Raw genomic sequence first — 230686 nt, forward strand, 5'->3', positions numbered from 1 at the left:
TCACCAATTCGGTCTTCGTCTATATCCTCTGTGATCTCAGAGTCCGTATAGGCGTAATTTGCAGTAAGTATCAGTCCTTGGGTAATTTCCCCACGAGCATCAAACTCAACACCTTGCGTTCTAGTTTGTCCAAGCTGCAAGGAATATTGGCCAACATCAGTGGGATCTGATGGATCCTGTGGATCTTGAACCAACTGATTGTTCTTAAGAATTCTATACAACGAGATACCGGTACTCCATTTTCCATCGAATAGATTCCTCTTTACGCCAAACTCAATATTATTCCCAGTAATTGGCTTCACGTCGCCTCCATTTCTCAGCTGACCCGTCTGAGGTACAAATGATTGGTCAAAAAGCCCATAAGCAGAAGTATTTTCATCAAAGGAATAGCTAAGCCCTACCCGAGGGGTAACTTGGCTTTCTTCCATTTTACTTCCCGTATTGTCCTGGGTCACAAAAGTATACCTCCCAGCCAAAGTCAATCGAAGGTCATTATCAAAAAATCCAAGCTCATCTTGAATATAGACACCAGAATATGATTGGTTATAATAGGTAGTATTTAACCTTTCTTTTAAGGGTTTACTTCGATCAAAATTTGGCAATCCATTCGGGGGATTTCCATAAGATGGATTTTCCATATCGAACAGATCATCAGGGGTGTCCAATTCATGCGATTGGCTAAAGTCTGCTAAGTACTCTTTGGACCCCATATCAAGACCCGCTAGTATTTTATGATTGATAAATCCTGTTTCAATTTCCCCATTTACATAAAACTGGCCATAAACACTTTCCATGGCTGCATCCCAAATACCTGCATAACGAAGCAATTCGGAACCTTCAATCGCATTGATCCAAAGTGAACTCCCTTCCTGATTGAAGTTGAAATAAGAAATTTGACCTGTTAGCTTCCAATTGTCGTTTATCTTGTGTTGCAAGTTTGCAGTAATGTTATGGTCATCTATTTTGGTTGGCTCCAATCTAGGATCTCCCACGGTGAAGCTTTGGTCATAAATACCATAACCTTCTGTAGAAAACACATAGGCAGACCCCACATTGGACATATTCACATGCTGATAAATATATTCAAGAGTAAGCGTGGTTTTTTCATCCAGTTGGTAGCTCAATACTGGAGCTACACTATACCTGTCCGTGTAGGTATATTCTTGAAAGGAATTTTGGCTCTGCCCCATCACATTCAGACGATAAAGGAGTTTACCATCCTTGCTCAATTTACCGTCCAGGTCAAGTGTTCCTCTGTACAAGTCATAGCTCCCCATGGTTAAGTTTACTTCCCCGTGAGACACTCCAGTCGGTTTTTTGGTCACGACATTGTAAATACCACTAGGCTCGCCATTGGACATCATAAATCCGGCTGGCCCTTTTACGAACTCGATAGTCTCTACGAAACTCATATCTTCATTCAAGGGACCCCATCTAGACGTAACATTCATGCCATTTCTGAAAGCTCCAGCACGAGATCCGCGCATATTTACACGGGCATATAGATTTCCCCAGTGCTCCAAACGGGTAGCACCACTTACATTTCTCAATACTCCATCGCTCATATCGATTACCTGCTGATCTTTTAGTGCCTGCGATGTGATCACCTGAATGTTTTGCGGTACTTCGATCAATTCCTCATTTAAGCGAAGACTTACTGAAGGCTCATCCACCTTATATTCACTCCTTTCACCTGTAACGGTAACTTCTCCCAGTTCGGATTCTGTTTCTTTTAGCGTAATGGTGCCAAGTGCGGTGGACTGTCCATTGCGCACAGTGAGGCGCTTATGCACTGTGCTGTGGCCTACAGCAGAAATGTCCAAGGTATAGCTTCCAGCAGGAGCCGAAAATTCAAAGTGTCCATCATCACCGGAAGCTGCTCCATAGGAGGTTCCTTTCAGAATTACGGATGCGTAAGGCAGGCCATTGCCTGAATCATCTTTTACATATCCATTGATAGTTCCTGTGGATTGGGCCATGACCAATTGGCCCATCCCGAATAAAATCAATACAAGTACAATTTGTTTCATTTGTCTTATTTAGATTAAGTTTAATTAAGACAAAAGTAAGCCCGAAAATGATAACATCTAAATTATTTAGAATGATTTTAAATTTATTTTGTCTATCGTTTTTTAAATAAGATTGGTAAAACTTATAATCCTTCTGGTGTTTTAAAACCTGATTTTTTTTTATGTGTACAAGTCCTGCGGATGAATCCGCAGGTTACTAAATTCATCGTGCCGCTGGCACTTTACCGCAGTATGTACATTAGGAATAGCAGCAGCCTGTCCTGAAAGCTTTCGGGGGCAAAAGTAGGAAAGTCCAATAAAGCATAGGAAATTAAATTCGATAGGAACAGCAGATATATTCAAACTGGGATACTTTTTTAAATGCGTTCGCCCGGGAGACACATCTATTTATTAAGCTTTAATTCCATTCATTATCAGTAAAAAAATTATTTCTTAAACCCGGATTATGCGTTAGGAATCGTAGTGAGAGCTGAAATTGCAAGAAAATCAGTTAGTTTGGAGGCATTAGCGTAGCACCGCTACGGTTATGCCGAAAACTAAAGTGAAACGGCTGATTTTGAAGCAGTTTCAGGTCGCAACACCTGTGCGCCGTGGCGTAGATAGGCTAATGCATATTCCGGGTTAAAGATTTATATCACCGTATTTTTTACGACATAGACCCATCTCATCATACAAAAAAGCCAGCCTACTACTGTAGACTGGCTTTTACCCAATACACTAAACAATAATCACTTTCACTATTTCTCCTACTCCTTCACCACCTTATGTACTGTCCGTAATCCGGACTGGTTGATATGTACCAAATAGATACCAGCTGCATAGCTGCTGATGTCCCAGGTAGAGGTCGGTTCCTCTAAGGTCCTGGTGACCATCAACACGCCATCTGCATTATAAATACTCACTTCCACAGGCTTTTCTGCTGAGGCAGCTACCTCCAGTTGGAGTTTTCCTTGGGTAGGGTTCGGGAATACGTTTACCGTGGTAGGTTCTGCCGATTGGTCTTCCCTAATGGAGTTTTCTTCCTTGGCAATAGTCGTCCTTTGCGCAGCAGAAGCATCATTTACACTATCTGGGGCTACCCCAAACAACAGCCTTCCATAATAGTAAACTGCCATTTGCTCTTGAAGTATCCACCCGCTTTCGGTATGATTCGAATAATCGTTTTCCTGATCAAAATCCGCCCAATCCGTCTTCGTGATCCTTACTTTTAGCTCCTCGGTTTCACTCAATGGAGCTAATTGGCCAAGTGAGGCATCAAAGGTAATATCCACATAATGGTCTGCTGTGGCGGTAGGTGTTCCGAGTGCCATAAAAGTCCCCTGCATATTTTCCTTTCCTAGCGCTGCATAATCCTTCCAAAACTTCAGGTCTCCCCACCGTCTTTGGTCAACCAATAACGAATATGAAGGCCTTCGTAATCCAATGGTACATTTCCGGTGTTGTAGAGATCGAATGCTTTCTTAATGGTATTGTCATTGGAAGCATTATTCTTGGCCATGACCACTGCGGCTTGTTCCATAGCAACAGGCTGCGGCTCTTCTCCCCAGATCAGCCTGTCGTCGGCGTAAAGGGTAATCTTATCATGCACAGTGTAGTTGGAAGCTGCTGACATGGAGTAATCATTAGCTTCATCAAAAGCAGACCAGTCTGCATCATGGATGGCTGATTGGAGCTCACCCGAATTACCATCACTTGCTATTACATTTCCTTCTGCAAAACCATATTCCACATACCCAAAAGCATTTTCCCTAGGCTCATCGAGCATGACATATGCCATGGTTACTTCATCAGAGCCCATGCTTGCATAATCAACCCTCGTTTGGATATCGTTTCCTTGTTCTGCTGTCAGCCAATATCGGGCTGTAATATTACCCAAATCCACAGTCATCGTATCCTTATTCACCAATGTTAGATAAGGCTTTATTTGATTATTGGAAGGAGCAGAAGCATCTCCATTTTTATAATGCACTTCGAGCTTCGGAAAGGCATGGTATAATGCGGCTATTTCAGTTTCGTCCAAGGCATAATTATACAGCCTCACATCATCCATCAAGTCACGATAAGGTTTGTTTTCATCCGAATTTCCCAACCGTACTGGACTGGACTTCCCTATTTTACCGGTGGAATAACCTGCTTCTGCTGTCTTCTCACCATTGAAATAAAACCTGATTTGGCTGTCATCTTTGTCCCGTATGGCCACCAAATGCACCCACTCATCGGTGAAGAGCGGATGGGAAGTGCTATTGCCCACAGAGGTACTGATGGTCGTCTTGGTGCGATCATCGTCAATACCAAAGGTCAACCGACCATCTCGAAGCTGTATACCGTACCAATTATCGGCAAAGCTTCCTTTATGGATCAGATAACAGTCTTTTCCATCACCATACCGATACGTGTCTTCGGCTATTTTTACCCACATGGAAATGGTAAATGAGGTTTCGTCAAACAGGAGGTGATCATCATGTGCAATGTCAACAGAAGCCGTGGCAGACGGTTCATCAAATACATACGCTTGCCCAAATTTGCCCGCCACACGTGCTGTCGATTGGTAGCCTTGCGACTGCCCATCTTGACCATATTGGCTATAATCTTCTACTAAGGTACCAGCGGCTTCGTCCATTTTCCAATAGGCTACCAATCCAGCTGGTGCTGCAGCATGGAAAGACCAGACGTCTCCTTGTGTGGTTCCTTTAGCACCAATGGCATCCACCCGCCAAAAATAGGTGGTTTGTGCTTGTAAATCCTCAAGTTCATACTGTGGGGTGGCTACCGGTAAAGTACCTAACAAAGCCAAACTATCTGGGTCTGTTCCCAAGTACACCTCGTACGACGAAGTATTGACCCCTCCATTCCAAGAAACCTGTACTGTATCACCAAAACCTTCCAAGACGTCTTCTTCACCGAGTGAGGGAGCAAAAGCCTTCATCGGTGTAGGGAGTGTATGATAAAGCTCCAGGATTTCCTGCTGGGTCAAGCTTTTATTGAATAGCCGTACTTCGTCGATGTTTCCTCTAAAAGGTGTCCCAAAGCCATTGGAATTACCTATAATGATCGGCTCATCTTGACCAATGGTCAACTCAGTTCCGTCATTGACTTCCTTGATTTCTTCACCATTGATATACAACCTCAACACACCCTCTTCAATGTCTCTGATCGCCACTAGGTGCGTCCACTCACCTGTAAAAATAGGTGAAGCACTCGTGGATAACTGTGTCTTGTCATGATTGTCATCAATGGCAAACCGGAGGTCACCATCCTTGATTTCTATACCGTACCACTGCCCGGTTCCACCAGTTGCTTCGTCGGCAGAGAAGGTGCCTTTGTGGATGAGGTAAGATTGGGATGAACCATCCGTGGACTTGAGCCACATAGAGATGGCAAAGGAATGGGTATCAAAATACAGCTGGTCAGCATGGGGAATGAACACATGGGAAGGATTTTCGGCATTGGTCATGTCCAGGGCATTATCGACCTTTCCGGTTACCCATGAATAATCATTGAGTTCATTCACCTCACCATCATTACCGTAATCGGTGCTATCTCCTACCAACGTTCCTTCTGAAGCATCCATTAACCAAGCGCCTACTAGACCTCTGGGGATATAAGGCCTGGTCCTAAAACGCCACACTTGCCCTTCGGTAAGCCCCAATTCATTGCCGGCATCCACTCTCCAATAATAATCGGTATCTGATTGCAATCCTTCCCATTCATAGGCAGTGGTTTCCAAAGAATCAAGGAACAGAAGGTTCTCTTGATCATCACCTGCATAGAGCACATAATAATCCGTGTTTTCACTTCCTGACCATGTCAGCTGTACAGAAGTGGTATCTGCAAAACTACCCTCATGCTCAGGATGGCCATTGGCAGGTTCTGATGGCGCAGTGGGCACAGGAATGGTCTTGAAAGTCTCAGAAACTGCTGAAATGGCCTCCAGTTCGGATTGATAAGGTTGTAGTTTAAATTGATAGTTGGTATTGGGCACAAGATCGGCCAGTTCGTATTCCGTCACATTCCCTCCTAAGCTATCCAAAAAGATAAAATCATCTTCCTCTGAAGCTATTGACAAAACAATGCCTTCATAGCCGCTATCATTATTGGTCCAGTTTATAACCATGGATGAACTCGTAATATCACTGGCGGCAATAGCTGTCACGGGCTTCAGAAAGGCTGGCGGTGCCTGATCGGGCAAGCCATTGATATAATGTTCGATATTGGCATAGCCGTCAGCAGCGATCTGCATGGCATCTGATGGGTCGCTCGGATCCAAGCCGTTGGCTGTCTCCCAGTCATCAGGAATGCCGTCCCTGTCGCCATCAGGTCGAGCAGGTGCTCCAAATAGTTGTCCAGGGCCTCCCATCGGCAGCTCCCTTTCATTGGAAATCAACTTCCCTTCCAGCCCGAGACTGGTCAATTCTGTCATCAGAAACTCATCCACTTGGTCCCTTCTCGGATAGTTTGCCCCTACTTGCTCCAATACAAAATCATAACTTTCCTGCGCAGTCATGACGTTGGCTGGAAAGGGATAATCATAGGGCTCATCGGCAAAGGTCGTGATGCCCTCATAGGCAGAAAGCTGTACCAGCTCCCCATCCAAGGAACCGTTGAGGTTGCCATCATGGTAATTTCCGGAAACATATGGGATAAAACTTTCTGTACCTCGAGAAAAAGGCCTAATGGAAGTACTTGGACCATCGATATAGTAATTGTTCACGATGTTCACCCGGGATTCGGCCGTAGATCCACCCATGATGTATCCACCACCTCTTCCCCAATTATACACGACGTTATTGACGAATTGATTGCGGTTTTTCACCTTTGGGTTTCTCGTGTTATTATCGATATATAGATTCCTGAAAAGACTGATCAAGCCAGAAGGCTCCAACAGGCCACCACAAGAGTGTGTCTCCAGCCCTTGGGAGATGATGCTGTTCTGAATGGTAATGCTGTCCGCATGCCCCGTAATGGAAAAGGTCTCATCCCTTCCCCAACTCGCCGAAACATGGTCAAAAATCAGGTTTTTGGCATCATCGGTCATGGTCATGGCGTCCGCACCACTGGTACCATAACGACCCATTCTCACCCGGAGATAGCGGACGATGGTATTACTCGCTTGGGTAAAGGTAATGCCGTCACCATAGATCACCACTCCGTCTCCTGGAGCCGTCTGACCGGCGATGGTCACATTCTTGGAAACAATAATCCGGGAATTGGTCTGAATGATACCTCCTACTTCAAAGACGACAATCCTATTGGACTGGCTTACGGCATCTCGAAAAGAACCAGGACCGGAATCATTCAGGTTGGTCACAAGGTAGACTTCGCCATACCGGCCTCCTTCTGCCATCCTTCCGGCACCCTCAGCTCCCGGAAAGGCGATGGTCTGTGCTTTACTTGGTGAAATCAGTCCTCCTGAACATAGAAGAACCATGAGACAGAGATATCCTGTCTTAATAATGAATTTGGTAAAAATTTGCTGCATGTTAGTAAGGTTATTTTGGTTAGAATCTCTTCACTAACACCAGGGGTTTGAAAAATAAATCAATGGGATAAAGCTGCTAAAAATTCACCTGAAAACTATACTGGTGTATCCTGACATTTCCTTAGAAAAAATTAAATAGATAAATTACCTCGCTTTTAAAAACCTTATAATACTTTTAAAAATACGTTTTATTAAATTTTATACGGTCAACCATCGTATTTGAATATATAATTTGAGAAACCTTTATTTATACACACCTTATAAACGGATGTTTATCTATATAATTACCTCATTAATACTCTTTGAGAACCAATCAATAGTAAAATACCCCAAACAGGGTATTTTTTTTACGCTAATTGTAGGGTAATTTTGACTTATAAATTAACAACAACCTACAAATATAGCGAGATATAATGCATTTTTACAACTACAACGACCAATTGAGGAAAATCGATCGCGCAGGAAGGGGAGCCATAATTTCACGTGGTATTGCCACTGGCACTATTGGCCTTTTTCTTTTTGCCACAGCCTTTACCTTAGATCTTCGTTTGCTGCTTGGCTCAGTTTTGTGCTTATTGATTTGCTGGATGCTTGAATCCTATTTTAAATTAAATGAGGATAAGCACCAACAGATATTTGACCAAAATGGAAACCCCTTTCATCAGCCGAATCTCAAAGGGTTAATCAAAAACTGGATTGGAGAACTCTTCTTCTCTCTCAACGGAATTTTCTACTTTCTGGCCATTCTTTTGCACGGTGTTCTTTTCGTCCTTATACAGCAACAGGTAATGCTATAGAATAAACCACACATCCCATAAAACCAATTTTTAGACTACGATTTATGGTTAACAACATAGACACATAGGGCACAATAGGAAATACTGTCACAATTGCCTGCTACTTGTAAAACTAAAAAAATCAGTGAAAATCTGCCTGATCAGCGGTATCAGCGTTCCATCATTAGCCAAAAAACCTATGTCTTCTATCTGCCTATGTGGTTAAACACGAGTCAGTTAACTATGGTTTAACGGTCTTTTTTACCGCCACTGTAAAGCTCATATCTCAATAACCTACAGTCAATAGTCCCGTTATAGAAGGCTATTTTCCGACTCGGCCTCAGCCCTACACGCTTGCCTAGCTGGGGATTACCTGTAAAAATAAAACCTGTATATCCTTGGCAATGTTGCTTCATGAAATCCCCCATACGCTGATAGGTAGTGACCAGCTCTTCTTCTTCGCCTAGCCTTTCCCCATATTCTGGGTTAAAGAAAACTACGCCTTGCTCTTGATCGGGCACTGTAGTCGCCGCAAAATCAACTTCCTCAAACGAAATATGATCTATCACATTGGCAACAGAAGCATTTTCCTTGGCTGCTTGAAGCGCCCTTTCACTAATATCAGAAGCAACAAACTTTGTGGAGATGTTGTCATTTACTTTAGATTGGAGTTGCTGCTGGAGTTGTTGGTAAATAGAAGGATTATAGCCTTTGATATGCATAAAAGAATAGTGCTCCCTGAACAGTCCAGGATAGCGGTTGGTAGCCATCAATGCTGCTTCGATGACCAAAGTCCCCGCGCCACACATGGGATTGATAAAAGGCTCTTTGGTATCCCAATTGCTGGCCATAATGGTCGCCGCTGCCAAGTTCTCTACCATTGGAGCTTTCCAAGGCAGTTTTCTATATCCTCTTTTGGAGAGTGTATCACCGGAGGTATTGATAAACAGGGAGGCTTGCTTTTCTTTCCAAAACAACTGGAAAACGGCTCCATCAAACTCAGCTCCAGAATCAGGCCGCTGGCCAGTATGATCCCTAAAGCGATCCACGATGGCATCTTTCACCTTAACATTGACGATGAGTGGGTTATTCACACTTTCGTTTTCTACATGGCTCACCACTGAAAAGTAAGTATCATTATCGATATAATCTTCCCAGGCAATATTCTTCACACGTCGGTAGATATCACGGGCGTGATGGAGGTAAAAGGTCTTTATTTCAAAAAGGACATGGCTAGCCACCCTCAAGTGCATATTTAAAAAAATGCATTCATTCATGGTCGCATGTAGCTCTATGCTGGTCCGATCTACATTTAACGGCTTGAAGCCAAGCGCAATAAGCTCTTGTTCCAGATAGGGTGCAAACCGATCCTTACAGGTCACCACGACCTTCCCTTTTTGGTCAAAATTGTTCATGGTGACAAAAGTAAGCTTTTTGAGGGAGTTTTTGGTTATCCATTATCGGGTTATTGATACCCGCCAGCGTTCAAGGTGCTGACTTAACTGTACGACCTATTATCCATGATCGAGCGACCATATCCCCAAAACACCGTCATTCCCTGAGCAAAGTCAGCTACCAGTTAGTGCCAAGTGGGCGTTTCTTCTCTGGCTTAGCATCTTGATGTTCAATTCACCTTGGCTTGACTTCTTTGATCCATTTGGCCAAAGTCTGGTATCCAACGTGATGTTCTTCGGCAAACTCCTCTGCATTGGCATTTTCATCATCCATCGTATAATCCATCCATTTGTCCAAAATTTCATCTTTGCTATAGACTTTGGGAGAAAAATCTTTTTGTAAATGGTGGCCATTCACGTCCAGTAAATCCAACAGCTTATACAAGTCACTCCTTATGTCTGCTCGGCTAAGATCAAGTCCTTCCTCTTTGAGTTTTTCTACTGCTTTAGTTTTCACTAAAATGGGTTTGACAGCAGTTCCTTTTTTTGCGGCATCTTCCAAGTGGACCGTCTTTCCCTTAGAATCAATGTAGATAAACTTCTCTGGATGCTCCTGAATGGTCTTAATGGCTTCTTTGATCAAGCGTTTCATGATGCGTCTTTTTTTGATGTAAAGTACTCTTATCAGTGCAATGTCCACACCAAACTAGGTGAACTGGTACACTTATTCTACGGAATATCCACTGTTACCGTTGAGTAATTCATCCTATCGCAAAATTTTATCGTACTGGCATGGAGTTTTTAACTCAACATTGTGCCTTATGTGGTTGTCAAATAAGTTAGCTACTTTATCTTGATCCTTTTTGATGTCTTAACCTGAGCTCGACTTATTTTTAGCATTAAAAGCGTCATAGCGAACCCTTTTTAGGAGGATGTGGGTTCGAAAAGGGTGTGGCAACTCGCCGCGGCGAGCTGCCACGGCTTCCACCCCTCAAATCTCCCTCTAAGCCTCGCAGTGCATGTTCCGACCACTGTACGGAAACGATTTTATAATCGAACTGAGGTTGCGTGTAGTCCGGTGTATCTTTTGGCCTATCTCTACGTTGCAAAAAGACTTCCTTAGCTACGGCTAGGGGCGTTTTTTGCGCCTTGATCTCGTCCAAAATCCACTACCGCCTTACCCGTCATTTAAGCGTTGACTTGCCCCTAGGCTACTGCGGTTTCCAATTTACAAATCGGGACAAAGTGCCAGCGGCACGATAAATTTTGTAACCTGCGGATTCAGGAGCTTAAGCTCTCCTCAACCTCCCGAAGGAGTGCCAGCGGCACGGATGATAGCTATGCCTACACGAAAATTGTCTCCCTTCAAAACACTAAACGCCTTTGCCCTGTGTTGGATGTATTCATTGACCAATAAAAGGACAATTTTAAGTACCTTTGTAAATGAGTATTGGAACTAAATTCCAAGCAACGGGTTTATTTTACCATCATTGGTTTTTACATGATGGTGAATTCCTATTTACAAAACCTCATGGGCCTTGACCCCATGAAAAAGTAAGCACATATGAACGTAAAAAAAAGAGTGGTCGTGGGACTTTCCGGGGGTGTGGACAGCTCTGTGGCAGCCTATCTCCTTCAAGAGCAAGGCTACGAAGTCATCGGCATGTTTATGAAAAACTGGCACGATGAATCTGTTACCATTTCCAATGAATGTCCATGGATGGAAGACAGCACGGATGCCATGCTAGTGGCAGAAAAACTGGGAATCCCCTTTCAGGCTATTGACCTGAGCGAAGAGTACAGGGAACGGATAGTGGACTATATGTTTGCCGAATACAAAGCAGGAAGGACCCCCAATCCGGACATACTTTGCAATCGCGAAATTAAGTTTGATATTTTCCTTAATGCCGCCCAAAAACTCAAAGCTGACTACGTGGCCACTGGGCATTATTGTCAAAAAGGGGAAATTGAAGTGGACGGGAAGCCAGTGTACCAACTCCTGGCTGGAGCGGATAACAATAAAGACCAAAGTTATTTTCTTTGTCAACTCAACCAAACCCAACTTGCCAAAGCCCTCTTCCCCATTGGGCACCTACAAAAGTCGGAAGTAAGAAAGATCGCCAAGGAACAGGACCTGATTACCGCAGATAAAAAAGACAGCCAAGGCCTTTGCTTTATTGGCAAGGTGAGATTGCCGGATTTTCTACAGCAACAGCTCAAGCCAAAAAAGGGTGATATCATCATCATCCCAGAGGATTTGCCCATTTACCAACAGCAACAAATCCCCGCAGGAGTTGATATAGAAGACCTCAGTTTAGAGACGCTGAACCATATCTGTATTCCCATTAACCATGATGCCCAACAGGGCAAAAAAGTAGCAGAGCACAACGGTGCGCATTACTTCACAGTCGGGCAGCGAAAAGGACTCAATGTGGGCGGTACAGGAAAACCCCTCTTTGTGATAGAAACGAATACTCAGCAAAATGTCATTTTCACAGGATTGGGAGAGGACCACCCGGGGCTTTTGCGGAGCGGGCTTTTTGTGCCAACAGAAGATGTACACTGGATTAGGGACGATCTCAGGTTGACTCCTGGTCAATCAAAGAGATACCTTGCCAGGATACGTTACAGGCAGCCATTGAGCGGAGCGACATTGATCATGAAAGAAAATGGTCTTTATGTACTGTTTGACCAGCCCCAAAAAGGAGTAGCTGCCGGTCAGTTTGTGGCTTGGTACGAAGGTGAAGAAAGCATAGGATCCGGTGTAATTGCCTGATAGATAGAATATATACTACTTAACATCGGTAGATAATGGGCGCGGGCTAGTTATCTACCGATGTATTTTTATTGCCTCCTCCGATGTGATGGAGTAAATAATATCTTTTTGTGTTAATAAATCTTGTCGGTTACCAATGTTTTTCCAGCAGTTTTTAAGTATATTCAAACATAAAAAATCCATAACTATGAAAAAACCAAATATTACTCATTACAGTTTTTTATTTGCACTTGCACTGCTGTTCAGTACGGCGGCTTTTGGCCAAGATGAAAAGCCTTTAAGTCCTCCTGCCACTGCTACTGGCGAAGTCAATGGTGCAAATATCACGATTAACTATTCAAGTCCTGGCGTCAAAGGAAGAACAATATGGGGCGACCTAGTACCCTTCGACAAAGTCTGGAGAGCTGGTGCTAATGCCGCAACCACTTTCGAAACGGATAAAGATATCAAAGTAGAAGGTAAAAACCTGCCCGCTGGTCGCTATAGCTTCTTTATCATTCCGGGTCCTGAAGAATCCGTCTTTATTTTTAATTCAGTGCCTGACCAACCGGGAAGTTCAAAATATGACGAGTCAAAAGACGTAATACGCGTAACAGTTCCTTCTCAAGAAACATCCACAATGGAAGAACGCCTTGTGTACGAAGTCGTGGACGATGGATTTGAGATCCGCTGGGAATACGGAAAAGGAAAAGCCCATATTGAGTAACCCGCTTCAGAAAAGCCCATTTATATCAAAACCGTCTTTCATCAGAAAGACGGTTTTACTTTTTTTTGGGCGTAGCAGAACCCAGAATATCCTGTAGGTCCAAGCCGACTCATGCAGTTTGCCATACCTGTGCGCCGTGCCTAGACAAGCTAATGCATATTACGGGCTCAAGTCTCTCAGACAGCTGTCAAGCGATGAGGAATCCCAATGCATAAACTGGGTTGAATTAACCATTTAGGAGCCTTACCTTTGATGTCTAAACTACGTATATCTTGGCTTTCGATCCTTATAAAACCAATTTGCCGGTCGTGGACATCATTCCACAGGTAAAAAAAGACCTTAACGTAAACAACAGCCTGATCCTTCACGCTCCTCCGGGAGCTGGAAAAAGCACATTGATTCCCTTGGTCCTGAAAGATGAAACTTGGCTGAAGGGGAAGAAAATCCTTATGCTGGAACCACGACGGCTTGCCGCCAAATCAATTGCCTCCAGAATGGCAAATTTACTAGGTGAGCCTGTGGGACAAAATGTCGGTTACCGGATACGGTTCGAAAACAAGGCTACAAAAAACACCCAGATAGAAGTCCTTACCGAAGGTATCATGACACGTATGATCCATCAGGACAACGCCTTGGAGGAAGTGGGTTTGGTGATTTTTGATGAATTTCATGAGCGCAATATCCACGCTGATGTAGCCATGGCACTCTGTAGGGAAGTACAAGAAATCCTGCGCCCTGACCTGAAAATCCTGGTCATGTCCGCCACCTTGGACATGCCCCAGCTTTCATCACTTCTTAACGCGCCGATAGCGGAAAGCAAAGGCCGACAATATCCGGTCGAAATCATCCATACCCATGATGCGGACAGCTGGACCTTACCAGAACAAGTGGCACAAACCATCAAATTAGCCTCCAAAGAAAAAACGGGGGATATTTTGGCTTTTCTACCTGGTCAGCGTGAAATTAAAAAGACCCAGGAATTACTCCAGCGAATGATTCCTGAAGTCAGTATTTTTCCACTATATGGCCAGCTAAGTCCACAAAGGCAACAGCAGGCCATTCTTCCTCACCCAAATGGGAAACGTAAAGTGGTATTGGCCACCTCTATCGCAGAAACCAGTTTGACGATAGAAGGCGTCAGTATCGTCGTGGATTCCGGATTTGGAAGGACAGCTAAATTTGACCCAAAGTCAGGGCTAAGCCGATTAGAAACCGTCAAGATATCGAAAGATGCCGCCGATCAGCGAGCAGGAAGAGCAGGAAGGCTAGGTCCCGGTACCTGTTATCGATTATGGACCAAAGCAACGGAAGACCGGTTAGCCCCCTTCAGGGTACCCGAGATCTTAGAAGCAGACTTGGCATCACTCTGTCTGGACTTGGTACAGTGGGGCATCAAGGACATTCCTAATATGACTTGGCTTACCCCACCACCTAATGGTGCACTGTCACAGGCCCAAGATCTATTAGAGCAGTTAGGGGCCATAGCGGATCAAAAACTGACCAAGCATGGTGAGGCTTTACGGAATTTGCCCTGTCATCCCAGGATTGCACACATGCTGCTCAAGGCACAATCAGATGGTAATTTGGCTTTAGCAACGGACATTGCTGCGATTTTGGAAGAAAAAGACCCTTTGCCACCTAACTCAGGAACCGATATTAATCTTAGAATTGAGGCGCTGAGAAGGCATAGGTCCACCAACAAACAAGGAAGGGGTTTTGAACGAATAGAGAAAGTCGCAGGAAATTACAGGAGGCTTTTTGATATCCCAGCAGACAATGTGCTGGTAGATAGCTATGAAAGTGGACTGATCCTTACGTACGCTTATCCTGAGCGCATCGCGCATGCCCGGCCTGGAAATAACGCACAATTCAAGCTGACCAATGGTAAGATCGCCAGTATGTATCATAAGGATGAACTGGCCCATGAGCCGTGGTTAAGCATAGCACATGTAGATGCACGTGATGGGATGGGGAAAATCTTCATGGCAGCCCCACTAAACCCAAAAGACTTGGCACCATTGATACAAACCGATGATGTGGTCACTTGGGATTATAAAAATGGAAATTTGGTGGCAGAAAAACAGTGGCGGATAGGCCATATCGTGTTACAATCAAAACCACTTCCTACCATCAGCGCTACACAAAAAACAGCGGCGATCGAGAAGGCAATCCAACAGGATGGTAGCCGTTTGCTTGATTTTAACGAATCTGTTCAGCAATGGCAAAACCGTGTATTGAGTCTGAGAAAATGGACTCAAAATAACCTTTGGCCAGATGTATCCATCCCATCATTGCTTCAAAACACCGAATGGATCGCTCCTTACTTGGATGCCGTCACATGTACGGAGGACTTCAGGAAGCTCAATTTGCTCGACATCCTCCATTACAGCTTGGGGATGGATCAGCAACAACAACTCGAACACTTGGCACCGAGCAGGATTGAGGTGCCAAGTGGCTCCAAAATAAAGCTCCATTATCATCCAAACGGAGAGCCTCCCGTGCTAGCAGTAAGGCTCCAAGAGGTATTTGGAATGATGGACACCCCTACCATCCACGAGGGCAAACAAGGCGTCTTGATGCATTTACTTTCTCCTGGTTTTAAACCTGTACAAGTGACCAGCGATTTAAGAAGCTTCTGGGAAAACACTTATTTCGAAGTGAAAAAGGAACTAAAACGCCGTTACCCAAAACATTATTGGCCGGATAATCCCTTAGATGCAGAGGCTGTAAGAGGCGTAAAAAGAAAATATCCCTGATGAAGTTAGTTATACTGCGCTTTTTTGATGACCTTTGACGAAATATAAACAAGCCGATTCCCCTCCTATTTTCAAAAAAACTATTTCCAAATTTCTATTCGGTTGAATGTTAAGCGATTAGTTCATTTATCTGTCCGATTATTTTGTTGAGGTTTTGAATATAGGTGTGGTGCTTGTATGTCAGAACTAAATATCATTTATGGCAAGATCGAACAATAGTTTTATTAAAAAGCAGAAAGCAGACCGAAAGGCGAAGAAGAAAAAAGAAAAATTGGAAAACAGGCTGGAGAAAAAAAGGCACGAAACCAGCGGGAAACTTGAGGATATGATCGCTTATGTGGATGAGTTTGGCAATATCTCCGACACTCCCCCTGAGCCACCTGAAGACAAAGACAAAAAGAAAAAGAATTCCGGTTCTGCTCCAACTGACTAACCTACCCATTTCTTACAATATTTGGCCCTCACAAGCAGTGAATGGGCCTTTTTTGATTTATATAGGTCTGTGAGACGCGTGATTTTAGGGGATAAGCCAAAAAGCTGGCGAGTTGGAGATGGTTCGGATAGAAGGCTGATGGCGCAGATGATTATGATTTGCGCTGATTTTTTTCTTAAACCCGGAATATGCATTAGCCTATCTACGCCACGGCGCACAGGTGTTGCGACCTGAAACTGCTTCAAAATCAGCCGTTTCACTTTAGTTTTCGGCATAACCGTAGCGGTGCTACGCTCACATAGCCATAGTTTTTTACCAATGGTCGACAAACAGGTTAAAGCCCCTCAACATTTTGGTGAATACTGTCTATCTTAGTGAGAAGCTAATAATAACCATAACCACCCAACCATGAAACAAAAAGTTACGCTTTTGCTCATTATGATCTTTTTAGGCTCAATGAGCTATGTTTTTTCCCAAAGCCAAGATATTTTTGAAATCAAAATTTACCATTTCAGTACGGCTGAACAAGCAAGTAAAACCAATCAGTTTTTGGAAGAATCCTATATTCCTGCGATGCACCGGAAGGGCATCCAGCATATAGGTGTCTATGAGCCCTTGGAAACGGATAGCTTGGCCGGGAAGAGGATCTATGTCTTCACTCCTTACCCTTCTGCAAATTCTTATATGGATATCTCGTCCACGCTTCACCTAGAAGATCTGCCCAAAGGAAAGCACTACCAAAAGGCTACACACGATGCCCCTCCTTACGACCGTATGGAAGCTATTTTACTAAAAGCCTTCAGTGGAATGCCCCACTATGACATTCCCAACTTGGAAGGGGATCAGGAGGAGAGAATTTATGAACTTAGGAGTTATGAAAGTCCCACTGAGCAACTGTTTCACAACAAGGTAAGCATGTTCAATAATGGCGAAATTGATATTTTTGACCGACTAGATTTCAATGCGGTGTTCTACGGTGAGGTCATCGCTGGGCCAAATATGCCGAACCTAATGTACATGACATCCTTTACAAACATGGATGCTGAAAAATCCGCTTGGAAGGCTTTTGGTGCTGACCCAGCTTGGATTGAGCTTAGAGATGATAAAGCGTACCAAAATAATGTCTCTCACATCGATATTATGCTGCTCAGACCACTCGAATACTCTGAATTGTGATCGGGGAAACAAAATGAGCTGGTTTTGCCTGCTGCGGCAGATCATCAGGCCGCAAAACCTTTGCGCCATGGCGCAGGTAGGCTAATGCCACCTCCGTATTGAACATGATCTCAGCTATTCTAATAATAGTGCTATCCAACATTAATTGGGAGCTTGTCTGGTGTTAATAGTCCTTTCTGCACCAGACATGTTCTTTTTTCTAAGATGGATTGTAGGGAGAGAGATTGTTCGGCAAGACACCTTGGCATCCCATCTATCATTCTATCCAAAAAGCCTCCGTAGCCAATGGTCGGTTCAGTCCTTAGGGGGAGTGATCATGATGTGGGCACGGTGTGTTCCCGGATCCATGATCCAAGGCATACCCGGTGCTTCCGGCTTCAATGGAAGCCCCGTACTCTCCACAGTCGCATAGGGAATGTACACCACATACCTGAAGTTACCGTCCAGCACCTTGCCCTTGCTCCAGTCCACCTCTTTTTCATCGGCAGTTAATACAAAAAGCGTAGCACCATTGTCAGGCATCGTGAGGCTGCCAGCCTGTACTTCTTCCTCCCTAATATCAAAAATCTCCCGAAAGCTTTTGCCTTCCTTTTTCAATTCCCTCCCCCTCTGCATGAAGGGTTCCAAATCCTCTTGATAGCAGGCGACACTCAACCCATTTTGCTTAGGGTCATCGCCTATGCAAATCATTTCATTTTCTCCTTCCCTAAGAACAGTGAATTCTCCTTGCGCATTATAGCCATAGACTTTTGCTCCTTTTCTATTCTCTTCAGGAGCGGCCAAAACAGCCACTTTGATCTGAATGTCTTTTGGAGGAATGGAACTCTGTCCAGGGGAATAGCTAAAGCTGGCAAACAATAATAGTATTATCAATCCTGGTCTCATAGCAATTGGTTTACCCCGCTAAATTAATTGCAGGTTTAGTACAAAATACCTATTCAATTTACCATTATTTTTGCTTCAGGCAAAAACAACTGAAGGGATCAGTTATTATTCCTCTTCAAACATGCCTTTTAGATCAGTCATGATGTCTTCTACTTCCTGCTTTTTGATCTCAAAAGCTTGGTCATTGGCACTGTTGTTCTGGAAGTGGTGCCAGTGTTTTTCTGCTTTTCTGATTACGCGTGGGGTAATATCAAATTCTGTATAATCCAAGTATTCCTTAGCCAAGGTAGAGGACTTAAAATTACCAAAAAGGTAGATTCTAAGGATATCCACAAAACTACCACTAAGGTCAAACCCTTCCAGTGCTTGGACAAAATTCCCATTGCGCATCTTATTGCTTTTATCATGGATTACTTCCAGAAGTGGATCCAGAGCGGCTTCATTTTGTTCCATTGCCGATAAGCCTCGTGCAGCCAAATAGGCACTTTCATAATCCTCTCCCTTCAATACCTCTATCAGCTTATAAAGCACTTCCTCCCCTCCTATTTCAGCCAATTTATCGGCATAGATAAAGGCTTCATCCTCTTGTTTGTCACACATTTTTTGGATCAATAAGTCGATATTGTCAGCCATGTTTCTTGATTTTTTCGGTACTTTGACAAAGATAAGGGCTAATTCGACAAGCCTGCACAGAAATGGAAAATTCATCCCCATGCACAAAAAGTTAATCCCTGCCCAAGACTGTCCTAGATTGATTGAAAAATTCAACGCATCGGCCGAAAAGGTAGAATTCAATAGTAAAAAGAACAGCTTGTACTTTTATAATAGTGAGGTGAAAATAGGCCAAATACGCCTACCCATCCATTGGAAATCACCGGATGATATGAGCCAAAACCGATTGGAAGACACCAATTACATCCTCTTAATCATCCGTTCTGGAATAGCCGCTGTTGGGTATTTTGAGAATGGTGACAATATGGACCACAAGGTGTTTAGGGCATACATGGTGCGGAAGAAGCAAGGGAAAAGCCAAATCAAGCATTTGAATACCAAAGGTAAATCCCGTGCGGGTTCTCGGGTCAGACTAGCAGAAACCCTTGAGTTCTTTGAAAACATCAATTCACGGCTCACCAAGTACATTAATGAGTTTAGAGTTGACAAGATTGGTATAAGTTACGCCACCACGCTAGTCCCTTACCTGTTTGGGTCCAAGGTAAGCACGCCATTTCAGAAAGATGATCCCAGGATCTTTAAAATACCCACACACATCTCCCACCCGACATACGATTCTCTCCTAGAGGTCAATGATTTTTTACTGAAAGCTACCGTCCAATACGTGGATAGCCTTGCGACATTGTTGGATGTGCCTAATGACAACAGCGACAAAGAGGAAGATCTTGAAGATTGGTGATCCTTTTATCAAAACGCTATTCACTTGGACTTTTTGTCGCCATTATTTATAAATCCTTACACAAACGTGCACGAGATTCTCCCTAATATGATGATTGCAAGGTAATTTTAAAAGTTAACCATAAAGACGGGTGTCACTACCTAAATTAGCAACACATGAAATTATATGTAATTGCCACGTTGGTACTGTGCTTTTTTTATCTGGATAAATCCTATGGCCAAAGCAACCATTACTGGACCAGAAACTATGGAAGCGAGTCCATGCTCCTAAACGGCTCTGTGATCGGCGGAGTGACAGATTTGGGTGCAGTATACTATAACCCAGCACGATTGGCACTGACTGAAAACCCAGCATTTATCATTAGTGCTGATGTTTATGAACTAAACTCCTATAGGATTGAGGACGCCATTGGAAACCGCAAAGACCTCAAGCAATCCTCCTTCGGAGGCGCTCCATCCCTAGCTGCTGGAACGATCGATATGAAAGAAAAATCCAGATCAACATTTGCTTACGCGATATTATTAAGATATGACAATGACTTTGGGTTTTCCTACAGGGATGAAGTAACCAGGAATGTTTTGCCCAATGTACCTGGAGACGAACTTTTCGAAGGGGAGCTAAACGTGACCAACAACCTAAAGGATCAATGGTTTGGCGGTAGTTGGGCTTATAAACTAAAAGACAATTTCAGTTTCGGGGTATCTTTATTCGGGTCCAGGACCGAAGGAAGTAAAGGCAATAAGTTTGACATGACGGCTCTTGACCAGAATAAGGACATTACCAAATATGACTACAGCCGGGGATATTCCTTTCAGAGCTATGGGATCTTGGCCAAATTTGGAGCAGCCTACTCTACCGACCATATGGACTTAGGCATGACCATTACCGCACCACGAGCACACCTTTTTGGAAAGGGAAGTTATAATTACCAATTGTATTTTGCAGCTCCAGATGACAGCGGTATTGAGGACATATATACCAATGATTATCAAAGTGATCTGGACATCCAGTTAAAGTCACCTTTATCTATAGGTATGGGAGCAAGTTACCATTTGGCCGAAAACAAAGTAATTCATTTCAGTGCGGAATATTTTGGCAAAATCTCCACCTACAATATCCTGGAAGCTGCTCCACATGAAATGCAGAGCAAACCCGATTCAACTATCTACTTTTCACTGACAGATAGCCGAAAAAGTATCGCAAATGCGGGTGTAGGAGTAGAATGGTTTCTGAGCAAAAAGGTGAGTTTTTATGGTGGTTTCAGTACTGACTTTAATGCTGCACCAGAGAATACCGTTAGTTTTGTAACCCAAGAATCCAGCGCCAGTAACATTTCTTTTGATGCCAATTTCTATCATGTGGCCGGAGGGGTTTTGCTTAAGTTCAAGGGGGCTGAATTTACCTTGGGCGCTACCCATACCAGTGGAAATACCGACTTCGATAAGCCCGTCAATTTCCCTACAGGCGATAATCCCTCCGATGTAACCATCGCCAATGATGGTAGAATGCTATGGGACCGATGGCAATTTATCGTATCCTTCTCCGTGCCTTTCTTAAAAGATTATGTGGATAAGCTAGAGGAAAAGATTTTTTAGGTATAAGTTAAACCCACAAAGATAAAACCAAAAAGCCGAAAAAGTAACCAATTCAGTAGAAAATATCACACCCTTCGGCGGCTATAATTTTGTTTTCAAGTTTTTCAAAGATTCCGTCCTTTCGGATCTGATAGATAAACAGCTAGACATGAAAGTGAAGACCTTCGGTTTTTCTTCCAGTGATATTTTCATCAACCATGAATGTCCGTCTATTTTAACGGGGGCAACTGCAGCGAGGACGTCAACGCCATCATAGAGGCCATCTCCAACATGTCTCAGGCATGCAGGTGTGCAGTGCCGACACCATTCTCAGGGGAATCAAAGAACTGGGCACCGAGACAGTTTTCATGGAAAACCCCTACAGTTGGGTAAGGCACGGGTTCAACCTGAACGCAAGGCTAAATGAGTCATTGGTGAAGGGGTTAAAACATACCGGACAGCTCAAAAGCAACCGAATGTACGACCTGGATTACGACAACCAAGTCCAGCCGACCGAAAAGTACGATGCGGAAAAGACATACAAAAATGCCTACGGTTACCAGCCCGGTATTGCCTCCATTGACAACCTGCCGGTGTACATTGAGGGCAGGAACGGCAACAGCCAAGCGAAATACCTCTAGGAAGAAACCCTGGAAAGGGCGTTTTCAAACCTGCAGGGCAACAAAATAAAAGTGGGTAGGCCTTCTGCTGACCTGAATAGTTTTTCCATTCTGCAACCGAAAAGTGAACCGAAACAACAATGGCGAATCCAAAATGATCACTATAGTGACATTTAAAACATCCTAATTATCTACCTGCGGATTTTGGATAATATCAATTTTTAAGTTCACCCCCAACTCTCCTGTCAGCTCCTCCAAATATTCCCTAAAATATTCCTCCTGTGAAAACCCAGGGTCTGCCAATTCCCAAGCAGCTACGGCGTAATATTCCAATGGCATACCTTCTTCGATTTTTACCTTGGCCAAAAAACTATCGGTAAGCTGCCCCCTCTGGGGAGCTTCTGTCCAGCCTTCGTAAATGGTATTCGGAATGATCAGTGCCAATCCCAAATACCATTCTTTGTCATAGGTTTGCTTATCATGGGTATAGAGCACCGTAAAATCCCCTTTTTTGAAGGTCTGGAGCATTTTGTCCGTATGGATATTGACCAAGCCGATCACGCCTGTTTCATCTCCTTGTAGGTTATTAAACACCACCGAATTATGATAACCATACATGCCTGGCCATATCTGAGTGGTTTCGGTGACCTGATAGGTTCTTCCTGTTTCTTCTGGTGTCCAATCCTGATAAGCATATTTCATCAAGGAAACCAACGGACCACTTTCGACCACCTCAAAAGTCGTCTCGGCCACATTATTGGCACTGTCTCGCTGGGTGACGCCCAGCCGAACGGCTTGGTCATCTATCAAAAGTGAATAGCCACCAATTCCCACTGAAGTACCTACGGACAGGATATCCCTGCCCCAAACCTCCATGACATGGTAGTTATCCTCTGTCACGCCCGCTGCATTAATACCGACATTTCGGGGTGACATGGTACTTACTTTTTTGCCGAATACATCTTTGGAATTACGGCCATCAAGGTAATGCCGAAAGCCCACCTTGTCATTTTCCCATGATGGGCCATCGGTCTGATAAGGTTGATAGCCCATTACACCTGGCAATTCCTTGGGATAAAACGTATCCTTCTTGGCAGGACGCACCGTATCTGATTCTGACGGTCTGACCCCAAACCGCACGTAGGTCCTCTCTTGCCATTCCAGAGCCTCCGTCTTCCAATTAAGGCTTATTTCCTTGGATGCTCCCCGATCCAAATCCAATAAGAAAAATAACTCATCCCACTCTCCATCCCCATCCGTATCGACCAATTGGCTCGGAATCGTATCTGATGAGCGCTTATCCATCAGTAGAGGCTGCATTCCTTTTTTAACGGAAATGCCCAACTTTCCCTTTGGAATGCGTACGGGCTTTTCTGATACATCAACCTGACTTGGATTACTGGCCGAAATCAATACATCATCTTCCATTTTGGTTTCACAAGCTACCACTAAAAGACAACCTATAAATAAAGAAAACAACCTGTGATTAAAATGTTGGTTAATCATTGAAATGTTAGTTTATGGGTAAATGGTGTAATGCCCGTAAGGTAAACATGATTGCCTTTTGTACGCAAGGAGCCAAAGTGCACACTGTATTTTTCACCATCCAAACGTCGAATCCGATCGTGTTTTTTAATGCCCGGCCCAAAGGTGATCTTATCCCCATCTTTCTCAAACACTCCTTGACCATCAGTCAAAAAGTAATTGTCCTCACCATCATTCGCTGATTCCACACCTTTCAATTGCCCTGTCTGATCAAAACACATTTCCACGGTAACACTCACGCCCTCTAATCCAGTAACCTCAAAAAGCAAATCCACTATTCCATTGTTTTCTTCCACAGTTACTTTACTTTCCAATGTCTTTACATTGCTCACAGGGCGCTTGTCAAAGGCCATCTTGCTCCAAAACCTTCCGTCCACACTCGGGCTAAGCTCGTAATCTCCATCTTTATGTTGAAGGGATTTTGGTAGTGGTTGGTAATAGGGTGCTTCCAACTTTTGGTAAAGGTGATATTCGCCATTTTCATGACGAAGTCCCTGGCTCCTGAAATGTCCCATACTGAAAAAATTAGCAGACATCCGCATGTACCAAAGAATGGCATTGCCTTTACGGTAACTGAAAAAGTTAGGACTTACAGATCGGCCTGAGGCAATGATCAAAGGCCAATCCACCCCGCCAAAAATGGTGGCAGTGGTACTCTCCCTCCTGATGCGGGCAAGGCTACTGGTGGTAAACAGTTTTTCGAAATCCACCGGAACCTGTTCACCGGCCGGAAGGTCCTTTCGAAGCATTTCATCCTCCATAAAATGGAAAAATGCTTCCTCGACTATCATCCGGTCAAAACCAGGAAAGCCCTCGATCATCTGGCAGATTTTAGCAAAGCGTCCATTTTGATCATAGTTGGCCAAGTAACGATAATGAAGGTACTGCACCACAATACTACGGTGGGAATATTGGTCTTGACGTCTGCTGTCTGTCGTTACCAGATCACCGTTTGGTTCCATGTAATAATAGGTCATCTCCAAACTCTTCCGTGGGGCTGCATATAGCTCTGGCCGCCCCAACAACCTTCCCAAAGCAATAAAAGCGTTGTTTTCCACGTCCGAATAGTTCATGCTTCGCTCTGGATAATGCCCGTCTTTGTCCAAGTAAATGCCTTCGCTTAGCCATTCATCAATGCGTTTCACATATTGCTGATCAGGGTAAAGCTGGTTGATCCTGGCCAGTGCATGGCACACCACCCAGCGGTGATTTGGGGTATGAACCCCTCCTACTACCAGTGCATCGCCTGTTTTAAGCACAAATCCCTTGATCTTTTTCTTTACCGGATCCAGTCGACCATCAGCCTTTTGGCTCAAAATATAGACTCCCGCACAAAGTGGCTCCATGATAAAAGCCGTATCGGGAGGAGATTCTAAGTTACCGGCATTGATGGTTCCGTCTGGGCGTTGATTCTCGATCAGTTTGTCCGCAGTATAGTCCAGTAAGCCTACCACCTCAGCGGCCTCATAAAACCGAGAATCGGCACAGCAATAGGCAGATGCCAACATCGCAAAATTATAGCCATAGCTTCGGCCTCCATGCTTATTGGCTTGATCTCCCTTATCAAGAAGATTTTCCACATGCTGGTCGTTGGCCTTTACCATATCTTGCCATAGCTGCGCTGTACCTTTATACCTTGGATGCTTGGCAATTGAAAAACCGAGTGTTGGCATCAGGTACATGGCTGAGCTCAAGCTAAAAGTCTGCTTCAGAAAAGTACTCCTGCTTATTTTTTTCATTTTTTCTCTTATTTAGTGGAAAGGCAGAAAACAGGAGATGCTCCCAGAAGGAGCATCTCCCTTACAATCAAACCCCCAACAATTTAATATCCGTCGTTTTGTGTGATACTGTTTCCAGTGACATCCACTTCGCTTTGCGGAATGGGTCTAAGGCTATGAAAAGGCTTAATGGCATTGTTCAGAGCGGCATGAGGGTTGTACTCGAGTACTCTTTCCTGCAGCTTGCCCGTACGTTTGAGGTCCATCCATCGGCTGATCTCTCCTGCCATTTCGATCGCACTTTCATCCAAGATCACATCAATGTTCATGTCAACAGCTTCCAACATCATCTCTAGCCCAGCACGATCGCGAAGTGCGTTGATATGTTCAGCTGCTTTGTCAGCATCGCCAGCCTGGAGGTAAGCCTCTGCTGCGATCAACCTGGTTTCCCCAGAGCGGATCAAGATCGCGTCCCGCTCACCATCTGGATTGATCCCTGGATTGGTATAAGGTACCCCCGGATCGTCAAATTTCTTGAACATCGGAAAATGAACCTGAGTCAATCCATCAGGAGTAAAATATTCATCTGGATTGAAAACTACGTAGTCCTTACTGCTGATGACAGCATCCGCCCAAGCTGACTTAGGGAAATAGATGCTGGTATCTCCTTCTTGAATGATCCCATCTGGCCCATTCACTTCCGCAATCATCAACCTTCTGATCGTAGCTTCCTCCCTTTCGTCACCTTCTTCAAACAAGCTGAAGAAATAAGGTGTGGGAGCCCTACCTAACCCTCTATGGTAAAGCGTAGAGCGTGTCTGGCCTGGATATACATCGTACACAAACTTAAACAGTAAATGGCGATAGTTTCCAAGACCTCTTGATACGGGGTTGTCTCCATATAGCAAAGAAAAGATGACTTCTTCGTTCCGTTGGTTTTCGATGGACATCAATGACCCAAAGTCATCCACCAAAGGATGCTTGTCGATCACTGTTTCGGCCAATGTCGCCGCCTCAGAAAAATCAGTTGCACTGCCAAAATCCTTATAGCCTCTTGTCAAAAGTACTTTGGCCTTTAGGTGCCTTACGGCATCCTTTGATACTTTTCCATATTGAGTCGGGGATTCGGCCACAGCTGTCAAGGCATCATCCAGATCAGCCATTATCTGACCATAAACATCCGCCTCACTTGCTCGTACAAAGTCATTTTGGGCAGTTTTAATTTCTTCCAGCACCAAGGGCACCCCTCCAAAGTTCTCTACCAGATGGAAATAAGCAAAAGCCCGTAAAAACTTGGCCTCACCCACTCCCACTGCTCGGTCTGCATCACTCAATCCCTGCACCTGGTCTGCCCTACTGATGGCTGTATTGGTCGCGGCCACAACATTGTAATAATTGGTCCAGTATGTTTGCAAAGCGCCATTTACTGGCCGGAGGTTAACATAGTCATTCAACTCACTGATCCCGGCAATGATATCCCTTCGGGTAAATATATCCGTACCCTGATGGTCAAGGTCATAGAAAGTAGTTGCCAAACGCATTTTGTCATAAGCATTGGCCACCATTTGGTCCAGTGCGGTGGGATCGCTGAGCAGGATCTCATCGGACAGGTAATTTCTGTTTTCTTCTTCCAGAAAATCCGAGCAAGAGGACAAGCCCATGATTCCGAGGATACTTACGATTAATATAATATAGTTCTTCATGATGCTTTCTGATTAAAATTTGACATTGATACCACCCATAAATATTCTGGACATATAAGCTGACCCCCAGCTGTTTCGGGCGGCATTTTCAGGATCCCATCCCTCATAATTAGTAAAGGTAAATGGGTTCTGTGCAGTGAAATACAGTCTCAAATTCTGGATCTTCAGGGCATCCAGCACATCTTGCTTAAAATTATACCCCAATGTGATATAGCCTACTTTCACGAATGACACATCATGGTAAGTAAGTGGCTCGGAGAAAGGCCCGTTATTGCTCGGTTGGTACCATTCATTGGACGGATTGTCAGGGGTCCAGTAGTTGGTCTGGAGGCTATTGAAGCGCGCAGGTGTGGAGTCAAATCCCCCAGAGTGGGAAATATGAAAATAACTGGCCGATACCGCTCCCTGATTGGTCCTTACAAAGAAGGTGAAGTCCCAATTTTTATAATTAAAGGTATTGGCTATACCGCCAGTCCATTTAGGCATATTAGAGCCGATCACCGTACGGTCATCTGCGTCAATGGCACCATCATCATTAAGATCTCTCACTTTTACCTGACCGGGCTGCTGGCCATAGGCTTGGGCTTCGTCCGCTTCATCCAGCTGCCAGATCCCGTCAAACTCATAAGTATAGATCGATCCAACAGCCTCTCCCACTTTATGTACATAGGAGCCCGCCTGGACACCAAAGAGGATTTGGTCCAAATCCCCATAAAGTTTGGTGATCTTGTTGTTGTTTTTGGCAAAATTCAAAGACGTGGTCCATTTGAAATCTCCCGTGTGGATGTTCACGGAATTTAGGCCCAGTTCTATCCCTTTGTTTTCGGCCTCTCCTACATTTTCAAATACTCCCGAAAAACCAGAAACTGTCGATATTGGCCTAAAAAAGATAATGCCCGTGTTCTTCCGATGATAAATATCCAATGAGCCATACAGACGGTTATTGAAGAAGCCAAAATCCAGCCCAAAATTAAATTCCTTTGTCTTCTCCCAGGTCAAGTCCTGGTTGGCCAGGTTGGTGACAAAAGCCGTTTGGTTAATTTGATTGCCAATATTGGTAAAGTTATTGCCGATCAATGAAAGTGATCCCAACGGTGCCAAACCGCCCCCGCCACCGTTATTGCCGGTCTCACCGTAGCTCAACCTCAATTTCAAATCAGCAATGACGTTTTGGTCTTTCATAAACTCTTCATCGATAATACGCCATGCGAAGGCTGCGGAAGGGAAAAATGCCCACTTGTTTTGCTCGGACAAGATGGATGATCCATCGTACCGACCTGTCAGGGTAAACAGGTATTTGTCCCTGAAGGCATAATTTACCCTTGCCGTATAGGATTCCAATGTCTGCTTGGAAAAACCTCCCTCTGCCGTCCTCAAGTCAGAACCTGCATCAATATTATAAAACAAGAACTCATCAGTACTATAGTTACGACGTTGCATCAGGTAATTCTCATAGCGATCCATAAACAATGAGTACACAAATGTGGTATTCAGTCGATGATCACTACCAAACTCAAGGTTATAGTTGACAATATTATCCCACGTATAGGAAATACGGTTACGGTTATTGACTTCCGCACGGGTGTTGCCTTGCTGTCCACTGGTGGATTTTGCATACCTTCCCCTGTACTCACCATATCTGGTAAATTCAATATTAGGTGAGAAATTAGAGCTGATCTTAAGGTTTTCTACCGGTGTGAAGGCAAGTGACAAGTTGCTCAGGTAATTAAGGGTTCTTGACTCCCTGGTAATGTTATCAGGTTCAAACAACGGATTGGTGATGAAGGTCTCTCCCTGCAAAGGGAAAAACTGAGGATCTCCATTTTCGTCAAAAGGAGTACCAGTAGGACGTAAACGATAGGCACTTCTTAGTCCTTCACGGCTGCCTTCATTCCTTAGTGCAAAGGAGGCATAATTATTAAAGGAAATAGAAAAAAGTTCGGACAACTTGCTGCTCAAGTTACCACGAATCGTGTACCGTTCGTAATCTTCCCCTTCAAAAGTCCCTTCATCCTGAGTATAGGCCACCCCGATGCCGTAGACCGTTTTATCATTACCGCCATTGAGGCTCAAGGTGTGGTTTTGCTGCATGCCATTGTGCTGCACAAGGTCAATCCAATTGGCATAATCACCGTCGGCTATATTTTCCAGTTCATTGGGTCGCATATAATCGGCAAGATTGACATCACCAGCGGATACACTAAAATCTCCGGAAGAATAAAAGTTACCCACCACGGCATCTCTGAAGTATTGTACAAACTCCTCGCCTTGGAGCATATCTGGTAGATTATAAGCTTCTTTTACACCAATGTAATTGTCGTATTGAACGGTCATTTTTCCTTTACTGCCTTTTTTGGTCTCGATGATCACTACACCGTTACTTCCCCTAGAACCGTAAATGGCTGTAGCTGAAGCATCTTTCAGGACATCCATCCGCTCAATATCTGCGGGATTTAGAAATGAAATGTCATTCACAAATATTCCATCCACGACAAAAAGCGGATTCTGACCGGGGCTAAATCCACCCTGTTCCACCGTTTCACTGGCATTGATGGTGTTTGATCCTCGGATCCGGACATTGAACCCTCCACCGGGCTTGTTGTCAGCCGCTTGGATATTCACCCCAGCCACTTGACCTTGTAGCGATTGAAAGGCATTGACCTTATTGGCTTCTTGGATATTTTTGGAATCCATCGACACCACTGATCCAGTCAGGTCTTTACGTTTGGTCTCACCATAACCGACCACCACGACTTCATCCAGCTGGGCAACATCGGGCTCAAGCTCGACATCGACTACCGTTTGATTGCTAACAGGGATTTCTTGGGTAATATACCCTACAAATGAAATGGACAGTACCGCATCTGAAGGTGCGGCTACGTTAATGGAGTATTTACCATCAAGATCTGTTACCGTTCCTGTACTAGAACCTTTGATCAGCACTGTGGCACCTGGAATGGGCTGTTGGTCTTCTCCTGAAATGACCGTACCGGTAATTTCTGTGGATTGGGCGAAAACCAAATTAGTATAAACTAACATCAAGAGCAGAAACGCTGCACTTGAATAACATTTTGAGCGCGATACATAAATGTTGGTTTGAAATAAATTCGAAACCGACACGATGAATCGCTTAAGGGTTTTTAGAGAAAGGTGCTTCATAGATTATCACTTTGGGTTTTAGAAAATATTAGGTTTTAAACATTGACATTGTAAATCATTTAGTTTGGTAAAAAGATATTTTTCCAGTACTAAATTTTAAACATCGTATACACCAAAGTAAAAGTGTTATGAGAACACTTCCAAAACATAATATGCAAACGTTTGCATCGAAATGCATGTGGTTTTTTTTACTCAATCATTGATAAATCCACAATTAAAAGTCGCTTTCAATATCAATAAAAACTTCCCTTAAAATACTGTTTACCAATTAAATATATATTTCATCAAGAATTTAGCTTTAACTTATACATATTTGGTCTGATGTTATTAGTAGCCCCACCCATGAGGCGCTACATCATGCAGTACAATGTCGTGATAAGCTAATGCATAAATCGGGTTTAAATATTCCCTAGTAAAATATAAATCACCACAGTGATGATGACTAGAATCGCAGAAAGTAAACGCGCGTGTTTCCATCGAGTGGTGGGAATAATGGATTCCAATGATGGAACATTCGACCTCACCACTTTTGGCCCAAAATGGGACACTAAAAACATTATCAGGACATTCAGCACAAATTCTATCCCCCAAATGTGGACAAAATGGATATCAATAGCCAAAATAAAAGTGGTCAGCACATAAAAAGCCAGCCCCGTCACCAAGGCTACCTTGGCCGCCAATGGCGTGACCCACTTGGTAAAAAATCCTGCCAGCATAATCGAGGCAATCGGAATAAAGAAGATGCCATTTAGCTGCTGAAGCAGTTGGAACAACCCTTCAGGAGCATTGGCTACCATCGGCGCAGCCAGAATGGAGGTAATGGCCAAGACAGTAGCGGAAAGTTTACCGGCTTTTACCAAATGGCTTGAGCTGGCACTGGGCTTGATCAGCCTTTTGTAAATATCAATACTGAAAATTGTCGAGGCACTGTTCAGTACGCTGTTAAACGTACTGAGCACCGCCCCCATGATCACGGCAGCAAATACACCAGTCAACCCAACAGGGAGCACTTTCTTTACCAGCTCGGGATAGACCATGTCCTGCTGATCATACATGCTATCGCCAAAATAATAATAACCGATCACCCCGGGCAACACAATGATAAAAGGGACGAGAAGCTTTAAAACACCGGTGTAGAGCAGCCCTTTTTGGGCCTCCTTAAGGTTTTTGGCACCAAGTGCACGCTGAACGATGGTCTGGTTCATGCACCAGAAATACAGCTGATTGATAATCAAACCCGTAAAGAGCGTGCTGAAGGGCAATACGGAATCCTTCGCTCCCACGACATTAAACTTTTCGGGACTGTGTTCAAAAACCTTTTCCATTCCCGTGAGCGGATTGCCATCGCCAATCATAAAAAGCGCAATCAAAGGCACCATAAGCCCCGCCAAGAGCAAACCATAACCATTGATGGTATCCGATACGGCCACGGCTTTCAAGCCTCCAAAAATAGCATAAATGGAGCCTAGCCCGCCCACTGCCAAAACGGTATACCAAAGCCCTTGCTCCTGACTTACGCCTAACACTTCTGACACATTAAATAGGCTCTCTAGGTTAATGGCTCCGGTATAAAGTACGATGGGAAGTAACGTGATCGCAAAGGACACCAACAGGAAAAAAGCCACCATTGACCTTATGCCAGCGTCAAAGCGATTTTCTAAGTATTGGGGGATGGTCGTCAAGCCCATTTTAAGGTAACGGGGAACAAAATACAATGCCGCCACGATCAGCGCCAAAGCAGAAGTCACTTCCCAAGCCACAATCACAAAACCGTTTTTATAGGACGAACCGTTCATGCCTACCAGGTGCTCGGTAGAAATATTGGTCATGATCATAGAGCCTGCAATAACGACCCCCGTAAGGCTCCTGCCTCCCAAAAAATAGCCGTCTTCCGAATCGAGGTTCTCTTTCCGGGTTTTCAGCCATGCATAAATGGCCACAAAAAGTGTAAAACCAACAAATGATAAAACAGTCAAGTTCATAGGTATTTTGGGTTATTTGGTTTTTAGGTGATTGAGCTACTAGGTTATTGGTTATTTGGTTGTAACAAGGGCTATTTCCATTGTCCGTTATGTCCGTTGTGACGAGGGCTATGCCCCGGCACCGCGAAAATTGAGTTTATTAACTCAATACATCATACCAACACTACGTCCACCAACCCCTTCATTACTTATTCATTTCCGATACGGTGAAGACAACCTAAATCTGCAGTTCGTGTTATTGAGCTGCAAGCTCAAGGCTACTTCGTACCGGGGCACAGCCCTCGGTACAACCGGCGAATGGGTACAACGAGCTTGGTCGTTACTCCTTATGCGGTTGTGACGAGGGCTATGCCCCGGCACCGCAAAAATTGAGTTTATTAACTCATTACATCAAACCAACACTACGTCCACAAAACCCTTCATTACTTATCCATATCCGCTACGGTGAAGGTAACTTAATCTGCAGTTCGTGTTATTGAGCTGCAAGCTCAAGGCTACTTCGTACCGGGGCACAGCCCTCGGTACAACCGGCGAGTGGGTACAACGAGCTTGGTCGTTACTCCTAAAGCGGTTGTGACGAGGGCTATGCCCCGGCACTGCGAAAATTGAGTTTATTAACTCAATACATCAAACCAGCACTACCTCCACCAGGCCCCTTCATTACTTATCCATATCCGCTACGGTGAAGGTAACCTAATCTGCAGTTCGTGTTATTGAGCTGCAAGCTCAAGGCTACTTCGTACCGGGGCACAGCCCTCGGTACAACCGGCGGGTGGGTACAACGAGCTTGGTCGTTACACTTTTTCAATAATCCAATTATTTACACTATTTAAAAAACTTTATCCACTATATCATTATGCAAAGGTTTGCATTGCTGAAACAATATTTTAATTGCTTTTCACTATGCTATTTAAACTAATAATTATTAATTTTATTAATCAATTGTTTAATGTCTTTACTGAACTAAAAAAAGGCTATTAAACCATCTACTATTTAAGCACGCCAACTCAACAATTAACGCACCATGCTTTCTTTAACAGCATATGGAAAAGCTGCTTTTCATTCCTATATATTTTTTTCATATTTATTGATACTCCTATTGGGGTCAAATCAAGCTTTCGGCCAGAAAAACGACGATACGAAGATCGCTTTTCTGGCCGATGTGCATTTACAGGATGTCTACGCTGATTTAGGTAAGGGAGAATTTAAGGGGATCTATCATCCCCAAACGGACAAATATGCCACCATCCGAACGATGAAAGCGCAGATCAACTCTACCAGACTTTTTAATGAAAACTATTTTGCGTTCCATGAAGCACTGAAGAAAGTGGTCGCACAAGGTATAAAAATAGTCGTATTGCCGGGGGATTTCAGCGATGATGGCCAACCGATGAACCTAAAAGCACTAAACAGCATTCTTTCCGAGTTTAGTGAAGCATACGGCCTACGTTTTTACCTTACCACGGGAAATCACGATCCCGTCACCGCTACAAGGAGCCCTGGCGGTAAATATGATTTTATGGGACCTGGAGGCAAACCACAAGCATTGGTCAGTGATACTAGCTACCTAAGACACCGCCTTCCAGCAGACTTGCCCGTGGCTTTTTCGGATCAAATTGCCTATGGTGGTTATCTGGACGTTTTGGAAGAGCTGGGAGCCTTTGGCTTTTATCCTTCAGAGGAAGACGTTTTTTGGACGCATCCATTCGAAGCACTGGACTATGAAGCCTATAGTTTCCAAAAAGCCGAAAAAAATGCAGTATTGGCCAATCGGTACTTTGATGCCTCTGCTGCTGACTCCCTTCCGGATCTCAGTTATTTGGTCGAACCTGTCGAAGGAATTTGGCTACTGGGCATCGACGCCAACGTTTATTTTCCTGCGGGAGGAACGGGGATTTTTAAAGGATCAAGTGTAGGCTTTAACTTGGCAAAAGACCATAAAAGCCACCAATTGCAGTGGATCAATGAGATCGCCACAGAGGCTGAAGAAAGAGGGAAAACTTTGATTTCGTTTAGTCATTACCCGCTTGTCGAATTCAATGATGGCAGCGATGACTTGTTAAAAAAGACTTTTGGTCCGAATAAATTCCAATTGGCACGTAGTCCGCTGCCTTCCATCTCTACCGCCTACGCCGATGCAGGCATCAAAGTACACGTGGCCGGACATATGCACATCAATGACACCGGCATCTTTACGTCTGAAAACGACAACACCTTGGTCAATGTCCAAGTGCCTTCCTTAGCGGCCTATCCACCTGCTTTTAAAGTATTGACTTTTGGTCAACCCGGTAAAATAGAAGTGGCGACCCACCGTCTCCGAGACGTCCAAAGAATGGATGAGTTCTTCCCGCTGTATAAAATGGAACACGACTATTTGACGAAACAACATGATCCTGCTATCTGGAAAGAGGACATTCTTAGCGCTCCTACTTACCTGGATTACACCAGCCATCATCTAAGTGAACTGGTCAGGCTGCGGTTTATTCCCAGTGACTGGCCCGAACAGCACACAGCGCAATTGTTAGCACTTAATGGATTGGAATTGGCATATTGGGCCAGCCTTGAAAACAGTGATCTTCGAAATGATTTTTTGACCGATAGGTCGCTCCCTTCCAAAGCCCTAAAGCAGCTCTCAAAAAACCTCAAACAACAAAGGATCCGAAAATCATGGTTGGTTAATATGAGTGGACAGGAGCTGATCACCACTTTTTATTTTGTCAAGAACGGAGACCAATTGGCACAAGATGATATGGATAGGGACAGATGGAAAGCTGCGGAACATTTGATGCAGACCATAGGGGAATTGACTCCAGGTCAAAACGAGTCCTTTGCACACTTCATGGTCAATTTTGCCAAGATCTTTACCGCCATGGCCAAGGATACCCCATCAGACCATTTTATGATCGACCTAAAGGAAGGGACGGTAGAAAGTCTTTAGGATATTTTTACCAGAATTGCTTTAACCCGATTTCAATGCCGTTTAGTTAAGGGTATTTCCCCCTTTTTATGTACCTAAGAGCCTTTTTTTTGATTGACTTCGGCTAGGAAGGTGGTCATATGTGTGGATTTTATCCTTTTCCTTTTTTCCATTGATGAAAAAAGAAAGAAAAAAAACTAGCCATACCAAGGGCCGTTATGATAAAAAGGACAATTGATTAATTCGATTTCCAAAAACTATCCCGTCTTCTGAAGGCCTAATCAGAAAGTCCCCTTTAGGGGATTTAGGGGTAGATAAGCTAATGCATATTTCGGGTTTAATTAAATGTAAAATAAGTATATCCGCAATGATACCAGTAATCACAGAGATATGAAATAGGTCCTCACAGAAACCACGGAAATCTCAGAAAAGCGTTGTTTCATTCTGGGTGTTCTGTGCGTTCCGTGAGAAATAAAACCTACTGGCAAGAAAGCGTATTATCAGAATGTAGGATAATCAGAAGTGTTGGAGCTAATTAACTTTGTTTTTTTTGATGGAACGCAGATCACACGGATTGGACTGATTTTCACTGATTTATTTTTTCTATATTTTCACAAAACTTGGAAAGGAACATGGCATAGATCAAAAAGATTTTATGATAAAACTCAGGGTAATGGCTTAGAAGAATTTCTAATGATCAATTCCGGTTTTAGCAGCTCGTACCGGTATTGGGTCACATCAAGGTCTGATGCCAAATGATTCATCAAAATCTTGGAGGAAAGCATGCCCAGTCCATAAACGGGTTGCCACACAGAGGTCAGCGATGGGTGGAAATATTTACTATAAGGTTCATCGTCAAATCCCACAATGGAAATATCCGCAGGAATAGTCAAACCCATTTCCCTGATGATGGACATCGCTCCTATGGCCACCGCATCATTGATGGCAAAGATAGCATCTGGTCGTACTGGGTTTTCCAGTAACTTCTTGGCAGCCTCTTCCCCATCTTCCGAGGTAAAGCCCTCTACCCATTGGACCAAACTTTCATCCACAGCCATTTGGTGCTTCTGAAGGGCTTTGGTATAGCCGTCCATTCGGTGTTGACAGGTAGTCAGGTTTTTGGGGCCTGCAATGTGGGCAATACGTCGGCATCCCGTTTTGATCAGGTACTCCACCGCCTGAAAGGCCCCATCAAAGTCATCCACCAGCACCCTGTCCGCATCGAATCCAGGACAATCCCTATCAAAAACCACCACGGGGACACCAGATGACCGTAAGCGCTCTAGATGGGGAAATTTCATGGTTTTGGAAGCCGGGGAAATCAGAAAACCATCTACCCTGTTCAGGGCGAGTGTTTCGATCAGCTTTTGTTCCTCTTCGAAGGACTCATTGGATTGGCAGATCACCAGCTTGTAGCCTGCTTCATTGACCATATCCTGCACACCACTGATGACCGTGGAGAAAAAATAACTGGTAATCTCTGGGACGATCACTCCAATGGTCTTGGTCCTTTTGCTCAAGAGGCTAACGGCAAGCATATTGGGTTGATAATCCATTTGCTTGGCCATTTTGATTACCGCTTGCTTGGTTTCCTTGCTGATGGACGGACTATCGTGCAAAGCCCGGGAAACGGTGGAGGCGGCGATATTCAATGCCTTGGCAATGTCGGTTATGGTGCTGGGTCTTTTTTTCATACAGCTATGAAGATATCAAATTTCCTGATGATGATTACCGAATACCCTTCTAAAACCATTTCCCATACAATAACTAACTGATAAATAATGGGTTACCACAAATATTTATTTATAACACATTATCAAATACATTTTTAAGTTATTTATATACAATAAAATTAATTTTATAGTAAAAAAGTATTATAGTAAGTAATTTTAACTAATCAATTTTTAAAGAAACTACTTAATTCCAATTTGTTATGAATAAACCCAGTTACTACTACCTGTTGTTTTTAAGTCTATTGGCTTTTGCCTGCGTGCAGGAAAGCATCGAAGAACCCAAAATGGGAACGGTCACTTTCTCCAAGGTCGCTTTTGTACATTTTGGGAATATGTCGCCAAACGGCCGAATAGCGGCTGAATCCGAATGGAAGCACATCTTCACCGAATCCGCCACGCTGCTCATCACCAACAAGGCCACTGGACAGGAATATACGTTGGAGTACGATCCCAATGACTTCACGGAAGCCTATCAGATCCAGCTGCCCTTTGGAGAATATACCGTGTTCTCGGCAGTGGAAGGCGGGGACTTTGAAACCTTCTTGCCCTTCACCATTTCCGGAGAATTTACCCTTGACGAAACCAGTCTCGACATCAGCCTTCAAGGCAGCACCGAATACGGATTGGTGACCGTAAAGAAGGAATTTGTCCAATCTGCCAATCTGGATGGAGAACATGAACTGGTGATCTGCGAGCATGGAGAGACCCTTTACCTCTATGTGAAAGAAGGCCTATCGCCCACCCTGACCATCTATGAAAGCTTCAATGGACAAGCCCTGCAAAAAGAGCTGGACATTTCAGCTTACAATCATTATCACCACTACCTCAAACTGACCGAAAGTCAAGGAATGGTAAACTTCATCGAACTGGCCATTGGGCCGTTTGAATATCATGAGGAGTACTTCGATGTGGGAGAAAAACCATTGCTAACAGTGACGGATGAGGAAGGCAGAACCTATGATGTGGTCAAAATCGGCGATCAGTATTGGATGGCAGAAAACCTTATGTCTACTACTTTTTGTAATGGAGATGAACTCGAATCGATGTCCTGGGGTGTGATTCCTCCCTATTACGCTTCTTCTGTACTTTCCGAGTCCAGAAATATCTGTCCTTGCAATTGGCACATTTCAACAGATGAAGACTGGCATACCCTCGAATCCTATTTGGGTCTACCGGATAGTGAACTCTATGCACTTAACACCGAAAGAGGAAAGGGAACAAATACAGGATACATTTTAGGAATGGACTTTTATGGCTTTGGGCTTAGTTATTATGGATATATGCAATGGGATCAAAGGTTCGAATCAGGCCTTTCAGCATATTTTTGGAGTGCTTCAAACGATGAAACAGGAGCCGTCGATACACTTTTGGCAAGAAATGTCGATTATGGAATTTGGAGAAACTCAGTTGAATCGTGGTATGCGGTACCTATACGGTGTGTAAAAAATTAAATTATTATCCCATTTACTCCTTTTATTATGAAAAGTCTAATATTTCTTTCTTCTTTTCTTCTGCTCTTAATGGGCAGTTGTGTCCAAGAGAACCACGAAAAGCCTCAAATGGGGATGTTAACCATATCCGATATTGTTTTACAGGATTTTGGAAATTATGCACTCAATAGCCGGATGTCCGAAGTATCGGAATGGAAACATATCTTCCCAGAATCGGCCACATTGCTCATTACCAACAAAGCCACTGGTCAGGAATATACCCTCGAATACAATCCAAATGATTTCACCGAGTCCTATCAGATACAATTACCCTTTGGGAAATATATCGTGTATTCAGAAGTGGAAGGCAGGGAACTAGAAGCCTTCCTGCCTTTTGTAGTCACTGGAGAATTTGCCCTGGACAATACCAGCTTAGATATCAGTCTCCAAGCCAACACTGAATATGGATTGGTAACAGTGGCAAAGTCACCTCTCATCCTTGGGGCTGAATTAGGAGGGGATTATGGTCTATTTGATCTAAAGGACAGCCCATTTCTATATAGCTATTCTAAAGAAAGACAAACAAGACTTATAATCTCTTTGGTTGATAACGAATTTTACAAGGAAATTGGAAAAGGCCTGACCATTGACGCCTATAACCATTACCACTTTTACCTTAAAGAAACAGAAAGTCAAGGAATGGTAAACTTCATTGAACTGGCCATTGGGCCGTTTGAATATCATGAGGAGTACTTCGATGTGGGAGAAAAACCATTGCTAACAGTGACGGATGAGGGAGGCAGAACCTATGATGTGGTCAAAATCGGCGATCAGTATTGGATGGCAGAAAACCTTATGTCTACTACTTTTTGTAATGGAGATGAACTCGAATCGATGTCCTGGGGTGTGATTCCTCCCTATTATGCTTCTTCTGTACTTTCTGAATCCAGAAATATCTGTCCGTGCGATTGGCATATTCCAACAGATGAAGATTGGCAAACCTTGGAATCCTATCTAGGCTTACCCGATAATGAACTTTATGCACTTAACACCGAAAGAGGCCGCGGAACCAGCACCGGATACATTTTACACAGTGATTATATTGGCCTCGCGCTTGAATATTCAGGATATATGAATTGGGACCAAAGATTCCAAACAGGTCAGGCAGGCTATTTCTGGAGTGCCTCATTCGATGAAATGGGCGCAGTCGATAGCTTATTGGTCAGAAATATTGATGGTGGATCAGGAATTTGGAGAAGTTCCGTGGAATCATCGTATGCGGTGCCTATTAGATGCGTAAAAGATTGAACAATTGTCCCACTCAAAACTATCTATCATGAAAAATTCAATTCTTGTTTATGCCTTCTTGGTACTTTTGATGAACAGTTGTGTGCAAGAAAACCACGAAGAACCCAAAATGGGTTTAGTGACTTTTTCAAATGTTGTTTTACAGGATTTTGATAATTACTCGCCCAATAGTAGGGTATCGGAAGTGTCAGAATGGAACCATATTTTTAAAGACCAAGCTACCCTGATATTTACCGATAAAGCCACAGGAAATGAATACACACTGGAATATAATCCCAATGACTTCTCGGATGCTTATCAAATCCAGCTGCCCTTTGGGGAATACACCGTGTTTTCGGAAGTGACTGGTAGAAGTTACGACGAATTCCTTCCGTTTACTATTGAGGGAGAGTTTGACTTAGATGAAACCAGTCTTGACCTTACACTTCAAGGAACCACCGATTATGGATTGGTAACAGTAGCAAAATCTCCTCTTATCAGAGCAGTCGGCATTGGAGGTGAGTACGATTTCTTTGACCTAGAAGGCAGTCCATTACTGTACATCTATGCCAAGAAAGACCGGTCTACCTCTCTTTTTATCTATTTGACTGATGATCAACCTTTCGGTGAAATTGGAAAAGGCCTGACAATTGACGCCTATAACCATTACCACTTTTACCTTAAAGAAACAGAAAGTCAAGGAATGGTAAACTTCATTGAACTGGCCATTGGGCCGTTTGAGTATCATGAGGACTATTTTGAGATCGGCGGGAACGAAGAAATCACCAGCGTGACCGATGTGGATGGCAACGAATACAAGGTGGTAAAAATCGGTGATCAATATTGGATGGCGGAAAATCTCCGTGCAACCACCTACTGTGACGGAACACCGTTGGAAACATTTATGCCCCCTGGCATTACTATGCCCTATGGCTTTAACGAACAGCCTGACTATGCTTTCATAAAAGCGGATAGATACACCTTCGAAAACAATTATTACTACAATCGAGAAGTAGCTAGGAATGAGAAGAATATTTGCCCATGCAATTGGCATGTATCGACAGATGAGGATTGGATGGAACTCGAGCGCTACCTAGGTACACCCGAGTCTGACCTCTATAACCGCCGAAGAGGCTACGACCAAGAAGCAGCCGACCAACTCATGGCACTGGACTGGCCTGACATCTATGGTGAAGTACCTCCCGAATTGAATATCACCAACTCCACGGGATTTACTGCTTACCCAAACGGCCGCTGGATTTATGACATTGACGAAACTGGCGAAGGACTTCGCTGGAATGCTTTTTCGTCCAATGCCTGGTGGTGGTCTCCCAAAGAAGATTCGCTAAGAATGAGAAGTGTACAATCTGGAGACTTCTCAGTGTCACCTGAAGAACCTTCCGCAATTTACCGAATGGGTAGCTCCGATGGATTACAAGATGGCCATGTGTTGAGTATCCGTTGTGTCAAGGATTAATTAAAATCCATATGCCCTTGGAGAGAAAAACCACTATACCAAAAACAGCAAGGTCAGCACATAAGCCATCAAGAATGCAAAAACCGGAGCCACCGCCCATACCAGAAAAAACTTTCTGACGGTAGGTTTTTGGAAAGTCGTCTTTGTGCCATCCTTACTAATGCTCAGCGCAATAAAAGCCGCGCCATTCAGCTGCACCAATGAGGTGGGAATGCCCTGCATGATGGAGGCATACAGCAGCAAACTGGCCACGATCATCGCAATCACCGTCGCATGGAAAGGTGTGGGCTCCACAATGCCCTTTCCAGTAGCTTTGGTCACTTTGTGACCCATCAGTGAACTCCCGATCGCAAAGCATGGCGCCACGATCAACACTGACAAAATGATAATGGGCAAGAAGTTTTCGATGGCCTCACCCCCAATTTCATTGGCAGTAAGTGAGGCAATCGGTGCGGCGGCATTGGCCACGTTATTGGCGCCAATGGAAAAGGCTACGTAAAGTGAGGAAAAAATCAAAAGGCCCTTTAGCACTGGATGCGTGGACAATTGTTTGTAATCGGAAGTGAGCATCTTTTTCTGGACTAATGGAAACACCCATCTGCTCAGCACCAGCATCAATCCAAAAGCGACCACCGGTAAAATCAACCAAGTAGGCAAAATCACATAGAAAAATTGTCGACTGTCAAAAACACCCAACGCTGTCGCCGCACCTGCAATGGACAAAACCGTCGACTGGCTGGTGGACTGGGGCACGCCAAGTAAATTGGCAATCAAAAGCGAAAGGCTAATGGACAGCAAAATCAAAGAAGTGGCTTCTGGTGTAAAAAAAGAAGGATCCAACAAGCCCTTTCCCAAGGTCAAAGATACTTCCTTTCCCGCTAGCAAGGCTCCCACCAGCACCATAATGCCAAATAATCCAGGAATCAGGCTCCGACGGATGACACTCGCCCCATAGGCCGCCGAAAAAGCCGGTGCCGTACCACTTCCTCCCATATTGACGGCCAAAAACATCGCCAACAAAAAAGGAATAGTAAGGGAATTAAACAGCTCTGACATAATACCGTCGTGAAAACAGGTGTGAATATTAATTTAACAAGTGGCAAAAATAGCAAATAAACACATAAACCCTATGTGTTTAATAGGGATTTTAATTTTTCACCAATTCCCGTTCAAAAAATCTACACAGCTCAGTCATGGACAATCGCCTCCTACTTTGTAGGGAAACAATTTTCGTAAAGAACAACTATCAACTGAGTTAAAAACTCAATGCCAGTAGTTCCGCAGCACAGCTGTCGGAACAACCGTTTTTTTTCACAAACACCTTCGTGCCTTAGCGACTTAGTGGCTTATTATTTTGCCACAAAGACACGAAGGCACCAAGGGAATTTTAGTGATGAATATGCTCCAACTTGCCCCATTTTTTTCACAAAAGGCTTCGTGTCTTGGCGACTTAGTGGCTTTCTTTTTTGCCACAAAGACCCGAAGGCACCAAGAAAACCCTCGTCCTGAAATCATGGTTTGATTAGGGATAATACCATCTAACATCGAAGAGCTGAAAGTGCAATAAAACCAGTAAATGGGTACTTGATTTCATTGGTTCTTTTGGATTTACCAGTGCGTAACAGCAGCAGGGATGCTCCGCTAGGAGCAATAGCTTGGTAACAGAAAGTGGATAAAGTACTAACAGTACCGTAGGTACTGAACAGGATAAAGCAAATGCATAGTTGAAAAGTCTAATCGACCCAAAGTGATGTACCTACGGCACATGATAGAGGACTGATGGTCATAGCTGTTACCAAGATTTCATACCTACGGCATGAGGTTCTTAAGCAAATGGTAGAGATTTGGTGGTACTCGGTAGCAGGTTTATCAAAAAGCCACACAATTGGTGGTGGTGGTGAGTTAAAAACTCAATGCCAGTGGTTCCGCAGCACAGCTGTCGGAACAACCGTTTTTTTTCACAAACAACTTCGCGTCTTGGCGACTTAGTGGCTTCCTTTTTTTGCCACAAAGACCCGAAGGCACCAAGGGAATTTTGGTAATGAATATGCTCCAACTTGCCCCATTTTTTTACAAAAGGCTTCGTGCCTTGGCGACTTAGTGGCTTATCATCTTGCCACAAAGACCCGAAGGCACCAGGGGAATTTTAGTGATGACTATGCTCCAACTTGCCCCATTTTTTTTACAAACAACTTCGTTCCTTGGCGACTTAGTGGCTTATTATCTTGCCACAAAGACCCGAAGGCACCAAGAAAACCCTTGTCCTGGAATCATGGTTTGATCAGGGATAATTCCAACCAACATCGAAACGCTGAAAGTGCAATAGAACCAGTAAATGGGTACTTGATTTCATAGGTTCTTTTGGATTTACCAGTGCGTAACAACAGCAGCAGGGATGCTCCGCTAGGAGCAATAGCTTGGTAACAGAAAGTGGATAAAGTACTAACAGTGCCGTAGGTACTGAACAGGTTAAGCATGCATAGCCCTATCGGATTTTGAAAAGTCTAATCGACCCAAAGTGATGTACCTACGGCACATGATAGAGGACTGATGGTCGTAGCTGTTACCAAGATTTCATACCTACGGCATGAGGTTCTTAAGCAAATAGTAGATATTTGGTGATACTACGTAGCAGGTTTATCATAAAACCACACAATTGGTGGTGGTGAGTTAAAAACTCAATGCCAGTGGTTCCGCAGCACAGCTGTCGGAACAACCGTTTTTTTTCACAAACAACTTCGTGCCTTAGCGACTTAGTGGCTTATTATCTTGCCACAAAGACCCGAAGGCACCAAGGGAATTTTGGTGATGACTATGCTCCAACTTGCCCCATTTTTTTCACAAAAGGCTTCGTGTCTTGGCGACTTAGTGGCTTATCATCTTGCCACAAAGACCCGAAGACACCAAGAAAACCCTTGTCCTGGAATCATGGTTTGATTAGGGGTTAATCCTGCTCGTCAGATAAAAGTTATGGAAGACGGACTTACTTGCCTTCACAATAGTCCTTCAGCCGTTTTAAAAACATTGCCCAGTGGTAATTGCAGAACCTGTAAAAATCTGTCAATTCCCGCCAGTCATAGTGCTTTAACACCACATCGGTAATCCCATCTTTTTCGATGAGCTCAAAACTGATCTTGGTACCGATCCACTCTTCATCCGAATCCACGCATTCCCAAAGCACCCTTTCATTCTCACTCAGCTCCAAGACCTTCATTTTGGTGATGTAGCCTTCATCAAAATCAAATTCATTAATGGCACCCACCTCTGGGCGCACGGACAGTTTTGGAGTCCATACTTTGCCTAGTCCCTCTTGGGAGATCAGCGCCTGATAGACTATTTCTTTGGGGGCTTTGATGGGGTTCAGGTGTTCTATACTGGTCATTTCAGGAATAAATTAGGTAAATTTCTCATCTAAGATAAACGCCTCGAATGAAATAAATGGCATTATTATAGGAATTTTAACGGGGCTTCCTAATAAATTGTTCTGTGAATTAGCCTATCCACGCGGCGATAGCCGTCAGTTAAAACTGCTATCAGCACACCAACTGTCACAAATACGAATTTAGCTGTCTTAGCTGTTCGGGATTTGTAATCCCGAACCGGGATAAGGGGGATTTGAAATCCCCCTAGGCTATTTGTGAATAGCGGAAACATCAATTAGAATTTAGATTTTCAGCAACTTACAGACGATAGCCTGACGGCTATGATCTACGTGGCAGCCGCTTACACCGCAAAACTAACTGATTTTCTTACACTTTCAGCTTTTTCCGACATCTGTCGGGACAGTCTATTACGATTCCTAATGAATAAGCTGGGTTCAAAATTGTTAGGAAGCCCCATTTAGTTAGTTATTAGTTCCCTACTATTTTTCTGATTACGTGATTGCCATAATCCGCAAAGATTATTTCATCCCCATTCACGAGTACATCAGTTGGGCTATTTATTTTACTGGCAGTAGATGGACCATCAATATAACCTTCGCTATTGCTTCCTATGATAGTATTAACGTATTGTCCATTGATTTCCCTTATTAGATTATTGTCCAACTCTGCCACAAAAACCTTTCCATCTAGCCCCACTGCAACTCCATAAGGATCATCAAATTTCGCCACAGCAATATCACCATTTTCCATTCCTTCTCCATTTCCACCAGCGATAGTGGACACATTATTATAGCTATCTATTTTCCTTATTGCGTGGTTTTTTCTATCTGCGACAAATACATTACCATTAGTATCTGTATCTATCCCCGAAGGATAGTAAAATTGAGCTTGAGAACCGGCTCCATCCACATGTCCTACATTTCCGGTACCCACTATGGTCGAAACCTGTCCTGAGGAATCAATCATCCTAATGCAGTGGTTTCTATTATCTGCAATCACTATATTTCCATTAGGCAATACCGCTACATCTGTAGGCTGGTCGAATTTCGCATGAGTACCACTTCCATCTTGATATCCGCTCGTAGTTCCTGCCAGGGTACTTACCGTGCCACCAGGTGTTATTTTCCTAATGGAATGGTTACCTCGATCCGCAACTATTACATTTCCCTGATTGTCCACAGCTACTTTCCAAGGACTGTTAAATTTTGCAACTCCAGCTAACCCGTCGGCAAAACCAGCTACTCCTGTCCCAGCAAATGTTGAGACATCTCCTGACGGACTTATTTTTCTTATCACATTATTGTCGCGATCGGCTACGAAGATATTTCCTTGTTGATCAATAGCTATCCCTTCAGGATTATCAAACTTGGCTGTGCTACTGGAGCCATTTTGAAATCCTGCTATTCCGGTACCTGCGATGGTTTCGGTCTCATAAGGACACATATATACTAACCAAGAATTGACCAATTCTCGGTGGGAATTATTGGGGTTCCCGGGTAAATTCCTAACCAATAGTTCATTGATTCCATAAGTTTTTGTCACAAAGGTGGAAGAACCTCCCCCGTCTAAATTAATTGCATTTTCTGCTCCCAAGGCGTAAAACACACTGGCCATTTCAGTATATTTCATTCCTGTGGACCCTGTATTATAGTTGGAATCGCGTCCATCCACCACAAACATAATCACTGTTCCGTCAGTCCTATACCCTATGCCCGTCCTAGGATGAATGGAGTGTATGGTTTGACTTTGTATCTGGCCATTCTTTACCAAAAACACCCCTCCACCAGTTGCATTGAAGAGCTGACCAGATGCCGCTGCATAATCATCTCTTCCACCTATCGTAGGCTCTTTGTTCTTATCTAATCCAAAAAAGGTAAGTCCTTGCTGTGGCTTTTCGGCGGTATGGGTATAAACATCCTTAATGACTACTCCATTTTTATGAACAATCCCATGCGGAGGCCTTGGCAAGGTTTCATATTGGTTATCAATAAAGTCACCGTTAATAGCAGCGATGACTTGGTGATGTGTCGCATTCACTTCTTCTGCTTGGTTTTTAATAGTTTGAAGCCCATATCCATGTTGATTAAATGGTGTGCCCACTTCCATGTATAGCCCAGGTATATTGAGATCGACCTCTAAGAAAAATACACGCATAGGATCTCCTGAAGGATCGACATACCTGATAATGGTTTCCGTTACACCAGTAGCTACCATCCTCTGTGACTCATCCACCACAGAATCGATTAGACTGGTGTTTTCTTTGAGTATTTGTGTTAAGTTATATTGACATGTACTTTGAGCTGACAATGAAGCAACTTCTCCCTCATCGATCAAGCCTTTAGGGTCATCAAATGTGGTGCATGATAACATGGATACAAATGAAATTCCCAAAAGGACAATGAGTTTTAGGGTATTATTTATTCTTCTCAAGATTTAGCAATATCTAGATGGATGTTAATGTAGTTATTGGGAGTAACCCGTAATATGCATTGGCCTATCTAGTAGGATTCCTAATGCATCAACCAGGTTTTAAGAATCCCAAGGATCCTCAATGAAAAAAACCGTCATTGCACATGTAATGAAAACGAAGTGAAACAGACCTGTTATACTGGAAACAAGGTTGCTCAACGACTTACATAGCAATGACGGTTTACCATTAATTCCTACCTTATTCCCGTTCAATTATCCTTATCCTGTGGTTTCCTAGGTCGGCCACATAAATGACACCATCGTGGAAAGTCACATCGGTAGGGTTGTAAAACTGAGCGGTCACTCCTACTCCATCGAGGAAGCCACTTATCGATCCGGCAATTGTGATCACTTCCTCATTATTGATCAACCTGATCTTGTGATTGGACAGATCTGCTACGATCAGTTCACCGCCATTTCCCACGCTAATCCCATAAGGGTTGTTAAACTGGGCATTTGCAGGTTGGCCATCTCGTGTACCTTGTGAGCCGTCGCCAGCCACTGTGGTGACTTGACCAGTATTCAACTCTATTTTTCTGATCAAATGATTGATCCGGTCGGCTACGAAAATGTTGCCTTGTGCATCGATGTCCAAACCAGAAGGGTACCTGAAAGTCGCTTCTTCCAATGTACCATTTTGATCTCCTTGCTCACTTCCAGCGATCGTACTGACCGTTCCATCCACATCGATTTTCCGAATGCGGTGGTTACGATTGTCTGCGACATAGAGCACCCCTTCCTCGGTCACGACTACATCCAGTGGCTGGTCAAACTGCGCTTCACCAGCGGCACCGTCATTATATCCGGCCTCACCAGTCCCTGCGACGGTACTTACCGTGCCTTGGGTATCTATTTTTCTGATGACGTGATTATCCCGGTCTGCGACATAGATATTGCCTTCCTGATCCACACAGGACTTCCAGGGATAATCCAACATCGCACCTGCCACCGGGCCATCCAAATAGCCCCTTTGACCAGTTCCCAGCACTGTGGTCACTGTCCCATCCAAGGTCACTTGGCGAATACTACTATTGCTCCTGTCCGTGACGATAAGAGAGCCATCAGGATGAACCGCCACCCCTTCGGGATTCCTGAAGGAAGCTCCATTGCCAACGCCGTCTACCAGGCCATAGTCACTGCTCCCTGCCAGCGTCGAAACCTTATAATTGGCAGGTCTGACCACATGGTTAAATTCAAGCGAAGCGCCATCGGCACTGACACCGTTTATGCTCAGCTCTATCGTTTGCAGTCCCTCACCTTCGGGGACCACCACCTGAAGCCTACTGTTTGTTGCTTCCAAAACCGTGGCCGAAACCCCGTTGAAGGAAACGGCATTTGCTTCCCTGTTACCACTGAAATTCCTTCCTTGGATAGTTACCACATCCTTCGCATTACCTTCCTCAGGGCTCATGGCGTATATAAAAGGAGCCGAGCTGCTCTGGGGTGTCACATCGTCATTGTCACAGCCAAGAACAACCAAGGCCGAAAGGATGATGGCCAACAATGGAAATCTATACACACTTTTCATTTTTATATCCATCATCTATTCGTTTTCGTTTACCAAAATTGCCCAGCCATTTGCCACAGGACGTGGTGTCCCATCAGATGGACGGTTACGTACATGAAATACATCTTCTAAACTGTGCAAGGTCACAAAAGTAGAAGAGCCGCCCCCATCGAGGTTTGTGGCATCCCGTACACCCAGTGCCTGAAATACCTCGGCCACTTCTGATAGTGACAGCCCGTTGGAGTAATCAAACAGACGGCCGTCCACTACCATAAAATAAACCTCTTCGGCATCGGTAATACCGACCGCTGTCCTTGGATGGATGTCTTCGCTCGGGATAGGCACCAAATTATAATCCTTGATCAACAAGTCTCCAGCGCCCAAGGCATCGTACAATCCGTCCTGGAATTCGGGATAATCATCGGAATGCTCGATCACCAATCTCCCGTTTTCATCCACGCCAAAGAAGGACCTCCCTACCATTGGGGTCGTCTTGATGGCCTCTCCGTGGAGATGGACTACACCACGGGGCTCTCCGGTATCCATATTGAAAAAATCGGCATTGACACCGCCCACGACTTTCTTTCCGGGCACATCCACCCATTCCATCATTTCAGGAATCGGCTGCATTCCAAAACCACTACTCGCAAATGGCGTCAGCGGAAACAGTTCAACGCCCTCCTCTTTCAGGTCTATCTTAACTACAAACATCCGCATGGTAAGTCCCTTCATGGACAAATAATGGATATCTGTCTCCTCCACCCCAGGAGCCACCGTAAAGGTCGTGTCCCAAAATACTTCGCTGACCAACTCAGTACTGTCGGCTAGTCTTTGGGTGATGGGGCTCAGTTCTTGGTCCAGCACTGCCGGCTGGGTATCGTCGTTTTTACAGCTGGCGGCCATCAAAACCATAGAGGTCGCCAACAGAAATGTATAGTAGTAATTGATGTATTTTTTCATCGTTTTTTTGCCTTTTTGGGGATCAATATCCCGGGTTTTGTTCCAGTTTTTCATTTAACAACAACTCCGTCTCCGGTATGGGCATGAGGGTTTCGCGCTGCTGTATGCCCAATTCTTCCACGGCCTTTCCCGTCCGTACCAAGTCCACCCATCTGAAGCCTTCGGCAAAAAGCTCCCTTCTCCTCTCTTCCAAAACCAGCTCAAGGTAGTCCTCCTCGTTGGAAGGTGACACCGGCGTTAGTCCGCGGGCTTCCCGAAGTTCATTGAGCCGATCGAGTCCTGCCAGTCCCTGCGCCTCTGCACTGATCAAGTACATCTCGGCCAGCCTGCTCACGTTGAGCTGGTCTGTACCGGTCTGGCCACTGGGGTATTTATTGACCACGTCCAGTCCATCATAGGTATCCACAGAAACTTCCGCCCGTAAATCCGATCCGGAGAACATTTCCATCGCCCAAGGGTTGGGCTTGAAAACATACGAACCACTCTGGGGATGGGCATAGGTGTAAAACAGCGTGGAAAGGTTGATGCTGGACTCAATGGTGAGATTTACAAAAGCAAAAATCAACTCACTGTTATCCTGTCTCCTGAACATTTTATCAAAACTATCCAAGCTGAGATAGGGCGAATTGATCAGTTCTTCGGCCAAGGTAGCCGCTTCGTCCATTTTTCCCTGCCCCAGCTTGGCACGGGCCATCAGGGCTTTGGCTGCTTGGCTGGACACATAGTTGAAATCACCGCCCAGTTCACCGTTGAAATCCGGAGCTTGTTCGATGGCCACTGACAGGTCCTCCTCGATAAATTGCCAAACCTCCTCGGCCGAATTCCTTGGCAACTTTTCTTGGGTATTTTCCCTGATGATCGGTACACCGCCAAATTTGATCAATAAATTATAATAGATATAGGCCCTGAAGTAGTGCGCCGTTCCGTTTACCTGATTGATCCTATCGGAAGGAGTCATCTCCTTGACATTGGCGATCAGGGTATTTACCTGATAGAGTGCCTCGTAGTATCCTTTCCAGGAACTGTTGACATACCCGTGCTCTGGGCGAAGGATATTGCTGATAAAGGCATTGGTACCGCCGCCATTGGTAGACCCGGCAGAATTGAGGTCTCCCCCCACCAGATCGGGCAAAATGTACGATTCTCTTCCAGGATCGTTCTGAACAGACTGATAGACACCGATCAGGAACGATTCCACATCATCTTCGGTAAGGTCAGATTCCGAAGAGACGGCCGACCGCGGATAAAGGTCCAACTGATTACCACAGGCACTGGCAAGCATAAGTACCAGCAGGCCTAGGGACATTATTTTTATATTCATGATTTTCTTCTTTTTTTGGTTCTAGAAAGCCGCATTGAGCCCCAATCGGATTGTTCTGGGCTGGGGCAGGTTCATGTTGTCATCTGCCATAAAGCGGGCATCGTAATTTTTGGATACCTCAGGATCCAGTCCTGAATAGTTGCTGAACAGGTACAGGTTTTCACCTTGGACAAAAACACGTAGCTTGCTCATCTGAAGCTTATCCAAAATGGACTGGGGCAAAGAATAACCCAAACTCAAGGTCCTCAACCGCAAGAAAGATGCGTCTTCGAGAAACCGGGAAGAGTTATACGTATTGTATCCAGTGCCGTGTATGGCCCTAGGGACTTCATTGCTGGTACCTGGTCCCGTCCATCGCTCTAGGGCAGGCTCCTCTCTAAATCCTTGTCTTCCACTACCCAATCGATCCGTCGTAATCCTCCAAGTGGCATAGATCTCCGACCCTTGGGAGAATGTCAGGAAGGCACTGAGGTCAAAATTCTTGTACTGGAACGTATTGGACCAGCCACCGTAAAAGTCGGGGTTGGAAGTACCGATGATCTGGCGGTCGTCCACATTGATGATCCCGTCGCCATTGACATCTTCATAATGCACATCTCCTGCACGGACTCCCTGGTCGTACAATTGTTCCGGCACTTCCTCGTCTGTCTGGAAGATTCCCAGCATTTTGTACATATAAAAACTGCCCACTTCTTCTCCCACCTGTAGGGTCCTATTGGCGCCGATCAGCAGGGGATCGTCACCCAGCAGCGAGGTGAGTTCATTTTGGATAAAGGAAATATTAAAGCTGGACTGCCATTGCAATTCACCAAATTGTTGATTGTAATCAAACAGAAATTCCAACCCTGTATTCCTCATAGAACCGATATTACTGGTCACACTGCTAAATCCACTGGTCGCATGGATGGGCATATTGTACAGCAGGTTTTCGGTGTTTTTAATAAAGTAGTCAGCCGAAATATTGGCCTTTCCGCTCCACAGTCCCAGATCTATCCCCACATCAAACTGATTGGCCGTCTCCCAAGTAAGGTTGGGGTTTCCAAAAGTGGAAATGGACAGGCCACTGTTTCCACCATAATTGGCACCTCCACTCATCAGGGCTTGGTAGGCATAGCTCCCGATGCCATCTTGATTACCCGTAGCGCCATAACTTGCGCGCAGCTTTAGGTCCGTTTGGGAAAATTTCCAGAAGTCCTCATCCGACACGTTCCATCCGGCAGAAATGGACGGGAAAGAACCATAGCGTTTTTCGGGCGAGAACTTGGAAGACCCATCCGCTCGGATGGATAGTGAAAGCAGGTACTTGTCCTCCCAGCTCAGGTTGGCACGGCTGTAATAGGATTCAAGGGCATTTTCTCCAAATCCCGAGGTGGCATTGGCAATCTCACTGGCCACAGACAGCACATCAAAAGAAGGCGAAGGAAATCCCCTACCATCGATGTAGTTGGTGCTGGTGGTCACTTTTTGGTAGGAATGCCCCACCAGTGCATTCACGGTAAGCTTCCCAAATGTGTGGTCAAAATACAGGGTGTTTTCGATCAGTCCATTGGTCATCATCCTTCGCTCGTCCAGTAGACGCCCCTGCCCTGCCCCATAAGGATGCTCATCAGTGTAATACAGGTAATCTTCCGTATAAATGGCATCAAGACCAAAGGTGTTTTTCAGGTGAAACGAAGGACTGAACTTGATGTCGGCATAGGCATTTCCCAGCATTCTATAATTGTCCAATTTCGTATTTTGCTCATTGATGATCTGCATGTTGTTATGGTATACCAACTCATCGGTTCCGCCTACATAATATTCCCCGTTGGGCTTATATGGCCTGTCAAACGGCCGCTGTCCCATGCTTCGCAGAAAAATAGATGATCCATAGGTACCATTTGGTACGCGGTGGTTTCTCGAAAAACTCAGGTTGGTATTCGTCCCGATTTCCAGCCAATTTACCGCTTGGTGGGTCACATTGATCTTGGCATTGTACTTCTTGTAATCATTGGTCTTGAGTACCCCTTCTTGGTTTAGGTAACCACCAGAAATGTAAAGTTTCGTTTTCTCACTCCCACTGGAAAAGGAGACGTTGACATTGGAAACCAAGGCATCCCTCAGCACCAAGTCCAGCCAATCAGTATCCGGCAGTCCGGGATAGGGGTCCTCCATATAATCCACGAAATTCCCGTCTCCAGGTGAATAGCCATTTTGCTCGTTATAGTTATAACGGGCTTCATTGAGCACCTCTAGGTACAGGTCCGAATCGGCCATTTTTAACTTATCCAAGTTCGGAAGATACTGGACGCCAAAATTGGTCTGGATATTTAGGCTTGATTGTCCCACTTTTCCGGACTTGGTGGTGATGATGACTACACCGTTGGTGGCTCGTGAACCGTAAATGGCCGCAGATGCGGCATCTTTAAGCACTTCGATGGATTCGATGTCATTCGGATTAAGCTCGGACAGCGGGTTCATGCCTTCTCCGAGGTTAAAAAGCGCTGCATTATGGTTGACCAACGGAATACCATCTACTACATAGAGGGGTTCATTTTGTCCACTTAAGGAACCTATACCGCGAATACTCACACGGATATTACTACCGGGTGTGCCCGCTCCAGCACCGACATGGACTCCCGGCATCCTTCCCTGCATCATCTGATCTGGCCCCATTACCTGTCTGAAGTTCTTTTCATCTGGCCGGAAGTTGGAGATGGCACTGGTCACTTCCTTTCTGTCCTGCTGACCATAGCCAATGACCACGATTTCTGAGAGATCGTTTTCTGAGGGCCGAAGGGTAACCGCTAGTTTACTACGGCCATTTACAGGGATTTCCTGGGGATCATACCCGATAAAGGAAATGACCAATATGGCATTTTCGGACAACCCATTGAAGGTGAATTTCCCATCCAAATCAGTGACTGTTCCTTTAGAGCCTCCCTTCACCCGAACGGTCGCACCGGGCAGCGGCTCTCCATCCGTGCTGATTACCGTACCAGTAACCGTTATAGCTGCTGGATCATCAGTGGTCTTTGGCTTGATGACAATATAGGTATCCACCAGCTGGTAGGTAAAAGGTTGGTTGCTGAAGACCTTCGTCAGTGTGGTTTCGAGGGATCCGCTCTTCACGTCCACATACACGGGGCGGGATTGGCTTACTGTTTCATCATTGAACACAAACCGGTATTCGGATTGCGATTCTATCATTTCCATCACTTCTATCAGTGGAAGCCCTTGGGCTTTTAGCGTCAAATCCTGGGAATGGACCTTGGCCGTTACCTGAAAGACGAGTGATAAGCATAAGATTAGTGTCCATTTCATAACCAAAAGGTAATTGGGTGGAGCAAAAGATACCCCGTGTCCACCTTGTCTTAAGTGGGTTAATTTCATAACTTTACAAATTAGATGTTGATCGATAAAATTTTAATGTGAGGTTAAAAGGCATTGATCAGCCTGGCCGGTGGTTTTGCGAGAACCACTGGCTTTTTTTTAGTGAGTGGTGTTTTTTACATAGACTGTTCCGTTTTTAAGTTCAAAATCAATTGCCCCAGACATTTCCAGCATGCCCAATACCTTGGACAGATTGGTATCCATCGATATGGTGCCACTAAAATGCTTTTCGGGAATATCTCCATCAAAAGAGACCTTGATGGCATACCATCGTTCCAATTGCCTCAAAATATCCTCAAGCTTGGTACGCTTGAACATAAATAGGCCATCCTTCCAAGCCACCACCTGTCGAGTGTCTATCTTACTTACCGAAAGCTGGCCATTTGAGAGCGCTTGTTCTCCAGGTGAGATGACCTTGCTCTTATCTTTATGGGAAACCTCGACGCTCCCTTCCAATAAGGTGGTCTTTGTCAAGGGCTCGTTTTCATAGGTGTTGATGTTAAAATGCGTGCCCAGTACCTTCACTTCAGTATCGTTGGCCTGGACGATAAAAGGTACTTCAGGATCGTGGGCGACTTCAAAATAACCTTCTCCCTTAAGCGTCACTGTTCGGGATGATCCGGTAAAATTGGACGGAAAAGCCAAGGACGAGGCACTGTTAAGCCAGACCTTGGTCCCGTCTGCCAACACCACTTGGTATTTGCCTCCCTTTGGCACAAAAATCTTATTTACTTTGCTTTCGGGAGTGGTATAGTCTTTCCTTACATTAAATATCACTTGATCAAGCCGTTTGTCGACAGTGATGCCATTATCCTCCTTTAACGTCCCTTCTGCAGCTCCTTCAAGAAGGATCTCTTCCCCATCTGGGAGGATCAAAATGGCTTTGTCCGTTCCCGGCTCCACATCTACGGTAGCCAGCGTTCCTTGGTCGGTAGGCGGCGCAATGGACAACCATCCACCGTATATCCCCCAGCCCATTATCACCACTGCCAACATCGCTGCCGCTGCTGCATAGCGGATCCACCATTTTTTCTCTTGATTTTCTCTCTTGCCGCTGGATGGAAGGTGCTGCTTCAGCTTGCCAAAGGCCCCTTTGGAATCTATGGAAGAGAAGAAAGCCATCTCTTCTTCCAGTAAATGCTCTTGGCTGATACGCTCATAAAAATCCCTGTTCTCTTGGCTCTGGGAAAGCCAATCCTCCAAACGGTCGCGCTCGACTTCCTCCAGTGTTCCCTTAAGGCTCTTTAGGATAAGCTGAGTATATATATGAATATAATCTTGCTCGTTCATTTCAGTGTATTTGTCCTTATTACACAGAAATGGAAGAAACGGGTGAAAGAAAATATGGGTTTTTTATAAAAAAATATTAATTAATATTGAGGTAACACCGATTAACAATTAATTAACAAAACAAGAACGTATAAGACTTCCGGATTTAGGCGTAACCGCAAGAGTTTAAGTCCCCGTTGCTTTTGGGTTTTTACGGTATTGATAGATACCCCGAGTTGGTCGGCTATTTCCTGGTTGGACTTCCCTTCCAAAAAACCTAAAGTGGAAATTCTCCTGCATCCTTCAGGAAGTGCTTCCATCGCAGCATAGAGCTCATTCAACACCTCTGAGTGGATCATCCGCTGGACGATGGACTGGTCTTGGTTCGATATCTCCGCCATTCCATCATCTATTCCCAAATTGTGTTTTTGATCACGAAGGGCATTGATACTCCTGTTCTTGACAGCTTTAAAAAGGTAGTTTTGGATATACGGTATTTCATGCTCCAGAAGCTCCTCCTTTTGCGCAAACTGGATAAATACTTCCTGCACGATGTCCTCAGCGAGATCTTTGTCTTGGACAAATTGAAAACAAAAATAGACCAGTTTCTTATGAAAATTATAAAACACCTCTTCCAGTGTAGGCTTGGGGCCTATTGGAAATATACTGGTCTGGTCATTCATTTTTTTCATCGAGGTAATTTATCAGATAAGCATTAAGCTGTGCATCGGATGAATCAAAATTAAAGAATAACTGTCCGAAGTTATTTTCTTTAGGTGTTATCAATTTATTAAAAACCCTTAACAGGTTCACTATCTAAGCAAAAAAAGCCTACGAATTAGCGGCTTTTTATCCAGGGCAAACGCGTTTAGTGTTTTGAAAGGAAACAATTTTCGTGTAGGCATAGCTATCATCCGTGCCGCTGGCACTCCTTCGGGAGCTTGAGGAGACCTTAAGCTCCTGCGGATGAATCCGCAGGTTACTAAATTTATCGTGCCGCTGGCACTTTGCCCCGATTTGTACATTGGAAACCGCAGTAGCCTAGGGTCAAGTCAACGCTTAAATGACGGGTAAGGCGGTAGTGGATTTTGGACGAGATCAAGGCGCAAAAACGCCCCTAGCCGTAGCTAAGGAAGTCTTTTTGCAACGTAGAGATAGGCCAAAAGACACACCGGACTACACGTAGGTTTAGGTTTGGCTTGACACTAGATTACCGAATGGCGGGATAGGCTGAAAGAATGATTAGTTGATTTGGATCGTACAAGCCGTCCCAGCTATCTGCTCATGTATAGTGGTTGGCTTGGTTGAGGTAAACCCTGAATAGGCGTTAGCAACTGAGCATCCTGCCTCATCCGCCTTTGGCGGAAGGTTATATAGAAGGTGCAGGTGACCACCTGCACCAAAAATGATTACACACAAAAGTGTAAGTTCCGTAGGAACGGCAGATATAAATGCAAATAGGAACATTTTTTTTAAATGCCTTTCCCCTGGCTTTTTATCTTTTATGGCATGACCGAAAACTAGGATTGCTCACTAAATGTCCCATGTTTAAGATCAACCGTAAACCGCTGTCCATCAACAGTATTAATAACTAAAAAGGCCTCACCTGCTGCATCCACCTCATAAGCATATGGACTCCCGGTTTCTGTCAACCAAAAATAATGCAACTCACCTTTCTTAAGCTTTCTCCGCGGTATGTCCAAGGATCTGCCATTAATGGGAGAATGTACTTTCTGACCATTTTTATAGATTTGGATCAGTGGGTTTTCCTTATTATACCAATCTTCGACATAAGTAAAATACTGGCCGTCATTGGACAATAGACCAGATGACTTTCCTGAATAATTGTAGTCTGCTTGCCAAAGCAGTTTTTCAACTCCATCAACCACTTCAAATACGTTGACTTTCCAATCCGACCGATAATCACCCTCCCCTTTTTTAGCGTCTACCGCCTGAATCTTTGCGATGTACTGGCCATTCTCTGATGAAACCTCAAAGGCACACCAGCACACCTCTTTGGCAGATAATTGGTGAAAAGAAAATAGCACCAATAAAGCAATTAGTAGATTTTTCATAAAAATGAATCGTTAAGTAAATAAAAGACTTTCACATCTATATATCCGCAATGACACCCGTAATCGCAGCAATAGTAAAATAGGTTATCACAGAAAGCACCAAAATCTCAGAAAAGCCTTATTTCATTCTGGGTATTCTGTGCGTTCGGTGAGCAATAAACTGTACTGCTAAAAAGTGTATAGTCATGCTTCCTTAAACCTAACTAACCGCCTATAAATAAACAATTTAACTGGATAAAGTTTATGTTATGTAGGAGGAATACCAAGAAGCGAGAAAATAAAGCAACCCGTCCAACAGCCTGTACTTCCAAGGCGCTGAACGGGTTGCTACTATTTATGATCTACTTATTAAACCCGGAATATGCATTAGCCTATCTACGCCACGGCGCACAGGTATTGCGACCTGAAACTGCTTCAAAATCAGCCGTTTCACTTTAGTTTTCGGCATAACCGTAGCGGTGCTACGCTAATGCCTCCAAACTAACTGATTTTCTTGCAATTTCAGCTCTCACTACGATTCCTAACGCATAATCCGGGTTAAAACCAGATTGGATTTATCAATACCCGGGATTCTGACGTAAGCCTGGGTTTACTTTTAAGCTACTTTCAGGAAATGGCCATTGGTACTGATGGTTGGAAAACGTCCTGTCTTCAATCTTGAGACTGGTCACCTGTCCATTTTCTTTTCGTGTATGGCCTAATGCTGACTCGTTCAGCACCTCTTCGGCTATTCTCCACCGCAGAATGTCTGCGTAGCGCAAGCCTTCTCCTGCAAACTCAACCCTTCTTTCATTCCGTACCAAGTCGATCCATTCCTCTTGGCCATAGCTGCTAAAGGTAGGAAGGGTCACATTGGCCACACTCATGTCCAGTCCAGCTCGCTCCCTGACTTGATTGATGCATTCTTTGGTCAATGCATCCACTTCCCCCATCATGATCTTGGCTTCCGCATAGGTCAACAGTACTTCCGCATACCTCAATAAACCGTATTCCATGTTGCCATTTCTGAATGCATCATTTTCAGAAACAAACTTCTTAAACCAATAGCCCGATTTACTAGCCCTTTGGTTTTCGTAAAACATCGGATTATTGGAGTTGTAGATATCGATGGTTTCCCCGTAGAATTCATCCCCATGCCCCATGATAGAAGCTTGATAGCGTGGGTCCCTGTTCAGGTCTGGGTCTAGCTCATACTCTTCCTTGGTGTGAAGTGGGCAGTTCTCGATAGTCCTTCCTTGCTTGGTCCAGTAGCTGTCCACCAGGGATTTCAACGGCACGCAATAGGACTGGCCATTGCCTGTACGGAAGTGCGGCCCCAAATCCCTGAAGGAATAAGAAGTGCTTCCGCTGTGGCTCTCTTCGTCCAAGTGCACAATAAATTCATCGTTGTTGGAGGCCGCTTCATACTGGAAAAGATCCCCGTAATTTGGGTGCAAGCTATAGTTTCCACTGTCCATAATTTCCTTGGCCATTCGGGCGGCCAGCTCATACCGTCCGTGGTACAGGGCATAACGCATGATCACGGCTTTCAGGGACAATTGGTTAAACATATATTTGTTGGAGGTGTATTCATCCATGGGGAGCTGATTGGCTATTTCCTCTGCCATAGGAAAGATGGTTTCCAAAATTTCCTCCTTGGGCATCGCTGGCTGCCTGGCATCATCGAGGTCAGCCGGCTCCAGCGTAAAGGGCACATCTCCCCAGTAGAACGTGAGTCTAAAGTAATGCCACATCCTCAGACCTTTCAGGATATTTTCATATCGGGTCCTGATGCTTTCATCTTCTACATAGGGTTCGCTGATATTATCGATATACGTGTTGAGCCGGCCCACATGCTTCATATAGGTCGCATAATAATACTCCATCCCAACGTTACTGGCATTCAGGGTTCCATTGGCGATGGCTTGGTGGTGGTCGCTAAAATCCCTGGCGTATGCATTGTCAGATCGACCATCCAGCATATACAGTAAGCTCCTTCTATTGCTGTGATGGGTAAAGACGTCATAAAAACTACTATAGGTAACCCTTCTGAGGTCGTCTTCATCATTGAAGAATTCCGTAAATGAGGTAGCCGTTGGATCGGTCTTGTCCAGAAAGGTTTCACACCCCGAAAGGATAAAAACGGAAACGATTATACAAATTACTTTTTTCATGGTCTTTTCTTGATTAGAGAATTGTGAATTTTACACCCAAACTGTAACTGGCCATTCTTGGGTAATTGCCAGTGCCCCCGTTTCTTTCTGGCTCCAGCCCTTCCCAGTTGGTAAAGGTGAAGGCATCTTGGGCATTGATATACACCCGCATGTTCTTAACTCCCTTGGTGATCCGAGGGAAAGTATATCCTAGCTGCAAGGTCTTGATCCTGAAAAAGGAAGCATCACCAAGCCAGACATCGCTGAGCTCGGAATTAGGAGTGGTTCCGGTCCACACCCGTGGAAAACGGCTGTTGGGATTGTCCGGTGTCCATCTATTGTCCATATAGTATTGTCGGGGAGCACCGAGGTCATTGTTTTCTCCATCCATAAAGATTGGAAATCCTTCTTGTCCTCCAAGCCTACCGGTCCTTCTCCCTACACCATGTCCGAGGAAGCTAAAATCCCAGCGCTTGTACCGCAGGTCCAGGGTGATCGAATAGTTCATATGGGGAAAGGGATCACCGAGATCTACACGGTCCTTATCATTGATGACACCATCACCATTTTGATCCACGTATCGAATATCGCCTGGGCGGGTGTTAGGAAGCTTAGCAGAAGTTTCTTCTACCTCTTGCTCGTTTTGGAAATACCCATCGCTTTCGAAGCCATAGTAATTGTCCAAGGCAATTCCGCGATACCAGATTTTTTCGTTATTGTCCTTAAAGATCAAGGTATCCGATTCATTGTACCCTGCCTTGAGCACTTTATTGTTGTTTTCAAACAGCATCCCGCCCACGGTATAGGACAGTTCACCGATATTGTCACTCCAAGATCCCGATAGTTCCCAGCCTTTGTTTTCTACCTCTCCAACATTGACGGCTGATTCCAAACTGTGTGATCCCGTCAAAGGTGGTACAGGAAACTCAGAATAGATCAGGTCAAAGGAATGTTTCTTATACACTTCGGCTGTAAAGCGAAAACGGTTGTCAAACATCGCCAAGTCCACGCCGATATTGCCCTGTCGTTGCTTCTCCCAGCTAAAGCTCGGATTGGGAACCCTCATCGTCCAGCCCCAGTTGTTTACCACTTCCTGCCACAGGTAGGGATCCACATTTTCATTTCCGATCAACCCATAGGAAAGTCGGATTTTCAGGTTACTGATCAGCCCATTCTGAGTGACCCCGGACAGAAACTTTTCGTTGTGGGCATTCCATGCCAAAGCCCCAGAAGGGAAAAATCCCCACTGATGGTCTGGCGCAAACTTACTGCTTCCATCACCACGGGCGGTCACCTCCAAGAGGTAGCGGTCATCAAAGGAATAATTGAGTTTTGTATAAAATGAAGCCTTGGCTATTTCCCTGTAATCGGTGTAATTATAGTTCATGATTTCGGTACCTGCCACGAGGTAGAGTTTATCCTGTTCTTTCCTCAGGTCGCGCTCATAATTGATATTAGCCCTTGCGGTGAGTTGGCTGACGCTGACGCCCTGATCCGAATCCACGGCATTTGCCCAAGTAGTCACAGGGATACCGTCTCCATCAAAAAACTTAAAAGTCTCCCGCTTGTATTTATTGGCGGATTTATTGATCATATAGGAAATGTTACCATTGATGTGCAAGTTGTCATTAATGTGGTAACGCGGCCGCAAGTTGATGGTACTTCTGTCGTATAAGTTGTTTCGCTCACCTCCATGGTTAATGGATGCTACAGGGTTCATCTCATTGTGAAGGATATAGTGGTCGGGAAGATCCGAATCATAGAACACAGGCTGCGTAGGGTTCATCCTCCAGGCTATTTTATACAGCCCATGACCATCAGAATTGGCTTGTAGCCTGTTTACCTGTAACCTTCTTGCATAAAAATCCGCAAGAAGGACAAACTTGTCATCAATATGGATATCGGTATTGAATCGGGCACTGAACTTTTCGGACCCCTCATAGGTGTTCAGTCCATTTTCTTTCAGATAGCCGAGCATCAGGTTAAAGGTCCCGACCCCTCCACCACCGGAAATATTGGTGGACATGTTATAGGAATAGGCCCTTCTTTCCATTACCTCATCGAGCCAGTCAGTGTCCGTGGAGTTGCCATTGGCGGCATTGGTAATATCTTCGTCGGTAAACTGTGGCGTCTGGCCTTGGTATTCCCTTGCTTCGTTGTTCAGGCGCATATAATCAGCTGAATTCACGAAAGTAGGCAAATCGATAGGGTCATTGATAGCTGCCCAAGAATGAAGGTCTACCTTAAACTTCCCCGTTGTACCTCTGTTGGTCGTGATGATGATGACACCATTGGCACCTCTGGATCCGTACATGGCAGCAGAGGCAGCATCCTTGAGGACACTAATGCTCTTTACTTCATTGGGATCAATATCAGTAAGAGACTGCTCCATGCCATCCACGATTACCAACGGGTCGGCGTTTTGCAGCGTGCTGATACCTCGGATGTTGATGGTTCCGGGCACACTTCCGGGGAGGTTGCTTCCTTGGAGCATCGTCACGCCTGGCAGCGTACCGCTAAAAGCCTCTTGCAGCTTAAAAATAGGACGCATCTTTGCTCTTTTCATGTCCAATTCTGCTATAGACGAAGCCACATGCTGCTTCTCTATGGTATTGTAGCCCATGACCACGACCTCATCCAAGGCGGTGCTTTCTTCCTGAAGGGTCACATTGACCTCGCTCCGTCCATCAATAGGGATTTCCAGGTTTTTATAACCAAGCATATTGAAGATCAATGTCCCCGCTTCTTCTGCACTGATGCGGTAGTAGCCATCTATATCAGTCACGGTTCCCACATTGGATCCCTTGATCAGGATGGTCGCCCCCGGCAATGGCTCCCCGTTTTCACTGGTGACTCTTCCGGTGATCTCTCTTTTGGCATACTTCTCTGCCACCTTCTTCACGGAAATATTATCTCCGTCTTTCCTGAAATTAAGCCCCCTGCGCTCTAGCATCTCCATTAGTTCGCTTAAGCTAATATTGTCCCGGTGAAGGCTGAACCGGTCCTTGCTCTCGGCAATTTGTTTGTCATAGAGAAATACTAAATCAGTCTTGGTCTCTACTTGATGAAAAACATCCGTAAATGCCGCCTCATTGGCATATAGGGAAAAGGTGATCTGCTCCGGTTCCTGGCCATTGGATGAATTGGCCAGAAGCACCTGCATCACAAATAACTGAACCATAAAGGCATAAAATAGTCGCTTCGATATCAAAATCGATTGTTTTAAGATGATGGAATACATAAATTTGTAAATGTTAACTGATGTTAATGAAATCGATATGGCCCGTACCTGCTGCAATCAGGTAGGGGCTTTTTTTGTGTGAGGTTTGACAACGTGTTACATAGGCATATTAGTTACAAGGGTTTCCTTTAAATACTACGGTGTTTTCTTCTGTTATTTGCCAGTCAATTTCCTTTATGAACTTGATTTGATTGAGCAAAACTTCCAATTCGCCCATCTTTAGTTTGCCCGAAAAGGCGCAGTTTTCCAGCGCCATCGGTTCAAAACGAACCTCATAACCATACCATCTATCGATGAGCGTAGCCAGTTCTTTCAGTGATGTACCATCCAAAAAGCACATCTGGTTTCTCCACGCACCGGCCATTTTCAGGTTGACAGGATGTTTAAGGAGTATTCCCTTTGCGTCAATAGACGCTGCTTGATTTATTACTAGCAGTTCTTCCTGCTGGCTGTCCTTGGTGACATGGACGTTAACTTTTCCTTCAAACACACTGACTTGGGAGTCATCGGCAGGATAGGCACTTATATTGAACTGCGTACCCAGCACTTCTGTAGATAGCTCGCCTGCAACTACTCTAAAAGGCCTTTCAGGGTCTGAGACCACGTCAAAAAAAGCCTCTCCGGAAAGCGCTATTTCCCTGCTGTCATCACCAAAATCTTTTGGATAACGAATCTCTGAAGCGACATTGAGCATTACATGGGAACCATCCGGGAGAGTGATGTTAAGTTGCTCACCTTTGCCTGTTGATTGGGTGATCCAATCCTCTTGCTGCGAATGGGCTGTAAACATCCAATATCCTCCAGCTAGAATAAGCAATGCGGCCGCGGTTGCCTTCCACCAATGGGAAATTTGCTGGATGGAGTAGTGCTTTGTTTTTTCCTCCTTTTCTTTCTTTGCTTTTATCCGATTCAAAATCTCCTTTTTAAGGATTAAAAGATCCTGATCGGAATCTTCAGCTTTCTCGGAAAAATGTTTTTCAAACCACTGATCCACCAAAATGCTTTCATCGGCGCTGGCCTTACCTTTTAGGTATCGCGTCAATAAATCATTGAATTGTTTTTTATCCACCATTCATTGTGTCCTTTGACCTGATAGTGGAAATTATTGGGGGGTGCACCTATAAAAAATTGAGGTTATAGGTGGATTTAACGATTATATAACACTGATAAAAATAGGGTAACACTAAAACGTATCGGCCAAGGAAGCGGCAATGATAAATGCCATCTTCACCTCAGGAGAATTTCTGAGATGGTTCAGCGCCTTATTGATCTGGTTTTCTACGGTACTTTTGGAAATTTTCAGTTGTTGGGCGATTTCCTGATTGGAGAGGTGATCGTATCGGCTGAGGTAAAAAATCCTCTTACACTTGGGGGACAGTGCTTCCAGGCACTCCTTGATTCTAGCGTCTAGCTCTTTATAATGCAATAAATCCTCAATGGGACTGTCCACAAGGATATGGTTAAATTCATCTATAAAATGCTCCTGCTGCTCTAGTTTCCGGATATGGTCCATCAATCGGTATTTGGAGGCCTGGTACAGGTAAGCATACAGGTTTTTGATTTGGAGTTTTTCCCTTCTATTCCACAAATCCAAAAAGATTTCTTGGACGAAATCTTTGCTGAGTTCTTCATCTTTGGTAAACGACCTGCTCACTAGAAAAATTTTTTCCCAGTAACGTTCATATAACTCTTCAAAGGCCTCCCAAGATCCCAACCTTAACTCGTCTAATAGCGTGGTGTCTGTTTTATGACAGCTGTCCATTTCTTATTGGTTTTCACATTTGGCATTCCACTGCCCTGGATAGTCCTATCTGCTGTCTCTACCCATCTTCTACTACCCCATTACAAAACCACGAAATTATATAAGCTATCCCCAAATTCCATCAGTATTAAAATAAGTTATTGTTAAGCTTTTACCAAAAACAGGTATAAACGTACCTAATAATGTCAATTCGATATTAAGCCCGGATTTCAAGACATCGGAAAAAAATAACGTAAAGTAGCCTATTTATTAGACCACCACATTAGGCACATAGGGCACAATAGGGGAATTTACGTATTTAATTTACCCTGCACTTTTAGGTGGAATCTTTAGCTGGTGGAATGTAACGAAGGGCCTTCTAAACGAGTTTTATTTTAATCGGAATCGCATTTGGTCATTATGGCTGAAGGCCTTTATCATAGACGGATTTCAAGACATCGAAAAGGATAACGTAAAGTAGCCTATTTATTAGACCACCACATTAGGCACATAGGGCACAATAGGGGAATTTACGTATTTAATTTACCCTGCACTTTTAGGTGGAATCTTTAGCTGGTGGAATGTAACGAAGGGCCTTCTAAACGAGTTTTATTTTAATTGGAATCGCATTTGGTCATTATGGCTGAAGGCCTTTATCATAGACGGATTTCAAGACATCGAAAAGGATAACGTAAAGTAGCCTATTTATTAGACCACCACATTAGGTACATAGGGCACAATAGGGGAATTTACGTATTTAATTTACCCTGCACTTTTAGGTGGGATCTTCAGCTGGTGGAATGTAACGAAGGGCCTTCTAAACGAGTTTTATTTTAATTGGAATCGCATTTGGTCATTATGGCTGAAGGCCTTTATCATAGACGGATTTCAAGACATCGAAAAGGATAACGTAAAGTAGCCTATTTATTAGACCACCACATTAGGTACATAGGGCACAATAGGGGAAATCCCCTTAACCAAACGGCTTTGATTCTGGCTTCAGCTGATCTTATCTATATTGTTTCCCAAATTTCTGTAGTTGATTTTTTTATTGGGGTCAGTGCCATTGAGAAATTCTTCCACATTGGTGTAGCCATCTCCATCACTGTCCAAGGATCCATCTTTGGGATCGTCTGGATCAAGCTGAAATTTAGTTTCCCAATCATCGGGCATTCCATCCCCATCACTGTCAGCTGGTACTTTATCAGCATCAAACGTTAGATTGGGATAGCCTCCCACTTCTGAAATATCCTTGAGAATGCCTGTAGGGGTCGTGGTTATACCTGTACGTACCATATTGGCTACCCGTTGGTCCACTTTATCGCGTTTTGGCAAAGTAGCTCCTGCTTTTTCAAGTACCGATAGAAAGGCCTCATCAGCGGATTGGTGGGGAGCTACTGGCCATCCCACAAAAGGGGTATTCACCCGCGCAAGGTCTTCTGGCCCCCGCATGCCCTTCCAGTTATCTTTGGTGATTTCTTGGTTACCATCCATAATATTGCCAGCCACATACCACTTTCCTGGTCGGTCTTCTTGTTTTGAATACCATTCACCGGCAGCCCAAGCACTTCCTGGAGAATACATACTTCGTGACTCGATCCGGGCAAAAACAGCCTTCATGTTCTCATTTGTAGCAGGCCCAGCTTTATAGTAATTATTGATGACATTGATTTGTGAGGTTTCGTCTCCTCCATCCATGGTTCTGTGCTGCCAATTATAAATGACATTGTTCCGAAAATCAAAGTCTCCCGACATCCCAATAGATGGATTCCTAGCCGTATTGCATGCAAATAGATTATGGTGAAATGTAGATGGATTTCCTCCCCATGTCCCGCCAAATGCATGGCCCTTGGCGTTTAGGGCTTCACTGGAAATCGTCCACTGGATCGTAATGTGCTTTGCTGGATCCTTTATCCTCTCTTTCCCATCCAGTGAAGACCGCATGTGTCTATAAAGCGATATATTTTCGTCCATCCCCCAACTAGTGGAGCAATGGTCGATAATAATATGGTGCTCGGGATTGCCACCGATATTATCATCACCTTGGCCACCCTCTGGAATTCCCCGGCGGACACGGACATGCCTAACAATTACATTGTGCGTATTGATGTTTAACGTCCCCTTAATACACACCCCATCACCAGGGGCAGACTGTCCCGCAATGGTAATGTGCGGATGGTCAATATTGATATCATCAGATACATCAATCGTTCCCGCCACTCTGAACACCACTATTCGTGGCCCTTCAGCCTCTAAAGCTGCGCGTAAACTACCTATTCCTTGGTCATTTAAGTTGGTGACGGCGATCACTTTTCCTCCACGGCCACCAGTGGTGAACATCCCACCTCCCCAAGCCCCGGGAAAAGCGGGTATTACACCTTCCGGTAAACGGGGCGGGTGCGGAGGGATTTGTCCTATTGAGGGAGAATTCCCTGCGGTGCCTTTATCCTGTGCCAAGCAATGCAAGGATGTGCCAAAAATGGAAATTATAAGCAGGCTTTTAGCTATTTTGATGATGGTTTTTGAGTTCATTTATCGTGCAGTATCTCGTTTTATTTTGTAAGATTTGATTATACGCTTTCTTGCCAGTAGCTTTTATAGCTCACAGAATGCACAGAGCCCCCAGAATGAAATAAAGCTTTTCTGAGATTTCCGTGGTTTCTGTGAGAACCTATTTACTGTTTCTATGATTACTGGTGTCAGTGCGCATAAACATATTGTGATATCAATAATTGTAAAATACTGCATTTAGTTTTTTTTTGACTGCTATTTTCCATCGCTGAACGATTATATAAATCAAGGATTGACCCGTGTTCAACCTCATAAGTCGGGAGCAATAATAGCTTCTGATCAGGAGCATTTATTGATCCCTTCTGAAGGGAAACAGTATAGAGCAAAACCGTGATTTTCTTATCAAATCTTGGGGTCAAAAGTAAGAATATCACCCCCTACCCTCCATCAACTGTCGCCTGATCCTGCTGAGGGATTACGGCGTGATTTTTAGATATGAAGCAATGTACTGCAGGGGAACCTGATGGGCCAAATCAGGATATCTACGCAGAAACTCCACATATTTGGTTTTCGAACTACCGTAATTCAAAAAATCTCCATCTGTGATTTTATTCAACAAATGTGCTTCTGATACTGCCTTGAAATAAATAAACAGATTAGGAATTTTTTCCAACAACTGCTGAAAGGCATTCTGATGGATAATATACACTTCGGTGGGTATCACAGCCTGAATACCGTCCTTCCCTACCTGCCTGGAATAATAACTTTCAAGTTCCACCGCAAACTGATTGGGCCTGACGAAATATTTAGTGACCTCTGTCCCGTTGGCTTCTGCGGCATACACGCGTATCGCTCCATGGTCCACAAATGCTATTTCATTAGCTACCTTCCCAATTCGGTGAAAATGATCGCCAGGATTGAGCATTTTCAGCTGGAAGGAGCCTGCTACGGTATCAATATCATCCTTAGAAAGGATGCCTCCAAATTCCAATGCATGCTTTAGCTTTTCCATTTTATTTCACTATTCCCTTTTCCATAACACTTTGGGCACAAGAAACAATCGCCTCTTCAACGGATTTAGGCTCCCACCCAAGTTGTCGAACAGCTTTTTGGTTATTGACTTTTCTTTTTTTTCCCAAATCCACTAATATCGGAGCTACTGAGGGATCTATTGTGGCAAACACCTTGACCAAAAAATTGGGCATTTCCCATGATGGTAGCTTCCGGTCGGGAAAGTTTTCCTTTAGCACTTTAGCCATTTCACTGAACATTCGATATCCTGCCGAAGCCAGGTAACGATTATGGGCAGCTTGTTTCTTTTCCATTGCCAATATAAGCAAATCTGCCACTGATCTTACATCGATGATATCAAAACCGATCTTTGGTAAGGCAGGAGTACTACCATCCAGTAGCTTGATCACGATATTGGCCGATGTTCCAAAATCATCTTCCAATACCGGCCCCAAAATCGCCCCTGGTAATACGGTCACCAATTCCATTTCAGGGTGCTTAGAAGCAAAGTCCCAAGCAGCCTTTTCGGCAATGGTCTTGCTTCGAAAATAAGGTGTGGTGTCTTTACGAAGAGAGAGGTCCGTCCAGTCTGTTTCATCCATGGTTTTGGTTAGCGCATCGGATGACTTCCCATAGACTATCGCAGCAATGGATGAGGTCACCACTACCCGCTTCACCCCATTGGCTTGGGCTGCACGTAAAACGTTCAGGGTTCCTTCTTTGGCAGGGTGGATAAGTTCTTCCTCGTGTTTTGGGATGTTTCTGGGAAATGGAGATGCTATGTGTTGAACGAAATCAACATCCTGAGTCAGTGTTTTCCAAATTACCGCATCATTCAGATCGGCCACTTCCAGTGTAAGGTAGGCGGTCTTATCAGTATGGGAGGCAATGACCTTTCTAATGGAACTGGCTCTGCTCTGGCTCCGCAATGTCCCTGTAACGGCATAACCCTTTTCCAACAATCGAATGGCCGTATGCGCCCCCAAAAATCCTGTAATTCCTGTTAGCAATACTTTTTTCATCTTTTTGTTCTTTTCTCCAAAAATCGGAAAGCAGCAGAAGACCTCTATTACCATTTGGTAAGTAATGAATAAAATGATGATACCACTTGTTTAAATCCCTTGATATCACTTATTTGACATTAAAACTATAGAGGTCAACATGTCCAAACAACGAAAAAAGAAAGATGTCCCGACACCTATCCCAACAACGCAACTCTCCTCTCCCGTCTGCTATCAAAACAGTCCGGAAATAAGAGCTGAATATAAAATCCCCACTACCAAAAAAGCTGGCAAGGACGATGACCAGTCCACATAAAATTCATCAAAGCATTAACTCCTATTTCAACAGGGCAAACGCATTTATATCAGCGGTTCCTATGGAACTTTACTTTTCGTGAGTTACCATTTTTGGTGCATGTGATCCTCCGCCAAAGGCGGATTGGACAGCCGCTAAAACAATGAGATTTTTTTATTGTTCATCAGGAGCCTTGGCCATGGCTAAGGACGTTATGCCCTTTCAGGACTTTTCCAGTTCAAGAAAAAAATCAGCGCAAATCATCATCATCTGCGTCATCAGCGTTCTATCAGCCCCCAGCTTTTCCGCTTGCCCCTTTACTTATCTGAATCATTCCTAACACCAACCCAAAATTCAGGCAAGTCAGTTTGAACCATATTGGCTCCCTTATGTACCCATTCCATTTGGTCGTTCACATTGGGGCTGGACTTGATGCTTTCATCCCTATCTCCCAAACTATTGATCCAAATGCGCAAACCGAATTTTTCCGCTGTTTCTATGGTTTTGGGGGTATAAAAACTTGGGTCTATGTGAATGACCTCCGGATCAAGACGTTTTACGGCTTTCTTTATGTGTCTTTTATTATGTGCCCGCGGCATTAGGTAAGCCTGTGGATATTTCCGTTTAATTTCTGCCAGGACATCCCAATCACCATCATAAAACAGCAATTGGTCTCCTACTCCTACCAAATCTACCGTTTCCAAAACAGCCTCTACTTGGTCCGTCTTCATGTCCATGTCTATCATCATCCTGTCTTTACAGACTTCCAACGCTTCTTTCAAGGTTGGGATTTTAAAAGTGGAAGCCTGGTCTCTTTTGTCCAACAGAAACATTTCCTTGATTTCAGCGTAGCTAAGTTGCTCAACATCCCCTGAGCCAGTAGTGGTTCTGTCCACTGTCCCATCGTGCATGATGACGGGCACACCATCAGCGGTCACACGAATGTCCAGTTCGACCATGTCCACGCCTAAGTCGATAGCTTCTTGTATTGCTGGAATGCTGTTTTCGGGATATTGTTGATGTGAAGCCCTGTGTGCAATCACCATCAAGGACTTACCTTCTAAAAATTCTTTTCTTATTTCATCTACTTGGGCTTGTACCAGTGGCGCCAGACACAGCCCCAACAAACTCAATAGTAAACATTTTTGTATCTTTTTTAAATTCATCACTTTTGGATCCTTTCTTTTATCGTTGGAATTTGGTTTATTAATTCATTTTGACCTTGATCGTTTTTCTTCAGCTGGAAAGCATCATATAGCTCACCAGTGGCCGTAAGCGCTTGGTATTCCAGCTGGTCTCCATCGATATTGATCCATTGGAAAAGCTGGGTCATATAGGCCCTTCTGTCCATCCAAGGATCATCCCCAATATCATACATTTTGGGCCCACTTACCGACACCACATACATGGGGCCTTCTCCCAAAACTTCCTCGCCGTTTTTAGTGGTCACACGGCCACGCGCATAGGCATGGTCATGGCCTTGGAGCACCATATCGACATCATATTCCTCGAGCACTGGCTTGATATACTCGAGCATGTCTTCATTGATGCGGTTGGGTTTGGTAGAGTAAATCGGATAATGAAACGTAATGATCGTCCACTTTTTGGGATTATTTTCCAGGATATCCCTTAGCCATTTCACTTGGGCCATCTTCTGGGCTGGAATCTCATCTATTTGCTCCGCATCCAATGAAATCACCTTTAACTCGGGATAATTCACTTCATAAGCCATTTCTTCCAAGCCTTCAGGCCCATTTTCTGGCAAGTTAAATTGGGGTTTCCAGTGTTTGGAAAGGATCACTCCTTTGGCATATTCATGGTTTCCGGGAGTCATCATGACCGGAACAGAAGCATGGACAAAACCTCCAGCTTCAAACCATCCGCCCCACTCAAAGTCGGCGTCTTCGTGATTGATCAGGTCTCCCGCATACAGCATAAAATCTACCCGTGGGAATTGGAAACTGGCTTCTCGGATGACCCGGCTCCACTTGGAAGACACGTCGTTTTGCGCATCTCCAAAATAGAACAAGCTAACGGGGCCTTCTTGCTTGGGCATCTTAAACTGAAACCATTCACTCCAAGCTTTATCTGATCCCACTCGGTACACATAAGTTTGACCTGGAGTCAAACCGGTCAAATCCACTTCGTGGTAATGGGCTTTGATCACAGGCTCATCGTCTTGTTGTGTTTCCAAAAAAGTGGTCTTAGCAGTTACATTTTCAGCCTTTTCGCTAAATGCTGGCCCCGCCGTAGCCACGGCAAACTGCAGGTAAGAAGTGGATTCGGACGTAGCTGTCCGCCAGTTGATGCCTACTTCCTCCAGTGGATTGGCAGCTAAATTCAGGATAATCCGGTCTGGCTTTGCTGTAGGCATCAAATGGGCTTTATCCGGAAAACGGACCGTATCCTGATCCCAGATGACCTTGCCAAATGACTCCTGTTGGAATCCACTTATAAGACACAACATTAAAGCGCTCAAAATCAGTGCTTTTGAGTTAATCATATTTTTAATTTTCACTTGTGGTTTATACTTTTTTACGTAATTTTAATCGTCTTCTTCTTTTTAAAGCTGTTACACTAATTAAACTTTGGATCGGCCCTTATGGGCTATTGTTAGTTGTTAATTTTATATGAAGATGCATCAATTACGTCATAGCTTACTGGTCATGTTGATGACTGGAGCCTTCGTTGTTTCTGCCTTTGCTCAGGAAAAAAACGAACCCATCACCCATTTTCTATCCTCCCCTTCGCCGGAATTTACCGTGGAGTTAGTGGATAAAATCACCTCCGCCCACCAAACACAATACGAGCTGTTGCTGACTTCCCAAAAATGGAAAGGCTATACCTGGAAACACCGTTTGGTGATGCTGGTGCCTGACCAAGTCAAGTACGACCAAGCCATGCTCTATATCGGTGGCGGACGACTGGAAGACAACCTACCAAAGCAACGGGACCGTGATGATGCCGTCGTTAAGGGTCTTGAAAATTTGGCAGTCGATAACGAAGCCATCGTAGCGGCTATCTTCCAAGTACCCAACCAACCGATTTTTGATGGAAAAGTAGAAGATGAAATCATCTCTTACACCCTTCACCAATACCAAGAAACGGGAGATGAAACGTGGCCGCTGCTATTTCCCATGGTAAAATCCGTCCAACGGGCCATGGATGCCGTCACGGTTTTTTCTAAAGATGAAATTGGCCATACCCTTAATCATTTTCTATTGACAGGTTTATCCAAAAGGGGCTGGACCACGTGGTTGACCGGAAGTCAGGATGACCGTGTCAATGCCATTGCACCGATGGTGATCGACGTGCTGAACATGCCCGTCAGCTTGCAGTATCAAATAGAGATGTGGCAGGATTATAGTCCAGAAATCCAAGACTATGTGGACTTGGGCATCCCACAGACATCCAACACTCCGGAAGGGACCGCGACTATTTCCATGGTAGACCCCTATGCTTATCGTGAACAGTTGGATATGCCAAAGTTGGTTTTTATGGGCACCAACGACCCTTACTGGCCTATCGATGCGGCAAAAAACTACTGGGCAGAAATCCCCGGAGACAATGATCTGGTGTACATTCCAAATGTGGAACATGGACTGGGAAATGGGGAAATCGCCCTCCAAAACCTCAGCGCTTTCTTTGAATACCAATGCCTCCAGCAAGCGCTGCCACAGGTAAAAATGGATGTCAAAAAATCAGGGGATAAGCACTTGACCGTCTCGTGTAACTTCGATGACCAAAAGCCCGAAAAGATAGTGCTCTGGGAAGCATCCTCGCCAGAAGACATGGATTTCAGGGATGAAAAATGGAAATCAACCACCGTAAAGCACGACCAAGCTAAGTTGAAATTGCCGAAAAATGGCCAGAAAACCTTCTACCTTGCTTATCACTTTATCAGTCCTGGCGGAAAAAACTTTTATATTTCCAGTAAAGTTATTCGCTGTGATGCCGAAGGAATAGTCTGGTAATCAAGGGATAATCTTACACTCTAACCCGAACGCTAAGACATCGAAAAATAGTAACGTTAAGTAGCTAACTTATTAGACCATTACATTAGCTACATCGGGCACAGTAGGAAAGTCTGCCACAATTTGGCTGCTTGTTTATAATTCCACAAAATCCGAAAAACTAAAAAAACTTAGCTGTTCGGGATTTGTAATTCCGAACCGGAATAATGGGGATTTTAAATCCCCCTTGGCCATTTGTGAAGAGTACCAACATCAATAAGGATATAGATTTTCAGCAACTTACAGGTGTTGGCCTGACGGCTATAGACCGCTAGACAGGTTCACCATCCACCGCAGTGGATACCTCAATCTCCAAACCACCTGATCATCAGCGCCTCGGGCTGACCTGAGCACAACCAAGAACACTGGGAAAAAGCGCCGGGTAATCAAAAAAATAAAAAGGGACCGTCATCTGGACAGTCCCTTCTTTATGTTCCGGATTTAATCCCGCATCATGTATTGAGATTTTGATAGAAAATAGTCAAATGCATATTGCAGGTTTAGGGTATTCCCTACCAAGGTTTTCCGGTTCCTTGGACGAGCCAGAATTTTGACCAAGCACTGTTCTTTCCTTCCTCTTGGGAATAAGGCGTGGATTCCAATCTTTCCAATGCTTCATTGGCATTGGCTTCATTGATGCTCAGCTCTTCCTGCATATAGTAAAAGCGTAAAGGCAAAACCGACCTTACGGCAGCAGGTCCAGCTTGGAGATCAGGTAATCCCGTCCTTCTGTAATCAAACCAAGCTTCCGTTGCGGCCGCCCAAGAAGCGATCCACTTCTGCTCCAGGATCTGCTCCAAGGTGCCATCAAAAGCAGCTTCGCCTGCGATGTATGCATCGTAGCCACCTTCTTGGCTCCAGTCCATCAAGGATTGCCTCACTCCTTCATTGTAAAAGCTGGCTACATCTCCTGAGATCCATCCCTTTTGGGCAGCTTCTGCCAAGTCAAACTGCACTTCAGCAGCACTGACCAGTCTGGCCTTCAAAAGCTCTCCACTTGGCTCGGTGTACATATCACTGAGAAATGACACATGCGGGTTATAGGATTGTTGTCCCGGAGTAGGATTTAGGTTGTATTCACTGGGAAGGTTGGAAACTGACGGCGGCAACCCAACATATTCGGGATCCGTGTCCACCGGCTTTCCTTCTGCCACATCCGGCGCAATGTACCTCACACCGTCGATTACCTCATCTGTGCCTGGAGCCAGATCAGAGTTGATTTCTATAGGGATCTCTATTTTCTTTGCCCACACGTCTAGCCGGCTATCTCCAAGCTCCTGAAGCTTATCCACCAGCGTAGCACACATTTTTATCCTTCTATAATTACTGCCATTGCTACCATCGAAAGTGGTATTGGAAGGCCACGAAGTATTTGCCGAGGTACCTGGGTAGGACATGTAGGCGTTGTCACCACCATCCAAGATGAGTGGGTACTGACTCGGATTATTGACCATTTCCTGTATGCCTGACGAGGCCATATCCGGTGCCTTTTCCGAAATCCTCAGGTAATACCTTAATCGAAGGCTATTGGCAAATTTCCTCCATTGTAGTAGGTTTCCCTCATACAGCACATCTTGGGGCACTGCCGTCTCCTCGATTTCCGAAAAAAGCTGATTGGCTTCTTCCAGAAGACTGATCACACCTTCATAAACTGCCTGCTGGGTGTCAAATTTTGGCAGCAGGTATTGTTCACCACCTAGATCACCCTGAAGCGCATCGGTAAACGGAGCATCTCCCCATAAGTCCGCAATACGCCCAAAATTGTAGGCACTGATCACCTTCCCTACACCCACATAAAAAGGTAAATTCAAGTCGCTAGCCCGCTTCTCCATCAGCCGGGCATCTTCCAAAATGTTATAGTATCCCGACCAGCTTTGGTTTGACCACTCATAATTATTATGGTCCTCAAACCAAGCATCTTTTTGGGTATGCTGCATCACTCCGGCGATATCCCCAAAACCTAGGTTCACTTCTCTGGTAGCAGTCTGGGTAATCACCGTAGTGATCAATAAATTTGGATGCACGGCATCTGGATCTATTCCATTGGGATTAACATTCAGTTCTGTCAGGTCCTTACAGGAAGTAAGGAGCACGATTCCTGTCAAGGTCGCTACTGTTAATGAACGGTAAAGTCTATTGATGGTATTTTTCATGATTTGGTTTCTTTTCTGATCACACATGTCTTAGAATTTAGCATTTAGTCTGAATCCTATAGGGATCACCCATGGGTTGACATTGTATCGTTCGATTCCTTGTTTAAAGGTTCCGTTGCTTTCAGGTTGGAAGGCATTCTCTGGATCTATGCCCACTTTGGCCTTGGTCCACAGGATCACATTACTGGTGTACATGCCCACATTGATACTTTGCATGTTTAGTTTTTTTACCAATGATAAAGGCAGGTCATAATTGATGGATGCATCTCTCAGTTTGAGATAGGAAGCATCAAACATCGCAGGCTTAAAGAAGCTCCAAGGGTAATTGTCCGCATACGGTATGATTTTGGTTCCATCACCACCGAGGTTTTCTTGGTATCCGGTGATTTCTCCCTGATCATTATAGATGGCAATCACGCCAGGATTGAACACTCCGTCGTTAAGTGTGACAGCATACTCAAAGGGAAATCCTCCACTTTCTCCAGTAGGCCCACCGACGATATTCAAGCCGTCTTTGATGAAAGTCTCCTCATTAGCGACTAGCCAGTCTCTCAATTCTTCGCCACTCCTGCCGTTGGGATTGATCATTTCATCCAAAAATCGTTGGGTTTTTAAATCCGATTCTGAGTAACGGAATGTCTGGGAAACAAAATCTCCTCCCATCCGCCAATCGAATGTCAAATTCAAGCTCCAGTTTTTATAGGAAAGACTTGTCTGCAAGCCTGCTATAAAATCCGGGTTGAAATTGCCGATTTTATTTTTGGCATTGGCTTGGTTGATGTCCTGCCAGCTTCCGTCCTCATCCAAAATGGGATAGCCGTAATAAGGGGATTCCTCATCTTCTACGGTAACTAACTTGCGGTCATAGATACTTCCTATCTCATCTCCTACATAAGACCAAGCACCTCCACGGGAGTCGCTCCACAAGTAAAACACTTCCACTTCATCGGTCAGCTCTATAATCTTGCTCCTATAGCGGGAAATATTAAAGTTCAAATCCCAAGTAAAGTCCCCCTCTATCGGTGTCGCTCCAAGGACCATTTCCCAACCTTTGCTATTGACCAAGCCGGCATTTACAAATTTACTGCTGAAGCCGGAAGAAGAAGGGAGGGTCACGGGCAGTATTTGGTTTTTATTATCGGTATTGAAGTAGGTCAGGTCAAACCGCAACCTGTTTTTGAAAGCAGCAAGCTCTACCCCAAATTCATAGGATGTCGAAATCTCAGGCTTAAGGTCTGGGGTTTTTAATGCATCCGGCACAGATAAACGGGTATTTCCGCCCCACTCTTCGGTATTGGCGAGACTTTGGACCAAATTATAAGGGCTGGTATCATTTCCCACTTGGGCCCAACCTGCTCGCAGCTTAACCATGTCTATCCTATTTCCCATAGGGATAATATCACTGATGATCGCACTTAATGAAGCCGAAGGATAGAAATAGGAACGGTTGGACGCTGGAAGGGTACTTGACCAGTCATTTCTGGCAGTGATATCCAAATACAGCAAATCCTTATATCCCAAATTGGCCAAGCCATACACACTATAAACTGCCTTTTCGGACATGGAGCTGCTGTAGTTTAAGTTATCCGATAGTGTGTTACTTAACGTATAAACCCCCGGTACGATCAAGCCTGATCCTTCTGCCTTGGTGGCATTTTGAGTGGTATGTCCTTGGTTGTAGCGAAAGTTACCGCCAGCAGAATAAGTCATGCTAAAATCGGTAAAATCCTTTTGGTAGGTGGCCAGAAACTCCAAATTACGTTCGTAGCGGTCCAAATTGACAATCCCATAGCCTCCGTTGACATCTTCGGTGTAGCTCATAGGGATTTTAGATTCACGGCGCTCGGAATACATGTCCAGCATATATTTGCCCTGCACGGAAAAATTATCGGTGATCTGGTAGTTTAACCCCACATTACCAAAAATCCTATCTCGATTAAAGCCATTATTCACCTCATAGGCCAAGAAATAAGGGTTATTATAATCGCCTATTGCTTGGGAACGCTGCTGAATTCCCTCTTGGCCCGGCATCCAGTAATCCTTTAATTCATTAATATCGATATGTGGAGACACCTTATAGGCTGCTTCTAACGGATTGGTGCCTCTGTTGCCTGCCGGACGGTTGTCTGCCCCCGTCCTGTTGATGTTGACACTAGTAGTCAGCGTCACTTTGTCATTGACTTTTAGGTTACTGTTTATCGAAAGGTTGTTCCTGTTAAAGTCCGAATTGGGCACAATTCCCCAGTTGTTCATATTGGTGTAGCCCACCCGGTAATTGATGCGTTCATTGTTGTTGGATACAGAAATGCCATTGGTCGTAGTCACTCCATTCCGCACAAAATCCGCTACATTATTGGGATGTGAGACCAACGGCAAAGGAATCAGGTTGCCATTTTCGTCCCTTGGGCTGTTCCACTGAATGGCCTCGTAGCCCTTATCCAGCTCAGGCCCTGCTCCTACCGATGAGCCTTCCTCGATGACCAAGGTACCCTCTGGATACGGGTTATTACCCGGAGTATAAGGCCTAACACCCGTGGCAAACCGACTGTGCATGGGCAAATACTTGAATGGCACGTCTACTTGGGTGTTGGAAGTGATGCTCACAGTCACCTCTTCTACGTTTTTTCCTGATTTGGTGGTAATCAGCACTACCCCGTTTCCTGCTCGTGATCCGTAAAGGGCAGCAGCACTCGGCCCCTTAAGCACGGATACACTTTCTATATCTGCAGGATTTATATCGGATAGGGCATTTCCATAATCCACCTTATTGTCGTTGCCTATTTGGCTAACATTGTTCAGGGTATTGATCACTGGTACTCCGTCTACGACAAATAGTGGCTGGTTATCCCCACTCAGGGAATTGATGCCTCGAATGATCATGCTCACCGAAGACCCCGGCCCACCGGTGGAGTTGATGCTTACCCCTGGTACTCTTCCAGAAAGGGATTTCAACATGTTATCCTGTCCTCCCCGCTCAAAAGACTTTCCCGATACCTCAGAGACAGCATAGCCCAAAGACCGCTCCTCTCTTTTGATTCCCAAGGCCGTTACCACTGCTCCTTCCAAATTTTGGTACGCGGCTTTTAACGTCACTTTAATAAGGGTCCTATTGCCCACTACGACTTCCTTGGTATGAAAACCTACATAACTAATGACCAATATGGTCTCCTCATTGGGCACTTCTATGTTAAAAGCACCGTCAAGATCTGTCACTGTTCCACTCGAGGCTCCTTTTACTTTTACGGTAGCCCCGGCCAGCGGAATCCCTTCGTCGTCATATACTTCACCCTTCACCTGTGCCACTCTGGCAGCTTGCCGCCGACGGATGAGGATATTATCTCCCATGATCTTGAATTCAAGACCAGTGGTAGCATCCAAGGTCTCCAGCATCTCATCCAAGCTTATGTCTTTTGCAAACATCACATGCTTATCCAATGAACTGACCACTTGTTCATCGTATAAAAATGTCAACTCTGTTTGCTCTTCTACCGAAGAAATAAACTGACGGATACTCACCTCTTCCTGAGGCAGTTTAATAAATCGTTTGTTTTTGGCAAAAGCTTCACTTCCGATAAAGAGTCCCATGGACAGTATCAGGATCCATTGAAGCCAAAAGCCAAAAAAATTTCCTTTTGTAATTTTAATTTTCATACTTTGCTAAAATTTTGTGGTTAACATCTACTTAATTTTGCGCACGGATTGCGCTCGCCAAAACCCATTCCGTGCGTTTTTACTCTTTTTTCCAGGATTTTATTTCATAGGCATTGGATTGATCTTGATGAGGTGTTTGTTGTTTACAGTATCTTTATTGACCAGATAGGCAATGGCTCGGATCATCTCATGAATATCTTTGTTCACAAATTGTCCGTTTAATTTGAGCGCTTTCAATTCTGGATCTACCACTTCCAAGTCAAGCCCATACCATCTCTCCAGCTTCCTGATCACCTGATCAAAAGGCGTGTTGTCAAATACCAAAACCTGTTCTTTCCACAGTACCGGCTTAGCTTCTTCTAAGTGGTATGTTCCGTTGGCTTTATCAAACAAAATAGATTGACCTTTGGTCAAATACTCATGAAAAGCTCCTTCATCCTCTCCAAACCAAACCTTGACAGTTCCTTCGCTTACCGCTACCCTAAAAAAATCCTCGTCTGGATAGGCTTCCACATTGAACGCAGTACCTACCACACGGATATTGAGAGCATTACTTTGGATCAAAAATGGTTTAATGGAGTCTTTTGCTATTTGGAAGTAGGCTTCTCCTTTAAAGCTGACTTTTCTTTCATCCTGTTTTCCAAAAGGGACATAGGAAAGTTCACTACCGGCATTGAGGGTGATGGTACTGCTATCTTCTAAGGTGTAGGAGGATTGTTCGCCATAGGAGGTTTGGAAAGTGATATACGGACTGCTTATTTGATCACGGACCATCCAAAACCCAAATCCCAAGACAAGAATGACAGAAGCAGCCACCGCCAGCCACGATGGATATAGGCTGATTTTGCGGGACTTGGAATCATCGCGATGGTAGTCTTCTAAAATCTCCCCAAAGTGATTTTCCAGTGTATCGTTGATCTCCGGGGAATCATCCGAAAATTTCTCCAAAAACGCTTCAAATTCGTCCCTACTGATCTGTCCGCTCAGAAATAGTTCGGTCAGCTTTGCTTTATCTTTTTCAGGTTGCTGCATAAGTACAAAAGTCTACCGACCCCAAAACCAAAGGCTTTAGAGTACCTTTATTTTATAAGAAGACTACAAAACCCTAAAACAGACTATCCATCGAAAGTTAATTTTATATTATTTGATTATACGCTTTCTTGCCAGTAGATTTTATTTCTCACCGAACGCACAGAACACTCCAAGGCAAACGCGTTAAGTGTTTTGAAGGGAGACAATTTTCGTGTAGGTTTAGGTTTGGCTTGATACTAGATTGCCGAATGGCGGGATAGGCTGAAAGAATGATTAGTTGATTTGGATCGTACAAGCCGTCCCAGCTATCTGCTCATGTATATGTGGTTGGCTTGGTTGAGGTTAAACCCAGAATAGGCGTTAGCAACTGAGCATCCTGCTTCATCCGCCTTTGGCGGAGGGTCATATAGAAGGTGCAGGTGACAACAAAAAATGATTACACACAAAAGGGTAAGTTCCATAGGAACGGCAGATATAAATGCAAATAGGAACATTTTTTTAAAAGCCTTTGCCCTGCCGTTGATCACTACTGAGATCCGACCTGGGGGGCACCGATCACACCAAGGTACCGCCCCATCCAATAAGGCAATAGCCAAATATCACCTGCACTATATTCGGATGTTCCAGACTTACCACCATCCAGTTCAAACCGATTGGCGTTATGACGGCGGATCCGGAGCTCATCCGGTGGCAACACATTGGCGGTAGCCTGTTCTCTAAAATTAGGATCCAGGATTTCAATATCCTTTCTGTGGCTATTGACTGTGGCCCAATCAATCAAATCCAACGGATATTCCTTTAGGTACCAAATGGTCTCCTGCTGATCATATTGTTCAGGTGACACCATAGCTGCAAAAATATTCCATAGTCCGTCTTTTTCGGGCCTTTCTGCTTCCCAGTGGTCTATAATGGCTTCAGAATAGTGGTGTTGTAAACTGTCATTAAAAGCATATCGGTACAGTCCCCAGTAGCCCAAAAAGTACATTTCATCATCTGAATGGTTCCAGGATTGGGACAGCATTTCTGCCCACTCCCCTGCATCGTCGTCTGCTTGGCCAATACGGCCCATAGGCACCATCAGATTTTTTAGATAACCGTATTGCTCCATGAGTTCGAAAGCCTTTTGCCTGTACTGCTCCTTTCCCGTAAAATGATAGGCAGTCTGTAGCATCCCGATGATATTTGAGGAATTTAACTTGCGGTCACCCACCATTGGCGGAAATCCATTGACATAGTCGGGGTTCCACTTTCCCCAAAGGGTAGGCTTGCCGTCATAGTCCACCAAATAATAATCATGGTCCACAATATGCTGCATCAAGCCATCCAATAGGCGAATTGCTTGGTCCCTTACCTGTTCATCTTCCACTACCTCCGCGATCACTCCAAAAGCAAACACATGCCCAATGGCTTCATCACTACTGGTGGTAGCCTTCCAGTCCCATTCAGGATCTGCCGCCCTCTGCCAACGCTCTGGATCAGAAAGGTGCTTTTCATATCCAGCTCTATGGAATGAGCGAGAAGGAAACCCCACTACTGGATTTATGGTATAGAGCCGCTCCATGGCGTCCAAGGATTCCCGGACATTTTGCAGTGCCACGTCAGACTTGGTCACCGCATAACGGAACGCTTGCCCACCCAAATACATGGCCGTCCATAAGCCATCGTTATCAGAGTCCTTGAGCCTTCCCGAAGCTACATTTCCTCTTTCCATATCGCCCAGACTGGCATTGAACCCAAAGCGAATATGACGATCCCTGACTTGATTTTCATAAAACATGGCTTTGTCATATAAGCTGTATTCTTTAAAAACCAACTTCGAAAGCCCCTGATCGGTTAGCAAGAGTACTTCATCAGTACTTCCCTTGCTAATATCTTTTACGCTGTCGCCCACTAACCAGCGGTCTCCATAATAGTAATTAAATGTGTCGTCGGGCCTTAACATATAAGCCCCCTTCTCAGAACCAAACCAAATATCACCACCAATATTCTCCACACAGGTAATTTGAGGACAGGGTAATTGATCCTGAATCGCAGAGGGCTTCCCTGTGCCAAGGTCCAGCGAAAGGTAGCCCTTTAAGGTGCCAATGATCGCACGCCCCTCTTGTAGTGCAAAACTGGTGAATTGGTCCCCTTCCACTAGTGTACTTACTTTGCCAGTAAAAATATCCATTTGGTAAAAAGCCTTCTTTCCCAGGACATAAAACACCTTTTGGTCTTCAGAATACCTTATCTGGCGAATTGGGGAAGCGATATTGGCTTTCCACTTTACGTCTCCATTTTGAAGCAGTTTGACCTGTTGGTCCTGCGCTACCAAAAAAGAAAAATCCTCCCCTCCTGCTACCAAGTCGGGAGCCTGCATATCATGGGGCATGTTCAGTCTGCCCGCCCAGCCATTGGAAAGGACAGAACGATCATCCAGGTAAACAAACTGGTCCCGATACAATACGGCATCTCTCAGTGACTTGTCATTCAAGGTAAAGTACATTTGTGCCTTTTGGAGCTTTCCAGGATATAAAAACGCCCCGGCATACAGCCTATAAATCCCCTTGGTGGTCAATACCTCGACCACGCCATTCCGATCACTATTGACCTTAAGCACCTCCATGTCGGATTCAAATGAAAACTTCACCGCATATTCCTGACGGAAAGGCAGGTCCTTGTAACTGCTGATATCAGCCCTTCCATCCTGTGCAAAGCAGGCACAGCTCAACATCAATGTGGACAATAAAATGGTAAAAAGGAACAGGTTTCGGAATCGCATCGTTTAGTTATTTTGTATCGTTTGTAATCCATAACTGAGGTGTCAGCAAGGGTAATCACATCCGGCAGACGGTCTAGGAAAAGGCTATTGGAAAGATCCTATCCTTAAGCCAGCATACTAGCCGGGTGAAGTCCCTTCAACCCGGAATATGCATTAGCCTATCTGTTGCGACCTGAAACTGCTTCAAAATCAGCCGTTTCACTTTAGTTTTCGGCATAACCGTAGCGGTGCTACGCTAATGCCTCCAAACTAACTGATTTTCTTGCAATTTCAGCTCTCACTACGATTCCTAACGCATAATCCGGGTTCAATGTGCAGCTATGAAAGTCCAAGGTTAATTTTTGGTTTAAAAGAATACGCTAGGAATGTTCATTTGGGCTATTCCAAAACGCAAGAAAACCATTTTAAAGCCATCAGATCGTTTGGAGATATGAGCGTCAGTCGCGGCGGATCAGGCCGCAATACCTGTGCGCCGTGAGTGGAAAGGCCAATGCCTATTCCGACTTTAAGACATCATTAACCGAACAACATCCAATTATCACTTTTCTTGCCCAGTAAAAAGTGCCAAAACTGCTAAAATGCCAATTGTCCTTATTGGTATTATTACTTACTTTAGGTGAAATTTATGACAATTAGAGACTTAGGCATATTCCGGGTTTAATATACATTTCCCAACAAACAGACCATGTACAAAGTTATTTTACTCTTGGACTTTGCAGAAGAATACAGTAAAAGCCTGCTGAAGGGGATTTCAAAATACAGTGCAGAAAATGGCCCATGGACATTTTGCAGGATGCCGCTTTACTATAGAGAAACCGTTGGTATTAAAGGCATATTGGATTGGGCAAAGGATTGGGGAGCAGATGGTATCATAGGCCAGTTTTATAATAACATGGACCTAGAAATGGTAATTGATTCAAGAATCCCCATCATCGCCCAAGATTTTAAGGAACGCTTTGAAGTACTTCCAAACATCACGGGAAATTACCATAAGATGGGTGCATTGGGTGCAGATTATTTTTTAAAGAAGGGGTTCAAGCACTTTGCTTTTTATGGTTTTAATAATATAGTTTGGTCCCGCGAAAGAGCTGAAGGATTCGAGAATCAGGTAAACAAACATGGTTATAAGGTACATTATTTTGAGCACCGTAAATCACCGAGTACGGACATTTGGCATTATAAAAGTAAATCATTAAGCAACTGGTTATTAAAATTGCCCAAACCTATTGCTCTGATGACATGTGATGACAACCAAGCCCTGCATATCACTGAGGCCTGTAGGCAAAACAACATCAGGATTCCGGAAGAGGTAGCGGTATTGGGAGTAGATAACGACGTAATGCTTTGCGAGCTCTCTGACCCTCCGCTGTCGAGCATAGCCATGGACATCGAAAAAGGAGGCTATGAAGCGGCCAAATTACTGGAGCACATGATCATACATGACCATGAGCCATCCTATGACATTATCGTAGAAGCTACCCAAATCATCACCAGACAGTCCACCGATATCTATGCCACTAATGATGAATACATCGCTTCCAGTCTTCGGTACATTCATCAGCATATAGAAAACAACCTCAATGTGGAAGACGTGGTCAAGCAGGTTCCCCTTTCCAGAAGGTCTTTGGAAAAACGCTTTTTGCAGATTACAGGCTATCCGATTTATAAATACATCTCCAACCTCCGGACAGAAAAATTCTCCCAAAAATTATTGGAAACGGACATGACCGTACTGGAAATCGCCATGGATCTTGGGCTAAATGACAGTAAGAACATCGCTAGGCAGTTTCGCCAGATAAAGGGCTGTAATCCGATCGAATACCGAAAAAAGTACCTCGCTGGGAAATAACCAACTGCCATTCCACTTCCTGAAATATACCTGCTTGCTCACAGTTTTATAAAAATCCGTCTTTGATAAAGGAGATAAGCTGGGACAAAATTAACCGCTACAAACATCGTGGCAAAAACCATACTGGCCAACTCCGGCATCATGCCAGCATCCGTCGCCACCTCCATAAAATGTGCACTCAAGCTGGCATCATCAAAAAGCCATACATAAAACAAAAGAGACAATACATCTGCCAATACATATACCGTGATCGCATTGGAGCCGAATATAATCCAAGGTTTGGTACCCCAGCGATTTCCTTTGACATCTACCCAATAATAAAATGCCCCTAAAAAACCGAAGGCCACACCCGCTGTCACCAAGACATACGAACTGGTCCACAAGTTTTTGTTTAACGGAAAAAACAAGGACCAAAACAAGCCCAAAAGCGTCAGCGCAAAACCCATAACCATCAAGTGAGCGGCCTTTTCTATCTTGTCCTTGTCAGACAGCAATAGCTTGCCTGCAAGCATCCCTAGTATTCCTGTGGCCACAGCTGGCAAAGTACTGTAGATACCCTCTGGGTCCCAATTGCCGTTCCACATTTTCCCGGGGAGAAGCCGTAGGTCGATCCATGCTGCTACATTATCACCAGGCTCCAACATGACCTCTCCGGTAACGGGATCAGGAATGAGCACCATGGTCAGCCAATAACCTATCAAAATAAAAGTCATCACGAAAACTTGGCTCCTCCATCCGCTTTGGAGAAATAAAAAAGAGCACACTACAAATACAATAGATATACGCTGAAGGACCCCGGCCACCCTAATATCGGCAAAATCAAATTGAGGGATCATTCCCAATACAACACCCAAAACGAAAATCTTAACTCCCCTGATGAGTGTTTTTTTGTAAAGGTCACGTTTAGGTAGGCCATTACTAAGGCTTTTTGAATATGCCAATGCTATCGACACCCCCACTATAAAAAGGAAAAACGGAAAAATAAAATCCGTCGGTGTGATACCGTTCCAGTGGGCATGCAAAAGAGGTGGAAAAACACTGTCCCAACTGCCCGGGAAATTCACTAAAATCATCGCTGCTATAGTAGCCCCTCTCAAGGCATCAAGAGAAATCAACCGTGTACCCTTTTCTTTCATCATTTACCTATTTACTTATTCTAAAACATAGATTAGTACTGTAAACTGTTCATATAGGCTACTATAACCACGCCCTAACGATGAAATAAACATAACATTGCCCTCAAAAATTAACACAAACTTAACCACCTATAAATCAGCAATTAAAACACCAAATAGTTTCGTAAAATGAGGGTTTTAATACGTATTTTGCGAACAAATTCTTAAACGAATAAGGGATATTTAGTCTGTGGAAGTAAAATTATTTGACCATGGACCAACCTAACAAACAGATTTTAGAACTATTTATAAAAGGAGATCCCAAAGCCACCGATGAGATTTATAGGTATTACAGGATTCCAATTATCCGTTTTGCAGTTTCGATCCTAAAGGATGAGATAGAAGCGGAGAACATTTTCCACGAGGTTTTTCTCAAAATGATCTCAAGAAGAGATAAGATAAACCCCAGCATGAACTTCAGCTCATATATAATCACTGCAGTAAAAAATGAGGTGTTTGATTATTTTAACCGAGTCAAAAAAGACCAACAGCTAAAAGAGCAATTCTGGAACAATATCCAAAAACACAGCGTGGATGATCAAGTGGAAAAAGAGGCACATTTGGAACAATTGGAAAAGCTCGTTGGCCAACTTTCACCAAAAAGAAAGCGAGTGTTGGAAATGAATATTTTCGAAAAGAAATCCTATCAGGAAATCGCCAATGAACTGGCCATCTCTATCAATACGGTTAAAAATCAATTGATCAAGGCCAAAGCATTGATCCGTCAAGAAATGGATAATTCACTGTCCAAATGAACTCGCATTCAATTCGATAATTCCCTAGGGAAATAAACCAATTACCTTCTTCTCACTCAGTTATTCAAGTATAAAAAAAGTACTACCAACATCAGCTGGTAGTACTCTGAAAAACCTTAATCCTGCGGATACCTCAAGTCAAATCGGTCAAGCTTCATCACCTTGTCCCAAGCATCCACGAAATCCCTTACGAATTTTTCTTTGGAATCATCACTGGCATAGACTTCAGCAAGTGCTCTCAGCTCCGAATTGGACCCAAATATCAGGTCTGCTCGGGTGGCCGTATAGTCTACTTGTCCCGTTTGACGGTCCTTACCTTCAAACACCTCTTTGGTGTCGTCCACTGGTGACCACTCTGTACCCATATCCAATAATTTTACGAAGAAATCATTCGTTAGCTTCTCTGGATCATCGGTAAAGATACCGTGATGGCCGCCGTCATAGTTGGCGTTTAACGAGCGCATGCCACCTACCAACACGGTCATTTCAGGTGCTGTCAAGGTCAACAGCTGCGCTTTATCCACCAACAGTTCCTCTGTAGAAAGCGTGTAGCATTTTTTCAGGTAATTCCTAAAGCCATCAGCCATTGGTTCCATTACGGCAAACGATTCGACGTCTGTTTGTTCTTGGAGTGCGTCCATACGTCCAGGTACAAAAGGAATGGTCACATCATAACCTGCATTGGCAGCAGCTTTTTCTACAGCTGCGTCTCCCGCCAAAACAATCAAATCTGCCAAGGATACTTTTTTAGCACCATGCGAATCATTGAATTTGGCTTGGATTTTTTCATAGGTGCCCAGTACCTTGGCCAATTGCTCAGGGTTGTTGACTTCCCAGTCCTTTTGAGGTGCCAGACGGATTCTTGCGCCATTTGCTCCTCCCCTTCGATCAGATCCCCGATAAGTAGATGCAGAGGCCCATGCTGTGCTCACCATTTCACGGATGCTCAAGCCAGCATTCAACAAGGTACCTTTTAGTTCATCTATCTCTTTGGAGCCAATTAACGGATGGTTCACTGCAGGAATAGGATCTTGCCAAATCAGATCTTCCTCAGGAGCTTCAGGGCCCAAATAGGTGGTTTTTGGTCCCATATCCCTATGGGTAAGTTTAAACCACGCATGGGCAAAAGCTTCATTAAAGGCTTCAGGGTTTTCATAAAATCTTCTGGAGATCTTCTCAAAGCTAGGATCAAATCTCAGGGAAAGATCCGTAGTAAACATCGTAGGAGCGTGACGTTTGCTTTTGTCAAAGGCATCAGGAACCGTCATGTCGGAGTCCTTGGCCACCCACTGGTGTGCACCCGCAGGACTTTCTGTCAACTCCCACTCGTTTTCGAAAAGACTTACGAAGAACAAATGGCTCCATTGGGTTGGAGTAGGTGTCCATGTAACCTCTAAGCCCGAAGTAATGGCATCCGCGCCCTTACCGGATTTATAATCACTCTTCCAGCCGAACCCTTGTTCTTCGATCCCAGCAGCTTCTGGATCTTTGCCTACATGGGAAGCCGGACCTGCGCCGTGGGCTTTTCCCAAGGTATGACCACCTGCTATAAGTGCGACGGTTTCTTCTTCATTCATGCCCATTCTACCAAATGTCGCACGGATATCATCGGCGGCCAATAAAGGGTCAGGATTCCCGTTAGGTCCTTCTGGGTTCACATATATCAAGCCCATCTGGACCGCAGCAAGGGGATCCTCTAGCTCCCTGTCACCGGAATACCTTTCTTCATCGCCTAGCCATTCTTTTTCGGCACCCCAGTACACATCGGTTTCAGGCTCCCAAGTATCTACCCTACCTCCGGCAAAACCGAAGGTCTTGAATCCCATGTCTTCCAAGGCCACATTTCCTGTCAAAACCATAAGGTCTGCCCAAGAGATTTTGCTTCCATATTTCTGCTTGATGGGCCATAGTAGCCGTCGGGCTTTATCCAAATTGGCATTGTCCGGCCAACTGTTCAAAGGCGCAAAACGCTGCTGTCCCGCCCTGGAACCACCCCGACCGTCGCCAGTCCGGTAAGTCCCAGCACTGTGCCAAGCCATACGGATAAACAATCCTCCATAATGCCCAAAGTCTGCTGGCCACCAGTCCTGTGAGTCAGTGAGTACTTGACGGATATCGCTCTTAAGGGAATCATACTGCAGGCTGTTAAAAGCTGCTATGTAATCATAGTTTTCTTCCATTGGATCGGACAGGGAAGAATGCTGTCTAAGAATGCTGAGATCCAACCTATTTGGCCACCAATCTCTGTTTTCCGTAGCCTTAACTTTCTTGGTAGCGCCGGAATTTCCATCGGCTTCTACCTTATTGTCTTGCGAACTTTGCTGACATGACAATGTCAGCAATCCCAGAACAATTGCGCTTAAAAATGGTAATACCTTTTTCATTGATATCATTGTTTTATTATTGAGTTTGTCCTACAATATTACGACGGAAAAAGCAGGTCATAATCATAAATACGATTGATTGTTTTTATAATACAATAGACAAAATCTATTAATATGAAACTTATTCGTAATTAAAAGGAATGGATCATACTGATTACAAAGGTATTATACTTTCCCTGATGGCGCTGAAAATCATCCCACATGCCAATGATTCCGCAGCATCGCTGTCGGTACAACGGGGTCTGGCAATCTACTATAAAGGACACTTCCCCGGCTTTCTCCCCTAACCCCTGTCCAAGTTAGTGCAAAGATTCCTCCTATGTGCCTAATGTGGATGTCCAATAAGTTAACTACTTTACGTTACATTCCCATCGTCTTGGCATCTGAGTCAAAGCCGGAATATGCAAAAGCTATAGATTTTTACGAACTACCAGTTCGTAGAAAAAATCCCGATAGGATTCTCCAATAGTAATAAAGATATCTTTTTTATTGAGTTTTACCTTATTGCGACTGATGTTCTCAATTTGGTCAATAGAAACAATATAGGACTTATGAATGCGGATAAAGCCCTTCGAGAACAAGCTCATTTCATAATGCTTGATAGAATTTAGGGTTAGGATAGGCTTTGTTTGGCTGATCAAGTGGATTTTTACATAATCTTTAAATCCTTCAAAATAGGAAATGTCTTTTAGGTTAATTTTAACAGTGCTGTGCTCCACTTTGGCAAAAATAAAACCATTATGGTCATTATGGGACAAGGACTCTTGGGGCTGCTTGCCAATGTTATCCATGCCCCGATCCGACTGGTTAAAGATTTTACTTACCGCTTGAAAAAAACGATCAAAACTTATAGGCTTGAGCAAATAATCAACTGCATTGATCTCGAATCCTTTAACAGCATATTCACTATATGCCGTTGTAAAGATCACTTTTGGTTTATGGGGCAAGCCTTCATAAAATTTGATCCCGTTGATGTCGGGCATGTTGATATCCAAAAAAATAAGGTCCACTTTATTGCGCATGATACAGTCCATGGCCTGAATGGCTGTATTGTATTTACCCTGTAAGTTTAGCATAGGGATCTTGGAAATATAATCTTCCAAAATATCGATGGCCAAGGTTTCGTCGTCAATTATGATGCAATTGATATTCATTTCCGGATGGTTAAAAAACTCTTAAAAGTACTGTTTTCATAGATTTGTTTGAAGCTATGTTTGTTTGGATAAAGCAATTCCAACCGTTTTTTTAAATTCGTAATCCCCACTCCTTCCGTATTGGTATTGATAAAAACGCCGTCTTTTTGCTTTCCAACACTGTTGATGACAGAGAGCAAAATTTCCTTTTGGTTTTCTTTGATAGAAATCATGATAAAAGAGGGAGATAAATAGGTGATTCCATGTTTAAAGGCATTTTCTATCAGGGTAATAAAGAGCAAAGGCTCGATGGGGTACTGTTCATTTTCTATCAAGAATGAACAATTTATTTTAGGGGCCACTTCTGGGTGATATTTCAGTTTTTCCAAACTCACGTAATTCTTGATAAATGTGACTTCCTGCCCCAAGAATACTTTGTCCTTTCCGGACTCATAGAGCACGTACCGCAACATATCAGAAAGCAATAGGATCGCGGGGGTGGTTTCTTCTGATTTCTTCCTTGCAAGAGAATAAATATTGTTTAAAGCATTAAATAAAAAGTGCGGATTCAGCTGGTTTTTAAGAAAGTTTAACTCCTTGGTGATTTTTTGTTTCTCAAGCTCTTCATATTTCTTTTTCTCTTTTTCGAATTGTAATATCAATTCAATGCTCGTACCCAACCCCATGATCATCAAGAAGCGGATCAGCGAAGGCATGATAAAATGAAAGTCCATAAAAGACTTCTTAAACTCCCTCATTTTATTGGGCATATGTTTGGGCATCATTTCGGAAGGAGCTTCCCTTAGATAGTGGTGAAGCCATACGAAAACGACCATGAATACCAGTAAAAAAAGGGTATACTGAAGGTATTTACTCTTTAAAATGAAATTGGGTATAAGCCAAACGATATTGATCACATAAAAAAAAAGGAGGCTTATATTGGTAATGCTGAAATAAAACAGCGAAATGGGACGGATGGTATCAGTCAAAAGAGAAAGTGCTGGGGATATAATTATCCCCAGGACCAACAGGTGAATGATCACCTTCAATACATCTTTCTGTTTTATTTTCAGCATTTTTCTACATATGGATTAATCCTCTTCATCGTAATCAACAAATGGTTCCAGCTCCCAAATATCATCAAACCTAAGGCTTGAGCTTTTTCCAAGCAGAACATAGGCCCTTTCTCCGTTGATGGAAAATGCAGAGGCACCAGTCCTAAACGTCCCCTCATAGTCGGTTTTTTCGGCCCAACTATCTGTGGAAGGACGATATTCCCAAGTGCTACCGATAATAGAGCCCCTGCTTCCGACAGTGATATACCCATATTCTCCTATGGTAAAGGCGCTGCCATTGGATCGATAAATCAAATAATCGTCGTCATAGTCCAAGTCTTCTTTTTGGGTCCACTCCAGGGTATTTCCATCCAATGCCCACAGGTCAAACTCATAGGATCCATTGTTGATACCTGTACAAACATACGCAATGTCATCGATAACGAATGCCGCAGCTCCTTGTCTTTTTGCGCCTCCCATGCTGATGATCTGCTCCCATGTATCTGTGGAAGGGTCGTATTGCCAAAAATCCTTTTGTTCACTACCATCGTAGCCTGTACCGATATACCCTTTGCCGGTTAACGAAAAACCTACAGCATCATAGCGTGCCGTGCCTCCAAAAGAAGCTACCTCTGTCCAAGAATCGCTTACTGGGTCGTACTCCCAAAAATCCTTCAATTTGTCCGTACCGTCATATCCAGTTCCGATGTAGCCCTTACCGTCAACAGAAAAAGCAACGGCGTTGCTTCTGGCAGTTCCAGGGAAATCGCCTTTTCTTTCCCAGTAATCACCTGTTGGATTATATTCCCAAAAGTCGTTCAGGTACTCATCACCCGTATAGCCGCCCATGACAAAAGCCCGGTCACCAATGGAAAAAGCGGCGGCATTGGACCTGTTGTCTCCATCAAAGTAGGACCTCCTGACCCAATTCCCTTCTGAGGTTTCTTCTTCGTCACTGACACATGAAAAGGTGACCAGTAACCCTAGTATTGGTAGGATGTAGTTGAATAATTTCATTTTACGCATTGTTTTTCAATTTAATGGAAGATATGTTATGTCTATTTTTATTTTTTGTTCGCCGGAAATATCCGAAAGGATAAGGCCACTGGTTTGGATAGTGGAAGTGGATGCCGGTATACTGATCCAAAGCGCATCGTTATTGTTGATGCCTTTGGCAAGTTTATAGTCAAGGAAGGTCTTAATGGGCACCTCATAAAAGGTCTTTTCCTGAAATTGCTCGTCCCATGATGTAAGCGACGTACTTCCAATCTGCTGGATTACAAGGTTCTTTTTGTCCACTACACTGATATTGATGGTCGTAATCGGAGTATTAAAATACCGGTCATAGGTATCTGGCTTTAAAGGAAGCCTAAGACTGGCCGTGGTGATATAGTAATCATCAGCCAACTCCAATAGCTCATGGATATTGGGAAGCTCTATTCGAATGGATGCCCCCATAATAAGGTCTGCCATCACTACCCCACCCGAATGGGCCCTTGGTATGTTTTCGTAGGCATTGGGAGAAGAAAAAAAAGATGAACTACGGTCGATATCCATATGCGTGAATCGCTGATTGCCCGCATTTACAGTAAGTTTTAAGGACTTGGCACCTTCATCGAGATCGCTTGGAATACGGTAATAAAATCCGATATATGAGTCATCAGAGAAACTTATCAGTGCACTGTTATCGTTCGTACTCAGCATAAGTCCTTTAAACAGTTCTTCGAGGTTTTCAGTGGAAGCAAAGACACCATCATTTTCCTTCCCCAGTTCAAAGAGCTCTTTACTGAAAGTAGCTGGTAAGGTAATGGTCAAGGAGTCTTTGTGCGGTACGATCCGTGATGCCACCGATACCATTGGCAGGTCCTGGTGACCAAAAGACTGGTAGCTGTAGATGTCACCATCATCATTCTCCTCCAATTCTTCCGTCAATTCGTAAACGGATACATCAAACTCAGGAAGCGTATCATAATGGTAATTCTCATAAAACAACACCAAGACTGTTGAATCCAACTGGGCATCGTCATCTATCTCTATCCCATATTCCAATCCAAACTGGAGATAGGGAGCGGCGTGGATAATACCCCGATAAGCATCTTCATGATGACCAAGCATAAATGAACTAAGCGTATTGGTCACCAGAGAATCGTTGAAATAGGTGAACAGGTTCAAATCGGTGTATTCAATCAGCTGGAGTTCCAGCTCATCCCCATCCACGACCACTTGGGACTCTGTAAGGGTTTCATTTTCAAAACACCCGGTCAGTAGCAGCGTGGTTAGAAGTAAGAGAATTGGTGTTTTTCTTAACATATGGTAAAACGGTAGGAAGCTTGGTATCCAATAATTTTTTCTTGAGAACAAAACAATGAAAAAAGAAAGGCCTGATTAAAAAAAATAGATTTACAAGCAATTTTTGCCGATGAAACGGACATGTCAACCGTTATTTCCCCAAACTGGATTTTAGTCTATTTAGAGCAGTTTTTTACTTGGATTTCATCACTTGTCGTGAACATTTGCCCGTTCGTCTATAAATCCGAAGCCTCCTATTATAGCCAATTATCTTGCAAAAAATTTAAAATTATGCATGGCATTTTGAGGATACTTTGTTGTAGTGTTTGTTTTCTGATTTTTCAGGGTGAGCTGTTGGCCCAAAGGGGCGACGGCTCACTTTATTCTTCTTATGGAGTAGGCCTGTTATCGGAAAGTAACTTTGGACAAGCTGCCCGGTTATCAGGAACCGGTGTGGCTGCGAGATCAACCTATTTCCTGAATTACCTTAACCCCGCCAATGGTACGAGTGTTACCGCCTATAATTTCATGGCCGATGTCCAGGTCGATTATAGATTGATGAATATCCAGACTTCCTCGGAAGAAGTCACCATTAACAGGACAGACCTAAGTCTAATCTCCCTATGGTTTAGGACTTCCAGAAAATCTGCACTTAACATTGGGATCATGCCCATGAGCAGTGTTGACTATAGCTTTGTGGAGCAAACCTATTTTGCAGGTTCTGAAACACCTTTTGACAAATACATCAATGGATACGGTAATATTAATAAGGTATTTGCCAATTATGCTTTTGACATCTCGCCAAGACTTTCTCTGGGTGTGAGGCCTTATTATGCTTTTGGCCATATCAACCATGAGAAATATTACGACACTGATGAGGTGACTAGTGGGTCAATTACGGGCTTTACCATGAATGACCGGGATAATTACAGTGGCTATGGCCTCGATGCAGGACTACAATATTTGGTCTATAAAAAAGCTGACAAACAAGTGAACATAGGATTTACTTACGAATCCCCGACTAGACTTAAGGCCACCACTACCTCCATGGCCTACCTCAATGGGTCTGATTCAGTCTTATACGAAACTTCAGGTGAAGAAAGCATCACCCATTTAGCGACATCTCTAAAAGGAGGTGTGGCCTACCAAAACAAGAAATGGTTGGTCGCGGCGGACTACAGCTATAAGATGTTTTCATCTACGTGGGAAAATTACTCCAATAGCCATAGGGTAAGTGTCGGGGCAGAACTAATGCCCAATTTCTATAGCTATAAGTTTTTGGACAGGATGAATTTTTCTGCAGGATTATTTTATGACACTGGATATATCACATCAGAAAATACCCCCGTAGATGTAAAAGGTGCCAGCATCGGTGTAGGCGTGCCCATTCAGGGATTTACCCGGGTCAATTTATCCTACCAATATCAACAACAGGGAACATCTTCCCTACTATCCAAAGAAACCACCCATGGCATCACCCTCAATTTTAATATAGCAGACATCTGGTTTCAAAAATCAGCTTATAAATAATTGATCATTACATATGAATTTACTTTATCTCCTACTACTGTATTTAGTTCATCCCCACGGTGTCGAATACGCCAATACTGTTATATCTATTGACAACTTGGACCTGAAACTGGCTGGAAATGTGAAAGTCCAGGTATTTGATGAACATGCCCTCCATACAGGCATAATGGATCCTGTAATGGAAAAAACTATAACTGCCCATGAAAACCAACTGCCCGTAAAGTTGGACAAATTGCCCACGGGAAAGTACATGATAGCGGTATTACATGATGCTAATGGAAACGGAAAGTTGGACTATTCGTTCTTTGGGGTGCCCAAAGAGGGCTATGGTTTTTCCGGCCAATATTCCTGCAAGGTGAAATCCGCCGGACCATCCCAGCATATCATCCAGTTATCACCAGGACTACAGCACGTCACGATCCATCTATGTTATTGACCGTCGCATAATAGCATCATCCCTGAATGCCTAGCAAAACACTTCCTTCTTGACCCTATCGATAAAAAAAACGGGTTATTTGCACCAGCCCTGCTAGTACAAATAACCCGAATCTTTAATGTAGTCTACAAACTAGGCCCAGGACATATTTTCTAAAGCTTTGGGAGTAGGTGAGTAAATAAACCCGGAATATGCATTAGCTTACCTATTAGGATTCCTAATGCATAAACCGGATTAAGTTAGCCTTAAGAAAAGGCCAATCCACCATTGATATCTACATTATTACCAGTAAGGAAAGAAGACTCATCACTGACCAAATAGGCCACCAAATCAGCTACTTCTTCCGCTTTACCTTCTCTTCTCAAAGGAGTGCCGCCAGCCACTTTTTCCCTTACCTCATTTTTGGTAAAATCATCATGGAACTTGGTAGCAATCATGCCCGGATTCAAGGCATTTACCCTGATTCCCTGTGGGCCAAATTCCTTGGCCAAACCACGGGTAAGCGTAGAAACAGCACCTTTGGATGCAGCATATAAAAAGGCTCCAGGACCACCTCCATCACGTCCTGCTTGGGATGCGAAGTTAACGATAGCACCGCCTTTACCCATCAATGGCTTGAACGCTTTGGTCACAAACACCGTTGATTTTAGGTTGACATTCATGATCAGGTCATAGAATTCCTCATCCACCTCTTCGATGGTTTTTCTTGCAAACAATCCTCCAGCAACATTGACCAAAATATCTACTTTGTCACCAAAAGCTTCTTTGGTTTTGGCTACCATGTTGTCGATATCCTCTTGCTTGGTCATATCACCATGAACCGTCACCGCTTCACCCCCTACAGCTTTGATGGCTTCTAATGTCGCCTTGCTGTCTTCTTCACTTTCATAGAAGTTTACAACTACTTTTGCTCCTTCACTTGCTAATTTTACACATACCGCGCGTCCGATGTCTCGGGCACCGCCAGTTACTACTGCTACTTTGCCTTTAAATTTCATATTCTGATTAATTATTTGATTAGTGATTTTTTATTTTTATTGGTTCTATTTTTTTGCATAAGACATATATGGCTATCACCCCTAGTGGAACGAATAAGGCAATGGCCACAAATGCCGGCGTATAGGATTCTTGGGTGATTACTGGGATCAGGAAATTCATCAGTATGACAGACAAGACTCCCACAGTACCGCCAAAACCTGCCAGGGTACCAACAGACTTGCCACTGAAAAGATCACTTGGCAAGGTCTGGACATTACTGATCGAAAACTGGAATCCAAACAGCACCAATGCGACAATTCCCACAAACTTTTCAGGCGTATTGGCCATTAGTATGGTCGCCACCAATCCCAAAAACATAAGTACTGCACCGATGCTGATCGTGGTTTTTCTGGCCTTGTCCACACTTCCTGTTTTGGTAATCAACCTACCTGAAAACCAGCCTCCTGCAAGGCTCCCCAAACCGGCACCTACATAGGGTACCCAAGCGAAGAAACCTATTTCTTTCACGTCAAAACCATACTTATCTGCTAGGTAAATAGGCATCCATCCTACAAACAACCACCATATCGGTTCCAGAAAAAACCTAGATACCAATACCGCCCAAGATTCCCTATGCGAAAGTATTTCTGAAAGGGACAGTACTTTTCCCTCTTCCTTTATATCTCTCTCTTGCCTTCCCTCAAGGATATGGTCCCTTTCTTCATCACTTAGCCAAGGATGTTTGTTGGGTGTAGCCTTATTGATGATCAGCCAAGGGATCACCCATATCAAGACCAAACTTCCCACAATAAAAAAGGTAACTCTCCATCCATAACCGACATACAGCATCGCGATCAACGGGGGAGCAATGACCGATCCCATCGAAGCACCTGCATTGAATATCCCTTGGGCGATGGCCCGTTCTTTTATGGGAAACCATTCTGCGTTGCTCTTCACCGCTCCTGGCCAATTCCCCGCTTCGGACAGTCCGAGCATGGCCCGAAAGATGGAAAAGGAAATCAACCCACGAGCTACGGAGTGAAGTGCAGTGGACGCTCCCCAGACCATAATGCTGACTACATACCCCATCCGGGTGCCGATCTTGTCAAACATCCTGCCCGATAAAGACTGCCCCAAGGCATAAGCTACCATAAAGACATTAAGCATAATGGCATAATGGTACTTGGTAAACCCGAGCTCCTCGGAAATACCCGGCCACATGACACTGATTGCCGTGCGGTCAATATAGTTGATGACGGTGGCGAGGAATATCAGTCCGATAATCCACCACCTTAATCCTTTCATTTTCATAATTACCCTTTATCTCCAAAATAGGACACTTCTCCCCTTCGAGGAAGTCTTCCCGCACGGGACTAAAAACATCTATCAGCATTCCTGCCTCTAGGCATTTGGTCCCGTGAAGCAAATTTGGCTCGATGTACACACCATCGCCACCTTTGACGATTTGCTTTTCACCATCAATGGTAAATTCAAACTTCCCCTGTGCCACATACGTGGACTGGGTATGGAAATGGGCGTGGGGCATTCCTTCTGCTCCTTCTTCAAACTTGACTTGGACCATCATGATTTGGTTATCATAGCCCAAAAATTTGCGAGAAACTCCGCCTCCTAGGTTTTCCCATTCCATTTTGTCTGTTAGAATAAACTTTTCACTAAATCGCTTCATTGTTTCTTATTTTTTAATGTAACTGTATGGACCTTTCCAGTCCCATAATTGATTTTCCACTTTTATCTCATGTGATGTCGTCTGGTCATTGCTCTGCTTGGCTATGGCCAACCGATACACCTGCCCCGTTTCATGTTTCCATTCTATAGCTATATAAGCTTCAGAGTCATGGACTATTTGGACTTCTTTCACTTCCGAAAAAGCTCCTTTAGAAAGTTCGCTTACCCGAGAGTATTCGCCGTGAGGTTCCAGTATGCTTACAAAAGTAGTCGTGGCAGCATCCCTGCTGATCATCAGAAGAGGATCTCTCCGCAGGTTAAAGTCAGGATCATTGGCACCTGTCCTGGCCAATGTCATTTGATCCCCTTTTTGACTAACGGACGTGATGGTATAGAATTGATCGTGATCCATCCATGTCATCGCGGCATTGCCCTCTTCCGTTTTTCCCTTTGCTTCGGCCCAAATGTGCTCATACCCATGCCCATCACCCATGGGCGTCAGGTTATTCTCGATATCATAGTCCCAGGAGGTAGATAACAACTGACCAAAGTAGTAATAGGGCAAATCGTAATGGTTTTGAGTAGCCGTAGATACACTCAATATATCCACCATCAAGGGCTTTTCGAATAGCCCATCACTGATCAAGGCGATCGTCCGGTGCTGTTCCACGCCGGGATAGGCATGTTGGTCTTTGGCACTCACTATTTTTATCTCTTCCTGACTGGCATCAAAGAAATAGGGATCGCTGTGGTATTTGTTCCCCGTATCCGTATTGCCTTTAAAGTGGCTCTCCTTGTTGACTATCAAGGCATTGTGTGCCACCGTTTGCTTGGCAAAAGTCTGGTTCTCTTTGAGGTAACCACCTCCGTCTTTTTGCTCGATATTAACAAAGCGGGCTACTCCATAATCTTGTAGGATTTCCCTTCCTTCTTCGTACAATGAAAGTGAGAGTTTATCAAAATGGCCATGCCCCATCCCCTGAGCAGTGTATTTTAACACAGCCGACAAGCTACTGGCTTTCCCATCCATTCTGAGGATACCTACTCCCCCGGTCTTTCCGTCAGCCCCATCGCGGAGCTCCATGGATTTGTGGACAAAGGGCTTACTTTTACCATTGGCGATATCAGCCGCCACATGCATACCGGAAGCATCGAGGAGGACGGTATTTTGCTTTTGTGCAATGGATAATAATTCTGGATTTTGCCCTCCAAAATGATAGGCAATATCAATGGCAGAGACCAATTCCCTTGAATAGTAGGACATCCCTTTTTGGGCATCATTAATGGGAAAAAACTCTCCATCAGCATCACTCAGGTTGACCAATGCATATACCGCTTTTCCTAAGATCCCCTCCCTATACTTGAATATTTCAAGTTCAGGCCGGGCATTTTGCAGACTCGCTGCAAATACCACAAACGGATATATCGCATATCGCTGGTAATAGGGCCCTTCTGCATAAAATCCATCCGGGGAAAAAAGCAAATCCAACTGGGCCAAAAATCCTGCACGTTCTTCGCTTTTGATCTTCCCCCCATCGTTATCTTTCATGTCTGCATCCAGTCCATCTTCTTCCAGTCCATACAGTGCACGGTGGACCAGTAAGGTATCACCCATCACCAAACCAAGCATCCCTACACCGGCATTTGCCCAAGTACTGTGATTGTGGATTCGGTTAAAAAACTGCGGCGTCTCCACAGACAGGAAGTCTGCCTGCGGCCTAAGCAATTCCCTCTCCAGAAGCGTTCGTTCTCCCTCGCTTAACCAATCATAGATACAGTCATAAGCCTGACTTGTATAGACCAGCCAGTTGGCATCATTAAGGCATTGCCAAAAAAACTTGCCTGGTGAATAGGACTTTCTACTTGGATGACGGTCCAGGCTGGGATATAGCTCAGCGTACGTCATCAACATGTCTTTTACAAACTGGGCATATTTCTCTTCTCCTGTCAGTACAAATACCTTCCCTGCCTGCTGCATGCTGAGGTAGTTCAACTTATGGCGCTCATGTGTATAGCCGCCTGCCAGGTCTTTTGGTATAGGTACATCGATTCCCAAGGCCATCTGTTCATCGACAAATTCCCTGGCATCCTCTAAGGATTGTCGAAACAATGGCCAGTCCATCGCCTCGTCCACTTGTGCTATCGTAGCATCATCAAACAAAATACTGTTGTGCTCCAGGGCTTCTTTCTCTTGACCTATAGCACTGATACTTAACAGCAAGGTCATGGCCGTAATGAGTAGGCTATATATAGTGATCGACTTGTTCATTTTGCTTCCTTTAGGTTGTGGATCGTAGCTGTATTATCACTGATCTGGAGCAATGACCTGTCATCGATAACTACTGATTCAATTACTGTAACCGGCTCACCTACTGTATGAAAGATATTCAGTTCTTTGGTATCTGAAAACGTCGTGTTCTCAATATTGGCTTTCTGGACGCCGTGCAGCACCATTGCCTTATTACTGTCATTCTTTGGTCCGAAACCTACTTTTTCAAAATCACAATCAGCTATCGTCAGGATGGGACCAAAGGTACTTTCATCACTTCCTCCACGATAAAGTTTCATTATCGGCTGTCCTATATTATTAAAAGTACTGTTTTCCAATACCACGTATTCTGCATTGTAGATGCCACGATCTTCATTCTCTTTGTCCAATGCGAGGATACTCCCAGAAACATCCGTAAAGTTGGAGTCTTTTATCATGATGCTGTCAGCAAACGTGTTTTTATACACATCCAAGACATGGAAAGAGTGATTTACGTCCAGGTCTTTGAATTCGCAGTCTTCAATCCATAACTGGTAGTTTTTATTCATGGAATACCGACTGGTACGAATGACTGCATTTCCTGCATAATCCGGTGCCTCAGCGCCATCGATCGTGATTCCTTTCAGCTTCAGCGATCCTCCGTTCTCAATGGCAAAAAGGTTCGATTTTTCAAACTTGATGGTAGCTCCACCTGACGAAACAATACTGATCGGGTGATCCAGCTCGATCACTTTGGTCAACAGGTAATCTCCCGGCTCTAGCACCAAAATATCACCTGCTTTTGAATGGGCAATTTCATCATATAGATCTGCTCCCTCCTTGACTACTTTTTCTTGGCCATAGTCAAACGCTTCTTTTTTTCCTGGCTTGAGATACCAAGAAGGTCCAGCCTTATCTTTACTGACTGCCTCAAAATCAGCCATAAGCCCTGCACCTTTTCCTCCGTCAAGTCGATAGATATTTCCGTCTTTTTTCAATTCTCCTTTAATAGGACTAAATCCTCTGTCAATAATGTTTTTGATAGTGGGAGAGATATAATTGTTGGTAAATTCGATTCCGGATATATCATCATAAACGGTAAAGACATCCTGCTTTTCAGTATTCCAAAACACATTGTCACGGATAACACTATTGATCGGAACTGCGCTTCTCTCTTCATCACTTCCTGCACATAACTGTACATAGTCACAGTCCACAAAAGTGTTGTTAAAAATCTCAGCCCCATCCACTTGATGGTACCGGTTTATGGGACTATTGGGCACACCGTTCATTACCACCAGCGCTCCTCTAAACCAATGCCCTGTCAATCCATATCCATAATTATTGAATACCTTTTGCCTTTTGTTGATCACACGAATACCTCCCGTATTGGGCATGCGGTTGCCATAGAAAGCGTTACTTTCTGCGATATTGTCATTGCCGTGCCGAAACGTCAGCGTTCCCACACATTCATAAAAAGTATTCCCTTTGAACAGGTTACCGCCGGATTTGTTGGAAATGATCTCATGCTCACCATTACACCGGTCAAAATAATTATTGACCACCTTTGTATTGGAGCTCGTTAGCGAATAATGACTTGTTCCGATCCTCAGGGTTTCGCCTCCATTGGACCCTAAGTTAGGTCTCGGGCCAAAATAGTTATGGTCGATAAGGTGGTGGTTGTCCTGACTTTCTTTATTGTTAAGGCGCACGGCCATCGTCACCCCTTTATTTCCTTTGCCTACTAGGGCATTATGGTCAAACCGGTTGTTTTTGCCGTACATTCCCACCCAGTAGTCGCTTTCATGTCGTTCTGGATTAGAATAATCCTCTATGGTACATTGGGTGATCCTGCAGTAATTGGCCAAGGTGTTTTTATCTTTTTTGAAACTGATCACTTCACTGGTAAGTGTATGGCCATCGCGAAAATAAAGCCCTGATACAACTAGGTATTCGCCCGCCACTCGAAGAGTGGAGTTTCCGGTCAATATGACTTTACCTGCCTCTTCGGCCATTACCACGATCATTGAATCTTTAGTACCTGTTCCTTCTACTAGTAAGTCGGCATCTTTCCATTCTCCATTGGCCATTATGATCGTGTCTCCAGGCTGAGCTGTTGAAAGCGCGCCTGTCAGTTCCTCAGGATTGGAGGCGACCTTGTGCGATGGCTTTGTAGCACAACCATAGGCCGTAAGCATGATCATTACCAGGAGACTGTATGCGATACTGTTGATTTGAGTAGTCATTTTTAAACTTTGGGTTCGGTACAATTGACAATTTCTTTACTATCTGTAATGCTAATTATTGGGCGCTTTTGTAGTGACATTTTTGGACATAGCAATCCACTACAACCCTATGAAGAATTATTTAAAACACTGTAAAACAACACATTAACACCCTTACTGATCGTCGTAAGGAAATGGATAAAAGACAAGGCCTGAAACCTACTTTTTCAGGTAATGGGAAGAATGAATAAAAACGCTATCTTTGCAATCTGTTATGGAATTTAGGTTCTTTTATTAGGACGCACGGCCAAATGTTCCTAATGATTGAACTTGATTCTTTTTTGCAAATGGATTGGCGTTTATGCTGATCCATTTTCTTCGCTAGCTCCCTTCTTCAATACATCTTTGTTTATTTTTGTCGAGATATTAAATCTTTCGATCCGAGTTTCGGCAAATTCTTGGATATTCTTAAGGTGATTGTTCATCATCAAGGCCACTGCTTCGGTATTTTGGTTTTTGATATGCTCGAAGATCACCTCATGCTCTTCCGCAGCGGCCAAGTACCTTCCTTCCCCACAGACATCATGCTGCTTAAAATAAGACAGAATATCTGGCGTAATGATCAACATCAGTGAAGTAAGCACCGAATTCTTACTGGCCTCAGCGATCTTCAGGTGAAACATCAAGTCTTCTTCCACGCCATGATGACCTTCTTTTACCTTTTTCATATGGGTTTTCATGGCCCGTTCTATCTCCTTTAGGTCTTCATCGGATCTGCGTTCTGCAGCAAGTGAAGCGCTCTGGGTCTCCAGGATCACTCGTGTCTCCACCAGCGATTTAAAATCACTCCCTTCCAGCCTCAACACGTCTGATATTAATCCCTCCAATGCCGTAATTCCCATTCCGGCGACTACAGTGCCGCTTTGTGGCAAGGTTTTAAGGATTCCATAAAACTCCAGCTTCTTAATGGCATCCCTTAAATGGGTCCGCCCTACTCCCAGCTTCTCACATAATTTCCGTTCTGGAGGAAGTCGATCACCAGGCTGCAGTTGCCCGGAAGTGATCAAATTCTTTATTTGATTGATAATTTTATCAACCGGGGTCTCTATTTCTATTTGACTAAAATTGCTGAGTAATTCCATAATTGTATTGATTTAATCAATAATTGGTCAACCAATTTAAAGTTATCCAATTACAGTTCCAAGCTTTTAATAAACATATTTAACAAATCGTAGGATAAAGGTTCAAGTACACTACCTCATCATTGGTTTTCTGATGACCACTGTATGTTTACTTTCTTCCATACTATTACTAATTAACGGACAATAATTTCCTTAATAATAGTTAATAGTTATCTATTTTCTAGTCTTTGCTGTACTGGCCGTTAGTTTTGATACTTCATGTTTACTAAGGAGATTGCCGGGATTTCCATAATTTGAAAATCCCAGCGCTCTCATTCCCAATTCCAAATTAACTATTTACACGGCTGTATTTAGACTTAGAATCGACACTATTCACAAAGCTTCCGTTACAATTATGTTATTACAGTCCTTCATACCCCGTGTTTTGGGAAAGGCCCGGCAATAGATCTACATCTACATAATACTTGGGCCATAAATAATCCACTGCTGGATCAAAGTCCCTGTCTTCCAAAGCTGGAGCTGCACCGGTAAAGACATTACCCATTTGCCTACGTGCAATATCATACCAACGAACTCCCTCGAAAGCCAATTCCAATCGACGTTCTTCCATTATTTCGGCTATAGTGATTCCGCCCGCATGGTCAGCAGGTATTGGACTTGGTGGATATTTGGCATCTCCAGCGCCAGCAGCATTTCTGGCACGTGCTCTTACCCTATTGACATATTGTACTGCCAGGTCATTATTGCCCAACTCTACTGCCGCTTCCGCAGCGATCAAAAGCACTTCTGCATATCGCAAAATAATAGGCTTAACATTAGAATCCCTCAAACTGGCCCCTTGGGCAGTGCCCGTTCTCAGTCCAGCTTCCCCCACTGCTCTGAAATACTTGGCAATAGCGGGTCTAGCTACGTTTTGGGAGATATTGTCCCATTCGGTAAACGGATAGTCCGGTATTCCCTGATAGGTGATGGCTGTATCCAGGCTGACTGCTTTTCTGTAGTCCCTTCCGTCCCATTTTTCATAAACACTCAATTCGGGAACAATGGCACTCCAGCCTGCAGCTGCTGCATTTAACGCTTCGAACCTTTCATCTCCTCTGGGACCCGTTATGGAGGTCATCTGATCCGTACCTGCATTGGAACCTCCAAGCTCCCCTGGAGTGATGTTATGGTTGTCATTAGCTATCATATTTAATTTGAACAATACCTCTGAAGAAGTATAGTCGGGAGCAAAGATATCATAGTAGTCATTGTCCAATGCCACACCGTATTGCCCTTCATTGTCGATGACATGTTTGGCATTATCAAATGCACTCTGCCAATCTCCTCCTTCTGCTGCTTCGGAAGTAGCCTTGGTCATGTAGACCGACGCCAACATACCATAAGCTGCAGCCTTACCTGGGTGGGACCGATCTGCTGGCACGTCGACCAGCCATGTCTTGGCAAATTCCAAATCGGAAATTATCCCTGCATAAATCTCAGGTACGGAAGACTGGGAAACGGCATACGGATCCTCCAAAGGCTCCCCGTTCATATAGATAATCTCTCCAAATAACCTGACATAAACATAATGGACGTAAGCGCGTAAAAAATACGCTTCTGCTACTACCGGGTTTATTTCCTCTTCAGTCCCTGACACCACATCCTTGGCATTGATTACCGTATTGGCTGCAGCCAGGATTTTATAGCCCATTGGCCAAAAAGCATTTACCAGTCCATTATCCTGCTCCATCTGCATAAGGTCACAGGCATGTCTCCTAGTGGCGGTGCCGGGGTCACCTATGCCACACATGTCTGAGCGTACCAATAGTGCCAACGACAGCTTACGGCCATAAAATTCCTCACGGGCAAGGAGGTAATAGCCCCCATTTACTCCTGATTGTAATTCCGATACGGTTTGAAACAAACCTTCAGGAGCCAAGACACCAACAGGTCTCTCTTCCAAATCCTCGCATGACATGGAAAAAACCATGATTAGAGCGAATAGTATTGAGGTTATATATGAATTTTTCATGATTTCCTTATTGTTAATTATTGACAATTTAAAGATCGAGCTTTGATTAAAATCCTAGATTTAGTCCGACAGTAAATGTCTTCACATTCGGATAACTACCATAGTCCAGTCCTAAATTACGGTTGGAGTCCGCATTATCGGTACCTTCACCTTCATTTTGGTAAGCCGCTTCAGGATCAAGCCCCGAATAATTCGTAAAAGTCAACAGGTTTTGGGCACTTACATACACCCTTAAGGAACGTATTTTTATTCTGTCCAAGATGGTATTGGGAACAGTGTAGCCCAATGCCAGGTTTTTAAGACGTACATAACTTCCATCTTCTACCCATCGGGATGATATTTTGAACGTCCTGTCTGTATCAGCTGAAGGAATACTTCCTCCTGGGTTGTTTACTGGATGATATCTATCCAGTGCAGCAGTGGATACATTGTTGGTTCCCCTGAAGGATTCCAGTTCCATCCTGGTCAAATTAAGCATTTCGTTTCCGTGGACACCTTGGATAAAAATATTCAAGTCGAAATTTTTATAGGTAAAGTCGTTATTGAACGACCAAGTAAAGTCCGGATGTGGGTTGCCTATGATCTTACGGTCAGCGTCGGTAAGCCTACCGTCTCCATCCAAGTCTGCGAATTGCTCTCCCCCTACTTTCTCATCTGAGCCCTCTAGCAAAACGTCTTCCGGCTGGGTAACCCCTTCGTAAACATATCCATAATAGACACCCATTGGCTGGCCTTCTTGAAGCAACATGAAACCGGTGGAAATATTAAAGTGTCCAGGCGCATTTTCATATTGGATGGTAGAATCCGGTAATGAAAGCACTTCGTTTTTGTTCATGGCAAATACCAAGTCGGAATCCCAAGTGAATTCGCCTACTAAGTTTCTCGTGCTTAGCATCGCTTCTATACCAGAGTTTCTAATTTCACCTGCATTCTGAAGCTGGGTAGCTGGATCTTCGTCCACTCCCAAAAATGATGGAATGGGGCGATTAAACAATAAATCAGAGGTTCTTTTGTCGTAATAATCGAAGCTCAGATTGATCCTATTTTCTAATAATCCAAGGTCCACACCTACGTTCAACTGGGAAGTGGTTTCCCAAGTCAAGTTAGGATTGGCCAAACTACCCAATATCAAAGAACCCTCACCAGGTCTATTGGAGTATTGGGCCACCAAGGTAGCCAAGGATTCGTATGCTCCGATGCCCTGATTGCCGGTTAGACCATAACTGGTACGTATTTTCATTTCGGAAATCGGCTCTACAGACTGCAAAAAGGCTTCGTCACCAATATTCCATGCTATCGCACCTGAAGGGAAATAAGCCCATTTGTTATTCTCTGCAAAATTGGAAGCTCCATCATATCGGATGGTACCAGTAAATACGTACTTATCCATCAGCGTATAGTTTGCCCTGGAATAGTAGGATTTCAGGATCCGTGTAGAAGTCCCTGAAGTAGGTGGAGTATAATCTGCACCACTTCCTAAGTTCCAGTAACTTACCGCCTCGGAAGGGAACAAGCTGGATCCAGCTGTCATATTCTCTCCTACCATCTTCTGATAAGAGTAACCATTGACCCAATTGATCCTGTGTATTCCAAATTCCTTATTGATGGTGAAGTAATTTTCAGTAAGCAAGTTGGTGGATTTATCAAATTCCAACAGCGCAATACCTCCATCGCCACCTCGTATCAATTGGGAAGACCTGAATTCACCTTCTCTAAAAGAGGTCACGCCAGCGCCTAGGGTAGACTTAAAGGTTAACCAATCCAAAATTTTGAATTCTGCAAAAGCATTGGTCTGAAACCTGTCCGAAATCCGTTCTCTATCAATTCCATTGGCGATACCTACTGGGTTATCGATATTATCACCTAGCCTAGACTGGGTAAAATCTCCGTTCTCATCTCGCACTGGAGTATCAGGCTCCAATCGTGCAGCTGCACCTATTACACCTGTTTCACTAGATCCACCTGACTGCTCTTGGGTCAACACCCCTTCGTCAGTACTTCTTCTTCCGTAAAGGTTCACGCCTAATTTCACTCGATCCGATACGTCAAAGGTCAAGTTACTGGTAATGGAATACCGCTGATATTTGGAATTGTCTACCACACCCTCCTGCTCAAAATGTGTTCCTGACACATAGTATTTTACGGCTTCACTTCCTCCACTGACGGATACCTGATTGTTCCAGATATGTCCAGACCTAAAGATTTCATCCTGCCAATCGGTGTTGACATTTGGATTATAATCGTAAGCAGGTAAAACCTCCAATATATAATCCCTAAAATCATCGCCTGAAAGAAGATCAAGACGGTCACTGGTGTTTTGGAAGGAATAGGAGCTGTTTACATCTACTTTTGTCTTGCCCACTCCGCCAGATTTGGTCGTAATCAATATTACTCCATTGGCAGCACGTGAACCATAAATGGCTGTAGCGGAGGCATCCTTTAAGATCTCCATGGACGCTATATCCTGAGGAGGTGGCATCTCTCCTCCTACAAACCCATCCACTACAACAAGTGGCTGACTACTGGCATTAATCGAACTCCCTCCTCGGATCTTCATGCTCATCTCAGCTCCTGGCTGACCACCATTGGTAGATTGGATCTGTACCCCCGGTGCGCGACCTTGAAGGCCTTGAACAGCATTCAATGTAGGGTAGGCATTTAACTCCTCAGACTTGACAGAGGATAAAGCTCCCGTATTGTCACTTTTCTTTACAGAACCATACCCTACCACTACTACTTCTTCGAGGTCTTGGAGATTGCCTTCCAAGGAGACGTTGATGACAGACTTACCTGACACCTGCACCTCTTGGCTTTCAAATCCCACAAAACTGATTTTCAAAATAGCTGAAGACGGATCTGAAAGTGTGATGGAATACTGACCATCTATATCCGTAGTGGTACCGTTAGAGGTTCCTTTTTCAATAATAGTGGCTCCTGGAATACTCTCGCCACTCTCCGCAGACTCAACTACGCCCGTCACTATACTTTGTGCAGACGCTACATACGACATCAAGCACATGGCAATTATTGCCACATACCTACTTCTTAACAGTAATTGTCTTTTCATGATTAAAATAACTGGTTATTAGGTTGTATTCTTGATTGACCGTCCAATTAATTGGTTGACCAATTAATGGATGATCAATATAAAGGATAAAAATCAGGAATAGCAAGAATATAGGAAGGAAAATTTTATGCAATGGTCTATCATAAAGAGACAAAGCTGGTTATAATAACCAATGACCAAATTAAAAATGATGGTGTATCGCCATCTGATTGAAATATGGCTAATTTTGATAAAATCTGATCAAGTGAAAAGTTAGGGGCAATTTTTTTACATCCAATTATGATAAGGTTAATCCAGTTTATGCAGTAGGAATCGTTATCGCCTGTCCCGACAGCGAAAAGAGTTGAAAGTGCAAAAAAATGAGGTTGTTTGGAGATTGAGGCGACGGATGGTGAACCTGTCTAGCGGCCCATAGCCGTCAGGCTAACGCATGTAAGTTGCTAAAAATCTATATCCTTATTGATGTATGTACTCTTCACAAATGGCCTATGGGGATTTCAAATCCCCATTATTCCGGTTCCGGGATTACAAAACCCGAACCGCTAATTGTCGGACTCATCGATCCCGGTGAGCGCCCATGGTAAACATTCGGTAATTGAAGATGGATAAAGAATCTCAAATGTGATGTACCTATGGCACATTACAGAGGATTGATGCCCGTGGCTGTTACCAAGCTTTCATACCTACGGCATGATGCTTCCCTTTCTTGCGAAACAGTGTACCGTCCATATGGGCAAACACATAGCGCTGTCCATGGCTATGGATGTTACGCCCTTTCAGGGCTTTTTTTTGCTACTTGACTTTTCCAATTTAAGAAAAAAAATCAGGGCAAATCATAATCATTTGTGTCACCTGTCTCGCCGAGGTAAATCAGCGTTACATCATCCCCCCAACTTTTCCGCTTGATCCAGAATACTCTCTTCATCAACAGGTTCGTTGGTTTTGCTTAACTCTAGGTAACAAGGTATTCCGTCTACACATTCGAGCTGAACGCTTGTCGTATTTTCACTTCCTGAAATTTCTGATCGCATAACCCCATCACCTATTACCTTCCATTTGCCCTCTAGGCTTATGGTTAAAGTCACCGGCTTACTATAGTTATCAAATCCATTTTTCTTCTTGGGGTTGTCCGGAAAATTAAGATCAGGATTTACTGCACTTATTTTCAATGTTCCTCCTTGGGCCTTCTTGACCATTACCAAGCTAGGTGCAGAAATGGCACTAATCAAACTGTCCCCTGTAAATTTCGTGGCATCGAAGATCACATACGCTCGAGTAGATGATGTATGGTCTTCCACTATGTGTGCATATTCATCAGCTTTCAATATATCAAAGTCATTTGGGGCTTTTCTTCCAAAACCCTGTACCTTCTTGTGCTCCATAAATGGATAGATGACATACTGATAACTTTCTGCCTTGGGAACTTTGCCATGATCTATCCAAGCTGTAGCAAAATTCCCTTGAGTTGTTTTATTTCCATCTCCAAGTGGGTGCATGTTACCTGTATTCACCGAATATTTGTTATGATAGGAATCTTGTTTTGCCATGGAAAAGATGACATTGCTGCTATCCAATAGATAATAGCCGTTACCATAATTATCGATAATCCACTTTGTGGTTACTCCCGAATTGGGAAATCCCTTCACAGTGCCTTGGGCAGCAGTAGTGATGGTTTGATGCTGAGGCCGTAATTCAGATTGGAATAGATTTGTTTGTACTGGGTGCATTAAATCATCACTGCTAATTCCCGTACCTATACAGATGAGTTTATTTCCAAAAGAGAAAACGGACTTTTTAGCTTTTAGGTTACCCGGCAACTCCACTGTTCTGTCTTCTGCCAATCCATCGGCATTTTTTCCAACACCGGCATTTAGCACCATTCCAAAAACGCCGTTTCCTTCCAGCTGCGTGGCCCCTGCAAACGTCTCTTCTGACAGGAACATCAACAAGGCCATTTCAGTCTCCAGCTCTTCAAAAGGCATAGGAAGTACAGTAGTGCCCGGAAAGCGATTCCAATCCCAGCCTGCCTCCACGACTCCACTGGCTTCTTGACCTCCTGACGATAATAATTGTACGCTTCCATTGGCAGGGTACCTTCCGTAGCGATTACTGGCGGGGTATATTTCGGATGACCATACATATTTACTGTAGCCTTTTATGATGGCTGCCCAGTCTCCATTTCTATGAATGGCCGTAGCCCCATAAGGCAAGGATTTGTAAGAGGGCAAGTTAGATTTTTGGATACCCAATGCACGGAATTCCTGTGCTTTTCCCGGGTCTTCTTTCCCCCATAGGTACAGGAAATCGCCCGCTACTGCTGGGTCCACATTCTGATCACCACTAGGACTTCCAGAAAGTGCCATCAAATAAAAGGCGTCTTTTAAACCACTTATACTGTTCTGGCCAAATGGATGGCGCCCTGCGTTGCCAAATCCCCAATCGTAGGTGTGGCTATATCTAGTGGTGGTCAGTAGCGCCCGTCGGAAATTATAGTGCCCAGTTTCTTTAATATTGAAGGTGGTGCCTGACAAACAATAAAAAAGTTTTGGAACCTCATAGAACGCTCCCATTCCATAAGCAGGATAATGCCCGCTGTGATGCCAAGTAGTACCATCTGCTTTGAAGCCCCACTCTTTATCTTCCTGTGCTAAAATCACACTTAAATAATTGGAAAATGCAGTCAATAAAGTTCCCTTCTTATTCTCCCCTTCGGTCAAAAACACACTGGCCAAATGATTAAATGACTGGGTGTTGAGGTAATCGATATTGACATTAAACGCCTCCTCATCATCCAATATCATCCCAAAATTACCTAGCCATTTGATGCTATTACCCACTTCTGTCAATAAGCCAGCTTCAGCAAGTGGCTCGCTCATAAGGTAAAAAGCTTCCGTCAACTCCCTCGTCTGATAGCCTATATGGTGTCTAGTACCTCCCGAACTTCCTTTTTGCCATCCTTGGTCCAAGTAATACCTGGCTGCCAAAATAAATTTCTCCTTGATAGATTGCTGGTCTTTATCATCAGGAACTGCAAAATACGTAGCTGCCATGTTCTTGATGATCACACCGAAATCCCGTATTTTGTTATGAACCATCGGTCCTTGTTGGAGACTATCATAGTACACTTCTTGGAGGTTAAACGTCAATGGAGGCCCCTTCACTGTTCCCTTATCTTCCGTAATGCCCAATGAACCAAACGCTTCCACGACCTCGGCCATTCCTCGCTGCTCCATTCCAGAAAGCAACATACTGTCTAGCCTCATTTTAACCAGTCTCATATCTTCCTTTTGAGCCTTGGTGACAGGATTTATTTCCATATTCTGCAAAAGCTCCCAGTTGTAGATTAGGGGCATCCAATGGTCTATACTATGGTCTTGGTCCTTTTTCAGAAAAGGGACGATTTGGTCTGGATACTGATGCCTGTCATCTTGATATTGGGAAAAAACTATATCATCAACAAACAAACAACCCTCCGAAGCAGTCCCGGTCAATCTTAACCTATCGAAATCTACCGCTTCGGTCTTGGACGGCACATCCCCTTGCATTTCATAAAATGGCACCCTGATCGTGCGCCAACCATAAAAGTTTACCGGGATGGTGAACCAATAGACTTCTTTACGATCACGATAAAAAGCTACTTTTATAGTTCCAGATTGTGGGGACTCACTATAGATCGACAGATTAAACGTAGGACTTGCCGGAAATAGCTTGGTAAATTCCTTTTTCGTAGGATCAGGACCTAGTAGTGACAAATGACTGGTTTCTATAAAACTGTTTGTACTATCCCATTCCCATCGGAGAGATGTATTCCCAAATCGTTGATGATCACTACTTAATCTTATGTAGGAATCTCCAGAAACTTCATACCTACCTAGTATCCCACTACTTTCAAACGACGTTACATAGGGTTTCTTTTCTTGGGCCATCGTATGAGCAATGCCTCCTAATAGAGTAAATAGGACCAATAAAACTAAGCTGTTTTTCATCTAAATTAATTTGTAGAAATTCTATAATAATTGGGAAAATAAACCTCCTTCACCTTATTTAACCCGGAATATGCATTAGCCTATCTACGCCACGGCGCACAGGTGTTGCGACCTGAAACTGCTTCAAAATCAGTCGTTTCACTTTAGTTTTCGGCATAACCGTAGCGGTGCTACGCTAATGCCTCCAAACTAACTGATAATGCATAAACCGGGTTAATTCTTGTTCAGGTTACCTCGGGATATTTCCCAATAGGTAAAATATGCACTTTTCTTGTTTGCCCTTTCTTCGCTGGACTTAAAGTCACTTACCAAACCAACCATACCTTTCAAGGTCTTGGAAGAAATCTTTTTCTTGGAAATATGGGCAAGGACATTCCCTGTCCCCGCTTGTAATACTTTTAAATTTATGGCATTATGGGAGCTCTTGGATGATATTTCCATCTCTAGCTCCAGCTCTCCATCCAACGCCTTTCCCAGTGGGTTATCGATATGGCCTATGTTCGGGTCACCGATAAATAACGAACCATTGGTTCCTATACCCGCCTTTAGACCAATGGGATTAGCCGGGCTATCACCTATACGATTACAGCCAATACAAAACCCCACCCAATTGACTCCTCTTGTCTCTACGTGGTCGTTATAAAACCCTAATCTGGTTCTGATCGAAAGAGTCCCTTTGTCGCGGGCTATACTATCGTTTTTTAGCATCAAATATTGGTTTTTATTGCTGACCATACATGCTAATTTGCCTTCTTCCACTTTCCAACTAGCAGGATCATTTGCGAGCAGCAAATCACCTGAATCATTCACACTGTAATGATCAAAATCAATTCTGATGACGGCCTCATCCCTTCCCATCGAGGAGCAACTTAACAAGAGCAATTGAACTACTATCCAAAAACTAGCGTGTAAAGTAGACCTGTTATTCTTCTTAGTACTGATCACAATAGTCATTGGTAGCATATATGATCACAAACTTAATTGATGTTTTCTTAACCATGGATCCTTTTTTTCTTCCAAAGCCTTCAGCAGTTTCTCATGGAGCAATTTGGCCAAATCCGGGTCATCTGCTGCAATGTTATGCATTTGGAAAGGATCATTGACATTGTCGTACAAGAAGTGGTGCTTTTTGCCACTCTTGTCATAGGTGATTACATAAGTGGCTTTACTGGTCTTGATACCACGGTGTCCAGAGGCTGGTTGCCCTGCTTCGATATAATAGTACAAAGCATAATCCGGCAACTGAGGTGAATTTTCAAGAATTTGGGTGGAGAGATCACTCCCATCCAGATCCCTTGGGATTCCGTCGGTGGCTCCCATCAAGTTCAATAAAGTGGGCATTACATCAGGAACACTTATAAAGGCGTCACTTTCTTGGTTTGCCTTGATCTTTGCTGGCCAACGAATAATAAAGGGAATATTGATTGCTTCATCAAACCACACATTTTTCGACATTAAACCATGGCTACCCATCATTTCTCCATGGTCAGAAGTAACCACTACGATTGTATTTTCAGACAATCCTTCTTCTTCCAGTGCGGCCAACACACGGCCTATTTGTGCATCCACTCCTGTCACCATGGCAAAATAATCCTTGGCATGTTCCTTGGCCAAATCTGTTCTTCCCCGGGTACCTCCTGGATGACGTGCCAACTCCTCTGTAGTGTTTCCAAACCGAACATTCTCCCTTACCAATAACTCCTCATTACTTTTGTTTTCATAGGGTTTCAGGTATTTGGCAGGTACTAGTGGATAGGGAGGATGGGGAGGATTAACCGACCAAAAAAGGGCAAATGGCTTATCCTTGTTTCTATTTTCATCGTTTTTGATGTAGTCAATGATCACTTCTGCTTCATGTTTTGCTGACCACTCCTGCACTTCTTTAAGTTCATCTTTCGGGGCATTATTGACCCAATAGTGAGGCGAATGGTGTTGGTCAAAAGTGCCATAGGAATACCAGAAGTTAAACCCATGCCGATCCTCTGGGGGTGTATATGCATCCCAAATAACAGAATCTATTCCCGGGATTGGGGCTGGAGAAGTCAGGTGCAACTTCCCCACATAGCCTGCATCATACCCATTCCTTCTCAATATATCGGAAAAACTTACATCTTCCTTTTGCCAAGAATTATTGTACCGGTACCGAGCTGAGTTGCAATTACTCAATACTGAATTATGGTAGGGTAATTTGCCGGTCATCAACATGGCCCTATAAGGACTGCAAAGAGGAATATTGCTGATGGCATTATTAATAACCATTCCTTCTTTGGCCAACTGGTCCATATAAGGGGTGTGTACAGGGTCTTCGTTGTTAACCCCTATGGCGGCATTCCTAAGCTGGTCAGGAAAAATAAAAAGTAGATTGGGGCGCTTTCCGGCCTCATCCTCCTGTGCATGGCAGGAGAAACATACGATCAGCACAATCCCAGCTAGCAGCTGAAAGACAGGTTTACTCCTCGGCTTCATCTTATCGGCTGGTTGTTAGTTTTGATAACCTATCCAATGCTTCGATGTAATAATAATCTGCATAGATCAACGCTACATCTATCTCATGTCCCAAAGGTTTGGCCCCAGTTGAGTGCAATAAAAAGGAATCGGATTTTCCATTTCCCGAGTATTTCTCCGAACTCAGGGATTGTAGCATGGCAACTGCTGCCTCCATGTATTTTTGTTGTACATTCTGGTCATCTACCAATGTGCTCAGCTCTATTAGCCCAGAAGCTACAATAGCTGCTGCAGAGGCATCTCGCTCCTGCTGTGGCAAGTTGGGCGCATCAAAATCCCAATAAGGTACCATGTCATCAGGTAGCAGGGACAAGTACTTATCTGTGATCTTTATCGCAAAATCCAAAAATTGTTTATCTCCTGTCTCTCTATACACCATGCTGTAACCATAAATCCCCCATGCCAAGCCTCTGGCCCACCTGCTATCATCTCCATAGCCTTGCTTGGTATGTCTGTGGAGCACTTCACCAGTCAGGGAGTCATATTCCAAAACATGCCAAGATGTATAGTCTTCCCTAAAGTGGTTTTTCATGGTGGTCTCTGCATGATTGACCGCTATTTCATAAAACCTAGCATCCCCACCATGTTTTGCTGCCCAAAACAACAGCTCCAAATTAAGCATATTATCTATTATGGTAATATGTTGTTTCCACCGCGGATGCATTTCATTTGACCATGATTTAATCGTCCCCACTTCGGGATTATACCTACTGGCCAATGAAGCTGCCGAAGTCAGTAAGATGTCCTTGTATTCCTTCTTGCCTCCTAGTTCATACCCATTTCCATACGCAGGAAACATCATAAACCCAATATCATGGTGCGCTGTGATCGTTTTGAATGATTCGAATACCTCCGTCCTCTTTATCGCTTCATTTTTCCACTTTTCTTTTCCACTCAGATCATACATGTACCAAAGAATACCTGGATAAAACCCTGATGTCCATACCAATCTACCATTGGGCACTTGCTTCCACTCCTGCTGGTCTGTTTCTATTAACCTAGGATGTTTGGATAGATCTGTTACTTTTTGGATGGTTTTCTCCAATTGCATTTCACACACCTTCACGGCTTCAGCTATATCAAACGCTTCATTTGGACTGTTATCACTTATATTGTGACTATTCTTTTCCTCCTTTGATGGAGAGCTGCAGCTGATCGATGCCACCGTACATGCCACTAAAAGTAGCTGAAGAATGTCTCTATTTTTGATGGGTTGATTCATTATTTTCTTTAATAGGTTCACTTTTATTATTATATCCTATTGCCGGCATTCCAAGCCGTCCTACCTCCTTCACTTTTACTTCTGAAATAGGGGAAGAAATTGGAAGAGGAAACCATTTCCCCTTCCTTCAACCCGAAATATGCATTAGCCTATCTACGCCACGGCGCACAGGTGTTGCGACCTGAAACTGCTTCAAAATCAGCCGTTTCACTTTAGTTTTCGGCATAACCGTAGCGGTGCTACGCTAATGCCTCCAAACTAACTGATTTTCTTGCAATTTCAGCTCTCACTACGATTCCTAACGCATAGTCCGGGTTCAACCCGAAATATGCATTAGGCTGTCTACGCCACGGCACACAGGCATTGCGACCTGATCCGCTGTGGCGGACAAAAATCGGGTTCAACTTCCCTCAGGTTAGAAGTGCACAGATTACCATTACCTAACGGGTGACAACATAAACTTTTAGTCAATTAAATTGACTTTAATTCAATATGTAGACAATTGTCATTTATTACCCCAGGAATGGCTCCGTGCTTACTCATCGAGTTGAGGTGCCACAGTGATTTCTGCTTCAGGGATTTTGGCGAAGTAGTTTGCTGGACTAGTATCACCGGTAACAGGACCTACCAGCTCTTCAGAGGAGCGGTTTGCAAGTGCATCAGCCACTCTTTCCATTCTGGTCAAATCATCCCATCGTTTAAACTCCCCGGCCAATTCCCATTTTCTTTCGGTATAGGCCATTTCGGCGAGGTCACCGGTAGTAATATCCACTGTAGCATTGGCTTCGTCCACAGGAAGCTCATTAGCTCTTCTTCTTACCATGTTCAATGCTTCCCAAGCGGCAGGGCTACTGCCTCCTGAGCGGCCTTCTGCCTCTGCATATAAGAGTAGGAGGTCCGCATAGCGCATACAGTAGGTGGTCATCATAGTTACGGAGTTATTCGTGGCTATCTCATCCTGATAGCCTGTGACCTTGAGGAACATAGGATGTCTTTCGTCTGTAAAATCTTCCCAATAAATGGTTTCTCCATTAAACTCAACTTCTGTCCTATAGGTATTTTCCTTTCTAGGTCCTTCCGGAAAATCATTGAAAAAGGCTATCTCTGCAAAGATCTCCGCCCAGCCTTGGACATCACCCGGATACCCCGGCCGGCCGGTATGCCGATTGGAATAAGGGCCCTGATTGATGTTGGCGGCATGGCCTAGTCCAAACACAATTTCCGTATTGAACCTGTTTTCGTCTTGGATCGACCATAATGTCCCCATATCTGGCACCAGGGCAAACCCATGTCCTTCGGCATTATCGATGACCTGCTTGGCGCTGCTGGCGGCCATGGCGTATTTTGAAGAATCCTTCAATGGCCATCCCGCCCAGTGCATGTACAGCTTGGCCAAGAATGCCCTAGCGGACCCACTGTTAGGTCGAATGGCTGCCGGCACGCCTGGGTAGATAGCTGGCAACATACTTTCTGCCATTAGGAAATCACTTTCGATCTGTTCATAGATAGTCTGAAGATCAGTCCTTTCCATGTCCACACTTCCAGTAATGTCAGTAGTGATGACCAATGGCACTTCTCCAAATGTCCGTACCAAATGGAAATAGGAAAACGCCCGCAGAAAATAGGCCTCTCCTATCAAGGCGTCTATGCTTGCTTGATCTCCTGAACTGATGTTTTCAGCATTGGCAATAATGTTATTGGCCTCTTTGATGGTGGCATAGGGCAAATTATAACCAAGCTCCACACCACTGGTCAAGGAGCTCATTTCCATTTTGTCGGCATCTCTAAAACCCTGCTTGTTCTTTCCACTGTGTGTGGTGACATCATCCCCTCCGTAAGACCTCATCCAAGTATGGGCCCACTGCATACTAGCCGTGAATTTCCTGTACATTCCCACCACGGCCGCTTCCAATGCTTCCTCAGAGTTTAATGAGGATGGATCCAGTCTTGCTTCCGATGGATCTTCTTCCAAAGTACATGCTGGAATCATCACGATACTTGCGAAAAGTACCAAGAGTGCGGAAAATTTGATCTTTATATTTATCATGATTCAATGCGTTTATTTAAAATCCAATATTTACACCAAAAGTATAGGTCCTCGAGTTGGGATTAGCGCCATAATCAATGGATGACGCAGCGCCATTTCCGGCTCCAAGGGAACTCGCTTCGGGGTCAAATCCTGTGTAAGAAGTCAACGTGAAGAGGTTCTGGGCACTGGCATAGACCCTAAAACTACTGAAGGGGCCTTTATCACCAAGGTTATACCCCAATGCCAAGTTACTTAACCGAACAAAGTCACCTTTTTCTACAAACCTTGTTGAGTTGATAAACAAGTCTCCAGATGCAGGTATTTCTGTTTGATTTTCGGGTGTCCAGTGATTCCGATATTCCCCGTAAGTGGGCAATGATTGCACTCCTCCAGCCATGGATATTTTTGCCCTGGTAAAGTTCATCACATCAAATCCATGCACTCCTCTGATCAAGAAATTTAAGTCGAAATTACCCCACGTCATCGTATTATTGATAGCCCACGTATGCTCAGGTGTGCCGTTGCCAATGACATCCAAGGCCACATCACCGTCACTATCAGTGAGGTATTTTGCACTACCTGGAGTACCTCCCGTTTCACCTGTTTTATAGGTTCCCATAAATGTTGCTCCATAAAATTGTCCCATTGGCATGCCTTCTTTTAGCAGGACATAAGCACCAGTGGAGTTGGCCACCCCTCCTACAGGGCTGATCAAGATCTCATTTTGACCTTCAGTCAAACTTTTGACTTCATTTTGGTTATAAGAATAATTCGCATTGACATCCCATTGAAAACTGTTGTTATTGATCAGGTGCGTCTGGAGGCTCATTTCCCATCCACTATTGGAGACTTCCCCGACATTACGGGTGACTGCACCACCTCCCACAAAATAAGGTAATGGTACATTGAGCAATAGATCGACCGTATTCTTCCAATACTTGTTGATACTAAGATTGAACTTTCCGTACAAGAATGTCAGGTCAGCACCGATATTGGTTTGCTTGGTTGTTTCCCAAGTGAGATCAGGATTGGCAATATCTCCCAAAATCAATCCCCTAGCTTCGGTAGTGCCATTGATTGGATAGTCTTGTCCTGTCTGTAACGTATTATAGGTAGAATAGGGAGTAATGGCCTGGTTGCCTGTTTCTCCATATCCGGCCCTTAGTTTCAGGGTTTCGATCACGTCCCCCATGACATTTTCAAATTGATAAGCTGCGGATGCAGATGGAAATACCCCTACTTGGTTTTCTGGTCTAAAACGTGATGAAATATCCGTTCTTAGTGTAGCGGTCAAGAACAATTTCCTATCAAAATTATACTCCCCTCTCCCCATATAAGAAACTATTTTACTTTTGCTCAGGGAGGCATTTACTGAGGGAGTTGTTCCCAAGTTCAGCGAGTAAAAATTGGCTGGGATGGTATACTGTCCAGAGCCAGCCGAAAAACCTTTATTGACAAACTGCTGAATTTCAAATAAACCGGTTACTTTAAGGTGATGAAGGTCGTTAAAACTTCTATCCCAAGTAAGGATATTGCTGTTTTGGAGTGTCGTGGACTGGCTGGTGGCCCCTGATCCTACTGGATCGCTCAATACGGTACCTGCAGGAATTCCCCTGTAGGATTCATTTAACACATTCCGATGAATCAATCCACCAATAACGGTCAATTTTAAGTGGTCTGTAAAATCATAGCTCACATTAAAATTGGAGTTTATGATGCCCGTGGTAGCATTGAGTTCTGACTCTAACCTTTCCGCTACCGGATTGATCAACCCGGAGCCATTGGAAGAAAGGAGGTTATAATTTCCGTTTTCATCCATGATGGGCAATGTAGGATCCCATCCCAAAACGGCAATAATCCCTGCTCTGGTATCTGATGAGGATGAACTACCACCGGAAACCAAGTTTAGGGTCTTTTCGCTGCTACCATACATATTAAGCTGAACAGATAGCTTATCTGTTATATCTGAATCGATATTGGCCCTTAAAGAGTAGCGTTTATAATCTGAGTTTAGCGCTATTCCGGACTGGTCCAAGACATTTCCTGAAATGAAGTAACCTACATTGTCACTTTTTCCACTGACAGACAACTGTACATTATTGGCATAGCCATTTTGAAAATACTCATCTTGATAATCAGTCCCCCCATCTATCACCGGCAAATCGAACATGTTACCAAATTCTTGTGGTGACAATACATCGATGCGATTGGTAACGGATGATATAGAAGTAAAGGCACTAAGACTGACGTTGGCTTTGCCGCTTCCTCTTTTGGTCGTCACCAAAATCACTCCATTGGCTCCTCTTGAGCCATATATCGCTGTAGCTGAAGCATCTTTGAGAACTTCCATGGATTCCACGTCATTGGTATTGATCGATCTTAGGTCGGCTCCGATGACACCGTCGATGACCACCAGTGGTTGGTTGTTGCCATTGATTGAGTTGGCACCGCGAATTCTGATCTGAACATCCGCCCCGGGCACACCGGAACTTTTGAGTACCTGTACACCAGCTGCCCTACCCTGCAAGGCATCTTCTACTCTGGTGACCGGTTGCTTCTCAAAGTCCTTGGCGGACACACTGGACACCGCTCCAGTAAGGTCGCTTTTTTTGGTAGTGCCATATCCTATTACCACCTGCTCTTCAATCGAGAAAATATCTTCTTCCAAAACGACCTCGATCTTTGCAGCATTGGAGATATCTACCTCTTGGGTTTTCATACCAATAAAAGAAACGATCAATGTACTCGCATCATCCGGAACGTTGCTGATCGCAAAATTTCCGTCCATATCAGTAACCACTCCGATACTGGTTCCTTTTACTAAAACGGCCACACCTACTAGCGGCGCACCTTGTTCATCCCTTACATTACCTGTCACTTCCTTGGCGACCATGTAAGTACCTTTTTCTGATAACGTCGAACCAGCCAAAGCTTGTGGGTGAAAAGCAATGCATAAGTTCAACATCGCACTTAGCCCTATATAATACCAGGGCTTGGCGTTGTTTAATATTTTTAGAATTCTTGCCATAAGACGTTGTTTAGATTGGTTAACTATGACAAATCTTGGTAATTGGCCTTAATAACCAAGGGGGATAATTGCTCATTTTGGAGGGACAAATCGGTCAAAACAGGCCTGTATCGTCAAATTGGCCTTTATCCCTATTTTACTTATTGATTAATTGTTCATTAAGTCTATAAAAAGAAACCATTAAGCCCAGGATAAAAGATAAGAGAGAACTGATGGGGCACATACAAAAAGCCGGTACCTATGGCACCGGCTTTGTAAGTATAAATTCCCCAGCCTTTGTCCTATTCCTTCAGCATTAGTTGGGTCGAAGAGTCTCCGAATTGGTCAGTGACCATAAGTACGTATACTCCTTTTTTTAGGTGTGAGAAAGAAAGTTACTATCCTCATTGTTTCAAACCACCTGCTTTTTCATTTTGATGATCAAGGCCGTTACGGTAGACAGAGGGGAGGCAATTAAACAGTGCTTTAAAGGAATCCCTAAAGTATTTTTTATCATTAAATCCCAACTCAAATGATATCTCCGATATGGTCATATCTGACTGTTTTAGCAATTGGGCGGCGCGTTTTAGTTTTATAGTACGGATAAATTCGGAGATAGACTGATCCGTAAGGTCCTTTAATTTCCTGTATACTACCGATCTGCTCATAGCCATTTCGGAAACCAAAAAAGCCGCATTGAATGCTTCGTTTTTCAGGTGCTTTTCCACGATGGTAATGGCCTTGTCCAAAAACTCTTCGTCCGCTGAACTCACAGTGACCTCTTTGGGCTGAAGAATAATGTCCTTCTTGAATTTTTCTATCAGCAACCTCCTGGAAGTAATCAAATGATCAATCCTTATACATAAAATTTCTGCATCAAAGGGCTTGGTAATATAAGCATCTGCTCCTTTTTTGTACCCTGATTTTTGAAAGTCTTCTGAGGTTTTGGCTGTCAGCAACACGATGGGGATATGGGAAGTCCTGATATTTGATTTTAGAAGGTCACATAACTCCATTCCATCCATCCTGGGCATCATTACATCACTCAAGATCAAATCGACAGGGCGGGACAAGGCAATCTTCAATCCGGTTTGACCATTGCTTGCTTCATATACATTGTATTTTTCATGAAGAATGCTGCAAAGGTGCGCTCTCAGTTCTCCATTATCTTCCGTTACCAAGATAGATGGTTTATGGGGGTCGCTGTTTGGTGACTCCGTTAGACCTTCTTCCTCCTCCAGCAATTCATTCTTTCGGATCACTGTACTATCCATACCCAACATCACTTCTTGTTCCTCTTCTTTGACCAGTTGATCAGCCCGAATATGTGCATTGCCTAGCGGGAGCTTTACTGTAAATGTGGTTCCTTTACCTTCTTCACTCTCTACTTCCACAGTACCTTGATGAAGCGCTATGATGCTTTTGCTAAGTGCCAAACCTATACCAGACCCCGTTCTTTCACCCTGCTGATAAAACCTATCGAAAACGTAGGGCAGGCTTTCTTTGGAGATCCCTTTTCCATTGTCAGCTATGGTTATCACCGCATACCCTTCTTCTTTTTCCTTTTTCCTGGCCTTGGCAATGGACAGGGAAATATGGCCATGATTTGGTGTATACTTGAAGGCATTTGACAGCAAGTTAAAGAGGACTTTCTGAAGCTTCATTCTGTCATACCAAAGCTCCATAAATTCAATTTCCGAATCAAAATCCATTTGGATATTTTTAATATTGGCTATTTCTTCAAAAGCCAATTTGACCTCTTTTACCAGGGCGACGAGGTCATGTTTATTCGCCTGTAATTGTAGTTTCCCTGCTTCATTTTTCCTAAAATCCAGTAGCTCATTGATCAGCTGCATCAGGACACTTGCATTTCTGAACATTACTTTATGTTGCTGCTGAATAAATGCATCTCCTTTGTTTCCTTGCATCATCCGTTGCAACGGCCCCACAATCAGGGTCAGGGGAGTCCTAAAATCATGTGAGATATTGGTAAATAGCTGCAATTTCAACCTATTTACCTCTTCGATGCGTTCTTTGGCCAACCTCTCTTCCCTCAGTTCATTCTTTTCTCTACTTCTGATCAACCAATAACGCCTTCCCTGATGGGTAATCAATAGTACTATCAAAACATACAAACTATAGGCCCACCATGTTGCCCATGGTGCTGGCTGAATGGAAATAGGCAATACAGCTCCTTTTTCGTTCCACAACCCATCATTGTTGGAGGCCTTGACCTTAAACACATAGTCTCCGGCATCCAAGTTAGTGTAAGTAGCAGAGTGCTTATTTCCTATATAGTTCCATTCCTTATCAAAACCTTCCAGCATATAGGCGTATTGGTTTTTGTCAGGCTGAGAATAACTTAAAGCCACAAAGTCGATATTGATCACATCTTGGTCATAGTTCAGATCGATTCCTGATACGTCTTCAGTAATATTCAGAAAGGGTTTATTGTGCACGTCAATGCCTGTAATGGCTATTGGGGGGATAAAGGTATTTTCCTGAATAGCTGCAGGGTCAAAAAGATTTAACCCATTGGCTCCTCCAAAAAGCAGCTCACCCTTCGCATTCTTTAGAACGGCTCCATAGTTAAACTCATTGCTTTGTAGTCCATCCGAATCCTCGAAATTCTTGATCGTTTCCGTATAGGTGTTCATCCTTGAAAGCCCCCTATTGGTACTAAACCATAAGTTATTCCTATCGTCAGGTAAAATCCCGTATATAATGGCACTTGGCAACCCTTCATTGACACCATACTGAACGCTGGATTTTTTATCTTGATCATAACAAAAAACTCCCTCTCCCTCCGTTCCGACCCATAATTTATTCTCCTCATCCAAAAATAGCGATAGCACCCATTTCCTTTCAACTTCATGACGTTGGCTGGAATATTCAACTTGCTCCACCTCTTTTGTTTTGGTGTTGATTTTAGCAATGCCTTTATCTCCTCCTACTATGATATAATCCCCATTGTCGGATGATATAATGGTGAATATTATTTTACTGATTTGCCCATTAGGGTCGGGAAAACGCCGGACCACCCCATCCTTAGCATCCAAAACATTGAGTCCTCCGCCTGAAGTACCGATCCAAATTTTAGCTTTGCTATCTTCATGAAGTGCTATCACCCTATTATCCGCTAACCCACTATCGCGTCCAGGAATATGTTGATAATGCTCAAATTTGAAAGGTTTATTTTTCGGATTAAGGTAATTTAGCCCTCCTTCATGGGTGCCAATCCAGAACCCTCCTCTATAATCCTGAATGATCGCCTTCACATTGTTGTTGCTCAGGCTATGCGGGTCACTTTTATCATGGGTAAAATAGGTGAATTTACCCGTTTGTTGATCATAGAAGTTGATGCCACCACCTTCTGTTCCCACCCACAAGTTGCCTTGTTTATCCTCTACGATAGAGCTGACTACTTTATAATTGAGCTTTGTATTATTGGTCCCTGCGGTAAAATGCTTAAACAAATCAAAACTCCGGTCATAATGATTAACCCCTCCGGCATAGGTCCCTATCCATATATCCCCTTTGCTGTCCTCACAAATATCGTAGACTGAATTTTGGCTTAAGCTATTGGGATTGTTTTCATCATGCACCAAGTGCGTCATTTTAGTAAGTGATCTATCCAATTGATAAAGTCCCTTGTAGGTGCCTATCCACAAATTACCCATATGATCTTCTTTGATGGCCCTTACCTCACTTGATATGGATTGGTTGCCCACCTTGAACGCTTTGAATCCGCCTTCCTCCTCATCTAACTTGGCAAGTCCACTTCGAATCCCCAACCAAATCCGCCCATTACTATCCTCATAAATAGTACTCAGCTGATTTTCATTTTGCTCCCTAGCCAAACCCGTTGGGTAATCATACTCTTGTAAAGCCTCATTTACTGGGTCATATAAAAAAATATGGTGAACAGTTTTGATCCATAGCTGACCGTCCTGTGACTTAAAGATAGACCTGATGATAGCGCTTCCCAGCTGTTCTTTTATTTTCCTGTTGGAGGAAATATCTACGTAACTTCCTGATGCTATATCAAATTTTGCAAGCCCATAATTTGTCCCCACCCATAAGCGTTCCTGGTCAACAGGGAGGATATTGGACACATTATAATCACTGGTGTTTTTCCTTGGAATATGAGGAACGATCCTTTCAAAGGCCTTCTCTTCAGGAATAAACTTGTTCAATCCATTCTGGGTACCTACCCATAAGGTACCTAAGCTGTCCTGAAAGAGAGATTTTATAATTCCACTGCTGAGACTATGCTCGTCCTCATGGTCATATCGATAGGTCAAAAACTGATCACCATCGTATTTATTTAACCCATCTCTGGTGCCAAACCACAAAAAGCCCTTATCGTCCTGTAAAACACATAACACAGAACTTTGGGACAGCCCTTCTTTGAGCGAAATATTCTTGAATTTGACCGTATTGGAATTCTTAGGAATTGATTGGGTGAATCCTTCATTTGATACCTGCACCAACAACAAAAACAATATGAAAGATCTGAAAACCATTTAGAAACCTGCTAACCTTTAAATTATTATTATTTGAAAGTTAAAAAACTCACAAATTAATAACAAGATATCTATTGAAAGTAGCAAAAGATAGTTGAGGTCTTTTGATAATACGCTTTGTTGCCAGTAGGTTTTATTTCTCACGGAATGCACAGAAAACCCAGAATGAAACAACGCTTTTCTGAGATTTTCGTGGTTTCTGTGAGGACCTATTTCATATCTCTGTGATTACTGGTATCATTGCGGATATACATATAAGGTCTTTGCAGGGATTCTAATTGTTTCAATGGATTTTTGGAAGTGTAAGAGGTCAATTTATTATCGTTAAGATGATATAAACCTAAACTTCAAATATTTTATTTTCTCTCCTTTGGCGCTGAACATGGCTTCGTAGCGGGTTTTGATGCCATGGTGATCGTCCCGGAATTCCGATGCGTAAAAATCATGCGTAAAGACCAAGTCACAGATATCATCCCGGCTTTGGAGCAATTCGACAGTATATTCAAACAAAGCGGTATTATCCGTCTTAAAATGAATCCAGCCATCCTTCTGGAGCATTGGTTTGTACATTTCCAAAAATCTAGGAGATGTCAACCGCTTTTTCTCATCACCGTCGCGAGGGCGGGGATCAGGAAAAGTGATCCACAGTTCACTGATTTCTTTTTCTGCAAAAAAACGGTCCAGCAGTTCAATTTGCGTGCGCAAAAAAGCCACATTCTCTAGCCCCTCTTGGATGGCTATCGTGCTGCCTTTCCAGATTCTGGCACCTTTTATGTCCACCCCGATGAAGTTCTGCTCAGGATACTCCCTCGCCAGTCCTACGGTAAACTCCCCTCTGCCACAGGCCAATTCAACCACTATCGGCTGTTCATTCTTAAATTGATCTGTTCTCCAATTTCCCTTTATGTGTTCAAAAATTTCCTTACCTTCCTGAACAACATTGCGGTTTTCTTCGTTGGCCTTAAATCTCGCCAGCTTATTTCTGCCCATTTTATAAGTTTTCGATTTCAGCGACCACAAAGGTACTGCCTCCGATAAAAATAAGGTCGTTTTTTGATGCTTTTTTTCGGGTCTCGGTCAAGGCTTCATTGACATTCCGGATGACTTCACCTTCGATGCCCTGTGCAGCGGCTTTTTCCTTAAGCTGATCAGCAGGTAGTGCCCTTGGAATATTCGCCTCACAAAAAATGTATTTTGCCTCCTTTGGCAAAAGGCTGAGCACCTTGCTCAGGTCCTTATCGTTGACCATCCCAAGGATAATATAGAGTTGATCATAGGCCATGGCTTGGAGCTGCTCCATCAGCAGACCAATACCGTCTTCGTTATGGCCAGTATCACAATAGACCAATGGCCTCTCATCTAATTTTTGGAACCTCCCCTTCAACCCGGAAATCTCCGCTGCATGTGCCAATCCAGACTGTATGGTTTCCGGTCTGATCACCAGCCCTTTTTCCTTTAATACTTCCAACACCATAAGGACTCCAGGGAGATTCTTTTCTTGATACTTCCCGAAAAGGTCTAATGAGTATATTGATTCGATATTGTTTTTAAAAACCTGATAATCACAGTTTTTATATTCCTTATTTAAACCAATTTGATGCACTTTGAAAAATTGATCTGCAAAGAAAACAGGTGATGACTTTTCCATTGCCTTGGCCTTAAAAACCTCAAGAGTCTCTGGCTGGTTTTGGCTGATCACTACTGGAACTTTTTCCTTTATAATGCCCGCTTTTTCTCCTGCTATTTCACCCAAGGTATTTCCCAAAAACTGGGTATGGTCCAGTCCAATATTGGTGATCAGACATACTTCAGGAATTATCACATTGGTACTGTCCAATCTTCCTCCCATCCCCACTTCTACCACAGCAAAATCTACCTCCCCCGCTGCAAAATGCGCAAAAGCAAGTCCTACCGTCATTTCAAAGAAACTGGGCTTTAGGCTATCGAGAAAATCCCGGTGTTGGGCTACAAAATCAACCACTTTCTCTTGTGGTATCTCTTGGCCATTTATCTTTATTCTTTCGGTAAAGGACTTTAAGTGCGGGGAAGTGTACAGCCCTACCTTATAGCCAGCTTCTTGGAGCACGGCAGCGATCATATGGGAAGAACTGCCCTTGCCATTAGTCCCCGCAACATGGATCGATTTGAATTTTCTTTGAGGTTGCCCGAGGTGCTCGCAGAGCTGAAGGGTATTGCTAAGGTCTTTCTTAAATGCCGCTGCGCCAATGCGCTGGAACATCGGCAATGCATTGAACAAGTAGTCCAACGTCTCTTGGTACGTCATCTTATGATTAGTCTACTTTGATGATGAAGGTGATTTTTCCTTCGGAATAGTCGGCCGCAGGATTTCCGCCTTTTCGCTTAAAAGTAAGCCCATTGACTACTCCACGGTAATAGGAAAGCACTTCATTGGTCACATTATAAGTTTGTGGAATGGCCCTGACCACCTTACCATTATCATCCACGGTGATCTTAAAAACGATTTTGCCATTTCTATTGGAAATCCTGTCCTGGATATTGGGTTTGCTAGCAAAATCCCATCCGGCGAGATCCAAGTTATACCCTGCGCCATTTCCGGCATTGCCTTGTCCAGACTGCATCAATGACCTCCCATCAATGGTACCTTCAGGATTACCTTGGTCGCCTTTCTGCGTAGATGTTCCCTCATTACTGCCCGCTGAAGATTGACTACTCGTCCCCGTATTGCCCCCAGCACCAAAAATAGCCCGTTGGTCAATTTTGGGCTTTTCTTCCACCTTCTCTTCTACTTTCTTTTCCTCCTTTTCAGCAGGTTTGGTCACCGGATTGGCTTCCTCTTTGGGCTGCTCAGGCTCTTTTACGGCTTCCTTACTTTTCTCACTGCCTTCCAGTGGACTGGCCACATTCGATTGTGTCTCAAAACTGCTTTTGGATTCTGTGGGTTGTGGTTGCGCCTCAGGTTGGGCTACAGGTTGTACTTCCTGCTGGACAGGATCCGGAGACTCCACGGGGGTACCAGGAGCAGGTGATTCGTTATTGATCTGTTCACTTTCGGAGGGAGGGGTTTCTGTTTGTTCACTACCGCTTCCCACATCTGTAAAACCGAGGTTTAGCTCTAGGCCAAACTGTGCCATCGGCGGCACAGGAGGTCTCCATACCACAATAAAATAGATCCCCACCAATACCAACACATTTACAATGATGGTAATGATGGTTGCTTTCTTTCTACTATCCAGCTCCGTACTATGTGCGGTTCCTTCCACTCTTAACTCCTGCTTTATGTTTTTTCCTTGTTATTACTTCCTTCTACCATTTCACTACCTGATAATCAACCTGGTCTTTTCACCTTTCGTATTGATTTTTGGCTTTATAATTACTACTTAAATGGCTTTGTGGCGATGGACACATTGGCTTCGAGCTTGGCGGCAATACCGCCAATTTCTACCAAGTATTCCACCGGTACTTCCTTGTCGATATGGAGCACCACCTGTCCATCCTTACCTTTTAGTAACGTTGTCAGCTCTTTTTTGATTCCCTCCCGCTCCACGATCTTATCATTCACGGAATATTTCAGGTCTTTGGTCACTGTTACTGTCACTTCTTGCATCACGATGTCAGCGGTTTCGCTGCTGGGCAAGTTTACCGGTAATCCAGAAGGCGTGATGAAGGAAGAGGTCAGCATAAAAAAAATCAACAACAGGAATATAATATCTGTCATCGATGACATGCTGAATGCCGCTTCTACTTTATGTTTTGATTGTAGTGCCATATGCTTGTTTCTTGTAAAAAAGACCCACTGCTCACTGTTAAATGACCGCTGTAGTCCTTATTTTTTGTCCTGTAGCAGATCCATAAACTCCACAGTGGTATACTCCATATTGTGGATCAGCTTGGATACGCGGGCCACGAGGTAATTATATCCCAAGTAAGCGATAATCCCCACCACAAGTCCAGAAGCCGTAGTAATCATTGCTTCATAAATCCCTGTGGACAGCAATTTTGGTGAAACCATTCCTTCTTCTTGGGCCACACCAATAAACGCCCGGATCATCCCTGCCACAGTACCCAAAAACCCAATCATGGGCGCTGCACCAGAAACGGTCGCCAATAGGCTCAGGTTTTTTTCCAGTTTGTAGATTTCTATTTTACCTACATTTTCGATCGCCACTTCAATGTTTTTTAATGGGCTACCGATTCTTTCCAGCCCTTTTGAGATCATATTTGCCACAGGGGTATCCTCCTCTTGACATATCATTTTGGCACCGCCAATATCCCCTGTCTGCACCATCATTTTCACTTGGTCCATCATGCCCTTTGGCGTTTGGGCTGCTTTTTTCAAGGTAATGATGCGTTCCACGAAAATATAAATCGCCAAAATGAACAGCGCATAAAGCGGGATCATCATGTATCCACCCTTGATCAATAGATCAAAAAGCCCAATGCTTTGGGTGGTATTTTCAATGGCAGTAAGCGAATCGGCAACCGCTTGGTTATCAGTTGATAAAGTCTGTAGTAAGATCATATTAAAATTTAAAAACCCATAAAGTTTCTTCGAAATTCTCCTGTTCTTGATCGATCATCACCAATGCATCATCTACATTATCAAAATCTGCAATGGCCAATTTATAGAACGACGATCCATGACCAGGTAGTACAATGTAGGTGCTATATCCTTTTTTTATTAAACGATCAGAAAAGTCCTTGGCCAAGTCACCATCAATAAAGGCACCTACTGTCACCAAATATCTTGGCGCACTACCTTTCTCACTAATTTCAGTAAGCGATGGTGCGGCAGGTTCTTCAGCCACTGGCGGCGCAGGAGCTTCTTCTACCACTGGAGCTGGTTCCTCTTCTGCTGGCTCCACGGTGACTTTTTCAGGAATTTCGGGACTAACAGGAGTGCGTAACACAAAGTGATAAACGCCAAATCCAATTAACCCCAATAACAATAGCACAAGAATAATCCATCCGGCTTTGTTGTTCTTTTCCTCCTTTTCATCATCATCAGGAGGAACAGGAGCAGCCGGTGCCGCCTCAGGAATCGGAGCTGTAGCCACTTTCGTAGAGGCCTCTTTTTCTTCCTTTTCCTGTTTTCTAGAAGTGGCTTTAGGGGTTTTCTTTTCTCCACCGGTAGGCACAGGCACTACGGCAGGCGTTGGATCAGACTTGTCTTCCTCACTGGAAATGGGTGTGATTTCGATTTCTGGTAAGCCAAAATCCTTATCCTCGTCTTTTCTTTTCGATTTTTTTCCCTGATCCTTGTCTGTCATTCTTCTGCTTTCTTGGTGGTTTAAATTGCTAAACTAAGATAAAACCCTCAATTACTCAATATGGCACTAATGAATAATTACGCAAAATCATTACATCTCACCAAAACTAAAATTTAAAGGTCACCCCACCAATCCCCTGAATTCCACGGGATTGATAATTCCAAAAACGCTCATTTTTTTGGTTCAACAAATTATTTCCCTGCGCAAACACTGAAAACCTTTCAGTAATCTTATAATCAATTTTTGCATTAAGATCTATAATCGGGCTCAGCGTATCTTCAGCGCCGGTTTCTAGGTTCTTTGCATATATTCCTCCCATCATGTCCAAGCCCGCCTGTATCAACCATTTTTCATCAGGAGTGAACGTATTGTGAACGTTTATTTCCCACTCCGGACGTTGCCAAGGGCTTTCGGCTGCAGCAGGATCTTGGCTATCATCCAAGGTGTAGTGGTAGTAATTGGCTGCTGCTGTAAGTTGGTATTTATCACTTACACTATACCCCAGTGAACCAGTGTAGCTGAGAACAGTGGCGTCATTGTACAATAACTCAAACCGAGTACTATCGGATGCGCCATTTGCGTAGAAATACATGTTGTCATAATCTCCATACGCCACGCCTAGCTTATAAGTAAAGGCATCATTAACACTACCCTTGATGCCTCCTTCTGCCCTAAACTTCTGGACAGTGTTTAAAAGCTGGTCACTAGGACCAAGATAAGGATTTTCCATCGCAAAACCGTAATAAGTATTTCGCTGAACGTCACCGACATACTCTCCATACACTGCAAAAGCTTCATGCACGTAATAGGACGCATCAATTTTTGGGAAAATATGAAAATCACTGCTTTTGTCCGTATACATATCATTTTCACTGACGAAATTCAACCCTGCATTCACCTCAAACATCGTGGTCTTATACCTCACATACGGTGATAGTTTGGCATAATTCCTATTCATATCCGTATAGGTAATATCTGACGGAGAAGTCAAAAATGCGGAAATATCTAATCCAGCACTTAATCCTTCATTAAAATTATAGTAGCCCATACCCGCAAAACTGGCTTCGTGCTCCCGAGCGGAATAATCATCATTAAAGAGGCGCAGTCCTATTTTGGCTTCATAATTAAAGGGATCGTCCTTTTCAATATTCCGAATACCTCCCTGCCCATATATCGTACTGAACAATTGCTGGATGCTGTCCGCCAGCACTTCAGTTCCCGGCGTATAGCCATAAAAATGGTATCGGTCACGGTCATATCCTACCTCACCAAAAATCTCCACAAACTCAGTAAAGTAGCTGGCATTCAGCCGAATATTCGTATGGTCTTCAGCGGAATTCTTCTGATCCACAGGGCCTTCATAAAATCCCTGATGCCGAAGCATCACGCCATAGTTCAGATAGTCACTTTCCAGGTTATTGATATGTAGCTCCGCCAGAGGGGATTGATAGTTCCCATATCCCAGCCTTACCAAACTATGGTACAGCTCAGTGCTGCCAGAAGAAAACTGCTTCTCAAAAGGCTTGACATCCGATTGACTTGGTGGCAGGGTAAAAAAGAAATCCCTCGCATCATACGTAAAGCTGCTGTTGGTCTGCGGCTGTGGCAAAGCTGGCACGCTCTCAAAGTTTCTTGACCTAGTAGGCAAGCTCAGCACCCTGTCTTTTCGGATGACAAACTCTGCATCTGTTACTTGGCCACGCTCATTTCCCTTTTGGTCCTGTGCATGTACATTCATGACCGGAACAAGCAGGGATAAACATATGACTTTTACTATTTTATTCATCATTTCTTTATTCAGTACATCAACAAAGTTTATTGAATATTTTCCAGCTCTGCTTGGGCTTCTGTCAGGACTTGCTCATTTTCTGAGTTCTCTATGACAGATTCTAATGTTGCTTTGGCCTGAAAATTTTCATTGAGCGATTTATAGTTTTTGGCCAACAGCACGAAGCTCCTTCCATACCAATAATCATACACCGCATATTTTTCCGAAAAGCTAAAGATGGTTTCATTGGACTGTGTGAAATTCCCCGCCTGCCTGAACGAGTCGGCAAGGACAAACAGCGCTTCTGCACCTTGGATACTGCCGCTTTCATTGACCAAAGCCATCAGTTCATCCTGTGCATCGGCCGTTTTCCCGGTTTGGAGCAAAGACTTTGCCTTGATGAGCTGGGCATTGGCCTTGGCATCGGCGGTTACATCCCCGAGTTCGATTACCTTATCGGCATAAAAATCTGCCGAATCGTAATTGGCCGTTTCATAATAGGCCATCATCAAGCCCTTATTGGCTTCATATTGCTCTACCCTATCCCTAGCGACTTGAGTACTGGTGATGAAGTACGGAATGGCTTTCTCATAGTTTTTATTCTCAAATTCAATTTCCGCAATCCGCTGTATGGCCTTGGCCCGCTGACTGGAGGCTCCCATCTCTTCCAAGCGATAAAATGTCTGGAGCGCTTGCTCTTTTTGCTGCATCCTCAAATAAGCATCCCCAATGAAATAAGTCGCCTCATGCTTCTGCGCCGCATTGGGATAATTGCTCAGGTAGGATTGGAAGGCCTCGATGGACTGCTGGTATGACTGCCCAAAAAACAGGTTTTTGGCAGCTTCATATTCTACGCTTTGCACACTCTGGTTGCCAGGGTTGGATTGCTTATAATCTGATAGATAATTCGAAAACTCTCCCGATCGCCCTTGCAGTGTTAGCGCCTCTTGGAGGCCTACCAACGCAGCATTGGCATTTTCTGCATTTGGATAGCGGTCCAATATGGTTTTATAGTCATTGATCGTCTGGTCATATTTTTTGAGTGAATAACTCGCTATGGCCCTTCCTTCCAGCGCAAATGGCACAAATGGACTGTTAGGACTTTGGTCGATCAGCTCACTATACCCCTTGCTGGCAGCTGCGTAGCTGGATTCTTCCATATTGATCTGCGCTTTTTGGAAGATGATATCGTCTCTAAAACGACTATTTGGATAGCGGCTGATGGCCCTGTCCAGTTCAGCCACCGCTTCCCTATTTCTGTTTTGGAAGTTCAGTACCACACCTGCCATATAATGAGCATAATCAGCAGAAGGATTACGGTCATTGATAGCAGAACGGAATGTTGCTAATGCCTGATCAAATTTCTTTTGGATATAATAGCAGTCCCCCAAACGGATCAAGGCATCATCGTAATAGCTTTGGACATTGGATACCTTCTTTATTTTGTTGGTATAGGACTTGAATTGGCCTTCTGCTTTGGCGTAATCCTTGGTATTAAAATACGCATAGCCCAAGCCATAATGGCTCTTGATCAATGCAGGATCCAGTGAGGTAAGACGCATGTTCATGATCTGTTCATAGGCAGAAATTGCGCCTTTTAAGTCCTCTTTAGCCGCGTATGACTCCCCTTTTCGGTAAAACGCCTCATGTACGATCTCCTTATCCACTGGATAGGTAATGGATTTATCAAAGTAAGTAATCGCTTGGTTATACTGTTTGTTACGGTAGTAGGTCAATCCCTGATAATAGGTTACTTTTTGGTAAGCGGCCCTGATGGCAGGTGATTTATTGCTCATGCCTTCGATATGCTGGATGGCACGAAGGTAATTATTGGTATTGATCAGTGCGTCGCTTAGCAATGTCTCCACTTCTCCCACATTCTGTCCATTGGGATGGTTGGCCAGGTAACTGTCCATCGCATTGATAGCTTCTTGAAATCCTCCCCGTTCAAGGCTCAGTTTGGCGTAATTGAACAAGGCCTCCTCTTGGATAGCTGGGTCAAAATCACTCTTATAAGCTGCACTGAAGCTGGTCACTGCGTACTGGGGATTGTTTAGCTGTAAGTAAGCATGGCCAAGATAGTAACTGGACACCTGACCCAGCTTATCTTTTTCCAAGGCTACTTGCTTGAAGTAATCGGTAGCCTTTTCATATTGGCGCACCTTAAACTGGGCCACACCAGCCTTGTACATTTGTTCGCGCGTCATATCGGCCTTTCCGGCTTTGGTGGCCGCATCATAGTAAGTGGCGGCATTGGTAAAATCACGCTTCTCAAAATATGCCTCAGCCAGTAGAAGGTATATGCCTTCTTTTTGGTCTAGATTACCTCTGGACTGGGTAATTGGCGTGGCATAGGCGATCAAGTCATCATACTGCTCTTGGCGATAGTAAAGTTCCGAAAGCATGTAGGGAATCTTGGATTGGTATTCAGGATAACGGTCTGCTTGTTTGAAATCAGCAATGGCCTGATCGTTCTTGTTTTGTTGCAATGCCACATAACCACTGTAATAAAACCCGTCACCAGTATATGTGGTCTCCATCTTCTTTACTGGGTCAAAATAACGTCCGGCATTAACATAGTCCTTTAGTTGAAAATAAGCATACCCTGTCTTAAAGTACACTTTTGACCGCTGTTCAAGCGAAACTACATCGACATTCACCAAATTATATGCTTCTATCGATTTCTTATAGTGGCGCTTATCAAAATAATAATCTCCCATCAAAAATGCAGCTTCATTGGATTTGGGATCGTTTGGATAATCCTTGATAATCTTGTTGACCAAGCTTGGTCCATCTGGATTGTCCAATCGTAGCGCTGATACAGCATGGTAAAAGTCCACATCTATTCGCTGTGAAGGGCTCAGTTCGGCTGCTTGTAGTTTTTCGAATTCTAGTTTGGAAGCACTGTATTGATGCTTGTCAAAAAGCTCATAGGCATCATTGATCTGCTTTTCCAGCCCAGTCTGGTAAATGCTCGACTGGCCTTTTGCCTCACAAAAAATACTTGCGGCTATAAACAGTATAAGTAGTTTTCTCATGGTAAAGTTTTGCACCTTAGTGCATCAATTTAAATACGAGTTCTTTAAGGATTTCTGATTCGTTCATTCCGTTGGCATCGATACCCTTCGAACGAAGATCTGCTTCCTTCAAGTATCCGATGTTATCAATAACCTTGCCTAAAGGATAGTTTTTGGAAGCAATCATATATTCTTTCATAAAATAGGGATTGACCTTTAACTTTCCTGCCAGCTCCCGTTCCCCTTGGCTCTTATTGGCATGCACCAATACCAATCTCGAAAAATGCAGATAAAGCAAGGCAATGATCGGTATAAGCGGATTGGATTTTGGGTTTTGGCTAAAATAGTGAATGATCTTATTGGCTTTCAAGACATCTCTAAAACTCAGTGCCTTCGTCAATTCAAAATTGTTATAGTCTTTATTGATCCCAATAAACTGCTGAATGTGGTTGCTGTCGATCTGCACCGGCTCGCTAAAGTTGATAAGCATCTTGTCGATCTCATTGGTCAGCACCTCCAGGTTGTTTCCGATGGACTCTGCCACGATCTGACAGGCTTTTGGCTCGATGGTAAAGCTTTTGCTCTTCAGATAGGTATCTATCCAAGGGCTGAGCTTGTATTCCGGGACTTTTGCGGATTTTACCAATACGGCTTTCTTGTCCAGCTCCTTGGCCAATGCTTTTCGACCGTCCAGCAACTTGTACTTATGCGCAAACACCAAAATGGTACTCGGCAAGGGATTGGAAAGGTAATTGATCAGTAAATTATCACCAGCTTCTTTGCCCAGGTCGGGAAGGTTTTGGGCTTCCTTCACGATGACCACTTGTCGCTCTGCCATCATTGGAAACCGCCGCGCATTGGTCAGCACGGTGTTCATCGTGGCATCCTTACCATACATCATGATCTGGTTAAACCCCTTTTCATGCTCCGGAATGGCGTTTTTCTCAATATAATCAGTAATCTGATCAATGAAATAAGGCTCTTCTCCCTGCAAAAAATAAACAGGAGCATATTTCCCGCTTTTCAACTCCTTGATTACTGCTTCAGGTTGGTTTGGCATATCTCTGTATTTCTACTCAAATATAGAAATTATTGACATCTTAGGAATAATGAAAAGTGATATTCCTTCGATAAAAAGATATGCCATCCCAAAAGTGTAAGACTTATTTAAGGACCATTATAAATAGGCGGTATCCCAACCCGAATTGCCCACCCTCAAATCAGTCAATCCAATCGTACAACCATCTGTATTGATTTTTCGTAAACAAGTTTATCTTTTTTTGAAAATTCTTAAGTCCTTTTTTATGAAAGCAATCATGTCATCCTTTCAAATCACAAAGCGGTTTTTTTCTGTACTAATTTTATTAAGTATCACTGGCTGCTCTTGGTATGTTAACACCCAAATGATCGTCGAACATGATGAAGTAAAGTCAAGTACTCGGGTAAAGAGGGATTTTATATATAAAGATGCCTTGGAAAAAGCATCTCCTCTTTACTATGCCAGGCAAACGATCCTCAAGGAAACCAAAGCACATGAACCTTCCAATTATACCGTTTTTGAAGTTTTAAACCTCCATTCAAATGCCTATTCGGTAGATAAACAAGCCTATCTATTGATCGACTCAGCTGTCTACCCAATCATGATCGAGGCAATGGAATCGGAAAACACTTCCAGTATTGAAGAGGACACAGACGATATTCTGGCAGCAGATTCCACTGAAGTCAGCATTGTAACGGGATATACCCAGCTCAATAGCAGGAAATTCAAACTCACTTATTCCCTTGCCCCATCGATTATCGAACACCTCAAAGAAGCAAGAGACGTTAAATTCAGGTATTATTCCGGCCCTGATATGATCACACTGAAAATGAGCAATGGAGATGTTCGGAAACTAAAAAAGCTCATCACTACTTAAACCCGGAATCAATGCCGTTTAGTTAAGGGTATATCCTCCTTTTCATATACCTAAAAGTCCTTTTATTGATTGACTTTGGCTGGGAAACCTGAACATCTTGGTGGATTTTATCCTTTTCCTTTTTTCCCCCGAAAGCCTTCGGGGCAGGCTATTGATGAAAAAAGAAAGAAAAAAATCTAGGCCGGTGGTATTCCTTTTAAAATGGAACATGGATTTACCCTGCGACCGAGGTCCGTAATAAGGAAGCGATACCTTTTTTGGCTCAGGGGGGCTTATAGTTCTCGCTCAACTTGGTTACTTAAGAAAATATACCACTACATGGAATAATGATGATAATTTATCCATAAGAAACTTATTAATCGGATCTGCCTTGCAGGTATTGGGCGTTAAGAAATTAAAAAGCGGGTGGGCAAAAAGGCAGGCTTGTCTATCTCGCTGCTAGACAGGCCTGCCTGGCTTTAGACAGGAGGAGTTTGCCTGCATAGGGAAGGTTTTAATTTTAGGCCAATAGATGCACAGCGGCGGGGTTTTGGGGTTACTTTTTTGACCTGAAGCAAAAAAGTAACAAAGGTAAAGGGATGAAAACTATCTTGGAATTTAGCAAGAAAAATAATTAAACCAATATTTCCAGATACACACTAACTAAACGACATTGATATTCCGGGTTAAATCACCCCACTTTTCAACAAGCTCACCTAACCTTCCAACTTTTCTACATTAACACCTCCCCTGCTAAACTTATTCAAACAATGGGCTGTTATAAATATTGTTGCTAATTTTGGCCAAAATCAAAAGCATAAAAAGCGTGAGTGATATCAATCAAGGCATTTCGCTGTACAAAGAAGGTAAATTTGAAGAAGCACTGGAGATTTTTAACCAGTTACTGACCAATAGTCCACAGCAACCATTGCTTTTGCTGCATCGGGGACGGATCCTCTCCCGAATGGGCAAATTGGATGCGGCATTGGAAGATTTTGACCTGCTGGTACAAGCTGACAATTATAATGCTGATTTTATCAGTGACCGCGCCGTAGTACTGCACCTGCTAAAACGCAACGAGGAAGCACTTGCTGAACTGGACCGTGCCTTGAACCTAGACCCCAACAATCCCTACCGTTATTCCAGTAGGGCATTTTTGAAAGACCGTATCGGTGACTTGAAAGGAGCCATTGCTGATTACGATAAAGCCATCGAAATGGATCCAGAAGATGCCGTTTCCTATAACAATAGAGGGATCGTAGAAGAAAAACTTGGCTACAAGGAGCGATCAAAAAAGAGCTTCGATAAGGCGGATAACTTGGTGGGCTATCAGCCCAAAGAACAGAAAAGCACCAATCCCCCTAAAGATCCTCCGACACCCAAGCCGGCCGCAGAAACACCCGAACAACTCAAGAACCAACCTGCAAAAGCTTCTAGTGAGCTATCTTTTACCAATTATTGGAAAACGGTGGGTAGAGTGCTCAGTGACAAAAATACACGGGCAGAGTTCTTCACCTTTATCCAATCCAAACTGGGTAAGAAAAAATAAAAGGACATTGACGTCTGAGTAAAGATTTTGCTTCCGAAAGACATTCGCCAACATCCACTCCTAAATCCCCTAAAGGGGACTTTCTGGTCAGCCCTGCAGAATACGGACATAGCCTTCAGGCGAATGCATGTGAGTTGCAGCAAACCTATATCCTTTTGATGTTTATGCTTTTCTCAAATGGCCTAGGGGATTTTAAATCCCCATTATCCCGGTTCGGGATTGCAAATCCCGAACAGCTATGGTAAAGATTTTGCTTCCGAACGGATTATGGATTTAACCCGATTGCCCTGACTTCGTACCTCGTACCTATTACTTCGTACTTCCCCCCTACACCTTCTTGATTACCCAAAGTGGTTTATTGATGAAATAGGACATTTTCTTGGAGAGGTTTTTGGTAAAGAGCTGATCAAACCAGCTTTTTTTCTTGCTCAGGGTCACAAGGATATCTCCCTTGGCAGTCAACAAATAATTTTCCAAGCCTAGCCCCACTTCATCCCGGAATGTTTTCAGCACAAAGCTGGTCTTTTCGTAATGGATAAAAGGCTTTATTTCTTCCACCATCGTTTGGTGAAGGGCTTTGTCTATGGCTTTTGTACGGGTGCTGACGTGAACAATATCAATCTCCGTATCATAAAAGTGGGCCATCTTTACCACTTTCTGAATGGCCAATTTATCCTCTTCCAAATAATCAGAGGCATACACAAATTTACGTGGGGGCTTGAAAAACACTTTCCTCGGCACGATCAATACGTCCCTATCAGCCTCTTCGATCACTTTACTCGACTTGGTGCCTATAAAGTTGGTTTTAATGTCATTGACACCTTCCGTGCCCATAACGATGAGATCCACTTGCTTCTCTTTGGCATACTCCACAATGGTCTTCACTGTTTCCCCTTCTTCCAAAACCGGAATACATGTCCGCAACCCCTTATCTTTGCTTTCCAAAAGCACCTCTGCTACCAAGTTTTCCAATTTACTTCGGACGAATTCCAAAGCATCTCTTTGAGGCTTATTGAACAATTTACCATAATCCTCCATGTCTGGAACATGAAACAAGATCAACTCCGCCCTATATTTTTCACCCAGCTTGGCGGCATATTCCAGTGCATTCAGAGAACATTCCGAAAAATCAGTGGGGCATAAAATCTTAAAAGTACTCATGACAATTCTAATTTTAATTAATAACCTTTTTTCCTGTCGATCCTGTTCACAAGCGGTTGCCCCGTCTCCAAACTGTGATAGTTTTCGATGATTTGCGGAGCAGCCGCTTTTGGATTGGTAATACTTGCTATATGAGGGGTCAGGGTAATATTTTCCTGGTCCCAAAACGGATGGTCTTTAGGCAAGGGCTCTTGTCGAAAGACATCCAACAAGGCTCCACTCAAAAGACCTTCATCAAGTGCCGTAACCAAATCCTCCTCTACTAAATGTTTTCCTCTGGCCACATTGATCAAGTAGCTTCCTTTGGAACATTTTCTGAACAACTCCAGGTTCAGAAAACCTTCTGTATGTGGTGTCAACGGCAATAGACATATCAAAACGTTACATGTTGACAAAAACTCCTCCAATTGGTCTCCGTAATAATAGGGATGTTTAAAATCCGGTTTGGGGCTATTCCCATATCCACAGACCTCTATGCCCATATAGGAGAGCTTATCCAGTACATCTCCCCCGAGCTCTCCTACCCCCAGAACACCTACACTGATTGGAATCTCGGGATTACTCATATCCCATTTATGTGTTTTTTGATTGATCTGGTAGCGCGTTATTTGACGGTGAAAGTTCAGCACCCCCATGATCACATAATTGGTCATCGAGAAGGTAAGTTTGGGATCTACGATCCTGGTAATCGGAATATCCTCTGGGATGGTATCATCACCGAGGATATGGTCCACTCCAGCTCCCATTGAACAAATGAGCTTTAAGTTGGGAAATTGCTTTAGTGAACCTTTGGGGTGCTGCCAAAGCATGGCTGCGGTTACCTTCTCGGGATGTTTGATATCCGGATAGATCTCCAAGGGAATGTCTCCCGCTTTGCTCTTCAAAATCTCCAACCAAGGAGTAATGTCTCTATCAGGTGATATTATGGCTAAACTCATTTATTTTTTGCTTATGTATGCGTTGTTTTTAATATAGAACCTCCAAGGGAGCTTGGCATCCTCCCCAGCATAGTCTACTCCAATCCTAGTGCTTACATTAATTTCAAAATTAACGTTATTCATTTCACATCCAATGCTGATTATACCATTTTTTTGATATAAGATCACATCATTGTGCAAGGTACTGATACCCAATGCCTGTGCAGCCTTTCCTGGACCATTGGTCAGTTGGAGATCAGTGTTTACTTTTCTGCGCTTTTTCATGATGTCCTTTCCTTCCAAGGGCTCTACAGCCCTGATAAGGACAGCTTTGGGAATTCCCTCTACTTGAGTTACGATGTTAAACAGATGATGGATGCCGTAACATAGATAAACGTAACTTCTTCCCCCTTCGCTGAACATTACTTCCGTTCTTCTCGTTATCTTGTTCGGAAACGCATGACATGCCTTGTCTATAGTGCCATCATAGGCTTCTGTTTCGACTATCCGAGCGGTTGTGTATTCGTCATTTATTTGTGTTACGATAATTTTTCCTAAAAGATGCTGCGCTATTTCCGTTACATCATCTTTTAAAAAGAATTCTTTGGGAAGAATATTAACGCCTTTTATAGTCATTTATAGCATATTTTAAATTTAACAACAATAAAACCTCGTATTATTATCATTAAAATTAACGTATTATATCCATGAAGCTTATCGCAACTCCGTTTCTTTTACTTTTGACACTCTTTTCATTTGGAGTGGTCAAAGCGCAACAAATTCAAATGCCCCAGGCAAGCCCTGCTGCTACTATCAGCCAAAAAATCGGCCTCACTGACGTCAAACTGGAATACAGCAGACCTAGCGTCAAAGACCGTAAAATCTTCGGCACCTTGGTTCCTTATGGAGAAGTGTGGCGGACCGGCGCCAATGCCAGCACCAAAATCACCTTCAGCACACCAGTAAGTGTAGAAGGCCATGATGTACCCGCAGGAACTTATGCACTATATGCTATTCCCAATAAAAAGGAATGGACTTTTGTCCTCTCTGAAAACCTAGAACTATGGGGAGCGATAGGGTATACACCTGATAACGACGTACTTAGATTCACTGTTCCCTCCCAAAAAAGCAAAGAATATTACGAAACCATGGAGCTGAGTTTCAATGACATGACCGATACCGGCGCTACCCTAAACCTCCATTGGGAAAAAACAGGTGTTGGCTTTCGAATAGAAACGGAAGTAGATCAAGTAGTCATGAGTCAGATCCAAGAAATGGTCATTGATACCCAATCAGACAATCCAGGACTATTGTATCAAGCGGCCTCTTATTATTACAACAATGACAAAGACATGGAACAGGCTCATGAATGGATAAAAACATCAGTGGAAGCAGATCCAAAATATTGGACGGTGCACCTCAAAGCCAAAATCGAAGATAAGCTGGGCCTCACTCAAGAAGCCATCCAAAGTGCCGAAATGTCCAAACAGCTGGCCGATGAGGCAAAAAACATGGATTATGTCAACCTCAATGACCGCTTGATAAAGGCACTGCAATAGACCATAAGAAAGACCTAAAAGACCAATGGGGATATTTGCTTATGACCAAATATCCCCACATTTAGTAACCAATTAGCGTATTTTTAGTTACGCCCGCTCTGTAACGTATTTTTTTCAATCCACCTCTCAGCACTTCCAATCAGGTAAGCGGCCTTAAATCTTTGATACTATTTAACCAAACCATATAACAATTCAAATAATATTTAGTTTTTAACCATTTTTCACATGGCTTGGAACATGGTTTGCACGAATTCAACTAAACCAACTTTCTAGAAACCATGAGTAAAAACCACGGCCCACATATCAAAAATGATGAACAATACGAAGCCTTACGTGATAAGGGAATGAGCAAAACCAAAGCAGCTAGAATTGCAAATACGGCTGACTCTGGAGAAAAAGGAGGCCAATCCCCTCCTTATGAAGAATGGACCAAAGACGAGCTCTATGATCAAGCCCAAAAGGTAGGCATAGAAGGCCGAAGTAAAATGGACAAAAAAGCCCTCATAAAGGCATTACGCTCCGATTAAAAGCGATTAAATAGCTATACAAGGCTTGAAAATAGTATAACTAAAAGCAATTATTTTAACCTAAAACCAATTACAAAAATGGCTAACGACTTGAAATTAAAAGGAAATTGGAATGAACTTAAAGGTAAGTTGAAATCCAAATATGGTGAATTGACCGATGATGACCTCACTTATGCTGAGGGACAAGAGGATCAGCTTCTTGGCCGTCTCCAGCAAAAGACCGGTCAATCCATCGATGAGCTAAAACAATTTCTCTTTAGTGAGGATGAAAATGCTAAATAGCAAATAGTCTCGCCGAATAAGCATCGCTTTAGGCAAGACTACCCGCTATAATAAAAAGGCTGTCTTCTATTTGTCATCATGACGGTAGAGACAGCCTTTTTGATTTTATCTACAGTTCTCCATTGAACCCGGAATATGCATTAGCCTATCTACGCCACGGCGCACAGGTGTTGCGACCTTAAACTGCTTCAAAATCAGCCGTTTCACTTTAGTTTTCGGCATAACCGTAGCGGTGCTACGCTAATGCCTCCAAACTAACTGATTTTCTTGCAATTTCAGCTCTCACTACGATTCCTAACGCATAATCCGGGTTGAATTTAGGCGAATGTTACGGATGAGAAGTACCTTTTCGCTTCTTCTAGACTTTGTTGAATGCTGATACGTTCAGAAGCAGTGAAATCCTGAATTTCAGAAAACCACTGCTGATAATAGCTAATTCCCTCTTCCAAATTCCTTTTTGATTTCTTTAACGCACTGGCTTTCTTTTGCTCAAGGTGGGACTGGAATTTTTTCCATTCATTTTTAAAATGGTCCATAGTGAGCTGCAGTTCTTTTATGAAGACTTGTGGTCTATCTGGGGTTAGCTGAATGGACGATCTTCCATAAATATGGTCCACCATTTCCTTGAGCGAATAAATCCCCTTAAAATACGCCAAGTTAGGGCCTGGACAGATGGTCACAGCACTTAAGTTTCGATTTGGCACCTCTCCATTGGCCAAGATAGCAGGGGCACTGAGGCCTTCACAGAGGCAATCCTTTGCTAACAATTCCGCTTTTTCTTCTTCATATCCAGGCGTATTTTTTTGTTCTTCCAAAGCTTTAAGTTTCAATACCTGATATTGCCGCGAGGAAGTACAAATCGGCTTGTCGGTAAACTCAGTGTTAAAGGACAGTACTTTTTTATAGCAGGGACTACCCGGTCGGCCTTTTTTGATCCTTTCTTTTCGTTGATCTTCTCCAGTGCTGGTCCGTAGGTTGTTAAACGGCACCCCCAGTGGTGATGCGTAGCTAAGAAAAAAATCAGCGGCTTTTGCTTTAATAATATTTTCCATGGTGTTTGTGTCCACAGAAGTAGCTTCTGGAACTAGGAGGAAAGGACTTCCCCAGCCCACTGCATCTACTGCGTATTTGTCCAAAAGCAGTTGATGCTCATCAGCTGTACCTACCCCTCCTTGGGCGGTAATGCGAAAACGAGACTGCTGATGCAGGGGGTTTTTCCCTTTGCCTTGCAGCGCTAGCTGGCACAAGGTCAACAATTCCTCATTCAAGTTTTGGCGTTTCTCTCGAAATTCCTCCAAAATGGGTCCCATTAGCAATCCATCACTCGCAAAAGCATGGCCTCCACAATTCAACCCTGACTCCAACCTAAACTCTTCCACCCAAACTCCTTTTTTGGCCAGAAACTTTCCTTGCACCTGTGCAGACCTAAAATCACTGACTTTTAAGATCACCCCTTTTTTGCAATAACCGGTTTCATCTGGAAAAAAATCTTCAAACTCCTCCAAATAGCCATATAGAGAAGGGTTCATTCCAGCAGAAAACACCACTGAAGAGCAGAGCTTACTTTTAGCAAAGCCTCTTAATGCGGCCAGTCCATCGGAAAATTCCCGTGAAAGTTCCTCTCCATCTTTCCCATAGTTCCTTTTATCTACCTTTGTCATGATATTGACGTGGATTTTTCCTGGCACTACCAACTTCCGCAAGTGAGATTGAAGTTCTTTTTTCATTTCACAAGAGGCTTGCTGCATTACGTTATACAGCTTTTTCTTTGGGTGATGGTCATGAAGTAATTCGAAGTATTGGTTAATTTCAGCACCTGGGAGGTCGAAAGATTCCTCCCGAAGCCGTTCTATTTGGTCTGTCACCAGTTTGTCTAGCAAGTCAAGGTAGGCGGTTATTCTTTTGGCTCGGGCATCTGCGGTCGATTCCAGGATTGGAATATAGGGTTCTCCACTTTTTCTACAATAGATCTTCCTCATGGTTTCAATGAGGTCATCTTCCATAATGGACACGACACTGTCTATCCCAAACTTGGCCACCTTTAGTGGCGTGTCAATCGTAAAACCCAATCCCATGACAGGAATATGAAAAGTATGTGGTGATGATTGTGTCGGAATTTTGTTGGAATTACTATTCATGATGTTGACAAGTTAGCGAACCACAAAGCTAACTTGACTATTACTGAATACACCCTTTATAAATCACCTAGAAACCTGATAAAAATCACCTGAATTTCCATGGTAAACTATTCACCTGAAATCGACCAAGAACGCCGTGTTAATCCATCAAATGTACTACCTTCTTTGGTGGCTATTTTCCTTGCTAACTTCCAAGGGTTAAAAATCCGTAGATGATTGGGGGATTTCCATTGGTACTATCCAAATATTGCGGTATAACACATCATGTCCCTCTGCTTGGAGCTTGATGCCTCCTGGCCTGTCGGTGATTCCCTTGCCACCGTTGTTGCCACCATCCAATCCAGAAAAAGGCCCTCCCCACACTTGCTGGATATATTCGTCACCATGCACTTTTTTACCATTAAAGTACATGGTCATGAGGGCTTTTTCGATAAGGTTTCCGTTTTGGTCAAATCTTGCTGCCCGGAAAACAATATCATAAGCATTCCATTTCCCCAATCCATTATACATTTTATAAGGAGCCGCTTTTTCGTTGATAATGGCAGCCATCCCGTGGGTGGTAGAGTCACCATCCAACACTTGGATTTCATAACGGTTTTGAAGATAAACCCCACTATTGCCGCCTTCATTTTGGATCAGAAACTCAATGTGCAATCTGAAATCCCTGTATTTTTGCTTTGTGACAATATCGGCAGCTCCGTATTTTCCATTTGCCGCTGCCGGATCATTGGTATTGACAGCGGTTCCGGGCCCCGCAGGATCATTGACTACCTGCCATTTGATCGGTGGCTCTGCTTCCAATCTAGGGCCTTCCCAATACTCCCAATTGGCATCAAGCATCTTCTTGCTACCATCAAACAACCAATGGGCAGCACTTGGCTTTTGGGCTCCCACTCCTATTTCTTGGGCAATACTTGAGAGAGGAAATAGGGATAAGCATAAAACAGCGATGACAGAAGCGATCCTTTTCATAATAGAGTGGGGCTTATAGTTTAGGTTTTTTAAATTCATTGTACTCCTAATCTATTACTATTCTCCTTACTTTTACAATTGTCATTGGCTTTTATTCCAATCAAAAAAAGCCACCATTTTTTAACTGGTGGCTTTCCTTTGATGTGATTTTTACAAAATCCAATATGTTTATTGGTTTTAACCCGGTTTATACATTAGGAATTGTAATCGCCTGTCCCGTTAGCTATTGGGAAGATTTGAAACTGCAAGAAAATCAGGCTGTTTTCGAATCACCATCCGCCGCCGCGGATCAGGCCGCAATAGATAGGCTAATGCATATTCTGGGTTTAATGATGATGTCCCCCTTCACCTTTTTTCATTTCAGCCATTAAATAATAAGCATTGTTCATGACATAGGTTTTATGTTTATCTTCTGGGGCTAAAAACCTGACAGAAGTCCATCCACTATCTTGGGATTCCGTGATGATTTCAACTTTCTCAAAGTTCCATTGATCACTGGACCTCATCGCTGCAAAGAGGTAACTCCTACCTCCGTCCATCACCACAGCCCCTTCGCGTACGGCCAATCTAGTCGAGTCATCAGTGATCACTTGCCCTTTTACATACATTCCAGGGATCAGCAGTCCTTTTTTGTTTTCTATTTCTGCATGAATATGCACTGCTTTGGGCATTTCTTCAAAGGATTTGCCCACTGCATAAACCTCCGCCAAGAGTTCCTCATCAGGCAGGGTTTGCACGGTAAACCGGACTTTTTGGCCTACTTTCACCTTATTGACATCCTTTTCGAAAACCATAAGGTCTGCATGGATATGATGGATGTTCACTACTTCAAACATCTCATGCTCCGGCCCCACATATTGGCCAGTTTTGATATTTACTTCTTTGATATAGCCAGCAATAGGGCTTTTGACAGGGATGCGCTCCATGATGGTGCCTTTCCGAATGGCTGCTGGATCCATGCCCAGCAGCTTGAGTTGGTTTTCCTGGCCGCTTACTGATCCACGCAGTGCGGCCAGTTCAGAGGAAATTTTCTCCACATCTCTGCCGGAGCCTACTTCCTCTTGGTACAAGGTGTTTTGCCGCTCATATTCCTTTTGGAGATAGTTCACGCGGTGCCAATCTTGACTGTAATTGGTCTGCATCTTGATGAGTTCTGGATGTGATAGATAAGCCAACACCTTTCCTTCGCTCACTTCATCTCCTTCTATCACATTGATATTCATTACATTTGCACCAATATAAGCTGTCACAGCAGCCTCATTTTGTGGTGGCACTTCCAAGACACCATTCACCTCAACGAGCGAAGACATTATACGATGGCTTACGGTATCCATGTCAAGTTGTAGGACTTCCACTTGCTGGTGCGTAAGGTGTAATCCTTCCTCACTCTCCTCATGTACGGTAGCTTCTTCGTTACTGGTTTCTTTATCACATCCTGAAAGGAGCAGCATTGGAACGAAAACGGCCGCAAAAAGCCATTTTGATAGCTGAATATCACTTCTTCTGTTACTTATATCGTTATTGTTCATTTTGATTGCGGTTTGGACGGTTGAAATATTCCAATTCAATTTTGCTTATGAAATAGGCTTGGAGTGTTTCCAAGGCATCTTTTTCGATTTGCAGCGCATCATTGATATTTTGAAGGAAAGCGACATAATCAATCGCTCCTTCTTTATACGCGAGCATGGCTCCGCGCTCTTGTTCATTTGCAAGAGGCAATGCTTCCGCTTCATAAAATTCATAAGCACCTTTCCATTTAAGGTATTTTTGCCAAGCAGTTCCATGTGCCGTGTTGAACTCTCGTCGCTGTTGGTCCACTGTGGCCTTAGCCTGGGCAGCCTCTAGTTTCGCAGAACGCACATCCGCTTGGTTTTGGTGAAAGGCCAATGGAATACTGATGCCCAACTGGAAAGCTGAGTATCCTGAATTACCCTGTACCTCTTGGATACCATATTGAGCATAAAGTTTTGGCAAATAACCAGCTCGGGCCTTCTTAACACCTTTTTCAGCGAGTTCCCGTTGTTCCTTTGCCACCAATAATAGTGGATGGTCTTCCTTAGAAACTGGTGAGTCCCCCAAACGTAACATATCGTTTTGATTGCCGACATCTACGGTAAAGAGTGTATCACTGACCAGCCATAAGTTGAACCTTTGGAGAGCAATTTGGTAATCGTGACGGCTTTGCTCCATTTGGATCGTGACCTGCTTGGATTTGTTCTGAGCCGATAGCCATTCCAATTTACTGGTAGTTTCGGTCTCATACCGTATCCTGGCGGCCCTTTCAAAATTGGAATAAAGGGAATCCATTTTTTCCAAAAGAGAATACCTCAGCTGTGCTGTATAGGCTTTAGCGAAGGCAATGCCCACTTCCTTGGCAAGGCCAGCACTGGACAAATCTAGCGCTGCTTCAGCAAGAACGATTTGCTGTTCTTGGTACTTGGTCTTGGAAGGAATACCAAAGACATCCATTTGCTGTTGCTGGATACCAATGGTAGTGTATACCCCAAGGCCATCTTTCAATTCTTCTCCACCAGTGAAAACCTGGGTATTTCCCATATCCCATGCTTGTTGCTTCAGCACTGTCTGCTTATCTATTTCCAAGCGGGCTTTTTGAATCAAGGGGTACTTCTCCTGGGCCTTGGATATGGCATCATCCAGCGATATAGGGTGTGTCACTTGGGAGTCCTGTGCCCATGATGCTGTTGAAAACAACATGCACGCCAGCCCGAAAACAACGACCAGTCCTGTCTTTGGAACTGTCAATTTAGAAGGTCTATTTTCCATCCATTGATAAAGTATAGGTAAGAGAAATAAGGTCAACAAAGTCGAAGTAATTAATCCTCCTATGACCACAGTGGCTAATGGTCGCTGCACTTCGGCTCCTGCAGAGCTGGAAATGGCCATAGGCAAAAATCCCAAAATGTCAGTCAACGCAGTAAGCAAAATAGGTCTTATCCTTCTTTTCGTTCCCATTTTTATCCGGTCAGTTAGGGAGAGGTTATTATCTGCCTTTAGTTCATTAAGACCATTGATCAATACCAGCCCATTGAGCACGGCCACTCCAAACAACACAATGAAGCCCACTCCTGCGGAAATGCTAAAAGGCATGTCCCTCAGCCAAAGGAAAAACACCCCTCCAATGGCGGCAAGAGGAATGGCGATATAAATCATCATGGTCTGCTGAAGAGATCGAAGAGCAAAGAAGATAAGCACAAATATGCAAGCCAAGGCCACAGGAACCACGACTTGAAGCCGTTGGGATGCCCGTTCCAGGTTTTCAAACGCACCGCCATAACGGATATAATAGCCCGGCGGAAGATCCAAGGATTCATCCAGCTTTTCTTTGATCTCTGTCACCAAAGAAGCAATGTCCCGTCCACGGACATTGATCCCCACATATGTCCTACGATTGGTGTTGTCACGGCTGATCTGCATCGGACCTGGCTTGAAACTGATCGTGGCTATTTCCTTCAGTGGGATTTGCGCTCCAGTGGGAATATCCACATAAAGGTTCCTGAGATCATCGATTCCCCTCCTATTGGCAGTATCCAACCTGATGACCAGGTCAAAGCGCTTTTCCCCTTCGAAGATCGAACCAGCACTTTTACCGGCAAACGCAGTCTGCACGACGGTATTGAGTGAGGACACGTCCAATCCATATTGTGCCAATTTATCCCTATTGTAATCGATGGTCATTTGAGGCAGGCCTTTAGTAGCTTCCACTCTGAGGTCTGCCACGCCTTCGATACCGGAGACAAGACCGCCTATTTCGTTGGCTTTGGCTGCTAGCATGTCCAAGTCCTCCCCAAATAGCTTAATGGCTATATCTTCCCTAACTCCCGTCAGCAGCTCATTGAAGCGCATTTCTATGGGTTGGGTAAATTCATAATTCACCCCGGGGAGGACACTTATCTTTTCTTTTATTTTTCCGATCAGTTCCTCCTTAGAGTTTGCCGATACCCATTCATCTATTGGCTTGAGGATAACGATGCAATCGCCTAGGTCCATGGGCATAGGATCTGTGGGAACATCAGCGACCCCAAAACGGCTCATGACCTGCTCCACTTCAGGAAAATTATCGAGGATAATTTGCTCGACTTGAGTGGAAGTGGCCACCGATTCTGAAAGCGAACTCCCTGGAGACAGAATGATGTGGAAGGCGATGTCACCTTCATCCAGCTGCGGGATAAACTCTCCCCCCATATTCCTAAATAACATCAATGCACTGACAAAGAGCACCAGTGCTCCACCTATGATCCATTTGCCTTTTTTCAGGGCTCCTTCCAAGAGCGGTAGGTACTGGTTTTCTAACCAAACGACGATCTTGTCCCCCCAACTCTGCCGGCTGCTTTTCTTCACGCGGATAAACAGCGCTGACATCATGGGTACATAAGTAAGGCAAAGCAACATGGCTCCTAGCATGGCAAATATGAAGGTAAGTGCCATCGGTTGGAACATTTTACCTTCTACACCTTCAAGCGCCAAAATCGGCAAAAAGACAATCAAAATTATCAATTGGCCAAAAAAGGCTGCGTTCATCATGCTTTTGGAGGCATGTGAAGCCACTCCATCACGGTCTTCGGCTTTGATCGGTTTTCCATTAAAGACACGTTGGTGGAGAAAAAACACCGTGCTCTCTACAATAATCACCGCACCATCCACGATAATGCCAAAATCAATGGCGCCCAAGCTCATGAGATTGGCCCATACATCAAAAGCATTCATCAGGATAAATGCAAAAAGCAAACTGAGCGGAATAGTAGAGGCCACGATCAGTCCTCCGCGCCAATTTCCAAGCAACAGTACCAATACAAAAATAACGATCAAACCTCCCTCTAGAAGATTGTTTTGGATGGTAGAAGAGGTCCTTTGGACCAGGTCACTCCTATCCAGGAAAGGCTTGATATGAACACCCTCGGGAAGGCTCTGCTGGATCTGTTGGATTCGTTCTTTTACTGCTGAAATAACCTTGTCCGAATTGGCTCCCTTCAACATAAGAATCATTCCTCCCACTGCTTCTCCTTGACCATTCTTGGTGAAAGCCCCGTAGCGAACAGCATGCCCAAATCGTACATTTGCCACATCCTTTACTTTGATGGGAATGCCATTTCTATTGGCAACGACTATGCTCTTCACTTCATCCAAACTTCTCACTAGTCCCTCACCCCTTATAAAATTGGCTTGATGGTTTTTTTCTATATAAGCCCCCCCGTGTTTTGGTTATTTCGTTCCAATGCCCGGTAGATATCCCCAATACTGATGTTCATGGCCATCAAATCATCGGGATTGACAGCCACTTCATATTGCTTGATTTTACCTCCAAAGGCATTTACCTCTACCACTCCCGGAACCATGGCCATTTGCCTTTTGATAATCCAGTCCTGAATGGTGCGCAGCTGGGTAAGGCTATACTCGTCTCGGTAGGCGCTGTCAACTTCTAATGTGTACTGGTAAATTTCTCCTAGACCAGTGGAAATAGGTCCCATTTTAGGTTTACCAAACCCATCTGGAATATCATCCCGCACTTCATTTAGCTTTTCAGCTACCAGTTGCCGGGGAAGGTAGGTACCTTTATCGTCTTCAAAAACGATCGTCACCACAGATAGGCCAAAACGCGAAACAGACCGTAATTCCCTCACTCCAGGAAGATTGGCCATAGCCAGCTCCACGGGATAGGTGACAAATTGCTCAATATCTTCTGTACCTAAATTGGGCGCTTGTGTGATTACCTGAATTTGGTTATTGGTAATATCCGGTACTGCATCTACCGGTACTTGCCTCATACTCCAAATCCCTAACCCTATCAACGCCAAGGTAAACAATCCGATAATGAGCTTATTTTTTATTGAAAATGAAATAAGCTGATTGATCATAATATTGCTTTTATTCCTTTAGAAAAGCGCTAGAAAACAGCTCATACGTTTTCTAAGCAATCATCTAAAGTATCTTGATTGAAAAAAAGATAATGGTACACTATCATTGAGTAGTGTAGTTAGGCTTGTTCAGCCTACAAGATTTAGCGGGGAGGTAATTTTGGGAGGTTTCAAAAAATCAAAAACCCAGTCACCATCGAAGTCTTCGATAGGCGTGGAATAAACAGCAGTAAACTCCTTCAAAAAATCTATGGTAGCGGCCTCGGCTATCACATAGTGAATATGACAACAATGACATACACACAAAGGCGAACAGTGATCCGCATCACCATCATGCTGATGATCACTTCCTTGAGATAAAACAACCGACTCTTTTTGGACTAATGTTTCATTCTTGTGCTCATCTGCACAAGGAAACACCACCAAAAGGAGCAAATAATAACTCAATATGACCTGAATCACCTTCATTGGAGACAAAGATAGCAATTAATGTGGTGCAACAGGTTTGTATCAGGCTAATTTATCCATCATACAAATTATGATTCAGCTGTTATTTGCTTAGACCCAATAGGTGCTTCACCGCCTTCACTAAGTTTTTGGCTTTAAAAGGCTTGGTCAAGGAATCACAATTGGAGATTTGTTTGATCTGATCGCTAAAGGTTACTTGCGAGTATACATCAATGATGAATAAAACGGGGATGTCACTTCCCTCTCGTAAAGAACTGATCAGCGCCGGTCCTGACATTTTTCTATCTATGAAGACATCCACAATTAACAAATCAGGATTAAAGGCATGAAGTTCATGTTTAATCTGCGCAGCTTCATTGATCTCTAATAGGTCATGCCCTTCCAGCTCAAGGAGCTCTAACATATTATCTGAAAAGCTACGATCATTTTCTAAAATAATAATTCTAGCCATAAGTAATGGTTTTGGGTGATTAACGCTTGGTCGGAAATCATTATCTGACTATACGTTTTATTGCCAGTAGATTTTATTTCTCGCCCAACGCACAGAACATCCAGCATGAAACAAGGCTTTTCTGAGATTTCCGTGGTTTCTGTGAGAACCTATTTACTATTGCTGTGATTACTGGTGCCATAGCGGATGTACATATGACCAGTTTTTGTTAGTGGTATTCCCAAACGGTGTGGCGAATAGGAAACTTAATTTAGGGTGTATGCCAACAATAACAACTGATCAAAATGAGAATATTCATTTCTAAGTGATAAGCAACTGAAAATACGAAACAAAGTACATTAACAGATTTACATTTTGCAAATATATTTAACTCGCTCCTTTTAAACATTAATTTTTGACAATCACACACCTCAATATAAAAATTCAAATTAACCGTTAAACCTTGTGATAAATTTTGATTTTAATTGATGATTTGGACACTAACAATGCTCTCCTCCTTCGAAACCTATCTATTTTCCTAAGTGCATTACTGATTATATTTTTATTAACTTTATTTTTGGAGGAAAGTATAGTGTTTTCTTTTGTCTAGATTTACTTTGAAATGAATTACTTAGAAAATTAACTTATTAGATGAAAACGATTTTAACTTCTATTTTTGTACTTTCCCTACTTATGGCATGTTCACCCAAGACAGAATTTCATAAAAATAAGGTAATTGCCCATCGTGGAGCTTGGAAGAACTTTGACCTGCCCCAAAACTCCCTAGCATCTTTGGAGAGAGCTGTGGAGATTGGATGTGAAGGGAGTGAATTTGATGTTTGGATGACTTCCGACAGTATATTGGTGGTGAACCATGATGCTGATTTTCAAGGAATGCTGATTGAAAGCACGACCTACGAGCAACTCCTTACCAAAAAACATGAAAATGGTGAGCCACTTTCCACTGTCAAAGAATACCTGAAAAAAGGCATGGAACAATCCACTTCGAAATTGATTTTTGAGATCAAGCCTTCAAAAATAAGTACAGAAAGAAGTGTCTACGTAGCTCAGCAATCAGTAAAAGCTGTCCAAGAGCTTGGTGCCCAAGATTGGGTAGATTATATCACCTTTAGCTATGAAGGAGGACTAAAAGCCATTGAGCTGGATCCAAATGCCAATGTAGCCTACCTTAATGGTGACAAAACACCTGCTGAATTAAAAGAAGCTGGATTCTTTGGCTTTGATTATAATATCAAACTGCTCAAAGAAAAACCTGAATGGATCAAAGAAGCGCAGGATTTAGGCCTGACGGTCAATGCATGGACAGTAAACAACAAAAAAGATATGCAATGGCTACTGGAACAAAACGTTGACTTCATCACCACAGATGAACCAGAAATGCTATTTAAGCTCATCAATGAATAAAGAGCAGCTAATGATAGCGGTCCTTGGCGGGATTTTGTAAACCTTAAGCCCGCTGAGGAGCCTAAAATGCCTCTCCTATATAAATATAAAAACCATGCCCCTCTTGCGTAAATGCTGCATCGACCCGGGTATAAATATCCTTTTTGGGAAACAATAAGAACCGTAAGCCAGCACCAGCAGACCATACTGCCTTATCGAGAGAAAGGTTACTAAAATCATCAAAAACCGTCCCCGCCCCAGCAAAAACTGCCGCCCCAATTCTTTTGGAGAATCCCAGCGGAAGAGGCAGAAAACGTAATTCCACTTGGCTGGTCAAATAATTATTGTCACGGAACCTGCCAAAATAATAACCTCGCATCATGCTCTCTCCCCCTAAAGCACTCATCATATTAAACGGGATATTCCCCGTATTGAATTGACCAAAAAGCTGCGCCGCAAAGACATTATCTTTACCAATTGGCCTGTATATCCTGTTGTCACTAATTATCGTCGCAAACTCATACTTTCCAGCCCAGAAAGGAGCGTATTTTATATAAGCCAATTCTGAAAAAAGTCCCTTACGAACGTTGAGGACATTGTGACGGTTATCATAAACCAAGCCTAAACCCAAACCGATATTGGTCGACCCTTCCGCACCAACAGGGTAGTCAAATGCCGCACTTTCTTCTTCAGGGTGAAATTCTACCGAACCAAAATTATTCACATCCAATTCCATCCCCAGGTATAAATCCTTCTTCAATTTTCTCAATACACGCTCCTTGATCAACACCTGCCTAGAATCCACAAGAGCTAGGTATTCGGAGGGCGTATCTGGCCCTATACCGTAATAGTACATCGGAAAACGTTGAAAACGAAGCTTGCCCAAGAAGAACCAATCTTCTTTGTCACTGTAAATGGCATGGTCAAACCAAAAACCATATTGCCCCTCCAGCGTAAAAAAAGTAAATCCATTGATTTCACTTAAGCGGTTTAAAGTATCTTTTTTGGCATAAAAAACATACAATGAACTCAGTCCAATTTCCCAACTTGTCTCGGGAGCATAGGCCAACGTGGGATAAAACAAAAATCTGGGCTCTTCATTAGCGCTAGTGTCATTGATCAATCCATTGACATAACGTTTTATAAAACCTTGTTTATGAGACTCTTTGTGACTATCCTGTGAGGTGCTTTCCTGTGCCTTGACAGTTTCAGCAGTGATCCCCCAAATAAAAAAGGAAAGAAGTATGGTTTTCTTCATGCAATTGGTGCGATAAAACTTAGCTCATTAACGCACTATCTCCTACAGTAGTTCTATAATTGATCAAATTTATTTCGCCACTTTTCCTGTTGGTATATAGAATCCGAATTCCGATACAGCGAGAAAAAGGATCAAGCGGAATAGCCGGGAGGCTGATAGAACACTGATGAGGCAGGTGATTAAGATTTGCGCTGATTTTTTTCTTTAAACCCGGAATCAATGCCGTTTAGTTAAGGGGATTTCCTTCTTTTCATATACCTAAAAGTCCTTTTTTTGATTGACTTTGGCTGGGGAAACCTGATCATCTTGGTGGAATTTATCCTTTTCCTTTTTTCCATTGATGAAAAAAGAAAGAAAAAAATCTAGGCCGGTGGTATGCCTTTTAAAATGGAACATGGATTTACCCTGCGACCGAGATCCGTCACCCATTTTAATTTCCACCCGATGGCTACGACCTAAAAGTGAGTGGGTCTCGCTGTTCCACGACGCGAGCCAACTCCCTTTCTTAACGGCCTCCACCATCGGCTGGAAAACAGGCATACCAAGGGCCGTCATAAGGAAGCGATACCTTTTTTGGCTCAGGGGGCTTATAGTTCTCGCTCAACTTGGTTACTTAAGAAAATATACCACTACATGGAATAATGATGATAATTTATCCATAAGAAACTTATTAATCGGATCCGCCTTGCAGGTATTGGGCCTTAAGAAATTAAAAAGCGGGCGGGCAAAAAGGCAGGCTTGTTTGACGAAATGCTGCCCAAAAAGAATGTTGGCTGCTAGAAAAGGTTTACCTGGCTTTAGATAAGCCTGCTTGGCTTTAGACAGGAGGAGTTTGCCTGCATGAGGGGAGGTTTTAATTTTAGGCCAATAGATGCACAGCGGTGGGGTTTTTTGGTTACTTTTTTGACCTGAAGCAAAAAAGTGACAAAGGTAAAGAGATGAAAACCACCTTGGAATTTAGCAGAAAAACAATAGAACCAATATTTCCAGGTATATACTAACTAAACGGCATTGAACCCGGAATATGCATTAGCCTATCTGTTGCGACCTTAAACTGCTTCAAAATCAGCCGTTTCACTTTAGTTTTCGGCATTACCGTAGCGGTGCTACGCTAATGCCTCCAAACTAACTGATTTTCTTGCAATTTCAGCTCTCACTACGATTCCTAACGCATAATCCGGGTTAAACGGAAAAGCCAAGTAGCATAAAAAAGCCCTGAAAGGGCGTAACATCCTTAGCCATGACCACCTCCATGGTATACATCACAAATAACCTTATTGTTTTAGCAGCAACCATCTTCCTAGCGCTTATAAATTCACGCTAAAACCCAGGGCACAACGGTTCAAAATCCCCAAGCTATCATCCTGATGATCTCTTCAGTGGTTATTGGAGGTTGTATAATATCCTTCTTGCCAGACAGTTTATGTCGGAGCCAATGGATAGTGGGCTTTATCCAAGCGGCACTTTCCCTATCCTCTTGGTGAATAAGCATACCCAGCTGAATATACCTGGTAAGGGTTTCAAAAATCTCTTTGGCATTATATTCTGCCGTGTCCTGGTCCATGGCCTCCAAGGCATCCAATTGTCCCAAAACATAATTAAGGTCTTCGAGTTCTTTTTCATACCCGGCTTTGCTGGACATGGCTTCCTTGGCCTGCTCCATCAGTTGGTCAAGTCCTTCACTTTTGAGATGAGCCCTTAATGTATCCAGTACCATCATATTGCTAGTCCCTTCCCAAATGGGCAGTACTAAGCTGTCACGCATTAATTTGGGCATTACACCATTTTCGATATATCCAATCCCCCCCAACAGCTCCATACACTCCCTGATTCCATATACAGTAGTTGCTGCAGTTTGCTTCTTGACCATAGGAGTGAGCACCCGTAACCTACTTTTATATTCTTCCGCCCCACTCTCGAGTTTGTCCAGCATGGCTATAGTCTTCCAAGTAAGGTAAAAATCAGCCACATAACGTGCAGCGAGTTCGTACAGTTTATTTCTGACCAAGGCATGTTCAATGGCCCGCTTTCCAAAAGTATGGCGATAACATAAAAATTGGTATGACTCTATCAGACTTCGTCTAAAGGAGGCCATCGCTATGACCGCATTCCATAATCGTGAAAGGTTGATCATTTCGGCCATCATCTTAAAACCTTCTCCTTCATTCCCTATGAGCTTGGCCTTGGTGTCTTTAAAGATAATCTCTGCCGTAGCCATGGATTTCACCCCAGTTTTTTCTTTGAGACGCACATATTCCATGGAATTGGTATTCGTGTTTCTAGAGTTATTCTCTACCAAAAACAAGGACAGCCCTTGTGTACCTTTTATATGGAGATCCGTTCTGGCCAACACCAATTTAATGGCGGCATTGGCATTGCTGCAAAACCACTTTTCGCCATTCAATAAGTAGGTGGATTGATCCATTTTGGTAGCGCTTACCTGATTGGCTCCCACATCAGAACCACCTGCCTTTTCTGTAAGAAACATGGCTCCAGTGTACAATTGCTCTACATCCCTTGTGTATATTCGCTCTAAGAACGGCTCACTTTCGCTTGCGGGCAAGTACTTTTTCAGTACACTTGCTGCTCCGTCTGTCATACATAATGGACATGAAACCCCACTTTCTGCCATACCATAGACAAATGCCAAACTAAATCCCATCCGTTGGACTTGGTCTTTGTATTCGGCCCGGTATTTAGGGTCCCACTTTATACTAAGAATGCCTGCATCCACTGCTATTTTTAATAACTCCTTATAAGATGGATGGAATACGATCTTTTCAACGTCCCTACCAAATAAATCACGCTTGACCAGCCTAGGTGGATTGCGCTCTGCTGTTAGCGATAGTTCGTCCATATCAGATGCAGCACATTTACCCAATTTGGAAAGCCGGGACTGCATCATTGACCAGACATCTTCAGAAAACTCTTTTTGAAGGAAATGTACCAAAATTTTGTCGCTAACAAAGAAATTTTTGCTAGGCACAAAATTCTCATTGACCACTTCATTCCGTGGAAATAAATTTTCAAGGGAAAAGCTTAACACGTCTTGCATGGGGCAAAAATTAATAATTCATGATTTTTCACGTACAGGACAGCAAGCACATTGTACCATCCCAGAATATCCATTCACCTATCTATTGCGATTCCTAATGCATACCTAGGGATAATTTGAATGTCACTCAATAATTAAACCCGGAATATGCATTAGCCTATCTGTTGCGACCTTAAACTGCTTCAAAATCAGCCGTTTCACTTTAATTTTCGGCATAACCGTAGCGGTGCTACGCTAATGCCTCCAAACTAACTGATTTTCTTGCAATTTCAGCTCTCACTACGATTCCTAAAGCATAATCCGGGTTAAACGAATTCAGTATGGTCACGCCCAATGATTTACGTTGATTTTCGCCCTCACGTTTTATTTCTGGTGTTAATTAATCAGTTCTATTAAAAAGATTTAATACCATCAGTCTCATGTATGGCTCGCTAACTGAACAGTTACCTCTATTTGGCAAAGTAGATAATAGGCCATTTACCTTAAATTTATCAAAAATTTTCAAGGTATACTATTTACTCCTTGTTTTTCTCCCTTTCATTTAGCAAATAATGCTACAAAATTGGAATAAATGATTTTCTTCTTTCCCCCCAAACAATACGTGAAGCGGATTAAAAAAAGCTACTGTCACGAATGTCATTTTCGTGTCAGTAGCTTTTTTTAAAGCTTCCATCTGCTCCATATTTAAAGTGAATGAGCAGTATTCAGCCCCTTTATTTCATTTTGTTTATTTCCTTTTTCAGGATCTGGTGGCCCATTTTGTCGCGTTTGGTGGTAAGGTACCGTTCGTTGTGGACATTTGGGGAAATCTCCAAGGCCACCGTATCCACGATCTCCAATCCATACCCCAACAGCCCTGCTCGTTTGGTTGGGTTATTGGTCAGTAATTTGATCTTGGACACCCCAAGATCACGAAGGATCTGGGCGCCTACGCCGTAATCTCTTTTGTCCATTGGGAAGCCCAGTGCCTGGTTAGCTTGGACCGTATCCATTCCTTCTTCCTGAAGCTTATACGCTTTCAGTTTATTGATCAGCCCAATACCCCGGCCTTCTTGGTTCATATAGAGCACCACGCCTTTTCCCGCTTCATTGACCATCTCCATTGCGCTCTGCAGTTGTGGGCCGCAGTCACATCTACAAGAACCAAAAATATCCCCGGTCACGCAGGAAGAGTGTACCCTCACAAGAATCGGTTCTCCTTCTTCCCACTCTCCTTTTACCAAGGCCATGTGGATTTCGTCGGTGTTGGTCTGGCGGAAAGCGATAAGGTCAAAATCCCCGAATTCTGTGGGCATTTCTACACCTATTTCTCGTTTGATCAGTGATTCGTTTTTAAGACGATAGGCAATCAGGTCTTTGATACTCACCAATTTCAGGTCAAATCGCTTGGCCACTTTCACCAAGTCCGGAACCCTGGCCATGGTGCCATCATCGTTCATGATTTCTACTAATACCCCTGCCGGATAAAGCCCCGCCAGTCTCGCCAAATCAATGGCTGCCTCGGTATGTCCCGTTCTGCGAAGGACCCCTCCTCTTTTGGCTTTTAAGGGAAATATATGACCAGGCTTGCCCAATTCATCTGTGTGAATATCATCATCGATCAGTGCTTTGATGGTTTTGGCACGGTCGCTGGCAGAAATCCCCGTAGTACATCCATGTCCGATCAAATCCACTGAAACGGTAAATGGCGTTTCATAGGCCGCCGTATTCTTCCCTACCATCAGCTCCAATCCCAACTCTTCACATCGGTCCTCTATTATGGGTGCACAGATGAGTCCCCTGCCGTAGGTTGCCATAAAATTGACAATTTCTGGGGTTACCTTCTCTGCAGCACAAACAAAATCACCTTCGTTTTCGCGATCCTCATCGTCAACTACAATGACCACTTCACCGTTTTTGATCGCTTCTATTGCCTCCTCAATGGAATCAAGTTTAAATTCTTCAGCCATAATTTTTTCTTCAATGGTCAATTTAGAAGTGCAAAAATACACCCTTTATCCTCTAAAACCGAAAATGCCCTTATTTAGTTTGGTCTAACGGGACTTTACGGTTCCTAACTGTTTGTTTATTTCTCTCAGTGAGCCGTTTAGGGAAATCAGAACCATCTGAAATTCTGTCACTTCCTCCTCCTTACCTCCCTCCTCGGCCAATCTGATTTTTTCCATGGTTTCGTCCACCATCTTTTCCAATACCCTCCGCTTCAACCTTAAAATTTCATTGAAAGTAGTCTTGGAAAGATCGTCCGATTCACGATTGGTGTAGATCATATGCTTTTGCTCCCAGTTATCAGACATTTCATGCCGCTGTGATATCATATTGATCACCTCTCTCTTGAGCTCTTCATCGTCCAATTTGATAAAATAATCCGCATCTGGCAGCACTCCTTTCTTCAGGGCGCGCTTGTATTCCACAAATAGCCTTTGATAAATTGGGGTCCCAAATGAAACATCTCCGGTCTCTTGGATCAAATATTCACAAACATGTAGGTCGTCAGATACTTTCTCGAAACCATAGGTCACAAGCAATCGCATCATCTCCCTTTCCTGCTTGGCAAGAACATCAGCTGAAGACCATTTGTTTTTTTCCTCTGGAAGAAATTCCTCAAAAGGCGTATCCGGTGCATCAGGTGGTGGTCCCTGCTGTTTTTCTTTGAAATAGGCGTCTTTTTGGCCTTTCAGCAGGATCTTGTTCAGCTCGGCCAGCACGATGTCCTCGTCCATCTTTAGCAGCCTGGCAGACTCCTTCACATACACTGAGCGCGTGATGGGATCCGGGATCTTGGCCACACTCTGCACTACCTGGCGGACGGTATCTGCCCGCTTGATAGGATCATGTGCTGCTTCCTCGGCATACAGCTCGATCTTAAAGGCGATAAAATCCCGTGCATGCTCTTTCAGGTACTGCTGAAAAGCTTCTGAGCCCACCTTTCGGGAATAGCTGTCGGGATCGTCTCCTTCGGGAAAGACCACTGCCTTCACATTCAGGCCGCCTTCCAAGAGCATATCGATACCACGCAGGGAGGCTTTGATACCGGCTGCATCCCCATCATACAGCACGGTGACATTGTCCGTAAACCGCTTGATCAGCTTGATCTGGTTTTCGGTAAGGGACGTACCCGAGGAAGCCACCACGTTCTCAATGCCCGAAAGGTGCATGGAAATCACATCCGTATAGCCTTCCACCAAATAGCAATTGTCCTTGCTTCTGATGGCCTGTTTGGCTTGATAGATTCCGTACAGCACATCACTTTTATGATAGATGGCGGTCTCGGGAGAGTTGATGTACTTGGGTTGTTTCTTGTCATTGGTCAGGATCCTCGCCCCAAAGGCAATAGGCTTCCCAGCCAGGTTATGGATCGTAAACACCACTCTGCCACGAAAACGATCATATTTCCGGGAAGGGTCCCCTTCTTTTTGGAGGATCAGGCCGCCTTTGAGGAGAATGTCATCCGAGTGTCCGGCCTTGTTGGCGGCATTGTGCAGATGGTCCCAGCTGTCCATGGCATAGCCAAGATCAAACTTCTCTATGGTGGACAAGTTAAAGCCTCTTTCCTTAAAATAGCTCAGCCCTACGGATTTGCCTTCTTCGGATTCCAGCAAGTTTTTGGAAAACTGGTCCTTCGCAAACCCTTGGACGATATAGAGACTCTCACGCTCATTATAGGCTTGGACTTCCTCTGGTGTAGCGGCTTTATCTTCCTCGATTTCAATGCCGTATTTCTGTGCCAAGTGCTTGATGGCCTCATTAAAGCCGATTCCCTCGACATCCATCACAAACTTCAGCGCATCACCTGCAGCACCACAGCCAAAGCATTTGTATATCTGCTTGGCAGGAGAGACGGAAAAAGAGGGTGATTTTTCGTTGTGAAAGGGACAGCAAGCCCAGAGATTTTGGCCTTTTTTCTTTAACGACACGTAGTCATTGACCACCTCCTCAATATCTACTCGCTCCTTTACTTTTTCTGTCGTTATATTACTTAATCCCATGATGAATCCTTAATAAATCCAAAGATAGAAAAGTCCTCGGAAACTTCCTTGGTGTCCTACACTTCTAAAAAGAAACTATTCCTTTCCAAACGAAGTTGTATGGGCAGTGGACCGTTGGCCAAATAACAGTGAACTTAGTAAGGTGCTACTCCACTGACCAAATCCCCAATTTCGCCGATAATTGGACACAATAATTTTAATTCGTATCAATAAGCACTAACTTGCGCAAAATTTACCAATCGTAATGATCATAAGTAAAGAAAAGGTACTTAAAGCCCTCTCCACTGTAGAAGACCCCGATCTTAAAAAAGACCTGGTCACACTTGGCATGATTCAAGATGTGGTGGCGGAAGGCAATAAATTGAGTTTTAAGGTGGTACTCACCACTCCCGCTTGTCCCCTCAAAGAACTGATCAAAAACAATTGTGAAGAAGCCTTGGTCAAGGAGTTTGGAGATGAGCTGGAATTGGATATTACCATGACGTCCAATGTCACCACCATAAGGGACAATGCCCCCTTGCTCCCCAAAGTAAAGAACATCATCGCTATCGCCTCTGGTAAAGGCGGCGTAGGCAAATCCACCTGCTCTGCCAACCTCGCCGTGGCACTGGCCAAGACCGGTGCCAAAGTCGGCTTGGTGGATGCAGATATTTCCGGTCCGTCGATTCCGGTAATGTTTAACGTAGAAGGCGAACAGCCGGCCGTGAAGCAGGAAAATGGCAAGAACATTATCATCCCTATCGAGCAATATGGCGTGAAGCTGATGTCCATTGGTTTTCTGACGCCCGCAGACAGTGCGGTAGTCTGGAGAGGCCCCATGGCCAGTTCTGCCCTGAAGCAATTCATTGGGGATGTGGAATGGGGTGAATTGGATTATTTACTGATCGATTTACCTCCCGGCACCTCGGATATTCACCTTACCATGGTGCAGACAGTACCAGTTACTGGTGCTATCATCGTGACCACGCCGCAGAAGGTGGCTTTGGCAGATGCCACCAAAGGTTTGTCCATGTTTAAGCAACCCCAAATAAACGTTCCCGTTTTAGGTGTTGTGGAAAATATGGCTTATTTTACACCTGAAGAGTTACCGGACAATAAGTACTATCTTTTCGGTAAAGAGGGCGGCCAACGTCTGGCCAGGAAGCACGAAGTTCCCTTTTTGGGAGAAATCCCAATCGTACAAAGCATCAGGGAAAGTGGCGACACTGGGTATCCAGCAGTGCTAAAAGAAGGAATCACGCAGAAGGCATTTTCCGATCTTGCCGAAGCCATGGCAAGACAGATAGCCATCAGAAATGCAGAAAAAAGTAAAACCAAAGTAGTACAGGTTAATACCTAAAAAACAAAATGGAAACAGCACTAATCGAAAAAATAGAAAATGCATTGGACTCCATTCGTCCGTATTTAGAAGCGGATGGCGGAAATGTAAAAATCGTTGATCTCACTGACGAAATGGTTTTGCAGCTTGAATTGACCGGAACCTGTAGTTCTTGCCCTATGTCCACGATGACCCTAAAAGCCGGCGTGGAAGAAGCAGTAAAAAAAGCCATTCCCGAAATCAGCAAAGTAGAAGCTATCAATATTTCCGTTTCGGAATAAACCGCAAAGGATTCAATTATTAATGAAAAGGATATTACTGATTTTAAGGATAGAGTTAGTACTATCCTTTTTGTTATTTTTAGGGTGTTCGACACTTTTTGCGCAGCAACCCCTTACGCCTGCAGCCAGCACCAGTATTCAAGCTCCCATCGAGCAATGTACTGCCCCACTGGTAGAGCAGAAGCAAATAGAAGCCTTGGGAATTTTTGGTTCCAAAGAATATTTTGAAGCGTGGATGGAGGATAAAATCCAAGACCGCACGGGCGCCAACCGAAGAACTGCAATGGACGAAGTGCGAGTGATTCCTGTAGTCGTACATGTAATCCATAATGGAGAGCCGCTCGGCCAAGGAGCCAACATCCCCCAATCACAAATAGAGGCCCAAATCCGCATCCTCAACGAAGACTACAACCGCACCAACGCAGATGCATCCAATACGCTGGCGGCATTCCAACCTGTGGCTGCCAATGCCAATATTCAGTTTGTACTGGCCAAGCAGGATCCCAGGGGGCTGCCCACGAATGGTGTCAATCGGGTGCAAGGGCCACAAACAAGTTATACGCAAGGAGATGCTATTACATTAAGTCAGTCTTCCTATTGGGACGCTGAAGACTACTTAAATATATGGGTTGCTCCACTGGAAACCATTAATTTGGGGTGGTCTTCCTTTCCTGTTTCGGATTTACAAGGACTGAACTTCCCTCCCACTTCCAAGGAAACCGATGGTGTGACCATCGATTACGAATACTTTGGCGAAGGAGGCAGTGCCATTACTGCTTCAAGGGGCCGGACTGCTACACATGAGGTAGGCCACTTTCTAGGACTCAGGCATATCTGGGGAGATGGAGGATGTGACGTGGATGACTTCGTCAATGACACCCCCGACCAAAACGGCTCTAATAGTAGTTGCCAGACCGACAGAACCACCTGTGGCACCTTGGACATGACCCAAAATTACATGGACTATACACCAGATGCTTGCATGAACATTTTCACGCAAGGCCAACTGGAACGAATGAATGTTGTCTTGGCCAATAGCCCACGGCGGATTTCCTTGGTCAATGGGCGGGCTACGCAAGCCCCTCAGGTCGTCGCCCATGACCTGGCACTGGAGACGATCATTGCCCCAAAAGATTATGTCTGCTCCACCACCATTACTCCGCAAGTCAGTATCTATAATGCAGGCACCGATCGGCTAACAAGTGCTGAGCTGACCATTAGCCTAAACGGCCAGGTGCTGGAACAAAAATCATTTAATTTTGACCTTAATCAGGGAGATGGCGAAACCCTTGCCTTTGATCCTATTCAAGTGGCCAATTCAGGCAACAACTTTGAAGTCAATATCATTGGGGTCAATGGCGGTACCGATGAGAACACGGCCAATAATACCCTCACTACCTCTCCAGTCATACAACCCAATCTCGCCTTGCCGTACAGCTATGGATCTGAAGACTTTAATGAGGTATGGACTGTAAAAAATGATGACGAGGCGCTTACTTGGGAAACGCTGAACCTGATCTTGGATGGCCAGTCGGTAGACGCCGTAGGCTTAAATTTTTACAATTATGAAACCAGTGGAGCGACAGATTACCTGATTTCACCACAGATCAACCTGACGGAGTTCCCCAATGCCCAACTGGTCTTTGACATGGCTTATGCAAGGTACCCTGATGAAGGGCTGGACGATCAATTGATCATTGGTATTTCTACAGACTGTGGCAACACCTTTGACCTGATCAATCCTCCCTATCAAAAATCCCAAGAAAGCCTGGAAACGGCTACCGCCTCTACGGCTGAATTTATACCAAACTCAGCGAGTGATTTCCGCACAGAGGTAGTTGACCTCAGCCAGTTTTCAGGAGACGGGAATGTCCGCATTGCATTTATTACTATCAATGGTTTCGGCAACAACCTGTTTATCAAAGACATTCGCATCAATGCAGCACAGGAAACCAATTATGGTTTTAGCTTGGATCAGCTGGTAAGTCCTTCCCCAGTTCCCGACGGCAATCAAGAGAGCGATGTGATCCGCTTGACCAACACAGGAAACCTACACATCAACACCTTACTGGTGGACAGGGTTCTAAACGGCTTTGGCCAGAGCACCTTGACCTTGGAGGACATGGATATTGCTCCCGATGAGCAAGTGGACGTCCAACTCCCATCCTTGCTGAATGATGGACAAAATGAAATGGAATATCGCCTTCATTCCCCAAACTACGACCAAAACACCAACAATGAACAGCAAATTAGACGCTTCTTCTACCAAGACGCCGGATCAGTGGAAGTCCCTTGGAGACAGTATTTTGATGATTTGCTCCAGCTGGAACCTTGGACAACTGTCAACCCGGAAAATGGCGAGGATGCATGGGAGGTAGTCGTCAAAGAAGGCTCCCAAAATGACAATCTAGCTGTCCTTCAAGGCCAATCTTCTGGCAATACGTATTGGCTGGGATCACCGCTGATGGATTTGAGCAATACCAGCAGGGCAAGCATTTTCTTTGACCGTGCAGCTAGTGGGATTACCGATAATACACGATTAAAGGTGATGCTAAGCCTAGACGGTGGCCAGACTTTTGAGAATCAAGTGGCGGTCTTTGAAGGGGAAACTTTAAACACTATTATCGGTGATAGCCCAGTAAATCCCAATACAGCGAGCGAGTTTGTCAAAGAATTTGTCGACTTGTCCGCATTTGCAGGGGAAGGCAGTGAAAATTCCAGAATCGCCTTCGTGGCAGAAAATGGCACTGGCACCTCTAACCCCATTTATCTGGACAATATCGAATTATTCCTTTCGGATGATCCCGATCCGGTCTATCCTACAGATGGTGATGCCATCCTATATCCTAACCCGGCCACGGATATTTTTAGCTTGGTATTTAACCTCTCCCGACGTGAAGATGTCAGGATCCAAGTCGTAAGTACCAGCGGCCAAGTCGCACATGATGTAATTTACCCTGGCACGCTAAATCAAACGTATCATTTCAGCACAGCACTATTTTCCAAAGGAATTTTCATCATCAAAATCCAGAGCGAAACACTTTCGATCACCAAAAGACTGATCATTCGGTAGATGGTTAGTAGTGAGATTTGGGTATTGAGTCTTGAGTATTGAGATTTGAGACAATTTCACCTCATGTAGGTGTGGGTGTCCTTCGGCTACGCTCAGGAACCCACGGTTTCGTTTAGGAACATACGGTTACGCTCAGGGTCCCATGGTTACACTTAGGAATCCACGGTTATTCCTGATTCCTGTTCTGGGAGTGTGGTCAGTAAATTGTTAAGCTTCAAGAAGACTATAATAACTTTTCAGCCACTCCAATGCCAAGAGCTGTGGGTTTTCTTGCGCATTGGACTGAGAACCATCTGCAGCAAGTACAGAGGAGTCCTTGCGAGAAAAAGTAAGAATGCGAGTACTTTCGAAAATGTTTCAATAGGCCATTGTCATTAAACTCAAATTCTAAGACTTTGAGGAAGTAACGTAAAGTAGCTAACTTATTTGACTGATTAGGAGGGGGGGCGCAATAACATCTCTGCCTAGCTCTCATTAGGATCCACTCCCCACAACAAATGCATCCGTCGAATAAGGAAGCCTTACTCCCTCCCTTTAACCTTAAATTTATTGAAAATCAGCTAATTATATTTAGTTTTCTGTTCTATCTGACAGCTGTGTTTCTTTTGGCCACGAAGTCTCGAAGCCACTAAGTGGGTGGATTGGGAAGCGTCATGCGCTTGGCGCCTTTGTTTCTAAAAAAACTTAGGGCCCTGAGGCCAGGGAAATCGCTTTTAAAAATCCGAGGAAATTAAAAGGATATGGTTAAATTTGGATGTGGGTAAAAAAAATGCCCAAATCCAACGATACCCCAAAAATAAAATGCGGTTTTTCTGCATATTTTTCTGAATTGAAAGATCCCCGACGCATCATGAAAGGTAATCACCTTTACCCTCTTGAAGAACTACTCTTTCTCTCCATTGCAGCGGTAGTCAGCGGAGCGGATAGCTGGACCTCTATCAGTTATTTTGGGCGTACCAAGCTGGATTGGCTCAGGAAATGGTACCCTTTTGAAAACGGCACACCTTCCCATGATGTCCTAGGAAAAGTGTTTGCTGCTCTTGATCCTGATGCGTTCAACAGGTGTTTTGTCTGCTGGGTTGACTCGATAGCGCAGCTCACCTCAGGAGAAGTAGTATCCATTGACGGCAAGGCACTCTGCGGTTCCGGCGACAAGACCAACGGAAAGTCCGCATTACATGTGGTGTCAGCCTTTGCTACGGCCAACGGTCTATGCCTCGGACAGGTTGCCGTGGATGCCAAGAGCAATGAGATCACCGCGATACCCGAACTGTTGGAGCTTCTTGCCATCAAGGGTTGCATCGTCACCATTGATGCCATGGGCTGCCAAAAAAGCATTGCCCGGGCTGTGAGGGACAAAGGAGCTGACTACCTACTGATGGTCAAGGGGAACCAGAAAGAACTTAAGGACCAAGTCGAAAAACTGTTTTCCGTAGCCCCGGTGAAAGCAGCATTCAGCAGCAATGATTTGGGACATGGCAGGATAGAGCACAGAAAATGCGAGGTGATCGACCAGTTGAGGTTTCTCGATGGCAAAGAGCATTGGCTGGATTTGAAAACGGTTATAAGAATCACTTCGCAAAGAACCATCAAACAAACAGGGAAGGGAAATACCGAAACAAGATATTACATATCATCGCTTGGACCGGATGCCAAACTCATCAACAGTGCAATAAGGAGCCACTGGGCAGTGGAAAACAACCTCCATTGGAGCCTGGATGTGGTTTTCAAAGAAGATACCTCCCTTAAAAAGAAAGATCATTCGGCCCTGAATTACAATGTCATTGCCAAAATGGCCCTAACATTGATCGATCAGGAGAAATCCACCAAGAAGAGTAAACCATCCAAAAGATTAATCGCAGCATTGGATGATGATTATAGAGCTAAAATCCTCAAAATCTAAAAGCGATTTCCCTGGCCCTGAGGCCTTTGTGGCTTACCATTTATAGCAGACTACAACGGTGAAGGTACCGCTAACTGATCCGGTGAATCGTCCCTAATATGCCCTAGGTATGTGGACAATCCCAAGTTACCCTCCAGCTTTTCCGTTTGATCCGTTACAATTAACAAACAGATAATGGCCGTAAAACAATATCTTTTGGTTATCGGGCTAAATTTGGGTCATTACAAATGGAACATCCCGAAAAAAACATCGATGAAAAATTGGTTTCACTGCTCAAACAGGGAAATCATCTGGCCTTTCAACAAATCTATGAACGTTATTGGGAACAATTGTACCAATCGGTGCACAATGTCCTCCACGACCAAGCACTGACAGAGGATGTTCTTCATGAGCTATTTACTGATCTCTGGTGGAGAAGGGAGCAATTGGAAATCAGGAACCTAAAACAATATTTGGCTAGGGCCGTACGGAACGGTGCACTGCTCAAGCTCCGCAACAATCGTTGGGTTGCTATCCCTCCGCAATTCTTAACTGACCTGTCCACCGTACCAGATGTGGAGCTGGACCTGGACCACAGGGATCTCACAAAAACCATAGAAGCAGCCATCGATGACCTTCCCGAACGGTGCAAGGTTATTTTTCAGATGAGCCGTTTTGAACATTATTCCATTCCTGAAATTGCCCAGCACTTCAATATTTCCCACCGTACGGTGGAAAACCAGCTCCATCGCGCGCTGAAGCACCTTAAGGCCATATTGGGAGCAATTATATTTCAGTTTTTCCACCTATTTTGACCTTTTCGGTTATATCAAATCATTTCCCCTAGATTATCAGTTTGTTAAATCCATCTTTTAACGGCAATTCACGTGTGCGTACCCTAGCGGTAATGCACCTTATCTGTATAACGGATAAAAATGTCAGAGAAAGAACTATACCGGTTATTGGATAAAATGGAGCAGGGAACTTCCTCGGAAGAGGAAAGGCAACTCCTTTATCGGTTGTACCAAAAATTTCAGCACACCAATACCATGGAACCCTGGGCCGATTCCAAGGTGGAAGCATCAAAGAAAAGACTTTGGAACAGGATCAATGGATCAATAGGAAAACCCCAAAAACCCGGGACACAAAAAGTGGTTTGGAAAAGGGTTGTTGTTGCAGCGGCGATGATGGTAGGGATATCACTTCTGGGACTTTTCGTGCTCCGTACCATGGCACCAGGCCCCGTTACGAAAGGCCAAATTACCCTTGAATTACCGGATGGAACGGTCAAAGTCCTGGATTCAGAAAAATCCCAACCAATCCATGACCATAATGGGAATAAAATCGGAAATCAGCTTGGCAACCAAGTGGTCTTCTCCCCTTCCGTGGCTATTGACAAGAAAGCCCTTCACACCGTTCATGTCCCCTACGGTAAAAAGGTTGCCATTTCGCTTCCTGATGGTACCAAGATCAACCTGAACGCAGGTTCTTCATTGACCTTTCCGGCCAGCTTCACGAAGGGAAATAAAAGACAGGTTTCACTTACCGGCGAGGCCTATTTGAAAGTGGCAAAGGACACTCTCCACCCATTTATACTCAAGGCAAACGAATTATCGGTAGAAGTTTTGGGCACTGAATTCAATGTCCATGCCTACAGTGAAGACCAGTTTTCAGAAGTTGTCCTTGTTGAAGGTTCTGTCCAGCTTGCCAGTGCGGGTAAAGAAAGCAGACCTTCCTCTACCCTCCTCCTATTGCCGGGCAATAAGGCGCGGTTCCAACATAGTTCACAAAGGCTATCACAGGAACCGGTGTCCACTGAAATATATACTGCTTGGCTGGAAGACGAATTGGTATTCAGAGATATGAGCTTTGACAATATCCTTAAAAAACTGGAACGACAATATGATGTTGATATCATAAACCAAAACCGTCAGCTATCAACGGTAAAATTCCAGGCCAGCTTTGGGAAAAAGCCCCTCATCGAAACTGTCTTTGAGGAGCTTAGCTTGGTATATCATATCAACTATAAAATCAAAGGAAACACCATAACTATCCATTAAACCTTAAACTGAAGAGCCCATGAAGTAAAAAAACAAACCATTCAAACGACCCCTTCCAGCAGTGCCTTAGGCAAAAAAACAAACGGAAAATGCAGCCACATTTTCCGTTGTTCAAGAGTGGTCAACCATTACAGATCAATCACTATTTTCTAAAACAAAAGTATGAAAATTCTTCTGAACATTTCAAGAAGCAGGTACCTATTGTTGAACATTTGCCTCAACGTTATATTGGGCAGTATGTTCTTTATGGCCTTGCTTCCCCCTGCCCAGGCCAAAGAAAGCTTGGATATGAAACAAACATTGACCTTGAATTTCAAGGAAATCTCGCTCGGTCGGTTCATTGATGAAGTAGAAAGGTCCTCGGACTACCGCTTCATTTTCAAGTTGGAGGATGTTGACCTCGACCACACCTTTGGTTTGGAGGTCGAGGATCAGCCCATCGAGACCATCATGGACCTTGCCCTCAGGAACACGGGTATGGATTATAAGCTCCTTGACTACAGGGTTTACCTTACCACCAAAGATGCTGCATCCCTATCCGGATCGAGAAAAGCCCCGATCCACAACCCGGTTTCGGTTTCCGGTATGGTAACCGATGAAAACGGTGAAGCCCTCTTCGGAGCAATAGTAGTTGAAAAAGGCACTACCAATGGCGTAACCACCAATTATGAGGGGGAGTTCACCTTGGAGGTTTCCTCGCCAGAGGTGACCTTGGCCATCAGTTATATCGGTTTTTTATCACAAGAAATTCCACTGAATGGAAGAAAAAGGCTAGCAATAACCTTGCAGGAAGAAGTTGCGGGACTGGATGAAGTGGTCGTTACCGCCTTTGGTATCAAACAGGACAAAAAGGCACTGGGCTACACCTCACAGGACATAGCCCCGGAAGAGCTCACCCAATCCAAGGAAACAAATTTTGTCAACGGACTTTCAGGAAAGGTAGCCGGAGTCAATATAACCAATAGTCCTTCCGGAATAGGAGGCTCCTCATTGATTACAATCAGGGGGACGTCTTCTTTGGACTTGAGCAAGAATTCCCCGCTGTTTGTCGTAGACGGGACCCCTGTCAGCAATGGATTTTTCTCCCCCCGTGGCGATGGTACCAGTGACGTGGACTATGGCAATGATGCCGGGGAGATCAATGCGCAAAACATCGCTTCTATCAACGTACTCAAAGGCCCTGCGGCAGCTGCCCTCTACGGCTCCCGTGCTGCCAATGGTGCCATTATCATCACCACCAAAAAAGGAGACACGGACGGAGTGCTCAAGGTCAGCCTCAACTCAAGCGTCGGGGTGGAAACCTTGTTGACCATGCCGCAATGGCAAAATGAATATGGACAGGGCAACAACCAGGAATTTGCCTTTGTGGATGGCTCGGGCAGTGGCACCAATGACGGATTGGACGAAAGTTGGGGGCCAAAGTTGGACGAAGGACTCATGATCCCCCAATTCGACTCCCCACGGACAGACGGTACCCGTGGTGGGGACGTGGATGTCAGTACTGCTGATATAATCCCCACCCCTTGGATTTCCCACCCGGATAATGTAAAGGATTTCTTCCAGACAGGCCTGGTGCTGAACAATGGCATAGCCGTGTCCAAGGGAGGAAAGTTCGGCAGCTTCAGGTTGGCCTACCAAAACCTGGACCAAAAGGGCATTGTGCCCAATACGGACCTCAAAAGGAACAACATGAACCTTTCGGCCAGCCTGGACCTGGCAAAGGGACTGAAATTGAACACCCATATCAACTACCTGAAACAGGATAGCGATAACAGGCCTTCGGTAAGCTATGGTACCGAGAACATCATGTACCTATGGGTCTGGTATGGAAGGCAGATCAACACGGCAAGCCTGAGAAATTACTGGCAGAATGGAATGGAAGGATCCCAGCAGTTCAACTACAATTACAACTACCATGACAATGCCTATTTCAACGTGTATGAAAATACCAATACCCAGGACAAGGACCGCCTATACGGCAATATCAACCTTTCCTATGATTTCTTGGACCACTTTACCGTTATGCTTCGAACGGGAAGGGATTTTTACCGGGACCTTCGTACCAAAAGGAGGGCGTTCAGTACCCAGCGATTTCCAAGGGGTTATTATAGGGAAGACGATATATTCTACGAAGAGATCAACACCGACTTTTTGGTTTCCTACCAAAACAACTTCGGTGGACTTTGGAAAGTAGATCTTTCGCTTGGAGGAAACCGCCTGGACCAAAAAAGGACCTATAACAGGACAATGGCCGATGAGTTGATCAATCCGGGCGTCTATTCGTTCAACAATGCCCGAACCCAGTTAAAAGTGGTGGAAAGCGACCAGGACAGACGTGTAAACAGCCTTTATGGCTTTGGCAGGTTTTCCTATGATGAAAAACTGTTTTTGGAGCTTTCAGCGAGAAATGATTGGTCGAGCACCTTGCCCAGCAACAACAACTCCTATTTTTACCCATCGGCCAATTTAAGCGTGCTATTGGACCGATACCTTAGGTTGCCCGAGGTTTTTTCCTTTACACAGATCAGGGCCGCCTTTGCTGCTGTCGGCAACGACACGGATCCCTATCGGAACGGTCAACCGGTGTACAATAACGGAGGCACCTATGCAGGGTACCCCATCCTGGGTGAATCCTCCACCATTACCAATGCCAACTTAAAACCGGAAAACACTTCATCTTTTGAAATAGGTGCGGATATCAGGTTTTTTGACGATGCCCTGGGGCTGGATGTTGCGGTATACAAGAACATCACTACCAATCAAATCCTAAATGTACCTGCGGATATTGCCAGTGGCTATAGCAACCGTGCCATCAACCTTGGCAAGGTGGAGAACAGGGGCGTCGAACTGATCCTAAATGCAAGGCCAATTTACAAGCAACATTTCAAATGGAACGTAACGGCCAACTATTCCAGCAACAGGAGCAAGGTCAGTGACCTGGATGGTATTGATTATACCATTGTAGAGAACAAGGCCTTTATACAGGCCAGAGAGGGTGGATCCATCAGTGCCATGTATGGAAGGGGATTCCAACGGGTCGATGATCCTTCCAGCCCATATCATGGCCAGATCATTTACGACTCCAGTGGCGCGCCCCTTAGAACCGACGGTTTGGAATACCAAGGTGACTATGCACCGGATTTTATGCTGGGTATCCAAAACCAGTTTAGGATCAGCAATTTTGACATCGGTTTTCTATTCGACATCCGAAAGGGAGGAATGATCGTATCGCGCACCAAGGTGGTCGGCAGCCTTGCCGGACAGCTCGAGGAAACACTGGTCGGAAGGGAGGAAGGCCTTATTGGCGAAGGAGTAGTGGAAACCTCACCGGGTGTTTATGCACCGAACGAAACGCGGGTAAGCGCCAGGACCTATTACCATAACAACTACAAAAGCGATAATGTAGAGGCCTCGAAGTACGATGCATCCTATATCAAACTTCGGGAAGTCGGTATTGGCTACACCCTTCCTTCCTCCATCAGTGAAAAATTCTCACTGGACAATGTAAGGGTTTCCCTGACAGGGAGGAATTTGGCCCTATGGACAGAAAACCCCCACTTTGATCCGGAAACCCTTTCCGTAGAAGGTGGGACACTCAATCCGGGCTATGAATACATGTCCCTTCCCAGTACAAGGTCCTTCACCTTTAATATCAACATCAACTTTTAACCGCCACCAAAATGTATACTAACCGTTTGAACTTTACCTATATGTTGGCCATATGCCTACTGGGATTTGCGTGCACTGCCGATTTTGAAGATATCAATACCGACAGCAAAAGACCGGTGGCCACCACGCCTGACCTGCTCCTCCCAGGGATCATCAAGTCCACGGCCAGTGCCTGGGGAGCACGGGGCGGAGAGGAAGGGCTGGTCGTCACTCAGCATGCCGGAGAAATCCAATCCACCAACGATGACACCTACCGCTGGAACCCAAACCCACAGCCCTATACCGATGGATACAACACGCTCAGGGACGTTTACAACCTTATCGATGTATCCCAGGACACCGAGGGGTTTTCGAGCTATTATGGTATCGGTCTAGTGCTGAAATGCTGGAACTACCAATTCATAACAGATGCTTATGGGGACATCCCCTATCTGGAAGCTGTACAGGGGAAAACAGCGGGAAACTTTTTTCCTGCCTTTACTCCCCAAAAGGAAATTTACCAGGGCATGATCGACGATTTGGTTTTGGCCAACCAGGTTCTTGCCCGTGAAGGAATCAGCATTTCCGGGGACATCCTGTATGCCGGTGACCTTATGAAATGGAGGAAATTCGCCAATTCCCTAAGGTTAAGGTTATTGATGAGGATTTCCGATGCAGACCCAGGTGCTGCCCAAGCAGGCATCCGTGAAATCGTGGCAGACCCCGAAACCTTTCCGGTCTTTGAAAGCAATGATGATATGGCCGCTTTGCAGCATGACATCGAAAATCCTCCAAGTCGCTATACCACCAGGGTCGGCTCCTTTGATTCCTATCGGCTGAGCAGGACATTGGAACAGCGGCTGAAGGCGATGAATGATCCCCGGTTAAAGGTATTCGCACAACCCATTTCCGCTTCGGGAAAAAACATTTATTCCGAGCATTGGGATGATTATGCGGGAATCCAGAATGGCCTGAGCGCCGATGAGTCGGAAAGTTACAGTCCAACGGACGATCCTTCAAAATCAGGATCCAATTTCATTTCCCGTTTGGGTATTCTTTATGCTTGCCAAGAGTGTAATACCCTCTCCTCTCCCGTGGCCGCCCAGACGGTGATCATGACTTATTCTGAAGTGGCATTCCTCATTGCCGAGGCTATCCAACGGGAAATCCTACCTTCGGGCAATGCCGAGGAGCACTACCAAAAAGGAATCCGGGCCTCATTTGACTACTATGCCGATAGGACGGCCGTTGGTGGTTGGGACAATATCACCAATGCCCTAATGTCCTTGGATATGGAAAGTTATCTTTCCCAGGAAAACGTTGGTTTTTCTGGGAACCCCACCGCGAACCTGCAAAAAATATACCTACAAAAGTGGATCTCCCAGTTCTATACGGGCATGGAGGCATGGTCGCAATGGAGAAGGACAAACCAACCCGAAGTCATTCCGGGACCAGATGCGGCCAACGACCAAAAGGTACCTGTCAGGTTCCTATACCCCAACGAAATCAAGGCCACCAATAGCCGAAATTACGAAAGTGCAGTATTGAATATGGGCGGCGATTACCTTACCACGCGTCTATGGTGGGACATCGCCGATAACCAGTGATCATTTTCCAACACTTTCAGTTTATATGTGGGCGTAGCAGGGGTTGCTATGCCCATTTTAAAACCTTCAACACATGAAATTACCTTATGTTATTATTGCTTTTCTGTTATGGATTGGCTGCCCAGACACCTATGGACAGTCCAAGGTTCCGGAGCACCTCATCCTTACCACTTATGACGATCCCTCACGTTCACAGGCCATCACCTGGCGAACCTCCGCTCCCGTCGACAACCCGGTTGTGGAGATCATCAAGGCCACGGCGGCTCCCTATGACACTGTCGGGCTCAGGAGCATCAAGGCCAATTCCCAAGAGGTAATGGCCAAAGAAGGACAAATGTACTATTATCATTCATCCAAGATCGGCCATCTTTCCCCAGGGATGCTTTACCGGTACCGAGTAGGGACTGCTTCCGGTCCTTGGGGGCCCTGGAACCAGTTTCAGACCGTGTCCAACGAAGCGCCAACACTTGAGTTCATCTATTTGGGCGATATACAGAACGACATCCTTTCTTGGGGAACCCGTACGGTATGGGCCGGTCACCGTAAGGCTCCAAGTGCAGACTTTATGCTTTTTGCCGGGGATTGTGTGGACAATGGCCACAACAACGGACAATGGACAGAATGGTTTGGAGCTCTGGGCAGGGTTGGCGAAACCATGAACATTGTCCCGGTAACTGGCAATCATGAATACGACCGCATGGAAGATGACAGGGATGAGAAAACCCTGTCCACGTTTTGGCAACCGCAGTTTGTCCTCCCGGAAAATGGAGTGGGCCACCTTTCAGAAAGCGTTTTTTTTATCGACTATCCTGCCATGAGGCTAATTGTGCTGAACAGCATGGTCGCCCTCTCTTCGGAAAAGGAGCTGAAGCTACAGACGGCTTGGCTTGAAAAGACACTTGCCGAAAACAACAAAAAATGGACGGTGGTCACCTTCCACCATCCCCTATTCAGTGCCCGTGACGGAAGGTATGGTGACTATCCAGCCCTTCGAAAATATTGGAAACCCTTATTTGAGAAGTACCAAGTTGATCTGGTGCTGACAGGCCATGATCATATGTACGGTAGATCGGCCCATCAAATGGAATCAAATAATCTTGGTAAAAATGAAACGGGCCCTGTTTACGTGGTGTCTGTGGCAGGCCCCAAAATGTATGGAATGAAGGAAGAGAAAAGGTGGACGGATCGTGCCGGGGTCAATACGCAGCTGTACCAGGTCATTTCCATTGTCGCTGACCAGTTGGCTTACCGTGCCTATACCGTCACCGACAAACTTTACGATTCATTCGACCTGATCAAGCAAAAGGAACGATTCAACCGTATCGAGGAGCATATTCCTTTTGACTTGCGTTCAGAAAACCGCTTTCCCGATGGAAGGTATACCAACAAAAACCGTTAAACCTTATTGCATGATGTATTTGATAAAAACCACCTTGTGGGCGAGTGCCTGCTATATTGCCCTGTCCCTAACACTTCCTGTAAAGGTCCATGCCCAGCAAAACGTATCTGGGATTGTATTTGAAGACATGGACAGAAACGGCAAAAAGGGACATAACGAAAAGGGATTGCCCGGGGTCAGTGTCACCAATGGCCAAGAAGTTTCCCTAACCGATAAAGACGGGAAATATATCCTTCCCGCATCCAATGATATGATTGTATCGGTCATCAAACCCTCGGGATACGCTGTCCCAGTCAATGACCATTTCCAACCCCAATTTTACTATATCCATAAACCAGGGGGATCCCCTGATTCCGGTGAAAGAGGTGTTGCTCCCACTGGAGAATTACCGGCCTCTGTCGACTTTGCTCTCATCCCCCAAATAGAGGAGAATAATTTTTCCGTTTTGGTGTTTGGCGACCCACAGGCAGATGACTCTACCAATGCCGGATACTTTGAAACAGCCATCGTCGATGAGGTCATTGGCGGAAGGGGTGCTGCTTTTGGCATTAGCTTGGGCGATCTTGGCTCACGTCAGTTGTTTCCCACCTACATTGCAAGCATTGGCAAAATAGGCGTTCCATGGTACAACCTGTTGGGAAACCATGACATGAACCATGGTGACACCGATAAGCTGACCGACGAAACCTACGAGGCCAGTTTTGGGCCCGCCAACTACGCCTTCAATTATGGCAATGCCCATTTTATCGTTCTTGATGATGTCATCTCACCCGATCCCTATGGAAGGAGAAGCTATATAGGAGGTTTTCGGGATGACATACTCACCTTCGTCAAAAATGACCTAAAACATGTCCCCAAGGACAAATTAATTGTACTGGCGTTCCATATTCCCATATATGAATTTGAAAAAGGACCCGACCAGTTTATCGAAGGCAATCGTGAAAGGCTCTTTGGACTGCTCAAGGGATATGACCATACGCTTTCCCTTTCGGGACATACCCATTCGGAAAACCACCACTTTTTCACCTCGGAAGAGGGCTGGCCCAATAAAGGCTTCCACCACCATTACAATCCAGGTGCCACTTCCGGATCAATTTATATCGGGCCAAAGGACAGTTATGGCACTCCATCAAGCATCATGCGTGATGGCACACCAAAAGGGTATGCGTTCCTGCACATCACAGGGAACAGCTATACCTATGAGTATGTACCGTCTGGTGACAATGATTGGAAAATGAGCATCCACATTCCCAAAATAGTACCCAAGGCCAAAAAATACCGTGGTGAGGTATCGGTGAACTTCTTTCAGGGTAGCCCACGGGACAGCGTAATGTACAGGGTGGATGGTGGAAAATGGGAAGCACTCAAGCGAAGCCCGGAATATGACAAGTTCCTTTTGGATATCCATTATGAATGGGATCACGCTGAAGAACTTCCATGGGGAATCAGGCCTTCTACCCCATTGATTTCCTCCCATATCTGGACCGGACGAATGCCCTCTGACCTACCTCTAGGCGATCATACCATGGAAATTATGGCTACGGATTGGCTCGGTAGGACTTACCGTTCTTCCAAGACTTTCACAATTGTCCCCGACCATAAATAACCGGTCCAAGGGAATTCCCCAATATCTTTTGGATTCTGGACAAGGGGCAAATTCACTGATGCTGTCCCTTGTCCTTTCCCAGCAACAACATTTTTCATCCTCACTTTCGCTCGATTATATTTTTGGCTAGGTCTGAGCAGGCCAGCACTCGTTAGAGTTCCGACTCCATCAGTTCATTGTTCGCTGCCTTGATCCTTTTGTTCCTATTGGGAATGTACAGACACAAGATCCCGCTTATTTCCATGCATTCATTCTAAAGGAGGAAACGGGCAATCCTCCTGAACTAAATAATATCCCCATCTTGTAATTTTCAAAGCCATAATGAACAGCAATGGGATTATCCACTTCATCACAACTTAAGAAAAGTTTATTACCTTTTACTCTTGCATTAGACTTATAAAAAATGCTATCGTTCGATGAAATAAAAAAGCTTGCTTCATTATCTACATGTTTTTTAACAATCAAACCATTTGGCACATTTTCAAATTCAACTATTAGCTCATTTCCTGACTGGGACAAATTACTGGGTATAGGGCTAGAATGTTCAAAGCCCTGCAAATTATATGTCTTTGCCAATGCCTGATAAGCTAAACGTAAACCAACTTCCTTTTTCTTTTTGGGATGGATATTTTTCTCTTCTCCAATATCCATTAACACAGCCATTCCTGAATTAGGTATCCTATAACTCGCTTTCAACTGGGCCTCACGGAGGTATGCTCCATTACGTTCTCCCACTAGCTTTCCATAGATATATCTTTTATAACTATATGGAGCAATTTGAGTATAGTAGAAGTCCAGTTTTTCTTGCTCCCACTCCTTTCTCCATGATTTGACTAACTGAACCATTAGATCCTCATAATTAGAAGGGTTAACAACATTTGATTCACCTTGATACCATAAAACGCCCCTAATTCCATAACCTATAATTGGCCGCAGCATGGCATTATAAAGCAATGTAGCTTTCCTATTTGGAGTTTTTATGCCCTCCATACTTTCTGGAATCGAAATCTCATTAAAATCTGATAACATTTGCTTTGACATCCAAGATTGAATATTGGATCCTCCGTAAGCAGAGACAATCACACCTACAGGAACATTTAATGATTTGTTTAAATAGTTGGCAAAATACCAAGCGACCGCGCTGAATTCGGAAACTGTTTTTGAAGTTGATTTCTCCCACCTTCCTTCAAAATTTTCAAGTGGCTCCAAGCTAGCGTTCCTTGGGACTTTAATTAGTCTTATCGATTGATTATCTGAAGTTAACAAATCCTCATTGGCTCCTTCTACGGGTTGAGAAGTATATCCCTTCATAGGCATCTCCATATTGGATTGCCCGGAACAAAGCCAAACCTCGCCAATGAGTACATCTTTAATTTCAAACTTATCGCCATCATCAAAACTCAAGGTAAATGGGCCACCAGACATTGGTGTTTTGACCCATGCTTTCCATTTTCCATTGGAGTCTGATTTTGTTTTGATTTCCTCCTTTAACCATGGTACTGAAATACTAACTGCTCTATTAGATTCTGACCATCCCCAGATTGGAACTTCAGCATCTCGTTGCAAAACCATATTATCTGAAAATATAGCGGGCATCACCACCTTGGCAGTGGAGGGAATTTTGATTACCAAAATTACAGCCAATGTGCCAATAAAAATTTTTATTGATTTGTTCAATTTCATTATGTGTTTAATTTTAGGTTTTCAATTATTGAACCCTCTTTCTCATACATTTTATACTTTTCAATGTATACTTCCTGATTTCGGAGGTTAGGGGAATAAACATTTTGAAATGAAGGCACCATTTTGGCAACCGCTTGATCCATTGATGAATACACATTACTCGCTACGGCCGCATGGATTGCAGACCCCAATGCTGGAGCTTCTTTGGATGCAGATATTTTTATGGGCTTTCCAATTATATCGGCCATCGTCTGCATCACCAATGGGGACTTATTGGCTACACCACCAATTGCTATAATTTCTTCAACTGACAAGCCTTTTCCTTCAATATGGTCTATTATCTTTTTAGAGCCAAAGCAAAGTGCTTCAACCATTGCCCTGAACATATGGGATGTTTTTGTCCCAATATGGAGATTCAGAAAAGCGCCCTTTAGTGTTTCTTTTGCGAAAGGTGATCGTCTCCCATTTATCCAGTCCAAAGCACTTGCATCATTTAAGATAGGTTCCAAATCCAAAGCTTCCCGGGATAATTCATCTAAAATGGAATCCTCAAGTTCTTCTATCAGTTTTTGTTTAATCATTGCATCTAACTGTGTACTGCGTTGGATAATTTGCTTTGATGGTTCTAATATGACTCCAGCAAACCATGCCAACACATCACCGAATCCTGCTTGCCCAGCTTCAAAGCCTATTGTTCCTGGTAAAACAGCACCCTCAACTTGTCCACAAATTCCTTCAATAGGATCAATTTCTGAATTAGTAGGAGACCCTACTAAAATATCACATGTTGATGTACCAATAACTTTAACCAGCGTATTTGGGGAAATCCCTGCTCCCACAGCGCCAGCATGCGCATCCAATGTACCTACCGCAACGGCAGTATCTACGGACAATCCAAGCTTATCAGCCCACTTTAAACATAATGTGCCTGCTTTTTCGGATGCATGATAAGTCTCTTCATATAATTTTTCTCTTAGATCTCCCAATTCAGGTCTAATCCCGTACCAAAATGATGCTGGAGGAAGTCCAGACCATCTCTTATTCCACATAGCCTTATGGCCTGCTGCTGTTCTACTCCTCTTTAAACTTAAAGGTCTTTCTCCTGTTAACTGTCCAACGATAAAATCACAATGTTCCATCCAAGTATATATATCACCTGCAATAGTTGAATCTTTTTTATAAACCGAAAGGACCTTTGCCCAAAACCATTCGCTAGAATAGTTTCCTCCTGAAAAAGCGGTATAATCTATCCCTCCATCTTTTGCAGCCTTAGTAATTTCCTCTGCTTCAGCGACAGCTGTGTGGTCCTTCCATAGTACCACCATAGCATTTGGATTATTTGAAAATTTGGATGACATTGATAAAGCGTCACCATTTTCATCAACTGGAATTGGAGAGGATCCCGTAGTATCTATACCTATTCCTTTCACTCTCCTTGTATCAATTCCTGCATCCTGAATTATCTTGGAAACGGTATACTCCAAACCTTCTAAATGATCTAAAGGGTCCTGCCTAAATTGATGAGAATCAGCATCACAATAAAACTTCTTTGACCACCTAGGATACCAATAGACGGCACTTTTTAATACTTCTCCATCCAATGTATCCACCAGAATACTACGTACTGAGTCAGTACCAAAATCAACACCTATAACATAATCTTTTGGCATTATTTTTCTTCGATTTTAAGTTTAAGGGAAACTAAATTTGAAACTAAGAATCCAACAACAAAAATTGTAACTGTACCTAATACAATAGTCAGATTTGTATGCAATGTGTTTTGGTAATCCTCCAACCCAGTACCTTCTAATATCCAAGGAGACAAACTCATCCATGAAATCACCAATACACCTACAAGAACACCCATTCCGGCTGTTTTACCTGAGACATGCTTTGCAATAAGACCCAATAGAAATAATCCTAGTATTCCTCCAGAGAAAATTGATGAAAGAGCCCACCAAGCATCCAAAGCACTTGATACTCCATTGAATGCCAAACCAACAACTATACTTGCGCCTCCCATCACAAATGAAGTCAGAAAAAGTACTCCCATAGCCTGTTTATCACTTGCGCTTTTATTGATGTATTTTTTGTAAAAATCAGATAAAAGCACTGTTGCGGAGCTATTAACACTTGTCGACACTGTGCTCATTCCAGCTGCAAAAATGGATGCAATCAACAAACCCGTGATCCCCTTAGGTAATCCTGTAACAATAAAATAAGGAAATACTTTATCTGCACTAGAGCCTGCCTTTAATTCTTCAGGAAGAATCTCTGGATAAACATGATAATAAGAAAACAATGCAGTTCCAATAAAAAAGAAAAGTAAAGAAACAGGAACATATAACAAGCTTCCAAACCAAGTTGATTTAACTGCCTCTCTTTCATTCTTAGCACTTAAATACCTTTGAACATAACTTTGATCAATTCCGAAGTTCTGTAAATTAATAAATAGACCGTATATAAGAATCATCCAGAAAGTCGATGACGTAAAATCAAAATCAAAACTACCCAAGCTAAACTTATTGGCCTCATTAGCTATCTGTATGGTTTGCTGAGGACCTTCAGGCATGGAAAAAAGAATCACCAATACACAAACCAATGCCCCAATGATCAATACTATTCCTTGAATCGCATCTGTCCATACTACGGCCTCAATACCTCCCAACATCGCATAAATAATTACGCTTACACCAGTACAAATTATTATAGTAGATATATCCCACCCAAAAAGAGCATTCATTGGAAGTGCCAGCAAATACAAAATCGCTCCCATTCGGGCAAGCTGTGTAAGTAGATAACAAATCGAAGCATAGGTTCTTGCCCACGGTCCAAAACGTGTTTCCAAATAGTAATAAGCTGATTCGCTTTTTACTTTCCTGTATAGTGGAACAAAGTACTTTACTGCAATCCATGCCGCTATGGGAATAGATAAACTGAATACAAAGCCATTCCAATTGGACAAATAGGCATTACCTGGTAGAGCCAGAAAGCTTATGCTACTTACGAAAGTAGCAAAAATGGACATTCCAATTGCCCAAGAAGGTAATCTTCCGCCACCAGTTGTATAATCTTTAGGGGTTCTTTTCCGAAAGGAAAATGAAACCCCAAATGCAATAATAGCGGTCATATAAACCACAAAGACCACAAGGTCAGTCATAGGTAAATTCATGTCATTTAATAAGGTTAATTTGGTGTTATAAGGTCAGTCAAAATCCTTAAAAAAGAATAAAACATCTGTCACTCAATAATCATAGAGGCTATCTTACTAAACCTAACTTTAAGCTCTTCTACTTCATTTGGTTCAAAAGGAAACAAAGGAGGCACAAATTGAGCTTGAATAATCCCTAAAAATGATAAGGAAGTCTTAAGTCCTTTTAAATAGCTTGATTTATAACCTCCATGCTGATAAATTTTTTGACTAATACTCATCACTAGCTTCTGAAGGCGAATAATTTCATCAATATTATTCTCAACAGCTGCTTGATAAAGTTTAACATAGAGCTTTGGGAACAAATTGGCACCTCCACAAACGCCTCCATATCCACCCATTAAAACCGTTTCAGCTAACATTTCTTCTGGCCCCACCATCAATACAAAATCTGGTTGATCATTAAAATTAAATTGTAAGGACTGGAAATAACTTCCATTAGCTGAACTATCCTTAAGCCCAATTATTTTTTTGTGTTTGGAAAGTGCAACTGCAGTCTCTACATCAATAGAAACTTTGGTATGTGATGGCATATTATACAAAAATAATGGTAATGGAATACTGTTTGCCAATTGCTCATAAAAATGATAAAGCTCCTCTTGGTCGATTCCCATATAGTATGGAGGTGCGGCCACCACTGCATACGCTCCTGATCTTTCGGCAAATTTGGAAAGCTCTATACATCCTTGAAGACATACATCCGTAACACCTACCAAGACCGGAATCCTACCATTAACAAATTTACAAGTCGATGCTATAAGTTCCTTTTTCTGTGCTATATCTAAACTAGAAAACTCTCCTGTAGTTCCCAGAATAAAGACCCCATGGACGCCTCCTGAAATCAAATGCTCAACTAGTTTTTCAACACCCTGAATATCAACCTTGCCTTTAGTATCAATAGGTGTCACCATTGGAGGGATTATTCCTTTTATAGGTGTATCTTGATTTAAAATTTGCATTGTTATTATTGTTTTTTTAAATGTTTTGAAAGATCTAATAGAAAAACTTGGTAAAAGCGACCTGCTCCACTCAAAACTTTCCGATTGTAAACTATTTGATAGCCCTTGTTCGACCAATTAATATTAGATAACCCGATATTTGAGGATTCTTCAGAATTAGACAACACCCTTCTGGTTACCCCATCTGATACATTTGTAATAAAAATCCCCTCTTCGTAGCCATAGGCAAGGTAATTACCATCACTACTCAATGAAAAAGAAGTATCCAAGCTAAAAGAATTGTTGGTAATCTGGCTTATTTCACCTGAATTAGGGACTACTTTGTAAATTTGAACCTCTCCCAGATTATCCTTCATACAGAAATAAATCGCCTGTCCATCTGGAGAGCTGCGCAACCATTGTCGCGGCCCTTGTACACCTGGATATTTTCTATCTTGGGTAAAAGTCAATCTTTTCTGGATCACTCCTGCAGGTACAGACGGGAGTAAAAACTCAGTCCCTGCATCAGTGGAAGTGATCATTTGATTGGGCTGGGATGGTAATTGACTAATAAATACTTCAGTAGATTTTTCATTTTTTTTATTGATAATATCCCCGAGATATGCCAAAGAATAAGTAATATTTGAATTTGAGCCCAAACTATTCTTTACTTGAGAAACCCAACATTCTTCATAAGCTTTCATGATCTCACTTGAACCTGGTTTTGGGTCTTCGTTCACTCTTGCAAGAACAAATGCTACCCTTTCCCCTTTAAAGTTTTTTTCATTTTGTTTTCCTTTCAAATCCACAGAATCACCACTCCATAATGCCCCAACGGTCCTAAGATCAGCTATATCCTGATTAGTCTCTGCCTCCCTTCTTAGGATATCGTCATTATATGTAAAACTCACCCATTGGCCATCTGAACTATAAGAATATGCATGGGAACCTCCTCGAAGTGCACCTTTCGTATAAGGGAATTGTACATCTCTTGATTCCATCGGCCTAAAAAGATGGTCTCCTACTTCACTAATTTGAACTTTCATAGCAAATCTCCGCGTAAAATCATATGGATCCTCTCGGGAGGCATTTTTTAACCCATGAATAAATACCACCTCTTCCTTTTTAGGGTGATAACTTACGGCTCCCATCCCTGGCCCATATTTGGACTGTTGATCATAGAAATAAATCGTTTCTATTTTTCCATTCTCGATATTGAGTCGTTGAATTGATCCGTTTTCACCAATTTTCCCATCGTCATTTCTGTTATCAAAAACTACATGTACATCATCGGGGGAAAACACTTGCCTCTGATTAAGAAAATGTCCCTTGAAGTCGAAGGTTAATTGTTTTTCTTTCAATCCTATTTCTATTATTTCATTGGTAGTTTTAACAGATTTATTTGATCCTGTTCGACAACTAAGCACCATAAGTGAAATCATTCCTATTAAAAGCAATTTATATAAATCAATTCCTCGCTTATCGTAATTAGAAGTTAGGTTAACTTTTTGCATTTCTATGGAGATTATCTTTCCATATGATAGAAATGTCCATCCTCTGCACCAACCAACACATCCCAAACACCATTATTATTCCAATCCACAAAAGTTGGGCTGGTGGTATGACCTGCCAAAACCTTCTCTGAAATGACTCCATGATGCTTAAAAATCACTTTTCCACTTTCTTGGTCTATATTTTCAAACAGGGACACACTGGTGCTATTTACCAGTAAGTCTAAATCTCCATCATTGTCCCAATCAAAAAAGGAGATTTTCCTCCTGCCACTTCCTCCTGCCTCAGCATGATTCAATCTCAATGGTCCACCTTCCTTATTTATAGCTTTATCTTTGTTTGAATAAACAGAGGCATCTTTTCCATAAAATATTCTTCGGCCAGGGTCTACCCCTCTTTCTCCATTTATTCTATTTCCCTTATAAAATGAAAGAAAACCTTCATGGTCTAACATCACCAAATCCATCATTCCATCCTTGTCCCAATCTATGGCAAATGGTGTAGTCCTCCATTGAGTGACTAATTCATTATTGGAGGGCTTCCACCAGTTCCAGTCAGGAGAAGGAATTTCTTTATCACTATCCAACCTAATAGGACGGGGCTTTTCAAGTGACTTTCCGTTATTCCTTATCCACTGAACTTTTCCCCAAATTGAATTGAATATGATGTCCTTAATTCCATCTCCGTCCCAATCTGTTACCGAGAGTGTCGTATAACCCCATTTGGCTTCTGCAGGTCCTTGAATAGATCCTGCCCCACCTGCTTGTATTCTTAGCGTTTGGCCATCGACTTCTAAAAGTTTAGGTTCTGCCCATTTAGGTGATGCTTTACCATCTAAATTTTCTATAAAAGCAATATATCCAGCTGAATTACCAGCAATAATATCTTCATCTCCATCATTATCCCAATCTACCCCTACCGGGGTGGCTAAAGCCCCGAATTTTAAATTATCAGCTTTCTGTCTGAAATATTTTGGTGATTCAAACAACGGTGCTCCATCTTGCGTTTTTCCTGTATGCCTTATCAATGCGACCCTACCATCTTCATCTCCTACGACCAAATCCACATTTCCGTCTTTATCCCAATCTACGGCCACAGGAATAATCATTTCAAGGTCCATCTTGATAATGCCCTCTGTATTCTTCAAAAATTCTCCTTCTCTGTACTTGGGCTTATTGCGAGTTCCTATATTTTCAAAATATGTTAATCGATCTAAAAATTCTCCACAAATAAGATCTAGATCTCCATCACCATCGAAATCTGCAAAATTAGGAGTAGGGGCCCCATAAACATCCAAAGTTTTACCGCCAGCCTTTAACTTTCCTTTGTTGATGTAATCGCCCTCCGTGTTTTCCAAAAGAAAAACATATCCGTGTAAAGGTCCATTGGTCCATTCTCCTTTTTTATTGAAGGCATTATCCCATCCGTAATCTGCCCAATCATCAATACCAACAACTACATCCAAATCACCATCCCCATCATAATCAACCATTTTCCATTGATTAAAACGTACTTTTTCCAATCCCTTTTTTAAACTATCGGCATCATACAATCTCTCTTTAAATTCAGCCAAATTATTTCTGAAATCCATAAGCTCGGCCCCTGGCACATTTACTCTTATCCCTTTATCAGTGTGGGAAACCTGAATGTTTTTTATGGCATCACCTAACCTTACTGGTGGTGCGAAATCGGGGAATTCTTCACCTGAGATATTCTCAAAATAATATATGCCATTAAAAGGTTTATCAGGGCATGAAACCAACATATCCATATCACCATCCCCATCATAATCCATAGGAAGTGGCCAAGCCCATAAACCTACTCCTAAATATGAAGTAGCTTCAGGGTTGTTATATTTGACAATCTTAAATTCAGACTGTGCTACGGAGGAACTGTTATCAATTGAGTCCTTAGCTTCTGAGCATGAGAACAACATCAATACACTAGCTGCTAATCCTGTATAGAAAAGATTCTTTATCATAGCTTGATTATAATTTGGTTATTGAGTCCAACAGGGGATCGTTGATCTCTTCCATTTTACTTAATATTTTATATGTAAGGTGCTTAATTACATCCCTTATTTCACCCCGCTTCTCTTTTACTAAGTTATTTTTCTCATCAGGGTCCGTTTCAAGATGGTATAATTCATCTCTGCTCGGGTCCTGAAAATCCTTGACCAGCTTCCATTTTTTGGTCCTATATGAGCGCATATGAGCAATACTATAATTGATCATGCTATACTCTGTATAAAGATCATTATCCCAATCATCCACCAATTCCCCTTTCAGGACAGGCACAATGCTTCTTCCTCGCAAAACTTTATCATCAGGCACAGGTATATTCGCCATTTCAAGTATTGTTGGGTACCAATCCAAATTCGTGAAAGTCTTTTTTACTTTAAGATCAGACTGGATGACCCCTGGCCATCGGATCAGAATAGGAACGCGGAGTGATTGATCGTACAAGTTGGGCCTAGAATTTTTCGCCAAATTGTCTGTAGCAGGATGAGCACTCTTGGTAATCCAATATCCGTTACCTTTGTGTTCTATTCCGTTATGTCCCATATTATATCCATGATCTGAAGTAAAGATCACTATCGTATTTTCATACAATCCTATTTCTTTTAGCTTCTTCATTAGCTTCCCTACATTTCTATCTACCCCTGAAGCACTTGCCAAATATTCCTTCATTCTGGATTTAACTCTTTCAGTGTCTAAATCAGGATAGTCTGGATGAGGGACCTTCATTTCCAAGTTTCCATATGGCTCCCAGTCTTCCTCTGCTACAGGCAACCATTTGCTGTGAGGAGACCGATAATGGACACTTAACAAAAAAGGAGTATTTTTATGATCATCGATAAATTTCAGGGTCCTGTTGGTCAAGATATCTACCGTCAGTCCTTCCATTTTATGAATCTCCCCATTTTCTTCCAAATTTGGATCCACTGGTGCCTCCCCTCCTCCTGTAAGCCCCATAAAGTACTCATAACCTTGATTTGTTGGATGAAATTTCCTGTCCTTACCCAATTCTGTCCAGTCTCCCAAATGCCATTTTCCAATCAAACCAGTTCGATAACCTTTGTCCCGTAAAACCTCTGCAAAAGTGATATTTCCTGGATCTAGCCCATTTGTTTTTTCAGGGTTGTAGAGCTTATGCCCTGGCTGGGGGATAAAATCCAAAATGCCCAATTCCGAAGCATATTGACCGGTCATCAATGTCGCTCGTGAAGGACTGCATACAGGAGTGGTGACAAATGCATTTTCAAAAAAAGCACCTTCTGAAGCCAACTTATCCAAGTTTGGACTATGAGCCTGATCATTGCCCGCAGCCTTTAAGGTCCAGTAGGCTAGATCATCGGCAAGTATAAATAAAACATTAGGCTTCCTTATTTTTCCATTGGGCTCATTTGAATAAGAACTTACACAAATGAGCCATAGCGTCATTGTTAAAGAAATAACAAGGCCCTTTTTAAATGATGTCATAGGATTAATTATTTAAAGCATTTTTCTGAATTTCCTGATACGGTGGAAGGTAAGGTAGTTGGCATCATGATTGTTTCTAGCTCCATCTCCTCCATCATCATATGCCGTACGTGAAACGAAAATGATATCCTTTCCCTCAAAAAGAAAATCAACATATTGAAACCCATGTTTAGCAACATCCTCATGCTCCAATAAGACTTTCTCCATTGTCCAATTTTTAAGGTCCCTAGAAGAAAAAAGTGCCTGTGTATTTCTAATACCTGCTGGATTCTTTCCCAAATTCTCTTCTTTGACCTTTTCTGGAATATGATTGGCTATGGTCCAATAATGTTGACTGATCGAATCATACAAGATGGTAAATTTTTTACTCCCGCCATCAAATGGAATAAACCCTAAATCATCATTAAAACTTGCTTCCCTTCCATTCGAGGATATTTTAACCATTGCAGCCTTTTCTGTCGCAGTTGACCGATCATCCACTCTTAATATATCCCAAAGCTGTCCACTTTGATCAACAACTGCATTTCCTTCCAGCCAGCCTCCAAAATTCCCATCCAAATAAGTAGAATCATAGTAAAGGACATTACTTGCAGTCCAGGAGTCAGCTTTTAATAGATCTGCATCAACAGGAACTGAAAGCATCATAGCTCCATATCTTTTGCCCCACTTTTTTACAGGTCCCATAGCGCTCTCCATTGCCCTCCATAGTTTACCGTTGTACTCTATTACTGGCATCGGTGCACAATGGTACTCTCCTTCTAAAAGCAATCCATTGTTTCTATTAGTTGGCGCTGTCCATGTACTCCCCATATCTGTTGACATCCGAATAATAGTATTCCCGTGATGTCTATCGGTCCCCATGAAATATACATTTCCTTTATGTGTAAAAAGTTTTGACCAAAAAGCCCCCTTTATGGTAGCCACTACCCTCCAACTCTTCCCTTTATTGGTAGACCTATAGATATGGGAAGTAGCCTTGACATGTTCATTGGATTCCGGCCCAAAAAAATCATGGGACGCTAAATAGCTTCCATCAGGAAGCACTGCTATACTAGGCGACCCTATATATTTCCCACTGGATTGCGGGCTATACGCTATAATACTACCCGGCACCTTCGAATGATTTACTTTCTGTGGAAATACTTCGGTTACAGAAAATAGGGCCAACACTGTTGTGATGAATAAATATTTCATAGATATAAGTGAATTAAATAATCAAATTCTGTAAATAAAGCGGAAAACATTATAAAAATTACCACGCCGTTCTCTTCTTTGGAATCCTGGCATTAACTTGACTTAAATGCTTTTGCATGTTTTTGAAAAGCTGTTTTCTTATGTGAGGCTTCTCTTTACCAATATCAATTGATTCTGAAGGATCAGTTTTAACATTGTAAAGCTCTATCCTATCATCCTCATAGAAATAGACCAGCTTGTAATCTTCTTCCCTCCATGCTGAATGAGGTTCTGTTTGGCTTTTAAAACCATCTGCTACCCCAATATGTATAGGTGCTTCAAAGAACTCCTCGCCTTCAGGATGATAATATGGAAAATGCCAAGACAAGGTTCTTGATGTTTTATGTGAACCGTTGCCAGTCAAAAGAGGTAATAATGAAACTCCATCCAAATCTTTAGGTTTATTTTCAGAAGCAGCCAAATCCATAAATGTTGGCATAAAGTCAAGTTGTGAAATGATTTGATCACAAACTGAGCCTTCCTTAATTTTGCCAGGCCAAGATATGATCATCGGCACCCTTATCCCTCCTTCATAGAGGTTCCATTTGCTACCTCTGAAGGGTCCATTATCTGCAATTTCAGGATTTCCACCATTATCAGAAGTAAAAATAACCAGTGTATTTTCACTTTCACCTGTTTGTTCCAATGCAGCTACTATCTTACCTACATAATGGTCCATTAGTGCTATGTTAACAGCATAATAAATCACCTCTTCCCTAGTTCCAGCTGGATATTTCTCTTTATACTTTTTGTAGAGCCATGGAATGTTTTTTTTCAAAGGTGTATGAACAAAGTAGAAACTCGACATTAGAAAAAAAGGTGAGTCATGCTCTTTTTTAATAAACTCAATGGATTTTTCTGTCAGTTCATCCACTGGAAATTCGTCATCCGGCACCATCTCCTGTCTACCATTAGCATATGGGTGGACACCAAAGGTTTCAGCTGTATAATCGAAGCCCTGTTGCTTAGGACCATGTGTCAAACTCCATCCTTTATAAACCTGATGATGAGCTGCTACATGCCATTTCCCAACTAAGCCTGTCTTATACCCCTCGCTTTTCAACGCTTCTGCTAGTGTAATTTCCTTCAACGGAAGGTTAAGCATATAAGGAGGAGGAACTAATGGCAATCCCTTAAATTTATCCAACCACTTGGGATCATCCCATCCAAAATCATCTTCTGGATATTTTGTCACAAATTCAAATCCGACTCTAGCAACATCTTTTCCTGTCAGCATAGCAGCCCGGGATGGCGAACAAAGTGGAGCTGGTGCATAGGCCTGAGTAAAAGTCATCCCTCTTTTTGATAATATGTCCAAATTTGGTGTTTCGACGATTGTATTTCCATAAGGAGCTACGTCTCCATAACCTAGGTCATCTACATAAATAAGCAAAATATTGGGAGGCGCTAGATCAGATTGTAACTGATCATTAGCCCAAACGTTTATTTGCAACAAACCTATACAAAAGTATGCCGACAAAGTCCCCAACATCATTTTATCAGTAAGTATCCTCATTCTTAATATCCTTCATTTTGTTCAAGAAGAGGATTGGCATCCATTGTAGCAAATGGAATAGGATACCTCACATGGTGCGGCTGGGCATTGGTAATTCCTCTTTCTTGAGCATTGGAAATCAATTTCCCCATACGAATCAAATCCAACCTTCTTTTACCTTCGGAATAAAATTCCCATCCTCTTTCTTTCAAAATATGGTCTCGAAGCGCTTCTTTCGAAGAAAACTGACTTAAAGATAAATCCTCAAGATCGGCCCTTTCCCGTACTTGGTTAATCAAGTCAAGAGCTTCTTGGGATGGTCCATTCAGCTCATTTAAAGCTTCTGCCCTACTTAATAAAATATCAGCATACCTAATTTCAGGAATATCATTTCCAAAGGAAGCATTGATACCATCTGGGTCAGGCCAATACTTGAAAGATCTAGTGTTGTCTTCATCATCCAGCAAATTGATCAACTCACCATCGTTATTGATATATTCAGTCAAGATGAGATCCTTTCTTTCATCTCCATCTTCAAAAGAGTAATAGAATTGATCTCGGATTCTACTCTCATTGGGCCAATTCCTCCAGGCATTCGAAAATTCCAAACCAGTGCGAGGGTCTTTAGCAAAGCCCTCAGGAAAAGCCGTATTCATCCATGAATTAGAAGCTCTCCTATCGGCACTAGTTTTGGCTGGTCTTACCCATATCAATTCTTCATTTTGTTCATTTTCTACCTTGAACAAATCTTCATATTCAGGAAACAAGCTGTAGTTCCATTGGTCGATAATATCCTCTGACATATCTGCAGCCTTTTGCCACTGCTTTGAATTCAGGTAATAAATCACCAACCAGCCTTGGGCAGCTGCTTTATGAGCCCTTCCATAGGCAATCTCATTTCCTGGATTGGGTAGCTTCGAAATAGAGAATAGAAGTTCAGATTCCATAAATGAATTTATCTCCTCCTCTGATGCACGAGGTAGTTGAAGCTCTTGATCAGTAGAAGTTCTTAACGGAACCGGTCCAAATTTATAATACAGTTTAAGGTAACAAGTAGCTCTTAAAAACCTCGCTTCGGCTTCGTAAAGTGATTTATTACTATCGCTGGCCTCCAATTGGCCCAAGGATTCCAAGACTTGGTTGGCATTTCTAATTGCTCGATAGGGATAATCCCAGTTTTGTCCTTGCAATAATCCGACAGTCGCATCCCATGTGTAATTAATATATTGCAGGGCCGTTGCATGGACGCCATCACCTGTTTGATGAGCAATGTCTGTAATCCATTCATCTTGCGCGAATGTATAGATTGAGTTATTAGAAATCATATTAGAAGCTGAAGCATAAGTTGCTCCCAGTAATGATTCTACCCCTTCTCTGGTTTTTAGAAAATTATCAGGTGCCAATTGTGAATAAGGTTGCTCATCTAAATAGCCTTCGCAACCAACCAAACTGAATGTGATTAAGGTTAATCCTATGTTCTTGATTATAGATTTCATGTTGTTTTAATTTAAAAGGTTAGACTTATTCCTCCAGTAAAAGTCCTTGATACTGGATAAGCATTCCAGTCAATTCTGAAATTTGCAGAACCGTTAGGGTTGATGGCAGGATCCATACCTGAATAATCAGTTAGGGTAAAGAGATTTTGTCCAGTCATGTAAAATTGCACTGACCGAAAAGTCTTACCATTAACTGGCAGGTTATAACTCAATCTAACTGTGCTCAACCTTAAGTAGGAAGCATCTTCTACTGTCTTTGAATTTACCCGTTTTTCTCCTTGGGAACTTGTTCTTACAAAAGAAGGATATTCATTGGTTGGATTTTCAGGCGTCCATCTATTTAAAAGGGGTTCTGCATACCTATTTCTGCGAACACCCGCAGGAAAATAAGTATCTATTAGACCATTATTGAGCATCTTCGCTCCTTGCACTCCTTCAATAAAAACATAGAGCTCTAAGTTCTTGTGCTTTAAAGTATTTCCTAGAGACCAGATGAGATCAGGGAAAGAATTCCCTAAAACTACTCTGTCATCAGAATTGACTACTCCATCCCCGTTCACATCTTTGTATTTAACATCCCCAGGTTGAACAGCATCTTCTGTTACGTCATAATCATCTCCCTCTTGCCAAACGCCCAATACTTCATAACCATAAAATGATTCCAACGGGAGTCCCTCTTCAATAATGGCGATTTGGTTCGTTGCCCCTGCACTTCCAGTTACAATCCTATTAATTCCTCCAAGGTCTGTCACCTTGTTTTTCACTGTGGTTAGGGCAATATTAGTCAACCAAGAAAACTTAGGATTTGTTATGTTTCTTGATGTCAATCCAAATTCCCATCCGGAATTTTGAATCCCTCCGATATTTGTCAGTTGGGAAGTAAAGCCGCTTGATCTAGGAATTGGCAACGAAAGCAGCATATCAGATGTGTTTTTCACATACCAATCCAAGCTTCCATACAGTCGATCATCCCAAAGGCCATAGTCTAATCCGAAATTGATTTGTTCAGTGGTTTCCCATCTTAAATCCGGATTAGCGATCCTTGCTGGTTGTGTCGTTGTATATTGCTGATCATTGTAAACGACCACTGGTCCATTGCCAAATGTTGAGATAGACCTGTAATTTCCTATTTCTTGGTTACCAGTTCTCCCCCAGCTTGCTCTAAATTTCATGGTACTGAACAATACTGAAAGTGGTGTAAAAAAATTTTCTTGATTCACCTTCCAGCCAAATGCAAAGCTTGGAAAATATCCAAATTTATTGTTTTGACCAAAACGAGAAGACCCATCTGCTCTAATAGACCCTGTTAGAAGATATTTATTCTTTAGTGAATAATTTACTCTGGCTAAGTAGGATAACAAGGTATTATCCACTTTTGAACTCGAAATAACATTCAACGCAGGATTGCCTAGTCCAAGATTGTTTGTTTGTGTGGCATCTGATGGAAATCCTCTCCCCTCTGCAGAAAAACGTGAAACAATAAATTTCTGTGTAGTTACACCCACCACCGCTCTAAGGGAGTTTTCACCTATATCCTTTGCATAATTCAGCAAACCTTCAATCAAATAATTGGATGATGTACCCTGGAGCTGAGAGGCTATTCCTCCTGCAGCATTGCCATCCAAAGTAGAACGATCAATATAAAACTCTCTAACTTGGTTGGACACATCTCCACCTATGTTCAACTTCGCACTTAAGCCAGGTAATATTTTATATTCACCGTAAATCGTTCCAAAAGTCCTGTATGTATTTCCTGTTCCACGCTTACCATTTGCCAATGCCAATGGATTATCAATATTAATATGAGAAGAAATAACGTACTCCCCGTTTTCATCTTTAATGGGTAAAGAAGGATCCATATGCATTGCAGCAAACACAACTCCCGCATGTTCATTTAGCTGGAATCCCCCAGGTGTAAACTCATCTTTGGAATAATTGGAACTCATGTTCAGCCCCATTTTAAATTTTTCGGATGCCTGATGCTCCAAGTTGAACCGTATTCCGTATCTCTTAAATCCAGAGTTGATTACCAATCCCTTTTGGTCAAAATAATTGAGGGAAACCATATAGTTCGTTGACTCATTTCCTCCAGACATCGACAGATTATGACTCTGTATCCCTGCATTGGGTTGATAAACTTCCTCCAACCAATCGGTACCTGTTCCTGAAAAATCCTCGACCCTATCCTGTTCGCTACCTCCCCCTTCATCTATTATTGCATTTATCACACCATAATATTGTCTTCCTGTAAGCATTTCTATTTTATTGGCTACATTTTGGACACCAGCATAACCGTCATAATTTACCGACATCTTTCCTTTTTCGCCATTCTTGGTTGTCACCAAAATAACTCCATTGGCACCTCTAGCACCATATATAGCTGTAGCACTAGCATCTTTTAGGACTTCTATAGATTCTATATCCGCTGGGTTAATGGAAGATAATGGAGACCTCTGAGTTCTTGGAGCTCCAAATCGATCTCCAACCCCGGTTACAGCGTTAGAATTACTAAATGGCAAACCATCAATAACATATAAGGGACTATTTCCTGAATTAACTGATCCAACTCCCCTAATATTTACAGAAATCCCTCCCCCTGGCTCTGCGCTGTTTTGAACAACTTGGACACCTGGCATTTTTCCTGCAATCAGCTGTTCTGCGGATGTAATTACACCTGGATTAAAATCATCTTTTTTTAATGCCGTTACTGCCCCGGTAAGATCACTTTTCTTTACTGTACCATAGCCTACAACTATCACCTCATCTAGCGAAGAGATATCTTCTGATAAAGTAACATCAACTTGATTACTATTACCGATACTGATTTCCTTCTTTTCGAACCCGATCATCGAAAAGACCAATGTATTGTTAGAACCATCAGGAACTCTGATTGAAAAGTTTCCATCTATATCGGTGATGGTTCCTTTTTGACTTCCTTTTAACACTACATTGACTCCAGGAAGCCCTAAGTTATCTGAATCTGATATAACTGTCCCTGAAATCGTCCGGTCTTGAAATCCATATGCGCTTTGACCTAACAACAGTCCCAAAAAGCACAGTATTCTTGATAACCACAGGAAACAATTCCGTGGAATTAGGTAAATTTTGATTTTCATAGTTATTTATGGGTTAGTTAATTATTATATATTTCCGCAAAACTGAACCTTTATACCTAGAGCATCCAGAGCTGATGCCTTGAGATATGCAGCTTCAACAGTCGATTCTATAGATTCACCATAGGCTACTTGAATATGATTGGCTTGATGCTTTGCCATCATTTGATTTCTGGAAATTCCGGGTAATACTACATTCATTATAGGCCATTGGGGAGTAGTATTTTCCCATCTTCTTTGAGTTTCGCTCAGTGGCAATGCTACTACCTCCCCAATTCCAATATCACAAAAAAGCGTCTCGTCTTCCATGTATATCCGGCTCCAAACAATATTTCCAGGTTTACTAATACCTTTGAGACTCCCCCCCCTTTTTTAAAATACATTGGAGGTTGTCTTTCACTGGAAGCTCCCTTATATTCATTGATAAAATGGGCAGGTGGTGCTGCACCTGAAATAAGGAAAACCCATACGAACTCACTTCTACCATCAAATTCAATCTCCTCTCCCCATCTTATATCATGTAAGGTATTCTCAGGCGGTAAGCCCTGGATTTCCCATAGCTTGGTAGTAATCAAACCATCCAATCCCGCACATTCGTCTACTTCATTAAAATGTGGGAGGGATTTACCCTTGAAAAGTTCCTCACCATTTTTTCCAAAAACTGGAGGTCTAGATACATTATTGAGCAATCCTTCAGCCAAATCACTTGCAGCAACTAAATCCTTTAAACCTTGTTGGTATTGTATACCTATGACATCACAACCAAATTCATCTGCTATTCTAACGGCAGCAATATACATTTTACATTGCTCTAGGGTCTGTTCCTGAGTAAGTTCAGTAAGTGGGTTTTCACCCCATTCAAATTGCATCCCCTCATTTTTAAGCCATGTCAATATCCTATAAGCGTCATCATCAACAACCCTACTCATCTCTGCAAATAATGCCGATTGACTTAATCTTTCCTTAAAAACACCTAGCTTATGTAAATTGGAGTCTGGTATAATGGCATTGAACATTCCCATGCAGCCTTCATCAAAAACCCCCATAATAGCCTGCTCTTTTTTGAAATTATTGGCGAATAACCTTCCTTTAGAAACCAATTCAGCGGGAATTACGATTTCACTTAGTTTTTTAACGTGACTTTTATCATGTTCAATCTTCCCTGTTCCGAGCCACTCTTTTAATTTTTCAATAAAAAATGAATCAGTAAAATCCTTGCTCCATAGGCAACTATGTTCAATCCCGGCCTTAGTCAAAGATCCTTTTAAATTAAGTGCTCCTACTAGTCCACTAGACTTCCCATCCCAGTTTGCTAATACTAAAATTGGGGCATTATGGCTATATAGACCTGGTAACACATGATGAGTATATTGCCAAACACTTTCTGCAACAATGATGGGAGTTGTTGGGTCTAGGGTCTTAAAAACCTTCATACCCATCCTCTGAGAATCAATAAATCCATGCTGCATTTCTTTATTATAAGGGTGTCCCCTTTCGACTTCCCATCCCAATTCTTTCAATGTACTTGAAAGAAGCTCTTCCATTTTACTCTGGAATGTCCAACCAACTTGGTTAGCAGATATCCTTAGATCACCACTTGCCACCACATATACTCTATTTGCTGACTTCATGTATTTTATTTTGAGTTCACTAAATATTATATACAAAGGTCAATAAATGGTCTAGACTGATCTTGGTTATTCTTATCTAAAAATTATACTATATTAGCATTTATCATAATTCGTTTATTTACGAATTACACAATACTTACAATAACATTGTTGTTGATTACACAATAATAACGACCATAAATTATCACAAATTCAAAACAACTCTCTAAACCCATAAAAACTTAAAATGAAACCTCATTTTCACAAAATCCCAATAACTAATTCTAACTCTTTCAGTATTCGACATGATATCAAACCTAATTTTGGAACACTTTGGCATTATCACCCAGAATTAGAGCTGCACTATATTGTTAAAGGCGAAGGGATACAGTATATAGGTGATAATATCAGTTCATTTTCAAGTGGCGACATGATTTTTCTCGGCCAAAACCTTCCCCATACTTGGAGATGTCATGAGGACTATTTTGTTACAGGTTCCGGAAAAAATATTGAAGCTTATATTCTTCAATTTCATCCGGATTGTTTTGGAAAGGATTTTTTTCAATTGCCAGAGACTTATACTATTCCTAAATTATTTGAAAAGGCTAAACATGGATTAAATATAACAGGAGAGACAAAAAGAAAATTGGAAAGGTATATGCAACTTGCTGTTAAGGCTGAAAATCTGGATAGATTGATACATCTATTACAAATAATAAAAACGTTGAGTGAAACCAATGAATATAATACCATTGCTCCAGGCTATGCTTTTAGTCACCTATCAAATCTCTCTGAAATGGCTCGCTTGGAAAAGATATATACCTATGTAATGGCACATTATAAAGAAGAAATTTCGCTTGATCAAATAGCCTCTATTGCTCATTTAAGCAAGACTTCATTCTGTAGGTATTTTAAAACAATGACCAACAAAACATTCTATGATTTCCTTATAGAAATAAGAGTTTCTAACTCTTGTAAATTACTTATTGATGATAGATTTCCGATAGAAATAATCTGTTATGAATGTGGGTTCAACAATGTTTCTAATTTCTACAGGCATTTTAAAAAAGTCACAAAACTTACTCCAAATCAATATAAAAACAAGTACTTGGCACGGAAGTAATAGGAGATATATGCATACTTTCAATAGCGTCCTAAATAAAAAATGAGAGGCTCTGTTTTTTGCCCAAAATAGTTATTTTGGGTTTGCACCAAAAAACACGAACCTCTCATGTGTAATATTACATTGTTTTTGCAGATTATTAAAAAGATAGACCGATCAATTTTCAAGAAGTTGGTCAAGGAAAAGGAAACCGATAAGGGCTGCAAGGGATTTGATAGCTGGACGCATCTTGTCTCGATGTTGTTCTGCCATTTTGCCAAGAGCACCTCGGTAAGGGACATTTCCAACGGGCTCCGGTCTGCTACCGGGAACCTTAACCATCTTGGTATTGCCAGAGCCCCCTCCAAATCAAGTATCAGCTATCAGAACAAACGAAGGGATTCGGACCTGTTCAGGGACCTTTACTATTCCCTGCTGGGAAGTTTAGGACAGCAGGCAGCTGTCAAGATGCACACCCTGCTGGAATATGACGGGAAACTCCCTGTTTACGTGAACATTACCGAAGGGAGTGTCGGCGACAATAAAGGAGCTTACGACATCCCCTTGGAAAAGGGGTCGGTGATCGTCGCCGACCGGTATTACAATGACTTCCCCATGCTCAACGCCTGGGACAGCAAAGGGGTGTTCTTCGTGATCAGGCACAAGGGAAACCTTGCTTTCAGCACCGTCGAAGAACGGGAGCTGCCCGAAACTACCGCCCAACATGTGCTCAAAGACGAAGAAATCGAACTGACCAACCCACAATCCAAAACCAAGTATAAGGGAAGGCTCAGAAGAGTGGCCGTGTGGGATGAGGAAAACCAGCAGACCATTAAACTGATCACCAACAACTTTACCTGGGCGGTCCAGACCATTGGAGACCTCTACAAATCAAGATGGGAGATTGAGTTGTTTTTTCGGGGCATCAAGCAGCTATTGCATATCAAAACTTTTATCGGAACCTCTAAAAATGCGGTAATGATCCAGATATGGACTGCTTTGATCACCATCCTACTGATCAAAGTCATGAAGGCAACAGCTAAATCCGGCTGGCACCTGTCCAATCTGGTCGCCTTTATCCGGCTCAATATCTTTGTTAAAATCGAACTGCAAAAATGGCTCGACAACCCTTTTACGGAGCCCGAAAAACCACCCCAGAATATAGTACAGGGGGATCTGTTTGCTAAAACTCCTTAATTAGCCCCCAATTTCCTTTCAAATACAGATTAAAGGCCAAATCAAAATTATTTAGGACAGCATTGTTCTAGTATCTCCTTATTAATCAGTTGTTCTACGCTTGTTTTTTTGAATCTTGGAATGAGCCTTTTATCCCCATCAAATAAAACCAATGCATGAGCAAAAAAAGGCTGCCACTTGGCAGCCTTTTTTTGCGTCAATTTATGTGTGCGTAGCACTGCTACGGTATACCCTGTCCACCCACCGGATAGAACCAAAAGCTAAAGCAAAGTGGCTGATTTGTCAGGGAGGAGGCGTTGAACCAAACTTTCAGCCTGCATGAGGGCAATGCTTTTGGACACTTTCCCTATTGTGTCCTCTGTGCCTAATGTGGTTATCAAATAAGTTAGGCATTTCACGTTACTTTTTTCGATGTCGTGGAATTCGGGTTTAATATCATCAGAGATCAATCCTCCCAATATACCCTCGACTTATATATTTTCACGCTTTCATCCGTCAGTGTATCAGCGGGGTTGGTAAAATAAACATGATGGGTCCACCAACTTATTTCCCCCTTGGTATAGACCAGTTCTTTGGTCCTCGAATGGTAATTGATGGATTTCACATGGCCTACATTCTCCAGTTGGTCGAATGGTGCAAATTCGTTGGTTTGTAAGTTAAATTCCCAAACACTATTGGTAGTTGAAAAAAGCAGCATTTGGTCATTTGTCAAATAGAGATCATGTCCGCTTTCATCAGGTATTTCCCAAGAGGCTATCATTTCCAGTTTCGGGGAGGTACTATCCCACTCTTTCAGCTTGTATTCCCGGAGCTCATCGTACCCCAAGGCAAATAAACTTTCCCGATTCTCTACCCATACCACTCCATGTCCAGAATATAAACTATCGGAATAGAGTACCTTATTTGGCTCCAGCGCATCAAATAATTGGATGGCATTGCCACCGTTGGCGGTGGACAAGGCCACTGCTATCCTTCCTTCAGGCAGGTATTCGGCAGAATGGGCATTGGGCACATGCGCATAAAACAAGGTATTGCCAGTTGACCTTTCTACTAAGGCTGCCCCACCACCTGATGAAGTGATCAATAGCCGATTGTCTCCCACAGGTTTGCACTCATCGTTGGTTTTAAAATAACCGACATACCCCGAAGGCATGTCCTTGGAATTGGCGGCACTCCACTCCCATTCTTTTTGATAACCTCCGTCAGTCCGACTGAATATAAGGACTTTGTCATCCCCACAAACAACTACCTCTCTTACGGAAGAATCTGGACGGATGCTGTTATGTTCGTTGTCAGCTCTACTTACACAGGCAGCAACCAATGTAGAGGCCAAAAATACTAAAATCAATAAGTTCGTTTTCATATATCCATTAGTTAAACCCGGATTATGCGTTAGGAATCGTAGTGAGAGCTGAAATTGCAAGAAAATCAGTTAGTTTGGAGGCATTAGCGTAGCACCGCTACGGTAATGCCGAAAACTAAAGTGAAACGACTGATTTTGAAGCAGTTTCAGGTCGCAACACCTGTGCGCCGTGGCGTAGATAGGCTAATGCATATTCCGGGTTAAATCCTACCATCCAGGATTTTGTTCCAGTTCTGGGTTAAGGGTCAGTTCTTCTGTGGGAATTGGTTTTAGGTACTCGTGATCTTCAAACACGGGGAGAGCGGCGTTATAAGGAACTATACGACCTTGATTATCTTCACTTAGCCCATGGATTTCAGACATTCTGAAATACTGCACCCCTTCGACCTGGTCGGCAGGTGGAGTCTCATCATATTCCAGTACATAGAGATTGGGATTATCATCACCATTTAGATCAATATACTCATGGAGCCCCTTCACATATATACCTTCGTATTCTTTCCTAAACAAATGTCCTTCCTTCCAACGCTTTAAGTCATCAGTCCGAAACCCTTCGAAGGCCAGCTCAACCCTTCTTTCCCTTCTTATTTCCAAAACCAAGGGATCAGAAGTATGGTCGTATATCCCATCCAAAAAACCGTCCACCTGTACGGGTAGGCTCAAGTGTGGTATCCCTACCCTGTCCCTGATAAGGTTTATGGTCTGGTCTACGCCCTCTTGACCGAGCTCTCCAAGTTCCGCTTTGGCCTCGGCATAGTTGAGCAATACCTCTGCATACCTGAAAATAATCACATCACGATAGCCACCACCCTGGTCTTCAATGGGAGGCCCTACTCTCTTATGGATCATATATCCTGTTACATTTTGGGAAAAGTCAGCAACCGCTTCCTCTTCCGTACCTACCCGCACATACCCCGGAGAAACCAACGTTTGGGAAAGTCTGGGATCGCGGTTCTGGAATTCGTTGAAATAGGACATCGTATCCCGCTTTTGGGCTTGGGGATAGGCCTGTTGGAAAGTCCTTCCATCCTTCATCAAGTAGGTGCCTACCAAGTCACGTGTGGCCCCAAAATTCCCGTTTGAAGTGGAAGTGAAAAGCGGAGTGTAATAAAAAGTCTGGGTGTCCGATGAACGTGCCAAAATCACCTCATCGGTATAGGCATCTTTTGGCTGAAAGAGCTCAAAATAATCAGTGTCGGTATTTCCTGTTTGGAATAAGGAATAGGTAGCTGCATCCATGATGGACTTGCTGGCCTCAGCGGCTTCTTCCAGAAATGGATCGCTCTCCGAAAGGGCCGCTTCTGTATGGTACTTTCTCCAGGTCCCCTCATAGAGGCATACCCGGGATTTTAGCGCCAAGGCAGTCCATTTGGATATACGGTTTTTATAGGTTTCTTCTGGAAGGTGTGCTATGGCATAATCCAGGTCTTTCCTCACCGAATCCATTACCAATATTCTTGAATCCCTCGGCTTGTACAAGTCTTCATCATTGGTGTCCAACACCTTTCCATACCATGGCACATCACCAAACTGCCTGACCTTGTCATAGTAGAACCAAGCCCTGAAAAATTTGGCCAGTGCAAGGCTCCTGTTTTTCACATTCCCATCAAGATCAGCACGACTCACATTTTCAATAAAATAGTTGATATCTCGAAGCTGTCCCCAGCTCCATCCTCCGCTACCAAGCGAGGTGGGAATAGAGTAAATCCCTCTTCTTATGGCAGGAGGGTTGCCGATGTGTTCACTGTTGTCACTGGAAAAGTCCTCGGTAATCAGGTCTCGGTCGATGTAACTGTAGAACCCATTGGAATACGTTTCCACGCTGCTTTCGTTGTTCCAGAAATCCTCAGTTTCTCCCAGTTCGGTACCGGGCGTCTGCTCAAGGAAATCATTGTTACATCCCATTAAACTAACTACTACTCCTACTAGCAATACTATATTTTTCATCTTTTTCTACGGTTTTGTTGTTAGAGTTTTACCTGAAGGCCAAATGAGAATACCCTTTGGATGGGGTAAGCGGTTCCTAGACCTACCCTGCTTTCATTGGCATCAGGATCTTTGGACAATCCTTCCGGGTCCAAACTGAAGTGCAGGCCTGTCGTTTCCCAAAGGTTCTGACCTGAAAAGTACAGCCTGATATTACTGATCTTGATTCTTTCGGTCAGCGAGGAAGGAATGGTATAGCCCACCGTCAGGTTTTTGAGTCTAAGGAAGGACGCATCCTGAAGGTACTTGGTCTGGGGTACGCCAAGGTCATTATTTCCCAAGGCCAGGTATCCTTGTGGTCTGGGAAAATAGGCATCTGGATTATCCGGTGTCCAGCGCTCTTCCACAGTATGCTGTAGCATCACTTGGTACTTTCTGTTGTATGGTCCCCAGAAATTCACTGCTTCTGCCCCTGGATAGATGTCTCTTTTGCCTACACCACGGAAAAACACGTTTAGGTCAACACCTTTCCAGGCACCATTAAGAGTGATCCCATATTGATACCTAGGGGTGGTATTGCCGATTTTTTTATAATCCCCCGGATTGTCCAAGGTGCGTTCTCCAAAGTTGATCACTCCATCGCCGTTTACGTCCTGAAATTTGATCGTTCCGGCAGCAGCGTAGGCTTTGTAGGAATTGGTCTCTAGCAGTGCACCGTTCTGGGCTTCTTCATCTGTCTGAAAATACCCTTCAGTGGTCAAGCCCCAAATTTCCCCCAATTGCTGACCCGGATAATAGTCAGCCAAGTAATTGGTCGGGTTATAATAGTCGGTGATTTCGGAATGATAGTCCGATATATTAAATCTTACGCCATAGCTGAAGGGGCTCTTACCCACTTTCTTCGTGTCATTCCACCCAAGATTCAGCTCCCATCCTTGGGTCTTGAGCGATGCAATATTTTCCTTGGGAACGGTAGCTCCAAACACGGAAGGAAGAGACCTGAAATTGGCCAGCATATTATCGGTATTACGCTGGTAAATGTCCAAGGTGGTCGTAAGCCTATTCCTAAAGAAAGTGGCGTCCAGACCAAAATTCATCGTTTCAACGGTTTCCCAAGTAAAATTGGCCGATTTTGGATTTGGGGACGAGGTATAGTTGACCCGCTCTCCCTCCAGCGTATAAGCTGATTGGCTTACGCCCATGATGGGTATATAGTCATAGGAGCCAATATTGGCATTCCCTATGGAGCCATAGGAAACCCTTAACTTAAGGTTATTGACCGTGGAGCGAATATTGTCAAAGAACGATTCCTCTGAGATCCGCCAAGCACCAGAACCTGCAATAAATGCATGTCCCCTGTTTTCTTTGGCGAATTTTGAAGAAAGAAAGTAGCTACCGTTTATTTCCAATAAGTACTTTCCGTCCCAGTTATAGTTTATCCTTGTAAACACACTACGGCTGGAGTTCTTGTCATCGTCATCGCTGACGTTGGCCACACCAGACGCCAGGTTTAATGAGTGCTGGGGAACCTGAAGGGGATACTCCCGGTCGGCGTAGGAATAGAGATAGTTATAGCTTTCTTGGTTGTACCCAGCCATTACCGTCAGGTTATGGAGGCCAAAGGAAGTGTCATAGGTTCCATAGGCATTGATGTTGTTGCGAATGGTCCTCCATCTGCTCCGATAGATCTTGGATGGCCCAGCATCAGCATAATAGTCAAGCACAATATTTCTATTGTTAAATGAATTGGAAAGGTATGGGCCTGTATTGTCCCACCAGCGTAATTTTTCCGTGTTGGTAAATTGATAGGTGCCATCGACATGTAGTTTTAACTTACCGCTAAGAATTTTCCAGTCTACTCCGATGGTTGACTTGGTGTCGTGCATGGTCTGTTCGATGCCAGATTGGTTTTCTACAAACTCCCTATAAAAGCCGATATCGGTTGGGATCATTTCTCCATCGATTTCCACATATTCAGGCATCATAGGGTTGGAGTTTTCTATGAAGCGCCAAACATTGGACGTAAACCCGTAAAGGTATTGGTTGGGGTGTTCTTCATCCCTTTTTACCAAACTTGTACTGTTAAACACCGAAAGGTTTTCGGTTACATTATAAGTAATATTCGATCTAAGGGTATAACGGTTGATCTTTTCCGGCTTGAAGCTGAGTGCTCCTTCTTCATGGTTAAAGTCTCCCGAAAGGTAATATTGGAACTTCTTGTCCTTGCCGCCCACACTGAAGCGGTGGTTTTGCTTTGGTGTAAGGTCCCTAAACCACAGGTCATAATAATTGTACACCTGTCCTCCCAAAAGTAAGTTGGGCCTGCCGCCTATGTTTTCTACTGTAGCATGGGGAAGGGATGGGTCAGCGGCCACTTGCTCGGGATAGGCTATTTGGGCATCGGTAAAATAATTATGGCCAATATTGGCATTGAATTCATTTTCATTGATACTAAGGTAGTCCAAAGGGTTATCGTACAATTCAGGAACCCTTGTCGGTTTGCTAAAACCGAAGTAATTGTCATACCTCACGGACATCGCCTCATTCCCCCTTTTGGTGGTCACTAGGATCACACCAAAAGAAGCACGTGCTCCATAGATGGCCGTAGAAGCTGCATCTTTGAGTACGGAAATTTCTTCAATATCATGGGGAGAGATATTGTTGAGATCGTTCGTCGTCTGTGGTACTCCGTCGATTACGATAAGTGGCCCACCACCATTGATAGAAGTACTTCCTCGGATATTGAAGCCCGCTGCCCTTCCCGGTTTGCCATCGGCAATGTCGACATACACGCCGGGCAATTGTCCCAACAAGGCTTCCCCTATGGTATTGACCTGGAGTGCGGAAAGTGACTTACCTCCGATATTGTCCACGGCACCGCTAAGGTTGACTTTTTTCTGTTCTCCATAACCCACGACCACTACCTCTTCCAAAACCCCTTCTTTTTGGGAAAGCGATATCGTAAACTGGTTCTGGTTGCCAATCTCGATGGTTTTTGACTCATAGCCCAAAAATGAAACGCGGAGACGTTTTGCCTCTCCGTCCACGGTCAACTCAAAGCTTCCGTCCAGGTCGGTGACAGTCCCTCTTGAGCCTCCTTCTACAATGATAGTCCCACCCACAATGGGCTCGTCAGTTTCCGCATCGATGACTTTTCCCTTCAGGGTGCGGTCTTCTTCTACGGATACTTTGCTTGCTCCCTTAGTATTTACAGCGGTGACAAAAATACTATTGTCTATTCTTCTGAACTGAAAATCGCATTGTTCCGTGATTTTCTTCAGGACGGTTCTTAGGTCGGTATCTAGCTTCAGGGTGATTTCTTGTTGGCTTTGAATGACCTTTTGGTTGTAGGCAAACCTAAAGTCCGTTTGGTGTTCAAGTCCAGTTAAAATCTCTACTAGGGAAGCCTTATGGGCATCTACACTTACATGGTAATCGGCTAGTCCCTGACTATTAGAAGTATTGGCCAACAGGGCCTGCAAGCAGACCACTTGAATCAAAAATACCCTAAAAGTGTGTTTGGTTAGAATCACAATTCGTTTACGTAAATTAATTTTCATAATTTTAGGTGTTTATTTCAATAAAATGACGGGGAATAACTTCCCGGTTGTTGGCTGGATTGTTGCCGCAATCCAGCCTTTTTTTTAAGTCAATCTAGTTTTACATAAGCATTTGGTTAGTTTTTACATCCTTGGTAATCAATAATAATACTTCCGTCCTTTTGGATCCTGTAATCAAAATCCACCAATAATTGGAGTTGGCTGAGTAAGTGCTCAATACCGTTGTTTTTACAAGTAGCTCTGATCTGGCAATGGTCATTTTGAAAATTTTCCAATATTATCTCTGTGTGATAATATTGTCTCAATAGCCCTATCGCCTCTTTAAATGATACTTTATCAAATTCTATATATTCTTTTTTCCAATTAAGGACCTGCCCAGCATCTGCCCATTGTTTATTTAATGCGCCGGACGATCGGTGAAAAACAACTGCTTCATCGGGCAACAGGATTGCCTTCTTTTCAGGCTTCGCTGTTTGACTGACCTGAACTTTGCCTGAAACGACCGTGACCATTTCAGTTTGGGATTCATGTGCATTGATGTTAAAGCTGGTCCCCAGCACCTTGGTACTCAAAGAGGATGTTTCCACTATAAAAGGCTTTTGAACGTCCCTTGTTACCTCAAAAAAAGCTTCGCCTTCCAACTTCACCTTACGTTGCTCTCCATTAAATTGCTCAGGAAACGTAATGGCTGAACCTACATTCAAATGGACATTCGTGCCATCGCTAAGGGTGATCGTCGCACGCTGGCTGGCTGTCGTGCGCTTAGTGATCAGTTCGGCTTTAGGAAGTAAGGTGAGGTACTTTCCTGCCAAAAAACCTCCCAGAATAATCAAAGCTAGTACCGCCGCTACTTTGACAAGGGGCTTTAACTTAATAACAGCTGTATTTCTTTTGCCCACAGTCATTTTGGAAGCCAGGTTATTCTCTAATCTTCCCTTGACATCATCCTCAAGACGGTCATTCCATTGTAGGGGCTTTTGGCTGAAGTATATCTTTTTGTAGGCTTGGCGAATGGCCTCTTCCTCCTCTGGAGTAGTTTTTCCCTTGGCCTGTAGTTCAAGTAGTCTCTCAAATTCTCTTTTATTCATGCTGGCTCGTTTTTACACTTCTTTAGTAGCATGAAGTGGCTTAACTACCTGCTCGAATTTGAGGATTTAACAGTTTGGTAATTTGGGGGAGTTATAGGTAAAATACCGTTAATACAAGCACATAATAATGTTGCAAATTAGCTTTAAGGATTTTTTTGGCTTTGTGAAGGTGTCCTTCAACAGTCCGGGGGGATATGTTGAGATTGGAAGCGATTTCCTTAGAAGTATAGCCTTCCTCCTTTTGTAGGTAATAGACCTCCTTACATTTTGGCGGAAGCTTGTCTATGCTGTTTTCTACATACCTGTTCATCTCTTCCAATTCCAGCGGATCGTAAGTCGGCACCTGCACTTCGTATATGCCATCTATGGTTTCCCAGTCCAACTCCCACTTTTTGTTTCTGATCACTGATGACACCTGGTATTTTACTGCAGAATACAGGTAGCTTTTTATATGTGTGACGTCCTTTTCGGGGGCCTTCTCCCATAGGGAAAGAAAAATTTCCTGGACTATATCTTCTGACTGCTCGACATTCTGGAGCATGCGAAAAGTGAACCCAAACATCTTCTTCCAATAACGGTCAAACAGTTCTTGGAAGGCGGAATGGTCTGATTCTTTTATTCTTTCATAGAGTTTTTGATCAGTTACTTCCTTCATTGATGTGGGTTTTAGCATTCCAAATCAAAAGGAAATCCCTTTAAATAGCACTTTTATCCTGTTAAGCAATGTTTAAGTTTTTGGCCGACGCCGGGACTTTCCCAGTGGTGGGGTTTTACTATGCTGATTAGTGCTTGGGGTAAACATTGCTTCATTTAGAAAATAGAACGACGGGCAGGCTATATGCAACCCGAAATATGCATTAGCCTGACGGTTATGGAACGCTAGACAGGTTCACTATCCGCCGCGGCGGATACCTCAATCTCCAAACAACCTGATTGTTTTATTTGATATAGTTTACTCACTTTATCCAAATCAGTCGTTTTATTGATCTCATAAAAGTAACCAAGCTGCCATTGTTGCGTTCTTTTTGCTTGGCTGTTTTGAACTTCATCCCATATTGGATAAACTCTAAAACCTCTTTTTCCGGCTTTACTCTTTGATATAATATAGCCCTTCTTAATTAATTCAGATTTAGGAAACACAAATTGTCCAAAACGCTCGCCTGCCTTTACATTGATTACGTAAAAATCAAACTGATCATTTTCGGAAAAAGGCTCCGTAAAGCCGTTTTGGTTCCTTTTCCAAAACGTCACAAATTGTCCTGCTTTCTTAGGCGTTATTTTAGAGCTTCTGGATATAATCTTCTTTCCATTGAGCTCAAACTGACAAGCATCATATGCTGATCCTTCAAGCTCACTATTCAAATGTGAAATATCAAAAGATAACTTATCGTAGATAGCATTATTAACGTCAAGTAGATGTTGGTTAAAAGCATCAATTCCAGCCATTTGTATTTTGTTTTTTTGATTATACGCTTTCTGGCCAGTAGTTTTTATTTCTCGCCGAACGCACAGAAAACCTAGAATGAAACAACGCTTTTCTGAGATTTCCGTGGTTTCTGTAAGGACATATTTTATATCCCTGTGATTACTGGTATCATGGCGGATATACATATTATTTTTCGCTGCCATATTAGTTTTCAGGACAATCTCGCATAATTCACCGATTGATTTGTGTAAAAATAGTAGCGCTGCTTCATTCTAGGAATTTAAAGCTGGTCACCTTTCGCAAATCATCACCGTACCACCTATTATTTCATCCATGCTTATACTATTCCCTCTTTTACTCACTTAAATATTCCCCCTTTCTTTTTCTCTAACCCATTCAATATAATCGGTTTGAGATATTTTGTTAATTCCCAATTGCCTCATCATGATGACCACTTGTCCCCGATGAAAACTTCCGTGATTGAATACTGTTTGAATTATTTCTCTTGTCGGTATTGAAAACCTTTCTCCTTTGTGTTCAAACTGAATGGTTTTTTCTAAATCCGCGTTATAGGTAAAATCCTTGAAGTCCCCAGAGGTTTTTTGCCATCCTTTAAATAGTTCTTCGTTTGTACCTGAGAACTCGGTCACTTTTTTGACGTCCCATCCATTTCCTTTTAGCCGGGAAAGCCACCCTGATTCGGCATACCAAATGTGCAAAATAGTTTTTTGAATTGTAGGGTAACTTCCAATTAGTTCTTCAGTGAGTAATTGCTCGTCCTGCTCGGATAAATTACTTATCAACCTATTATTTGCCCAAATATTATATAAGGCATAATCTACGTATCTTTGGATCATATCAAATGGTTCTTCTCTCACTTTATAAATCTGTTTTTGTACTTATTTATCTTTTGGTGTGGCATACCGGTCAGAGTATTGTTTTGGAGGCTTTTCAAAACAGTTCACTGTTCTACCAAAACTAACTTGCCTAATGGCAAAAACATTGAATAGAACGCTCCACTCACCCTAAGCTATATTTTTTGTTTTGATTATACGCTTTCATGCCAGTAGTTTTTATTTCTCGCCGAACGCACAGAAAACCCAGAATGAAACAACGCTTTCTCAGATTTCGGTGGTTTCTGTAAGGACCTATTTCATATCTCTGTGATTACTGGTATCATTGCGGATATACATATTTTTGTTAATGAATACAAACAAAAGAGGCTGGAACTTCCCTAATTAGCCTGACGATGAATATAAACACTTAAAGCTATAAAAAAGCCAGACCCAATCAGTTTGTACTTTGCCACTTTCTTCCTATTGGTAAAAATTAACCCCATCCCTACCCAATTTTAGAGACATGTACTCCTTAACAAACCCTATATGGATGAACCCACAATTATAGGCTAAATAAACACAAAATTAATACCGGATGATTTTGTCCTTTATTATTTGGTAGTTACTTTTGGGTAAGCAAATTTTAATTATGTTTTCAAAAGCTTGTGAATATGCCATAAGGGCGGTGATATACTTGGCCCAAATTTCTACGAAAGGTAAGCGTTCGTCACTGGTGGATATTGCTGAAGAAATCGGATCCCCAAACGCATTTACAGCAAAAATCCTACAACAACTTACCAAAAACAATTATATAGTTTCGATAAAAGGCCCTAACGGAGGTTTTTACATCACAGATGAGCGATTACAGACCCTTAAACTCGCAGATATCGTTCGCTTGATGGATGGTGATAAACTCTTTACTGGCTGTGCCCTAGGATTGCCCGAATGCAATAGCCAAAAGCCTTGTCCATTGCACCATGAATTCCTAAAAATAAGAAACGAAATACAATACCTTTTAGAAAACAGCCACTTGGAAGAGATCAGTGATCAACTAACTAGTGGGATGACCTTCCTTAAACGATAAAAAAAATTTAGACAAATAGAGGATAAAAGGGTCTTCTATTCCATTAATAAACAACTTGCCTTATGACCAACCAAAAAACAATTGACATTGTAAAATCTACTGCGCCAGTACTAAAGTCACATGGAGAACAGATCACCAGGGTGTTCTATGAAGAGTTATTCAAGCACCATCCTGAACTGAAAAATATGTTCAACATGACCCACCAAGCCACTGGAAACCAACCAAAGGTATTGGCCATGACCATTATAAAATATGCCGAACATATTGACCAGTTGGACATGCTCACGGATACGGTCAATGTCATTGTCCAAAAACACAGCTCTTTGGACGTGAGACCTGAAATGTACCCCATAGTAGGCAAATATTTATTGGAGGCCATTAAAACCGTCTTAGGTGATATGGCTACGGCAGAAATACTTGGAGCATGGGAAGAAGCTTATCAGCTATTGGCACAGCTATTTATAGGAAAAGAAGAAAAGGTATATCAAGACAATGAACATAAGCCAGGTGGCTTTCGGGGCTTTGCTGATTTCCAACTCATCAATAAGGTCAAGGAAAGTGAGACCATCACCTCCCTATATTTCAAACCTGCAAATGACACCCCTATTCCTTCCCACCTTCCAGGTCAATATGTAGCGATCAGTCTTGATATTCCGGGCGAAGACCATATTCACACCAGGAACTATAGTCTTTCGGACATCTCCAATGGAGAACACCTTAGGCTAAGTGTAAAACGTGAATCTTGCTCCCCAGCTGGTAAGGTTTCTAATTATTTGCATGACAACCTCAAGGTAGGCGACAAGGTGAAAATGGGCATGCCTTCAGGGGACTTTGTCCTCCAAAAAAGTGAACATCCCGTGCTATTGATTGCTGGAGGAGTAGGTATTACCCCTTTACTTCCCATGTATAAATCCCTATTGGGCACTGGAAGGAAAACAGTTTTGATACAGTGCACTCCAAACTCCACTACACTTCCATTCCAACATGAAATAAAGGCCTTAGATGACCCTAATCATCAGCATGTAATTGGTTTTTCCAACCCTTTGTCTTCCGATATTATTGATGGCACCAACGTTTTCGAAGGTTTCTTGACCAGATCTATTATAGCCGAGTATATCCCCTCTGCTGAGTCGGAAGTCTATTATTGCGGGCCAAAAAAATTCATGCAGCTGGTCACGCAGCTATTGGACGATATCGGGGTGCCAGAAAAAAGCAGGTTCTTTGAATTCTTTGGCCCTGCTGATGAACTCCGTACCGAGGAGCATGCCCAATGACATGACTACCAAACCTGAAAACTTACCCATGTAGAGGCCTGACGCATAAAAGACCTTAAGTCAGTAATCATTTTTGGTGCAGGTTGACACCTGCACCTTCTAAATGCCCCTCCGCCAAAGACGGATGAGGCAGGATGCTCAGTTGCTAACGCCTATTCAGGGTTTAACCTCAACCAAGCCAACCACTATACATGAGCAGATAGCTGCGACGGCTTGTTTGATCCAAATCAACTAATTATTCTTTCAGCCTATCCCGCCATTCGGCAAGCTAGTGTCAAGACAAACCTAAACCTACGTGTAATCCGGTGTGTCTTTTGGCCTATCTCTACGTTGCAAAAAGACTTCCTTAACTACGGATAGGGGCGTTTTTTGCGCCTTGATCTCGTCCAAAATCCACTACCGCCTTACCCGTCATTTAACCCGGAATATGCATTAGCCTATCTACGCCACGGCGCACAGGTGTTGCGACCTTAAACTGCTTCAAAATCAGCCGTTTCACTTTAGTTTTCGGCATAACCGTAGCGGTGCTACGCTAATGCCTCCAAACTAACTGATTTTCTTGCAATTTCAGCTCTCACTACGATTCCTAACGCATAATCCGGATTTAAGCGTTGACTTGACCCTAGGCTACTGCGGTTTCCAATGTACAAATCGGGGCAAAGTGCCAGCGGCACGATAAATTTTGTAACCTGCGGATTCATCCGCAGGAACTTAAGCTCTCCTCAACCTCCTGAAAGAGTGCCAGCGGCACGGATGATAGCTATGCCTACATGAAAATTGTTTCCCTTCAAAACACTAAACGCATTTCCCCTGGTACTTAACCTCCCATGTGTGTTACAATTTACGGTCTACGGTGCAGGTGATTACCTGCACCTTCTAAATTCCCCTCTTCCAAAAGCGGGTTAATTCCAGTTTCATTGCCGTTTAGTTACTATTATCCATTTAGAGCCAAAAAACAGCTTCCAGCCAAACCTAATTCACTAAATTCCGTGTACTTCATGAATGCCTATTATTTTTGTCAAACCCGATCTATGCATTGTGAATTGTTATAGTTTATCCCAAAGGATGTAGGGAAGACTTGAAAATTCAAGGAAACCGGGCTATTTCCGATGGGTTTCATGACATTATACCTGTGTGATCTGGCCTGGGTAGCCTAATGCATATGATGCGTTCAAGCAATTCCACTTCCTCTCTAGTAAAAACGCAGTGCCTTAATTTCCAATACCTTCATTCTTATAGCCTGTTATATTTTGATTGCACAATTAAAACTACCACCATGAAAACTGCCTATATTTTATTCGTTCTATTATCCTTTGCTCGCATTTTTTCCGCAAATGCCCAAAGCGAAAACCTTAAGTGGCTGGATATTGAACTCTCCAACTATCAGTACCCTTATGAAGTCCATACCATCGATCTGAACGTGCAGGATCAACATCTCCACATGGCCTACATGGATATAATACCCAGTAACCATAATGGCAAAAACATCCTCCTTCTCCATGGAAAAAATTTTAATGGTGCCTATTGGGAGACCACCATTGAGGCACTGACCCAGAAAGGATTTAGGGTCATTGTCCCGGATCAGATCGGCTTTGGCAAAAGCTCCAAACCAAGCCATTTTCATTATACCTTCCAGCAATTGGCCCAAAATACCAAAGCAGTACTCGACAAAATTGGTGTAGATCAAACTGCTGTACTCGGCCATTCCATGGGCGGTATGTTGGCGACCCGATTTGCACTGATGTATCCCGAAATCACCGAAAAGCTGATCTTGGAAAACCCCATCGGACTAGAGGACTGGAAGCTAAAAGTCCCTTACAAACCTGTGGAATGGTGGTACCAAAATGAACTGAAGAAAGACTACGATGCCATCAAAAATTACCAGATGGAAAGCTACTATGACAATAAATGGAAGCCTGAGTACGATGAATGGGTGAATTTACTCGCCGGGTGGACCTTTAACTCCGACTATGAAACCATCGCTTGGAATGCAGCACTCACCTACGACATGATCTTTACCCAGCCTGTGGTATATGAATTTAAAAATATCACCACCCCCACACTACTGATCATCGGTACCCGTGACAGAACTGCCTTGGGAAAACCCTTGGTCTCAGAAGAAGTCAGGGCGACAATGGGACTTTATGAAGAGCTAGGCAAAAAAACACAAAGCCGCATTCCCGATGCACAATTGGTGGAAATAAAAGACACCGGACACCTTCCCCATATTGAGCGTTTTGAACAGTTCATTACTCCCTTGATTACCTTTTTGAAACCTATAGATAATACCAATCCACTAAGATAGTTATATCATTTCTTCATTGGAAAATAACTGATACAAGTCTCATTAATTGATATATTTACTTAAAATTAGTATATTTTACTTGTGAATTTTCCTACTTATTTAAATAAACATTTCCATTCATGAGCAATCCTTCCCCTTCCACCGCTTTATTGGTAATGGACATGCAATCGGTGATCCTTAATTTTTTACCTAAGCATGAAACCACCTTACAGAATGTGGCAAAGTGCCTCAAAAAAGCACGAAAAGATAAAATCCAGGTGATTTATGTCCGTTTGGGGTTTAGGGATGGTTTTCCAGAAATCAGTCCAAAAAACAAATCCTTTTCAAGTTTCAGAAAGTATCTTTCGACTTTATCCCCTGAAGAGATCAATCAAATCCATCCGTCCATAATTCCATTTCCAGGAGAAATTGTGGTGACCAAAAAAAGGATCAGCGCATTTTCAGGAAGTGATTTAGAGATGATACTAAGGTCCTTAAACATCGATCACTTGGTACTGACAGGTGTGGCCACCAGTGGTGTAGTGCTTTGTACATTTTTAGAAGCCATGGATAAAGACTTTCAGCTCACTGTCGTTTCTGATGCCTGCCAAGATAAAGACGACACGTTACATCAAATGGTAGTCACCAAGTTGTTTTCAGGAAGAGGTGAAGTGGTTTCCGCCAAAGAGTGGGTAGAATAATGCATGGGAAGAATCCAGAATACTTTTAGAGCACTCCAATCTTCCAATTACAAGATTTTTATTGCCGGCCAAGCCATTTCACGCATTGGGACATGGATGGAAAGGACGGCTGTAAGCTGGGTGGTCTACGAAATGACCAACTCCACCTTTATGCTGGGCCTTACGGCGTTCGTTTCGCAGTTTCCTTCCTTCCTGTTTTCCTTGTATGGAGGCATTTTGTCGGATAAGTATCCGAGGCACAAAATCGTCATGATCACTCAGGTTGCCTCCTTTTTGCAAGCGGCCATTTTGGCTTTTATCGTGCTAAGCGGAGATACCGCGATTTGGCATATCCTTACCCTTATTACCCTTTTGGGCATCATCAATGCCTTCGACATCCCTGCCCGACAATCGCTCGTACATCAGCTACTCTCCAATCCAGAGGACCTGTCAAACGCCGTAGCCCTCAATTCTTCTGTAGTAAATTTGGCAAGGCTGATAGGTCCTGCTATAGCCGGACTGGTGCTGAGCACCTTGGGCGCAGGTATCTGTTTTTCCCTTAATGCCCTGAGTTATTTGGCCGTGATCATTTCACTGCTGTTCCTTAAGCTCGCTCCCCAACCCAAAAAGGTAAAAAAGCAAAGCAACCTCTCCGAGATCAAGGAAACCTTTTCATACTTAAAGCATCACCCCATTCTCGCTCCTACGATGATCTACATTGCCATCATCAGCCTTTTGGTCATTCCTTATAATACGCTTTTGCCGGAATTTGCAAAAGAGGTATTTCAGGGAAATGCACAGACCTATGGTTTTATGGTCAGCAGCATTGGTTTAGGGGCATTTTTAGGAACCCTTTTTTTAGCGTCCTTGGCTCCAAAAACCAAAAAATCTCGGATTTTGATCATCAATGCGGCTATTCTGGGAAGTTCCTTGATTGTTTTTTCGATTACCGAACTGCTGCCTTTTGCCCTATTTCTGGCCGTCATCACCGGATTCACAGGACTGACCCAATCAACTATCTGCCTGACCATCGTCCAGACGGAAGCTGATGCAGAAAAAAGAGGCCAGCTTATCAGCCTGTACGCCATGGCCTTGTTTGGGATGATGCCTTTGGGAAGTTTATTGGTCGGATTGATCTCCAACCACATTGGGAGTTCGACCACATTGCTGATCCAAGGGTTGATTGCCATAGCCATTGCCATCTCCTTCTTTCAATTCCTGAGAAAGAAAAAGCTAAAATCAATGAAGAATACCTTACGCTAAAAGTATTGGACCGCAGGGCAAATCCATTTAAAAAAACACCAATACTTGCATTTATATCTGTCGTTCCTATGGAACTTACCCTTTTGTGTGTAACTATTTTTGGCTAATTTCTAGGATGAAACAATGCCGCCAGGGTAGGATTATCTGATTTTTTAAGGCTTTATAATTTTTTCTGGACGTTGACGAAGTCGGAGAAATTGATTTTTGCGTTGTGTGCCCAGTTTATTGCCCTGAATTGGTTGAGAATATCTCCCGTGGTTGCCCGAACTGATTTTTGGATTTTATACCATTTGGGTCTTGGAAGGATTTGTTGTTTGGCAAGTTTGTGAGGCCAGCATAAGCAATGAATAGGTTGCGGCCACGAAGGCGGGGGCCTTGATGCAGGCTTCTTCCGTTCTCACTTGGGCCTGACCACATCCCATGATGATTTTTTCATCTTTGAAATTGACTTCTTTCTCCCATCTCTAGAGATATGCCTGCAGCAGGGTCGCCAGGTCCATGTCCGGATCGGTGCAGATAATGTAAGCAGGATCCCTGTAGAGTAGCCTGGAGTTTTTTGTCTTTCTCGGATGATGACCAGCTTTAGATCTTTATTTCCCCTACTGTGACCTATGTGACTATGTTGTTACACATACATCATGCTCAAAAACTTAACAGTTATACGTGGTATTGAGTTAAAATCTCAATTTTACCTGGTTCCGCAGCACAGCTGTCGGAACAACCCTTGCCTTAGTGGCGTACTTTTTTTGGCCACGAAGTCGCGAAGTCACAAAGAGGGAGGAATAGTGATGTGTCGAGTACTTGGCCTATTGCTATCCAAAATACTTAGCGTCTTGGCGCCTTAGTGGCTTGTTATCGATCCAGCAATAACAATGTAGGTGCCGACAGGATGACTAGATGCATACACCCTACTGTGAACTATGTGTCTATGTTGTTACACATAATTCATACTCCAAATCTTAACAGTTATACGTGGTATCGAGTTAAAAACTCAATTTTACCTGGTTCCGCAGCACAGCTGTCGGAACAACCCTTGCCTTAGTGGCGTCCTATTGATCCAGCAATAACAATGTAGGTGCCGACAGGATGACTAGATGCATACACCCTACTGTGAACTATGTGTCTATGTTGTTACACATAATTCATGCTCCAAATCTTAACAGTTATACGTGGTATTGAGTTAAAATCTCAATTTTACCTGGTTCCGCAGCACAGCTGTCGGAACAACCCTTGCCTTAGTGGCGTCCTATTTATCCAGCAATAACAATGTAGGTGCCGACAGGATGACTAGATGCATACACCCTACTGTGAACTATGTGTCTATGTTGTTACACATAATTCATGCTCCAAAAAACAAGGTGTGAGCGTAGCACCGATAACACCAAAACGACTGATTTTAAAGCAATTTCAGGTCGCTATAGATACCAAACCTCATGAATGCGATTAAGGCTAATTGCACTTTTTGTTTACTTCCGAAATGTAATATTTGCTTCCCCTTTTTCAATCAACTGTAAGGCACTATTAAAGTCATCCTCCTCAAACAATTGAGAGGCATATTTTATATCTTCTATCAGTTTTTGCCTGGAGCCTTCCGCGTCAGCAATTTGCTCATACTCCCATGCTTTCTCCTCTGTAAAGTAGGAAAGCATATACTCAAAGCCTTTTTTAATGCTTCTCCCATCACTGGTCTGTGCATCCCAAAGGTCAACACCCACTTTTTTACCTAAGCGGGCAAGGGATAAGAAGCCATGTAGATTCATAACAGAATAGGAGAAAGATTTGGTTCTGGCCAATTCCAACGGTTGGCTGCCGTCTGGCTCAATTTGATCGTAAATCCTGCTTATGGTAATTGTAGAAAGGTATTTTTTCACCTCCTCGGTTTTTCCCAAATAGGTTAAGATACTCAATAATTGCAGGTCGTAGTACGTGGCATGATTGTTCTTTGTATGTGCCTCTCCCTTTCCATTTTCACTGTATTGGAGCCAACGAGCATATTCTGAAAGCCAAGCTTTTATAGACAGCTGTGTTGCTGGATCCAGCTGATTGCGCTCCCCCAACAACTCCAGGCATTTTACCACTTCCACAATATTCGCAAACTCAATGATGCCGAATTTTCTACCATCCGTTTTCCCTGGAATACTCTGGCTATAATCGAGATTAGGGTTCATCTTGGTTTCTTGGTCCAGGAACCAGGTTTTGATAAGTACCAGTGCCTTTTTTGCATAGACATCATTTTCCGAAAAATAGAAGGCATCTCTTAATATCGTTAGGGAGCGGACGAAATTTTGCCATTCCACATAGTCCGTAAAATCATTCCGTGTTTCAGGGTTTATTTCACCGTCTCTTCTGATGTACGGCAGACCATCTGACGTGCTTGGATTGGGCCACCAATATGGGCCAATAGTCATATAATCATGTTTATCACCACTTGGCGGCACCCCTGTTTTTTTCACCACCGAAAACCCCTTATGCTTGATAGCTGACTCCGCTTTTTCGATCAGGCGGTTATAATTGGACTTGGCTTTAGGGTCATTGTGCTCGATACGTTCCTTTGTTTTCTCATATTCGCTATATTCAATAAGCGTAATCTTATCAGACTGAACCATACGATCTTGACCAGCCACCATGCCTGTGGTGGCAATACATAGCAAAATCACTAAATAAAAAATCCCTGATAGTTTCATCATAATTTCAATTCAATTACACGCCTTTATTAATAAACTTCATTTGGGCTATTTTTTTCATGGGGCTACTATTTTTTTACTAAACTCCGGCGATGTTCTCATTTCATTACCTTTATCACTTCTTTGCTTCAGGTCAAACAAGCCCACCTTCTTGGCTGCCCACTTTTTAATTTCTTGAAACATGTATATCCGCAATTACAGAAATATTGAATAAGTTCTCACAAAAATCACGGAAAACTCAGAAAGGCCTTGCTCTATTCAGGGTGTTCTGTGCATTCTGTGAGAAATAAAACCTACTGGCAATAAAGCGTATAAGCAATCTTGAATTTTATGGCTTACCGAATATTTCCTAACCGGTCATGGAATTATCAAATTACTGTGCTATTTGGTCTCCCACTTCGAGTTGCTTTCCTTCCCCTACATATAGTTCTACCGCAGATCTGCCCTCATAGGATGTGATTCTAGCCACTGCAAATCGGCCCTCAAACCGAAGATCAATTGCTGGAAGTTCAAAAACCTGATTTTCATCGTCATGACAAATGATGTAATCCTCTATCTTGCGACCATCTACCTGACTGGTAACTTTTGCACCCACAATTTTTTCTCCAGTGTACAAATGTTCCACAGATTGAATACTTGATTTCTTATGGATGGAAGGTTCATGGATAACCACATACGGACGGTCCCATGCTTCCCCTTTCTGACGGATCGCCACCACCTGCGTTTTTTTCTCTTTATAACCATTCCGTACATCACGGCTGGGAGGGGCTAATGCCTTAGTAAACTCTCGCTCCACCCCACCTGGTACAAACTGGTGCATATATCGCTTGTCCTTCTTTATATCATAGCGAATATTCACGGCATCTTTTATGGCATCAGTAGTATGCTCGTTTTCAAAAAAACGCCAACCTGGAGAATGCACCTGATCACCAATATCATTATCGTATTTACCAGTAGGAGATAACTTCAATTTACCTCTCTTATCAGCAACTATGGTAGTTTGATCTCCTAGATTATGGTAGATATAATCGTGAAATTTATTTTCATCCAACGATTTGGACCTGAACATGTCGAAGTAGTATCCAGTTGTAGGACTTGTCCGTATGGTACTTAACGTTCGTTGCTGCTCAGCATTGTTCACCTCATCCTGCAAGTACTGTGTAGCAAAGCTAAAATGTTCATTCTTTGGGTCGGCCAAGTGTGCTGGTTCGGCGGCAATATTCACTACTGTGTTTTGCCAAACATTCGCCTTTCTCTTCCAAGAACCTTTATCTCTCCCATGGGAACTTCCATTCACTATGACCGTATTGTTTCCTGCATAGAGCCTGAAGTAGTGTTCATGAAGAGGGATCCTTCTTTGTGCAACAGAGGGTGGCAATCCAGCATTGGGTGCCATTGCATAACCAGCTCCATATAGCTCCATTGTTATCCCTGTGACGTGCGAATGTACATAATGCGCTCCTCCAATGATTCCACATAATCCGTATAATTCATTATTCTTTTCAACATAGTTCCTTTGAAGGGCTACACCTGCATGCTCTACGATCACGGTAGGTTTATGAAAGTCAATCTCCCCTTCAATTTCTTCAGGAATTGGGCTCCCCCAAAGTAGCTGCGTAAATGCACTATAATTATCGAAAGTGCCCGTTCCAGCATGTGGATGATACCCACCAGATGCATCATAATCTTGCCGTAATGCTACTTTGGCCTTTTGTTCATATTCGCTTAGCCCACGACGCTGAGCAAGATTCAGTGTGTATTGGTACAATTTCGAAGTTCCATCAGAGTCACGATGAGAATCTCCATAAGTAACAAAGCGATGGTCTGGCATTCTTAAGTTATCGAAAAGAAAATTACCATCCAGAATATGCAATTGGTCATTTATCACATCCATTTCCGGCTTGACCCGGTCAATGATATTGAGCATCATTGTAATGTTAGGCATGAAACTATAGCTTAGAGATTCTGGCCAAATACCCTGATTGCCAAACATAGGCAGCAAGGTGTTTTTAAAAGAATTTTGGTGTGCTGTTCCTTCTTCCCAAAGCACATTGAATAGGCGGTCTCTTTTGGCATCATCTTCCACACATAAAATCCCAAACAGTGCTCCCGGACCTGTGAGTATCGGGTGATTGGACACAAACCTTCCGTGTGTGTCCGGGTGACCATATTCCTGCAAGGTGTTACCGACCATGTTCAGCATTGCTTTTTGCATCGTGGCATGATCGTAGTCAACTTTTGCTTTCCTCCTGGCACTGTACACATTGATGGCAGGTTTTTTTACATAATTGTAGATGAAATCATAAGCAATGGCAAACTTTGCATAACTGGTGCGGGGATCATAGAAGGAATTTCCACAGATGGAGGTATTTTGGGGATCCCTAGGAGCCAGTTCTTCTGCATAGAACCACAAAATGTCCGCTGCAAACTGCGCATACTGATCTTCTTCTGTCAAATAATAAAGTAGTCCGGCATACGCTGCGTCCCCAAGAATATCAGCATGTTGATGAACCGTTTTCACCTCAAGTTCTGGAATATTACTATCCTCAGCGATTGTTGGAATTTGATTTAGGATCTTGCTTGGGCTAGCTCGATGATCCTTTACTTTGTCATCGACGATTTCGTGTACGTCATTCAATAGCTCTTGCGCCCAACTATTTTGATCAATTAATTCAAGGATACTGTCTCGCTCATCCATTGTGGCCCAGATGACAGGGTGCTGAAGGGATTGGGCATCAACGGTATTAGAAATGTAGAAATGGAAAAAAAACAAAGTGAGTAGTTGCAATGAAGTTGTTAAATATCGATTTGCTCCGATAAAGTTTCTCATATTTTTCAAGTTCTGTTAATTCTTAATTAATCCCGGTCACAGGTTTGACACATGTTGAGGTAAATGATCCTATCATGTGATATTTTGGTCTTACCTGCTTACCTAAAGACAGTCATGTTTGCTTTTGGTAATTTTCACTATAAAGGTCAAAAAGAATCACCCACTAAAAATCTCAAAAGTTGGTAAAATCGTCCAAACATTTGATTTTTATGCTATAAACCTGAGTTCGATAATAATTTTGAATGGAACGCAGATAACGCGGATTCAGCTGATTTTCGCTGATTATTTCTTGGCCACAAAGTCGCGAAGTCACAAAGAGGGGGAATAGTGATGTGTCGGGTACTTGGCCTATTGCTATCCAAAATATTTAGCGTCTTGGTGCCTTAGTGGCTCCTTATTGATCCAACAAAAACAATGTATGTGCCGACAGAATGACTAGATGCATATCCCCTACTGTGAACTATGTGTCTATGTTGTTACACATAATTCATGCTCCATATATTAGCAGTTATACGTGGTATTGAGTTAAAAACTCAAATTAACCTGGTTCCGCAGCACAGCTGTCGGAACAACCGTTGCGGATTCAGCTGATTTTCGCTGATTTTTTTTTTGGCCACGAAGTCGCGAAGTCACAAAGAGGAGGGAATAGTGATGTGTCGGGTACTTGCCCTATTGCTATCCAAAATATTTAGTGCCTTGGTGCCTTAGTGGCTCCTTATTGATCCAACAAAAACAATGTATGTGCCGACAGAATGACTAGATGCATATCCCCTACTGTGAACTATGTGTCTATGTTGTTACACATAATTCATGCTCCATATATTAGCAGTTATACGTGGTATTGAGTTAAAAACTCAAATTAACCTGGTTCCGCAGCACAGCTGTCGGAACAACCGTTGCCTTAGTGGCTTGCTATCGATCCAACAAAAGCAGTGAAGGTGCCGACAAGATGACTTGATGCATATCCCCTACTGTGAACTATGTGTCTATGTTGTTACACATAATTCATGCTCCATACCTTAACACTTATACGTGGTATTGAGTTAAAAACTCAATTTTACCTGGTTCCGCAGCACAGCTGTCGGAACAACCGTTGCCTTAGTGGCTTGTTATCGATCCAGCAAAAGCAGTGAAGGTGCCGACAGAATGACTAGATGCATATTCCCCCTTTTTGTACGAATACTTACTTATAAGTCGCCTCAACTTCCCATTTCCCAGCTTCCGTTTTAAATTTTAAATGCTCCTCGTCTTCACCAAAATAGTCAAAACCCGCATGGCCTTTTTTAAATTTTCCTTCTTCCCACACAATCTCATCACCAACCTTCACTGTGGCAATTTCTTTTTCAGCCTTTGGGACACCAATAATTGCAGAAGTCGCTTCTGGTGAATTTAGTAGCAACTGGAATGTATTTCTATTGGCTTCAATAGTTAGATCAATAGTCCCTTTTACGGTAGGTATGGTTTTCTTTAAGCTTTTAAAATGAAGCAGTGTGGGCATAACCTGATATTCGGTCCAGCCTATTTTTGTTGGTGCTACTCCGGCAATGTACTTCGATAAAATAGTGTTAGGGGCATTCCAGGCATGGTTATAACTTCCTCCCTTAGGAAACATCTCGTACAACGTTGACAAAGATTGATTGTCTACTTGACTTTGATACTGCTCCTTCATTCTTTGTAAAGATTCTTCATGTCTTCCGGCTATGCACATGGCTTCTTCTACCAACCACTCAAAGTGAGGACTCGAAAAGAAGTTTTCAGTAAGGACATTATCAACAATCTGATCATAAAATGCTGGGTTTGCAATTCCTGAAACGATGGCAATCGCATTGGCTCTATCATCTTTGAACTTTTCAATATCGGTACTATAAAAACCATCTTTCCAAAAGGCTTTTTCATACGCTGGTTTCATCGCGGCCATACGTTTATTGTACCATTCGATATGTTCTTTCTTGCCCAAAACTTCAGCCATCTTCTTAGCCTCTTTTAAGGCCAGGTAATAAAAAGCCATCTGTATGGGTTCTTCATCAATGGTATTTTTCACGCCCCAATCGAGCCAATTCCAGGTGTCGGGATTTTTTCCTTTTCGGTATTCTGGCAAACCGTTTTCTTGCATTGGGAATAGATCCAAATAATCAAAAACGTAAGGATAAGCAACTTCAAGTGTCTCCTTATCACCAGTGTTCAAATAATATGGCCATACCACCTGGGAAATAAACTGCAGGCTTTGGGTTACCAATTCACGAACCCTGAGAGGTCCCAAAGCCCCTATTACACCGTTTTCACTGAAATATACAGTTTGCAATATGGCTTTTTTAAGCAATTTACGCCCGGCCTCATCCATTGAGTAGAACAAGTACCCAGTTTGGTCGGCTACATCGCCTATCCACAGGGCCCTTTCTCTGTCCGGGCAATCCATGAAGTTATCACGGGCACAAACAAACAAGGTATTGTTGCCCATCTTCCACAGGCGTTGATAGAAAGGATCGTCCACTTCAAATTTTCCGGCCATTTCACCTACACTCATCCATCGGTATTTTAAGGCCTTTACTTTTACTCCTTCCGGAATGGTGTAAGTAATTTCATGACCATTCATCCATGAATAACTTTCATATGCCTGATCACCCTCCTTGGTAATATAGGTGGCGTTAATTTTATTTAACCTATTATCCGTAGTCATAAAAACAGTATCTCCTGCACTGGCTTCTATCTCCAAATATGGCGTAACCTGCTTGTTAAATGGAAGACGGCACCTTACGGTTTGTCCCTCGCTTACAAAAGGAAAATTGAGTTGATCGTGGTTTTCATAATTTGTCAATCCATGGTTAACCAATAGCGGCACAAAATTTTCTTCTAATGAATACCAGGGAGCAGCACCCGCCTCACCTTTTTCAATAGCCGCAGGCCACTTGTTATCTTCATATCCCTCTTTATACCAAGCGTTTTCGTCCCAGTCATTCATCGCTTTCTGGGCATCGAATCGAACACTATACTGAACCAAATTATCACTCGGAGGAGCAATAGTATTATCGTAGCCCGGATGCTGGATGGCTTTCCATGTGGCATCGGATACCAGCTTTTTGTCATCCATTTGGGCATGAAATAGCAAGCCGCCTTTTTTACTGTCAATATGCGTACCCTTATGGGTCTCGCGCCCCCAATACCAGACCAATATGGCTATGGTGTTTTTGCCCTCTTTCAGGTAAGGTTGGATATCCAGTGTTTGGTACCAGGAGTTTGAAGGAGTTACCTTATTTTCCCTGTCCCACTCACCGACAGGGCTTGGCCCACGAGACAAGCCCCCTTCAAAAAGAACCATCTCCCCATTTATCCATAACCAAAACTTACTATCCACACCGATACGTGCCTTGGCCAATTCCGGGACTTCTTCTAATGTTACGGTTTTTCTGAAACTCATCCATGTATTGGAGGGTCCATCCTCTTTTTGCCAAATCCATCGAGCATTATCCCAGCTTGATGCATCTGCACATAATACTGAGAACAAAAGGGTTATTACTACTAAAAGCTTTTTCATATTTCTAGTTATCCTTTTTTTACATGTATATCCGTAATGACACCAGTAATCACAGAATTATATAGGTTCTCACAGAAACCATCGAAATCTCCAAACAGCCTTATTTCATGCTGGATGTTCTGTGCGTTCCGTGAGAAATAAAACCTACTGGCTGGAAAGCGTATAGTCTTTTTGTATAGAAACAGTCACCACATCCTGACATATTTATTTGTCCTCCGAAACCATAAATAATGATCTTACGCCGCCCAGATCGAGTTCTATTCGAGTATATACTTGTCCATTTTTTTCTACATAATTAAAAGGGATTTCCTTTTTGATTTCACCACTATGCGGATCCCATTTGCTGGGTTTTAGCTTCCCTCGAAGAAGTACTTCAGTTGCAATTGTTTCGTCGCTGGAATTGGTAAAAAAATAAATATGTCGACCATCTTTAATTTTATGGATATAGTTAAATTTGCCTATATCAGTTTTAAGCGTCGGATTACTTTCAAAGACCACATCCGCAGCTTCGCTGTGTTTATCCAAGACTGCTTCCAGCTTTGATGCATCGGGTTGCGGAATAAATATCGCCTTGCCGCCTGCACCATTTTGGGATTCCACTGTCTGGCTCAACTCACCTTGCTGGGTGGGATCAATACCAAAAATCTCTTTTACTAACGTGATCACCTTCTCATCATTTCCGATAGTGGCCGACTTAAACGGCAACATGGTAGTGGCGATGAGTGTCCCGCCATTATCATAAAATTGCTTCACTTTTTGAAGCGTAGCATATGTAATCACCTTACTTCCGGTGAGCATCAGCGTATGATAGGCTTGGTGATTCTCACTGTTGTTCAAGTGTATATTACCTTCCTCTATTCCGTACTTTTCATCTAAGAACAGTTCAGGATGTACAAAGGTAAAATCACGACGGATGTCATTGGTCAGCCATCCACTTACCGTCTGATAATCGGTTTCGGGCGCCACATAAAACCCTTGGCGGATATTGTCGGGATTATCAAAGCGGAACCATGCCGCCAAGCCCTCAAAGGGATAGAGCACCGCAATATCGCTCACTCGTCTACCACCCCTAAGTAACATACTGGTGCGTCCTACATAGCTGGAATAAGCTGGCAATGCCGGAGCCAGTTTTTCGCTATAGGGGGACACCAAAGGCGGTATGTAAACCTTCTCAGGATCGTACCACATGCCGTGAGGTATGACCATATTGACACCTCGGGCAAATAAATCCATCATGGCCCTGTACAGCATCAGAGAGTCAAATGAGTCCTCTTTATAGGCTCCATATATTTCGGTAGCCACCAAAGGGCGGTCATAATAATCAGCCGCAGAGCTGATCAGTTTATGTCCGTTTTGTCCAAACTGATAACCAATAATGGCGTCAGTGAGGGGTATTTGCGTATACCGATAAAATTTGAAAATATCGGCGTTCATATCTATGGGCGTTGGGTCATAGTTGCCTGGAGGGTGACCGGTACTGCTTAGGCCATTGGCTTCATTCCATTGCCCTACTAGTTTAGGAAAACCTTCGGCCAGTAATTCGGCACGTGTCCTAAAAAAAGCATTTCTGACAGCCGCTGTTTCCGGTCCAATGTCCTCCCATAAGGCAGGATAATAAGGACGTGGATCATAACCATTTAGTTCCTCAAACTTTTGGTTAAAAGAAGCAGTCCAGTTTCGGGGATGCCGCCAAAAACCCACATCATCAAAAAAGGTGGTTTTAATGGTGTTGCCAAAATACTGACCAAAACGCTCCTTGTATTTTTCGTATGTTTCGTTAATCATATGGCGCACTGCAGTAGTGTCCATAAAATCCATACAGAGGTACTTTTTGTGAAAGCTGTCCTTCATCAGTGGAAATAGCATTATTTCCCAGTTTCCTTCTGGAACATGCCATTGCAATAAGCCGTCCTTTACAAACGAACTTATTTCGATGCGTTCATCAGTTCGTTCATTGGTAGCCACTGCGGCCATTAATTGGATACCAGGGATGCTGTCGGTAAAAAGCGCAGGGCCTTTCACCTTATATTCTATCTTATCCAACCTTTTCATGGTGTGGTCCGGATATTTTTCTTCCATTTTTCCACCGGCCATTCCACTCGGGAAGTCATTGTCATCATACAATATGATTTCCATCTCCAACTCCTCCGCTATATCTATCATATCCTGGTACCGCTCAAAATATTCCTCAGAAAGGAACTTAGGCGAAGTCCCTGGCTTACTCGGACTTTTTTCGGCCAAAGGCAATAAACTCACCCCCGAAAACCCGGCCTCTTTCGCATCTTTCATTTGTTTT

Annotated in this window: 145 protein-coding genes and 1 pseudogene (2 of these 146 cut by a window edge); 42 read left to right on the forward strand and 104 right to left on the reverse strand. The window is 43.4% G+C overall.

Translation table 11 applies throughout. The annotated features are described in order from the left end of the window. From DN752_RS00500 to DN752_RS25090, 3 genes are all read right to left on the reverse strand, one after another. Positions 1-2030: the 5' portion of a TonB-dependent receptor gene (locus tag DN752_RS00500; protein WP_112782157.1), read on the reverse strand. 334 nt of this gene lie to the left of the window's left edge; 2030 of the gene's 2364 nt are visible here — the first part of the coding sequence; its start codon is at positions 2028-2030; the stop codon falls past the left edge of the window. Between the two features lie 746 nt (positions 2031-2776). Continuing rightward, on the reverse strand, positions 2777-3424 hold the full coding sequence (locus DN752_RS25085; RefSeq protein WP_262511688.1) for a T9SS type A sorting domain-containing protein: 648 nt from the start codon (positions 3422-3424) through the stop codon (positions 2777-2779). Next, positions 3394-7509: a LamG-like jellyroll fold domain-containing protein gene (locus DN752_RS25090; protein WP_262511689.1), complete on the reverse strand. Its 4116-nt coding sequence runs from the start codon at positions 7507-7509 to the stop codon at positions 3394-3396. The genes DN752_RS25085 and DN752_RS25090 overlap by 31 nt, the downstream gene beginning before the upstream one ends. A 413-nt stretch (positions 7510-7922) precedes the next feature. On the opposite strand from DN752_RS25090, the gene DN752_RS00510 reads away from it, so the two are divergent. Beyond that, on the forward strand, positions 7923-8306 hold the full coding sequence (locus tag DN752_RS00510) for a hypothetical protein (protein WP_112782158.1): 384 nt from the start codon (positions 7923-7925) through the stop codon (positions 8304-8306). Positions 8307-8533: 227 nt separating this feature from the next. Here DN752_RS00510 and DN752_RS00515 read toward each other — a convergent pair whose 3' ends face one another. Both DN752_RS00515 and DN752_RS00520 read right to left on the reverse strand, forming a co-directional pair. Further along, entirely contained in the window at positions 8534-9700 is a 1167-nt protein-coding gene (locus tag DN752_RS00515; RefSeq protein ID WP_112782159.1) for a THUMP domain-containing class I SAM-dependent RNA methyltransferase, read from the reverse strand. A 214-nt stretch (positions 9701-9914) separates the two neighbouring features. Beyond that, entirely contained in the window at positions 9915-10331 is a 417-nt protein-coding gene (locus DN752_RS00520; protein WP_112782160.1) for a hypothetical protein, read from the reverse strand. Positions 10332-11243: 912 nt separating this feature from the next. Between DN752_RS00520 and mnmA the strand changes: the two genes are divergently transcribed. The 5 genes from mnmA to DN752_RS00550 all read left to right on the forward strand — a co-directional run bounded on the left by mnmA (position 11244) and on the right by DN752_RS00550 (position 17526). Continuing rightward, positions 11244-12455, forward strand: coding sequence for a tRNA 2-thiouridine(34) synthase MnmA (mnmA, locus tag DN752_RS00525; protein ID WP_112782161.1), 1212 nt, complete (start codon positions 11244-11246; stop codon positions 12453-12455). Between the two features lie 187 nt (positions 12456-12642). Continuing rightward, a complete protein-coding gene (locus DN752_RS00530) occupies positions 12643-13161 on the forward strand; it encodes a DUF2911 domain-containing protein (protein WP_112786369.1) in 519 nt (172 codons plus the stop codon). A gap of 272 nt (positions 13162-13433) precedes the next feature. Continuing rightward, complete coding sequence (gene hrpB, locus DN752_RS00535) at positions 13434-15917, forward strand: ATP-dependent helicase HrpB (protein ID WP_112782162.1); 2484 nt, start codon at positions 13434-13436, stop codon at positions 15915-15917. Between the two features lie 199 nt (positions 15918-16116). Next, positions 16117-16350 carry a cold-shock protein gene (locus tag DN752_RS00540; RefSeq protein WP_112782163.1) on the forward strand — a complete coding sequence of 78 codons (234 nt, stop codon included), beginning with the start codon at positions 16117-16119 and terminating at the stop codon, positions 16348-16350. Between the two features lie 408 nt (positions 16351-16758). Further along, a complete protein-coding gene (locus tag DN752_RS00550) occupies positions 16759-17526 on the forward strand; it encodes an NIPSNAP family protein (protein WP_112782165.1) in 768 nt (255 codons plus the stop codon). A 294-nt stretch (positions 17527-17820) separates the two neighbouring features. Here the strand turns inward: DN752_RS00550 and DN752_RS00555 are convergent, their stop codons facing one another. Continuing rightward, positions 17821-18411 (reverse strand): hypothetical protein, encoded by a 591-nt coding sequence (locus tag DN752_RS00555; RefSeq protein ID WP_112782166.1) that lies wholly within the window; start codon positions 18409-18411, stop codon positions 17821-17823. Positions 18412-18516: 105 nt separating this feature from the next. Further along, positions 18517-19044: a HEAT repeat domain-containing protein gene (locus DN752_RS00560; protein ID WP_112782167.1), complete on the reverse strand. Its 528-nt coding sequence runs from the start codon at positions 19042-19044 to the stop codon at positions 18517-18519. Between the two features lie 79 nt (positions 19045-19123). On the opposite strand from DN752_RS00560, the gene DN752_RS00565 reads away from it, so the two are divergent. The 3 genes from DN752_RS00565 (at position 19124) to DN752_RS00575 (ending at position 22037) form a co-directional block, all read left to right on the forward strand. Then, on the forward strand, positions 19124-19822 hold the full coding sequence (locus DN752_RS00565; RefSeq protein ID WP_112786370.1) for a hypothetical protein: 699 nt from the start codon (positions 19124-19126) through the stop codon (positions 19820-19822). 155 nt (positions 19823-19977) lie between these two features. Next, on the forward strand, positions 19978-21417 hold the full coding sequence (locus tag DN752_RS00570; protein ID WP_112782168.1) for a long-chain fatty acid transport protein: 1440 nt from the start codon (positions 19978-19980) through the stop codon (positions 21415-21417). A 281-nt stretch (positions 21418-21698) separates the two neighbouring features. Next, positions 21699-22037: a hypothetical protein gene (locus tag DN752_RS00575; protein WP_112782169.1), complete on the forward strand. Its 339-nt coding sequence runs from the start codon at positions 21699-21701 to the stop codon at positions 22035-22037. Between the two features lie 162 nt (positions 22038-22199). Here DN752_RS00575 and DN752_RS00580 read toward each other — a convergent pair whose 3' ends face one another. The 5 genes from DN752_RS00580 to DN752_RS00600 all read right to left on the reverse strand — a co-directional run bounded on the left by DN752_RS00580 (position 22200) and on the right by DN752_RS00600 (position 32123). Beyond that, positions 22200-23522 carry a DUF4861 domain-containing protein gene (locus DN752_RS00580; protein ID WP_112782170.1) on the reverse strand — a complete coding sequence of 441 codons (1323 nt, stop codon included), beginning with the start codon at positions 23520-23522 and terminating at the stop codon, positions 22200-22202. Then, the gene (locus DN752_RS00585) at positions 23519-25300 is read right to left on the reverse strand and encodes a hypothetical protein (protein WP_112782171.1); all 1782 of its coding nucleotides are present in this window, start codon (positions 25298-25300) and stop codon (positions 23519-23521) included. The genes DN752_RS00580 and DN752_RS00585 overlap by 4 nt, the downstream gene beginning before the upstream one ends. 83 nt (positions 25301-25383) lie before the next feature. Next, complete coding sequence (locus DN752_RS00590; protein WP_112782172.1) at positions 25384-26982, reverse strand: RagB/SusD family nutrient uptake outer membrane protein; 1599 nt, start codon at positions 26980-26982, stop codon at positions 25384-25386. A gap of 12 nt (positions 26983-26994) precedes the next feature. Beyond that, positions 26995-30021, reverse strand: a complete 3027-nt coding sequence (locus DN752_RS00595; protein WP_245949404.1) for a SusC/RagA family TonB-linked outer membrane protein — start codon at positions 30019-30021, stop codon at positions 26995-26997. 518 nt (positions 30022-30539) lie between these two features. Continuing rightward, positions 30540-32123 carry a solute:sodium symporter family transporter gene (locus DN752_RS00600; RefSeq protein ID WP_112782173.1) on the reverse strand — a complete coding sequence of 528 codons (1584 nt, stop codon included), beginning with the start codon at positions 32121-32123 and terminating at the stop codon, positions 30540-30542. Positions 32124-33222: 1099 nt separating this feature from the next. Here DN752_RS00600 and DN752_RS00605 point away from each other — a divergent pair. After that, the gene (locus tag DN752_RS00605; RefSeq protein ID WP_245949405.1) at positions 33223-35061 is read left to right on the forward strand and encodes a metallophosphoesterase family protein; all 1839 of its coding nucleotides are present in this window, start codon (positions 33223-33225) and stop codon (positions 35059-35061) included. A gap of 644 nt (positions 35062-35705) precedes the next feature. Here the strand turns inward: DN752_RS00605 and DN752_RS00610 are convergent. Further along, positions 35706-36734 (reverse strand): LacI family DNA-binding transcriptional regulator, encoded by a 1029-nt coding sequence (locus DN752_RS00610; protein WP_112782174.1) that lies wholly within the window; start codon positions 36732-36734, stop codon positions 35706-35708. 239 nt (positions 36735-36973) lie between these two features. Here DN752_RS00610 and DN752_RS00615 point away from each other — a divergent pair, with 239 nt between their 5' ends. The 3 genes from DN752_RS00615 to DN752_RS00625 are packed head-to-tail and all read left to right on the forward strand — an operon-like array spanning position 36974 to position 40967. Then, positions 36974-38224, forward strand: coding sequence for a fibrobacter succinogenes major paralogous domain-containing protein (locus DN752_RS00615; protein ID WP_112782175.1), 1251 nt, complete (start codon positions 36974-36976; stop codon positions 38222-38224). A gap of 27 nt (positions 38225-38251) precedes the next feature. Continuing rightward, complete coding sequence (locus DN752_RS00620) at positions 38252-39511, forward strand: fibrobacter succinogenes major paralogous domain-containing protein (protein ID WP_112782176.1); 1260 nt, start codon at positions 38252-38254, stop codon at positions 39509-39511. 28 nt (positions 39512-39539) lie between these two features. Next, positions 39540-40967, forward strand: coding sequence for a fibrobacter succinogenes major paralogous domain-containing protein (locus tag DN752_RS00625; RefSeq protein ID WP_112782177.1), 1428 nt, complete (start codon positions 39540-39542; stop codon positions 40965-40967). 33 nt (positions 40968-41000) lie between these two features. Here the strand turns inward: DN752_RS00625 and DN752_RS00630 are convergent, their stop codons facing one another. From DN752_RS00630 to DN752_RS00720, 17 genes are all read right to left on the reverse strand, one after another. Then, entirely contained in the window at positions 41001-42023 is a 1023-nt protein-coding gene (locus DN752_RS00630; protein WP_112782178.1) for an inorganic phosphate transporter, read from the reverse strand. A 1927-nt stretch (positions 42024-43950) separates the two neighbouring features. Then, on the reverse strand, positions 43951-44349 hold the full coding sequence (locus DN752_RS00635; protein WP_112782179.1) for an SRPBCC family protein: 399 nt from the start codon (positions 44347-44349) through the stop codon (positions 43951-43953). Between the two features lie 469 nt (positions 44350-44818). Continuing rightward, positions 44819-46780 carry a phosphodiester glycosidase family protein gene (locus tag DN752_RS00640; RefSeq protein WP_162633058.1) on the reverse strand — a complete coding sequence of 654 codons (1962 nt, stop codon included), beginning with the start codon at positions 46778-46780 and terminating at the stop codon, positions 44819-44821. A 238-nt stretch (positions 46781-47018) separates the two neighbouring features. Continuing rightward, positions 47019-48362 carry an IPT/TIG domain-containing protein gene (locus tag DN752_RS00645; RefSeq protein WP_245949406.1) on the reverse strand — a complete coding sequence of 448 codons (1344 nt, stop codon included), beginning with the start codon at positions 48360-48362 and terminating at the stop codon, positions 47019-47021. After that, on the reverse strand, positions 48363-49286 hold the full coding sequence (locus DN752_RS00650; RefSeq protein WP_112786374.1) for a phosphodiester glycosidase family protein: 924 nt from the start codon (positions 49284-49286) through the stop codon (positions 48363-48365). Positions 49287-49308: 22 nt separating this feature from the next. Then, complete coding sequence (locus DN752_RS00655) at positions 49309-50607, reverse strand: RagB/SusD family nutrient uptake outer membrane protein (protein WP_112782181.1); 1299 nt, start codon at positions 50605-50607, stop codon at positions 49309-49311. A gap of 21 nt (positions 50608-50628) precedes the next feature. After that, complete coding sequence (locus DN752_RS00660; RefSeq protein ID WP_245949407.1) at positions 50629-53910, reverse strand: TonB-dependent receptor; 3282 nt, start codon at positions 53908-53910, stop codon at positions 50629-50631. Positions 53911-54078: 168 nt separating this feature from the next. After that, positions 54079-55269, reverse strand: coding sequence for a FecR family protein (locus DN752_RS00665; RefSeq protein ID WP_112782183.1), 1191 nt, complete (start codon positions 55267-55269; stop codon positions 54079-54081). A 101-nt stretch (positions 55270-55370) separates the two neighbouring features. Then, positions 55371-55940, reverse strand: coding sequence for an RNA polymerase sigma-70 factor (locus DN752_RS00670; RefSeq protein ID WP_112782184.1), 570 nt, complete (start codon positions 55938-55940; stop codon positions 55371-55373). 828 nt (positions 55941-56768) lie between these two features. Next, complete coding sequence (locus DN752_RS00685; RefSeq protein WP_112782187.1) at positions 56769-57323, reverse strand: hypothetical protein; 555 nt, start codon at positions 57321-57323, stop codon at positions 56769-56771. Between the two features lie 557 nt (positions 57324-57880). After that, positions 57881-59476: a RagB/SusD family nutrient uptake outer membrane protein gene (locus tag DN752_RS00690; RefSeq protein ID WP_112782188.1), complete on the reverse strand. Its 1596-nt coding sequence runs from the start codon at positions 59474-59476 to the stop codon at positions 57881-57883. A gap of 13 nt (positions 59477-59489) precedes the next feature. Further along, positions 59490-62696, reverse strand: a complete 3207-nt coding sequence (locus DN752_RS00695; protein ID WP_112782189.1) for a SusC/RagA family TonB-linked outer membrane protein — start codon at positions 62694-62696, stop codon at positions 59490-59492. Between the two features lie 109 nt (positions 62697-62805). Beyond that, a complete protein-coding gene (locus DN752_RS00700) occupies positions 62806-63768 on the reverse strand; it encodes a FecR family protein (protein ID WP_112782190.1) in 963 nt (320 codons plus the stop codon). A gap of 111 nt (positions 63769-63879) precedes the next feature. After that, positions 63880-64458, reverse strand: a complete 579-nt coding sequence (locus DN752_RS00705) for an RNA polymerase sigma factor (protein ID WP_112782191.1) — start codon at positions 64456-64458, stop codon at positions 63880-63882. Between the two features lie 978 nt (positions 64459-65436). After that, positions 65437-66969: a polysaccharide lyase gene (locus tag DN752_RS24290; RefSeq protein ID WP_162633059.1), complete on the reverse strand. Its 1533-nt coding sequence runs from the start codon at positions 66967-66969 to the stop codon at positions 65437-65439. A gap of 454 nt (positions 66970-67423) precedes the next feature. Continuing rightward, positions 67424-67960, reverse strand: a complete 537-nt coding sequence (locus DN752_RS00715) for a Crp/Fnr family transcriptional regulator (RefSeq protein WP_112782192.1) — start codon at positions 67958-67960, stop codon at positions 67424-67426. Between the two features lies 1 nt (position 67961). Next, positions 67962-68981 carry an SDR family oxidoreductase gene (locus tag DN752_RS00720; protein ID WP_112786376.1) on the reverse strand — a complete coding sequence of 340 codons (1020 nt, stop codon included), beginning with the start codon at positions 68979-68981 and terminating at the stop codon, positions 67962-67964. A 139-nt stretch (positions 68982-69120) separates the two neighbouring features. On the opposite strand from DN752_RS00720, the gene DN752_RS24295 reads away from it, so the two are divergent. Further along, positions 69121-69276: a hypothetical protein gene (locus tag DN752_RS24295; protein ID WP_162633060.1), complete on the forward strand. Its 156-nt coding sequence runs from the start codon at positions 69121-69123 to the stop codon at positions 69274-69276. 296 nt (positions 69277-69572) lie between these two features. On the opposite strand, the gene DN752_RS00725 is transcribed toward DN752_RS24295, so the two are convergent. Both DN752_RS00725 and DN752_RS00730 read right to left on the reverse strand, forming a co-directional pair. Further along, positions 69573-70421, reverse strand: a complete 849-nt coding sequence (locus tag DN752_RS00725; RefSeq protein WP_112782193.1) for a glycerophosphodiester phosphodiesterase family protein — start codon at positions 70419-70421, stop codon at positions 69573-69575. Next, positions 70421-71758, reverse strand: a complete 1338-nt coding sequence (locus tag DN752_RS00730) for a purple acid phosphatase family protein (protein ID WP_112782194.1) — start codon at positions 71756-71758, stop codon at positions 70421-70423. The genes DN752_RS00725 and DN752_RS00730 overlap by 1 nt, the downstream gene beginning before the upstream one ends. A gap of 133 nt (positions 71759-71891) precedes the next feature. Here DN752_RS00730 and DN752_RS00735 point away from each other — a divergent pair, with 133 nt between their 5' ends. After that, entirely contained in the window at positions 71892-73229 is a 1338-nt protein-coding gene (locus tag DN752_RS00735; RefSeq protein WP_112786377.1) for a PhoPQ-activated pathogenicity-related family protein, read from the forward strand. A gap of 551 nt (positions 73230-73780) precedes the next feature. Here the strand turns inward: DN752_RS00735 and DN752_RS00740 are convergent. From DN752_RS00740 to DN752_RS00760, 4 genes are all read right to left on the reverse strand, one after another. Further along, the gene (locus tag DN752_RS00740; RefSeq protein WP_112786378.1) at positions 73781-75421 is read right to left on the reverse strand and encodes a SusD/RagB family nutrient-binding outer membrane lipoprotein; all 1641 of its coding nucleotides are present in this window, start codon (positions 75419-75421) and stop codon (positions 73781-73783) included. A gap of 30 nt (positions 75422-75451) precedes the next feature. Next, positions 75452-79072 carry a SusC/RagA family TonB-linked outer membrane protein gene (locus DN752_RS00745; protein ID WP_112782195.1) on the reverse strand — a complete coding sequence of 1207 codons (3621 nt, stop codon included), beginning with the start codon at positions 79070-79072 and terminating at the stop codon, positions 75452-75454. A 99-nt stretch (positions 79073-79171) separates the two neighbouring features. Next, positions 79172-80104, reverse strand: coding sequence for a FecR family protein (locus DN752_RS00750; protein WP_112782196.1), 933 nt, complete (start codon positions 80102-80104; stop codon positions 79172-79174). Between the two features lie 526 nt (positions 80105-80630). After that, positions 80631-82865: a hypothetical protein gene (locus DN752_RS00760; protein WP_112782198.1), complete on the reverse strand. Its 2235-nt coding sequence runs from the start codon at positions 82863-82865 to the stop codon at positions 80631-80633. Positions 82866-83550: 685 nt separating this feature from the next. On the opposite strand from DN752_RS00760, the gene DN752_RS00765 reads away from it, so the two are divergent. Next, on the forward strand, positions 83551-84714 hold the full coding sequence (locus DN752_RS00765) for a DNA-binding transcriptional regulator (protein WP_112782199.1): 1164 nt from the start codon (positions 83551-83553) through the stop codon (positions 84712-84714). Between the two features lie 38 nt (positions 84715-84752). Here DN752_RS00765 and DN752_RS00770 read toward each other — a convergent pair whose 3' ends face one another. Beyond that, on the reverse strand, positions 84753-85853 hold the full coding sequence (locus DN752_RS00770) for an acyltransferase family protein (protein WP_317048512.1): 1101 nt from the start codon (positions 85851-85853) through the stop codon (positions 84753-84755). Between the two features lie 248 nt (positions 85854-86101). Here DN752_RS00770 and DN752_RS00775 point away from each other — a divergent pair, with 248 nt between their 5' ends. Further along, complete coding sequence (locus DN752_RS00775) at positions 86102-86644, forward strand: RNA polymerase sigma factor (RefSeq protein ID WP_112782201.1); 543 nt, start codon at positions 86102-86104, stop codon at positions 86642-86644. A gap of 116 nt (positions 86645-86760) precedes the next feature. On the opposite strand, the gene katG is transcribed toward DN752_RS00775, so the two are convergent. The 5 genes from katG to DN752_RS00800 all read right to left on the reverse strand — a co-directional run bounded on the left by katG (position 86761) and on the right by DN752_RS00800 (position 93526). Further along, on the reverse strand, positions 86761-89028 hold the full coding sequence (katG, locus tag DN752_RS00780) for a catalase/peroxidase HPI (protein WP_112782202.1): 2268 nt from the start codon (positions 89026-89028) through the stop codon (positions 86761-86763). Between the two features lie 410 nt (positions 89029-89438). Next, positions 89439-90182, reverse strand: a complete 744-nt coding sequence (locus DN752_RS00785; RefSeq protein WP_112782203.1) for a LytR/AlgR family response regulator transcription factor — start codon at positions 90180-90182, stop codon at positions 89439-89441. Then, a complete protein-coding gene (locus DN752_RS00790; protein WP_112782204.1) occupies positions 90179-91237 on the reverse strand; it encodes a sensor histidine kinase in 1059 nt (352 codons plus the stop codon). Before DN752_RS00790 ends, DN752_RS00785 begins: the two co-directional genes overlap by 4 nt. Positions 91238-91252: 15 nt before the next feature. Then, a complete protein-coding gene (locus DN752_RS00795) occupies positions 91253-92233 on the reverse strand; it encodes a Kelch repeat-containing protein (RefSeq protein WP_245949408.1) in 981 nt (326 codons plus the stop codon). A 15-nt stretch (positions 92234-92248) separates the two neighbouring features. Beyond that, positions 92249-93526, reverse strand: a complete 1278-nt coding sequence (locus DN752_RS00800) for a DUF4270 family protein (RefSeq protein WP_112782206.1) — start codon at positions 93524-93526, stop codon at positions 92249-92251. Between the two features lie 270 nt (positions 93527-93796). Here DN752_RS00800 and DN752_RS00805 point away from each other — a divergent pair, with 270 nt between their 5' ends. Together DN752_RS00805 and DN752_RS00810 are read left to right on the forward strand one after the other, a co-directional pair. After that, entirely contained in the window at positions 93797-95035 is a 1239-nt protein-coding gene (locus DN752_RS00805; RefSeq protein WP_112782207.1) for a hypothetical protein, read from the forward strand. 13 nt (positions 95036-95048) lie between these two features. Beyond that, the gene (locus tag DN752_RS00810) at positions 95049-95471 is read left to right on the forward strand and encodes a DUF2141 domain-containing protein (protein WP_112782208.1); all 423 of its coding nucleotides are present in this window, start codon (positions 95049-95051) and stop codon (positions 95469-95471) included. Positions 95472-95716: 245 nt separating this feature from the next. Here the strand turns inward: DN752_RS00810 and DN752_RS00815 are convergent, their stop codons facing one another. The 24 genes from DN752_RS00815 to holA all read right to left on the reverse strand — a co-directional run bounded on the left by DN752_RS00815 (position 95717) and on the right by holA (position 137200). Then, on the reverse strand, positions 95717-96469 hold the full coding sequence (locus DN752_RS00815; RefSeq protein WP_112782209.1) for an SDR family NAD(P)-dependent oxidoreductase: 753 nt from the start codon (positions 96467-96469) through the stop codon (positions 95717-95719). Positions 96470-96488: 19 nt separating this feature from the next. Further along, entirely contained in the window at positions 96489-97760 is a 1272-nt protein-coding gene (locus DN752_RS00820; RefSeq protein WP_112782210.1) for an MFS transporter, read from the reverse strand. Continuing rightward, positions 97690-98136: a cupin domain-containing protein gene (locus DN752_RS00825; RefSeq protein WP_211324107.1), complete on the reverse strand. Its 447-nt coding sequence runs from the start codon at positions 98134-98136 to the stop codon at positions 97690-97692. The genes DN752_RS00820 and DN752_RS00825 overlap by 71 nt, the downstream gene beginning before the upstream one ends. Before the next feature lie 6 nt (positions 98137-98142). Next, positions 98143-100404, reverse strand: a complete 2262-nt coding sequence (locus DN752_RS00830; RefSeq protein ID WP_112782211.1) for a heparinase II/III domain-containing protein — start codon at positions 100402-100404, stop codon at positions 98143-98145. Next, a complete protein-coding gene (locus DN752_RS00835; protein WP_112782212.1) occupies positions 100401-102629 on the reverse strand; it encodes a polysaccharide lyase 6 family protein in 2229 nt (742 codons plus the stop codon). The genes DN752_RS00830 and DN752_RS00835 overlap by 4 nt, the downstream gene beginning before the upstream one ends. A 338-nt stretch (positions 102630-102967) precedes the next feature. After that, positions 102968-103750, reverse strand: coding sequence for a FadR/GntR family transcriptional regulator (locus tag DN752_RS00840; RefSeq protein WP_112782213.1), 783 nt, complete (start codon positions 103748-103750; stop codon positions 102968-102970). A gap of 400 nt (positions 103751-104150) precedes the next feature. Continuing rightward, entirely contained in the window at positions 104151-105722 is a 1572-nt protein-coding gene (locus tag DN752_RS00845) for a RagB/SusD family nutrient uptake outer membrane protein (protein WP_211324109.1), read from the reverse strand. Between the two features lie 88 nt (positions 105723-105810). Further along, positions 105811-108831, reverse strand: coding sequence for a SusC/RagA family TonB-linked outer membrane protein (locus tag DN752_RS00850; protein WP_112782215.1), 3021 nt, complete (start codon positions 108829-108831; stop codon positions 105811-105813). A gap of 881 nt (positions 108832-109712) precedes the next feature. Then, positions 109713-112817 (reverse strand): chondroitinase family polysaccharide lyase, encoded by a 3105-nt coding sequence (locus DN752_RS00855; RefSeq protein ID WP_112782216.1) that lies wholly within the window; start codon positions 112815-112817, stop codon positions 109713-109715. Positions 112818-113030: 213 nt separating this feature from the next. Further along, positions 113031-113675, reverse strand: coding sequence for a hypothetical protein (locus tag DN752_RS00860; RefSeq protein WP_112782217.1), 645 nt, complete (start codon positions 113673-113675; stop codon positions 113031-113033). A gap of 111 nt (positions 113676-113786) precedes the next feature. Then, positions 113787-115283 (reverse strand): sulfatase family protein, encoded by a 1497-nt coding sequence (locus DN752_RS00865; protein ID WP_112782218.1) that lies wholly within the window; start codon positions 115281-115283, stop codon positions 113787-113789. A gap of 1 nt (position 115284) precedes the next feature. Beyond that, the gene (locus tag DN752_RS00870; protein WP_112782219.1) at positions 115285-116544 is read right to left on the reverse strand and encodes a glycoside hydrolase family protein; all 1260 of its coding nucleotides are present in this window, start codon (positions 116542-116544) and stop codon (positions 115285-115287) included. 535 nt (positions 116545-117079) lie between these two features. Further along, the gene (locus tag DN752_RS00875) at positions 117080-118591 is read right to left on the reverse strand and encodes a RagB/SusD family nutrient uptake outer membrane protein (RefSeq protein ID WP_112782220.1); all 1512 of its coding nucleotides are present in this window, start codon (positions 118589-118591) and stop codon (positions 117080-117082) included. Between the two features lie 16 nt (positions 118592-118607). After that, complete coding sequence (locus DN752_RS00880; RefSeq protein ID WP_112782221.1) at positions 118608-121601, reverse strand: SusC/RagA family TonB-linked outer membrane protein; 2994 nt, start codon at positions 121599-121601, stop codon at positions 118608-118610. Between the two features lie 383 nt (positions 121602-121984). Continuing rightward, positions 121985-126106 (reverse strand): hybrid sensor histidine kinase/response regulator transcription factor, encoded by a 4122-nt coding sequence (locus DN752_RS00885; protein ID WP_112782222.1) that lies wholly within the window; start codon positions 126104-126106, stop codon positions 121985-121987. A gap of 324 nt (positions 126107-126430) precedes the next feature. Continuing rightward, positions 126431-127096 (reverse strand): tRNA (guanosine(46)-N7)-methyltransferase TrmB, encoded by a 666-nt coding sequence (trmB, locus tag DN752_RS00890; RefSeq protein ID WP_112782223.1) that lies wholly within the window; start codon positions 127094-127096, stop codon positions 126431-126433. A 1-nt stretch (position 127097) separates the two neighbouring features. After that, positions 127098-128390, reverse strand: a complete 1293-nt coding sequence (locus tag DN752_RS00895; protein WP_112782224.1) for a bifunctional folylpolyglutamate synthase/dihydrofolate synthase — start codon at positions 128388-128390, stop codon at positions 127098-127100. A gap of 7 nt (positions 128391-128397) precedes the next feature. Then, entirely contained in the window at positions 128398-129348 is a 951-nt protein-coding gene (locus DN752_RS00900; protein WP_112782225.1) for an energy transducer TonB, read from the reverse strand. A gap of 113 nt (positions 129349-129461) precedes the next feature. Beyond that, the gene (locus DN752_RS00905) at positions 129462-129854 is read right to left on the reverse strand and encodes an ExbD/TolR family protein (RefSeq protein ID WP_112782226.1); all 393 of its coding nucleotides are present in this window, start codon (positions 129852-129854) and stop codon (positions 129462-129464) included. 57 nt (positions 129855-129911) lie between these two features. Continuing rightward, a complete protein-coding gene (locus DN752_RS00910; RefSeq protein WP_112782227.1) occupies positions 129912-130607 on the reverse strand; it encodes a MotA/TolQ/ExbB proton channel family protein in 696 nt (231 codons plus the stop codon). 1 nt (position 130608) lies between these two features. Further along, on the reverse strand, positions 130609-131355 hold the full coding sequence (locus tag DN752_RS00915; RefSeq protein ID WP_112782228.1) for an SPOR domain-containing protein: 747 nt from the start codon (positions 131353-131355) through the stop codon (positions 130609-130611). A 106-nt stretch (positions 131356-131461) separates the two neighbouring features. Then, positions 131462-133144, reverse strand: a complete 1683-nt coding sequence (locus tag DN752_RS00920) for a TonB-dependent receptor (protein ID WP_245949409.1) — start codon at positions 133142-133144, stop codon at positions 131462-131464. Between the two features lie 26 nt (positions 133145-133170). After that, positions 133171-136161, reverse strand: a complete 2991-nt coding sequence (locus tag DN752_RS00925; protein ID WP_112786379.1) for a tetratricopeptide repeat protein — start codon at positions 136159-136161, stop codon at positions 133171-133173. 16 nt (positions 136162-136177) lie between these two features. Next, a complete protein-coding gene (holA, locus tag DN752_RS00930) occupies positions 136178-137200 on the reverse strand; it encodes a DNA polymerase III subunit delta (protein ID WP_112782230.1) in 1023 nt (340 codons plus the stop codon). A gap of 244 nt (positions 137201-137444) precedes the next feature. On the opposite strand from holA, the gene DN752_RS00935 reads away from it, so the two are divergent. Further along, complete coding sequence (locus DN752_RS00935; RefSeq protein WP_112782231.1) at positions 137445-138056, forward strand: hypothetical protein; 612 nt, start codon at positions 137445-137447, stop codon at positions 138054-138056. 805 nt (positions 138057-138861) lie between these two features. Next, the gene (locus DN752_RS00940; RefSeq protein ID WP_112786380.1) at positions 138862-139584 is read left to right on the forward strand and encodes a tetratricopeptide repeat protein; all 723 of its coding nucleotides are present in this window, start codon (positions 138862-138864) and stop codon (positions 139582-139584) included. Positions 139585-139911: 327 nt separating this feature from the next. Here DN752_RS00940 and DN752_RS00945 read toward each other — a convergent pair whose 3' ends face one another. The 3 genes from DN752_RS00945 to DN752_RS00955 are packed head-to-tail and all read right to left on the reverse strand — an operon-like array spanning position 139912 to position 142298. Then, entirely contained in the window at positions 139912-140745 is an 834-nt protein-coding gene (locus tag DN752_RS00945; protein ID WP_112782232.1) for a universal stress protein, read from the reverse strand. Between the two features lie 17 nt (positions 140746-140762). After that, positions 140763-141683 (reverse strand): 2-hydroxyacid dehydrogenase, encoded by a 921-nt coding sequence (locus DN752_RS00950; protein ID WP_112782233.1) that lies wholly within the window; start codon positions 141681-141683, stop codon positions 140763-140765. Further along, positions 141684-142298, reverse strand: coding sequence for a DNA-3-methyladenine glycosylase (locus DN752_RS00955; RefSeq protein WP_112782234.1), 615 nt, complete (start codon positions 142296-142298; stop codon positions 141684-141686). A gap of 71 nt (positions 142299-142369) precedes the next feature. Here DN752_RS00955 and DN752_RS00960 point away from each other — a divergent pair, with 71 nt between their 5' ends. The 3 genes from DN752_RS00960 (at position 142370) to DN752_RS00970 (ending at position 144030) form a co-directional block, all read left to right on the forward strand. Continuing rightward, entirely contained in the window at positions 142370-143221 is an 852-nt protein-coding gene (locus DN752_RS00960) for a DUF2911 domain-containing protein (RefSeq protein ID WP_112782235.1), read from the forward strand. Between the two features lie 278 nt (positions 143222-143499). Then, a complete protein-coding gene (locus tag DN752_RS00965; protein WP_112782236.1) occupies positions 143500-143748 on the forward strand; it encodes a DUF7218 family protein in 249 nt (82 codons plus the stop codon). Positions 143749-143826: 78 nt separating this feature from the next. Continuing rightward, the gene (locus DN752_RS00970; protein WP_112782237.1) at positions 143827-144030 is read left to right on the forward strand and encodes a CsbD family protein; all 204 of its coding nucleotides are present in this window, start codon (positions 143827-143829) and stop codon (positions 144028-144030) included. Between the two features lie 317 nt (positions 144031-144347). Here DN752_RS00970 and DN752_RS00975 read toward each other — a convergent pair whose 3' ends face one another. The 6 genes and pseudogenes from DN752_RS00975 to DN752_RS01000 form a co-directional block, all read right to left on the reverse strand. Next, positions 144348-146168: a hypothetical protein gene (locus DN752_RS00975; protein ID WP_112782238.1), complete on the reverse strand. Its 1821-nt coding sequence runs from the start codon at positions 146166-146168 to the stop codon at positions 144348-144350. A gap of 198 nt (positions 146169-146366) precedes the next feature. Continuing rightward, entirely contained in the window at positions 146367-147140 is a 774-nt protein-coding gene (locus tag DN752_RS00980; protein ID WP_112782239.1) for a 3-keto-disaccharide hydrolase, read from the reverse strand. Between the two features lie 326 nt (positions 147141-147466). Continuing rightward, positions 147467-148669, reverse strand: coding sequence for an efflux RND transporter periplasmic adaptor subunit (locus DN752_RS00985; RefSeq protein WP_245949410.1), 1203 nt, complete (start codon positions 148667-148669; stop codon positions 147467-147469). Beyond that, positions 148659-153013, reverse strand: a pseudogene (locus tag DN752_RS00990) (CusA/CzcA family heavy metal efflux RND transporter). The gene DN752_RS00985 and the pseudogene DN752_RS00990 overlap by 11 nt, the downstream one beginning before the upstream one ends. A 129-nt stretch (positions 153014-153142) precedes the next feature. After that, positions 153143-153481 carry a DUF6660 family protein gene (locus DN752_RS00995; protein ID WP_112782241.1) on the reverse strand — a complete coding sequence of 113 codons (339 nt, stop codon included), beginning with the start codon at positions 153479-153481 and terminating at the stop codon, positions 153143-153145. A gap of 82 nt (positions 153482-153563) precedes the next feature. Beyond that, on the reverse strand, positions 153564-153932 hold the full coding sequence (locus DN752_RS01000; RefSeq protein ID WP_112782242.1) for a response regulator: 369 nt from the start codon (positions 153930-153932) through the stop codon (positions 153564-153566). A gap of 630 nt (positions 153933-154562) precedes the next feature. Here DN752_RS01000 and DN752_RS01005 point away from each other — a divergent pair. Beyond that, positions 154563-155336: a glycerophosphodiester phosphodiesterase gene (locus DN752_RS01005; RefSeq protein WP_112782243.1), complete on the forward strand. Its 774-nt coding sequence runs from the start codon at positions 154563-154565 to the stop codon at positions 155334-155336. A 61-nt stretch (positions 155337-155397) separates the two neighbouring features. On the opposite strand, the gene DN752_RS01010 is transcribed toward DN752_RS01005, so the two are convergent. The 5 genes from DN752_RS01010 to dnaG all read right to left on the reverse strand — a co-directional run bounded on the left by DN752_RS01010 (position 155398) and on the right by dnaG (position 163614). Continuing rightward, on the reverse strand, positions 155398-156573 hold the full coding sequence (locus DN752_RS01010) for a BamA/TamA family outer membrane protein (RefSeq protein WP_112782244.1): 1176 nt from the start codon (positions 156571-156573) through the stop codon (positions 155398-155400). A gap of 258 nt (positions 156574-156831) precedes the next feature. Then, entirely contained in the window at positions 156832-157113 is a 282-nt protein-coding gene (locus DN752_RS24300) for a hypothetical protein (protein ID WP_162633062.1), read from the reverse strand. An 802-nt stretch (positions 157114-157915) separates the two neighbouring features. Then, positions 157916-159628, reverse strand: a complete 1713-nt coding sequence (locus tag DN752_RS01020; protein ID WP_112782246.1) for an acyl-CoA dehydrogenase family protein — start codon at positions 159626-159628, stop codon at positions 157916-157918. Between the two features lie 713 nt (positions 159629-160341). After that, complete coding sequence (locus DN752_RS01025; protein ID WP_112786381.1) at positions 160342-161577, reverse strand: bifunctional 3,4-dihydroxy-2-butanone-4-phosphate synthase/GTP cyclohydrolase II; 1236 nt, start codon at positions 161575-161577, stop codon at positions 160342-160344. 84 nt (positions 161578-161661) lie between these two features. Next, positions 161662-163614 carry a DNA primase gene (dnaG, locus tag DN752_RS01030; protein ID WP_112782247.1) on the reverse strand — a complete coding sequence of 651 codons (1953 nt, stop codon included), beginning with the start codon at positions 163612-163614 and terminating at the stop codon, positions 161662-161664. A gap of 244 nt (positions 163615-163858) precedes the next feature. Between dnaG and DN752_RS01035 the strand changes: the two genes are divergently transcribed. The 10 genes from DN752_RS01035 (at position 163859) to DN752_RS01080 (ending at position 180488) form a co-directional block, all read left to right on the forward strand. Then, complete coding sequence (locus DN752_RS01035; protein WP_112782248.1) at positions 163859-164953, forward strand: Mrp/NBP35 family ATP-binding protein; 1095 nt, start codon at positions 163859-163861, stop codon at positions 164951-164953. A gap of 8 nt (positions 164954-164961) precedes the next feature. After that, positions 164962-165213 carry a NifU family protein gene (locus DN752_RS01040; protein WP_112782249.1) on the forward strand — a complete coding sequence of 84 codons (252 nt, stop codon included), beginning with the start codon at positions 164962-164964 and terminating at the stop codon, positions 165211-165213. Between the two features lie 22 nt (positions 165214-165235). Continuing rightward, complete coding sequence (locus tag DN752_RS01045) at positions 165236-168286, forward strand: T9SS-dependent choice-of-anchor J family protein (protein ID WP_112782250.1); 3051 nt, start codon at positions 165236-165238, stop codon at positions 168284-168286. Between the two features lie 769 nt (positions 168287-169055). Continuing rightward, positions 169056-170189 carry an ISAs1 family transposase gene (locus tag DN752_RS01050; RefSeq protein ID WP_112786382.1) on the forward strand — a complete coding sequence of 378 codons (1134 nt, stop codon included), beginning with the start codon at positions 169056-169058 and terminating at the stop codon, positions 170187-170189. 227 nt (positions 170190-170416) lie between these two features. Continuing rightward, a complete protein-coding gene (locus DN752_RS01055; protein WP_112782251.1) occupies positions 170417-170983 on the forward strand; it encodes an RNA polymerase sigma factor in 567 nt (188 codons plus the stop codon). A gap of 120 nt (positions 170984-171103) precedes the next feature. Then, entirely contained in the window at positions 171104-172228 is a 1125-nt protein-coding gene (locus DN752_RS01060) for a FecR family protein (protein ID WP_112782252.1), read from the forward strand. A 162-nt stretch (positions 172229-172390) separates the two neighbouring features. Continuing rightward, positions 172391-175897: a SusC/RagA family TonB-linked outer membrane protein gene (locus DN752_RS01065; RefSeq protein WP_211324113.1), complete on the forward strand. Its 3507-nt coding sequence runs from the start codon at positions 172391-172393 to the stop codon at positions 175895-175897. 11 nt (positions 175898-175908) lie between these two features. Beyond that, entirely contained in the window at positions 175909-177483 is a 1575-nt protein-coding gene (locus DN752_RS01070; RefSeq protein WP_112782253.1) for a SusD/RagB family nutrient-binding outer membrane lipoprotein, read from the forward strand. 73 nt (positions 177484-177556) lie between these two features. Next, a complete protein-coding gene (locus DN752_RS01075; protein WP_112782254.1) occupies positions 177557-178882 on the forward strand; it encodes a purple acid phosphatase family protein in 1326 nt (441 codons plus the stop codon). A gap of 10 nt (positions 178883-178892) precedes the next feature. Next, positions 178893-180488, forward strand: coding sequence for a calcineurin-like phosphoesterase C-terminal domain-containing protein (locus DN752_RS01080; protein WP_112786384.1), 1596 nt, complete (start codon positions 178893-178895; stop codon positions 180486-180488). 234 nt (positions 180489-180722) lie between these two features. Here DN752_RS01080 and DN752_RS01085 read toward each other — a convergent pair whose 3' ends face one another. The 13 genes from DN752_RS01085 to DN752_RS01140 all read right to left on the reverse strand — a co-directional run bounded on the left by DN752_RS01085 (position 180723) and on the right by DN752_RS01140 (position 200282). After that, positions 180723-182171, reverse strand: coding sequence for a sialate O-acetylesterase (locus tag DN752_RS01085; protein ID WP_112782255.1), 1449 nt, complete (start codon positions 182169-182171; stop codon positions 180723-180725). Further along, positions 182171-183841, reverse strand: coding sequence for a ribulokinase (locus DN752_RS01090; protein WP_112782256.1), 1671 nt, complete (start codon positions 183839-183841; stop codon positions 182171-182173). Before DN752_RS01090 ends, DN752_RS01085 begins: the two co-directional genes overlap by 1 nt. Beyond that, positions 183841-185343, reverse strand: a complete 1503-nt coding sequence (locus DN752_RS01095; protein WP_112782257.1) for a sodium:solute symporter — start codon at positions 185341-185343, stop codon at positions 183841-183843. Before DN752_RS01095 ends, DN752_RS01090 begins: the two co-directional genes overlap by 1 nt. A 68-nt stretch (positions 185344-185411) precedes the next feature. Next, entirely contained in the window at positions 185412-186341 is a 930-nt protein-coding gene (locus DN752_RS01100) for a dihydrodipicolinate synthase family protein (RefSeq protein WP_112782258.1), read from the reverse strand. Between the two features lie 5 nt (positions 186342-186346). After that, complete coding sequence (locus DN752_RS01105) at positions 186347-187834, reverse strand: DUF3748 domain-containing protein (RefSeq protein WP_112782259.1); 1488 nt, start codon at positions 187832-187834, stop codon at positions 186347-186349. A gap of 11 nt (positions 187835-187845) precedes the next feature. Further along, complete coding sequence (locus DN752_RS01110; protein ID WP_211324114.1) at positions 187846-189813, reverse strand: FG-GAP repeat domain-containing protein; 1968 nt, start codon at positions 189811-189813, stop codon at positions 187846-187848. A gap of 7 nt (positions 189814-189820) precedes the next feature. Next, a complete protein-coding gene (locus DN752_RS01115; RefSeq protein WP_112782261.1) occupies positions 189821-191314 on the reverse strand; it encodes a sulfatase family protein in 1494 nt (497 codons plus the stop codon). 12 nt (positions 191315-191326) lie between these two features. After that, positions 191327-192508 (reverse strand): exo-alpha-sialidase, encoded by a 1182-nt coding sequence (locus DN752_RS01120; protein ID WP_112782262.1) that lies wholly within the window; start codon positions 192506-192508, stop codon positions 191327-191329. Between the two features lie 58 nt (positions 192509-192566). Next, positions 192567-194063, reverse strand: a complete 1497-nt coding sequence (locus DN752_RS01125; RefSeq protein WP_112782263.1) for a sulfatase — start codon at positions 194061-194063, stop codon at positions 192567-192569. Between the two features lie 2 nt (positions 194064-194065). Continuing rightward, complete coding sequence (locus DN752_RS01130) at positions 194066-195538, reverse strand: RagB/SusD family nutrient uptake outer membrane protein (protein ID WP_112782264.1); 1473 nt, start codon at positions 195536-195538, stop codon at positions 194066-194068. Between the two features lie 11 nt (positions 195539-195549). Beyond that, positions 195550-198654 (reverse strand): SusC/RagA family TonB-linked outer membrane protein, encoded by a 3105-nt coding sequence (locus DN752_RS01135; RefSeq protein WP_112782265.1) that lies wholly within the window; start codon positions 198652-198654, stop codon positions 195550-195552. A 24-nt stretch (positions 198655-198678) separates the two neighbouring features. Continuing rightward, on the reverse strand, positions 198679-198960 hold the full coding sequence (locus DN752_RS24815; RefSeq protein ID WP_245949411.1) for a hypothetical protein: 282 nt from the start codon (positions 198958-198960) through the stop codon (positions 198679-198681). After that, positions 198915-200282, reverse strand: coding sequence for a fucose isomerase (locus DN752_RS01140; protein WP_245949412.1), 1368 nt, complete (start codon positions 200280-200282; stop codon positions 198915-198917). Before DN752_RS01140 ends, DN752_RS24815 begins: the two co-directional genes overlap by 46 nt. A 226-nt stretch (positions 200283-200508) precedes the next feature. On the opposite strand from DN752_RS01140, the gene DN752_RS01145 reads away from it, so the two are divergent. Both DN752_RS01145 and DN752_RS01150 read left to right on the forward strand, forming a co-directional pair. Beyond that, positions 200509-201384, forward strand: coding sequence for an AraC family transcriptional regulator (locus tag DN752_RS01145; RefSeq protein WP_112782266.1), 876 nt, complete (start codon positions 200509-200511; stop codon positions 201382-201384). 108 nt (positions 201385-201492) lie between these two features. Continuing rightward, positions 201493-202560, forward strand: a complete 1068-nt coding sequence (locus DN752_RS01150) for an IS4 family transposase (protein WP_112782267.1) — start codon at positions 201493-201495, stop codon at positions 202558-202560. A gap of 445 nt (positions 202561-203005) precedes the next feature. Here DN752_RS01150 and DN752_RS01155 read toward each other — a convergent pair whose 3' ends face one another. From DN752_RS01155 to DN752_RS01185, 7 genes are all read right to left on the reverse strand, one after another. Next, positions 203006-203923, reverse strand: a complete 918-nt coding sequence (locus tag DN752_RS01155) for a DUF6528 family protein (protein WP_112782268.1) — start codon at positions 203921-203923, stop codon at positions 203006-203008. Between the two features lie 207 nt (positions 203924-204130). Further along, positions 204131-205870 (reverse strand): RagB/SusD family nutrient uptake outer membrane protein, encoded by a 1740-nt coding sequence (locus DN752_RS01160; RefSeq protein ID WP_112782269.1) that lies wholly within the window; start codon positions 205868-205870, stop codon positions 204131-204133. Positions 205871-205890: 20 nt separating this feature from the next. Beyond that, positions 205891-209409 carry a SusC/RagA family TonB-linked outer membrane protein gene (locus DN752_RS01165; RefSeq protein ID WP_112782270.1) on the reverse strand — a complete coding sequence of 1173 codons (3519 nt, stop codon included), beginning with the start codon at positions 209407-209409 and terminating at the stop codon, positions 205891-205893. A gap of 116 nt (positions 209410-209525) precedes the next feature. After that, positions 209526-210497 carry a FecR family protein gene (locus tag DN752_RS01170; protein WP_112782271.1) on the reverse strand — a complete coding sequence of 324 codons (972 nt, stop codon included), beginning with the start codon at positions 210495-210497 and terminating at the stop codon, positions 209526-209528. Between the two features lie 91 nt (positions 210498-210588). Next, positions 210589-211152 (reverse strand): RNA polymerase sigma factor, encoded by a 564-nt coding sequence (locus DN752_RS01175; protein ID WP_112782272.1) that lies wholly within the window; start codon positions 211150-211152, stop codon positions 210589-210591. Between the two features lie 224 nt (positions 211153-211376). Further along, positions 211377-212126 (reverse strand): MepB family protein, encoded by a 750-nt coding sequence (locus DN752_RS01180; protein ID WP_245949413.1) that lies wholly within the window; start codon positions 212124-212126, stop codon positions 211377-211379. A gap of 159 nt (positions 212127-212285) precedes the next feature. Next, positions 212286-212801: a DinB family protein gene (locus DN752_RS01185; protein WP_245949414.1), complete on the reverse strand. Its 516-nt coding sequence runs from the start codon at positions 212799-212801 to the stop codon at positions 212286-212288. 607 nt (positions 212802-213408) lie between these two features. On the opposite strand from DN752_RS01185, the gene DN752_RS01190 reads away from it, so the two are divergent. The 5 genes from DN752_RS01190 to DN752_RS01210 all read left to right on the forward strand — a co-directional run bounded on the left by DN752_RS01190 (position 213409) and on the right by DN752_RS01210 (position 219344). Next, positions 213409-213843, forward strand: coding sequence for an RrF2 family transcriptional regulator (locus tag DN752_RS01190; protein WP_112782274.1), 435 nt, complete (start codon positions 213409-213411; stop codon positions 213841-213843). A gap of 62 nt (positions 213844-213905) precedes the next feature. Beyond that, positions 213906-215117 carry an NO-inducible flavohemoprotein gene (gene hmpA, locus DN752_RS01195; protein ID WP_112782275.1) on the forward strand — a complete coding sequence of 404 codons (1212 nt, stop codon included), beginning with the start codon at positions 213906-213908 and terminating at the stop codon, positions 215115-215117. Between the two features lie 1276 nt (positions 215118-216393). Next, positions 216394-217422: an alpha/beta fold hydrolase gene (locus DN752_RS01200; RefSeq protein WP_112782276.1), complete on the forward strand. Its 1029-nt coding sequence runs from the start codon at positions 216394-216396 to the stop codon at positions 217420-217422. Positions 217423-217541: 119 nt separating this feature from the next. After that, positions 217542-218102, forward strand: coding sequence for a cysteine hydrolase family protein (locus tag DN752_RS01205; RefSeq protein WP_112782277.1), 561 nt, complete (start codon positions 217542-217544; stop codon positions 218100-218102). Positions 218103-218105: 3 nt separating this feature from the next. Then, the gene (locus DN752_RS01210; RefSeq protein ID WP_112782278.1) at positions 218106-219344 is read left to right on the forward strand and encodes an MFS transporter; all 1239 of its coding nucleotides are present in this window, start codon (positions 218106-218108) and stop codon (positions 219342-219344) included. Positions 219345-220810: 1466 nt separating this feature from the next. Here the strand turns inward: DN752_RS01210 and DN752_RS01215 are convergent. From DN752_RS01215 to DN752_RS01235, 4 genes are all read right to left on the reverse strand, one after another. Further along, positions 220811-222031: an alginate lyase family protein gene (locus DN752_RS01215; protein ID WP_112782279.1), complete on the reverse strand. Its 1221-nt coding sequence runs from the start codon at positions 222029-222031 to the stop codon at positions 220811-220813. A gap of 370 nt (positions 222032-222401) precedes the next feature. Next, a complete protein-coding gene (locus DN752_RS01220; RefSeq protein ID WP_162633063.1) occupies positions 222402-224816 on the reverse strand; it encodes a heparinase II/III family protein in 2415 nt (804 codons plus the stop codon). A 1225-nt stretch (positions 224817-226041) separates the two neighbouring features. Further along, positions 226042-228390, reverse strand: a complete 2349-nt coding sequence (locus tag DN752_RS01230; RefSeq protein WP_112782282.1) for an alpha-L-rhamnosidase-related protein — start codon at positions 228388-228390, stop codon at positions 226042-226044. A 204-nt stretch (positions 228391-228594) separates the two neighbouring features. After that, positions 228595-230686: the 3' portion of a glycosyl hydrolase gene (locus DN752_RS01235; RefSeq protein WP_162633064.1), read on the reverse strand. The gene runs 110 nt beyond the window's last position; 2092 of the gene's 2202 nt are visible here — the last part of the coding sequence; its start codon lies off the right edge, out of view; the stop codon is at positions 228595-228597.

It is taken from the genome of Echinicola strongylocentroti (assembly GCF_003260975.1).
GTDB classification, from domain to species: Bacteria; Bacteroidota; Bacteroidia; order Cytophagales; family Cyclobacteriaceae; genus Echinicola; species Echinicola strongylocentroti.

Bases quoted from the DNA above. Each gene is read 5' to 3' on its own strand.
- DN752_RS00840 (WP_112782213.1), bottom strand. From the start codon at position 103,750: ATGGAATTACTCAGCAATTTTAGTCAAATAGAAATAGAGACCCCGGTT.
- DN752_RS00820 (WP_112782210.1), bottom strand. From the start codon at position 97,760: ATGAAAATGAAAGGATTAAGGTGGTGGATTATCGGACTGATATTCCTC.
- DN752_RS00645 (WP_245949406.1), bottom strand. From the start codon at position 48,362: ATGATGGATATAAAAATGAAAAGTGTGTATAGATTTCCATTGTTGGCC.
- DN752_RS01170 (WP_112782271.1), bottom strand. From the start codon at position 210,497: ATGAATAAAAGAGAATTTGAGAGACTACTTGAACTACAGGCCAAGGGA.
- DN752_RS00765 (WP_112782199.1), top strand. From the start codon at position 83,551: ATGTACAAAGTTATTTTACTCTTGGACTTTGCAGAAGAATACAGTAAA.
- DN752_RS00865 (WP_112782218.1), bottom strand. From the start codon at position 115,283: ATGAAGCCGAGGAGTAAACCTGTCTTTCAGCTGCTAGCTGGGATTGTG.
- DN752_RS00625 (WP_112782177.1), top strand. From the start codon at position 39,540: ATGAAAAATTCAATTCTTGTTTATGCCTTCTTGGTACTTTTGATGAAC.
- DN752_RS01035 (WP_112782248.1), top strand. From the start codon at position 163,859: ATGATCATAAGTAAAGAAAAGGTACTTAAAGCCCTCTCCACTGTAGAA.
- DN752_RS00945 (WP_112782232.1), bottom strand. From the start codon at position 140,745: ATGAGTACTTTTAAGATTTTATGCCCCACTGATTTTTCGGAATGTTCT.
- DN752_RS00830 (WP_112782211.1), bottom strand. From the start codon at position 100,404: ATGAACAAGTCGATCACTATATATAGCCTACTCATTACGGCCATGACC.
- DN752_RS00920 (WP_245949409.1), bottom strand. From the start codon at position 133,144: ATGATGAATAAAATAGTAAAAGTCATATGTTTATCCCTGCTTGTTCCG.
- DN752_RS01145 (WP_112782266.1), top strand. From the start codon at position 200,509: ATGAAACCTCATTTTCACAAAATCCCAATAACTAATTCTAACTCTTTC.
- DN752_RS00970 (WP_112782237.1), top strand. From the start codon at position 143,827: ATGGCTAACGACTTGAAATTAAAAGGAAATTGGAATGAACTTAAAGGT.
- DN752_RS01110 (WP_211324114.1), bottom strand. From the start codon at position 189,813: ATGATAAAGAATCTTTTCTATACAGGATTAGCAGCTAGTGTATTGATG.
- DN752_RS01075 (WP_112782254.1), top strand. From the start codon at position 177,557: ATGAAATTACCTTATGTTATTATTGCTTTTCTGTTATGGATTGGCTGC.
- DN752_RS01120 (WP_112782262.1), bottom strand. From the start codon at position 192,508: ATGAAATATTTATTCATCACAACAGTGTTGGCCCTATTTTCTGTAACC.
- DN752_RS00810 (WP_112782208.1), top strand. From the start codon at position 95,049: ATGAATTTACTTTATCTCCTACTACTGTATTTAGTTCATCCCCACGGT.
- DN752_RS00590 (WP_112782172.1), bottom strand. From the start codon at position 26,982: ATGAAGAACTATATTATATTAATCGTAAGTATCCTCGGAATCATGGGC.
- DN752_RS00855 (WP_112782216.1), bottom strand. From the start codon at position 112,817: ATGAAAAACAGCTTAGTTTTATTGGTCCTATTTACTCTATTAGGAGGC.
- DN752_RS01100 (WP_112782258.1), bottom strand. From the start codon at position 186,341: ATGCAAATTTTAAATCAAGATACACCTATAAAAGGAATAATCCCTCCA.
- DN752_RS00870 (WP_112782219.1), bottom strand. From the start codon at position 116,544: ATGAATCAACCCATCAAAAATAGAGACATTCTTCAGCTACTTTTAGTG.
- DN752_RS01000 (WP_112782242.1), bottom strand. From the start codon at position 153,932: ATGGCTAGAATTATTATTTTAGAAAATGATCGTAGCTTTTCAGATAAT.
- DN752_RS00790 (WP_112782204.1), bottom strand. From the start codon at position 91,237: ATGCTGAAAATAAAACAGAAAGATGTATTGAAGGTGATCATTCACCTG.
- DN752_RS01125 (WP_112782263.1), bottom strand. From the start codon at position 194,063: ATGAGGATACTTACTGATAAAATGATGTTGGGGACTTTGTCGGCATAC.
- DN752_RS00875 (WP_112782220.1), bottom strand. From the start codon at position 118,591: ATGATAAATATAAAGATCAAATTTTCCGCACTCTTGGTACTTTTCGCA.
- DN752_RS00860 (WP_112782217.1), bottom strand. From the start codon at position 113,675: ATGGGAAGGGATGAGGCCGTCATCAGAATTGATTTTGATCATTACAGT.
- holA (WP_112782230.1), bottom strand. From the start codon at position 137,200: ATGCCAAACCAACCTGAAGCAGTAATCAAGGAGTTGAAAAGCGGGAAA.
- DN752_RS01230 (WP_112782282.1), bottom strand. From the start codon at position 228,390: ATGAAAAAGCTTTTAGTAGTAATAACCCTTTTGTTCTCAGTATTATGT.
- DN752_RS01055 (WP_112782251.1), top strand. From the start codon at position 170,417: ATGGAACATCCCGAAAAAAACATCGATGAAAAATTGGTTTCACTGCTC.
- DN752_RS00630 (WP_112782178.1), bottom strand. From the start codon at position 42,023: ATGTCAGAGCTGTTTAATTCCCTTACTATTCCTTTTTTGTTGGCGATG.
- DN752_RS01045 (WP_112782250.1), top strand. From the start codon at position 165,236: ATGAAAAGGATATTACTGATTTTAAGGATAGAGTTAGTACTATCCTTT.
- DN752_RS00565 (WP_112786370.1), top strand. From the start codon at position 19,124: ATGCACAAAAAGTTAATCCCTGCCCAAGACTGTCCTAGATTGATTGAA.
- DN752_RS00995 (WP_112782241.1), bottom strand. From the start codon at position 153,481: ATGAAGGTGATTCAGGTCATATTGAGTTATTATTTGCTCCTTTTGGTG.
- trmB (WP_112782223.1), bottom strand. From the start codon at position 127,096: ATGGGCAGAAATAAGCTGGCGAGATTTAAGGCCAACGAAGAAAACCGC.
- DN752_RS01080 (WP_112786384.1), top strand. From the start codon at position 178,893: ATGATGTATTTGATAAAAACCACCTTGTGGGCGAGTGCCTGCTATATT.
- DN752_RS01090 (WP_112782256.1), bottom strand. From the start codon at position 183,841: ATGCCAAAAGATTATGTTATAGGTGTTGATTTTGGTACTGACTCAGTA.
- DN752_RS01155 (WP_112782268.1), bottom strand. From the start codon at position 203,923: ATGAAAACGAACTTATTGATTTTAGTATTTTTGGCCTCTACATTGGTT.
- DN752_RS00530 (WP_112786369.1), top strand. From the start codon at position 12,643: ATGAAAAAACCAAATATTACTCATTACAGTTTTTTATTTGCACTTGCA.
- DN752_RS01115 (WP_112782261.1), bottom strand. From the start codon at position 191,314: ATGACATCATTTAAAAAGGGCCTTGTTATTTCTTTAACAATGACGCTA.
- DN752_RS00975 (WP_112782238.1), bottom strand. From the start codon at position 146,168: ATGAATAGTAATTCCAACAAAATTCCGACACAATCATCACCACATACT.
- DN752_RS00520 (WP_112782160.1), bottom strand. From the start codon at position 10,331: ATGAAACGCTTGATCAAAGAAGCCATTAAGACCATTCAGGAGCATCCA.
- DN752_RS00845 (WP_211324109.1), bottom strand. From the start codon at position 105,722: ATGGTTTTTTCCATGTCATGCGAGGATTTGGAAGAGAGACCTGTTGGT.
- DN752_RS01050 (WP_112786382.1), top strand. From the start codon at position 169,056: ATGCCCAAATCCAACGATACCCCAAAAATAAAATGCGGTTTTTCTGCA.
- DN752_RS00950 (WP_112782233.1), bottom strand. From the start codon at position 141,683: ATGAGTTTAGCCATAATATCACCTGATAGAGACATTACTCCTTGGTTG.
- DN752_RS00745 (WP_112782195.1), bottom strand. From the start codon at position 79,072: ATGAAAATTAAAATTACAAAAGGAAATTTTTTTGGCTTTTGGCTTCAA.
- DN752_RS00715 (WP_112782192.1), bottom strand. From the start codon at position 67,960: ATGGAAAAGCTAAAGCATGCATTGGAATTTGGAGGCATCCTTTCTAAG.
- DN752_RS01095 (WP_112782257.1), bottom strand. From the start codon at position 185,343: ATGAATTTACCTATGACTGACCTTGTGGTCTTTGTGGTTTATATGACC.
- DN752_RS01190 (WP_112782274.1), top strand. From the start codon at position 213,409: ATGTTTTCAAAAGCTTGTGAATATGCCATAAGGGCGGTGATATACTTG.
- DN752_RS01130 (WP_112782264.1), bottom strand. From the start codon at position 195,538: ATGAAATCTATAATCAAGAACATAGGATTAACCTTAATCACATTCAGT.
- DN752_RS00730 (WP_112782194.1), bottom strand. From the start codon at position 71,758: ATGATTAACTCAAAAGCACTGATTTTGAGCGCTTTAATGTTGTGTCTT.
- DN752_RS00740 (WP_112786378.1), bottom strand. From the start codon at position 75,421: ATGAAAAATACCATCAATAGACTTTACCGTTCATTAACAGTAGCGACC.
- DN752_RS00905 (WP_112782226.1), bottom strand. From the start codon at position 129,854: ATGGCACTACAATCAAAACATAAAGTAGAAGCGGCATTCAGCATGTCA.
- DN752_RS00795 (WP_245949408.1), bottom strand. From the start codon at position 92,233: ATGAAATTATTCAACTACATCCTACCAATACTAGGGTTACTGGTCACC.
- DN752_RS01040 (WP_112782249.1), top strand. From the start codon at position 164,962: ATGGAAACAGCACTAATCGAAAAAATAGAAAATGCATTGGACTCCATT.
- DN752_RS00650 (WP_112786374.1), bottom strand. From the start codon at position 49,286: ATGAAAAAATACATCAATTACTACTATACATTTCTGTTGGCGACCTCT.
- DN752_RS01180 (WP_245949413.1), bottom strand. From the start codon at position 212,126: ATGGCAGCGAAAAATAATATGTATATCCGCCATGATACCAGTAATCAC.
- DN752_RS00700 (WP_112782190.1), bottom strand. From the start codon at position 63,768: ATGGTGGATAAAAAACAATTCAATGATTTATTGACGCGATACCTAAAA.
- DN752_RS00750 (WP_112782196.1), bottom strand. From the start codon at position 80,104: ATGCAGCAACCTGAAAAAGATAAAGCAAAGCTGACCGAACTATTTCTG.
- DN752_RS01175 (WP_112782272.1), bottom strand. From the start codon at position 211,152: ATGAAGGAAGTAACTGATCAAAAACTCTATGAAAGAATAAAAGAATCA.
- DN752_RS01205 (WP_112782277.1), top strand. From the start codon at position 217,542: ATGAGCAATCCTTCCCCTTCCACCGCTTTATTGGTAATGGACATGCAA.
- DN752_RS00785 (WP_112782203.1), bottom strand. From the start codon at position 90,182: ATGAATATCAATTGCATCATAATTGACGACGAAACCTTGGCCATCGAT.
- DN752_RS01215 (WP_112782279.1), bottom strand. From the start codon at position 222,031: ATGATGAAACTATCAGGGATTTTTTATTTAGTGATTTTGCTATGTATT.
- hmpA (WP_112782275.1), top strand. From the start codon at position 213,906: ATGACCAACCAAAAAACAATTGACATTGTAAAATCTACTGCGCCAGTA.
- DN752_RS01150 (WP_112782267.1), top strand. From the start codon at position 201,493: ATGTGTAATATTACATTGTTTTTGCAGATTATTAAAAAGATAGACCGA.
- DN752_RS01140 (WP_245949412.1), bottom strand. From the start codon at position 200,282: ATGAAGTCAGCAAATAGAGTATATGTGGTGGCAAGTGGTGATCTAAGG.
- DN752_RS00735 (WP_112786377.1), top strand. From the start codon at position 71,892: ATGCATCAATTACGTCATAGCTTACTGGTCATGTTGATGACTGGAGCC.
- DN752_RS00935 (WP_112782231.1), top strand. From the start codon at position 137,445: ATGAAAGCAATCATGTCATCCTTTCAAATCACAAAGCGGTTTTTTTCT.
- DN752_RS00720 (WP_112786376.1), bottom strand. From the start codon at position 68,981: ATGAAAAAAGTATTGCTAACAGGAATTACAGGATTTTTGGGGGCGCAT.
- katG (WP_112782202.1), bottom strand. From the start codon at position 89,028: ATGAAAAAGGTATTACCATTTTTAAGCGCAATTGTTCTGGGATTGCTG.
- DN752_RS00965 (WP_112782236.1), top strand. From the start codon at position 143,500: ATGAGTAAAAACCACGGCCCACATATCAAAAATGATGAACAATACGAA.
- DN752_RS01165 (WP_112782270.1), bottom strand. From the start codon at position 209,409: ATGAAAATTAATTTACGTAAACGAATTGTGATTCTAACCAAACACACT.
- DN752_RS00560 (WP_112782167.1), bottom strand. From the start codon at position 19,044: ATGGCTGACAATATCGACTTATTGATCCAAAAAATGTGTGACAAACAA.
- DN752_RS00955 (WP_112782234.1), bottom strand. From the start codon at position 142,298: ATGACTATAAAAGGCGTTAATATTCTTCCCAAAGAATTCTTTTTAAAA.
- mnmA (WP_112782161.1), top strand. From the start codon at position 11,244: ATGAACGTAAAAAAAAGAGTGGTCGTGGGACTTTCCGGGGGTGTGGAC.
- DN752_RS24300 (WP_162633062.1), bottom strand. From the start codon at position 157,113: ATGCCTGTTTTCCAGCCGATGGTGGAGGCCGTTAAGAAAGGGAGTTGG.
- DN752_RS00925 (WP_112786379.1), bottom strand. From the start codon at position 136,161: ATGAGAAAACTACTTATACTGTTTATAGCCGCAAGTATTTTTTGTGAG.
- DN752_RS01070 (WP_112782253.1), top strand. From the start codon at position 175,909: ATGTATACTAACCGTTTGAACTTTACCTATATGTTGGCCATATGCCTA.
- DN752_RS01160 (WP_112782269.1), bottom strand. From the start codon at position 205,870: ATGAAAAATATAGTATTGCTAGTAGGAGTAGTAGTTAGTTTAATGGGA.
- DN752_RS00775 (WP_112782201.1), top strand. From the start codon at position 86,102: ATGGACCAACCTAACAAACAGATTTTAGAACTATTTATAAAAGGAGAT.
- DN752_RS25090 (WP_262511689.1), bottom strand. From the start codon at position 7,509: ATGCAGCAAATTTTTACCAAATTCATTATTAAGACAGGATATCTCTGT.
- DN752_RS00850 (WP_112782215.1), bottom strand. From the start codon at position 108,831: ATGAAAAGACAATTACTGTTAAGAAGTAGGTATGTGGCAATAATTGCC.
- DN752_RS01200 (WP_112782276.1), top strand. From the start codon at position 216,394: ATGAAAACTGCCTATATTTTATTCGTTCTATTATCCTTTGCTCGCATT.
- DN752_RS24290 (WP_162633059.1), bottom strand. From the start codon at position 66,969: ATGAACTCAAAAACCATCATCAAAATAGCTAAAAGCCTGCTTATAATT.
- DN752_RS00570 (WP_112782168.1), top strand. From the start codon at position 19,978: ATGAAATTATATGTAATTGCCACGTTGGTACTGTGCTTTTTTTATCTG.
- DN752_RS01010 (WP_112782244.1), bottom strand. From the start codon at position 156,573: ATGAAGAAAACCATACTTCTTTCCTTTTTTATTTGGGGGATCACTGCT.
- DN752_RS00895 (WP_112782224.1), bottom strand. From the start codon at position 128,390: ATGACGTACCAAGAGACGTTGGACTACTTGTTCAATGCATTGCCGATG.
- DN752_RS00690 (WP_112782188.1), bottom strand. From the start codon at position 59,476: ATGAAAAAAGTAATTTGTATAATCGTTTCCGTTTTTATCCTTTCGGGG.
- DN752_RS00615 (WP_112782175.1), top strand. From the start codon at position 36,974: ATGAATAAACCCAGTTACTACTACCTGTTGTTTTTAAGTCTATTGGCT.
- DN752_RS00670 (WP_112782184.1), bottom strand. From the start codon at position 55,940: ATGAAAAAAATGAATGACCAGACCAGTATATTTCCAATAGGCCCCAAG.
- DN752_RS00815 (WP_112782209.1), bottom strand. From the start codon at position 96,469: ATGAAATTTAAAGGCAAAGTAGCAGTAGTAACTGGCGGTGCCCGAGAC.
- DN752_RS01085 (WP_112782255.1), bottom strand. From the start codon at position 182,171: ATGAAATTGAACAAATCAATAAAAATTTTTATTGGCACATTGGCTGTA.
- DN752_RS00575 (WP_112782169.1), top strand. From the start codon at position 21,699: ATGCAGGTGTGCAGTGCCGACACCATTCTCAGGGGAATCAAAGAACTG.
- DN752_RS00635 (WP_112782179.1), bottom strand. From the start codon at position 44,349: ATGACCAGTATAGAACACCTGAACCCCATCAAAGCCCCCAAAGAAATA.
- DN752_RS01005 (WP_112782243.1), top strand. From the start codon at position 154,563: ATGAAAACGATTTTAACTTCTATTTTTGTACTTTCCCTACTTATGGCA.
- DN752_RS00800 (WP_112782206.1), bottom strand. From the start codon at position 93,526: ATGTTAAGAAAAACACCAATTCTCTTACTTCTAACCACGCTGCTACTG.
- DN752_RS00600 (WP_112782173.1), bottom strand. From the start codon at position 32,123: ATGAACTTGACTGTTTTATCATTTGTTGGTTTTACACTTTTTGTGGCC.
- DN752_RS00610 (WP_112782174.1), bottom strand. From the start codon at position 36,734: ATGAAAAAAAGACCCAGCACCATAACCGACATTGCCAAGGCATTGAAT.
- DN752_RS00880 (WP_112782221.1), bottom strand. From the start codon at position 121,601: ATGGCAAGAATTCTAAAAATATTAAACAACGCCAAGCCCTGGTATTAT.
- DN752_RS00515 (WP_112782159.1), bottom strand. From the start codon at position 9,700: ATGAACAATTTTGACCAAAAAGGGAAGGTCGTGGTGACCTGTAAGGAT.
- DN752_RS00665 (WP_112782183.1), bottom strand. From the start codon at position 55,269: ATGAACGAGCAAGATTATATTCATATATATACTCAGCTTATCCTAAAG.
- DN752_RS00760 (WP_112782198.1), bottom strand. From the start codon at position 82,865: ATGCGATTCCGAAACCTGTTCCTTTTTACCATTTTATTGTCCACATTG.
- DN752_RS00585 (WP_112782171.1), bottom strand. From the start codon at position 25,300: ATGAAAAAAATAAGCAGGAGTACTTTTCTGAAGCAGACTTTTAGCTTG.
- DN752_RS00540 (WP_112782163.1), top strand. From the start codon at position 16,117: ATGGCAAGATCGAACAATAGTTTTATTAAAAAGCAGAAAGCAGACCGA.
- DN752_RS00885 (WP_112782222.1), bottom strand. From the start codon at position 126,106: ATGGTTTTCAGATCTTTCATATTGTTTTTGTTGTTGGTGCAGGTATCA.
- DN752_RS00825 (WP_211324107.1), bottom strand. From the start codon at position 98,136: ATGAAGCGATTTAGTGAAAAGTTTATTCTAACAGACAAAATGGAATGG.
- DN752_RS00510 (WP_112782158.1), top strand. From the start codon at position 7,923: ATGCATTTTTACAACTACAACGACCAATTGAGGAAAATCGATCGCGCA.
- DN752_RS00835 (WP_112782212.1), bottom strand. From the start codon at position 102,629: ATGACTACTCAAATCAACAGTATCGCATACAGTCTCCTGGTAATGATC.
- DN752_RS00705 (WP_112782191.1), bottom strand. From the start codon at position 64,458: ATGGACAGCTGTCATAAAACAGACACCACGCTATTAGACGAGTTAAGG.
- DN752_RS00960 (WP_112782235.1), top strand. From the start codon at position 142,370: ATGAAGCTTATCGCAACTCCGTTTCTTTTACTTTTGACACTCTTTTCA.
- DN752_RS00980 (WP_112782239.1), bottom strand. From the start codon at position 147,140: ATGAAAAGGATCGCTTCTGTCATCGCTGTTTTATGCTTATCCCTATTT.
- DN752_RS00695 (WP_112782189.1), bottom strand. From the start codon at position 62,696: ATGTATTCCATCATCTTAAAACAATCGATTTTGATATCGAAGCGACTA.
- dnaG (WP_112782247.1), bottom strand. From the start codon at position 163,614: ATGGGATTAAGTAATATAACGACAGAAAAAGTAAAGGAGCGAGTAGAT.
- DN752_RS01065 (WP_211324113.1), top strand. From the start codon at position 172,391: ATGAAAATTCTTCTGAACATTTCAAGAAGCAGGTACCTATTGTTGAAC.
- DN752_RS00805 (WP_112782207.1), top strand. From the start codon at position 93,797: ATGCATGGCATTTTGAGGATACTTTGTTGTAGTGTTTGTTTTCTGATT.
- DN752_RS24815 (WP_245949411.1), bottom strand. From the start codon at position 198,960: ATGGAAGACGAGACGCTTTTTTGTGATATTGGAATTGGGGAGGTAGTA.
- DN752_RS00595 (WP_245949404.1), bottom strand. From the start codon at position 30,021: ATGTTAGTTTATACTAATTTGGTTTTCGCCCAATCCACAGAAATTACC.
- DN752_RS00660 (WP_245949407.1), bottom strand. From the start codon at position 53,910: ATGAAATGGACACTAATCTTATGCTTATCACTCGTCTTTCAGGTAACG.
- DN752_RS00770 (WP_317048512.1), bottom strand. From the start codon at position 85,853: ATGATGAAAGAAAAGGGTACACGGTTGATTTCTCTTGATGCCTTGAGA.
- DN752_RS00620 (WP_112782176.1), top strand. From the start codon at position 38,252: ATGAAAAGTCTAATATTTCTTTCTTCTTTTCTTCTGCTCTTAATGGGC.
- DN752_RS01060 (WP_112782252.1), top strand. From the start codon at position 171,104: ATGTCAGAGAAAGAACTATACCGGTTATTGGATAAAATGGAGCAGGGA.
- DN752_RS00550 (WP_112782165.1), top strand. From the start codon at position 16,759: ATGAAACAAAAAGTTACGCTTTTGCTCATTATGATCTTTTTAGGCTCA.
- DN752_RS01135 (WP_112782265.1), bottom strand. From the start codon at position 198,654: ATGAAAATCAAAATTTACCTAATTCCACGGAATTGTTTCCTGTGGTTA.
- DN752_RS00655 (WP_112782181.1), bottom strand. From the start codon at position 50,607: ATGAATATAAAAATAATGTCCCTAGGCCTGCTGGTACTTATGCTTGCC.
- DN752_RS01025 (WP_112786381.1), bottom strand. From the start codon at position 161,577: ATGGCTGAAGAATTTAAACTTGATTCCATTGAGGAGGCAATAGAAGCG.
- DN752_RS00685 (WP_112782187.1), bottom strand. From the start codon at position 57,323: ATGAAAAATCTACTAATTGCTTTATTGGTGCTATTTTCTTTTCACCAA.
- DN752_RS00580 (WP_112782170.1), bottom strand. From the start codon at position 23,522: ATGATTAACCAACATTTTAATCACAGGTTGTTTTCTTTATTTATAGGT.
- DN752_RS01105 (WP_112782259.1), bottom strand. From the start codon at position 187,834: ATGCAAAAAGTTAACCTAACTTCTAATTACGATAAGCGAGGAATTGAT.
- DN752_RS00555 (WP_112782166.1), bottom strand. From the start codon at position 18,411: ATGAGACCAGGATTGATAATACTATTATTGTTTGCCAGCTTTAGCTAT.
- DN752_RS00915 (WP_112782228.1), bottom strand. From the start codon at position 131,355: ATGACAGACAAGGATCAGGGAAAAAAATCGAAAAGAAAAGACGAGGAT.
- DN752_RS00910 (WP_112782227.1), bottom strand. From the start codon at position 130,607: ATGATCTTACTACAGACTTTATCAACTGATAACCAAGCGGTTGCCGAT.
- DN752_RS24295 (WP_162633060.1), top strand. From the start codon at position 69,121: ATGTCCAAACAACGAAAAAAGAAAGATGTCCCGACACCTATCCCAACA.
- DN752_RS00725 (WP_112782193.1), bottom strand. From the start codon at position 70,421: ATGAATTTAAAAAAGATACAAAAATGTTTACTATTGAGTTTGTTGGGG.
- DN752_RS01210 (WP_112782278.1), top strand. From the start codon at position 218,106: ATGGGAAGAATCCAGAATACTTTTAGAGCACTCCAATCTTCCAATTAC.
- DN752_RS00985 (WP_245949410.1), bottom strand. From the start codon at position 148,669: ATGAACAATAACGATATAAGTAACAGAAGAAGTGATATTCAGCTATCA.
- DN752_RS01020 (WP_112782246.1), bottom strand. From the start codon at position 159,628: ATGCAAGACGTGTTAAGCTTTTCCCTTGAAAATTTATTTCCACGGAAT.